The organism is Aeromonas sp. FDAARGOS 1416 (genome assembly GCF_019048085.1).
Taxonomy (GTDB): domain Bacteria; phylum Pseudomonadota; class Gammaproteobacteria; order Enterobacterales; family Aeromonadaceae; genus Aeromonas; species Aeromonas veronii.
In genome coordinates this window covers 978,255-1,208,940 of sequence record NZ_CP077301.1, presented here as the reverse complement: position 1 = coordinate 1,208,940, position 230,686 = coordinate 978,255, and the positions used below count along the sequence as shown (strand labels likewise).

At 59.0% G+C, this 230,686-nt stretch carries 198 protein-coding genes, 1 tRNA gene, 7 pseudogenes and 1 riboswitch (2 of these 207 only partly in view); of the genes and pseudogenes, 74 read left to right on the top strand and 132 right to left on the bottom strand.

Features of this window, described 5'->3' with window-relative positions; translation table 11 throughout:
• Both I6L46_RS05405 and arcD read right to left on the bottom strand, forming a co-directional pair.
• Positions 1-325, bottom strand: partial view of a sulfite exporter TauE/SafE family protein gene (locus tag I6L46_RS05405; protein ID WP_064336211.1) — the beginning only. Its footprint begins 464 nt before the window's first position; the window shows 325 of its 789 coding nt (coding positions 1-325); its start codon is at positions 323-325; its stop codon lies off the left edge, out of view.
• A 105-nt stretch (positions 326-430) separates the two neighbouring features.
• Positions 431-1,867: an arginine-ornithine antiporter gene (gene arcD, locus I6L46_RS05400; RefSeq protein ID WP_005336921.1), complete on the bottom strand. Its 1,437-nt coding sequence runs from the start codon at positions 1,865-1,867 to the stop codon at positions 431-433.
• A gap of 410 nt (positions 1,868-2,277) precedes the next feature.
• Between arcD and I6L46_RS05395 the strand changes: the two genes are divergently transcribed.
• A protein-coding gene (locus I6L46_RS05395) for an IS3 family transposase (protein ID WP_216976789.1) occupies positions 2,278-3,497 on the top strand; the annotation gives its coding sequence in 2 pieces (ribosomal slippage) (positions 2,278-2,626 and positions 2,626-3,497; 1,221 coding nt in all).
• Between the two features lie 53 nt (positions 3,498-3,550).
• Here the strand turns inward: I6L46_RS05395 and I6L46_RS05390 are convergent.
• The 5 genes from I6L46_RS05390 to I6L46_RS05370 all read right to left on the bottom strand — a co-directional run bounded on the left by I6L46_RS05390 (position 3,551) and on the right by I6L46_RS05370 (position 8,542).
• Positions 3,551-4,330 (bottom strand): SDR family oxidoreductase, encoded by a 780-nt coding sequence (locus I6L46_RS05390; RefSeq protein WP_216977569.1) that lies wholly within the window; start codon positions 4,328-4,330, stop codon positions 3,551-3,553.
• Positions 4,331-4,382: 52 nt separating this feature from the next.
• A complete protein-coding gene (gene mmsB, locus I6L46_RS05385; RefSeq protein WP_216977568.1) occupies positions 4,383-5,285 on the bottom strand; it encodes a 3-hydroxyisobutyrate dehydrogenase in 903 nt (300 codons plus the stop codon).
• A 51-nt stretch (positions 5,286-5,336) separates the two neighbouring features.
• On the bottom strand, positions 5,337-6,449 hold the full coding sequence (locus tag I6L46_RS05380) for an enoyl-CoA hydratase/isomerase family protein (RefSeq protein WP_216977567.1): 1,113 nt from the start codon (positions 6,447-6,449) through the stop codon (positions 5,337-5,339).
• An 18-nt stretch (positions 6,450-6,467) separates the two neighbouring features.
• The gene (locus tag I6L46_RS05375; RefSeq protein ID WP_005345131.1) at positions 6,468-7,250 is read right to left on the bottom strand and encodes an enoyl-CoA hydratase; all 783 of its coding nucleotides are present in this window, start codon (positions 7,248-7,250) and stop codon (positions 6,468-6,470) included.
• Positions 7,251-7,384: 134 nt separating this feature from the next.
• Positions 7,385-8,542 carry an acyl-CoA dehydrogenase family protein gene (locus I6L46_RS05370; RefSeq protein ID WP_216977566.1) on the bottom strand — a complete coding sequence of 386 codons (1,158 nt, stop codon included), beginning with the start codon at positions 8,540-8,542 and terminating at the stop codon, positions 7,385-7,387.
• Between the two features lie 304 nt (positions 8,543-8,846).
• On the opposite strand from I6L46_RS05370, the gene I6L46_RS05365 reads away from it, so the two are divergent.
• The 9 genes from I6L46_RS05365 to I6L46_RS05325 all read left to right on the top strand — a co-directional run bounded on the left by I6L46_RS05365 (position 8,847) and on the right by I6L46_RS05325 (position 20,471).
• Complete coding sequence (locus I6L46_RS05365) at positions 8,847-9,989, top strand: isovaleryl-CoA dehydrogenase (protein ID WP_216977565.1); 1,143 nt, start codon at positions 8,847-8,849, stop codon at positions 9,987-9,989.
• Positions 9,986-11,587 (top strand): carboxyl transferase domain-containing protein, encoded by a 1,602-nt coding sequence (locus I6L46_RS05360; protein WP_216977564.1) that lies wholly within the window; start codon positions 9,986-9,988, stop codon positions 11,585-11,587. The genes I6L46_RS05365 and I6L46_RS05360 overlap by 4 nt, the downstream gene beginning before the upstream one ends.
• Before the next feature lie 11 nt (positions 11,588-11,598).
• Positions 11,599-12,453, top strand: coding sequence for an enoyl-CoA hydratase-related protein (locus tag I6L46_RS05355; RefSeq protein WP_216977563.1), 855 nt, complete (start codon positions 11,599-11,601; stop codon positions 12,451-12,453).
• Positions 12,450-14,420, top strand: a complete 1,971-nt coding sequence (locus tag I6L46_RS05350; RefSeq protein WP_216977562.1) for a biotin carboxylase N-terminal domain-containing protein — start codon at positions 12,450-12,452, stop codon at positions 14,418-14,420. The genes I6L46_RS05355 and I6L46_RS05350 overlap by 4 nt, the downstream gene beginning before the upstream one ends.
• Positions 14,417-15,385 carry a hydroxymethylglutaryl-CoA lyase gene (locus tag I6L46_RS05345; protein WP_216977561.1) on the top strand — a complete coding sequence of 323 codons (969 nt, stop codon included), beginning with the start codon at positions 14,417-14,419 and terminating at the stop codon, positions 15,383-15,385. The genes I6L46_RS05350 and I6L46_RS05345 overlap by 4 nt, the downstream gene beginning before the upstream one ends.
• A gap of 2 nt (positions 15,386-15,387) precedes the next feature.
• A complete protein-coding gene (locus I6L46_RS05340; protein WP_040068130.1) occupies positions 15,388-15,798 on the top strand; it encodes a MerR family DNA-binding transcriptional regulator in 411 nt (136 codons plus the stop codon).
• Positions 15,799-15,834: 36 nt separating this feature from the next.
• Entirely contained in the window at positions 15,835-16,596 is a 762-nt protein-coding gene (locus tag I6L46_RS05335; protein WP_216977560.1) for an ABC transporter substrate-binding protein, read from the top strand.
• Between the two features lie 52 nt (positions 16,597-16,648).
• Positions 16,649-19,651 (top strand): DUF748 domain-containing protein, encoded by a 3,003-nt coding sequence (locus I6L46_RS05330; protein ID WP_216977559.1) that lies wholly within the window; start codon positions 16,649-16,651, stop codon positions 19,649-19,651.
• 223 nt (positions 19,652-19,874) lie between these two features.
• Positions 19,875-20,471: a GPR1/FUN34/YaaH family transporter gene (locus I6L46_RS05325; protein ID WP_005336948.1), complete on the top strand. Its 597-nt coding sequence runs from the start codon at positions 19,875-19,877 to the stop codon at positions 20,469-20,471.
• An 85-nt stretch (positions 20,472-20,556) separates the two neighbouring features.
• On the opposite strand, the gene I6L46_RS05320 is transcribed toward I6L46_RS05325, so the two are convergent.
• Together I6L46_RS05320 and I6L46_RS05315 are read right to left on the bottom strand one after the other, a co-directional pair.
• Positions 20,557-21,315: a zinc-dependent peptidase gene (locus tag I6L46_RS05320; protein WP_254203154.1), complete on the bottom strand. Its 759-nt coding sequence runs from the start codon at positions 21,313-21,315 to the stop codon at positions 20,557-20,559.
• 76 nt (positions 21,316-21,391) lie between these two features.
• Positions 21,392-21,829, bottom strand: a complete 438-nt coding sequence (locus tag I6L46_RS05315) for a GNAT family N-acetyltransferase (RefSeq protein ID WP_139494245.1) — start codon at positions 21,827-21,829, stop codon at positions 21,392-21,394.
• A 348-nt stretch (positions 21,830-22,177) separates the two neighbouring features.
• Between I6L46_RS05315 and I6L46_RS05310 the strand changes: the two genes are divergently transcribed.
• From I6L46_RS05310 to I6L46_RS05300, 3 genes and pseudogenes are all read left to right on the top strand, one after another.
• The gene (locus tag I6L46_RS05310) at positions 22,178-23,677 is read left to right on the top strand and encodes a sodium:alanine symporter family protein (RefSeq protein WP_005360093.1); all 1,500 of its coding nucleotides are present in this window, start codon (positions 22,178-22,180) and stop codon (positions 23,675-23,677) included.
• A 288-nt stretch (positions 23,678-23,965) separates the two neighbouring features.
• Positions 23,966-25,258: pseudogene (locus I6L46_RS05305) on the top strand (replication endonuclease); the annotation flags it as partial.
• 569 nt (positions 25,259-25,827) lie between these two features.
• On the top strand, positions 25,828-26,046 hold the full coding sequence (locus I6L46_RS05300; RefSeq protein ID WP_216977557.1) for a hypothetical protein: 219 nt from the start codon (positions 25,828-25,830) through the stop codon (positions 26,044-26,046).
• A 238-nt stretch (positions 26,047-26,284) separates the two neighbouring features.
• On the opposite strand, the pseudogene I6L46_RS20700 reads toward I6L46_RS05300, so the two are convergent.
• Positions 26,285-26,549 (bottom strand): annotated as a pseudogene (locus I6L46_RS20700) (IS481 family transposase); the annotation flags it as partial.
• Positions 26,550-26,839: 290 nt separating this feature from the next.
• On the opposite strand from I6L46_RS20700, the gene I6L46_RS05290 reads away from it, so the two are divergent.
• Positions 26,840-27,091, top strand: a complete 252-nt coding sequence (locus I6L46_RS05290) for a hypothetical protein (protein WP_216977555.1) — start codon at positions 26,840-26,842, stop codon at positions 27,089-27,091.
• A 116-nt stretch (positions 27,092-27,207) separates the two neighbouring features.
• Here the strand turns inward: I6L46_RS05290 and I6L46_RS05285 are convergent, their stop codons facing one another.
• Both I6L46_RS05285 and I6L46_RS05280 read right to left on the bottom strand, forming a co-directional pair.
• Positions 27,208-27,495, bottom strand: coding sequence for an ogr/Delta-like zinc finger family protein (locus I6L46_RS05285; protein WP_216977554.1), 288 nt, complete (start codon positions 27,493-27,495; stop codon positions 27,208-27,210).
• A gap of 58 nt (positions 27,496-27,553) precedes the next feature.
• Positions 27,554-27,862 (bottom strand): annotated as a pseudogene (locus I6L46_RS05280) (phage portal protein); the annotation flags it as partial.
• A gap of 218 nt (positions 27,863-28,080) precedes the next feature.
• On the opposite strand from I6L46_RS05280, the gene I6L46_RS05275 reads away from it, so the two are divergent.
• Positions 28,081-28,320, top strand: a complete 240-nt coding sequence (locus tag I6L46_RS05275; protein WP_155270327.1) for a hypothetical protein — start codon at positions 28,081-28,083, stop codon at positions 28,318-28,320.
• A gap of 145 nt (positions 28,321-28,465) precedes the next feature.
• On the opposite strand, the gene I6L46_RS05270 is transcribed toward I6L46_RS05275, so the two are convergent.
• The 3 genes and pseudogenes from I6L46_RS05270 to I6L46_RS05260 form a co-directional block, all read right to left on the bottom strand.
• Positions 28,466-29,685, bottom strand: a protein-coding gene (locus I6L46_RS05270; protein ID WP_216977553.1) for an IS3 family transposase whose coding sequence is annotated in 2 segments (ribosomal slippage) — positions 28,466-29,337 and positions 29,337-29,685 — 1,221 coding nt in all. Because the reading frame shifts where the segments join, the coding sequence is not laid out codon by codon here.
• 138 nt (positions 29,686-29,823) lie between these two features.
• Positions 29,824-30,223 (bottom strand): annotated as a pseudogene (locus tag I6L46_RS05265) (phage portal protein); the annotation flags it as partial.
• 18 nt (positions 30,224-30,241) lie between these two features.
• Positions 30,242-31,048, bottom strand: coding sequence for a crotonase/enoyl-CoA hydratase family protein (locus I6L46_RS05260; RefSeq protein WP_216977552.1), 807 nt, complete (start codon positions 31,046-31,048; stop codon positions 30,242-30,244).
• 168 nt (positions 31,049-31,216) lie between these two features.
• Here I6L46_RS05260 and I6L46_RS05255 point away from each other — a divergent pair, with 168 nt between their 5' ends.
• The 5 genes from I6L46_RS05255 to I6L46_RS05235 all read left to right on the top strand — a co-directional run bounded on the left by I6L46_RS05255 (position 31,217) and on the right by I6L46_RS05235 (position 37,459).
• Positions 31,217-33,004 carry a putative nucleotidyltransferase substrate binding domain-containing protein gene (locus I6L46_RS05255; RefSeq protein ID WP_216977551.1) on the top strand — a complete coding sequence of 596 codons (1,788 nt, stop codon included), beginning with the start codon at positions 31,217-31,219 and terminating at the stop codon, positions 33,002-33,004.
• A gap of 2 nt (positions 33,005-33,006) precedes the next feature.
• Positions 33,007-33,633, top strand: coding sequence for a 3'-5' exonuclease (locus tag I6L46_RS05250; protein WP_216977550.1), 627 nt, complete (start codon positions 33,007-33,009; stop codon positions 33,631-33,633).
• Between the two features lie 105 nt (positions 33,634-33,738).
• Positions 33,739-34,050: a DUF485 domain-containing protein gene (locus I6L46_RS05245; protein ID WP_040068110.1), complete on the top strand. Its 312-nt coding sequence runs from the start codon at positions 33,739-33,741 to the stop codon at positions 34,048-34,050.
• Positions 34,047-35,699 (top strand): cation acetate symporter, encoded by a 1,653-nt coding sequence (locus tag I6L46_RS05240; protein WP_216977549.1) that lies wholly within the window; start codon positions 34,047-34,049, stop codon positions 35,697-35,699. Before I6L46_RS05245 ends, I6L46_RS05240 begins: the two co-directional genes overlap by 4 nt.
• A 167-nt stretch (positions 35,700-35,866) precedes the next feature.
• The gene (locus I6L46_RS05235) at positions 35,867-37,459 is read left to right on the top strand and encodes an ABC-F family ATPase (RefSeq protein WP_040068106.1); all 1,593 of its coding nucleotides are present in this window, start codon (positions 35,867-35,869) and stop codon (positions 37,457-37,459) included.
• Between the two features lie 238 nt (positions 37,460-37,697).
• Here I6L46_RS05235 and ppiD read toward each other — a convergent pair whose 3' ends face one another.
• From ppiD to tig, 6 genes are all read right to left on the bottom strand, one after another.
• The gene (ppiD, locus tag I6L46_RS05230; protein WP_216977548.1) at positions 37,698-39,611 is read right to left on the bottom strand and encodes a peptidylprolyl isomerase; all 1,914 of its coding nucleotides are present in this window, start codon (positions 39,609-39,611) and stop codon (positions 37,698-37,700) included.
• Positions 39,612-39,761: 150 nt separating this feature from the next.
• Positions 39,762-40,034: a nucleoid-associated protein HU-beta gene (gene hupB / locus I6L46_RS05225; RefSeq protein WP_005315375.1), complete on the bottom strand. Its 273-nt coding sequence runs from the start codon at positions 40,032-40,034 to the stop codon at positions 39,762-39,764.
• A 240-nt stretch (positions 40,035-40,274) separates the two neighbouring features.
• Complete coding sequence (lon, locus tag I6L46_RS05220; protein ID WP_005336976.1) at positions 40,275-42,629, bottom strand: endopeptidase La; 2,355 nt, start codon at positions 42,627-42,629, stop codon at positions 40,275-40,277.
• A gap of 141 nt (positions 42,630-42,770) precedes the next feature.
• The gene (gene clpX, locus I6L46_RS05215; protein ID WP_005336977.1) at positions 42,771-44,045 is read right to left on the bottom strand and encodes an ATP-dependent protease ATP-binding subunit ClpX; all 1,275 of its coding nucleotides are present in this window, start codon (positions 44,043-44,045) and stop codon (positions 42,771-42,773) included.
• Positions 44,046-44,115: 70 nt separating this feature from the next.
• The gene (clpP, locus tag I6L46_RS05210) at positions 44,116-44,739 is read right to left on the bottom strand and encodes an ATP-dependent Clp endopeptidase proteolytic subunit ClpP (protein WP_005336979.1); all 624 of its coding nucleotides are present in this window, start codon (positions 44,737-44,739) and stop codon (positions 44,116-44,118) included.
• Positions 44,740-44,825: 86 nt separating this feature from the next.
• The gene (gene tig, locus I6L46_RS05205) at positions 44,826-46,136 is read right to left on the bottom strand and encodes a trigger factor (RefSeq protein ID WP_216977547.1); all 1,311 of its coding nucleotides are present in this window, start codon (positions 46,134-46,136) and stop codon (positions 44,826-44,828) included.
• Between the two features lie 441 nt (positions 46,137-46,577).
• Between tig and I6L46_RS05200 the strand changes: the two genes are divergently transcribed.
• Positions 46,578-47,012, top strand: a complete 435-nt coding sequence (locus I6L46_RS05200; protein WP_005336982.1) for a YccF domain-containing protein — start codon at positions 46,578-46,580, stop codon at positions 47,010-47,012.
• A gap of 92 nt (positions 47,013-47,104) precedes the next feature.
• Complete coding sequence (yfbR, locus tag I6L46_RS05195) at positions 47,105-47,695, top strand: 5'-deoxynucleotidase (protein ID WP_216977546.1); 591 nt, start codon at positions 47,105-47,107, stop codon at positions 47,693-47,695.
• A gap of 87 nt (positions 47,696-47,782) precedes the next feature.
• Here the strand turns inward: yfbR and lolE are convergent, their stop codons facing one another.
• The 3 genes from lolE to I6L46_RS05180 all read right to left on the bottom strand — a co-directional run bounded on the left by lolE (position 47,783) and on the right by I6L46_RS05180 (position 51,046).
• The gene (lolE, locus tag I6L46_RS05190) at positions 47,783-49,024 is read right to left on the bottom strand and encodes a lipoprotein-releasing ABC transporter permease subunit LolE (protein WP_005360064.1); all 1,242 of its coding nucleotides are present in this window, start codon (positions 49,022-49,024) and stop codon (positions 47,783-47,785) included.
• The gene (gene lolD, locus I6L46_RS05185) at positions 49,024-49,722 is read right to left on the bottom strand and encodes a lipoprotein-releasing ABC transporter ATP-binding protein LolD (protein WP_005336988.1); all 699 of its coding nucleotides are present in this window, start codon (positions 49,720-49,722) and stop codon (positions 49,024-49,026) included. Before lolD ends, lolE begins: the two co-directional genes overlap by 1 nt.
• Before the next feature lie 88 nt (positions 49,723-49,810).
• Complete coding sequence (locus tag I6L46_RS05180; RefSeq protein ID WP_139405404.1) at positions 49,811-51,046, bottom strand: lipoprotein-releasing ABC transporter permease subunit; 1,236 nt, start codon at positions 51,044-51,046, stop codon at positions 49,811-49,813.
• Between the two features lie 76 nt (positions 51,047-51,122).
• On the opposite strand from I6L46_RS05180, the gene I6L46_RS05175 reads away from it, so the two are divergent.
• Positions 51,123-51,698 (top strand): hypothetical protein, encoded by a 576-nt coding sequence (locus I6L46_RS05175; RefSeq protein WP_005336991.1) that lies wholly within the window; start codon positions 51,123-51,125, stop codon positions 51,696-51,698.
• 55 nt (positions 51,699-51,753) lie between these two features.
• Positions 51,754-55,236 carry a transcription-repair coupling factor gene (gene mfd, locus I6L46_RS05170; RefSeq protein WP_216978014.1) on the top strand — a complete coding sequence of 1,161 codons (3,483 nt, stop codon included), beginning with the start codon at positions 51,754-51,756 and terminating at the stop codon, positions 55,234-55,236.
• 231 nt (positions 55,237-55,467) lie between these two features.
• Here the strand turns inward: mfd and fbp are convergent, their stop codons facing one another.
• Positions 55,468-56,517: a class 1 fructose-bisphosphatase gene (gene fbp / locus I6L46_RS05165; RefSeq protein WP_216977545.1), complete on the bottom strand. Its 1,050-nt coding sequence runs from the start codon at positions 56,515-56,517 to the stop codon at positions 55,468-55,470.
• Between the two features lie 382 nt (positions 56,518-56,899).
• Here fbp and I6L46_RS05160 point away from each other — a divergent pair, with 382 nt between their 5' ends.
• Positions 56,900-58,516, top strand: coding sequence for a peptide ABC transporter substrate-binding protein (locus tag I6L46_RS05160; protein ID WP_216977544.1), 1,617 nt, complete (start codon positions 56,900-56,902; stop codon positions 58,514-58,516).
• Between the two features lie 247 nt (positions 58,517-58,763).
• On the opposite strand, the gene I6L46_RS05155 is transcribed toward I6L46_RS05160, so the two are convergent.
• From I6L46_RS05155 to I6L46_RS05135, 5 genes are all read right to left on the bottom strand, one after another.
• A complete protein-coding gene (locus I6L46_RS05155; protein ID WP_075112995.1) occupies positions 58,764-59,198 on the bottom strand; it encodes a YcgN family cysteine cluster protein in 435 nt (144 codons plus the stop codon).
• Positions 59,199-59,354: 156 nt separating this feature from the next.
• Positions 59,355-61,637: a formate C-acetyltransferase gene (gene pflB / locus I6L46_RS05150; protein ID WP_005352571.1), complete on the bottom strand. Its 2,283-nt coding sequence runs from the start codon at positions 61,635-61,637 to the stop codon at positions 59,355-59,357.
• 46 nt (positions 61,638-61,683) lie between these two features.
• Positions 61,684-62,532, bottom strand: a complete 849-nt coding sequence (focA, locus tag I6L46_RS05145) for a formate transporter FocA (RefSeq protein ID WP_005333620.1) — start codon at positions 62,530-62,532, stop codon at positions 61,684-61,686.
• A 381-nt stretch (positions 62,533-62,913) separates the two neighbouring features.
• Positions 62,914-64,674 (bottom strand): 30S ribosomal protein S12 methylthiotransferase accessory factor YcaO, encoded by a 1,761-nt coding sequence (gene ycaO, locus I6L46_RS05140; RefSeq protein WP_216977543.1) that lies wholly within the window; start codon positions 64,672-64,674, stop codon positions 62,914-62,916.
• 193 nt (positions 64,675-64,867) lie between these two features.
• Positions 64,868-66,301, bottom strand: coding sequence for a glycoside hydrolase family 1 protein (locus I6L46_RS05135; RefSeq protein ID WP_216977542.1), 1,434 nt, complete (start codon positions 66,299-66,301; stop codon positions 64,868-64,870).
• A gap of 165 nt (positions 66,302-66,466) precedes the next feature.
• Here I6L46_RS05135 and I6L46_RS05130 point away from each other — a divergent pair, with 165 nt between their 5' ends.
• Positions 66,467-67,330, top strand: coding sequence for a LysR family transcriptional regulator (locus I6L46_RS05130; RefSeq protein WP_201941892.1), 864 nt, complete (start codon positions 66,467-66,469; stop codon positions 67,328-67,330).
• Positions 67,331-67,366: 36 nt separating this feature from the next.
• Here the strand turns inward: I6L46_RS05130 and I6L46_RS05125 are convergent, their stop codons facing one another.
• Both I6L46_RS05125 and metE read right to left on the bottom strand, forming a co-directional pair.
• Positions 67,367-68,116 carry an ABC transporter substrate-binding protein gene (locus I6L46_RS05125; RefSeq protein WP_216977541.1) on the bottom strand — a complete coding sequence of 250 codons (750 nt, stop codon included), beginning with the start codon at positions 68,114-68,116 and terminating at the stop codon, positions 67,367-67,369.
• A 175-nt stretch (positions 68,117-68,291) separates the two neighbouring features.
• The gene (metE, locus tag I6L46_RS05120) at positions 68,292-70,556 is read right to left on the bottom strand and encodes a 5-methyltetrahydropteroyltriglutamate--homocysteine S-methyltransferase (RefSeq protein ID WP_216977540.1); all 2,265 of its coding nucleotides are present in this window, start codon (positions 70,554-70,556) and stop codon (positions 68,292-68,294) included.
• A 275-nt stretch (positions 70,557-70,831) separates the two neighbouring features.
• Between metE and I6L46_RS05115 the strand changes: the two genes are divergently transcribed.
• On the top strand, positions 70,832-71,740 hold the full coding sequence (locus I6L46_RS05115; RefSeq protein WP_216977539.1) for a LysR substrate-binding domain-containing protein: 909 nt from the start codon (positions 70,832-70,834) through the stop codon (positions 71,738-71,740).
• 5 nt (positions 71,741-71,745) lie between these two features.
• Here the strand turns inward: I6L46_RS05115 and I6L46_RS05110 are convergent, their stop codons facing one another.
• The gene (locus tag I6L46_RS05110; protein WP_216977538.1) at positions 71,746-72,681 is read right to left on the bottom strand and encodes a LysR substrate-binding domain-containing protein; all 936 of its coding nucleotides are present in this window, start codon (positions 72,679-72,681) and stop codon (positions 71,746-71,748) included.
• A gap of 192 nt (positions 72,682-72,873) precedes the next feature.
• On the opposite strand from I6L46_RS05110, the gene I6L46_RS05105 reads away from it, so the two are divergent.
• The 4 genes from I6L46_RS05105 (at position 72,874) to I6L46_RS05090 (ending at position 76,829) form a co-directional block, all read left to right on the top strand.
• Entirely contained in the window at positions 72,874-73,611 is a 738-nt protein-coding gene (locus I6L46_RS05105; protein ID WP_201947947.1) for an isochorismatase family protein, read from the top strand.
• A gap of 59 nt (positions 73,612-73,670) precedes the next feature.
• The gene (locus I6L46_RS05100; protein ID WP_216977537.1) at positions 73,671-74,570 is read left to right on the top strand and encodes a pirin family protein; all 900 of its coding nucleotides are present in this window, start codon (positions 73,671-73,673) and stop codon (positions 74,568-74,570) included.
• The gene (locus tag I6L46_RS05095; RefSeq protein WP_216977536.1) at positions 74,567-75,826 is read left to right on the top strand and encodes a CynX/NimT family MFS transporter; all 1,260 of its coding nucleotides are present in this window, start codon (positions 74,567-74,569) and stop codon (positions 75,824-75,826) included. Before I6L46_RS05100 ends, I6L46_RS05095 begins: the two co-directional genes overlap by 4 nt.
• Before the next feature lie 100 nt (positions 75,827-75,926).
• Positions 75,927-76,829: a LysR family transcriptional regulator gene (locus I6L46_RS05090; protein WP_216977535.1), complete on the top strand. Its 903-nt coding sequence runs from the start codon at positions 75,927-75,929 to the stop codon at positions 76,827-76,829.
• Positions 76,830-76,953: 124 nt separating this feature from the next.
• Here the strand turns inward: I6L46_RS05090 and I6L46_RS05085 are convergent, their stop codons facing one another.
• Positions 76,954-77,844, bottom strand: coding sequence for a LysR family transcriptional regulator (locus I6L46_RS05085; RefSeq protein WP_216962292.1), 891 nt, complete (start codon positions 77,842-77,844; stop codon positions 76,954-76,956).
• Positions 77,845-77,945: 101 nt separating this feature from the next.
• Here I6L46_RS05085 and I6L46_RS05080 point away from each other — a divergent pair, with 101 nt between their 5' ends.
• From I6L46_RS05080 to I6L46_RS05070, 3 genes are all read left to right on the top strand, one after another.
• The gene (locus I6L46_RS05080; protein ID WP_216977534.1) at positions 77,946-78,584 is read left to right on the top strand and encodes an NAD(P)-dependent oxidoreductase; all 639 of its coding nucleotides are present in this window, start codon (positions 77,946-77,948) and stop codon (positions 78,582-78,584) included.
• Between the two features lie 425 nt (positions 78,585-79,009).
• Entirely contained in the window at positions 79,010-80,053 is a 1,044-nt protein-coding gene (locus I6L46_RS05075) for an isopenicillin N synthase family oxygenase (protein WP_216977533.1), read from the top strand.
• A 127-nt stretch (positions 80,054-80,180) separates the two neighbouring features.
• Positions 80,181-81,344, top strand: coding sequence for a PLP-dependent aspartate aminotransferase family protein (locus tag I6L46_RS05070; RefSeq protein ID WP_216977532.1), 1,164 nt, complete (start codon positions 80,181-80,183; stop codon positions 81,342-81,344).
• 109 nt (positions 81,345-81,453) lie between these two features.
• Here the strand turns inward: I6L46_RS05070 and I6L46_RS05065 are convergent, their stop codons facing one another.
• From I6L46_RS05065 to I6L46_RS05055, 3 genes are all read right to left on the bottom strand, one after another.
• Positions 81,454-83,118, bottom strand: coding sequence for an AMP-binding protein (locus I6L46_RS05065; RefSeq protein ID WP_216977531.1), 1,665 nt, complete (start codon positions 83,116-83,118; stop codon positions 81,454-81,456).
• A gap of 98 nt (positions 83,119-83,216) precedes the next feature.
• Entirely contained in the window at positions 83,217-83,495 is a 279-nt protein-coding gene (locus I6L46_RS05060; RefSeq protein WP_005333639.1) for a YfcL family protein, read from the bottom strand.
• Between the two features lie 99 nt (positions 83,496-83,594).
• A complete protein-coding gene (locus tag I6L46_RS05055) occupies positions 83,595-84,710 on the bottom strand; it encodes an ATP-NAD kinase family protein (RefSeq protein ID WP_216977530.1) in 1,116 nt (371 codons plus the stop codon).
• 120 nt (positions 84,711-84,830) lie between these two features.
• On the opposite strand from I6L46_RS05055, the gene I6L46_RS05050 reads away from it, so the two are divergent.
• Positions 84,831-85,568 (top strand): TerC family protein, encoded by a 738-nt coding sequence (locus tag I6L46_RS05050; protein ID WP_005352619.1) that lies wholly within the window; start codon positions 84,831-84,833, stop codon positions 85,566-85,568.
• A 94-nt stretch (positions 85,569-85,662) separates the two neighbouring features.
• Here the strand turns inward: I6L46_RS05050 and I6L46_RS05045 are convergent, their stop codons facing one another.
• The 11 genes and pseudogenes from I6L46_RS05045 to pspA all read right to left on the bottom strand — a co-directional run bounded on the left by I6L46_RS05045 (position 85,663) and on the right by pspA (position 95,324).
• Complete coding sequence (locus I6L46_RS05045; RefSeq protein ID WP_005333642.1) at positions 85,663-86,151, bottom strand: OmpA family protein; 489 nt, start codon at positions 86,149-86,151, stop codon at positions 85,663-85,665.
• 35 nt (positions 86,152-86,186) lie between these two features.
• Positions 86,187-87,416, bottom strand: coding sequence for a diguanylate cyclase (locus I6L46_RS05040; RefSeq protein WP_058056947.1), 1,230 nt, complete (start codon positions 87,414-87,416; stop codon positions 86,187-86,189).
• Complete coding sequence (locus I6L46_RS05035; protein WP_005333646.1) at positions 87,413-87,970, bottom strand: YfiR family protein; 558 nt, start codon at positions 87,968-87,970, stop codon at positions 87,413-87,415. Before I6L46_RS05035 ends, I6L46_RS05040 begins: the two co-directional genes overlap by 4 nt.
• A gap of 189 nt (positions 87,971-88,159) precedes the next feature.
• Positions 88,160-89,707: a transcriptional regulator TyrR gene (gene tyrR, locus I6L46_RS05030; RefSeq protein WP_216977529.1), complete on the bottom strand. Its 1,548-nt coding sequence runs from the start codon at positions 89,705-89,707 to the stop codon at positions 88,160-88,162.
• 148 nt (positions 89,708-89,855) lie between these two features.
• Positions 89,856-90,344: pseudogene (locus I6L46_RS05020) on the bottom strand (4a-hydroxytetrahydrobiopterin dehydratase).
• A 63-nt stretch (positions 90,345-90,407) separates the two neighbouring features.
• A complete protein-coding gene (phhA, locus tag I6L46_RS05015) occupies positions 90,408-91,202 on the bottom strand; it encodes a phenylalanine 4-monooxygenase (protein ID WP_021231381.1) in 795 nt (264 codons plus the stop codon).
• A 157-nt stretch (positions 91,203-91,359) separates the two neighbouring features.
• Complete coding sequence (locus I6L46_RS05010; protein WP_216977528.1) at positions 91,360-92,391, bottom strand: YcjF family protein; 1,032 nt, start codon at positions 92,389-92,391, stop codon at positions 91,360-91,362.
• A 53-nt stretch (positions 92,392-92,444) separates the two neighbouring features.
• Complete coding sequence (locus I6L46_RS05005) at positions 92,445-93,851, bottom strand: YcjX family protein (protein WP_216977527.1); 1,407 nt, start codon at positions 93,849-93,851, stop codon at positions 92,445-92,447.
• 145 nt (positions 93,852-93,996) lie between these two features.
• Positions 93,997-94,401 (bottom strand): envelope stress response membrane protein PspC, encoded by a 405-nt coding sequence (gene pspC / locus I6L46_RS05000; protein WP_005333670.1) that lies wholly within the window; start codon positions 94,399-94,401, stop codon positions 93,997-93,999.
• Positions 94,398-94,634 (bottom strand): envelope stress response membrane protein PspB, encoded by a 237-nt coding sequence (gene pspB, locus I6L46_RS04995; RefSeq protein WP_216977526.1) that lies wholly within the window; start codon positions 94,632-94,634, stop codon positions 94,398-94,400. The genes pspC and pspB overlap by 4 nt, the downstream gene beginning before the upstream one ends.
• 3 nt (positions 94,635-94,637) lie before the next feature.
• The gene (gene pspA, locus I6L46_RS04990) at positions 94,638-95,324 is read right to left on the bottom strand and encodes a phage shock protein PspA (RefSeq protein WP_064341193.1); all 687 of its coding nucleotides are present in this window, start codon (positions 95,322-95,324) and stop codon (positions 94,638-94,640) included.
• A gap of 196 nt (positions 95,325-95,520) precedes the next feature.
• Between pspA and pspF the strand changes: the two genes are divergently transcribed.
• From pspF to I6L46_RS04960, 6 genes are all read left to right on the top strand, one after another.
• A complete protein-coding gene (gene pspF / locus I6L46_RS04985) occupies positions 95,521-96,549 on the top strand; it encodes a phage shock protein operon transcriptional activator (protein WP_005333674.1) in 1,029 nt (342 codons plus the stop codon).
• Between the two features lie 108 nt (positions 96,550-96,657).
• A complete protein-coding gene (sapA, locus tag I6L46_RS04980; protein WP_216978013.1) occupies positions 96,658-98,253 on the top strand; it encodes an ABC transporter substrate-binding protein SapA in 1,596 nt (531 codons plus the stop codon).
• A gap of 2 nt (positions 98,254-98,255) precedes the next feature.
• A complete protein-coding gene (locus I6L46_RS04975; protein ID WP_158109240.1) occupies positions 98,256-99,215 on the top strand; it encodes an ABC transporter permease subunit in 960 nt (319 codons plus the stop codon).
• Between the two features lie 35 nt (positions 99,216-99,250).
• A complete protein-coding gene (locus tag I6L46_RS04970) occupies positions 99,251-100,144 on the top strand; it encodes an ABC transporter permease subunit (protein WP_005333677.1) in 894 nt (297 codons plus the stop codon).
• Positions 100,144-101,142, top strand: a complete 999-nt coding sequence (locus tag I6L46_RS04965) for an oligopeptide/dipeptide ABC transporter ATP-binding protein (RefSeq protein WP_005333679.1) — start codon at positions 100,144-100,146, stop codon at positions 101,140-101,142. The genes I6L46_RS04970 and I6L46_RS04965 overlap by 1 nt, the downstream gene beginning before the upstream one ends.
• Positions 101,143-101,176: 34 nt before the next feature.
• The gene (locus I6L46_RS04960; protein ID WP_005333681.1) at positions 101,177-101,962 is read left to right on the top strand and encodes an ABC transporter ATP-binding protein; all 786 of its coding nucleotides are present in this window, start codon (positions 101,177-101,179) and stop codon (positions 101,960-101,962) included.
• A gap of 105 nt (positions 101,963-102,067) precedes the next feature.
• Here the strand turns inward: I6L46_RS04960 and htpG are convergent, their stop codons facing one another.
• The 31 genes and pseudogenes from htpG to I6L46_RS04805 all read right to left on the bottom strand — a co-directional run bounded on the left by htpG (position 102,068) and on the right by I6L46_RS04805 (position 141,620).
• Complete coding sequence (gene htpG, locus I6L46_RS04955; protein ID WP_058058711.1) at positions 102,068-103,981, bottom strand: molecular chaperone HtpG; 1,914 nt, start codon at positions 103,979-103,981, stop codon at positions 102,068-102,070.
• Between the two features lie 176 nt (positions 103,982-104,157).
• Positions 104,158-104,760: a recombination mediator RecR gene (gene recR / locus I6L46_RS04950; RefSeq protein WP_021231388.1), complete on the bottom strand. Its 603-nt coding sequence runs from the start codon at positions 104,758-104,760 to the stop codon at positions 104,158-104,160.
• A gap of 315 nt (positions 104,761-105,075) precedes the next feature.
• On the bottom strand, positions 105,076-105,639 hold the full coding sequence (locus tag I6L46_RS04945) for an RNA 2'-phosphotransferase (RefSeq protein WP_216977525.1): 564 nt from the start codon (positions 105,637-105,639) through the stop codon (positions 105,076-105,078).
• Between the two features lie 37 nt (positions 105,640-105,676).
• A complete protein-coding gene (locus I6L46_RS04940; RefSeq protein ID WP_216977524.1) occupies positions 105,677-106,051 on the bottom strand; it encodes a hypothetical protein in 375 nt (124 codons plus the stop codon).
• On the bottom strand, positions 106,048-106,356 hold the full coding sequence (locus I6L46_RS04935; protein WP_074042615.1) for a hypothetical protein: 309 nt from the start codon (positions 106,354-106,356) through the stop codon (positions 106,048-106,050). The genes I6L46_RS04940 and I6L46_RS04935 overlap by 4 nt, the downstream gene beginning before the upstream one ends.
• Positions 106,357-106,881: 525 nt before the next feature.
• Positions 106,882-107,361, bottom strand: a complete 480-nt coding sequence (locus I6L46_RS04930) for a hypothetical protein (RefSeq protein ID WP_216977523.1) — start codon at positions 107,359-107,361, stop codon at positions 106,882-106,884.
• Positions 107,351-108,751 (bottom strand): RHS repeat domain-containing protein, encoded by a 1,401-nt coding sequence (locus I6L46_RS04925; protein ID WP_254203129.1) that lies wholly within the window; start codon positions 108,749-108,751, stop codon positions 107,351-107,353. Before I6L46_RS04925 ends, I6L46_RS04930 begins: the two co-directional genes overlap by 11 nt.
• Positions 108,752-108,760: 9 nt before the next feature.
• Positions 108,761-109,210 (bottom strand): RHS repeat protein, encoded by a 450-nt coding sequence (locus I6L46_RS20695; RefSeq protein WP_236727551.1) that lies wholly within the window; start codon positions 109,208-109,210, stop codon positions 108,761-108,763.
• A 277-nt stretch (positions 109,211-109,487) separates the two neighbouring features.
• Positions 109,488-109,775 (bottom strand): hypothetical protein, encoded by a 288-nt coding sequence (locus tag I6L46_RS04920; RefSeq protein ID WP_139435446.1) that lies wholly within the window; start codon positions 109,773-109,775, stop codon positions 109,488-109,490.
• On the bottom strand, positions 109,772-114,550 hold the full coding sequence (locus tag I6L46_RS04910) for an RHS repeat-associated core domain-containing protein (protein WP_254203128.1): 4,779 nt from the start codon (positions 114,548-114,550) through the stop codon (positions 109,772-109,774). The genes I6L46_RS04920 and I6L46_RS04910 overlap by 4 nt, the downstream gene beginning before the upstream one ends.
• A complete protein-coding gene (locus I6L46_RS04905) occupies positions 114,547-115,275 on the bottom strand; it encodes a DUF4123 domain-containing protein (protein ID WP_254203127.1) in 729 nt (242 codons plus the stop codon). Before I6L46_RS04905 ends, I6L46_RS04910 begins: the two co-directional genes overlap by 4 nt.
• Positions 115,265-117,310: a type VI secretion system tip protein TssI/VgrG gene (gene tssI / locus I6L46_RS04900; protein ID WP_216977522.1), complete on the bottom strand. Its 2,046-nt coding sequence runs from the start codon at positions 117,308-117,310 to the stop codon at positions 115,265-115,267. Before tssI ends, I6L46_RS04905 begins: the two co-directional genes overlap by 11 nt.
• Before the next feature lie 11 nt (positions 117,311-117,321).
• A complete protein-coding gene (locus I6L46_RS04895) occupies positions 117,322-117,609 on the bottom strand; it encodes a type VI secretion system PAAR protein (RefSeq protein WP_042023025.1) in 288 nt (95 codons plus the stop codon).
• Positions 117,610-117,914: 305 nt separating this feature from the next.
• The gene (locus I6L46_RS04890) at positions 117,915-119,342 is read right to left on the bottom strand and encodes a VasL domain-containing protein (RefSeq protein WP_216977521.1); all 1,428 of its coding nucleotides are present in this window, start codon (positions 119,340-119,342) and stop codon (positions 117,915-117,917) included.
• A 43-nt stretch (positions 119,343-119,385) separates the two neighbouring features.
• Positions 119,386-122,883 (bottom strand): type VI secretion system membrane subunit TssM, encoded by a 3,498-nt coding sequence (gene tssM, locus I6L46_RS04885; RefSeq protein ID WP_216977520.1) that lies wholly within the window; start codon positions 122,881-122,883, stop codon positions 119,386-119,388.
• 41 nt (positions 122,884-122,924) lie between these two features.
• Positions 122,925-124,352, bottom strand: coding sequence for a type VI secretion system protein TssA (gene tssA / locus I6L46_RS04880; RefSeq protein WP_216977519.1), 1,428 nt, complete (start codon positions 124,350-124,352; stop codon positions 122,925-122,927).
• Between the two features lie 8 nt (positions 124,353-124,360).
• A complete protein-coding gene (vasI, locus tag I6L46_RS04875; RefSeq protein ID WP_216977518.1) occupies positions 124,361-124,966 on the bottom strand; it encodes a type VI secretion system-associated protein VasI in 606 nt (201 codons plus the stop codon).
• Positions 124,966-126,504 (bottom strand): sigma-54-dependent Fis family transcriptional regulator, encoded by a 1,539-nt coding sequence (locus I6L46_RS04870; protein WP_216977517.1) that lies wholly within the window; start codon positions 126,502-126,504, stop codon positions 124,966-124,968. The genes vasI and I6L46_RS04870 overlap by 1 nt, the downstream gene beginning before the upstream one ends.
• A 2-nt stretch (positions 126,505-126,506) precedes the next feature.
• Positions 126,507-129,149 carry a type VI secretion system ATPase TssH gene (gene tssH / locus I6L46_RS04865; protein ID WP_216977516.1) on the bottom strand — a complete coding sequence of 881 codons (2,643 nt, stop codon included), beginning with the start codon at positions 129,147-129,149 and terminating at the stop codon, positions 126,507-126,509.
• Between the two features lie 20 nt (positions 129,150-129,169).
• Entirely contained in the window at positions 129,170-129,949 is a 780-nt protein-coding gene (gene icmH / locus I6L46_RS04860; RefSeq protein ID WP_019444943.1) for a type IVB secretion system protein IcmH/DotU, read from the bottom strand.
• 23 nt (positions 129,950-129,972) lie between these two features.
• On the bottom strand, positions 129,973-131,307 hold the full coding sequence (gene tssK / locus I6L46_RS04855) for a type VI secretion system baseplate subunit TssK (RefSeq protein ID WP_021230534.1): 1,335 nt from the start codon (positions 131,305-131,307) through the stop codon (positions 129,973-129,975).
• A gap of 2 nt (positions 131,308-131,309) precedes the next feature.
• Entirely contained in the window at positions 131,310-131,825 is a 516-nt protein-coding gene (gene tssJ, locus I6L46_RS04850; RefSeq protein WP_019444945.1) for a type VI secretion system lipoprotein TssJ, read from the bottom strand.
• Positions 131,825-133,060 carry a type VI secretion system-associated FHA domain protein TagH gene (gene tagH / locus I6L46_RS04845; protein ID WP_216977515.1) on the bottom strand — a complete coding sequence of 412 codons (1,236 nt, stop codon included), beginning with the start codon at positions 133,058-133,060 and terminating at the stop codon, positions 131,825-131,827. The genes tssJ and tagH overlap by 1 nt, the downstream gene beginning before the upstream one ends.
• Before the next feature lie 39 nt (positions 133,061-133,099).
• Positions 133,100-134,098 carry a type VI secretion system baseplate subunit TssG gene (gene tssG, locus I6L46_RS04840; RefSeq protein ID WP_216977514.1) on the bottom strand — a complete coding sequence of 333 codons (999 nt, stop codon included), beginning with the start codon at positions 134,096-134,098 and terminating at the stop codon, positions 133,100-133,102.
• Positions 134,062-135,828 (bottom strand): type VI secretion system baseplate subunit TssF, encoded by a 1,767-nt coding sequence (gene tssF, locus I6L46_RS04835; RefSeq protein WP_019444948.1) that lies wholly within the window; start codon positions 135,826-135,828, stop codon positions 134,062-134,064. Before tssF ends, tssG begins: the two co-directional genes overlap by 37 nt.
• A gap of 3 nt (positions 135,829-135,831) precedes the next feature.
• Positions 135,832-136,263, bottom strand: a complete 432-nt coding sequence (tssE, locus tag I6L46_RS04830) for a type VI secretion system baseplate subunit TssE (protein WP_216977513.1) — start codon at positions 136,261-136,263, stop codon at positions 135,832-135,834.
• A gap of 6 nt (positions 136,264-136,269) precedes the next feature.
• The gene (tssC, locus tag I6L46_RS04825) at positions 136,270-137,751 is read right to left on the bottom strand and encodes a type VI secretion system contractile sheath large subunit (protein WP_019444949.1); all 1,482 of its coding nucleotides are present in this window, start codon (positions 137,749-137,751) and stop codon (positions 136,270-136,272) included.
• 37 nt (positions 137,752-137,788) lie between these two features.
• A complete protein-coding gene (tssB, locus tag I6L46_RS04820) occupies positions 137,789-138,292 on the bottom strand; it encodes a type VI secretion system contractile sheath small subunit (protein WP_216977512.1) in 504 nt (167 codons plus the stop codon).
• A gap of 769 nt (positions 138,293-139,061) precedes the next feature.
• Positions 139,062-140,224 (bottom strand): annotated as a pseudogene (locus I6L46_RS04815) (IS3 family transposase).
• A 718-nt stretch (positions 140,225-140,942) separates the two neighbouring features.
• A tRNA-Ser gene (locus I6L46_RS04810) sits at positions 140,943-141,030 on the bottom strand.
• A gap of 134 nt (positions 141,031-141,164) precedes the next feature.
• Positions 141,165-141,620: a YbjN domain-containing protein gene (locus I6L46_RS04805; protein WP_005337119.1), complete on the bottom strand. Its 456-nt coding sequence runs from the start codon at positions 141,618-141,620 to the stop codon at positions 141,165-141,167.
• Positions 141,621-141,778: 158 nt separating this feature from the next.
• On the opposite strand from I6L46_RS04805, the gene I6L46_RS04800 reads away from it, so the two are divergent.
• A complete protein-coding gene (locus tag I6L46_RS04800) occupies positions 141,779-143,116 on the top strand; it encodes a flavohemoglobin expression-modulating QEGLA motif protein (protein WP_216977511.1) in 1,338 nt (445 codons plus the stop codon).
• Positions 143,117-143,194: 78 nt separating this feature from the next.
• On the opposite strand, the gene I6L46_RS04795 is transcribed toward I6L46_RS04800, so the two are convergent.
• Together I6L46_RS04795 and I6L46_RS04790 are read right to left on the bottom strand one after the other, a co-directional pair.
• Complete coding sequence (locus I6L46_RS04795; RefSeq protein WP_005351181.1) at positions 143,195-143,776, bottom strand: thymidine kinase; 582 nt, start codon at positions 143,774-143,776, stop codon at positions 143,195-143,197.
• A gap of 91 nt (positions 143,777-143,867) precedes the next feature.
• Entirely contained in the window at positions 143,868-145,448 is a 1,581-nt protein-coding gene (locus tag I6L46_RS04790; RefSeq protein ID WP_216977510.1) for a Na+/H+ antiporter NhaC family protein, read from the bottom strand.
• 88 nt (positions 145,449-145,536) lie between these two features.
• A riboswitch (Lysine riboswitch) is annotated at positions 145,537-145,708 on the bottom strand.
• 302 nt (positions 145,709-146,010) lie between these two features.
• Between I6L46_RS04790 and I6L46_RS04785 the strand changes: the two genes are divergently transcribed.
• On the top strand, positions 146,011-146,415 hold the full coding sequence (locus I6L46_RS04785; RefSeq protein ID WP_075115902.1) for an H-NS family nucleoid-associated regulatory protein: 405 nt from the start codon (positions 146,011-146,013) through the stop codon (positions 146,413-146,415).
• 69 nt (positions 146,416-146,484) lie between these two features.
• Here the strand turns inward: I6L46_RS04785 and I6L46_RS04780 are convergent, their stop codons facing one another.
• The 5 genes from I6L46_RS04780 to I6L46_RS04760 form a co-directional block, all read right to left on the bottom strand.
• Positions 146,485-147,060 carry a cob(I)yrinic acid a,c-diamide adenosyltransferase gene (locus tag I6L46_RS04780; protein ID WP_100646101.1) on the bottom strand — a complete coding sequence of 192 codons (576 nt, stop codon included), beginning with the start codon at positions 147,058-147,060 and terminating at the stop codon, positions 146,485-146,487.
• On the bottom strand, positions 147,057-147,287 hold the full coding sequence (locus I6L46_RS04775) for a DUF3820 family protein (RefSeq protein WP_005337126.1): 231 nt from the start codon (positions 147,285-147,287) through the stop codon (positions 147,057-147,059). The genes I6L46_RS04780 and I6L46_RS04775 overlap by 4 nt, the downstream gene beginning before the upstream one ends.
• 1 nt (position 147,288) lies before the next feature.
• Positions 147,289-147,960: a 7-carboxy-7-deazaguanine synthase QueE gene (queE, locus tag I6L46_RS04770; RefSeq protein ID WP_019444695.1), complete on the bottom strand. Its 672-nt coding sequence runs from the start codon at positions 147,958-147,960 to the stop codon at positions 147,289-147,291.
• A 61-nt stretch (positions 147,961-148,021) separates the two neighbouring features.
• The gene (gene queC, locus I6L46_RS04765) at positions 148,022-148,729 is read right to left on the bottom strand and encodes a 7-cyano-7-deazaguanine synthase QueC (protein ID WP_216977509.1); all 708 of its coding nucleotides are present in this window, start codon (positions 148,727-148,729) and stop codon (positions 148,022-148,024) included.
• 20 nt (positions 148,730-148,749) lie between these two features.
• A complete protein-coding gene (locus tag I6L46_RS04760; RefSeq protein WP_216977508.1) occupies positions 148,750-149,373 on the bottom strand; it encodes a tRNA-uridine aminocarboxypropyltransferase in 624 nt (207 codons plus the stop codon).
• Between I6L46_RS04760 and rrtA the strand changes: the two genes are divergently transcribed.
• Positions 149,372-149,965, top strand: coding sequence for a rhombosortase (gene rrtA / locus I6L46_RS04755; RefSeq protein WP_216977507.1), 594 nt, complete (start codon positions 149,372-149,374; stop codon positions 149,963-149,965). The genes I6L46_RS04760 and rrtA overlap by 2 nt on opposite strands.
• On the opposite strand, the gene pyrF is transcribed toward rrtA, so the two are convergent.
• From pyrF to cmk, 6 genes are all read right to left on the bottom strand, one after another.
• The gene (pyrF, locus tag I6L46_RS04750; RefSeq protein ID WP_005351164.1) at positions 149,940-150,641 is read right to left on the bottom strand and encodes an orotidine-5'-phosphate decarboxylase; all 702 of its coding nucleotides are present in this window, start codon (positions 150,639-150,641) and stop codon (positions 149,940-149,942) included. The two genes, rrtA and pyrF, sit on opposite strands and share 26 nt — an antisense overlap.
• 18 nt (positions 150,642-150,659) lie before the next feature.
• Positions 150,660-151,826: a lipopolysaccharide assembly protein LapB gene (gene lapB, locus I6L46_RS04745; RefSeq protein ID WP_005346478.1), complete on the bottom strand. Its 1,167-nt coding sequence runs from the start codon at positions 151,824-151,826 to the stop codon at positions 150,660-150,662.
• A gap of 9 nt (positions 151,827-151,835) precedes the next feature.
• Positions 151,836-152,120, bottom strand: a complete 285-nt coding sequence (locus I6L46_RS04740) for a LapA family protein (protein ID WP_005337143.1) — start codon at positions 152,118-152,120, stop codon at positions 151,836-151,838.
• Positions 152,121-152,278: 158 nt separating this feature from the next.
• Positions 152,279-152,563, bottom strand: a complete 285-nt coding sequence (gene ihfB / locus I6L46_RS04735; RefSeq protein WP_005299934.1) for an integration host factor subunit beta — start codon at positions 152,561-152,563, stop codon at positions 152,279-152,281.
• Positions 152,564-152,655: 92 nt separating this feature from the next.
• Positions 152,656-154,326, bottom strand: coding sequence for a 30S ribosomal protein S1 (gene rpsA, locus I6L46_RS04730; RefSeq protein ID WP_005337148.1), 1,671 nt, complete (start codon positions 154,324-154,326; stop codon positions 152,656-152,658).
• A gap of 94 nt (positions 154,327-154,420) precedes the next feature.
• Positions 154,421-155,113: a (d)CMP kinase gene (gene cmk / locus I6L46_RS04725; RefSeq protein ID WP_179901971.1), complete on the bottom strand. Its 693-nt coding sequence runs from the start codon at positions 155,111-155,113 to the stop codon at positions 154,421-154,423.
• A gap of 248 nt (positions 155,114-155,361) precedes the next feature.
• On the opposite strand from cmk, the gene ribA reads away from it, so the two are divergent.
• A complete protein-coding gene (gene ribA, locus I6L46_RS04720; RefSeq protein ID WP_103251772.1) occupies positions 155,362-155,955 on the top strand; it encodes a GTP cyclohydrolase II in 594 nt (197 codons plus the stop codon).
• 81 nt (positions 155,956-156,036) lie between these two features.
• Here ribA and I6L46_RS04715 read toward each other — a convergent pair whose 3' ends face one another.
• Positions 156,037-156,993, bottom strand: a complete 957-nt coding sequence (locus I6L46_RS04715) for a LysR substrate-binding domain-containing protein (RefSeq protein ID WP_216977506.1) — start codon at positions 156,991-156,993, stop codon at positions 156,037-156,039.
• 63 nt (positions 156,994-157,056) lie between these two features.
• The gene (locus I6L46_RS04710) at positions 157,057-157,932 is read right to left on the bottom strand and encodes a LysR family transcriptional regulator (RefSeq protein ID WP_042053074.1); all 876 of its coding nucleotides are present in this window, start codon (positions 157,930-157,932) and stop codon (positions 157,057-157,059) included.
• A gap of 95 nt (positions 157,933-158,027) precedes the next feature.
• Here I6L46_RS04710 and I6L46_RS04705 point away from each other — a divergent pair, with 95 nt between their 5' ends.
• Positions 158,028-159,251: an MFS transporter gene (locus I6L46_RS04705; protein ID WP_216977505.1), complete on the top strand. Its 1,224-nt coding sequence runs from the start codon at positions 158,028-158,030 to the stop codon at positions 159,249-159,251.
• A gap of 128 nt (positions 159,252-159,379) precedes the next feature.
• Positions 159,380-159,936: pseudogene (locus I6L46_RS04700) on the top strand (hypothetical protein); the annotation flags it as partial.
• Between the two features lie 60 nt (positions 159,937-159,996).
• Here I6L46_RS04700 and I6L46_RS04695 read toward each other — a convergent pair.
• Positions 159,997-161,082: a hypothetical protein gene (locus tag I6L46_RS04695; protein WP_216977504.1), complete on the bottom strand. Its 1,086-nt coding sequence runs from the start codon at positions 161,080-161,082 to the stop codon at positions 159,997-159,999.
• Between the two features lie 255 nt (positions 161,083-161,337).
• Between I6L46_RS04695 and I6L46_RS04690 the strand changes: the two genes are divergently transcribed.
• Entirely contained in the window at positions 161,338-163,593 is a 2,256-nt protein-coding gene (locus tag I6L46_RS04690; RefSeq protein ID WP_216977503.1) for an LTA synthase family protein, read from the top strand.
• 81 nt (positions 163,594-163,674) lie between these two features.
• On the opposite strand, the gene I6L46_RS04685 is transcribed toward I6L46_RS04690, so the two are convergent.
• Entirely contained in the window at positions 163,675-164,691 is a 1,017-nt protein-coding gene (locus I6L46_RS04685; protein WP_216977502.1) for a S66 peptidase family protein, read from the bottom strand.
• Positions 164,692-164,954: 263 nt separating this feature from the next.
• Here I6L46_RS04685 and I6L46_RS04680 point away from each other — a divergent pair, with 263 nt between their 5' ends.
• The 5 genes from I6L46_RS04680 to cysG all read left to right on the top strand — a co-directional run bounded on the left by I6L46_RS04680 (position 164,955) and on the right by cysG (position 170,508).
• A complete protein-coding gene (locus I6L46_RS04680) occupies positions 164,955-165,797 on the top strand; it encodes a patatin family protein (RefSeq protein ID WP_042053080.1) in 843 nt (280 codons plus the stop codon).
• A 200-nt stretch (positions 165,798-165,997) separates the two neighbouring features.
• Positions 165,998-167,056 (top strand): anaerobic sulfite reductase subunit AsrA, encoded by a 1,059-nt coding sequence (gene asrA, locus I6L46_RS04675; protein ID WP_139444257.1) that lies wholly within the window; start codon positions 165,998-166,000, stop codon positions 167,054-167,056.
• Between the two features lies 1 nt (position 167,057).
• Positions 167,058-167,897 (top strand): anaerobic sulfite reductase subunit AsrB, encoded by an 840-nt coding sequence (gene asrB, locus I6L46_RS04670; RefSeq protein ID WP_216977501.1) that lies wholly within the window; start codon positions 167,058-167,060, stop codon positions 167,895-167,897.
• Positions 167,898-167,908: 11 nt separating this feature from the next.
• On the top strand, positions 167,909-168,919 hold the full coding sequence (asrC, locus tag I6L46_RS04665; protein ID WP_216977500.1) for a sulfite reductase subunit C: 1,011 nt from the start codon (positions 167,909-167,911) through the stop codon (positions 168,917-168,919).
• 197 nt (positions 168,920-169,116) lie between these two features.
• Positions 169,117-170,508, top strand: coding sequence for a siroheme synthase CysG (cysG, locus tag I6L46_RS04660; RefSeq protein WP_216977499.1), 1,392 nt, complete (start codon positions 169,117-169,119; stop codon positions 170,506-170,508).
• A gap of 100 nt (positions 170,509-170,608) precedes the next feature.
• On the opposite strand, the gene I6L46_RS04655 is transcribed toward cysG, so the two are convergent.
• The 9 genes from I6L46_RS04655 to I6L46_RS04615 all read right to left on the bottom strand — a co-directional run bounded on the left by I6L46_RS04655 (position 170,609) and on the right by I6L46_RS04615 (position 180,890).
• Entirely contained in the window at positions 170,609-171,211 is a 603-nt protein-coding gene (locus tag I6L46_RS04655) for a hypothetical protein (protein ID WP_139731061.1), read from the bottom strand.
• Between the two features lie 252 nt (positions 171,212-171,463).
• Positions 171,464-171,781, bottom strand: coding sequence for a heavy metal-binding domain-containing protein (locus I6L46_RS04650; protein WP_005333757.1), 318 nt, complete (start codon positions 171,779-171,781; stop codon positions 171,464-171,466).
• A gap of 171 nt (positions 171,782-171,952) precedes the next feature.
• Positions 171,953-172,753 (bottom strand): cell division protein DedD, encoded by an 801-nt coding sequence (gene dedD / locus I6L46_RS04645; protein ID WP_216977498.1) that lies wholly within the window; start codon positions 172,751-172,753, stop codon positions 171,953-171,955.
• Between the two features lie 74 nt (positions 172,754-172,827).
• The gene (gene folC / locus I6L46_RS04640) at positions 172,828-174,087 is read right to left on the bottom strand and encodes a bifunctional tetrahydrofolate synthase/dihydrofolate synthase (protein ID WP_216977497.1); all 1,260 of its coding nucleotides are present in this window, start codon (positions 174,085-174,087) and stop codon (positions 172,828-172,830) included.
• A gap of 2 nt (positions 174,088-174,089) precedes the next feature.
• Positions 174,090-174,953, bottom strand: a complete 864-nt coding sequence (accD, locus tag I6L46_RS04635) for an acetyl-CoA carboxylase, carboxyltransferase subunit beta (protein ID WP_042053089.1) — start codon at positions 174,951-174,953, stop codon at positions 174,090-174,092.
• A 119-nt stretch (positions 174,954-175,072) separates the two neighbouring features.
• Positions 175,073-175,882 (bottom strand): tRNA pseudouridine(38-40) synthase TruA, encoded by an 810-nt coding sequence (truA, locus tag I6L46_RS04630; protein WP_042053091.1) that lies wholly within the window; start codon positions 175,880-175,882, stop codon positions 175,073-175,075.
• Positions 175,883-176,082: 200 nt separating this feature from the next.
• The gene (locus tag I6L46_RS04625; protein ID WP_216977496.1) at positions 176,083-178,287 is read right to left on the bottom strand and encodes a FimV/HubP family polar landmark protein; all 2,205 of its coding nucleotides are present in this window, start codon (positions 178,285-178,287) and stop codon (positions 176,083-176,085) included.
• A 271-nt stretch (positions 178,288-178,558) separates the two neighbouring features.
• The gene (locus I6L46_RS04620; RefSeq protein ID WP_005344937.1) at positions 178,559-179,575 is read right to left on the bottom strand and encodes an aspartate-semialdehyde dehydrogenase; all 1,017 of its coding nucleotides are present in this window, start codon (positions 179,573-179,575) and stop codon (positions 178,559-178,561) included.
• Between the two features lie 193 nt (positions 179,576-179,768).
• The gene (locus tag I6L46_RS04615; RefSeq protein WP_216977495.1) at positions 179,769-180,890 is read right to left on the bottom strand and encodes a 4-phosphoerythronate dehydrogenase; all 1,122 of its coding nucleotides are present in this window, start codon (positions 180,888-180,890) and stop codon (positions 179,769-179,771) included.
• 248 nt (positions 180,891-181,138) lie between these two features.
• Between I6L46_RS04615 and I6L46_RS04610 the strand changes: the two genes are divergently transcribed.
• The 3 genes from I6L46_RS04610 (at position 181,139) to I6L46_RS04600 (ending at position 184,255) form a co-directional block, all read left to right on the top strand.
• Positions 181,139-181,882, top strand: coding sequence for a phosphatase PAP2 family protein (locus tag I6L46_RS04610; RefSeq protein WP_216977494.1), 744 nt, complete (start codon positions 181,139-181,141; stop codon positions 181,880-181,882).
• A 99-nt stretch (positions 181,883-181,981) separates the two neighbouring features.
• On the top strand, positions 181,982-182,659 hold the full coding sequence (rnt, locus tag I6L46_RS04605) for a ribonuclease T (protein ID WP_005333780.1): 678 nt from the start codon (positions 181,982-181,984) through the stop codon (positions 182,657-182,659).
• 273 nt (positions 182,660-182,932) lie between these two features.
• Positions 182,933-184,255 carry a Na+/H+ antiporter family protein gene (locus tag I6L46_RS04600; protein ID WP_005344933.1) on the top strand — a complete coding sequence of 441 codons (1,323 nt, stop codon included), beginning with the start codon at positions 182,933-182,935 and terminating at the stop codon, positions 184,253-184,255.
• 491 nt (positions 184,256-184,746) lie between these two features.
• Here I6L46_RS04600 and I6L46_RS04595 read toward each other — a convergent pair whose 3' ends face one another.
• From I6L46_RS04595 to I6L46_RS04580, 4 genes are all read right to left on the bottom strand, one after another.
• Positions 184,747-186,642, bottom strand: a complete 1,896-nt coding sequence (locus I6L46_RS04595) for a DEAD/DEAH box helicase (protein WP_199258754.1) — start codon at positions 186,640-186,642, stop codon at positions 184,747-184,749.
• A gap of 180 nt (positions 186,643-186,822) precedes the next feature.
• Positions 186,823-187,284 carry a hotdog fold thioesterase gene (locus tag I6L46_RS04590; RefSeq protein WP_216977493.1) on the bottom strand — a complete coding sequence of 154 codons (462 nt, stop codon included), beginning with the start codon at positions 187,282-187,284 and terminating at the stop codon, positions 186,823-186,825.
• Positions 187,285-187,452: 168 nt separating this feature from the next.
• On the bottom strand, positions 187,453-187,941 hold the full coding sequence (locus tag I6L46_RS04585) for a hypothetical protein (protein ID WP_216977492.1): 489 nt from the start codon (positions 187,939-187,941) through the stop codon (positions 187,453-187,455).
• Positions 187,941-191,012: an FAD-binding and (Fe-S)-binding domain-containing protein gene (locus I6L46_RS04580; protein ID WP_216977491.1), complete on the bottom strand. Its 3,072-nt coding sequence runs from the start codon at positions 191,010-191,012 to the stop codon at positions 187,941-187,943. Before I6L46_RS04580 ends, I6L46_RS04585 begins: the two co-directional genes overlap by 1 nt.
• 166 nt (positions 191,013-191,178) lie before the next feature.
• Between I6L46_RS04580 and I6L46_RS04575 the strand changes: the two genes are divergently transcribed.
• The 4 genes from I6L46_RS04575 to I6L46_RS04560 all read left to right on the top strand — a co-directional run bounded on the left by I6L46_RS04575 (position 191,179) and on the right by I6L46_RS04560 (position 196,393).
• Positions 191,179-192,105: a cation diffusion facilitator family transporter gene (locus I6L46_RS04575; RefSeq protein WP_216977490.1), complete on the top strand. Its 927-nt coding sequence runs from the start codon at positions 191,179-191,181 to the stop codon at positions 192,103-192,105.
• Between the two features lie 301 nt (positions 192,106-192,406).
• Complete coding sequence (locus I6L46_RS04570) at positions 192,407-193,942, top strand: TerC family protein (RefSeq protein ID WP_101531322.1); 1,536 nt, start codon at positions 192,407-192,409, stop codon at positions 193,940-193,942.
• A 196-nt stretch (positions 193,943-194,138) separates the two neighbouring features.
• A complete protein-coding gene (locus I6L46_RS04565) occupies positions 194,139-195,260 on the top strand; it encodes an alkene reductase (protein WP_216977489.1) in 1,122 nt (373 codons plus the stop codon).
• 146 nt (positions 195,261-195,406) lie between these two features.
• Positions 195,407-196,393 carry a zinc-binding dehydrogenase gene (locus I6L46_RS04560; protein ID WP_216977488.1) on the top strand — a complete coding sequence of 329 codons (987 nt, stop codon included), beginning with the start codon at positions 195,407-195,409 and terminating at the stop codon, positions 196,391-196,393.
• 97 nt (positions 196,394-196,490) lie between these two features.
• Here the strand turns inward: I6L46_RS04560 and I6L46_RS04555 are convergent, their stop codons facing one another.
• The gene (locus I6L46_RS04555; protein WP_052447134.1) at positions 196,491-197,555 is read right to left on the bottom strand and encodes an adenosine deaminase; all 1,065 of its coding nucleotides are present in this window, start codon (positions 197,553-197,555) and stop codon (positions 196,491-196,493) included.
• Between the two features lie 197 nt (positions 197,556-197,752).
• Between I6L46_RS04555 and I6L46_RS04550 the strand changes: the two genes are divergently transcribed.
• The 6 genes from I6L46_RS04550 (at position 197,753) to I6L46_RS04525 (ending at position 203,548) form a co-directional block, all read left to right on the top strand.
• Complete coding sequence (locus I6L46_RS04550; RefSeq protein ID WP_005337281.1) at positions 197,753-198,502, top strand: HAD-IIA family hydrolase; 750 nt, start codon at positions 197,753-197,755, stop codon at positions 198,500-198,502.
• A gap of 54 nt (positions 198,503-198,556) precedes the next feature.
• Positions 198,557-200,131: a cation:proton antiporter family protein gene (locus I6L46_RS04545; RefSeq protein ID WP_216977487.1), complete on the top strand. Its 1,575-nt coding sequence runs from the start codon at positions 198,557-198,559 to the stop codon at positions 200,129-200,131.
• A 143-nt stretch (positions 200,132-200,274) separates the two neighbouring features.
• Positions 200,275-200,643, top strand: coding sequence for a cupin domain-containing protein (locus I6L46_RS04540; RefSeq protein ID WP_204483237.1), 369 nt, complete (start codon positions 200,275-200,277; stop codon positions 200,641-200,643).
• A 192-nt stretch (positions 200,644-200,835) separates the two neighbouring features.
• Positions 200,836-202,500 carry an asparagine synthase B gene (gene asnB / locus I6L46_RS04535; RefSeq protein WP_216977486.1) on the top strand — a complete coding sequence of 555 codons (1,665 nt, stop codon included), beginning with the start codon at positions 200,836-200,838 and terminating at the stop codon, positions 202,498-202,500.
• A gap of 453 nt (positions 202,501-202,953) precedes the next feature.
• Positions 202,954-203,160 carry an NYN domain-containing protein gene (locus I6L46_RS20810; protein WP_204827383.1) on the top strand — a complete coding sequence of 69 codons (207 nt, stop codon included), beginning with the start codon at positions 202,954-202,956 and terminating at the stop codon, positions 203,158-203,160.
• The gene (locus tag I6L46_RS04525) at positions 203,141-203,548 is read left to right on the top strand and encodes an OST-HTH/LOTUS domain-containing protein (protein WP_216977485.1); all 408 of its coding nucleotides are present in this window, start codon (positions 203,141-203,143) and stop codon (positions 203,546-203,548) included. The genes I6L46_RS20810 and I6L46_RS04525 overlap by 20 nt, the downstream gene beginning before the upstream one ends.
• Positions 203,549-203,610: 62 nt before the next feature.
• Here I6L46_RS04525 and I6L46_RS20765 read toward each other — a convergent pair whose 3' ends face one another.
• The 11 genes from I6L46_RS20765 to I6L46_RS04475 all read right to left on the bottom strand — a co-directional run bounded on the left by I6L46_RS20765 (position 203,611) and on the right by I6L46_RS04475 (position 212,842).
• Complete coding sequence (locus I6L46_RS20765) at positions 203,611-203,742, bottom strand: hypothetical protein (protein ID WP_265339887.1); 132 nt, start codon at positions 203,740-203,742, stop codon at positions 203,611-203,613.
• A 38-nt stretch (positions 203,743-203,780) separates the two neighbouring features.
• Entirely contained in the window at positions 203,781-204,419 is a 639-nt protein-coding gene (gene maiA, locus I6L46_RS04520; protein ID WP_216977484.1) for a maleylacetoacetate isomerase, read from the bottom strand.
• Between the two features lie 139 nt (positions 204,420-204,558).
• The gene (locus I6L46_RS04515) at positions 204,559-205,554 is read right to left on the bottom strand and encodes a fumarylacetoacetate hydrolase family protein (RefSeq protein WP_216977483.1); all 996 of its coding nucleotides are present in this window, start codon (positions 205,552-205,554) and stop codon (positions 204,559-204,561) included.
• Positions 205,555-205,564: 10 nt separating this feature from the next.
• Positions 205,565-206,716 (bottom strand): homogentisate 1,2-dioxygenase, encoded by a 1,152-nt coding sequence (locus I6L46_RS04510; protein WP_216977482.1) that lies wholly within the window; start codon positions 206,714-206,716, stop codon positions 205,565-205,567.
• Complete coding sequence (hppD, locus tag I6L46_RS04505) at positions 206,709-207,845, bottom strand: 4-hydroxyphenylpyruvate dioxygenase (protein WP_216977481.1); 1,137 nt, start codon at positions 207,843-207,845, stop codon at positions 206,709-206,711. The genes I6L46_RS04510 and hppD overlap by 8 nt, the downstream gene beginning before the upstream one ends.
• Positions 207,846-208,069: 224 nt before the next feature.
• A complete protein-coding gene (locus I6L46_RS04500) occupies positions 208,070-208,765 on the bottom strand; it encodes a haloacid dehalogenase-like hydrolase (RefSeq protein WP_254203126.1) in 696 nt (231 codons plus the stop codon).
• The gene (locus I6L46_RS04495; protein WP_216977480.1) at positions 208,765-209,424 is read right to left on the bottom strand and encodes a TIGR01621 family pseudouridine synthase; all 660 of its coding nucleotides are present in this window, start codon (positions 209,422-209,424) and stop codon (positions 208,765-208,767) included. The genes I6L46_RS04500 and I6L46_RS04495 overlap by 1 nt, the downstream gene beginning before the upstream one ends.
• Positions 209,425-209,600: 176 nt before the next feature.
• Complete coding sequence (locus I6L46_RS04490) at positions 209,601-210,293, bottom strand: ABC transporter permease (protein WP_005337302.1); 693 nt, start codon at positions 210,291-210,293, stop codon at positions 209,601-209,603.
• 3 nt (positions 210,294-210,296) lie between these two features.
• Positions 210,297-211,037 (bottom strand): ABC transporter permease, encoded by a 741-nt coding sequence (locus I6L46_RS04485; RefSeq protein ID WP_005352911.1) that lies wholly within the window; start codon positions 211,035-211,037, stop codon positions 210,297-210,299.
• A 211-nt stretch (positions 211,038-211,248) separates the two neighbouring features.
• The gene (locus I6L46_RS04480; protein WP_005337307.1) at positions 211,249-212,022 is read right to left on the bottom strand and encodes an ABC transporter substrate-binding protein; all 774 of its coding nucleotides are present in this window, start codon (positions 212,020-212,022) and stop codon (positions 211,249-211,251) included.
• Positions 212,023-212,071: 49 nt separating this feature from the next.
• Positions 212,072-212,842 (bottom strand): ABC transporter ATP-binding protein, encoded by a 771-nt coding sequence (locus I6L46_RS04475; protein WP_005337310.1) that lies wholly within the window; start codon positions 212,840-212,842, stop codon positions 212,072-212,074.
• A 533-nt stretch (positions 212,843-213,375) separates the two neighbouring features.
• Between I6L46_RS04475 and I6L46_RS04470 the strand changes: the two genes are divergently transcribed.
• Entirely contained in the window at positions 213,376-214,278 is a 903-nt protein-coding gene (locus I6L46_RS04470; protein ID WP_216978011.1) for a lysine exporter LysO family protein, read from the top strand.
• 103 nt (positions 214,279-214,381) lie between these two features.
• Here I6L46_RS04470 and iadA read toward each other — a convergent pair whose 3' ends face one another.
• Both iadA and I6L46_RS04460 read right to left on the bottom strand, forming a co-directional pair.
• The gene (iadA, locus tag I6L46_RS04465; protein ID WP_216977479.1) at positions 214,382-215,512 is read right to left on the bottom strand and encodes a beta-aspartyl-peptidase; all 1,131 of its coding nucleotides are present in this window, start codon (positions 215,510-215,512) and stop codon (positions 214,382-214,384) included.
• A gap of 66 nt (positions 215,513-215,578) precedes the next feature.
• Positions 215,579-216,358, bottom strand: coding sequence for an ABC transporter substrate-binding protein (locus tag I6L46_RS04460; protein ID WP_026034932.1), 780 nt, complete (start codon positions 216,356-216,358; stop codon positions 215,579-215,581).
• A 1-nt stretch (position 216,359) separates the two neighbouring features.
• On the opposite strand from I6L46_RS04460, the gene I6L46_RS04455 reads away from it, so the two are divergent.
• Positions 216,360-216,665: a hypothetical protein gene (locus I6L46_RS04455; protein WP_216977478.1), complete on the top strand. Its 306-nt coding sequence runs from the start codon at positions 216,360-216,362 to the stop codon at positions 216,663-216,665.
• 83 nt (positions 216,666-216,748) lie between these two features.
• Positions 216,749-217,357, top strand: a complete 609-nt coding sequence (locus I6L46_RS04450) for an ACP phosphodiesterase (RefSeq protein ID WP_216977477.1) — start codon at positions 216,749-216,751, stop codon at positions 217,355-217,357.
• 56 nt (positions 217,358-217,413) lie between these two features.
• Here the strand turns inward: I6L46_RS04450 and I6L46_RS04445 are convergent, their stop codons facing one another.
• Both I6L46_RS04445 and arsC read right to left on the bottom strand, forming a co-directional pair.
• Positions 217,414-217,797, bottom strand: a complete 384-nt coding sequence (locus I6L46_RS04445; RefSeq protein WP_107684428.1) for a DUF2069 domain-containing protein — start codon at positions 217,795-217,797, stop codon at positions 217,414-217,416.
• A complete protein-coding gene (arsC, locus tag I6L46_RS04440) occupies positions 217,794-218,144 on the bottom strand; it encodes an arsenate reductase (glutaredoxin) (RefSeq protein WP_203116586.1) in 351 nt (116 codons plus the stop codon). Before arsC ends, I6L46_RS04445 begins: the two co-directional genes overlap by 4 nt.
• 60 nt (positions 218,145-218,204) lie before the next feature.
• Here arsC and I6L46_RS04435 point away from each other — a divergent pair, with 60 nt between their 5' ends.
• Complete coding sequence (locus tag I6L46_RS04435) at positions 218,205-218,687, top strand: TlpA disulfide reductase family protein (protein ID WP_216977476.1); 483 nt, start codon at positions 218,205-218,207, stop codon at positions 218,685-218,687.
• A gap of 90 nt (positions 218,688-218,777) precedes the next feature.
• Here the strand turns inward: I6L46_RS04435 and I6L46_RS04430 are convergent, their stop codons facing one another.
• Entirely contained in the window at positions 218,778-220,232 is a 1,455-nt protein-coding gene (locus I6L46_RS04430) for a M48 family metalloprotease (RefSeq protein WP_005333848.1), read from the bottom strand.
• A gap of 121 nt (positions 220,233-220,353) precedes the next feature.
• Between I6L46_RS04430 and I6L46_RS04425 the strand changes: the two genes are divergently transcribed.
• From I6L46_RS04425 to I6L46_RS04415, 3 genes are read left to right on the top strand one after another with little or no spacing between them, the layout of a single operon-like run.
• Entirely contained in the window at positions 220,354-220,587 is a 234-nt protein-coding gene (locus I6L46_RS04425; RefSeq protein ID WP_139405324.1) for a sulfurtransferase TusA family protein, read from the top strand.
• Between the two features lie 25 nt (positions 220,588-220,612).
• Positions 220,613-221,683 (top strand): AI-2E family transporter, encoded by a 1,071-nt coding sequence (locus I6L46_RS04420; RefSeq protein ID WP_216977475.1) that lies wholly within the window; start codon positions 220,613-220,615, stop codon positions 221,681-221,683.
• A 35-nt stretch (positions 221,684-221,718) separates the two neighbouring features.
• On the top strand, positions 221,719-222,525 hold the full coding sequence (locus I6L46_RS04415; protein ID WP_216977474.1) for a MipA/OmpV family protein: 807 nt from the start codon (positions 221,719-221,721) through the stop codon (positions 222,523-222,525).
• Positions 222,526-222,636: 111 nt separating this feature from the next.
• On the opposite strand, the gene I6L46_RS04410 is transcribed toward I6L46_RS04415, so the two are convergent.
• The gene (locus I6L46_RS04410) at positions 222,637-223,437 is read right to left on the bottom strand and encodes an alpha/beta fold hydrolase (RefSeq protein WP_151286263.1); all 801 of its coding nucleotides are present in this window, start codon (positions 223,435-223,437) and stop codon (positions 222,637-222,639) included.
• Between the two features lie 128 nt (positions 223,438-223,565).
• Between I6L46_RS04410 and ppk2 the strand changes: the two genes are divergently transcribed.
• On the top strand, positions 223,566-224,381 hold the full coding sequence (gene ppk2, locus I6L46_RS04405) for a polyphosphate kinase 2 (RefSeq protein ID WP_005361444.1): 816 nt from the start codon (positions 223,566-223,568) through the stop codon (positions 224,379-224,381).
• A gap of 111 nt (positions 224,382-224,492) precedes the next feature.
• Here ppk2 and I6L46_RS04400 read toward each other — a convergent pair whose 3' ends face one another.
• From I6L46_RS04400 to yejK, 5 genes are all read right to left on the bottom strand, one after another.
• Positions 224,493-225,629, bottom strand: a complete 1,137-nt coding sequence (locus tag I6L46_RS04400; RefSeq protein ID WP_005333867.1) for an ABC transporter ATP-binding protein — start codon at positions 225,627-225,629, stop codon at positions 224,493-224,495.
• 68 nt (positions 225,630-225,697) lie between these two features.
• Entirely contained in the window at positions 225,698-226,588 is an 891-nt protein-coding gene (gene malG, locus I6L46_RS04395; RefSeq protein WP_005333868.1) for a maltose ABC transporter permease MalG, read from the bottom strand.
• Between the two features lie 12 nt (positions 226,589-226,600).
• On the bottom strand, positions 226,601-228,253 hold the full coding sequence (gene malF / locus I6L46_RS04390; RefSeq protein WP_216977473.1) for a maltose ABC transporter permease MalF: 1,653 nt from the start codon (positions 228,251-228,253) through the stop codon (positions 226,601-226,603).
• 75 nt (positions 228,254-228,328) lie between these two features.
• Positions 228,329-229,510: a maltose/maltodextrin ABC transporter substrate-binding protein MalE gene (malE, locus tag I6L46_RS04385; protein WP_005333871.1), complete on the bottom strand. Its 1,182-nt coding sequence runs from the start codon at positions 229,508-229,510 to the stop codon at positions 228,329-228,331.
• A 408-nt stretch (positions 229,511-229,918) separates the two neighbouring features.
• On the bottom strand, positions 229,919-230,686 hold the 3' portion of the coding sequence (gene yejK, locus I6L46_RS04380; protein WP_216977472.1) for a nucleoid-associated protein YejK. Its footprint extends 282 nt past the window's final position; only the last 768 of its 1,050 coding nucleotides appear in the window; its start codon lies off the right edge, out of view; the stop codon is at positions 229,919-229,921.

Genomic DNA, 230,686 nt, shown 5'->3' with positions numbered 1-230,686 from the left:
TGATATTGAGGGTGCTGGTGCTGAGCAGATTGGCGGTCATGCCGCCAAGCCAGCCCCCGATCAGCATGCCGGCGCCGAGTCGGCGGATCATCACCCAGTCGACGGCGCCCGCCTCCCGGTGGGCCCGCAGCGAGCTGAATCCGGTAAAGATCATGGTGGGCAACGAGGTGCCAAGGGCCAGATGAGTAATGATTTCAGGGTCGATGCCCTGGGCGCGAAAAGTCATGACCAGCACGGGGACAATGATAAGACCGCCGCCGATCCCGAACAGTCCCGCCAGCATACCGGCAAAGGCGCCCAGCAGGAGGTAACCCATAAACAGCATAAAAATTCCTGTGTTAAACAAAAACTGGCCAACACGGCCGGGCAACTGTGGATATCAGCATGAAAAAAAAGAGATGGCGCGAGGGCCATCTCTTCATTGTGCCGGTTAGTGCAGTGGAATGGTACCGTCCATCACCTTGTAGAAGGCCAGCACGGCACAGCCAAGCAGGGCCGCCGTCATCCCCTGCTCCAACCGGTTAAGGCCGCGCAGACCGTGATGCTGACGCGCCTTCCAGTAGATGAAGATGCCCGGACTATAGAGCAGCGCCACCAGCAGCAGGTACTCCACACCGGCAGCGTAGACCAGCCAGCAGCCGTAAACCGTCGCCACCAGAGCCAGCAGTAGGTCACGCTTGCGTTGATGAGGTTGACCCTGATAGGTCTCCCCTTTCAATGCCAGCTTCAGGCCATAGGCACCGGAGAAAACGTAGGGCACCAGCGCCGCCGAGGTTGCGATGTTGACCAGCGCCAGATAGGTGCTGCTCTGGAAGTAGATGATGATCAGGAAGATCTGCACCAGACAGGTAGAGCACCAGAGGGACACCTGCGGCGAGCCGTTTTTGTTCTCCTTGGCAAACCAGCCCGGGAAGACGCCGGTCTTGCCTGCGATATAGGGCACTTCAGCGGCCAGCACGGTCCAGCTGAGCAGAGCACCCATTACCGACACCACCAGACCGATGTTGATAAGCCAGGCGCCCCAGGGGCCGACCACGGCTTCAAGGATCATGGCGGTCGAAGGGTTCTTGAGCGCCGCCAGTTGCGGCTGGCTCATGACACCCAGCGAGAACAGGGTCACCATCACGTAAAGCGTCAGGGCGCCGAGCAGCGCCAGCACGGTGGCACGGCCCACATCCTTGCGATGACGGGCACGGGCAGAGACCACCACGGCCCCTTCAATCCCGATAAAGACCCAGAGGGTCACCTTCATGGTGGACTTGACCTGATCCATCACGGAGCCCAGCTCCATGTTGTTCTGGCCCCAGATATCCAGAGTGAAGGTATCCATGTTGAAGGCCAGCAGGATCGCAACACAGAAGACGATGAGCGGCACCATCTTGGCGATGGTAGTGACGATATTCACCAGTGCAGCAACCTGTACCCCGCGCAGCACCAGCGCATGCACCGACCAGATCAGGATGGAGGCCAGCGTGATGGCCACCGGCGTATTGCCGTCACCGAAGATGACGTTGTCAGGCGTATCGAAGAAGTAGCTCAGGGCGCTGAACACCACGATGGCGTAGGAGACGTTGGCCAGCAGTTGGCAGAGCCAGTAACCCCAGGCGGCGTTGAAACCGATAAAATCGCCGAAACCGGCTTTGGCATAGCTGAAGATACCGCCATCGAGATCAGGGCGGCGCATGGAGAGGTTCTGATAGACCAGCGCGAGACAGATCATGCCAAGACCGGTGATGGCCCAACCCAGGGCGACCGCCCCGGCACTGGCATGCGCAGCAATGTTTTGTGGCAGACTGAAGACCCCGGCGCCGACCATGGAGCCGATCACCAGCGAAATGAGGGCGCCCAGCCCTAGTTTCTTGTCCATTTCAATCCTGTTTATTTAGGCGGCGGCAGAGCGTCCGTATTCATACTGCGCGCAATATGGGAGGGGCTGGGAATCCTGACCCCGTGAAAAAGGCGGCAACTATATTGCATGACTATTCCGACCGCAATCCCTCGTCCCGTCAATCATGCACCGCCTTGACCGCGCGCAATTTTACAGCACTGGCCCATATGGCCTGTGAGCTGGCTCAAATTAACCAAGACCCATTGATATTTCTCATTTTTCTGCCAACGCAACCTGACTCGCATGGTTCCTATGCATCGCCATTCAGGCACTCTCTGTATAAATAATCTGCATAAAAAAGCCCCGGTGGAAACACCGGGGCCCATTATGTAAATCTGTCCCGTCCTGAATATGGTTTACACCTTTCCCCCCAATAAATGGAGAACCCGATGGGACAAGGTGTGAAACGGACACAGCGCGATTACTCGCTGACTTTTAAACTGGCACTGGTCGAGCAGATTGAAAAAGGCGAGCTCACCTACAAACAGGCTCAGGTGCGTTATGGTATTCAGGGCCGCTCCACCGTTCTGGTATGGTTGCGTAAACATGGTCGGCAAGATTGGAGCCAGGGGGCTTCTGTGCGTGCCGGCAGGAGCATCAACATGCCTGACCCCGACAACCAGACACCCGAACAGCGCATCAAGGAACTCGAGCAACAGCTGGCGCTGATGAGTCAGAAGGCCCAGTTCTTTGAGGCCGTCGTCGATGTACTGAAGAATGACTACGGCGTCTCCATCGTAAAAAAGCGACCCGGCAAGTCCTCTCGCAACGGCAAGTCGAGAGGCTGACCATTGTCAGGGCTTGCCTGTTTCTGGGGATAAGCCGGCAGGCTTACTACAAGCGCAATCGGGTCGCCGACGAGCGCCATGCCCAAGGATTGCAGGTGGTGCGCTTTGTGCGTCAGGTTAGACTGCGACAACCTCGGGTCGGTACCCGCAAGCTGCATTATCTGCTGCTGGGTCAGGATGATGGCGGGCTCAAAGTCGGGCGTGACAGGCTGTTTCGGATATTGGCCGAGCACCGCTTGCTGGTGCTGCCCAGACGGGCGTATCACAAGACCACCCACAGTTTTCACCGTTTCTACCGTCATCCCAACTTGCTCAAGGCGGGGCCAGAGCAGGTCACGCCGGTGGCCCCGGAGCAGGTCTGGGTCGCAGATATCACCTATCTGCCAGCCAGGAGCGGGCCGCTGTACCTGAGCCTGGTGACGGATGCGTACTCACGCAAGATAGTGGGCCATCACGTGCACGAAGGAATGCATGCCGAATCGGTGGCAATGGCGTTCAAGAAAGCGCTGAAGCAACGACGTGGCGGCGGTGAACTCATCCATCACTCGGACCGCGGCGTGCAGTATTGCTCGGGACTGTATCAATCATTACATGAACGGTACGGGGTGAAATGCTCGATGACGGATGGGTATGACTGTTACCAGAATGCGTTGGCGGAGCGGGTGAACGGGATTTTGAAAGGAGAGTTATTGCTGCAAAGCCCGCAGGATTTGACGCAAGCGCGGGAAATGGTGCGTGAAGCAGTGGATATTTACAACGCGGAGCGGCCGCATCATGCGTTGAAATACAGAACCCCCGATGCGGTGCATAGGGGGTTCTGAGTAGAGAAATGCTAGTTGAAAATGTGTAAACCTATTTCAGGACTAGACAATCCCTATAAACGCAAACCGCCATCCAGTTCTATCATCCTTCCCGACAGATAGTCGTTGGCAAAAATAAAGCTCACCGTCTCGGCCAGCTGCTGCGCCTCGCCAAGGGTGCCGACCGGAATGGCCTGCTGCATCCGCGCCATCGCCTCCGGCTTCATCGCCGCCGTCATGTCGGTGGCAAACACCCCGGGGGCAATCCCCATGACCCGAATGCCATGGCGCGCCAGCTCCCGCGCCCAGGTCACCACCAGCGAGGCAACTCCCGCCTTGCTGGCGGCATAGTTGCTCTGGCCAATATTGCCGGCGCGGGCGATGGAAGAGATGTTGATGATAACGCCCCCCTGCTCCCCTTGCGCCATCAGCGCCGCCCCTTCACGACCGCAGAGGAAGGTACCTGTGAGGTTGACGTCAATCACGCTCTGCCACTGGGCCAGCGTCATCTTCTCCACCAGCTCCCCCTCTTTCACCTTGATCAGCATGCCATCGCGCAAAATGCCGGCGCAGTTGATAAGACCGTGCAGCACGCCAAAACGCCCCTTGATGGCAGCAAAAACCGACTCAACCTCGGCTTCGCTCGCCACATTGCAGACAAACAGCTCGCACTGGCTATCTTGATCGCACTGATCATTCTGACTGCGCACCAGGGCTGCGGTCACCTCCAGATCGGCGCGATTGATGTCGAGCAGTGCCAGCGTCGCCCCCTGTGCGCCCAGGGCCAGCGCAATGGCCCGCCCCAAGCCACGTCCTGCGCCGGTAATAACGATGACCTTATCTTTGATATCCATCAATGCTCCTTGTAGCTGGTCGAAGGGAGATGCCTTGAAGAGAGGTGGCCCGTCAGGCGGGATCCTGTTTATCCAGATAGAGTTCGACGATGCTGGAGAAATCGCGGCTCCCCTGCCCCTTAGCTGCATGCAGGTTGAACAGGTTACGCGCGAGCGCCCCCATGGGCACAGCGCTGTGGCCATGCTCGGCCAGCGCCATGGCCAATCCCAAATCTTTCACCATCAAACGGGTCATAAAGCCCCCCTGATAGTTGCGGGCGGCAGGGACATTCTCCATCACCCCGGGCCAGGGGTTGTAGCGCTCCAGACTCCAGTTGTTGCCGGAGCTCTTGCCCATGATGGTGGAGAGCACGGCGGGATCCAGTCCCTCCTTCACCCCGAGGGCCAGCGCCTCGGCGGTACCCGCCATATGGATCGCAAGCAGCATGTTGTTGCACATCTTGGCAATCTGCCCGGCACCCAGCGTCCCGGCGTGAAACAGGTTCTGCCCCATGCAGGCGAGCAGAGGTTTCGCCGACTCGAAATCTGCCGCGTCGCCGCCAACGATAAAGGTGAGCGTCCCGGCGGCCGCACCGACGACACCGCCCGATACAGGGGCATCGATAAAGCGCAAACCACGGGCGCGGGCTGCCTCCCCGACCTGACGGGCAGAGTCGACATCGATAGTGGAGCAGTCGATCACCAGTGCACCAACCGGCAGGGCTGCCAGCAGATCCAGCCCCTCAGACAACCAAAGGTCGCGCACATGCTCCCCCGCAGGTAGCATGCTGATCACCACCTCGCAGCCGGTCACCGCCTCTCGGGCATCCCCCGCTGCGATACAGCCAGCGGCGATGGCGCGCTCAATGTTTTGGGCAACCAGATCAAACACCTGCACCGTGTGCCCGGCCCTGGCCAGATTGGCCGCCATGGGGCCCCCCATGTTGCCGAGCCCGATAAACCCTATCCTTGTCATCCCGCTTGCTCCTTGCGTTGCTGATGGCGGCGTCCGCCGGTTGCCAACCTGTTATTCCTTGCAGGCCAACGGATTGCGCCCCTGAGGCCAGCGATAGAACTCATTCAGCCACTCCCCCTCCGGTGGCAACTGTTGCCAGCGGGGATCTTTATCCTTGTCGATCAGCAGTGCCCGCACCCCTTCCACAAAATCCCCCTTCAGCACGCAGTTGACCGAGAGGGTCAGCTCCTCGGCAAATACCTCTGCCAGTGAGTTGCGGCGAGCCTGCCAATATTGACGCCACAAAATGGCGCGGCTGATGGGGCTGCCGGTGCGGCAGAGCTGCTGCGCCTGCTGGAGTAACGTCTCCTGTTCATCGAACTGAGCTTCGAACAACCGCGCCAATACCCCTTGCAACGTGCGCCCCGCCAGCAGGGCATCGATCCTCTGTTGATGGGGCAGCAGCACAGGCGCTGGCAAGCGGGCCGCCACCTCACCATGCAACCCCGTGAGCAGCAGATCGATCTGCTCACGGGGATCACCACTGCCAGTCCAGTCGAGCACGGCGAGGCGTGACAACAGCGCACTGCGCTCGCCACTGGCGATGGCGTGATCCGCCAGCCCAATACCGATGGCATCACTCCCGTTGAAGCGGGCGCCAGTCAGACCAAGCCAGAGCCCCAGCCGCCCCGGCATCCTGCTTAAAAACCAGCTTGCCCCCACGTCGGGGTAGAGGCCGATGGTCACCTCCGGCATGGCGAACAGGCTCTTTTCGGTCACCACCCGAAAATCGGCACCGGCAAACAGGCCAATGCCGCCCCCCATGCAGATACCGTCCGCCACGCAGATCAGGGGCTTGCGGTAAGAGTGGATGTGGTGGTCGAGCCGGTACTCCTGCTCGAAAAAGTCGCGGGCATATTCGAACAGTTCCGATCCGCTCGCCTCCTGCTTGCGGTAATAGAAGGAGCGGATATCGCCACCGGCACAAAATGCCTTCTCACCCATCCCCTGCAGCAGTACACAGACGATGGCGGGATCCTGCTCCCAACGGGTCAGCGTCTGTTGCAGGATCTGGATCATCGGCAGGCTCAATGCGTTGAGAGACGCAGGGCTGTCGAGGGTCAACACCCCGACCTGATGGCCATCTTCGGTGGGATAACAGCTAACCTTGACCGGCTCACTCATAAACGGCTCCGTATGGATTTATTCTGTTGGGCCATATTGCCAGCGCGGTAAGCGTTTCTCCAGGAAGGCGGCCACCCCTTCACGCTGGTTGGCATCGCTAAAGAGATCGAGAAACAGCGCTCGCTCAAGGGGCAAGGCGGCATCCCGCGGGCCACTGCGGCCCTGATTGATCAGGGTTTTGCAGGCGCGCAGGGCGCTCGGGCTCTGGCGCTCCACCAGATGGGCCATCTGGTGCGCGGCCTCCCACGCCTGACCGGTTTTCACCACCTCCTCCACCAGCCCCATCTCGTAAGCCAGCGAGGCACTCACCTTCTCACCGCAGAGGATCATCCGCTTGGCCCAGCCCGGCCCCACCAGCTCGGTCAAACGCTGGGTGCCACCGGCACAGGGAAGCAAGCCCACCGAGGCTTCCGGCAGTCCCAGCAACGCCTGCTGCTCGGCGATGCGGATATCACAGGCCAGCGCCACTTCCAGGCCACCGCCCATGGCATAACCATTGATGGCGGCGATACTGACGCCATGAAAACGGGCCAGCGCCTCGAAGGCCTTGCCAAAGGCCTCGGCTACTTCGCGGGCCAGCTCGACATTCCCCTCGACAAACATATTGAGGTCGGCACCGGCGCAGAAAAATTTGTCGCCCGCACCGCGGATCACCAGCGCCACCACATCGGGACGACTGTCGAGCTCCACCATCATCTGCAAAAAGGCCTGCAGGCTGGCGAGGGTCCAGGTGTTGGCAGGGGGATGGTCTAGGGTGATATAGGCCACGTGGCCATGATATTCGAGTCTGATCCTTGTCATAACATTGTCCTTGTCGATGAAGCTGCCGCCATGATGACAGGCTTGAATGACGCCAACCTGTGGCTGGCTCACAAAGCCGAAACCGGCATGGTGCAATCGGGTGGCAGGCAACACACCCTTGATGCGACCACCGGTTAGCCCAGCGTCAAACCGGGATCGGTCAGCATGCGGCGCGCGATGATGAGTCGCATCACCTCGTTGGTGCCCTCCAGAATGCGGTGTACCCGGGTATCGCGCAGGTAGCGCTCGAGCGGATACTCGCGGATATAACCATAGCCGCCAAAGAGTTGCAGAGCCTCATCACAGATTCGATAACCCACATCGGTGGCAAACCGTTTGGCCATGGCACACCAGGCACTCTTGTCGGGTGCCCCGCGATCCAGCTTGTCGGCGGCCTGACGTACCAGCAGGCGGGCGGCAGCCAGCTCTGTCGCCATATCGGCCAGGCGAAACTGCACGCTCTGGAATTCGCTGATCGGGTGACCAAATTGCTGGCGCTGCTGCACATAGGCCAGCGCATCGTCCAGCGCCTGCTGGGCGGTGCCCACCGAACAGGTGGCAATATTGATGCGCCCCCCATCGAGGGCCTGCATGGCGAACTTGAATCCTTCCCCCTCTTCGCCCAACCGATAACAGGCAGGAATGCAAACCCCGTTGAAAACAACCTCCCGGGTCGGCTGGCTGTTCCAGCCCATCTTCTCTTCTGCCTTGCCATAGCTCACGCCGGGGGCATTAGCCGGCACCATAAAGGCAGAGATCCCCTTCGCACCTTCACCACCGGTACGGGCCATCACCACCAGCACGTCAGTGCTGCCCGCTCCCGAGATAAAGACCTTGGTTCCCTCGATGAGGTAGCTATCACCCTCGCGAGTGGCTCGGGTCTTGAGCGCCGCCGCATCGGAACCCGCACCCGGCTCAGTCAGGCAATAGGAGCCCAGCAGCTCACCGCTGGCCAGTTTGGGCACCCACTCCTTGGCAACCTCGGTGGGCAGCCAGCTGCCCAGCATCCAGCTCACCATGTTGTGAATGGTCAGATACGCCGTGGTCGAGGTACAGCCCATGGCGAGGCGTTCGAAGATGAGGCTCGCATCGAGGCGCGGCAGCCCCAATCCGCCAAACTGCTCTGGGGTATAGAGACCACAAAAACCTAGTCCGGCCGCCTGCTTGATGGTCGGGATCGGAAACTCATGCTCCTTGTCCCAGCGCGCGGCATGGGGTTTGAGCGCCTCATCGGCAAAGGCGGCGGCTGCCTCTACATACGCCTGTTGATCATCGTTCAGGGTAAAATCCATCTCGTCGTTCGCTCCCTTGTTGCCCCGCGCTTATTTTCCTGAGTTAGTGCTTTATGACGCGGCGCCCACACACTGGTCATTCGGATCTGCCACTATGGCGCTGTCGTCGTAGTAGCTGTTGACGCTCTCACTACCACCGCTTTATCGACACACAACAGATTAACAATTGATTTACGTTTACGCTAACGTAAACTTGTGGCAGAAGTGAAGTACAAAATGGACCGACCACTGCCAGCCGTAACGCCGAGTCAGCCGGTCGAACCAACCTTCCTACCCGACTGTCATATCCGCAAGGAGAGCATGGATGCAGATGGATGAGACCCTGAATGCCCTGACCGAACAGGTTGCGGCTTTCTGCCAGAAAGTGATCGCCCCGCGCGCCAGCGAGATCGATCAGAGCAATGCCTTTCCCCGTGATCTCTGGCCCCGGATGGGTGAGCTGGGGCTGCACGGCATCACGGTGGCGGAGGAGTATGACGGGGTGAACCTCGGCTATCTGGCCCACGTGCTGGTAATGGAGCAGGTGAGCCGCGCCAGCGCCTCGGTCGGCCTCTCCTACGGCGCCCACTCCAACCTCTGCATCAACCAGATCCACCGCCACGGCACACCGGAGCAGAAAGCGCGCTACCTGCCCCCGCTGGTGAGCGGCGAGCATGTGGGGGCGCTGGCCATGAGCGAGCCGGGCGCCGGGTCCGATGTGGTCAGCATGCGCCTCACCGCAGTGCGCGAGGGGGATCACTTCGTGCTCAATGGCAACAAGATGTGGATCACCAACGGTCCGGATGCCGACACCTTCGTCATCTATGCCAAGACCGATGCTGCTGCCGGTCCCAAAGGGATTTCCGCCTTTATTGTCGAGGCGGGGACTCCCGGTTTTTCTACCGCCCAGAAGCTCGACAAGCTGGGAATGCGCGGATCCAGCACCTGCGAGCTGGTGTTCGACAACTGCCGGGTACCGCAGGAGAACTTGCTGGGCCCCTTGCACGGCGGGGTCAAGGTGTTGATGAGCGGGCTCGATTACGAGCGGGTGGTACTGGCGGCCGGCCCCCTTGGCATCATGCAGGCCTGCATGGACGTGGTGCTGCCCTATGTGCGTGAGCGCAAGCAGTTTGGTCAAGCCATCGGCGAGTTTCAGCTGGTGCAGGGCAAGCTCGCCGACATGTATACCCGCCTCGCCAGCAGCCGGGCGCTGGTCTACTCGGTGGCGAGCGCCTGCGATCAGGGTCGCACCAGCCGTAAAGATTGCGCCGCAGCCATCCTGTTTGCCGCCGAAAACGCCACCCAGATGGCCCTCGACGCTATCCAGCTGCTCGGCGGCAACGGTTACATCAACGAATACCCCACTGGCCGCCTACTGCGGGACGCCAAACTTTACGAGATCGGCGCCGGCACCTCTGAGATCCGCCGCTGGCTCATCGGCCGCGAGCTGATGGGAGAAAATGCATGAGTCGTATCCACTCCCGCCTCGACATGGCGAGCCCGGAATATGAGGCCAATCGGGCCGCCATGCAGGGGCTGGTCGACGATCTCCATATTCGCATTGCCGAGATCGCGCTAGGGGGCGGCGCGGCCAACAACACCCGCCATCAGGCCCGCGGCAAGCTGCTACCCCGCGAGCGCATCAATCAACTGCTGGACCCGGGCTCCCCGTTTCTCGAACTCTCGGCGCTGGCTGGCTGGCAGGTCTATGACGAGCCGGTACCCGCCGCCGGTATCATCACCGGCATCGGCCGGGTCTCGGGCAGGCTCTGCATGCTGGTGGTGAATGACGCCACCGTGAAGGGCGGCACCTACTACCCGCTCACGGTGAAAAAACACCTGCGCGCCCAGGCCATCGCCGAGCGGCTGCGTCTCCCCTGCCTCTATCTGGTGGATTCCGGAGGCGCCTTCTTGCCGATGCAGGACGAGGTGTTCCCCGACCGGGATCACTTTGGCCGCATCTTCTACAACCAGGCCCGCATGTCGGCCCAAAACATCCCTCAACTGGCAGTGGTGATGGGGCTCTGCACCGCTGGCGGCGCCTACGTGCCCGCCATGGCGGACGAGTCGATCATGGTCAGGGAGCAGGCCACCATCTTTCTGGCCGGCCCGCCGCTGGTCAAGGCCGCCACCGGCGAGGAGATCAGCGCCGAGGCGCTGGGCGGGGCAGATGTACACTGCGCCCACTCCGGGGTAGCGGATCATATGGCCCGTGACGATGCCCATGCGCTGGCCATCGCCCGCACACTGGTGACTCATCTGGGTAACGAGCCGATAGAGAGCAGCCCCGGCTACGAGCCCCCCTGCTACCCCATAGAGGAGCTCTACGGTCTGGTGGGCACCAGTCTCAAACGACCTTACGACGCCCGCGAACTGATTGCACGACTGGTGGATGGTTCTGACTTTGACGAATTCAAGGCGCTGTTCGGCACCACACTGCTGACCGGCTTTGCCCGTATTTGCGGCATGGAAGTGGGGATCCTCGCCAACAACGGCGTGCTGCACAGCGACAGTGCCCAGAAGGGGGCCCACTTTATCCAACTCTGTAACCGGCGTGCCATCCCGCTGCTCTTTTTGCAGAACATCACCGGCTTTATGGTGGGGAGCAGCGCAGAAAAAGAGGGGATCGCCAAGCACGGCGCCAAGCTGGTCACCGCCGTGGCCTGCAGCCGGGTGCCCAAGATCACCCTGATCGTCGGCGGCAGCTTTGGTGCCGGCAACTACGGCATGTGTGGCCGCGCTTATGAGCCCGACTTTCTCTTTAGCTGGCCCAACAGCCGTATCTCTGTCATGGGTGGCGAACAAGCTGCCGGAGTGCTGGTGCAGGTGCGCAGGGACAAGCTGGCTGCCGAGGGCAAGAGCCTGAGCGAGCAGGAGGCGGCCGCCATCCGTGCTCCGGTGATCGAGCAGTATGAGCGGCAGGGTCACCCCTACTACGCCAGCGCCCGCCTGTGGGATGACGGCGTCATTGACCCGGCCCAGAGCCGCACCGTGCTGGCACTGGCGCTCGCCGCATGTCAGGGTGCCCGCATTGAACCCGAGCAGTACGGCATCTTCCGGATGTAAGGAGCAAACCCATGTCAGATCCACTTACTTCCTCAGCACTTGGCTCTTCAACACAGGGCCCGTTTCGGCTGGAGCGGCATGGCCCGCTGGCCGAACTGGTGCTGTCGCGCCCGGCCCGCCACAACGCCTTTGATGCCGACCTGATGCTGGGGCTGCTCGACTGCCTCGATGATCTGGCCCATCTCCATGGTCATGATCTTGCCGAACGCCCCCACGCCCTGCTGCTGCGGGCCGAAGGCAAACACTTTTGCGCGGGCGCCGATCTCAACTGGATGCGCAATCTGGCCCACGCCGATTTTGAGCACAATCGCGAAGACGCCCGGGTACTGGCCAGGCTGATGCAGACCCTCGACGAGCTCCCCTTCCCCACGGTGGCGCTGGTGCAAGGGGCCGCCTACGGCGGGGCGCTGGGGCTCATCTGCGCCTGCGATCTGGTGCTGGCCAGCGACGATGCCCGCTTCTGCCTCTCAGAGGTAAGCCTCGGGCTAGTGCCTGCGGTTATAAGCCCCTACGTGGTACGCGCCATGGGAATGCGTCAGGCGCGCCGCTACATGCTCAGTGCCGAGCCGTTCGATGCCATCACCGCCTGTCGGCTCAATGTGGCGCATCAACTCTGCAAACCGGATCAACTGCTGGCGGAGGGACGGGCGCATGCCCTTCGTCTGTGCCGCAACGGGCCGGAAGCGATGAAAGAGACCAAACGGCTGCTGGCGGCGATAGAGGCCCATCCTTCCCGCCTGCACGAAGAGAAAACTGTCGAGACCATTGCCCGGGTTCGGGTGGGGCTTGAAGCCCAGGAGGGGATGCAGGCCTTCTTTGACAAACGCCCTCCCGCCTGGCGTCCCCGTTTCAAGGATGAGACATGACCCATCACACTCAGATTAAACGCCTGCTGATTGCCAATCGCGGCGAAATCGCCGTGCGCATCATCAAGACGGCGAAACGCCTCGGCATTCACACCATCGCCCTCTACTCCGATGCCGACGCCCATGCCATGCACACCCGTCTGGCCGATGAGGCCTGGCATCTGGGGCCCGCACCGGCCAGAGAGAGCTATCTCGACACCGGCAAGGTGCTGAAGATTGCCAAAGAGGCGCGCGCCGACGCTATCCATCCCGGTTACGGCTTTCTGTCGGAAAACAGCGATTTTGCCACCGCCTGCGAACAGCGCGGCCTGCGCTTTGTCGGCCCAAGCGGCGCCGCCATTCTCGCCATGGGCGACAAATCGGGCGCCAAGGCGCTGATGCAGGCTGCCGGCGTACCTGTGCTGCCTGGCTATCACGGCACGGATCAGCGGCCGGACTTTTTGCGCGATCAGGCGAGCCAGATTGGCTTCCCGCTACTTATCAAGGCGGCCAGTGGCGGCGGTGGCAAGGGGATGCGCCGGGTCGATCAGCTGGCCGACTTTGACGAGTCGCTGGCGGCAGTCAAACGGGAAGCCAAGGCCGCCTTTGGTGACGATCTGGTGCTGCTGGAGCGCTATCTGCCCCAGGCTCGCCATGTTGAGGTGCAGGTCTTTGCCGATAGCCTCGGCAACGCCATCTATCTGGGGGATAGGGACTGCTCCTTGCAGCGACGCCATCAGAAAGTGATCGAAGAGGCGCCCGCCCCCGACATCCCTCCGGCTCTGCGCCGCGCCATGGGGAAGGCAGCCGTGGCCGCAGCCAAGGCCATCCACTATCAGGGGGCTGGCACCATCGAGTTCCTACTCTGCAAGGATGAGTTCTTCTTTATGGAGATGAACACCCGGCTGCAGGTAGAGCATCCGGTCACCGAAGCGGTGACCGGGCAGGATCTGGTGGCCTGGCAGTTGGCCGTAGCCGAAGACAAGCCGCTGCCACTCACTCAGGAGGAAGTGGTGCTGCGCGGCCATGCGGTGGAGGCGCGCCTATACGCTGAGGATGTGGCAGCCGGTTTTCTGCCTGCCAGCGGGCCTATCCACTGGCTCCACTGGCCCGTTGGCGTGCGCATCGACACCGGCGTTACCGCTGGCGATGAGGTGAGCCCCTATTACGATCCCATGATCGCCAAGCTGATCGCCCACGGCCAGAGTCGCGCCGAGGCGTTCGCTCAACTGGCCGATGCGCTGGCGGCACTGGATCTCGGCCCGCTGGTGCACAACGGCGCGCTCTTGCTGCGCCTTTGTGAAGAGCCTGACGTCCTGGCCATGGGCCACCATACCCAGTGGCCCATACCCACCACAGCACGGCCCATTCCTGAGCTCGCCTGGCCGCTGGCCGCCTTCTGGCTGGCGAGCCGCCCTGCGGGCAGCTCCCCCTGGCAGCAAGCCTGCGGATTTCGGCTGGGGCCGGATCGCTGCTGGACAGCGGCGGTGCGCATCGGTGATGAGCGCCGGGTATTGACCCTTCACGATCATGACGGACAGTTTGGGTGGCAAGGGGAGATCTGCTGCTACCAGAGAGGCGATGACCATATCCGCCTGCAACAGGGTGGCTGCTGGCAGCAGACCCCCATTCAGACGGTCGCAGGCTCGGAGGCAACCTTCATCATGACCCTGGCGGGCCAGCGCATCCGTTTCGCAACCGATGATCAGCAGCACAGCCACCACCATGATCAGGCGAATGAGAAGGCGCAGGGTGCCATTGCCCCCATGCACGGCATCGTGGTGGCCGTACTGGTCGAGCAAGGCCAAACGGTCAGCAAGGGGCAACCCCTGCTGGTACTGGAGGCGATGAAGATGGAGCACCAGTTGCGCGCAGAGCGGGACGGGGTAATTGAGGCGCTGCAGTGCAAGCAGGGTGAGCAGGTGAGCCAGGGGGCCATGCTGGTGCGCTTTGCCGAAGAGATTGCCACACAGGAGGATCACCCATGAACCGATCACAGGACATCCGTGACGACAGGGTCAGTCTGGTGGAGATGGGGCCGCGCGATGGCCTGCAAAATGAAGCTGCGCCCCTCTCCCTGGTACAGCGGCTGGAGTTGATCCAGCGACTGGCCGACAGCGGCCTGCAACGCATCGAGGTGGGTGCCTTTGTCTCTGCCAAAAAAGTGCCGCAGATGGCGGACTCCGCAGCGCTGTTCGAGGCACTGCCGCGCAAGGGCTCAACCCGTTACGGCGCACTGGTGCCCAATCTGCAAGGCTTGCAGGCAGCCATTGCCGCCCGCGCCGACGAGATTGGCCTCTTCACCGCCTGCTCCGACGGTTTTACCCGCGCCAATATCGGCATCAGCGTGGAGGAGTCTCTGGTGCGCTTCGCCCCGCTGGTGCTGGAGGCGCGCCGCCTCGGCATCAAGGTGCGTGGCTACCTCTCCACCGTCATCGCCTGCCCGTTCGATGGCCCGACCCGCCCGAAACGAGTCGCTGCGATGGCCGAGCAACTACTGGATCTCGGTTGCCACGAAATTTCGCTGGGGGACACCATCGGCGTCGGCACCCCGGGTACGGTGGCGCCCATGCTGGATGCGGTACTGCACGAGATCCCGGCGGGGCGACTCGCGGTCCATTTTCACGACACCTACGGCCAGGGTCTGGCCAACCTGCTGCCCGCGCTGGAGCGCGGCATTCGCACCATCGACTGCTCGGTGGCAGGCCTTGGCGGCTGTCCCTATGCGCCGGGCGCCTCCGGCAATGTGGCGTCAGAAGAGGTGGTCTACCTGCTGCACGGCCTTGGCATGACGACGGGGGTGGATCTCGACAAACTGGCGGCCACCGGCCAGTGGGTGAGCGAGCAGCTCGCTCGCCCCAACGGCTCGCGGGTCGGTCAGGCCCTGCACGCCAATGCCGAGCGGCTGCGTGCCCGCCTCTGCCTGCCACACGCCCAGCAACAGGAGTCATGACCATGTCCCGTTCCCTGCCCGGCAAGGAGATCACCTACAGCATTTCGGAGCTGGCCCACGAATTCGATGTCACGCCGCGCACCATCCGCTACTACGAGGATGAGGGGCTGCTCACCCCGCTGCGGGAGGGGCAAACCCGCATCTACAGCCATCGGGACAAGATCCGGCTCAAGTTGACCCTGCGCGGCAAACGGCTGGGGTTTAGCCTGGCCGAGATCCGCGAGCTGTTCGATATGTACGACACCGACAAATCGAGCAAAACCCAGCTCCACTCCATGATCCAGCTGATCGAGGCAAAACGCGGCGCCCTGCGCCAACAACTGGAGGATATCCAGATGGTGATGGCCGAGCTGGAGGCCGCCGAACAGCGCTGTGTTAATTCCCTTAACAACTTGAAAACTGGCGCAGATTAACCGAATCTGGGAGCAAGCTATTGCCCTGGGGATCCCATGAGATATTGGTGCTGGTTTTTGCTCTTGTTCAGCCTCTCTGGCTGGAGCCATCCCCTCATCAAGGTTGGCGGATACCCCTATGCCCCCTTTGTGGTCAAACTCTCCGATTCCCGCTATGAAGGGCTGACGCTGGACCTCATCGCCAAGCTAAACGAGATCCAGCAAGAGGTAAGATTCGTGTTTGTTCCCACCTCGGCCGCCAACCGTTACAAGGCGCTCGATCTGGGCCGTTTCTCGCTGATGCTGTTTGAAGACACCAAGTGGGGCTGGGACACAGATAAATTCAAGATGACAGCACCCTTCCTCGGTGGTGGCGAGGTCTATGTGGCCCTGAACAAAACGGGTCGGGATCAGCGCTTTTTCGATGACCCCTCTCGGCATCATCTTATCGGGGTGACCGGCTACCACTACGGCGTTGGCCAGTTCAATGCCGATCCTCTCTACCTGCAGCGCAAGCTCAATATCACCCTGGTCAAAGACAACGTCAGTGCCTTGCAAGCGCTACTCAAAGGGCGTGGCGAGGTAGCCATTCTCAACGTTTCCTACCTTAACCAGTATCTGCTGGCCCACCCCGACACCGCCGACCAGTTGCTGATCTCGCAGAAATGGGATCAACGATATCAACACCGCGCCATCCTTCACCCTGAGGCCCCCATTACCCCTGCCCAGCTGGAACAGTGGCTGGCAGCGCTGCAACAAAAGGGTGAACTGGAGCGCCTTTGGACAAAGTACGGCGTACAACAGCACGCAACCCCATGATTACTATCCAGCTTTTCTGTACCATGGCGGGAACCAAATGGGAGTGCACCAAATGAACATCACCGAGCCCGCGTCCCCCAAGCTCCGCTTGCTGCGCTACCTTGCCTACGCTTTCCTGCTGTTTCTTATCCTGATCACTCTGCTGCTGTGGCAAACCCCCCGTCTGATCCAGCGCTATCTGCCCGGCTGGCTGGCCGAGCACTATGGTCTGCAACTGACGCTGGGGGAGATTGACGTAGGAGTCCGCACCCCATCTCTCACCCTCGGCGCGACCGCCCTGCTCGATGCCAAACAGCAACCCATCATCAGTTTTGAGCAGCTCTTTATCACCCCCAACCTGCAAGCCAGCTGGCAGCAGAAAGGGGTCGTGCTTTCCGCCGTCACCCTGACCAAACCCGTGGTGCTGCTGCAACGGCTGGCAGACAAAAAGGGGGAGGTTCGACTCAATCTGACCGATGCGCTGGCGACCCTGCTCGCCCCTTCGCCCTCCCCCGAGCCCGAAACAGCCAGAGCCCCGCTGCTGGTCGACATTGCAAGTGTCAATGTCACTGACGGGCATGTGCGCTATCAGGATCAGCGCAAGGAGAGCGAACCCGGCTGGTTGCCGCTCCTCAATCTGGAGAAAGTGACCCTCAAGCTCGATAACCTGCGCACCGAGGCAAATCACCCGACCGCCTATCAGCTGAACGCAGCCATCAACGGCAAAAGCAGCCTCACCGCTCACGGCAAGCTCGATGTGATGAGCGGCATGGGTCAGGGCAAGGTGAGCCTCAAACAGGTCGAGCTGAAACCCTTCGCCCCGCTCTGGGCACCCTATCTCAAGCTGGATCTGGCCAAGGGCCACGCCAATGCAGAGGTGGAGTACCAGCTTAAAGAGAGCAAGCAAGGGGTACTGTGGCAATTGTCCAAAGGCAAGCTGACGCTGGACAACTGGCAGCTTAAAAAACACAAGGGCGACGAATTTGCACGCTTCGGCCAGTTGGCCCTTAGCGATTTGGCTGTCGATGGCCAGAAACAGTCGCTCCAGCTCGGCAAGGTGACCCTGCAACAGCCCCTGCTCAAGGCCACCCTCAACCCACAGCAGGAGCTTGATCTGGCTGACTTGCTGATTGAACAGGCTCCCGCCAAGCCCGTCAAAGGGGCCCACGCCGCAAACGAGGTGGCCAACAATGCGGCGCCCAAGTCGGCACAACAAGCAAAGACAGCCGGTAACGGCAAGAAACATACGCCAGACAAACCCTGGCAGTGGCAGATCAAGCAGATCCTTATCGACAAGGGCGATCTCACCCTCACCGAATCGAGCAGCGGCAAACCGCAGGCACGCCAGTTCTCCGGCCTCAAGCTGGCGCTGGGGCCACTGGGCAGCAAGGGGGAGCAACCGAGCAAACTGACTCTGGCCACCCAGTTCAACCAGAGCAGCCCCCTCGCCTTTGATGGCCAACTGACCCTGACTCCTTTCACCTTAAGCGGCGACATCAACCAGCAGGGGCTGCCCCTGACACTGGCACAGCCCTATCTGGCCGATCTGGTACGCATCAAGGTGCAAAACGGGCTGCTGAGCAGCAAGACCCGCCTTGATCTCGCCACCACCGCCCAAGGAGATCTCAGCAAGCTGACCCTGCAGGGGGGGCTCGATGTCAACGGGCTCAAGGTGGTCGATCGGGCAGACAATCAGCGGCTGCTGGAGTTCAACACCCTGGCTCTCACCGGTCTGACGTACGACGGCATCAGCCAGCAGATGCGGATCAAGGACATTGCCCTGAACAAGCCCTTCGCCCGCATCGAGATCAACGAAGATGGCACCACCAACCTGCAACAACTGCTGCTGCCGCAGCCGGCGGCAGCCAAAAGTACTCAAGCGGCGGCAGGCAGCAAGGCTCCCGACTTTCGTTTCACCATTGATCAGCTGCGCACCGAGCAGGGCAACCTGCGCTTTGCCGACCGCAGTCTGAGTCAGGATTTTGTGGCCGATATCGCCTCGCTGGGCGGCCAAAGTCGCCATATCAGCAATATTCCGGGGCAACGCTCCGATCTCGCCTTCAACGGCAAGGTGGATCGCTATGCACCGGTGACCATTCGCGGCGGTACCAACCTGCTGGTGGCCAACCCGATCCTCGACATCGCGGTCGCTTTCCACAATCTGGAGCTCACCACCTTTACCCCCTATTCGGGCACCTATGCCGGTTATGCCATCGACAAGGGGCAGCTCTCCATGAAACTGCACTACAAACTGGAGGGCAACCGGCTGGAGGGGGATAACGACATCACCATCAAGAAGCTGCAACTGGGCGAGAAGATCAAGAGCGATCAGGCCAAGGATCTGCCGCTGGGGCTGGCCATCGCCCTGCTGAGCGATGCCAACGGGGTGATACAGATGAACCTCAAGGTGAAGGGGGATCTCGATCAACCGGACTTCAGCATCGGCAATATCTTCTGGGATGTGCTGGGCAACACCCTGAGCAAGGCGATCACCTCCCCCTTCTCCCTGCTCGCCTCGCTGGCCGATGGCACCGAAGATCTCGACGAACTTCCCTTCCTGCCGGGGGATCCCGATCTCACCCCCACCCAGCAGGAGAAACTGGTCAAGCTGGCGCAGGCCCTCAAGGATAGACCCAAGCTCAGCATGAACATTCGCGGCAAGGTCAACTTCAACGAGGAGCGCCCCATCCTGCAACGGCAAAAGCTGGAACGGGTACTGGCCAAGCTCACCGGCAATCAGGCGGATCTCGACCTGCTGGAACAGGACCCCGCCCTGCAAGAGGCGCTGGCCCAGGCCTATGAAGAGCGCTTTGGCGAAGATCTGGATGATCTGGCCGATCGCCTCCATCTGGATGAAGAGAGCTCAGCACTGCGGGCCCAGGCGGTGATCCTGCTGCGGGATCAGCAGCTCATCACCGCCAAATCCCTGCGCAATCTCGCCATGCGCCGGGCGCAAAATACCAAGGAGTTTCTGGTCGACAGCCAGGGGATCGCCCCGGAGCGGCTGTTCGTGCTCGACAGCCAGGTCAAGGAAGAGGACAAGGAAGCCAAAGTGATCCTGACACTGGATCAGTGACGCCGCCGCACTGCGCAAAAGCGTAATAAAAATACAACCCCTCAACTATTTTGACACCTTTTGCTCACCAAACAGCCTGTCTTGGTGAGCATTTGGCCTCTGGTACAAATAATCACGTAGTTTTTTTACGATTTATCCCCCTTGCCCCCTTGCGGGCGCGCCGCAGCCTGCCTAAAATCGCGCGTCTTTTGTTAACCCCACCTCTATTTTTGGAGAACGCCACGTGAGCGAAAAATTGGCCAACCCTGCCCCTCTGGGTCTGATGGGTTTCGGTATGACCACCATCCTGCTGAACATCCATAACGCAGGTTTCTTCCCCATTAGCGCCATGATCCTGGCCATGGGCCTGTGCTACGGCGGCATCGCCCAGATCATCGCTGGCATCATGGAGTACAAGCGTGGCAACACCTTCGGTGTGACCGCGTTCACCTCCTACGGCCTGTTCTGGCTGAGCCTGGTGTTCCTGCTGATCATGCCGACCATGGGTCTGGCCGAAGCCACTCCGCACGCCTACATGGGTTGGTATCTGCTGATGTGGGGCATGTTCACCCTGTTCATGCTGGTTGGCACCATCAACTACCCGCGCGCCAAGCAGTTCGTGTTCGCCTCCCTGACCGTGCTGTTCTTCCTGCTGGCCGCCCGTGACTTCACCGGCAGCACCCTGATCGGCACCATCGCCGGTTTCGAAGGCATCATCTGTGGCGCCAGCGCTATCTACCTGGCCATGGCCACCGTAATCAACGAGCAGTTCGGCCGCACCGTGATGCCGATCGGCGATCACAAGAAAGCCGCCGCAGTACAGCTGAAAGCCGCTGCCTGATAGGCAAGCCACTCAGATTGTGAAAAAGGCACCCTTGGGTGCCTTTTTGCTATCTTGAATAACCGTTTAACAGCTCGGTTATCAGCTAAGTGACCCGGCGTCCGCTTCCCGCCAGCAAGCGGGTCACGGGGAAACGCAGTGCGGGATCCAGGCTAAAGAACTGGCGCAGTTGCCGGTATACCGCGGGATAAACCTGCTGCAGCCGCAGCGGATCGGTAAAGAAACATTCGCAGCTGACGGCGAAAAACTCCGCGGGATGTTCGGCGGCATAGGGATCGATATCGGTCACTTCGTCCCGGTCGAGTTGTTGGCAGAGCGCATCGAAGGCGGCCTGAAAGGCCTGTTGCCACAGCTGGCTGCTCATCTGCCTCGGCAACGGCGGCGCGCCGTCCGCCTCACCGCCCAGCATGTCGAGCTTGTGGGCCAGCTCGTGGATCACCAGATTAAAGCCATCCCAGTCACCATCCTGCTGCAGTTCGCTCCAGGCCAGCACCAGCGGCCCTTGCGGCCAGGATTCGCCTGCATTCTCCTCTTCAAACTCGCTCACCAGCCCGAACTCATCCTGCACCTCCTGACGCCGGGTCACGGGCTCGGGGATGATGATGATTTCGTGAAAGCCGCGATACCAGTCAAGGCCGAGATGAAGAATGGGCAACGCCGCCTGCAGCGCCAGCACTGCCTGTTGACGGCGGCTGAGCTCTACCCCGATCAGGGTCAGGGTCTTGCGCTTGAGTAGCTGTTGCCCCAAGCCGATAAGCGTTGTCTGCTCGGTGTCGCTGAGCCCTTGCAAGATGGGCACTGCCGCCAGCGCCTGACGCCACAGCGCCAATTCATCCTCACTCATGGGCGTTTGCGGGCGACCACCCAGCCATTTGAACCATCCCAGCACGCTTACTCCTTCTTTTGATGCAAAAAACAGGTCACAGCAGTTTGACGAACCGTTTCGGCCGCTCCTGATAATCCTGCGCCAGATAGAAACGGTGGGCCGCCTCGCGCTTGAGACTGCTGGATAGCTCCAGCTGGGCGCAACCTGCGGCCCGCGCCATCGCTTCAGCGCCCTTGAGCAGGGCTGCGCCCACTCCCGCCCCTCTTGCCCCTTCATCGACAACCAGCGCCGAGATCAGGCCCCAAGCTGGTGCAACATGCAATGGTGCCAGCTTGTGCCACACCAGCACGCCGACCACCTTGTCGGCTAGGGATGCGAGCAGCACAACGCTCGCGGGATCCGGCGCCAACAGGCGTGCCGTCACGTCAGCGCCTTCGGCAGGATACCCCAATTGGCTGAACAGGTGGGCGATGGCACTCCCGTCGTCGGCCTCAGGGGGACGGATCGTCAAGGTCTCAGGGTCATTTTTCATTGTTGGCCTCATGTTTGCTTTCCATTGTGTTACGCCCGTCACATTGTCCGGCGCAGATCAACAAGGAGGATCTCATCTTTACTCATAGAAAACGCTGCCTGCCATTATCCCCCCACCCTTGTCAATTCACAAATTTGCAACAAGGCAACATTTTTCGCTGGGAAGCACCGATACAACTCGATATGTTACAAGCCATGCATGGCGCGTGTTTGCGCTCTGCTTAACCCCTCAACCTCGCGCTCATTTGTTAACTGGATTGTTAACAAACAGGGCCGAAAACAGTGACAGAGAGCGAGGCCAAGATCTCGCCAAGACAGCGCCACAAACACAACAAAGGAGTTGTTGTACATGAATGAAATCGTCAATGCCATCAATGGTGTAATCTGGAGCCCTGCGCTCATCTACCTGTGTCTGGGGGTCGGTCTTTACTTCTCCCTGCGCACCCGTTTTTTGCAACTGCGTCATATCAAAGAGATGGTGCGCCTGATGTTTGATGGCAAGAGCACCGATGCCGGTGTCTCCTCCTTCCAGGCGCTGGCCATGACCCTGGCCGGTCGCGTAGGTACCGGTAACATCGCCGGTGTGGCCACCGCCATCACCTTCGGTGGTCCGGGCGCCCTGTTCTGGATGTGGATGGTCGCCTTCCTCGGCGCCAGCTCTGCTTTCGTGGAGTCCACCCTGGGTCAGGTTTACAAAGAGAAGATCAACGGTGAATACCGCGGCGGCCCGGCCTTCTACATCGAGAAAGGGCTTGGCATGAAGTGGTACGCCTGGACCTTCGCCATCGCCACCGTCTTCGCCTGCGGCGTGCTGCTGCCGGGCGTGCAGGCCAACTCCATCGGCTCCAGCCTGCAGACCGCCTTTAATATCGATCCGAACGTCACCGCCGCCGGTCTGGCGCTGCTGCTCGGCTTTATTATCTTCGGCGGCGTCAAGCGTATTGCCAGCTTTGCCAGTACCGTGGTGCCCTTTATGGCGCTGGGCTACATCATCGTGGCTTGCGTCATCATCGCCCTCAATATCGGCCAGCTGCCGGGCGTGATCCTGCTGATCTGGAAGAGCGCCTTCGGTCTGGATGCCGGCTTCGGTGCCATTCTGGGTCTGGCCATCATGTGGGGGGTAAAACGCGGGGTCTACTCCAACGAAGCGGGTCAGGGTACCGGGCCACACGCCTCTTCTGCTGCGGCAGTGAGTCACCCGGCCAAGCAGGGTCTGGTGCAGGCGTTCTCCGTCTATATCGACACCCTGTTCGTCTGCTCCGCCACCGGCTTTATGCTGCTGATCACCGGTCTCTATAACGTACAAGGGCCGGACGGCGCCGCCATCTACACGGGTATTGCCGGTATCGCAGCAGGCCCGGGCTATGTGCAGACCGCCATGGAGAGCATGATGCCGGGCTTTGGCAGCATTTTCGTGGCTATCGCGCTGTTCTTCTTCGCGTTCACCACTATCGTTGCCTACTACTACATCGCCGAAACCAACATCGCCTACATCAACCGCAAGATAAATCGCCCCTGGCTCACCTTCTTGCTGAAGATTGCGCTGATGGCTGCCACTGTCTACGGCACCGTCAAGACGGCGGATCTGGCGTGGGGCATGGGTGATATCGGGGTCGGCCTGATGGCATGGCTCAACATCATCGCCATTCTGCTGCTGCAAAAGACCGCCTTCACCTGTCTGAAGGATTATGAAGCGCAGCAGGCACAAGGGATTGACCCCGTATTCCACCCGGAGAAGCTCGGCATCAAGAACGCCGATTACTGGGTGGGCAAACGCTCCGAAGAGAACCTGGAGCGGGAGAAATCGGGCCATCAGTTCGAGCCGGATCAGGATCGCAAGACCTCCTGAACCAGAACGACATAAGAGATCAATAAAAATGGCAGCCTCGGCTGCCATTTTTATTTCTTTAATTTCAACTGGTTAGATTTAAATCAAGGAGTTAAGTGCCACAAAAGGGGACACTTTGGGACGTGAAAAGACACCAATATTGGCAAAATGTGGACACTTTTTTTGGCCCATTCTCGCGGAAGATCAAGCTGGTTTAAGATGGTTTTCCAGCGGGTTAAAGCGGACCGCGTCATTGAGATAATCCGGTGCAAAGTGGGCGTATGTCATCGTCTGATGAAATATCAAGTGGCCGCCCTCAAACGGCGGAACGCGCCCGTTTATGGATTTCGCGTGTGCGAGGCTCACCACGACGGCACCCCGCACTGGCATCTGCTGCTATTTATGCGCCCGGAAGATCGCAACCGGGTGATTGGCATCCTGCAACGCTATGCCCTGACCGATGACCACGGCGAGCTGGTACGGGATATCAAGGGCGCCCCACCCTTTACCGACTTTACTCCCCGCTTTGACTGGAAAGAGATAGACCCGGCCAAGGGGGATGCCGCGGGCTATATCGCCAAATACATTGCCAAGAACATCGACGGCGCCTACCTGGACGACGACGAAGAGGCCGGCACCGCCGCCGATGAGGGCGCCCTGCATGCCGTGGCCTGGGCCAGTTGGTGGGGCATTCGCACCTTCCAGCAGGTCGGAGGCGCCCCGGTCGGGGTATGGCGCGAGCTGCGCCGCATCAGCAATGCCAAGAAGCATGCCGAACTGGTTGGCCCGCCCAAGCCTGTGCTGCAAGACCCTCGCTTTGAAGCAGCCCGCTTTGCCGCGGATAACGGCATCTTTCGCTGTTATCTGCACGCCATGGGCGGTGCACTGGCGACCCGCGCCGAGCACCCCATCAAACTGGCCCACCTCATCGAGGAGCAGGCCAACAGCTACGGCGAAGACATCAAACGCCTGATGGGCATTACCTCCGCTCGCCTGGGTATCAAGACCCGCCTGCAAGGGTGGGAAATTGTGCCTGCCGGTACCCATGAAGCCAGGAAAGCCGCCGAGGCTGCAGCGAGGGGGGTTGGGGTTAAGACGGGCGACAGCCCGGCACCTTGGAGCTCTGACAATAACTGTACGCGGCCAGATCCTGATGCCTTCGCAGACCAGATCATGAGGGAACAATGGGGGTTATCACCCTTCTCCATCGACCGATTACGGGCTGGTTCTAACGTAACGGTGGACGGTTTCACCCTTTGGCTGGAGAACGGCCAGGTGCAGTCAAGCCGTATGATCCCATCGGACGATGACGACCCCCTGATAGAATTGGAATGGCTGCGTGCCATGGTCGGGGTACTTGAGCCAGACGAACAGCCCGACACCGTTAACCCCGATGATGAGCATTGGCCAACTCTGGTAATGGATTGCTATGAAATCTTCAACACTTGCGGATTCGCGGCATGCCATCAGTGGATCGCCGCGCTGCCCAACCCATATCAATGTGAACTCTGGCGAGTACTTGATAAATTAGACTGGGCTGACCGACACGAAGTGGAAAGCCTACTGTTTGACGAACTGATGAGCGAGGTTGCGTGTGACTGATCTTTTTTCCAAGCTGGAAGCCCTGCAGGGCGACTGCCTGATACGGTCCATACCTACAAACTGCTTACAGCGGCACAATATGATGCACTGGAAAACCAGATTTACCGGATGGTAACCTCAGATTGAAGGCACACCTGCATGGCCACAAGAGTTGATGCTTGAGTGGTTACAAGAACAAACACCGCATAATAAGAGGTGTGGCTATCGCCATGATGCACCAGATCTACCGACCGGAATGCACTGCCCCCCCAACATCTTGATCTGTGACAAAACAGGATAAGGGGAACCTCGTTCTAAGTTCAGATTTATTCACAAAGGCGAGAATAAAAAGAGCTTTCAATATACTCATAGCTCGGTGCTTTTCATACAGAAAGTATAGATAGAAGCAACATCAAAAAAGATGCAACACAAATACAACTATACAAATGACGTAAGTTATGTAACATAATGTTTTTAAAGTGATTTAATGTGATCACTAAGTGAGTTATGGAGAGTATAACTCAGCCTAATTACTTGATTAATGCCCCCGTCAGCTCACTATTATGTAATACCTAATTTTGGAGTAAAACGTGTCTAGAACTACAGAGAACATCATCCGCATAGTGCAAGCTGGCGGAAACATGAATGTAAACGGCGAAAGAATGACTACAGAAAATATGATCCGTATTGCTATGGCGGCGGTGAAATCAGGCTCAACAATTACCTTTATGGGCCTTGGGAAGCACACAACTGAGAACTTAATTCGCATTGTTAAGGCTGGCGGTAAAAACGTCATTGTTCAAGATTAAGAATTATCGCAGATTGCACAGGCTGTACAGATCTAGTTATCACCTGACACCGGCCTCAAACCAGTGTCTTGTTTACGCTGTTTTATGCACACTTCCTACGGTATCAATTTCAGACCCCTCTTGAACATGCTGTAGGTGTCTATCCCTAATTCTGCCCTGATGTCGCCACTGTTCCAGTGATGTGGCAACACGCCACAAACCCGCCGACACTTACGTTAACACCATACAAAGCAGGTTATTGCAAGACATGCTGTGGGCCATGAGCTGGTCTGGTGAGGGAGCGATCGAAGATGACCGCCTCAATTTCAGGAGCAACCCGGTTAAGATTACCTCCTTTACTGCGGTGCAGCCCATAGCCCCATAGGTCTGATAGTTACATTGGATTTCGCTGAATGGCTGACCGTTGTAACCGATGCGCTTGCAAATTTGCTGACGTTATTGAGCTCTTTGGCGAGATCTAGCAGGCTGAGTTTGCGACGTACTACTTTCTCTTTGGTGCTCATACGGTGACTCCAGACAACACGGTAGAGGTACCGTTTTGTTACCCAGTTTGGGACCGTATGATCACTCCCTTTTGTGGACCATCGTCAAGAGATTGCCGCCTCTATACAGGAACTAACCGTTTTGTGACTGTTCACACAGTGAAGGAAATGACTATCCCCACCCAAATGAGTATCATTGTAGCGAACACAAAAGAAGTTAAACAAACCTCTCCACTGCGTTCACAACTATCGCTCAGCCATATTACAGACTCTGTATTGGCAACATATTTTAAATAAAACAAGGGGATAAAATGGCTCTTTTCTTTCTTAACTATGACCTTCGTAAACAGCGTAACTATCAGCCACTTTACGATGAACTCGCAAAATACAATGCAGTTCGGATACTAGAATCAATGTGGTGCTTCAAGCGCATCAACACCAACAGTGAAAAACTGCGCGATTACTTTAAACAATTCATTGATGCCGATGATGGTATTTGTGTGAGCGAAGTAAACGAATGGGCTACGTTCAATACTCTAGGCCATCCTAACCAACTTCCATAACACACATTAGCCTGTTCAATCGAGCAGGCTATATTCATCATCAACTCAAGTATTGCACCTAATTCATTCGTAGATGAAAAAATCCGATGGAAAATGAGGAGCGCAAACAGGATACGCTATCCCACTCGCGGCCACTTATGGCTCTGGAAACATGCCCCATCCCCCAGTCCTTTCAGTACCAACTGCCGCCCCTCTGGCGTCAGTGAGCCCATCAAGCTCAACACCAGTTGGTTGGTGGTCTTGGCCGAGGGGCTTAGGGTGTGGGCGAACGACAAGGTGGCCACCCAGCTGTGGCCACACTCTGCATCGGTGCATTGGCAGTAGAGACCCGAGACATCATCGCTCAGTCGGTTGGTCTTGGTAATGCGGCCCCGCTGGCCACACACTTTGCAATAAACCCACATTACGCCCCCTTTTCTATCCAAATCAACAGCCTATCTTGCCACAGCAAACTCTGTTTGTTTATACAGTTGAGCCGATATTCTCCCGAAAATCGACCCAGAGGGAGCGAGGGAGTCCCGCGCTGTTGATGGCATCCTGGATAAGCTCACACAACGGCAGTACCTCATTGCGGGCATAGGTTGCATCGTACTTCTCGGGGTCCCCAAGCCCTCCCCCGCCATTGGTCGGAATGATGCCGGCCAGCGCAGCCGGAAAGCGGTGAGAGGTCAATACATCCTGAGCGGTGATCCCCTTGATAGCCGCAAACTCGTCCTTGGTGGCGATATCCCCCACCGCGATCAACTTGATGCCATCCGGGATATTCACGAAGCGAATGCTTGTAGTGTCTTTCCCACTCAACTTATTTTACAGTTTTTAAAAATCAGCAACAGGCCGTAGTAGGTTGGCAAAGAAAATATCTCTAGACACAGTTCCAGACAGTATAATACTATGATTTTAAAGCGGTCAATTAACATCTTAATTGGGAATTTTCTCTATATTAAGAATATTTACCCAACCTTCATGTTAATCACTATTAGTGAGGGGTTATGCGCATAAATATCGGTCAGAAAGGTATCGGTGGAAATAATGAGTCATGGTATTACCTTGAATTCAATGAACACGAAGGGCGGTTCTATCACATTCATGAATGGCACAATATGAATCATTCGCTCTCTGTGGACGAAGGCGAAGAAAGAACCCCACTGGAACAAGCTAAAGAGAAACGCTTCTATGCCGAGGCAATAGGAGTCATCAAACAACGCATGTTTCCGAGTCGCGCTAACTAAACATTCAAGCCGATTCCTTATCTGCGAGACAACATATTAACGTTAGAACTTAACGCTTCAATACACTCATATTTACAATAAATTTTTTTTAAGTGATGTCTAGTCCTGAAATAGGTTTACACATTTTCAACTAGCATTTCTCTACTCAGAACCCCCTATGTACCGCATCGGGGGGTCTGTATTTCAACGCATGATGCGGCCGCTCCGCGTTGTAAATATCTACTGCTTCACGCACCATCTCCCGCGCTTGCGCCAAATCCTGCGGGCTTTGCAACAATAACTCTCCTTTCAAAATCCCGTTCACCCGCTCCGCCAACGCATTCTGATAACAGTCATACCCATCCGTCATCGAGCATTTCACCCCGTACCGTTCATGTAATGATTGATACAGTCCCGAGCAATACTGCACGCCGCGGTCTGAGTGATGGATTAGCTCCCCGCCGCCACGCCGTTGCTTCAGCGCTTTCTTGAACGCCATCGCCACCGATTCGGCATGCATCCCTTCGTGCACGTGATGGCCCACTATCTTGCGTGAGTACGCATCCGTCACCAGGCTCAGGTACAGCGGTCCGCTCCTGGCTGGCAGATAGGTGATATCTGCAACCCAGACCTGCTCCGGGGCCACCGGCGTGACCTGCTCTGGCCCCGCCTTGAGCAAGTTGGGATGACGGTAGAAACGGTGAAAACTGTGGGTGGTCTTGTGATACGCCCGTCTGGGCAGCACCAGCAAGCGGTGCTCGGCCAATATCCGAAACAGCCTGTCACGCCCGACTTTGAGCCCGCCATCATCCTGACCCTGCAGCAGATAATGCAGCTTGCGAGTGCCCACCCGCGGTTGTCGCAGTCGAACCTGACGCACGAAGCGCACCACCTGCAATCCCTGTGCATGGCGCTCGTCGGCGACCCGATTGCGCTTGTAGTAAGCCTGCCGGCTTATCCCGAGAAACAGGCAAGCCCTGACAATGGTCAGCCTCTCGACTTGCCGCTGCGAGAGGACTTGCCGGGTCGCTTTTTTACGATGGAGACGCCGTAGTCATTCTTCAGTACATCGACGACGGCCTCAAAGAACTGGGCTTTCTGACTCATCAGCGCCAGCTGTTGCTCGAGTTCCTTGATGCGCTGTTCGGGTGTCTGGTTGTCGGGGTCAGGCATGGTGATGCTCCTGCCGGCACGTACAGAAGCCCCCTGGCTCCAATCTTGCCGACCATGTTTACGTAACCATACCAGAATGGTCGAATTGCCCTGAATGCCATATCGGGCTTGTGCTTGCTGGCAACTGAGCTCGCCTTTTTCAATCTGCTCGACCAGTGCCAGTTTAAAAGTCAGTGAGTAATCGCGCTGTGTCCGTTTCACACCTTGTCCCATCGGGTTCTCCATTTATTGGGGGGGAAAGGTGTAAACCATATTCAGGACGGCACATGAATATGATATCAGGGGGCTATTATTTCGCCCCCTTTTCTATCCAAATCAACAGCCTATCTTGCCACAGCAAACACTGTTTGTTTATACAGTTAAACCGATATTCTCCCGAAAATCGACCCGCAGGGAGACGGGAGTCCCGCGCTGTTGATGGCATCCTGGATAAGCTCACACAGCGGCAGCACTTCGTTGCGGGCATAGGTGGCATCGTACTTCTCGGGATCCCCGAGCCCTCCCCCGCCATTGGTCGGAATGATGCCGGCCAGGATGTTGACGAACATGGAGCGAAAGTTTCCCACCCCTTGCTGCTTGCGATCATCTCCTTCATCTCCTCCTCGGTGTCGTCGTCCATGTTCGGGTCGGTGGCGTAGAAGATGAAGCCCATGTGGGCGCCGTTGAGGAAGTATTTGCGCCGAAACAGGGTGGCATCCTGATTGAACAGCGCCGACTGCAGGCCACCCAGGTAATCGGGCATACCGTAGATCGCTCGTGCAGCTCGCAGTCAGAGCTGATTGCGGCGCGGCCCGAAGGGCAGGCGCCAGCGAAACAGGCTGTTAAGGGTGGCCCGCCACTGATTGGGTCGCCCCAGGATCTGCTTTTGCAAGCGGGTCTCTTCTTTCAGCATCGCCTCATCGCTGCGGGCCCAGGCCTGACTGTAGAGCTGCTTGATCCCCGCCAGGGCATCCGGCGACTTGGTGATAAGAGTGCGGGCAAACTCCCGCGCCTCCACCAGCGGATCGGCGCAGACCCGGCTCACCATCCCGAGAGCTTTGGCCTCGATGGCATCGAGCTCACGCCCGCTCATGGCCAGCTCCATGGCGGTATCCACTCCCATCAGGTTGCGCATGGTGACACTGCCGCTCATGTCGGGGATGATGCCCCACTTGATCTCCATCACCGAGAAGCGGCAATCGGGGGTGCTGAAGCGAAAATCGGCGCCGAGCGCAATCTGCAACCCGCCGCCAAAGCAGACTCCCTGAGTCACCGCAATCACCGGCACCGGCAGTTGATGCCAACCATAGGCAACCCGCTGGGCCAGATTGGTCGCCTCGTCCGCTTCACGCTTGAGAATATCGAGCGCCGCCACCGGCTGTCTCAGCATGGATTTCACATCCAGCCCGGCGCAGAAGGCCCGCCCCTCGCCGTGCAGGATCACCGCCCGCAGCCCCTTGTGCCGGGCGAGCTGCGTCAGCGTCTCGTCGATGGCGCTGAACATAGCGCGGTCCAGCGCATTGAGTTTGTCCCCCCGCGTCAGCATCACTTCGGCAATCCCGTCGCGGATCTCGCACTTGATCCTTGGTTTTTCCATCTCCCTTGTCCTCTCCTTGATCCCTGAAACTGACTCACTGGTCATACCACCACGTTATCAGAGTGTGAACAGGCGGTACAGCTGAGACTAAAGTCGGCTGGTCGCCTCCCCCTCCCTTTGTCACACTGGGAGCTGCATGAGTGCCGCAAGCCAGCAGAGGACGCTGTCATGTCAACCCTGTTCAATTTTGCCAGACCACCGTTCGACCGACTGGATGAGGAGGCGCGCGAGCGGCTCTCCCGTCACCTCTCGCTCTGCTATTTTCGGGCCGGGGATCTGCTGCTCCAGGAGGGGGACGAGCCTCCCGGCCTCTATCTCATCATCAAGGGGGCGGTGGAAGAGTCGGCCCCTCACCACCAGTTTGGTGATTACGGGGTTGATGACCTGTTCGATGTGCGCGCCCAGTTTGATGGTCGCTGCCGCCACCGCTTCACCGCGCTGGAAGATAGCCTCTGCCAACTCATTCCTCGCCACACCTTTCTGGCGCTCTGTGAGCAGGATCCGCAGTTTGCCAGCTACTTCACCGCCAATCTGGCCGAGCGTCAGCGCCAGCAGGAGCAACGCGAACAACTGGGTCAGAAGAATCTAGCGGAATTTATCCTGACTCGCATCGAACTGGGCCACCTGCAGGCACCGCTTATCGTCGACAGCAAGCTGTCACTGCTGGCGGCGACCGAAGCCATGGTGAGCAAGGGAACCGATTGCCTGCTCTACCCGGCCCACGACGGCTCTCTCACGCTGGCAACCCGCAAGACCTTGCTCCACGCCCTGACCCTCAAGGGATTGCCGCTGACGGCCCCGCTCTCGGTGCTGACTCCCACGCCCTTGATTGGTCTGCCGCTGGAGAGCTATCTGTTTGATGCCCTGCTGCTGATGACCCGCCATCGCATCAAGCGACTGGTGGTATGGCGTGGCAACGAAGTGGCGGGGATCCTGCAACTGACCCAGGTGCTGGGGCTCTTCTCGACCCACTCCCACGTGCTGACGTTGCGTATCGCCCGCGCCGACAGCCTGCCCGCGCTGGAGGCGGTCGCCCGCGAGCAGCAACAATTGACCCGCTCGCTGTTTGCCCAAGGGATCCACACCGCCTTTTTGATGAAGCTGATCGCCACCATCAACGAACAGCTGATCGCCAAAGCCTTTGCGCTGGTGATCCCCCCCGAGGTGCAGGATAAGGTTTGCCTGCTGATGCTGGGCTCGGAGGGGCGTGGCGAGCAGATCCTCAAAACAGATCAGGACAACGCCCTGATCCTGCCAGAGGGGCTGACATGGCCCACCCAGGCAGCCGATCTGGCCGAATTCAGCGCCCTGCTGGAACGCCTCGGCTACCCGCTGTGCCCCGGGCAGGTGATGGTGAACAATCCGGCCTGGGTAAAAACAGGCAGCGAGTGGCAAAGCGCCATTGCCAGCGCCTGCACCACGACAAAAGAGGATGAGCTACTTTGGCTCGCCACCCTGGCCGATGCTCACCCCATCGCGGGGGATCGACAGCTCCATCTGCCGGTTGCCAGAGCGCTGCGCGAGCAGTTGGCGGACAGACGGGATCTGCTGGCGGAGATGGTGCGACCGGCGGTGTCCTTCCATGCCCCGCTAACCCTCTTTGGCAGGCTGGAGCAGCCACCGGAAGGGCTGGATCTGAAACGGGGTGGCCTGTTTCCGCTGGTGCACGGCATCCGGATGCTGGCCCTTGAGGCAGGCATTCTGGAGACTTCAACCCTGGGGCGTATCGATGCACTGGTGGCCGCCGATCGGCTCAGTGCCGACTATGGCAGCAATCTGGCTGAGGCGTTCCGGCTCTTTATCCGGCTTAGGCTGCGCAGCCAGCTCAAGGGGGGGAATAGTCGGGTGCAGACAAGCGAGCTCAGCCACAGCGAGCGGGATCTGCTTCGCCAGGCGCTGCATCAGGTGAAGAAGTTCCAGCAGTGGCTCACCTTGCACTTTCGTCTGAGACAATAGCCATGTTGAGCCTCGTTCGACGCTACTGGTATGGCCGCACGTTCCGAACGGGCGAGTTCGCGCCGCTCTTTGCCACCCCACCGGAAGATGAACGGATCGCCCTCGATTTCGAGACCACCAGTCTCGATCCCGAGCAGGCCGAGATCGTCTCCATCGGGGCGGTGCGCATTCAGGGCAACCGGCTGCTGACCGGTGAGGCCCTCGCCATCAAAGTACAGCCACCGGCCAGCCTGACCAGCCAATCAGTGGTGATCCACGGTCTGCGCCATCAGGATCTGCAACAGGGGATGGAGCTGGAAGCCGCGCTGCGCCTGCTACTCGACTATATCGGCCCGCGCGAACTGGTGGGCTATCACATCGCCTACGATCTGCGTATTCTCAATCTCGCCTGCCAGAAATTGTGGGGATTGACCCTGCCCCAGCGAGGGATCGAGGTGAGCCAGCTCTATCACGACCACCTCTATCGCCGCTATCCCGATGCGGCCATTGACCTTCACTTAAGTGCCATCTGCAGCCACCTTGAACTCCCATCCCTGCCCGCCCACGACGCCCTTGCCGATGCCACCACGGCCGCGCTCATCTACCTGCGCCTGACCTGCGGCTCGCCGCTCACTTATCCCAAAGTCTAATTGTCGAGAAATAACATTTAATTCACATTTTGCTTACATGAGCAGATTGCCTGCTCGTCGGGGTTACCCCATCCACCGCTGACACTCATGTCATGGAGAAATGCAATGGAACAGCAAAGCTATCTGAGGATCCAGCAAGATCCCAACTTCCAGGAGCTGGTCGCCAAGCGCCAGCGTTTTGCCTGGGCCCTCTCGGCTCTGATGCTGGGACTCTACCTGGCGTTTATTCTGCTCATCGCCTTTGCCCCCGGTTGGCTGGGCACCCCCTTGAGCGAAGGGTCGACCATTACTCGCGGCATTCCTGTCGGGGTAGGATTGATCCTCTCCTCCTTCGTGTTGACCGGCGTCTATGTCTTTCGCGCCAACGGCGAGTTTGATGAACTGAACCAGAAGATCCTCAAAGGGGTGCAATCATGAAAGGCAAGTTGCTGCTGTTGACCTCACTGGCCTCCACTCCCCTGCTGGCGGCCGATGCAATCTCTGGCGCCGTGGAGCGTCAGCCCCTTAATGTCGCCGCCATCGTGATGTTTCTGGTCTTTGTGGCCGCTACCCTGTTCATCACCTACTGGGCCTCCAAGCGCAACCGCTCGGCTTCCGACTACTATGCCGCCGGTGGCCGTATCACCGGCTTCCAGAACGGTCTGGCCATCGCCGGTGACTATATGTCCGCCGCCTCCTTCCTCGGGATCTCCGCGCTGGTCTACACCTCCGGCTATGATGGCCTGATTTACTCCATCGGCTTTCTGGTGGGCTGGCCCATAATCCTGTTTCTGATCGCCGAGCGGCTGCGCAACCTTGGCAAATACACCTTCGCCGATGTCGCCTCCTACCGCCTCAAGCAGACTGAGGTGCGCACCCTCTCCGCCTGTGGTTCGCTGGTGGTGGTCGCCCTCTACCTGATCGCCCAGATGGTCGGTGCCGGCAAGCTGATCGAGCTGCTGTTTGGCCTGCAATACCATGTGGCAGTGGTGCTGGTCGGTATCCTGATGGTGCTCTACGTGCTGTTTGGCGGCATGCTGGCCACCACCTGGGTGCAGATCATCAAGGCTGTGATGCTGCTCTCTGGTGCGTCCTTCATGGCCATCATGGTCATGAAATCGGTCAACTTCGATATCGGTGCCCTGTTTAGCGAAGCGGTCAAGGTGCACGAGAAAGGGATCGCCATCATGAGCCCGGGTGGCCTGGTTGCTGACCCCATCTCCGCCATCTCACTCGGTCTGGCATTGATGTTCGGTACCGCCGGTCTGCCCCATATCCTGATGCGTTTCTTCACCGTGAGCGATGCCAAAGAGGCGCGTAAATCTGTGTTCTACGCCACCGGCTTTATCGGCTACTTCTACATCCTCACCTTCATCATCGGCTTTGGCGCCATCTTGCTGGTGAGCACCAACCCGGCCTTCAAGGACGCCACCGGCGCCCTGCTGGGCGGCACCAACATGGCGGCCGTCCATCTGGCCAATGCGGTCGGTGGCAGCCTGTTCCTCGGCTTCATCTCCGCCGTGGCATTTGCCACCATTCTGGCGGTGGTTGCCGGATTGACCCTGGCCGGTGCCTCTGCGGTCTCCCATGACCTCTATGCCAGTGTGTTAAAGAAGGGCAAGGCCAACGAGACTGATGAACTGCGCGTCTCCAAGATGACGACTCTGGTGCTGGGTGTGGTTGCCATTGGTCTGGGGATCCTGTTCGAGAAGCAGAACATCGCCTTCATGGTGGGTCTGGCCTTCTCCATCGCCGCCAGCTGCAACTTCCCGGTGCTGTTCCTCTCCATGTTCTGGTCACGTCTGACCACCCGTGGCGCCGTCTACGGTGGCTGGCTGGGACTGGCGAGCGCAGTGACCCTGATGATCCTGGGTCCGACCGTGTGGGTGAAAGTGCTGGGCCATGCCCAGGCCATCTTCCCCTACGAATACCCTGCCCTCTTCTCCATGGGGTTGGCCTTCGTCGGGATCTGGTTCTTCTCCATCACCGACAGCTCCCAGAACGCCGCCGACGAGCATGCCAAGTTCCTGCCGCAGTTCGTTCGCTCCCAAACCGGGCTGGGGGCCTCTGGCGCCACCTCCCACTAACAGATCAAGTTCATCCTTCCAAGCCGGCTTCGCGCCGGCTTTTTTTATTGCCCATCAATCGGCTGCACGCCCCGCTTGCCCCGATCAAGATCACACTTCTCGCTAAAACTTTCGGGGGATCTGTGCCATAATGCGCGCCATTTGACAGACCAATCGGGACACATACCTTGTTAAGTAGCAACAACATCACCATGCAGTTCGGCGCCAAGCCGCTGTTTGAGAACATCAACGTCAAGTTTGGCGGCGGCAACCGCTATGGCCTTATCGGCGCCAACGGCTGTGGCAAGTCCACCTTTATGAAGATCCTCGGTGGTGATCTGGAGCCCACTGGCGGTAATGTGAGCCTGGACGTCAACGAGCGCATCGGTAAGCTGCGTCAGGATCAGTTCGCCTACGAAGATATGCGCGTACTGGACGTGGTCATGATGGGTCACACCGAGCTGTGGGCGGCTATCGCCGAGCGCGATGCCATCTACGCCAATCTCGAAGCCACCGACGAAGACTATATGAAGGCCGCCGAGCTGGAAGGTCTGGTCGCCGAATATGACGGCTACACCGCTGAAGCGCGTGCAGGCGAGCTGCTGCTGGGTGTCGGCATTCCCCTTGAGCAGCACAACGGCCCGATGAGCGAAGTGGCCCCAGGCTGGAAACTGCGGGTGCTGCTGGCACAGGCGCTGTTCTCCAACCCTGACATCCTGCTGCTGGACGAACCGACCAACAACCTGGATATCAACACCATTCGCTGGCTGGAGCAGGTGCTCAACGAACGTGAAAGCACCATGATCATCATCTCTCACGACCGTCACTTCCTGAACTCTGTCTGTACCCACATGGCGGATCTGGACTACGGCGAGCTGCGCGTTTACCCGGGCAACTACGACGACTACATGCTGGCCGCCACCCAAGCGCGCGAGCGTCTGCTGGCCGACAACGCCAAGAAGAAGGCCCAGATTGCCGATCTGCAATCCTTCGTCTCCCGTTTCAGCGCCAACGCTTCCAAGTCCCGTCAGGCGACCTCCCGTCTCAAGCAGATCGACAAGATCAAGATTGAGGACGTCAAGGTCTCCAGCCGCCAGAACCCCTTCATCCGCTTCGAGCAGGACAAAAAGCTCTATCGCAACATCCTGGAAGTGGAAGGTGTCTCCAAGGGTTATGGCGACGGTCCCCTGTTCAAGGGCCTCAACATGATGATGGAAGTGGGCGAGAAGGTCGCCATTCTGGGTACCAACGGTATCGGTAAATCCACTCTGATCAAGACTCTTGTCGGCGCACTGGCACCGGATACCGGCACCATCAAGTGGTCCGAGAACGCCCAGATAGGTTACTACGCTCAGGATCACGCCGAAGACTTCGACACTGATCTCAACGTGTTCGACTGGATGGCCCAGTGGAAACAGGAGAACGAAGACGAGCAGGCTGTACGCTCCATACTGGGCCGTCTGCTCTTCTCTCAGGACGACATCAAGAAGCCGGTCAAGGTGCTCTCCGGTGGTGAGCAGGGTCGCATGCTGTTCGGCAAGCTGATGATGCAGCGCCCCAATATCCTGATCATGGATGAGCCGACCAACCACCTGGACATGGAATCAATCGAATCCTTGAACATGGCACTGGAGCTCTACCAGGGGACCCTGATCTTCGTCTCCCACGACCGCGAGTTCGTATCCTCCCTGGCGACCCGTATCCTGGAACTGACTGAAGATGGCATCCGCGACTTCGGCGGCACCTACGAGGATTACCTGCGCACCCAGGGCGTGGTATAACCCCGCTCCTGCGCAAGTGCGCAATGCAAAACCGGCACTCAAGTGCCGGTTTTTTTATATCCCGTATCAGGACGTATAGCCCCGGTGTGACTACACGCCACAGAACAGAGCACAGAGCACAGAGCACAGAGCACAGAGCACAGAGCACAGAGCACAGAGCTTGAGTCTCCTCCTCTTGCCCACAGATAAAAAAACGGCTCCATCAAGGAGCCGTTTTCAATGGGTTGTGCAGTGCCGATTACTCGACGGTCGCTTCCACACTGGTGAAGTACTCGATCTTGGCCGCTTTACGCAGCTCGTCGATCAGAGACTTGTAATCCACCTGAGCTTTGCCCTGACCCAGCTGAGCTTGCAGCATGGCGGCCATGCCGGATGCGGCGGCAGGGACGTTGACCTTGTCCAGCGCAACTACAACGCGGTCACCATTGGTCTCGGCAACCAAAGCCACGCTTGGCTTGCCGTCGATCGGATGGGGCAGCGTGAACGCCTGGGCAATCAGGTTCTGATCCAGCTCGCGATCGAAGCGGGCAACCCCTTTGTGGGTCTCCACTTTCAGACCGAGTGCAGTCAGATCGGCTGTGATGCTCTCACCGACTTTCAGCTTGTCCAGCAGGCCCTGGGCCTTGCCACGGGCCACTTCGCTAGCCTTGTCATGCTTGATGGCGGCAATCACCTGCTCTTTCACCTCGGCCAGCGGCTTGACCGCTTTGGGCTTGTGACCAGTGATGTGCAGCACCAGCGCCTTGCCGTCAGCCAGCTCGATCACGTCGGAGTTGGTGTTGTCATCGCGCAGCTGTTCGGAGAACGCCACGGAGAGCACCTTGGGATCGTTCAGCGGAGCCGGAGCAGTCGCCTGGGTGAAGAAATCGGAAGATTGAACCTTCATTCCCATGGCGTCAGCGGTCAGATCCAGCGAGTCCGGGTTTTCGAAGCTGTTGTCAGCCATTTTCTGCTGCTCGGCGAAGAACTTCTCCTTGGCCTTGTCAGCTTGCAGACGAGTGATGGTCTCTTCTTTCACATCGGCAAACGGCTTGGTCTGGGCTGCTTCAACCCCCAGCAGCTTGATGATGTGGAAACCGAACGGGCTCTTCACCACGCCGGAGAGATCGCCAGCCTTGTCCAGGGCGAACGCGGCTTTCTCGAAGGCCGGATCCATCACCCCTTTCTCGAACCAGTCCAGCTCGCCGCCTTTTTTGGCAGAGAAGGTATCGGAAGAGTCAGCCTTGGCCAGCGCAGCGAAATCATCGCCCGCCTTGGCTTTGGCCAGCACGGCTTCTGCTTTCTGCTCGGCCGCTTTCTCGTCCTTGCCAAACGGGATCAGGATATGAGCCACATGGCGACGCTCGGCACGCTGGAACAGATCCTGGTGCTGATCGTAGTAATCCTGGGCATCCTGCTCGGTGACCTTGATATCTTTGGCGAGGTTGGCGGCGTCCAGCAGCAGATAGTCGACCTTGACCTGCTCGTCGTTCATGAAACGGGCGCCATTGGTCTTGTAGTACTGCTCAAGCTCGTTGTCGGATACCTGAACGTCAGCCATGTAGTTGGCGGCAGCCAGACGCACCAGACGCAGATCGCGAGTCTGGTTGTAGAGCTTGTCGAGCTGCTCCGCTTCACCCTTGAGGGAGAATTCGGTGCCCAGCAGGGCGCTCATCAACTGTTGACGCACCATGTCCTGACGCAGGGAGTCACGGAACATTTCGGGAGTCATGCCGGCACGACGGATCAGTTGCAGGTAACGGTCATTGTTGAACTTGCCGTTCTCGGCAAACTCCGGCATCGCTACGATGGCTTGCTTGATCTGCTCATCGCTGACGCGCAGACCCAGCTCGCGAGCCTTGCTGTCCAGCAGCGCCTGATCGATCAGCCGATCCAGCACGCCGCGGCGGAACTGTTTCATGTAATCGGGGTTCGCGGCCAGCTGGCTGAATGCCTCTCCCATCTGGGATTCCATGCGGGCGCGCTCGTTACGGTAGGCATTTTCCAGTGCCGCAGCACTGATCTCGGTGCCATTGACGGTGGCGGGGGCGGTACGGGCCGGGCCGTTCAGGTAACTACCTACACCAGCCAAGGCAAAGGAGAGGATGATCAGGCCCAAGATAACCTTGGCTACCTTGCCCTGCGCCCCTTCGCGTAGTTTATCCAACATCATGTTTGTACTTATGCTCCCGAACTCGATGGGCGTAAACAATAAAAAGGCGCACCGATTGCGATGCGCCTTGGTCAATCAGTATGAGAGAAGACTCTCTAACTTGTCTGGTCTGCGACCAAGGACGGTAGCCGACGGATATCAGCGACCGACTTAGTTAACAGCGTCTTTCAGGGCCTTACCGGCTTTGAAGGCAGGAACTTTACCAGCAGCGATTTCGATGGTCGCGCCAGTCTGCGGGTTACGGCCTGAACGGGCAGCACGCTCGCGCACAGCGAAAGTACCGAAACCAACCAGAGCAACCTGGTCACCCTCTTTCAGCGCTTCACCAACAGCATCAATGAAGGCATCCAACGCACGGCCAGCGGCAGCTTTGGAGATATCGGCACCGTCTGCAATCTTGTCAATCAGTTGAGATTTATTCACTCTTATATTCCCCTTTTATCAAACACCGCTGCGGCGCTGATTTCCCTGGCCACAACAAGTGGAGGTTTTATAGCAAGCCTCCTGATCAGTTGCAAGTGACAATCTGGCGCAAACCCGCGCCACACAACGCATTGCGACTCATCACGAGTACCCGATCGGTGGTCAAGGCTACTTCCGTTATCGGGCGCATGCAAGCCTTAACCACCCGTCGAATGCGCCAAATTTGCGGCGCATCAACATTTACACGACAGAAACGCGCTCAAACCCCTGTGGATTGTCCTGCAACGCCAATTCCAGCACCTCGTCAATCCAGCGAACCGGATAAATTTCAAGGTCTTGTTTGACGTTTGCCGGGATCTCCTCAAGGTCACGCTCGTTCTCTTTCGGAATAAGCACTCGCTTGATGCCGCCACGATGGGCTGCCAGCAACTTTTCCTTGAGACCACCGATGGGCAGCACTTCGCCGCGCAAGGTGATCTCCCCTGTCATAGCCACATCAGCACGAACCGGATTACCGGTCAAGCTGGAGACCAGGGCGGTACACATGGCGATACCGGCGCTCGGACCATCTTTCGGGGTTGCCCCTTCCGGTACGTGCACGTGGATATCGCGCTTCTCGTAGAAGTCGGCGTTGATGCGCAGTTTCTCGGCACGGGCTCGTACGACCGTCATGGCCGCCTGAATGGACTCCTGCATCACGTCACCAAGGGAACCGGTATAAGTGAGCTTGCCCTTGCCCGGCATGTTGGTGGTCTCGATGGTGAGCAGATCGCCCCCCACTTCGGTCCACGCCAGACCACACACCTGACCCACCTGGTTCTGGTCGGTGGCCTTGCCGTAATCGAAACGCTGCACCCCGAGGAACTCCTTGAGGTTCTCCTGATTGACCTGAACATGCTTGATGCTCTTGTCCAGCAGGATGCGCTTGACCGCCTTGCGACAAATCTTGGAGATCTCGCGCTCCAGACTCCGCACCCCCGCCTCACGGGTGTAGTAGCGAATCACTCCGACCAGGGCAGAATCTTCAATGGTGATCTCGGACTCTTTCAGGCCGTTGCGCTGGATCTGCTTGGCAACCAGATGCTGCTTGGCAATGTTGAGCTTCTCATCTTCGGTGTAACCGGAGAGGCGGATCACTTCCATCCGGTCCAGCAAGGGACCCGGGATGTTCATGGAGTTGGAGGTGGCCACGAACATGACGTCCGACAGGTCATAATCCACTTCCAGGTAGTGATCGTTGAAGCTGTTGTTCTGTTCCGGATCAAGCACTTCCAGCAAGGCGGATGCGGGATCGCCGCGCATGTCCGAGCTCATCTTGTCGATCTCGTCGAGCAGGAACAGCGGGTTCTTCACACCGACTTTCGCCATCTTCTGGATGAGCTTGCCAGGCATGGAACCGATATAGGTACGGCGGTGACCACGGATCTCCGCTTCGTCACGCACCCCACCGAGGGCCATCCGCACATATTTGCGGCCGGTCGCCTTGGCGATGGATTGGCCCAGCGAGGTCTTGCCCACACCAGGAGGCCCAACCAGACAGAGGATGGGGCCCTTGAGCTTGTTCACCCGTGCCTGTACCGCCAGATATTCAAGGATGCGATCCTTGACCTTCTCCAGGCCATAGTGATCGGCATCCAGCACCTCTTGCGCCTTGCCAAGGTCTTTCTTGACCTTGGAGCGCGCTTTCCACGGCACCTGAACCATCCAGTCCACATAACTGCGCACCACGGTAGCCTCGGCAGACATGGGCGACATCATTTTCAACTTGGCAAGCTCGGCCTGAGCCTTTTCACGGGCATCTTCCGGCATGCCAGCCTCTTCAATCTTGCGATTGAGGGCTTCAAACTCATCCGGGCTATCTTCCAGCTCACCCAGCTCTTTCTGGATGGCCTTCATCTGCTCGTTGAGGTAATACTCGCGCTGGCTCTTTTCCATCTGCTTCTTGACGCGAGTACGGATGCGCTTCTCGACCTGCAGCAGGTCAATTTCCGACTCCATCATCGCCATCAGGAATTCGATGCGCTCGGAAACCGAGACGATCTCCAGCACCTTTTGCTTGTCTTCCAGCTTGAGCGGCATGTGGGCCGCCATGGTGTCAGCCAGACGCGCAGCATCGTCGATCGCCGAGATCGAGGTCAGTACCTCGGGCGGGATCTTCTTGTTGAGCTTGATATAACCTTCAAACTGGCCGATGGCGGAGCGAACCAGCACTTCCTGATCCTTCTCCTCAATGGCTTGGGAGGGGATGTACTGAGCCTCGCAGACAAAGAAATCCTTGTCGTCGATCATCCGCTCCAGGCGGGCACGCTGCCCACCCTCTACCAGCACCTTGACGGTGCCGTCCGGCAGCTTGAGCATCTGCAGAATATTGGCCACTGTCCCGACGGTGAAGATCTCCTCCACAGTCGGCTCATCGGTTGACGCATCCTTCTGGGCCACCAGCAGAACTTTCTTGTCCTGCTCCATGGCCGCTTCCAGACAGCGAATGGATTTTTCCCGCCCCACAAAGAGTGGAATGACCATGTGGGGATAAACCACCACGTCACGAAGAGGCAGGACGGGAATCTCGATGCGTTCTGAACGCTCTAGGTTCATATATGTCCTCTCGGCTTGTTATACCGTTGGCAAAGCGCTTGGCTGAGTATATGGGGGCGCTGAGATGAGATTCAATCGCCGAAACCGTAAAAAGCATGAAAGGGGCAAAAAGCCCCTTCCATTTGATTAAAAATCAGACATTTACTCTGATGCAGCAGCCTGGGTTTCGGGATTTTCGTAGATCATCAAGGGCGCAGAGTCCCCTTTGATCACGGTCTCGTCGATCACCACCTTGCTGACCCCTTCCAGAGAAGGCAGGTCATACATGGTATCCAGCAGCACGGCTTCCACGATGGAACGCAGACCACGAGCACCGGTTTTACGCTCCATCGCCTTGCGAGCAATGGCGTTGAGTGCGTCGTCACGGAACTCCAGCTCAACCCCTTCCAGATCGAACAACGCAGCGTACTGTTTGGTCAGCGCGTTTTTCGGCTCTTTCAGGATCTGGATAAGGGCAGACTCGTCCAACTCGGTCAGGGTCGCGACCACCGGCAGGCGGCCGATGAACTCGGGGATCAGACCATACTTGATCAGATCTTCCGGCTCTACCTTGGCGAAGGTCTCGCTCAGGGTGGCCTTGGCATCCTTGGATTTCACCTCGGCGCCAAAACCGATACCGGTTCCCTTCACGGAACGCTGCTCGATCACCTTGTCCAGACCAGCAAAGGCACCGCCGCAGATGAAGAGTATCTTGGAGGTATCAACCTGCAAGAACTCCTGCTGCGGATGCTTGCGACCACCTTGCGGCGGCACGGAAGCGATGGTCCCTTCGATCAGCTTGAGCAGTGCCTGCTGCACCCCTTCCCCGGAGACATCGCGGGTGATGGAGGGGTTGTCCGACTTGCGGGAGATCTTGTCGATCTCGTCGATGTAGACGATGCCACGCTGGGCCTTCTCTACGTCGTAGTCGCACTTTTGCAGCAGCTTCTGGATGATGTTCTCCACGTCCTCGCCCACATAACCGGCTTCGGTCAGGGTAGTCGCATCGGCCATGGTGAACGGCACATCCAGCAGACGAGCCAGAGTCTCGGCCAGCAGGGTTTTACCGCTACCGGTCGGGCCAATCAGCAGGATGTTGGATTTGCCCAGCTCCACACCACTGTTTTCGCCGCTGTTGCGCAGACGCTTGTAGTGGTTGTAGACGGCAACGGCCAACACCTTCTTGGCGTACTCCTGCCCGATCACATAGTCATCGAGATGAGCGCGGATCTGATGAGGGGTCGGCAGCTCGTTACCATCGCGCTTGGGCGAGATCTCGCGGATCTCTTCGCGGATGATGTCGTTGCACAGCTCGACGCACTCATCACATATGTAGACGGAAGGGCCAGCGATCAGCTTGCGCACTTCATGCTGGCTTTTGCCGCAAAAAGAGCAGTAGAGCAGCTTATCACCCTCACCCTTGCGTTTCTCTGTCATTCAGCAACCTCGTTTTATCAATAGAGGATGGATCAGCCTGTTGAGTTTACAACAGACCGGGACACCCTGCTCAGCTACGCTGGCTCAGGACACCGTCTACCAAACCATAGGCCACGGCCTGCTCGGCGGACATGAAGTTGTCACGATCGGTGTCACGCTCGATGGTAGCCATGTCCTGACCGGTGTGGAACGCCAGGCGCTCGTTCAGGGTATTTTTGATCTTCAGGATCTCCTGGGCGTGGATCTGGATATCAGATGCCTGACCCTGGAAGCCACCCAGCGGCTGGTGGATCATCACGCGGGCGTTAGGCAGGCAGAAACGCTTGCCCTTGGCACCGCCAGCCAGCAGGAAGGCCCCCATGGAGCAGGCCTGCCCCATGCAGACGGTGCTGACATCCGGCTTGATGAACTGCATGGTGTCATAGATGGACATGCCCGCAGTCACCGAACCACCCGGCGAGTTGATGTAGATATAGATGTCCTTGTCCGGATTCTCGGACTCGAGGAACAGCAGCTGGGCAACCACCAGATTGGCCATGTGATCTTCAACCTGACCAGTCAGGAAGATCACCCGCTCTTTTAGCAGACGGGAGTAAATATCGTAGGAACGTTCACCCTTGGCAGTCTGTTCGACCACGATGGGGACCAGCGCATTGCTGGGAGAATCGGTCATATCGTTATAGTTCTTGTACATAAGGCATTGTCCCTAAAATAAAATGGCCCGAGTGGAGATCACACGAGCCATTATACTTAACAGTCTTGACCTTAAGTCAAATGTTCTTAGGCAGCGGCGCCAGACTTGTTGATCACTTCGTCAAAGGCAACTTCTTTTTCGGTCACTTGCGCTTTGGACAGGATCAGGTCGATAGCTTGATCTTCTACTGCCAGGTTACGAACGCCGTTCAGCATCTGTTCGTTCTTCTGGTAGTACTCGATCACTTCCTTCGGATCTTCGTAGGCAGTCGCCATGGACTCGATGATGCTGTTTACACGGGCATCGTCAGCCTTGATTTCGTTGGTACGGATCACGTCACCCAGCAGCAGGCCTACGCGTACACGACGCTCGGCTTGAGCTTGGAACAGTTCAGCCGGCAGCTCGGGAGCGTTACCGCCCTGGAAACCACCGAAGCGCTGCAGAGCCTGCTGACGCAGTGCGTCGATCTCTTGAGCAACGGCAGCTTTCGGCAGGTCGATTTGGTTGGCTTCAACCAGACCGTTCAGAACTTGCTCTTTCACGCTGTTTTTCAGGGCTTGAGCCAGTTCGCGCTCCATGTTCTTGCGCACTTCGGCTTTCAGCTCTTCAACAGACCCGCTTTCGATACCGAAACGCTTCACGAATTCTTCGGTCAGCTCAGGCAGGATCTGCTCTTCAACCTTGATCAGCTTGGAAGCGAACTTGGCTTCTTTGCCTTTCAGGTTTTCAGCGTGGTAATCAGCCGGGAAGGTCACTTCGATGGTGAACTCGTCGCCCGCTTTCTTGCCCAGGATGGCATCTTCAAAGCCCGGGATCATACGGCCAGCGCCCAGCACCAGGCTGAAACCTTCAGCTTTGCCGCCGTCGAACTCTTCACCGTCGATGGAACCGACGAAGTCCATGGTCACACGCATGCCATTGGCAGCGGCAACATCGGCATCAGCCCAGGTAGCGTGCTGCTTGCGCAGGGTGTCGATCATGTTGGCCAGATCTTCGTCCTTCACGGTCGCAACCGGCTTCTCGACCTTGATGGTCTCGAGACCTGCAACTTCGAACTCCGGATACACCTCGAAAGTGGCGGTGAATTCGAAATCCTGACCTTCTTTGATCTCTTTCGGATCCATGGTCGGGGCACCGGCCGGGCTCAGTTTGTTTTCGATGATGGCTTTGATGAAGTTGCTCTGCATCATTTCATCAGCAACGCGGGCGTGAGCCATGGCGCCGAACATCTTCTTGATGATGGCAACCGGAGCCTTGCCAGGACGGAAACCGTCGATGCGACGAGTTTTGGCCAGGCCATTCAATTCTTTACGCACAGCGGCGTCTACGGTAGCGGCCGGTACAGTGATGGTAAGACGGCGTTCCAGACCCTGGGTTGTCTCTACAGAAACTTGCATTCTTCTACCTCGTTCAACTCAGCACTGTGTGCTGACCCTTTATTGCCCCTGGGCAAAGCCCGGAGTCTTCCTGTTTATAAAGACAACGATATGTCTTTGTGATGAGAAAATATGACGCGGCATTATAGCGGCGCACTTTGGTCGAGTCGAGCCACACATCCCCCACATTGAGCGGCGTGCAAGCACAATTCGTGCAAAACTACCCTTTATATGGGGAGAGAGGTGCCCGACTTCAACTATCCGATGGCAATAATTTTGCGTTTGCTCACCTTTTTTCATCCGAACGCCGCTTTATTGCCCATCTTTCGCCGAAAAACAGCCCACCGTTGCGGGCGGCGACTCAATTTGTCCAGCCAAATGGCGATTGGGCCAATCAACCATTGCGTCCCTACCCCTCCCTCGTTATGGTGACAACCAAATTGATGATCTGGAGTCACTCACATGGCCTTTTTCCGCTTCTTGTTCAATCTGCTCTGGTTTGTACTGGGAGGTGTCTTTATGGGCCTGGCCTGGTGGCTGGCCGGTCTTGTCTGCTTTATCTCGCTGGTCGGTATCCCCTGGGGACGAGCCTGCTTCGTGATCGGCACCTTTACCTTCTTCCCGTTTGGCAAGCAGGCGGTCAATCGCAAAACCATGACTGGCCAGAGCGATATCGGCACCGGCACGCTGGGGCTGATTGGCAACATCCTCTGGTTCGTGCTGATCGGTGTCTGGCTGGCCATCGGCCACATCGCTTCCGCGCTGGCCTGCTTCGTGACCATTATCGGTATCCCGTTCGGTATCCAGCACCTCAAGCTGGCGCTGATCAGCCTGGCTCCTATCGGCCAGATGATTGTGACCAACCAGGAGGCGGAATCGGGCCGCTATATCCGCTAAACACGGGAAATGCGCGGGCAGACGCTGCCCTGCAACGAAAAAAAGGGCAGACTAGGGTCTGCCCTTTTCTATTCTCTTTCGTTGAGGCCATCATGTTACCCAGCCACTTTTTCGCCAATCTCGCCCGCATGAAACTCATCTACCGCTGGCCCCTGATGCGCAACATCCAGCCGGAAAATATTGCCGAGCACAGCCTGCAGGTCGCCATGGTGGCCCATGCCCTCGGCATCATCAAAAACCGGCTTTTTGGCGGCAGCGTGAATGCCGACCGCGCCGCCGTCATGGCCCTCTACCACGACAGCAGTGAGGTGCTGACCGGCGATCTGCCCACCCCGGTCAAATACTTCAACCCCGAAATTGCCCGCGAGTACAAGAAGATAGAGCTGGCCGCCGAACAGCGTCTGCTTGGCATGCTGCCGCCGGAGCTGGTGGAGGATTTTCGCCCGCTGCTCGACTCGGCTATGCAGGATGATGAGCTGGCCAGGCTGGTCAAGGATGCCGACACCCTCTGCGCCTATACCAAGTGTCTGGAGGAGATCAACGCGGGCAACCGGGAGTTCGAACCTGCTCGCAAGCGCCTCGAGGCCATGCTGGCAGCGCGGATGAGCGATGAGATGCGCTACTTTATCGGCACCTTCGTGGCCAGCTTCTCCCTGCCGCTCGATGAGCTTAACGCCCACTAAGCCAGTCCACACGACCTGAAAACAGCAGGGCCCGCCGGTTTGCACCGACGGGCCCTTCGTTATTTATGGCACATTAGATACGGCGCATCAGTGACCCAGCTCGCGAGATGGCACCAGACCGCTCGCCCGCCAGGCGGGATAGAGGGTTGCCACCAGACTCATCAGGATGGCGGCGCCCGTCACGATAAGCAGATCCTGCATATGCAACTCGGTCGGCAAGAAGTCGATGAAATAGATATCCGGATTGAGGAAGCGGTGACCGATAAGCTTTTCGACAACGCTCAGGATCTGGGTCAGCTTGCTCGAAAGTAGTCCGCCCAGCAGGGCACCGAGCAGGGCACCGGCCACGCCGTTGACCATGCCCTGAATGACGAAGGTAAGCCTGATCTGGCCGGGGCTCGCCCCCATGGTCTTCAGGATGGCGATCTCGCTGCGCTTCTCGTTCACCGCCATCACCAGGGTGGAGACGATATTGAAGCAGGCGACGGCCACCACCATCAGCATCACCACATACATGACGGTACGCACCATCTGGATGTCCTGATAGAGGTAGCCCTGGCTGTTCATCCAGCTACGGATGTAAACATGATGGGGGAACTGCTGCGCGGCGGCTACCGTGATGGATTGCGCCTTGAGCACATCGCTCACCCGCAGGCTGAAGCCCTCCACATCGCTGCCCATGCCGGTGATCGCTTGCGCATCGGCCAGATGCATAAAGCCGAGCAACCCGTCGAGCTGACCGCCGATCTCCAGCAGCCCCACCACAGTCAGGGCTTCGCGCCGGGGATTCTTGATCCCAGTCTGATCACCCCCTTGTGGCAACAACAAACCAAGAGTGTCACCCACCTTGACGCCCAGTTTGTCGGCAATGGTCTTGCCAAGGATCACCCCACGCTCACCCGGTTGCAGCTCACGCAGGCCGCGGCCCGTCATGTATTTTCCCGCATCCGACAAATTGGCTTCCAGCTCCGGCAATACCGCGCGCAGTTGCACCCCCTTGAGGGCGGAGCCATGCTCCAGCAGGCCATTGAGGCGAATGACCGGCGCAGCGGCCTCGACGCCCGGTTGGGCCAGCAGGTAGTCACGAAGACGGGGCCAATCCGGCAGCGGCCGCTCGACGGCGTCCAGCTCACCTTGTGGCACCACGGAGAGCACCCTGTCTTTGAGCTCCCGCTCGAAACCGTTCATGGCGGAGAGGCCCAGGATCAGCGCCATCACCCCGAGGGCGATACCGATCAGGGAAGAGGCTGAGATAAAGGCGATAAACCCGTTGCGACGGCGGGAGCGGCTGTAACGCAGGCCCAGAAAGAGGGGCAGCGGTTTGAACATCAGGCAACCTCCGCCATCACGCCACTCACCAGGGTCACCCGGCGATGGAGCTTGGCCGCCAGGCTCAAGTCGTGAGTCACCACCACAAAGGCGGTGCCCAGTTCACGGTTCAGTTCACACAGCAGTTCATACACCGCGGTGGCACTGGCGTGATCCAGGTTACCGGTCGGCTCGTCCGCCAGCACCAGACTCGGTTCGTTGACCAGCGCCCGGGCGATCGCCACCCGCTGGCGTTCACCACCGGAGAGCTCGGAGGGACGGTGGTTCAAGCGATGGGAGAGCCCCACCCGCCCCAACATTTTGGTCGCCTTTTCGGTGGCAACCGCCACCGACTCACCGGCGATCAGCAGCGGCATCGCCGCATTTTCCAGCGCACTGAACTCGGAGAGCAGGTGGTGGAACTGATAGACAAAGCCCAGCTCGCGGTTGCGAAATCGAGCCTGGGTGCGGCTGTCCCAATGGTGGATATCCTCCCCCTTGAACAGCACGGCACCGCTGGATGGGTTGTCGAGGGCCCCCATCAGATGCAGCAGAGTGGTCTTGCCGGAGCCGGAGCTCCCCACCACCGCCAGCATTTCGCCGGGTGCGACGCAGAGATCGATCCCCTTGAGCACCTGAGTCTCCAGCTCTCCCTCTTTATAGACATGATTGAGCGCCTGGCAGCGCAGCAGAGGTTCACGGGATACGGCTTCATTCATAACAGGGGCTCCACTTGCCTCGGTAACAACGCTGGCACCCGCAACTACGGGGGCACCAGTCACAACAGAAGATGCATTATTCACGGCATTACTCATAACGCAGCGCCTCGGCCGGTTTCACCCGTGCGGCGCGTGCCGCCGGATAAAGGGTGGCACTGAAACTCAGCAGCACGGCGCCCAGCAAAATGGTGATGACCTGAGCCGGCTCGACAATCACCGGCAGGCCACTGCCGCCCGCCGCCATATAGAGGTTGAGCCCCACCGCATTGAGCAGAGGGTTGAGACCCAGGGAGAGCGCCAGGCCCGCCAGTCCGCCAAACAGGGCGCCAATCACCCCGCTGGAGGCGCCAAGTACCATGAAGATTTTGACGATCCCCGATTCACTCATGCCCATGGTGCGCAGGATGGCCACTTCACCCTCCTTGTCCGTCACCACCATCACCAGCGCGGAGAGGATGTTGAAAGTAGCGACGGCGATGATCAGCACCAGCATCAGCCCCATCATCCGTTTTTCCATGGCGACCGCTTGGAACAGCTCGCCCCGCTCGCGGCGCCAATCCTGCCACAGCAGCCCATCCGGCAACGGCGTCTTGATCACCTCGTCAGCGGCAAAGGGATCATCGAGCCAGAGGCGAATGCCACCGACGGTTTCTGTCGGCAGGCGTAGCAGCCGCTGGGCATCCCCCAGCGCGATCAGCGCAATCTGGTTATCCACATCGGCGCCGACCCCGAAGATACCGGAGACGGTAAAGAGGCGCTGGGCCGGTACCCGGCCAAACGGGGTGAAGCGGGTCCCTTCGGTCAGGATCAGACGAACCTGATCGCCGATGGAGACATTGAGGCGACGAGCCACCCCCTGCCCCAGCACGATGCGGTAGTGGCCGGCCTGCAGGGTATCGAGTCGCCCCCCCAGCATCTGGCTGTGGAGGATGTCATCCTTGGGCCACTTTGCAGGGTCGATCCCCTGCACGCTCACCCCGGTCAGCTGACCGGGGCTTTGCAGCATCCCTTCGCTGTCGAGCATGGGGGCCAAGGCAACCACATGGGGTAATTTGGCCAGATCAGGCAACCCTTGCGGGTCGGCATCAATGCGGCCAGCCTGATTGGTCACCACCACATGGGGGATCACCCCGAGGATGCGCCCTTTGAGCTGCCCTTCGAAACCGTTCATCACCGAAATGACCACCATCAGGGCGGCGACCCCGATGGCGATGCCAAAGGTAGAGAACAGGGAGATAAATGAGACGAAGCGATTGCTGCGCTTCGAGCCTGCATAACGCAGGCCGATGGCCAGCGAAAGGGGCTGAAAAAGTCCGGTCTTCAAGGATATGTACGTTGCCAACAAAATAAGATACCGGATAATAAAGGGAAACCGTCCATGACAACAAGGGATAGCCTCCATGCAGGAACAGTTCTTCAGCGTCACTCATGCCACGCCGGTCAATGTGATCCCCATGCCGGCCGACTTCCACCTCCCCTCGCTGGAGGAGCTGGACGCTGAGCTGCCGGAGCCCTTTCGGATCTCTTCGGCCATTACCTCCATCGATCTGGTGACCACCCGCCTGCTGCGCAACCAGAACGAGTCGATGCACGACCTGATCGAGATCGTCAATCAGCAGTCCCGCAAGATCGACATGATCATGGGCTATGTGCTCTCCCTGCAGGACCATCCGGAGCAGCGCTTCCACACCCTGCGCTTCGGGGCTGGCCAGCTCACCTACCTGCACCCCTATCATGATCACGGGGCTGCGCCGCACCTGCACCAGATAGTGCGCCTCAAGATCTTCCTGCGGGAAGAGGCGGCCGCCATCTACTGCTATGGCCAGGTCAAACAGCTCGACGGCGGTGAACATGGCACCCATGTGCAGCTCGACTATGTGCGGATCCGCGAAGATGACCGTGAACTGCTGGTTCGTGCCAGCCTCCACGTGCAATCGAAGCAGCTCAAGCTGCGCGCCCAAGAACGTCAGCGCTAACCAGAGCGAACGTCGCGATAGATAACGTCAACGTTAAAAGAATCGAATCATGCCAATGACACTCCCCGCCTTGCCCGCCAAAGCGGGCCAAAAGATCACGCTCGGCCAGCTGGTCGGCAGCAGCCTCTCGCTGATTGCAGCCCGTCTCACCAGTGAAGCCAAGGGGCCGGTACTGCTTATCACCGCCGATACCCCGAGCGCCCTGCGCCTGGAGCAGGAGCTGCAGTATTTGCTGACAGACAAACTGCTGGCAGACAAGCAGCTAGCCGATCAGTCCGCCCCCGTATTGCTGTTCCCCGATTGGGAGACCCTGCCCTACGACACCTTCTCTCCCCATCAGGACATCATCTCCCAGCGACTCGAGACCCTCTACAAGCTGCCGCAGATGAGCAAGGGGGTGCTGATTGTCCCCATCTCCACCCTGATGTTGCGCTGCGCCCCCCGGGTCTATCTCGACAAATACAGCCTGATGGTGAAGGCCGGTCAGCGCCTCAACCTGCAACAGCTGCGCGGGCGGCTGGCCGAGGCGGGTTACGTGGCGGTGGATCAGGTGCTGGAACATGGCGAATTTGCCGCCCGCGGCTCCCTGCTCGATCTCTTCCCCATGGGCAGTAGCAGCCCCTATCGCATCGACTTCTTCGACGATGAAGTGGACTCCATCCGCCCATTCGATCCCGAGACCCAGCGCTCCAGCGAACCGGTCAAGACGGTCAGCCTGCTGCCCGCCCGGGAATACCCTACCGACGAGGCGGCCATCGAACTGTTTCGCGGCCAGTTCCGCGAGCAGTTCGAGCTGTCGCGGGCCGAGGGCTCCGTCTATCAGGAGGTGAGCAAGGGACGCTGGCCCGCCGGCATCGAGTATTATCTGCCGCTCTTCTTCAACCAGACTGCCAGCCTGTTTGACTACCTGCCGGAAGAGACCCTGCTGCTCACTGTGGGGGACATCTACCCCGCCGCCCAGCGTTTCTGGAACGACATCGGCCAGCGCTATGAAGACAGACGCTGGGACAACACCCGCCCCCTGCTGCCACCGGCTCAGCTCTATCTGCCGGTGGAGCAGCTCTTTGCCTCCCTCGGCCAATATGGCGCGGTGCGGCTGCAAGAGGCCGCTACCGCTGGTGATGCTGGTCAGCACGATCTGCCCATCTCGGCCCTGCCGGATCTGCAACTCGATCACAGCAAGGAGCAACCCCTGCTGGCGCTCAACCAGTTCCTGCAAGGCTTTGCCGGGCGCACCCTGTTTGCGGTGGAATCCGAAGGGCGACGGGAGGTGCTCGGCGATCTGCTGGCGCGTATCTCGCTGCAACCTAAAGAGTTCCCCTCCCTCGACGCCTTTATGGCAAGCCAGGATCGCCACGGCCTCTTGGTTGCACCGCTTGAGCGTGGCTTCCTGTGGCAGGAGGTCGGTCAGGATCCACTGGCGCTGATCACCGAGACCGAACTGCTGGGCGGCAAAGTGCGCAGCAAGCGGGCGCGGGAGAAGAGCAAAAACTTAAGCTCCGATACGGTGATCAGAAACCTGGGCGAGCTGACCCAGGGTCAGCCAGTGGTCCATCTGGATCACGGGGTCGGCCGCTATCTGGGGCTCGAAACCATCGACGCCGGTGGCCTGCCCACCGAGTTTTTGACCCTCGAATATGCCGGCGGCGACAAGCTGTTCGTGCCGGTCACCAGTTTGCACCTTATCAGCCGCTATACAGGCTCTGATAACCCGCCCAGCCACAAGCTCGGCGGTGAAGCCTGGAGCAAGGCGCGGCGCAAGGCGGCGGAGAAGGTGCGCGACGTGGCAGCCGAATTGCTGGATGTCTACGCTCATCGCGCCGCTCGAGCCGGTTTTGCCTTCAAGCACGATAAAGAGGCCTATCGCCAGTTTGCCGCCAGCTTCCCGTTCGAGGAGACCGACGATCAGCTCAACGCCATCAATGCGGTGCTGGGGGACATGTGTCAGGCCAAGAGCATGGACCGATTGGTGTGCGGCGACGTGGGTTTCGGCAAGACCGAAGTGGCGATGCGGGCGGCGTTTGTGGCGGTGCACGGCGGCAAACAGGTCGCCGTGCTGGTGCCCACCACCCTGCTCGCCCAGCAGCACTACGACAACTTCCGCGACCGCTTCGCCAACTGGCCGGTGCGGGTCGAGGTGCTGAGCCGCTTCCGCTCCGCCAAGGAGCAGAGCGCTGTGATGAAGGAATTGGCCGAAGGCAAGGTGGACATCATCATCGGCACCCACAAGCTGCTCGGCTCCGAGCTCACTTTCAAGGATCTGGGGCTGCTCATCGTCGATGAGGAGCACAGATTCGGGGTGCGCCAGAAGGAGAAGATCAAGGCGCTACGGGCCGATGTGGATATCCTCACTCTCACCGCCACCCCTATTCCGCGCACCCTCAACATGGCGATGTCCGGCATGCGGGATCTCTCCATCATCGCGACTCCGCCCGCCAAGCGGCTCGCCATCAAGACCTTCGTGCGCCAGCACGAACCGGCGGTGGTGCGCGAGGCGGTGTTGCGGGAATTGAAGCGTGGCGGTCAGGTCTACTACCTGCACAACGACGTGGAGAGCATCGAGAAGTGCGCCGCCGATCTTGCCGAATTGGTGCCGGAGGCCCGCATCGGCATCGCCCACGGCCAGATGCGCGAGCGCGACCTTGAGCGGATCATGTCCGACTTCTACCACCAGCGCTTCAACCTGCTGGTCTGCACCACCATCATCGAGACCGGCATCGACGTGCCAAGCGCCAACACCATCATCATGGATCGGGCGGATCATCTCGGTCTGGCCCAGCTGCACCAGCTGCGGGGCCGGGTTGGCCGCTCCCACCATCAGGCCTATGCCTACCTGCTCACCCCCCATCCCAAGCTGATGACCAAGGATGCGGCCAAGCGTCTGGAGGCGATCGCCTCGCTCGAAGATCTCGGTGCCGGTTTTGCGCTGGCGACCCACGATCTGGAGATCCGTGGCGCGGGCGAACTGCTCGGCGACGATCAGAGCGGCCAGATTGAATCGGTCGGCTTCACCCTCTATATGGAGATGCTGGAGCAGGCGGTCGAGGCGCTGAAAAATGGCAAGGAGCCGTCGCTGGAGCAACTGATGAGCCAGCACACCGAGGTGGAGCTCCGCCTGCCTGCGCTGTTGCCGGATGGCTATATTCCGGACGTCAATATGCGCCTCTCCATGTACAAGCGGATCGCCAGTGCGGCGGACGAGCAGGAGCTGCGGGAGCTGAAAGTGGAGCTGATCGACCGCTTTGGTCTCTTGCCGGAGGCGACCAAAACCCTGCTGGAGCTGGCCGCTTTCCGCCAGCGTGCCACCGCCCTTGGCATTCGCCGGGTGGAGATGAGCGAGCGCGGTGGCTATCTGGACTTCACCCAGGAGACCAAGGTCAATCCGGCCTATCTGGTCAAACTGCTCTCCAGCCAGCCAAGGGTCTACAAGATGGACGGGCCGACCCGGCTGCGCTTCCAGGTGCCGACCCAGGATCGCGCCATGCGCCTGAAACTGGTGGATGGATTGCTGGCTGATCTGGCCAACAACAGCCTGTGAATCTCTGCAACGCTGGCGGCGAGCCAGAGAGATAACGCCAACTAAAACGGGAGCCATATCGGCTCCCGTTTTGTTTACGTTGGCTGGTGATTAGCGTCTCCCTTCTCTCCTTGTGGGAGAAGGGTCGGGGATGAGGGGGGCAGTGAAAACCATTCCCCTCACCCTGCCCTATCCCAGGGGGAGAGGGAGTCGCGCCGGTAAATGTTGGGCTTCGCTGTGCTCAACACCAACCTACACCTCTGACGAGCAGCCCTGGTTGGCTGGAGCCTCATGGGCGGAGAACTCGCGCATAAAGGCCTCGGCGCGCTCCACCATCTTGGTCGAGCCAACAAAGTAAGGGGTACGCTGGTGCAGCGCAGTGGGCTGGATATCCATGATGCGGCCAAAGCCGTCGGAGGCCTTGCCACCAGCCTGCTCCACCAGAAACGCCATCGGGTTGCACTCATAGAGCAGACGCAACTTGCCATTCGGCGAGTTAGTGCCGGACGGATAGATGTAGATGCCGCCCTTGAGCAGGTTGCGATGGAAATCGGAAACCAGGGAGCCGATATAACGTGAGGTGTAGGGTCTGTGGGTCGCTTCGTCGCGCTCCTGGCAATATTTGAGGTACTTCTTCACCCCGTCCGGGAACTTGATGTAGTTACCCTCGTTGATGGAGTAGATCTTGCCCTCTTCCGGAATGCGGATGTTCTCGTGGGAGAGGCAGAAGCAGCCGATGGAGGGATCGTAGGTAAAGCCGTTGACGCCAAACCCTGTGGTGTAGACCAGCATGGTGGAGGAGCCGTAGACCACATAACCGGCGGCGACCTGACGGTTGCCCGGTTGCAGGAAGTCCTCCAGCGTCACCGGCGAACCCTGCGGGCTCAAACGGCGGTAGATGGAGAAGATGGTCCCGACCGAGACGTTGACGTCGATATTGGAAGAGCCATCGAGCGGGTCGATCAGCACCACATACTTGGAGTTTTTGGAGAGTGGCGAGTCAAAGGCCACGAAGTCCTCTTCCTCTTCCGAGGCCATGCCGCACACCTCGCCGCGCGCTTCCAGCGCCGCCTTGAAGCGTTCGTTGGCATAAACATCCAGCTTCTGCTGCACCTCGCCCTGTACGTTTTCAGCGCCCATGGAACCGATGATATCCGCCAGTCCCGCCTTGTTGATCTCCCGGTTCACCACCTTGGCAGCAAGGCGGATCGAGCTGAGCAACGAGGTCAGCTCACCAGTCGCGGTAGGATAATCCGCCTGCTTTTTGACGATGAACTCACCCATGGTGATCATGTTTCGCATTTTTGTTCCTTTAGATCGCATCCGTTGGCGTTGAAAACGTTTGCAGGCATCGGCAAAAAAAATGCCGATCACCGGCGGCCTTGATTTGTAACCTAATGTAACGTCTGTTTTTTGTTTTTGCAGCGAATTAAGCGGCCTATTAAATAGGCTATTTCGCCTCATGTTATGGTAAAAGAGGCTTTTTATTCGGTTTCAATCGATAACTTTTGGCCCCTTAATTCGTGGCAATAACCTGCTGCAAGCCATGATCCGACTGGCCTTGGACCATTAAAAATGGAGTCTGATGGGCCTGCCGTTCCCTCAGCCATTGCCTCTTGAGATCCGATCGCCAATCCAGCACACTGATTTCGCTTTGGAAGCAAATAAAACTCAAGGATTATCAATGAACAAGACTCTCATTGCCGGCATGGTAGCCGGACTGTTTGCCCTTCCCGCCGGGGCTGCCCAGGTGCCTGCCGGTACCAAGCTGCTGCCGGATGCCCAACAAATATACGTGACCAATATCGGCACCGAGCCCACCACCATTGACCCCCAGCTGGTAGAAGAGACCGCCGGTAGTGCCATCGTCAACGATCTGTTTGAAGGGCTCTATGAGCTGGATAATACCGGCAAGATCAAGCCAGCAGGTGCCGTCAGCTACGACGTCGACAAGACAGGTACCATCTACACCTTCAAACTGAGGCCCGAGGCCAAGTGGTCAAACGGTGAACCGGTCACCGCCGCCGATTATGTCTACGGCTGGCAACGGGCGGCCGATCCCAAGACGGCCTCCAACTACGCCTGGTTTATCGAATTGACCGGAGTGGTCAATGCAAGCGAGGTGACCCAGGGCAAGAAGAGCCCGTCAGAGCTCGGGATCAAGGCGCTCGATGACCACACCCTGCAGGTTACCCTGAAAAATCCGGTCCCCTTCTTCCTGAAGACGCTGGCCCACTACACCACGTTCCCGGCCCCCAAGGCCACCATTGAAAAATTCGGCAAGGATTGGGTCAAACCGGGCAATATCGTCTCCAACGGTGCCTTTGTACTCAAGGAGTGGACCCCCAACGAGCGGCTGAGTGCCGAGCGCAATACCCACTACTGGAACAACCAGCACACCGTCCTGAACAAGGTGATCTATCTGGAGATCGTCTCGGAAACCGCCGCCTACAACCGCTATCGCACCGGTGAACTGCACTACACCACTTATCCGCTGGAGCAGTACAAGCAGCTCAAGAGCAAGAGCCCGGAAGAACTGGTCAGCGTCCCCACACTGGCCAGCTATTACTATGTCTTCAATACCCAGCGCAAACCGTTCGATGACCCGAAAGTACGCAAGGCGCTCTCGCTCGCCATCGACCGGGAGACCATCACCGACAAGATCCTGGGACAGGGACAAATTGCTGCATATAGCTTCACGCCCCCCATTGTGGACGGTTTTGAATTGAAAAAACCGGCCAGCCAGCTGCAGAGCAAAGAGGAGCGGATCAAGCAAGCCAAAGCCCTGTTGGCCGAAGCGGGATATGGCCCGGACAAGCCACTCACAGTGGACATTCTCTACAACACCAACGAGAGCCACAAAAAGATTGCGCTGGCTGTCTCCTCCATGTGGAAACACAACCTGGGGGTCACTGCCACCCTCAACAACATGGAGTGGAAGACCATGGTCTCGGCACTCAACGAGGGGGATTTCGGGGTTAGCCGCTATGGTTGGAACGGGGATTATAACGATGCCTCCACCTTCCTCGACATCATGACCTCCAGCAGCAGTGCCAACAGCGGCAAGTGGTTCAACAAGGAGTACGACGCCCTGCTGGCCAAAGCCCACGACTCGCTGGATCCCGCTGAACGCAATGCCCTGTATCAACAGGCAGAGGCACTCATTGATGCGGATGCCCCCATCGCTCCCATCTATTTCTCGGTCAAATCCAGGTTGCTCAAGCCTTTCGTGAAAGGCTATCCCCACCTTAACCCGCAGGATGTGGTCTACAGCAAGGAGCTCTATCTGGTTGCTCAATAGACACTGACTGAACAGATCAACCAGACTTGCTGACCTTTGTTGTAGTGATGGTCAAGAGAGGCAGCTTCAAGTCCAGGTAATCTGAGTTGGACCGCCGATATCTGCAACAAGCGAACGCCAGAACCGCCTTCTGAACGACAAAACCCCCGATACGCTGTATCGGGGGTTTTGAGGTAGAAAACACAAGCTAAAAATGGGTGACGTTTTCAGCTTCTAGATCAGACCACATTGCACTTGATCGCTTGGCTCAGCTGGCCCAAGTGATTATGTGATCAATCCACTCACCAGCCTGCTCCTCGTGAACCACTTTGCCACGTACAGATTGACCCGCCTGATGCATGGCAGAACGACTGCCGGTCAGCAGCGGATGCCACTCTGGCAGAGTATCCCCGTCAGCCAGTAAACGATAGGCGCAGGTAGAGGGGAGCCAATCATATTCGGCAATCTTGTCGTGAGTTATCTGCAGACAGTCAGGCTCTTTTTTGAAGCGATTAAGATAATCGGAACACTGGCAGGTCTTGGTATTGAGCAGGTTACAAGCCACATTGGTGAAAACCAGTTCATCTGTATCTTCATCAATGAGCTTGTTAAGGCAACATTTACCGCAACCATCGCAGAGGGATTCCCACTCGGATTCAGTCATCTGCTGCAGACTCTTGGTCTGCCAAAAGGAGGATTGCATCATACCGCTCACTTAATATGCCTTCTCAAACGCGTGGTTATACCTATTGTTACCCTGAATTTCAAGGTTGGCATGGCCCACAGAGTTCTTTAGCAATAAAAACCAAACATAAAAAAACCGGCGCCTTGGCGCCGGTTTTTGCTCACTATCTCTCTATTACAGAGAAGCAGTGAAGGTACGGGTGATGACGTCTTGCTGTTGCTCTTTGGTCAAAGAGTTGAAGCGAACGGCATAACCGGATACGCGGATGGTCAACTGCGGATATTTCTCCGGGTTTTCCATGGCGTCCAGCAGCATTTCACGGTTCATCACGTTAACGTTCAGGTGCTGACCACCCTCTACGTTGGATTCGTGGTGGAAGTAACCGTCCATCAGGCCAGCCAGGTTGGCTTTCTGGGCTTCCATATCTTTACCCAGTGCGTTCGGAACGATGGAGAAGGTATAGGAGATACCATCTTTAGCGTAAGCGAACGGCAGCTTGGCTACGGAAGTCAGGGAAGCAACAGCGCCTTTCTGGTCACGACCGTGCATCGGGTTGGCACCCGGGCCGAACGGCGCACCAGCGCGACGACCATCAGGAGTGTTACCGGTCTTCTTGCCATATACCACGTTGGAGGTGATGGTCAGAACAGACTGGGTAGCAACAGCACCACGGTAGGTATTCAGCTTCTGAATCTTCTTCATGAAGCGCTCAACCAGGTCACAGGCGATATCATCGACGCGAGCGTCGTTGTTACCGAACTGCGGGTATTCGCCTTCGATTTCGAAGTCGATGGCAACGCCATCTTCGTCACGAATCGGCTTGACCTTGGCGTACTTGATGGCAGACAGGGAGTCAGCCGCTACGGACAGACCAGCGATACCACACGCCATGGTGCGATATACGTCACGGTCGTGCAGCGCCATCAGAGAGGCTTCGTAGCTGTACTTGTCGTGCATGTAGTGGATGATGTTCAGCGCAGCAACGTATTGCTTGGCCAGCCAATCCATGAAGTGGTCCAGACGATCCATCACGTCGTTGTAGTCGAGGTACTCGGACTTGACCATCTCGGTTTTCGGACCGACCTGGATCTTGAGCTTCTCGTCCATACCACCGTTGATTGCATACAGCATGGTCTTGGCCAGGTTGGCACGAGCACCGAAGAACTGCATCTGCTTACCAACGATCATCGGGGATACACAGCAAGCGATGGCGTAGTCATCGTTGTTGAAATCCGGACGCATCAGATCGTCGTTCTCGTACTGAACGGAAGAGGTCTCGATGGATACCTTGGCACAGTACTTCTTGAAACCGACCGGCAGCTTCTCGGACCACAGGATGGTCAGGTTCGGCTCAGGGGACGGGCCCATGGTGTACAGGGTGTTCAGCATACGGAAGCTGTTCTTGGTGACCAGGGTACGGCCATCAACGCCCATACCAGCCAGGGTCTCGGTCGCCCACATCGGGTCGCCGGAGAACAGTGAATCGTATTCCGGAGTACGCAGGAAGCGAACCATACGCAGCTTCATGACCATGTGGTCCATCAGCTCCTGGGCTTCTTGCTCGGTGATCAGGCCTTTCTGCAGGTCACGCTCGATGTAGATATCCAGGAAGCTGGAGGTACGACCGAAGGACATGGCTGCACCGTTCTGGGACTTGACTGCCGCCAGGTAGGCGAAGTAGGTCCACTGTACGGCTTCTTTAGCGTTCTTGGCCGGTACGGAGATATCGCAACCGTACTTGGCAGCCATCACCTTCATCTGTGCCAGGGCACGGTGCTGCTCGGAGATCTCTTCGCGCAGACGGATGGTGGCTTCCAGGTTGACGCCGTTTTCCAGGTCAGCTTGCAGGGACTTGAACTGGGCCAGTTTGTCGGCCATCAGGAAGTCAACACCGTACAGAGCAACACGACGGTAGTCACCGATGATACGGCCACGGCCGTAGGCATCCGGGAGACCGGTGATAACACCAGACTTACGGCAGTTCAGGATGTCTTTGGTGTAAACGTCAAACACGCCCTGGTTGTGAGTCTTGCGGTATTCGGTGAAGATCTTCTCGACCATAGGGTCCAGTTGACGACCGTACACTTCGCAAGAAGTTTTAACCATCTTGATACCGCCGTTGGCGATGATGGCGCGCTTCAGCGGCTTGTCAGTCTGCAGACCAACGATCTGCTCCAGGCTCTGATCGATATAACCGGCATCGTGTGCGGTAATGGTGGAGGGCAGGTCAGTATCAAAATCAACCGGCGCATGAGTGCGGTTCTCGATTTTGATCCCTTCCATGACCTTGTCCCACAGCTTGGTGGTCGCTTCGGTCGCGCCAGCCAGGAAGGACTCGTCACCTTCATACGGGGTGTAGTTCTTCTGGATGAAGTCACGGGTGTTGACAGAGGTCTGCCATTCACCGGCCGCGAAGCCTTCCCATGCTTTTTGGAACTGTTCGTTAAGTTCTGCCATTTTTCATTACCTCACACGGTATTGATGTAGTATCCCGCAATCATCCTTAATGATGACGACGGAAGATAAACCAGTAAGTCAGACCAACCATCACGCCACCACCGATGATATTGCCGATGGTCACGGGGATGAGGTTGTGTAGGACGAAGTTGGATACGGTCAGGTCAGCAAAGGTTGCCGGATCCTGGCCGATGGCCTGCCAAAATTCCGGACTAGCCACGCTGTGGATAGCGATACCAACCGGAATCATAAACATGTTTGCGATGCTGTGCTCGAAACCTGATGCAACGAACATGGCAACCGGCAGCAGCATAACCACTACCTTGTCAGTCGCGCTGCGGGCACCAAACGCCATCCAGGCAGCAAGACATACCATCAGGTTACAGAGGATACCGAGCGCCACCGCTTCGAAGAAGGTGTGGTGAATTTTGTGTTGGGCCACTTTGAGGGCGTTAAGGCCCCACTGACCATCTGCTGCCGTGTACTCTGCAGAAACGATGATCAGCGCCACCATCAGCAGACCGCCAATCAGGTTACCGAAGTAGACCAACCCCCAGTTCTTGAGCAGCTGAGCCCAGCTGATGCGATTGGCAGCCTTGGCCACCAGCGTCAGGGTGGTGGAGGTGAACAGCTCGGCACCGAGCAGCACACAGAGAATAAGTCCGAGAGAGAAGCAGAGACCGCCAACCAACTTGGCCATACCCCAAGGCATGGAGCCGGTTCCGGTCGTCACTGTGATGTAGAAGATAAATGCGATGGCGATGAAAGCGCCTGCAGTGATGGCCAGTGGAATGACCTTGTATGCCGGCTTGGTAGCCTTGGCATAGGTGATGTCTTCAGCCAGTGCAGCGATGGCTTCGGGCTTGAGACAATCGAATGGAGATTCAGCTTTCAATTATTTTCTACCTGAATGTTTTGCCTGTTGAAATCATAACAAAGGGCCAAATAGCCAAAATTGACATTGATCAAGTTTATCAGAGTGCGAATGTAATTTTACTACAAATATTTTAGTGCGATGGCTACGCCACTTTACACCAGGTATCAGCTGAAACAGAAATATCACATTTTTAATGCAATGATTTTAAAGAATTTATTCCAGAGCATGGAAATATGGTATTGGCAAGATATCTTTGCAGTTCAACAGCACATCCCCTGCCCTGCCATCAACCCCCTTAGGGGTATTTTTTGTTTTTTATTTCATCTTTGAATAACAATCCTGTGCCTTGCCGCACGATAAACAGAAGGGGCCACACGGCCCCTTCCTTTACAGCAACGATCACGCCCAGTGATGGGCTCGCTTGGCCTTCTGCAGCTTCTCGTAGGCCGCCAGCAGCTTCTGGTGCAGCGGGAACTGGGAGAGCGACAGATCGGCCGCCTCCAGCCCGTGGAAGCGTGCTTCGCCAGTGGCGTTGGCCCATGCCTGTGCCAGCGTCTCTTCACCATACATGCGAGTGAAGACGGCGCGATACTGCTCCGGATCCCGCTCCTCGTCGAGGAACAACTCGACGCAGGCACGCAGGGCGCGGTAGTAGCTGGCACGCTCGGCAGTAAACACCGACTGGTTGAACTCCATGGTCCAGTCGATAAGATCCAGTGCGGTCTCCAGCTCACCGGCGGCCAGCGCCAGCATGGCTTTCAGCTCGCCAACGCGCAGGGTGTGCAGAGCGGTCCCCTTGGCGGCAGCGATGCCCAGCAGCTCGCGTACACGGGTACGCTCGTCGTGCCCCTCTTCATCCAGTTGATCAAACAACACCATGTACTGCTCGGCATCCCAATCAAGTGATGGCAGTGCCAGGATCACTTCGCGCAGGTTGGCGCCCATGTTGTTGTTGGCCAGCAACAGATCTTCGGCCGGATAGATGTCGGACATGCCCGGCACCAGAATGCGGCAGGCGTAGACACCCAGATGCTCGTAGTCTGCGATATAGACCGGCTGCTCCAGCTCATGGAAGATGCCGATCAGGTGATCGAACTCCTCCTGCGAGGTGCCACGGAAGTCCCAGTCGGCAAACTCGAAGTCCGCATCCTGCTTGAACAGATCCCAGCTGATAAGGCCCGAGGAGTCGATGAAGTGGGTCTCGAGGTTGTGGTGATCCGCCACCTGCTCGTTATCGAATGACGGTGGCACGAATACGTCGAGATCCTTGAGACCACGGCCCTGCAGCAGCTCGGTGACGGTACGCTCGAAGGCCACTTCGAAGCGCGGGTGAGCGCCGAAGGAGGCAAAGCAGGTGCCATTGCTCGGGTTGAGCAGCACCACGCAGATGACCGGATAACGGCCACCCAGAGAGGCATCGAAGCTGTAAATGGGGAAGCCTTCCGCTTCGAGCGCCGCGATGGAGGCGGCAATCCCCGGATAACGGGCAATCACCTCGTCCGGGATCAGCGGCAAGCTGATGGCCTCGGCGATGATCTTGTTCTTCACGTGGCGCTCGAACACCTCGGAGAGCGCCTGGGTGCGCGCTTCGGTCTTGGTGTTGCCGGCGCTCATGCCGTTGGAGACATAGAGGTTGCCGATGATGTTCATCGGGATGTAGACGGTCTCGTGGTCAGACTGGCGCTCGAACGGCAGGGCGACGATACCGCGCTCCTCGTTGTTTGACTGCAGATCCACCAGCATGTCGGCGGTCACTTCACCGTCCGGGTTGTAGAACTTGCGGGTGAAGCTATCTAGCAGACCGGCCGGGAACTGGTCACCCTCGATGGGGAACCACTTTTCGTTCGGGTAGTGAACGAAATCGCCGTTGGCGACCTGCTCGCCAAGATAGAAGTCGGCGAAGAAGTAGTTGGTGGAGAGACGCTCGAAATATTCGCCAAGGGCAGACGCGAGGGCCGCCTTCTTGCTGGCACCCTTGCCGTTGGTGAAGCAGAGGGCGCACTCTTTGTCGCGAATATGCACCGACCAGACGTTCGGCACGGGGTTGAGCCAGGAGGCCTCTTCGATATCAAACCCTAAGGCTTGCAGCTTGGTCTGGAAGCGTTCGATGGAGTCTTCCAGCGCCGCGTCCTTGCCGGGAATAAAAGTGTGGTCAGTCATCACGATATCCTGATTTTTATTGGCTCATGTTCGGCCGCAGATAATAGCAGGGGTCGGCGGCTTTGGCAGGACAAAAATCAGCAAACAGGGATGAGTCGCACGTTGAGAAACCGGCTTATCCCAGCTCCCCCGCCACAAACAGCGCGGGCCCAGGGATTGCCCGGGCCCGCTGGTTACGCAATGCGATACATCGTCAGAGCTGCTTGCCCTGGCTGGCGATCACCTGGCTGTACCAGTGGAAACTCGCCTTCTTGATCCGGCGAAGGGAGCCCCCCTGCTCGTCACGCTCCACATAGACGAAGCCGTAACGCTTCTGGTAGCCGTTGAGCCAGCTCAGGATGTCGGTGAACGACCAGGCACAGTAGCCAAGCAGTTCCACCCCGTCCTGCATCGCCTCCTGGCACGCCTTGACGTGGCTGCGCAGGTAATCGATGCGGTACTCATCGTTCACCCTGTCGCCCGCCTCCAGCTTGTCGAACTCGCCAAGGCCGTTCTCGGTGATCATCAGCGGCAGACCATAGCGGGAAGAGAGGCGACGCAACGCGATGCGCATCCCGGTCGGGTCGATGGCCCAATCCCAGTTGCTGGTCTCAAGGTGCGGATTGGGCGCCGTCTTGTAGAGGCCGGGGATGCCGCTCGATGGCGTAGTACCCTTCTTGCCGGTGGTGTTGATCCGCTGCAGGGTCTGACCGCCCAAGGGGTTATCTGTGTAGGTCAGGGTGTAGTAGTAGTTGACGCCGATGTAGTCGGGCGTCCCCTCTCGCAGCAACTCCATATCGCCCGGCAGGATCTCGGGCGCCTCGCCGTTTTCCCGCAAGTAAGCGAGCGCCGCCTGCGGATAGCGGCCAAAGCAGTAAGCATCCAGCCACCAGAGGTTGTTGAACTCCTCGGCGTTCTCATAGGCCAGCATATCTTTCGGGTCGCACGACGCCGGATAGGCTGGGGAGTAGGCAAAGCTCGGGCCGATGAGGCCATTTGGCACATGCTGGCGAAACGCCTTGATCACTCGGGCATTGGCCAGAAACGCGATATGGTTGGCGGCAAAGAAGCGCTTGCGATCCTGCACGGCCGGCGGATGGGTGCCGAGCTGATAGGCGTTGGTCAGGTTGTAGTTCTGCTCGTTAAGCGACACCCAGTACTTCACCTTGCCGGCAAAACGCTGATAGAGGGTCACGCAGTAGCGCTCGAAATCCTCGATAATGCGTCGATCTTCCCAGCCGCCGTACTCATCCTGCAGCGCCTGCGGCAGATCCCAGTGATAAAGGGTCAGTACCGGTTCGATCTGGTGGGCCAAGAGGGTGTCGATCAGCTTCTCGTAGAAGGCCAGCCCCGCCTCGTTCACCTCCCCCCGACCGGTGGGATAGATGCGCGGCCAGCTCACCGAGAAGCGGTAAGCCTTGAGCCCCATCTCGGCCATCAGCGCCACGTCCTCTTCCATGCGGTGGTAGTGATCCACCGCCACATCGCCGTTGCTCCCCTCAAAGGTCTTGCCCGGCAGCTTGGTGAAGAGATCCCACACCGAGGGCCCCTTGCCATCGGCATTCCAGCCCCCCTCCACCTGATAGGCGGCGGAGGCGGCGCCCCACAGAAAATCGCTCGGGAAGTCGTTGAACTTGTGGTGATGCATCTGGTGTTGCTCCTTCTGCGCTGATGGTGTCAGCCATCTCTGATAACTCGGCGCCCCTGTCGGGGCGCCCGAAATGAATTGGCATAAGCATCCATCACTTCTAAAATTCCGTCCAATGACAAATATGACCACTCAACATTCCCAACAGGAATGAAAGGAGCCCTGATGGAGCTACGGGATCTGAAAGCCTTCGTCACTCTGGGGGAGGTGCTGCACTTCGGCCAGGCGGCGGTACGCCAGCACGTTACCCAGTCGGCCCTGAGCAAACAGATAAGGCGGCTGGAGGAGGAGCTGGGCGGCGAGCTGTTCGAGCGCAACGCCAGTACCACTCGCCTCACCGGACTGGGCAGGGCCCTGTATGAAGATGCCCGCGCAGTGGTCATCCAGAGCGAGCAGCTCTCGCGCACCGCCCGCGACGTGCTGGCGGGCAACGTTGGCACCCTGCGCATCGGCTTTGGCGTGGCCACCAAAATCCTGGTGCCCGCCGCCATTGCCCGTTTTCGCGCCGAGCGGCCGCAGGTGACCATTGAGCTCAACGACCTCTCTACCCACCACCAGCTACTGGCGCTCAGTGAAGGCAAGCTGGATCTCGGTTTTTGCCGCCTGCCCGCCCCCAAGGGGTGGCACGCCCTGCCAGTGGTCGAAGCCCACTTTGTCGCCGTGCTGCCCGCCAGCTACCGCGATGTGAGGGAGTTGGCGGATCTGGTGGACAAGCCGCTGGCGATCCTGCGTCGTGACAAGGCGCCGTCGTTTTACGATCACCTGATGAACTATCTGGCCCAGAGCGGGCTGCGTTTTCGCGATATCCAGTACGTCAACGACTTCGCCGCTGGCGTCGCCACCGCGGCAGCCGAGATCGCCTGGACCCTGGTCCCCTCCTCCACCACCATAGAGCACCCGGATGTGCTCACCCTGCCCCTTAGAGACGGGGAAGCCTGCTGGACCATTGGCCTTATCCGTCCGCCCCACAACAAGGGGCCCTTGATCGATGCCTTCTGGGCAACCATCGCCGATATGACGCCAAGATAGACACGCCGTTGGCAAACCGCAGATGGCGGCCGCGCATCAACGATAGCGTTCGACGATACGCGCCAACTCGCCGCTTTGTCGCAGCTGTTGCAGGGCACGGTTGAACTCGGTTATCCGGGTATTAAAGCGAGAGTGCTTGCCGATGCAGAGATTGAACGGGGTAGAGGCAAGCTGCAGCGGCACCTCGACCACCTGCCCGGACAATCCCAGCTGGTTGAGTTTGAAACGTGCCACCAGTGGGTCGGTCACCATCAGGTCCCCCCGACCCGCCGCCAGCATTTTGAAAACATTATCGACATTGATGGTGTGATGAACGGTGAAGCCCGCCAGGTTCTCCTTGCCCCAACCGTTACCGAAATAGTCGAGAAAGGTAAGCGATTTGAAGTCGCTCAAGCGGCTGGCACGCTGAAAATCGGTCATCCGGGGGTGGCCAAGCCGGGTAAATACCGTCAAAACCGTCGTGGTAACGGGCTCCTCCACCACCAATGTGTAAGAGCGGCGCTCCCGGGTGGCGATGGTGACAAAACCATCGGCCTGCGCCATCCGCACCAGTTTTTGCGCCCGTTGCCACGGATAGCCTTCGTGGTGCACCCGCAGTCCCATGTGTGCTGCCACCCGATCCATCACGTCGATCATCAGCCCGCGCATCTTGCCCTGTTCGTCACGCCACGAATATGGGGCAAAGTCGTCAAAGTAGACCAGCTTCAACTCGGCCGCTGGCGCCGCCCATGCACTCTGCCACATCAGCAATCCCCACAGGATTGCGCTCCCCAGACTGACTCTCATGGCCGCGACTCCATCCACGTCTGCCAACTCTGAGCCTAGTGCAAAGCGGGCTGCGGCAAGGTTCAGGATCCAGTGGAAAAGTGGCCAACGAAAAAAGAGAGAGGAAGCAGTGGCTTCCCCTCTCTCGTTCGTTTGTCAGCACGCCACCTTACCGATGGCAGTCACGGCTTGCCGGTTACGCCAGCTCGGCGCGCAGCGCCCTGGTGGCATCGACCATCACCTTGAGGGCGGCTTCCGTCTCTTCCCAGCCGCGGGTCTTGAGGCCGCAATCCGGGTTGACCCAGAGCCGCTCGGCCGGGATCTGCTTGGCCGCCTTGCGCAGCAACCCCTCAATCCAGCTCTGGCTCGGCACGTTCGGCGAGTGGATGTCGTAGACACCCGGGCCAATCTCGTTGGGGTAGTTGAAGCGTTCGAACGCGTCGAGCAGCTGCATCTGGCTGCGGCTGGTCTCGATGGTGATCACATCCGCATCCAGCGCTGCCACCGCCTCGATGATGAGGTTGAAATCGCTGTAGCACATGTGGGTGTGGATCTGGGTGCTGTCCGCCACCGGGCTGGCGCTCAGACGGAAGGCGCGCACCGCCCAGTCGAGATAGGCCTGGTGATCCTGCTTGCGCAGGGGCAAACCTTCGCGGATCGCCGGTTCATCGATCTGGATGATCTTGATGCCGGCGGCTTCCAAGTCAGCCATCTCGTCACGAATGGCCAGCCCGATTTGCAGGGCGGACTGTTCGCGGCTCACATCTTCGCGCGGGAAGGACCAGCAGAGGATGGTCACGGGGCCAGTCAGCATGCCCTTGACCGGCTTGTCGGTCAGGCTCTGGGCAAATCGGGTCCATTCGAGCGTCATAGGGGTCGGGCGGTCGATGTCACGGGTGATCACCGGCGGCTTGACGCAGCGTGAGCCATAGCTCTGTACCCAACCGAAGCGGGTGATGGCAAAGCCATCCAGCAGCTCACCGAAATACTCCACCATGTCGTTGCGCTCGGCCTCGCCATGTACCAGCACGTCCAGCCCGATGGCCTCCTGACGCGCAATGGCATCGCGGATCTCCGCCTTAATGCCAGCCTCGTAGGCGCTGTCATCGATGCGACCGGCGCGCCAATCCTGCCGCAACACCCGGATCTGCGAGGTCTGCGGGAAGGAGCCAATGGTGGTGGTGGGCAGCAGCGGCAGTTTGAGATCCGAGCGCTGCAGCTCGGCCCTGACCGGATAGGGGCTGTGGCGATCAAAATCGCTGTTGGTGAGGCTGGCGAGCCGTGACTGCACCGCTTTTTTGTGCACCCGGCTGTCGGACTCCCGATCCACGATGGGCTGGCTGTAGGCGGTGATTTTGTCAAGCTCCCCCCCATCCAGATACTCTCTGAGCAGTCCCAGCTCGAAACATTTTTGCAAGGCGAAGGCGAACCAGCTGCGGGTCTGGGGATCCAGCTCCTGCTCCAGGGTCAAATCCACCGGGCTATGCAGCAATGAGCAGGATGAGGCCACCCAGAGCCGCTCGCCGAGTTTGGCTTTCAGTGCCTTCAGAGTCGGCGCCAGCTTGGCCAGATTGGCACGCCAGACGTTGCGGCCGTTGATCACCCCGGCGGAGATGACCCACTGGGCGGGCAGATGCGGCACTAGGGTCTCCAGCTGTTCGGGGGCGGCCACCAGATCCAGATGCAGGCCATCTACCTTGAGGCTGGTGATGATGTCGCGCTGATGGGCCACCGAACCGAAATAGGTGGTGAGCAGCAGCTTGCAGGGGCCGCTCAGGCGCTCGTAGGCGTTGAGGTAGGCCAGCCGCCACTCGTCCGGCAGGTCCAGCGTCAGCGCAGGTTCATCGATCTGTACCCACTCCACCCCTTGGGCGGCCAGTTTGGCCAGGATCTCCTGATAGACGATGAGCAGGCGATCGAGCAGTTCAAGGCGGGAGAAGCCGCTCTCTTTCTCCTTGCCAAGCCACAGATAAGAGACCGGTCCCAGCAGCACCGCCTTGACCGGCAGCCCCAGCGCTTTGGCCTCTTCCACCTCGTCAAACAGCTGGCTCCAGCCCAGCTTGAAGCGCTGATCACGGCTGAATTCCGGCACCAGATAGTGATAGTTGGTGTTGAACCATTTGGTCATCTCGGCGGCGGCCGCCGCCGGGCCGGTCGGCGCACGGCCGCGGGCCACCCGGAACAGGGTGTCGAGATCGGTCTCGCCATGGCGGTGGCGGGCAGGCACCGCATCCACCAGCAGGCTGGTACCGAGCACCTGATCGTACCAGGCAAAGTCGCCCACCGGCAGCAGATTGACCCCGGCGCCGTGCTGGGCCTGCCAATGGCGCTCACGCAGCGTCTTGCCCACGGAAACGAGTTCGGCCTGAGTGGTCTCGCCACGCCAGTAGGATTCGAGGGCAAATTTCAGCTCGCGCTTGGCGCCGATACGGGGGAAGCCCAGGGTGTGTGCTCGTGTCATAGGTTCATTTCCTTATGCTCATTCATCTGATGGGAAACTGGATGATTTAGCCATCCAGATGTTTACACATCCAAAATGACAAGATAAGGTGACGCTGGCTATTGAATCCTCTTCAAGTGGCTCTCAAATAATCCTCAACTGACCGCCAGTCAGGTTCACCGCGAGGATACAGAGGCCGATTTTTACAGGTGCAAGAGGTGCCGGAGTCAAGAAGCGCAGCAGGCCACCGCCGACCGTACCTCAGCGCCAGACGCAATCTCACAAGGAGCCATCTTATGGCAGTGCCAAGCAATGCAGTGATAGAGATCAAACACTTGAAAACATTGACCGCGCTGGCCGAGCAGGGCTCGCTGGCCGGTGCGGCGCTGACCCTCAACCTCACCCAGTCCGCCCTCTCCCACCAGCTCAAAGAGCTGGAGACCCGCCTCAATCTGGAGCTCTACCTGCGCAAAAGCCGTCCGCTGGTGCTGACCGCCGCCGGCAGCCAGCTGCTCGCCCTCGCCCGTCAGGTGTTGCCCGCTCTGGCCCAGACCGAGAAACAGTTGCAGGCCCTGCAGAGCGGCGATGCGGGCAGGCTGCATCTGGCGCTCGATTGCCACAGCTGCATCCAGTGGCTGCTGCCGCTATTGCCAGATTTTCGCCGCCAGTGGCCCGGGGTGGATCTGGAGGTGGAGTCAGTGCCGGGCTTTGATGCCATCAATGCACTGCTCGGTGGCCAGCTCGATCTGCTGCTCACCTCGGACGTGCAGGCCCGCGGCGATCTCCACTTTGAGCCGCTGTTTGCCTTTGATCTGACTCTGGTGATGGCGCCGGATCATCCACTCTGCCACCAGAGCCACATCGAGCCGGGCGATCTGGGGCCGGAGGTGCTGCTGGTCTATCCGGTGGAGCGCAGCCGCATGGATATCTTCAGCCGCTTTTTGCAACCCGCCGGGGTGGAGCCCGCCCGCTGCAAGCCGGTGGACAACACCTCGGTGATGCTGCAGATGGCCGCCGCCGGGCTCGGGGTCGCTGCCCTGCCGCGCTGGGCCAGCGACGAGTTTGTCAGACAGGGAATGCTCTGCGCCCGCCCCCTCGGCAGCGGTATTCGTCGCCATATGTACGGCGCGGTGCGGGCCGCCGATCGGGATCAAGCCTGCCTGCAGAGCCTGTTCGAGCGCATTCGCACCAAGATGGAGGGATAGCTCCCTCAGCGAGGCTGGCCGACCTCTGCCAGCAGTGCAGGCAACTTTGCCTTGATAAAATCGATGAGGGCTCTGACCGCCGGCGACAGGCCGCGCCGCGCTGGGTAGAGCATCACCAGCTTGCCATCTTTGGGACGCCACTCGGGCAACAGTTGTTGCAGCCGCCCATCCGCCAACTCACCCACGCAGGCGTAAAGTGGCAAGCCCACCATCCCGAGCCCCGCCAGCGCCGCCTGTTTGAGGGTTTGCACATTGTCGCTGCGCAACAGCACATTGACCGCCACCTCCTCACTCTCCCCACTGTCGTGCCGCAGCCGCAGCAGATCAGCCTGACGCTCCAGCGAGCCGAAGAGCAGGGCATCCTCTCCTTCCAGCTGGCGTGGATGCGCCAGCGCATTGTGGCGCGAGAGCCACGCCGGGGTCGCCAGCACGCCCCACTGCACCGTGCAGAGCGGCACCTGCACCAGACTGGAGGGGGGCTGCTCGAAGGCCACCCCGCGGATCACCACATCCAGCCCCTCCTCCAGCAGATCCACCTGCCGATTGCTGGCTTGCACGGCGAGCCTCACCTTGGGGTATTGGGCCATGAAAGCGGGCAGCAAGCGGGCAAGCAGCGCATCGGCCATGGTAATGGGCACGCTGATCCGCACCAGACCGCTCGGCTCCTGCTGCCGTTGCCGCACAGCCGCCTCTCCCGCCTGCGCTTCGGCCAGCATCGCCTGACAGTGGCGATAGAGCACCTCACCGGCATCGGTCAGGCTGAGTTGGCGCGAGGTACGTTGCAGCAGCCGGGTATCCAGCCGCTCCTCCAGCAGCCGGATCCGGCGCGAGATCCGCGACTTGGGCACGCCAAGCGCCCGCGCGGCTGCAGTGAATCCCTGTCGCTGCACCACATGGGTGAAGAGATAGAGATCATTCAAATCAAGTTCCAGTGGTGTCATCGGGCAGCCTTGGTCAGGGTGAGGTGCATTCACATCGTTCCACGAATGGAACGATAAGAACCTATTTCACCAGATTGTCGCCATTTTTGCAGCCATCATAATGGCCCTGTTCCCATCAGACGGTTGCTGCTCGGGCAATCCGCCCCACCAGCAAGGGCCGTTTGACTGTTCCGATATCACAAGGAGTTCACCATGAAACTGCGACAAATCTGCTCTGCCACCCTGCTCGGTCTGGCGACCCTGACCGCCACGCTGACCACCACAGCGACACCGGCCATGGCCGCCGAGGCTGCCAGCCATCCGACCGTATCACCCAACCGCTATCTGGAGATGCTCTCCCGAGACAATGCGGTACTGCTGCTGGTCGACCATCAGGTCGGCTTGCTGAGCGGCGTGCGCGACACCACGGTGGGCGAGCTCAAGCACAACGTGGTGGCGCTGGCCAACGCCGCCCGCGCCCTCGGCGTGCCGGTGATCGTGACCGCTACCATGCCCGATGGCATGTGGGGCCCCACCATGCCTGAACTGACCAGTGCCCTGCCGGATGTGAAAGTGATCAGCCGCACCGTCATCAACGCTTGGGACGATCCTGCCGTGCGCGCCGCCATTGAGAAGACCGGCCGCAAACAACTGATCATCGCCGGGGTATCCCTCGAGATCTGCGCCAGCTTCCCGGCCCTCTCTGCCAAGGCTGCCGGCTATGATGCCCGGGTGGTGCTCGATGCCTCCGGCACCTTCAACGAAGCCAAGCGCACCACGGGTCTGCAACGCTTGCTGGGGGCCGGTATCCCGGTCACCGACTACGCCTCTGCCGCGGTCGAGATGCTGCGCAGCAACGTCGACCCCAAGGCGCACGATGTCTACAGCGCCCTCGACATGCCTTTCGCCACCCTGGTGTGGCAGATGCAAGAAGGTGCCAAGAAGTCGTAACTCGCCCCGCCTTCGGTCAGATGACCGAAGGCTTCTTTTGTCTTCAAGAGGTTATATCGATGACCAGACGCCTGACTCTCTCCGCCCCCGTCAAGGGCCAACCGCTGCGCATTGGCAGCGGCTTTGCAGCCAGCCATTTTGGCGAACACTTTTTCAACGGTCTGATAGACCCCGTGGTGATGGTGGATCACTTCCAGATGACCGCCCCCACCTTCGAGCCCCATCCCCACGCCGGGATCTCTGCCGTCACCTATCTGTTCGAGGATTCGACGAGCCCCCACGTCAACTACGACACCCTCGGCAATCAGGGCCCCATCGAACCGGGCGCGCTCCACTGGCTGGCGGCCGGGCGCGGGGCCGTACATACCGAGCAGCCGGAAGGGGCATCCCCCTATGTCCACGCCCTGCAAATCTTCGTCAACCTGCCTGCCCGTCAAAAGATGGCGTCGCCTTTTACCGTCCACGCAGCCGCAGCCACCATCCCCGAGTTTCATGGCGAAGGGGTGCGAGTACGGGTGGTCGCAGGCCACAGTAACGGGATAACGGCACCACACTCGGCAGAACTGCCCCAACCCTTTACCCTGCTCGATGGCCATTGCGCGCCCGGCAGCCGCTTCACCCATCTGCTGGCGGCAGGCTGGAATGCCATGATCTATCCCCTGACCGGATCGCTGACCCTTCAGGCGGAGGGAGAGCGGCACCTCATCCCGGCAGGTCACGGGATGGGTGTCAGCCTCTCTGCCGATGGCGGCGAGGCGGTGGCTCTGCAACTGGAGGCCACCGAGCCCTGCCACTTCGTGCTGCTCTCAGGCCAGGCGCTCAATGAACCCCTGGTCAAACATGGCCCCTTCGTCATGAACAGCCACGACGCCATTGCAGATCGGCTGCATGCCTATCAGCGCGGCGAATTTGGCCAGCTCAGCGATGAGTGGCTGCGCAACGGCCAATATCGGCCATGAGCACGCTCGCTGGCCACCAGCCACAAAGCACGCGCTGGCCTCTGGTCTTCCTCGCCATTTTTGCCGGTGCCAGCGGCGCCCTCTGCCTTGGCAAAGTGCCCGCCGTACTCGGCATACTGCGCAGCGAGCTGGGGCTGACACTGGTCGAAGCCAGCTATCTCGCCTCGGCTTTCAATACGCTGGCGATCCTCTTCAGCCTCTTTCTCGGCCTGCTGCTGACTCGCTGGAGTGGGCGGCAAACCGCGGTTGTGGGGCTTTTGATTATCGTCACAGGCGGGGCGTTGGCACTGCCCGCCACCGGGCTGGCCATGATGCTGCTGTCGCGCATTGTCGAGGGGATTGGCTTTTTGCTGGTCTCGGTGGCCATGCCCGCCTTTATCGTGGCGGTGACCCGGGAGGAGGACAAACGGCTGGCCTTGAGCCTGTGGGCGGTCAACCTGCCCCTTGGTGCGGCGGCCGGCATGCTGCTCACCCCCTGGCTCACGGCGCAAGGTGGCTGGCGACTGGCCTGGCTGATCCTGATGTTCCCGCAACTCTCTGCCCTGCTGCTTCTGCTCGCCAGTCGTTCGGCAGATAAACTGCGGGTCTGGGCACCCCAAAACTCGATCAACTCGGGCCACCCGCTGCGCCAACTCACGGTGCTCCGGCAGAAGGCACTCTGGCGCTACGGGTTGGCGTTCACGCTCTACAGCCTGATGCTCTGGGCGCTCTTTGTCTGGCTGCCAACCATGTTGCAAGGCAGCCCCGGGATTGGCCAAAGCCAGATCGCCCTGCTTTCAGCGCTGGCGGTGGTCGCCAATATTCCCGGCAACCTGATGGGGGCATGGCTGCTGCGCCGGGGCGTGGCACGAGATCGGCTCATCAGCTGGGCACTGGGCCTGATGGCGCTGTGCGGCATGCTCGCCTTCTGGCCCGGCCTGTCGCCGTGGTGGGCCTATGGATTGTGCCTCGTCCTCTCCCTTTCGGGTGGCATGGCGCCGCCGGCGATCCTCTCGTCTGCGCAGGGAGTGAGTCAGGGGCCGGTGCAACTGGCCATCGTGCAGGGATTTTTTGTCCAGCTCGCCAACCTCGGTCAGCTGCTGGGGCCCTTGCTGCTGGCCGCCCTGATGACAGACAACGGCTATTGGGGAAATGCTCGCTGGCTCTTTCTGGGCGGCTTGCTGCTGGTCGCGCTACTCTATGCCGCGGGCCACCTGCCGGGCTCAAGCATGGCTGCAAAACAGGCTCGATCGCATTCGCGGCAAGATGAAAGGTGACGAATAGAGAGGGAAACATCACAGTTATCGCAGGGAATACTGGCCGGACAAGAGGCTGTTCAGTATGTTAACTGTTTAATCTTGCTTAACGGTAGCCACCATGTCTCAAGTCGATCTCAATCTCTTTCGCGTCCTCGATGCGGTGATCCGCTATGGTGGTGTCACCACGGCCGCCGAGATGATGGAGATGACCCCCTCGGCCATCAGCCAGGCCATCAGCCGCCTGACCAGCCTGGTGGGCGAGCCGCTGTTTGTCCGCCAGGGACGCGGCATCGCCCCCACGGCGCGAGCGCTCAGTCTGCACCACGAGATCATGGTGCCGCTGCACGACATGGAGCGCAGCCTGCAGCGCACCGATCTTTTTGATCCCCAGACCAGTCGGCGCACTTTTCGCATCGCGGGGGTGCCCGATATCGATATCTTCTTTCTGCCGGAGCTCAACAACCTGCTGCAGACCCAAGCCCCCAACTGTCAGCTGGAGTGGAACACCCAGGTGCAGGACGAAGCCCTGCGCCAGAACAGCCTCTATCTGCACAGCGTGGATCTGGTGCTGGCCACCAAGCCGATGGCGGAGCAGGGGATCGAAAACGAGCAGATCATGTCCCAGGCCCTGCGCATCGCCTGCCGCAAGGATCACCCCAGGATCCGCCAGGCCCCCGACATGGCCACCTTCTTCAACGAAAAGCACGTGGTATTGCAAACCAGGCGGCTCGACAGCTTGCTGCTCAACACCCTGACCAAGGCGCCGCTGCCGCCGCGCCAGATTGCCTACGAGAGCGACTCCCTGCTCACCGCACTTCATCTGGTGAGTCGTACCGACTGGCTCTGCGTCGCCAGCCAGTGGCATATGGAGAAGCTGGGGCAAGCGCTGGATCTGGCCAGCTATCCCCTCCCCTGGCTCTCGGAGGATTGCCCCGTCTACATGAGTTGGCACAAGAGCTCCGGTCAGGATACCGGGCTTAATTGGCTCAAAGATCAGGTACGGGCCGTCAGCTCGTTTTAAGTATGCTTAACAGTCAAGCATGCCCATCTCCTCATCCGGGCTATCGCTCTTCTGGACAAACCGCCTTATGGATAATTCCCCTTCAGGATAATCGGGCGCCTTTTCTCAACCATTAAGGCGCAGCTCATGACGACATCGTCGTGCCGAAATAGCTGCGCAGCGCCTCCACCACCCGTCGCACCTTCTCCGGGATCTCCCGCTGCGGCGTGATGGCGTGGATCTCCATCGGCGCCACCCGAAAACCGGGCAGCAGTTCGAGCAGACGCCCCTGCGCCAGATCCTCGCCAATCTCCCCCTCCGGTTGCAGCGAGATCCCCTGCCCTGCCAGCGCAAACTGGCGCAGGGGCAACACGTTGTTGCAGAGCACCTTGGCCTTGAACCTCACCCTGTGTTCGCCCCCCTTCTCGTCAAGCAGCAGCAAACCGTTGCCCAGCATGTCGCCACAGAGCCAATCGTGGGCGGCCAGATCGGCGGGCGTGCGCGGTGTCCCCTTGCGCGCCAGATAGGTGGGGGCGGCGCAGAGCAGCATCCGGGTTTGCCCCAGTTTGCGGGCCACCAGAGTCGAGTCGGGCAAGGTGCCGACCCGCAATGCCACGTCAATCCGCTCGGCAATCAGATCCCGCTTTTCGTCATCGGCAATTATCTGGATGGTGAGGCCGGGGTGGGCCTGCAACAGCGGGGACAATGCCAGCGCCAGCGGCTGGCCCGCCATCCCCACCGGGGCGGTGATCCGAACTTCACCGAGCAGGGCATCGCGCACCTCCGAGAGGCGCAACTCGGTCTCGCTCAGGGTCTGCTGCAGCGCCCGGCACCCTTGCCATACCACCTCTCCCGCCTCGGTCAGACTGAGGCGACGGGTGGAGCGATGGAGCAGGGGCAGCCCGAGCAGGCTCTCCAGCTGGCTGATATGCTGACTGACGGCAGAGGGGGTCATGCCGAGGGATTTGGCCGCCCCTGTCATGCTGCCCGCCTCCACCACGGCGGCGAAGATGGCGTAACGTCTGAGCTGTTCCATTATTAAATCCAGCTTACAAGTGAATGCATTTTTGAGGTGATTATTAAATCATAAATGGCGGCGTAGGATAGCCCCATTCCAACAGTGAAGGAGAGTTCCCCATGAAGATTGCCCTGATCGGTGCCAGCGGTTTTGTCGGTTCAGCCATCCTGAACGAGGCCATCAGCCGCGGCCATCACGTCACCGCCATCGTCCGCGATGTCAGCAAGGTGGCCGCCCATCCGCAGGTCACCGCCGTGGCGGTGGATGCCCAAAACCCACAGGCATTGGCCGAGGTGCTCAAGGGGCACGATCGGGTGATCAGCGCCTACAACCCGGGCTGGGCCACACCGGATATCTACGACCAATACCTCAAGGGCGCCAACGCGATCGTCGCAGCAGCCAAAGCGGCCAACAGCTGGCTGCTGGTCGTGGGTGGTGCCGGCAGTCTGGAGGTTGCCCCCGGCGTGCAACTGGTGGATACCCCGGAGTTCCCGGCTGAGTGGAAACAGGGGGCACTGGCGGCCCGCGACGGTCTCACCGCCCTGCGGCGTGAAACCGCCCTCGACTGGCGCTTTGTCTCTCCCCCGGTGTTCCTGGAGCCGGGCGAGAAGCGCGGCGGCTATCGGATTGGTGGCGATCAGGTGCTGTTCAGCGGCGAACAGCCTGCCGGGATCACCGCCGGTGATCTGGCCGACGGCGTGCTGAACGAGGCGGAAAAACCGGCTCACCAGCGCCAGCGCTTTACCCTGGGTTACTGAGAGCCATCAATCGGTTAAGGCCAGAATGCGCGGTCACTTACCTACGCTTCCGGTCAGGTGAACACCCGCTCAACCAGAAGGGAGGCATCCGCCTCCCTTCTGTTTTGGCCATTTTCTGTTTTGGTCATTTTTGCCACTGGCAGCTTGCCTCTGGTTATCACTCTCCCCCTCATCGTTGCCCCTTTACCCCGCAATGGCTGCGCAAAAAACCTTCAGCCCATCAGGCGCCGAATTCCATTTCGAATTTTGTATATAACTAAGAATAATTTGTTGTTTCCGTCTTATAACACCGAACAGTAGCATCCCCTTTATCCCAGATGGCGCCACACTGTCGCGCCATCCCGTTTGCCGCTTATCAGATCTGCCAACAGCGGAGGCAGTGCAAGAGATGGCGCCAGAGATAACGAAAGAGTGAGGAGGTGCACATGGAACATTCACCACTGCCGATCATCGATCTGGCTGCCCTCAACGGGGCGCCCGAGGTGCGTCGCCCTATGCTGGCCAGGCTGGCCGCGGCCGCCCGCGATGTGGGCTTTTTCTATCTGGTCGGCCACGGCTTGAGCAAGGTTGAGATGCTAGAGACTCTGGCCCTGGCAGAGCGCTTCTTTGCTCTGCCGGAGCAGGAGAAACTGGCGGTGCAGATGGTCAACAGCCCCCACTTTCGCGGCTACAACCGGGTCGGTGCCGAGCTGACCCGAGCGCGGCCGGATCTGCGAGAGCAGTTCGATATCATGAATGAGGCGCAAGCCCTGCCTGCGGCCCTGATCCGTGAACCCTGGCAGCGGCTGATCGGCCCCAACCAGTGGCCGACCGCCATGCCAGAGATGAAAGCCCATCTGCTGGCGTGGCAGGAGCGGCTGAGCAATATCACCCTCACCCTGCTCACTGCCTTCGCCGAGGTGCTGGAGCAACCGGCCAACGTGTTTGACGACAGTATTCGCGGCGCCCCCTACCAACACATGAAGCTGATTCACTACCCGGGACAAGAGGCGGGTGGCAGCAGTCAAGGGGTCGGCGCCCACAAGGATCCCGGCTACCTGACGCTGGTGATGCAAGACAATCACTCTGGGCTTGAGGTCGAGACGGCCGACGGCTGGATCTCCGCACCGCCCCTGCCGGGAGCGCTGGTGGTCAATATCGGCGAGCTGCTGGAGCTGGCCTCCAACGGTTATCTCAAGGCGACCCTGCATCGGGTGGTAAGCCCGCCGCCCGGCGTATCGCGCCTCTCCTGCGCCTTCTTTATGGCGGCGCGGCTCGATGCCACCGTGCCACTGCTCAGCCTCTCCCCCGAGCTGGCAGCACAGGCGCAAGGGCCGGAGAGTGACCCGACCAATCCGCTCTTCTATCAGGTGGGGGAGAACGTGCTGAAAGGGCGGCTGCGCTCCCACCCGGATGTGGCGGCCCGTCACTATGGGCCGGTGGAACCCGCTCGCCTACCGCGCACAAAGAGCGAAGCGATACTGGCCTGAACAGCGCAAAGATGCGCAGGCGGGTATATGCATAACCCACAAGCCGCATGCACATACCCGCGCTGACAACGAACAACAAGCAACAAAACAAGTCATGGCCAGAGCCTGGCCATCACGGAGCAACACGATGAAATTCAAGACCATGAGCGTACACAGCGGCCAGCGGATCGACCCACAGACCGGCGCCCTCACCACCCCGCTCTACCAGAGCAGCACCTTCAGCTACTTCAACGCTCAAGCGGGCAAGGATCGTTTCGCAGGTCAGGCCCCCGGCTTTATCTACAGCCGCTTTGGCAACCCCACCACCGCCGAGCTGGAGCAGAAGCTGGCGGCGCTGGAAGGGGCCGACGAGGCACTGGTGGTGGCGAGCGGCATGGCGGCGGTAAGCGCCATCATGTATGCCCTGGCCGACAGCGGCGATGAGGTGGCCTATATCGGCCCGCTCTACGGCGGCACCGATGCGTTCCTCAAGCAGACCTTCAGCCGCGCCGGTATCAAGATCACCGCTTACGAGAGCGATCGGGATCTGCTGGCCAACATCCGCCCTGCTACCAAGGTGGTACTGTTCGAAACCCTGACCAACCCCACCCTCAAGGTGGTGGATCCGCGGCTGGTGGTGGAAGCGGCCCGCAAGGTGGGCGCCATTACGGTATGTGACAATACCTTCCTCACCCCCTACCTGCTGCGTCCGCTGGAACTCGGGGTCGATGTGGTGATGCACAGCGGCACCAAATATCTGGGCGGCCACGGCGACATCATCGCCGGGGTGGTGGCGGGCTCTCACGCCCTGATGAAGTCGATCCGCACCGTGGCCCTCAAGCATATCGGCTCCCCCATCGGCCCGCAGGAGGCCTACCTGCTGCAGCGCGGGGTCAAGACCCTGCCGCTGCGGATGGATGCCCACCTGCACAATGCCCAGAAAGTGGCCGAGTTTCTGGCCGCCCATCCGGCGGTGAAGAAGGTGATCTACCCGGGGCTTGCCAACCATCCAGGCCACGATGCCCTCGGCGCCTTCGCCAGCGGCTTTGGCGGCATGGTGAGTATTGAACTTGAAGGCGGGTTTGAGCGCTGTGCCACCCTGCTCGATAACCTGCAGCTGTTCGTGCAGGCGGTAAGTCTGGGCGATTTGGAGAGTCTTGCCTGCCATCCGGCCAGTACCACCCACGCCGCCATGGACGAGGCAAGTCGCCTCGCCGCCGGAGTCAATGACGACCTCATCCGCTTCAGCATCGGGGTGGAAGATGCCGACGATCTGATCGCCGATCTGGCCGCCGCTCTGGCGCAGATCTAACCGGGCGCGCTTTTACTCGCCGACAAAACAGCGGCGAGTGATATGCCTCAAACACAACAACGGCCCTTGATGGGCCGTTGTTGTTTGTTGCGCTATGGAAAGACGGGATTTACTCCTCCCACACCACCACCTGGGATGAGGGCCAGCGCTCCCCAACCTGGGCGTACTTTTGCTCCAGCAGGTGACGCTTGATCTTCATGGTGGGGGTCAGCACGCCGTTTTCGATATTCCAAGGGGTTTTCACTACCAGAATGCCGCGGATCTTGGCGTGGGATTCCAGCTGATCGTTGACCCGAACCCGCGCCGCTTCCAGTCTGGCGTTGACCTCCTCCCGATTGCCCCTCATGGCACTCTCGGCCAGCTGCACCAGCGCAATGGGCTGGGGCATGCCGTAACCAATCACGCAGAGCTGTTCGATGATGGGCTCCTGCCCCAGCAGTCCCTCGATGGGCACCGGCGCCACATACTTGCCCTTGGCGGTCTTGAACACATCCTTCATCCGGCCGGTGATGGTGAGATAACCCTCCTTGTCCAGCTTGCCCATGTCGCCAGTGTGCAGCCACCCCTCGGCATCGATGGCCTCGGCGCTGTGCTCGGGATCCTTGTAGTAACCCAGCATCATCCCTTCGCAGCGGCAGAGGATCTCCCCCTCGTCGGAGATCTTGATGGTCACCCCGATCCCCGCCTTGCCGACGGTGCCGATCTTGTCGGCGCGGAATGGGTAGTTGATGGTGGAGTAGGCGTGGTTCTCGGTCATGCCCCAGGCTTCCGTCACCTTGAGGCCGATGCTCAGATACCACTCAAGCAGCGCAGGGGAGACCGGCGCGGAGCCGCAGCCGAGTACCCGGGCCTGATCCAGTCCCAACCCCTTTTGCAGCTTGCGTTTGATCAGGCCGGAGATAAGCGGGATCTTGAGCAGCAACTCCAGTTTGTTCTGGGGCAGCTTCTCGTGGATCTTGATGCGGAACATGGCCCACAGACGTGGCACCGAGATAAAGACGGTGGGACGGCAGCGTTTGACATCTTCGATAAAGGTGTCGAGGGATTCGGGGAACGCGATAGTAGCACCGCCATAGAGGCTGCCGCCGTAGATGTAGACCCGCTCGGTAATATGGGCCAGCGGCAGGTAGGAGAAGCCCCGATCGGCCTGGCTCAGGCTCACCGCCTCCACCAGCTTCTCGCACGACCAGGCGTAACGCTCGACGCTCAGCATGGCCCCTTTCGGCTTGCCGGTGCTGCCGGAGGTGTAGACCAGACTCAGCAGGGAGTCAGGGGCCTGCACCGGGCTGTCAGGGATCGGCTCATGCGCCTCCAGCAGATCGTCCCACTGGTGGCTGGCTGGCATGGTGTCATAGGGGAAGGCGATGCGCAGCAGATCGTCGGGTACGCCAGCCTCCTGACTCTTCCAGTCATCCAGCTTCCCGACGAAGATCGCTTTGGCCTCGCTATGGCGCAGCACATATTCGATGGTGTCGACGTTGGCGGTCGGGTAGATGGGCACGCTCACATACTGCCCCATCTGCATCGCCAGATCGGCGATAAACCACTGGGCGCAGTTCTTGGAGAGCAGCGCCACCTTGTCACCGGCCACCAGACCGAGGTGACGCAAGGCCGTCACCATCCGCCGCGCTTCATCGGCCACTTCACCCCAGGTGAAATCGACATATTCGCGGTTGATGGTTTGACGCAGGTAGGTTCGATCAGGACACTGCCGCTCCCAGTGATAGAGCATCTCGAGCGGCAGTTTATTGGCAATACGTGAGGAGGAGGCCATAGTTTAATCCCTGAAACAAAAGGCGAAACTTATTATTAACCTTTCACTAACTTCAGGGGAAGGATAAACTCAAACTTCAGTTTGAATTGTGTATCCGATCAAGCTTCTGCATCTTGTTGCAAACGACTCCACATCGCCTGCACCAGTTTTTCATCCTCTTCAGAAAGCTCACCTTGCAAGATCGCCTCGTTGAGGCTGCGCAGCACATAGCTCTTGACGTCCCGCACCAGGGTCTTGCCTTCCAGCTCGGCCCGGGCAACGGCCAATGAGATATGACCTCGCAGGTAACCCCCCGCAAACAGCTCATCGTCGGTCGCGGTGGCAACCATGCTGTCGATCAGTCCCAACAACTTGTGCTCAAAATCGTGAATCGTCATGTAACGCAGCCTCATTTGCGGCAAAAAATTCGGGGGTATGGAACCGCAATCCGGTTGATTGCAGCTCTCTGGCGCCAGGCCAGCAGCGTCCTTGGCGTCCTATTCCGGGTTGGCCACCGGGTAGATGACCTGATCCTTGTATCCTGTGGTTATTCGCAGATAACCACGCAACGCCCGGTTTAATTCGGGATCATCGGTGTCCACCAGCAGCGGCCTGCCCGCAAGGGCGGCAAGCTTGGCTTTGGTTGCCAGCACCTGGATATTGTCCAGCCCGACACACCGAATCACCTCAGGACTCAATTGCTGATTTCCGCGCCCGAACAGATGTCCCTGTCCGCCTATCAGGGTAATGATCAGTCGGCAGCGACGGCCGCGGATCCGGGTCAGGATCTCGGCGGCGCTGAGATCCTGCCCGATAAGTCGGCCATTTTCCACCAGATCCACACCGAGCAAAGTATTTTCCAGACCGAGCTCAGCCATACAGGCTGCCACCGTGCTGCCGGAGCCCATCAGATAGAGGGTATCGGGCTCCATCTGCTCCACCACACCGGCGGCGAGATCCGCCAACACCAGCTCTTCGGACTCCTTTCCCCCCTGCTTGACCGCCTGTACGTAACGCAGATCGCCGGGCACCTTCAGCTGGCCGTAGTGGCGGGCCCGCACCTTGCCCGCGCGAAACGCCTCCTCGTCGATGTCGCGCACCTCGGCATCGATCAGGCTGAGCAGTTCCCCTGCGATCATCCGCGCCACCACCCGCCCGCTGGCGGCGGGGGTCACCCCGTAGACGCCGGAGTGGATCTTGCACCCCGTCGGAATGCCGAGCACATGGCAGGACTCCCCCACCGCGGCGCAGATATCCCGCGCCGTGCCATCGCCACCGGCAAACAGCAGCAGATCGACCCCGGCTTCGCGCATCAGCTCGGCGGCGTGGCGGGTATCATCGGCCGAGGTGCTCTCCCCGGCCGGTTGATAGATGACCCGACAGGGCAACCCCAGCTCGCGGGCCACCGTCTCCCCCATCTCTCCCGCCACCGTCAGCAGTTCGAACGGGACATTCAGCTCGCACAGTGGCAACAGAGCTTGCCGCGCCCGCTCCTGCGCCTTGGGCACAGCGCCTCGGGCCAGCGCCTCGGCAACTACACCGTCACTGCCCTTGAGCCCCACTGCACCGCCAATCCCGGCGACCGGATTAATAATGAACCCTAATCGAAACATGCCTGCCTCCCTTGCGACGGCCACCATTTTTATCTTTTCCCCCCTCTGGGACAAGCAGTGGCGCCCCTGCTAGAATGCGCTGCTTCAATTTTCCAACCAATTTTCAACCAAGGTTCAATCATGCTGGAATGGGTTCTTGATCCCTCTGCTTGGGTCGCACTCGCCACCCTTACCCTGCTCGAGATCGTGCTGGGCATCGACAACATCATCTTTATCTCCATCCTGGTCGGTCGCCTACCGGAGGCGCAGCGTCAAAAAGCGCGTATTCTGGGTCTGGGGCTCGCCATGGGCACCCGGATCCTGCTGCTGCTCTCGCTGGCCTGGGTGATGCGCCTCACCGATCCGCTCTTCACCGTGCTGGGTGAAGCCATCTCCGGCCGCGATCTGATCCTGCTGCTGGGGGGCCTGTTCCTCATCGGCAAGAGTGCCCACGAGATCCACGTCACCCTGGAAGGGGCGGCCGAGCCGGAAAGCGTCAGCAAAGCGGCCTCGGGCTTTATCAGCACCCTGATCCAGATCGCCATCCTCGATATCGTGTTCAGCCTCGACTCGGTGATCACCGCGGTCGGCATGGCCGATCACGTGCCGGTGATGGTGCTGGCCATCATGATCGCCGTCTTCATCATGATGTTTGCCGCCAAATCCATCGGTGATTTCGTCGATGCCCACCCCACCATCAAGATGCTGGCCCTCTCCTTCCTCACCCTGGTGGGTTTCGCCCTGATGGCCGAGGGGATGGACCTGCATATTCCGAAGGGCTACATCTACTTCGCCATGGCCTTCTCGCTGGTGGTGGAGATGATCAACATCCGCCTGCGCAGCCATCACGACAATAACGGGCAAAATAGCGCGCAGTAACCCTGCCCCACATGCCCCCGCGACCCCAGCTGTCGCGATCAAAAAGAGCGCCGGTCGGGCGCTCTTTTTTATGGGTAACGAAACGATGAAAGGGTTATTGATCGCTGATGACGATGGCAACCCGGCGGTTGGCGGCCCGGCCCTCTCTGGTCTTGTTATCCGCCAGCGGCATGGTCTCGCCACGGCCATGGATCTCCAGATTGGCTGGCTTCATGCCGACCGAGACCAGCACATCGGCCACCGACTGGGCCCGCTTCAGGGAGAGCTGCTGGTTGTAGCTGCTCTCGCCGGTATTATCGGTGTGGCCATCCACCCGCGCCTTGTCCAACCCTACGCCAAGCAGTGTTTTACCCAGTTTTTCAACGGATTGGCGAGTCTGGGGATTGAGCGCCCCCACGTTGTTGGCAAACAGCACCCGGTTGGCCAGATCCAGCGTCCACCCCTCATCGGTCAGATAAAAGCCCTGCTCCTTGAGCACGGCGATCTGCTCCGGGGTCAACCCCTTGGGCGCGCTCTGGCAACCGGCCAGCAGCGACAACATCAACCCCAGCAGGGTCACTTTCAACAGGTGGGTGATCTTCATGGTTTGCTCCTTGTTTATGTTGTTATTCTTGCCAGTCAGGCGATGGTTTGCTGTTCGCTGCGGCGCGCCCGTTTCGCCAGATACATGGCTGCATCGGCCTGATCACACAGCACGCTGGCACTCATGCCCGCCTGATAGACGGCGAAGCCGACACTCACCTCGGCCACCAGCTGACGACCGTCACGCAGCGCCACCGGTTCGCTCATCGCCTGCTGGATGCGGCCAATCACCTCTTCTACCTCATGCTGTCGCTGGAGTGGGCCAACCAGCACCGCAAACTCGTCACCACCGAGGCGAAACACCAGATCATCCGGACGCAACTGATGTTGCACCCGTCTTGAGAGCGCGATCAGCACATCGTCACCGGCGTTGTGCCCCAGCGTGTCATTAATTTGCTTGAAGCGATCGCAGTCGAGATAGAGCAGCGCAAACCCCTCTTGCTCGCCGAGGGAGATGGCCTGCGCGAGCCGCGCTTCAAACAGGGCGCGATTGGGCAGTCCGGTGAGGGCATCGTGGGTAGCCTGATGGAGCAGGCTGGCATTTTCGCGGGCCTGCTGGGCCTGCCAGGCTTGCAGCTCGTCAAGCAGGGAGTTGAAGTCATCCCCCAGCTCGTTAATCTCGACGATATCGGCCGGTGGCGCCCGCATCCCCAGGGTGCGCTGTCGGCGTACCGAGTGGGCGACAAGTGCCAGTTTGCGCAGCGGTGCGGTGATGGAGACCTGCATCCGGTCAGCCACATAGAGTGCCACCATGGCGCTCAGCATCAGGCAAACCACCATCACCAGCAGCGCCGAGAGCAAAAACAGCAACAGGTATTCACCGTGGCCACGCAGCTCGATGGTGGCGATCTGCTCACCACCACGCAGCATGGGGAGCTTGACAGGCCCCGGCATCAGCAGTTGGGCCAGATAGTCTTCGAGCGTCACCAGCGGGTTGCTTCTGGGGCGCTCCCAACTGGCAAGCAGCTGACCATTGGTCAGTACGATAGTGGCTTCGGCCACCTCTTCCTTGGCAACGATACCACTGAGCGCCTCGCTCGCCGCCTCCTCATCGTGGAACACCACCGCCGCCTCGGCGCTGTAGCTGATGGCGCGGGCCACCAGCTCCAGATTGTGGTCGGCGTAAAAACGCACTACCAGCAGGGCCACCAGAGTAAAAAAGAGTCCTGCCACGCTGACGGCTGTGATGGCGGCCACCAGATGGGTTCGCCCCAGGCTCTGACGCAGGGTCAGACGGCGGGGAGCCGCGCTCACCTGTCGTCTCATGGGACCCCCTTGTCGGCATGGGCCAGCTTGAGCACGGCGGGATGCACCCGCACGCCGCTCAGGGCCAGGGCATCGAGGTTCACTTTAAACCGCACCCGCACGCTGTCCGGCGAGGTCTGCAGGCAGAACACCGAGCTGGTGGAGCAGTCGTGGTTGTATTCGCTGATGCTGAGCACTGGGTGTCCCTGCAGGCGGGCAAACAGCGCAATCCGGGTCGGCTCGTCGAGCACCCCCAGATAGAGCACATCGCAGTGATCGCTGATGGCCGGATCGCTCGCCTCGTAACGATGGACCTGCACGGTACGGCCATTGGCCTGACGATCGATGGTAAAGAGGGCGCCGGCATATTCGGTCGGCGCCGCCACGCACATACGCAGCACTGCAGGTTCGGTGGGCCAGCGGGTGTAACTCATGATATCGAGCACCAGCTCCCTGACCGCCGTCGCCCGGCTCTCTGCGGCCGTTTCCGCCAGCGCGCGGGGCAACAGCAGGCCAAACGCAACCAACAGGAGCGCAAGACGGGCAGTTAAACGGGGGGAAAAGAGTAACAGCATGATCGGGAGGTGGTCGCCTTGACAATACCGCTGCTATGGCATTGCGGTTCGGGTACATGAACCCAGATAGTAAGTTGGCTGACACTGGCCTGACAAGTCTCACCCCGCCATCATCTACCGAGTTCGTGTAAAGAAAACGGAGAGCCCGTCTGGTAACGGGCTCTCTGGTGGCAGGCAACAAGACGGAAATCACTTCTTGCTGATGCCGTATTCTCGCAGCTTGTTGGCGATGGCGGTATGCGACACGCCCAGGCGTTTGGCCAGCTGGCGCGTCGACGGGAAGGCGGGATAGAGCCGGGCCAGCAGCTGGCTCTCGAAGCGCTTCACCGCATCGTCGAGATTCCCCTCAAACCACTCGTCGATCAGCGGCATGGTATCGGCCGCCACCGGCAGGTCGATCTGCTCGGGCCCCAGTTCATCCCCTTCCAGCAGGGTCATGGCACGGTAGAGACAGTTGCGCAGCTGGCGCACGTTGCCCGGCCAACGATAAGCAGTCAGATAGTCTGCCATGTTGCGGGTAAAGCGCGGGCGTGGACGCTGCAATTCGCTGGCAAAGCGCGAGACAAACTGCTGGGCCAGCACCATGACATCCGCCTTGCGCTCGCGCAGCGGCGGCAGCGCCAGACTCAGCACGTTGAGGCGATAGTAGAGATCCTCGCGGAAGGTTCCTTCGTGCACCAGATCCAGCAACTGCTTCTGGGTGGTGCAGATGAAACGCACGTTGACCTTCACCTCTTGCTCGTCACCGACCCGGCGGAATACCCCATCCTGCAACACCCGCAAAAACTTGGTCTGCAGATGGGGAGACATGTCGCCAATCTCGTCCAGCATCAGGGTGCCGCCGCTCGCCAGCTCCAGCACGCCGCGCTTGCCCTCGGTGTTGTTGCCAAAGGCGCCTGGGGCATAACCAAATAGCTCGCTCTCGGCCACGTTATCGGGCATGGCGGCGCAGTTGAGGGCCATAAAGGGGTGGCTGGAGCGCAGGCTGGCCCCGTGACAGGCACGGGCCAGCAGCTCCTTGCCGGTGCCGGTCTCGCCGACAATCAGCAGCGGCGCGTCCTGCATCGCCAGTTTACGCGCTTGCGACAGCACCTCTTTCATCTTGGGACTCTCGGCCTGCAGATGCTCGAAGCCCCCCACTTCCACCGCATGAAGCGCGCTGAAGTGCAGGCCGACCCGGCGGGCAGATTTGAGCACCACTACGGCCCCGGCCAGCGCCTGCTTGCCGCGGGCTTCTGCCACGAACAGCGGCATCAGATCTGCCAGATACTCTTCGCCATTGAAACTGAGCTTGCAGGTCTGCGGCTTGATCTCGCTCGCCTCCAGCCAGCGGGTGAAGGAGAAACCCTTGACCAGCGAACCGAGCGCCACGCCGCGCACCTCCTCCACCGGCAAACCGAGGGTGGTGAGGGCCGACTGGTTGGCCTGGGTCACCTTGCCCTTGCTGTCGAGGGAGAAAACCAGATCCGGCAGCGCCTTGAGCAGCGCCTCGATCTCGTGGTGCTCTCGCTCGGAAGGCATGTAGGGGATGGTCTTGACGTCGTAGACGCCGGGAATGCGGCGGATCTCCGGCATCAAATGCTGAAAATCACTGAACTCCAGCTCGGGAAAGTTGAGATAGATGATGCCTGAGGTATCGATTTCGATGCCGCGCAGATCGATATTGTGCTCCACCAGGCGGTCGAGCAGTTCCCGGGTCAGGCCCAGGCGGTCTTCACAGCTGACTTCAAGACGCATTCGGGACACACTTCCTAGCTAACTCTATGAATGAGCGGATAATACAGTCTCGATCCCCCCAGTGCGAGCGCCAGCCCATAAAAATGCGGGCCCGCCCCGCTTTCGCAGGCAGGCCCGGGTCAACCGATGACGCTGGTGTGGGGTGCGATTACCGGAGCAACTGATCGGTGCGCGCCGCCATGATGAAGTCGTTACGATGCAAACCGCCGATCTTATGCATCCACCAGCTGACGGTCACCTTCCCCCATTCGGTCAGAAATGCAGGAAGGGGGATACTCCGCCTCAACCTGTTCTCAGATTATCTGGGCAATTGGTCTGTACGCGCAGCCATGATGAAGTCGTTGCGGTGTAATCCGCCGATCTTGTGGGTCCACCAGCTGACGGTCACCTTACCCCACTCGGTCAGGATGGCGGGATGGTGGAACTCCGCCTCCGCCAGCTCCCCCAGGCGGTTGGTGAAGGCCAGCGCCTCCTTGAAGTTGCGAAACGTAAATTCCCGCCGCAGTTGCAGCGCCCCCTCCTCCACCAGCGGCTGCCAGTCGGGAATAAGCTGCATCAGCTCGCGCAGCTCCTCATCGCTCACCTTGGGGGCATCGGCGCGACACGCTTCACACTGTTGGCTGGCCAGTTCGGACATGGGTTACTCCTGCTTGAATTAATGAAAAATTAATGAAAATGAAATAGGGTTGTTTGCTTTTGGTCAGCTCGCCTGTTTGCCAGCGGCAACCTCAAAACGTGGCGGATAGAGGCCAAGCCGACTGGCCTCCGCCAGAGCAGCCATGATCTCCTCCCCGGTCAGCTGGTAGAGATGATCGAGACTCGGCAGCACAAAATAGGTGGGCTGCATGATGTCGATGCGATACGGGGTGCGCAGCACAGTCAGTAGATCGAAGGGTTGCAGCAGCGGTTTGCCACAGAGGGCATAGGCGGTCTCGCCGATGGAGGAGAGAATACCGCCGCCGTAGATACGCAGCCCGTCAGGCGTGGCCAGCAGGCCAAACTCCACGGTGAACCAGTAGAGCCGCGCCAGAAAGACCCGCTGCTCCTTGCTCGCCTGCTGCCCCAACTGACCGTAGAGGTGGGTGAAGTGGGCAAAGGCCGGATTGGTCAACATGGCGCAGTGGCCGAAGATCTCGTGAAAGATATCCGGCTCTTGCAGGTAGTCGAGCTCGTCCCGGCGCCGGATAAAGGTGGCCACCGGAAACTGGCGATTGGCCAGCAGGGCGAAGAAGCGATCGAACGAAATCAGCGCAGGCACCGCCGCCACCGACCAGCCGGTCGCAGGCTGCAAGACGGCGTTGATCTCGGCCAGCTGGGGGATGCGATCACGGGGCAGCCCCAGTCTGTCGAGACCGGCCAGATACTCGTCACACCCCTTGCCAGCAAGAGCGGCGAACTGACGTTCGATCAGGATCTGCCAGGTGCCATGCTCTTCGTTGCTGTAGTGGATCACCCCGTCAGCATCCGGCTGGTGGGCGGTGTAGAAGGTTGCCATAGCGGTTCCATCCTCTGGCGCCACATCAGGCGCCTTGCCGTTTCATCACGGCTTCAATGTAACGAAATGGCAACAAAAAAAGCAGCCGACCCATGAGTCGGCTGCCTGAAACAGTTGTAAATAAATTGTGACAACCGCTATTGATCTCCAGCAGCCATCAAGGCTTATTGAGATACCCCGCCAACTGGCCGATCAGCCGCTTGCGCAGCTCGCCGAGTTTCGGTTTTTCGTCCGCACACCAGGGCAGCGGGCGGCACGCCTCTATAGTACGCAGGCCAAGGCGAGCGGTGAGCAGCCCGGCCCCCACCCCTTGCGCCGCGCGGGCAGAGAGCTTGGCGGCAAACTCGGCTCCCAGCAAGTCCATCCCCACCTCGGTCACCAGCTCGGTGGCACCGGCGTAGAGCATGTTGCGAAACACCTGACGAATGAGGCGAATGCGGCTCCAGTAGCCGAGCTCGATGGCGTAGACATCGGCGATATCCTCGATCATCCGCAGGTTGCGCCACAGCATCAGCATCATGTCGACGGTGGCGAGCGGGCTGAGCGCCACCAGCACGGCGGCCTCCCCCGACCATTTGGCCACCCGCGCCTGCGCCAGCTTGTCACGCTCGCCGAGTACCAGCTGGCTGTAGAGGGTCAGCACTTCCCGATCGCTGTGACTCTCATCGAGCTGGGCCAGCCAGGTTTGATACCCCTCGCGCCCCTTGTCGCCACTTTTGACCGCCAACCCTTCGCAAAAGGCCTGCCCCTGCCCGACTCCCTGATGGGCAAGTAGATCTTCTGCTCGCGAGCGCACATCCTGACGCCGCTTGAGGGTGCGCAGTCGCAGCCACTCGCGCCCCACCACACTGGCGGTCCCCGCCGCCACCAGCGCCGAGGCCGCCAGCCAGGCGCTGCCCCAGAGCGGGGTGGTGAGGAATTGATCGTAAAGAAAGGCGCCATACTGGCCCAACGAGAGCAGACCGACCGCCCCCAGCCCCCACGCCAGTAGCCGATGACGGCGACGCGGTTTGATGACGAGGGCGCTCTCCACCTCGGTGAGCTCGTCCAGCTCGTCGAGGCGCTCGAAACTCGCCTCCTCCAGCCGCTGGGCCGGTGCGGGCGGTCGCTCGTCACTGGCCACAGTCAAGGCAGGCTCTAGGATCACCTTGCCCTGCAGCGGTGGCCGCTCTTTTATCTGATCGTTCATCGCATTGTTCTCCTGTGCGCAGCCTTCGGCTCAGGTGCCAAGACTGCACACCGTTATTCGAGGTGATCCCCGAGCAGAAACTCCAGCGCCGCATCGAGCCGGATATGGGGCAACGCCTGATGGGGGCTCATGGGCATAGGGCGAAACGCCTGAAAATCAAAGCCCTGGCTATTCCACCACTGCGCTGGCGGAATATGGGGAGGCACCTCCCCGGGGAATAGCAGCAGCGATTCACCGCTCAGGCTGGTGCCGCGGATGGCGGGGAACTCGCGGCCATTGGCCACCCCCTTGCCCACCTCGGTCGCCTTGATGGCGGCGAGCGCCAGACACTCGGTGGTGATCCCCTCAAAACGAGCCTGACCGCGACCGCTGCGCACCAGATGCTGCAGCAGTGAGACCATGGGCGCATGTTGTTCGGGGGTGACGTGATCGGCCTTGCTCGCCACAAAGAGCAGCTTGTCGATACGGGGCGAGAAGAGTCGCCGCCACCAGTTGCTCTTGCCGTAGGCAAAGCTCTCCATGATGCGGGCGATGGCCTGCTGCATGTCGCCAAAGCTGGCCGCCCCGGCGTTGAGGGGCTGCAGGCAATCCACCAGCACGATCTGGCGATCAAAGCCGGCAAAGTGCTGCTCATAAAAACCCTGCACCAGATGCTGTTTGTACTGCTCGAAGCGCTGCTTGAGAGTGGCGTAAAGAGTGCCATCGGCGGGCTCTCTGTCAGGCATCTCCCACACCCAGGGGACAAACTGCAGCATGGGGGCACCGGCATACTCCCCCGGCAAGACGAAACGGCCGGGTTGAATAAGGTGCAATCCCAGCTCCTGTTTGCAGGCATGCAGATAGGCGGTGTAGCGCTCGGCAAGCTCAGCCACCGGCCGCTCTTCGAAGCGCTGATTGACCTGCCACCCGGGTGTCAGCCAGCTGGCGGCAAGTGCCTGCAGCTCTGGGCGACGAAGCTGCTCGCGCACCTGTTCGCTCCACTGCTCGTAGCTCATCTCAAGGAGCGGCAAGTCGAGCAGCCACTCCCCGGGGTAGTCCACCAGATCCACGTAGAGGGTGGAGATCTCCCCCAGATGCTTGCGCAGAGGGTGACGGGTACGATAGCGGATTTCGAGGCGCACTTCGGCCACGCCGCGGGTGGGCTCGGGCCAGGCAGGTGGATCGCCAAACAGGGAGTCGAGGCCACGCTCGTAGGCAAAGGTGGGGATGTGGGCATTGAGCTGCGGCACCCGGCGGGCGCCGAGGATGCGCCCTTGACGCAGGGCATCCCACAACGGCAAACGGCCATCGATGGCCGCGTGTTCCAGCTGGTTGACCAGCGCCGTGATAAAGGCGGTTTTGCCGCTGCGAGAGAGGCCGGTCACCGCCAGCCGGATATGGCGATCCCGCACCCGGTTCACCACGTCGTTCGCCTTGTGTTGCAGGCGAGTCAACTTCTGTTCCAGTTTATTGAGTATCAAGGCTTGACCCGTTCTCCCTTGGTGGTTGCATCCGGCGTGATTGGCCGTGCGAGAGGTCGACCGCTTATCCACGTCTGGATAGTTGTCGTCGATGGTGGATCATCACAGAAGATTCCACCATCGACATTGAGTGCTTTGGCAAGAACTACAGCTTGCGAAACTCCCGCTGCAGGGTGAACTCCCTGGAGGTCACCAGCTTCTCGATCCGCTGAACTCTGGGCTCCAGCGCGTCAAGTTCCTGCGCGATGCGGCCCAGCGCCTGATGAGGGGTGATCCCCGCCTGCCAGCTGCGCGCTTTCATCCGCACCTCGGCAAAGTCGGCATCCTCTTGCGAATAGAGGGTGACCGGCTTTTTGTCGAGCAAGAACCAGGCGGCGATATAGGCTGTGAAGGTAATGAAACCGGCGAAGATAAGGCCACTGATGGCGAGCAGCCGCACGATCCAGGTCTCCACCCCGAAATACTCAGCCAAACCGGCACAGATCCCGGCTATCTTGCCACGCTGGGGATCGCGATAGAGGTTACGCCCTTCACGACTGACACTGCTCATACCTTGTTCCTCCAACCGGGTACTTCCGCATCCAGAATCGACTCCAGCGCGCCCACTCGCTCCTGCATCTTCTCGGTGAGAGCCAGCAGCCCTTGCAGCTGTTCCCGCTCGCTATCAGCAAGACCGGCGCCAATGCGCCCCTTGGCACGATAGTGCAGCACCAGCCAGATGGGGGCTACCACCACCATGAAGACCACCATGGGAACCATCAATACGCCCAGCAGATCTTCCATCTGTTACTCCCCCTGTTTGCCTTCGCTTTTGCTGTCGCCCTGGCCCAGCTTCTGGCGCATCGCCTCCAGCTCTTTGCTTATCTGATCGTCCACTTCCAGCTCGGCAAACTGCTGCGCCAGCGCCTTGTCGGACTGACCCAGATCGGCGCGCGCTTCCATTTCGTCGATGCGACGCTCCATCCGCTCAAACTTGCTCACCACCGCCTGGCTCTCGCCACGGGCTACCTGGCTCTGCACATTGAGACGGCTGCTGGCCGCTTCGGTGCGAATGGCCATCGCCTTTTGACGGGCGCGGGCATCTTCCAGCTTGGCTTCGAGCTGACGGATCTCTTCACCCAGCTTCTCGATGCCGCTGTCTACCGCCTGCTGCTCGCGGTAGAGGGTCTCTGACAACTCGGTCTGTTTCTTCTTCTCGATAAGGGCGGCGCGGGCCAGATCTTCACGTCCCTTGGTCAGGGCCAGCTCGGCCTTGGCTTGCCACTCGTCGACCCGCTCCTGATGACGGGCGACCTGACGACCAATCTCTTTCTGGCTGGCGAGGAAGCGGGCCAGATTGGAACGTTCCTTGACCAGCTCGTCCTCCATCTCCTGGATGATCAGGCGCACCATCTTCTGGGGATCTTCTGCCTTGTCGAGCAGGGCCGTCAGGTTGGAATTGATGATGTCGGCCAGACGGGAAAAAATACTCATGATTGCACTCCTGTTATTGGCATGGCGTTGTTTCTCCATTGACAATGGCAACTTGTGTGCCAATCTGGAACAAAATTTAACTTGTTGATTTATATGGGGCAGAATAGCCGAATTACAAGATGCCTCGCGCAAGAGATGATTAAAATCACCAACTTTTGGTAAGATTGACCAGCTTTTACAACTGACAGGGATCACTATGACCACGGCCACGGAAAGCCTGCTGGGGGAATCCAACGCATTTCTCGAGATCATTGAGCAGGCCTCACGGCTCGCCCCGCTGCGCAAACCCGTGCTGATCATCGGTGAGCGGGGGACGGGCAAGGAGCTGATCGCCCACCGCCTACATTATCTCTCGGCGCGCTGGGATCAAAGCTTTGTCACCATCAACTGCGCCACCCTGAGCGAGAGCCTGCTGGAGACCGAGCTGTTCGGTCACGAAGCGGGATCGTTTACCGGCGCGGCCAAGCGCCATCAGGGCCGCTTCGAGCGGGCCGATGGCGGCACCCTGTTCCTCGACGAGCTGGCCACCACCAGCGCCCGGGTGCAGGAGAAGCTGCTGCGGGTCATCGAGTATGGCGAGTTCGAGCGAGTGGGTGGGGCCAAGCCCCTCAAGGTGGATGTGCGACTGGTCTGTGCCACCAACGAGGATCTCCCTGCGCTGGCCGACAAGGGGCAGTTTCGCCACGATCTGCTCGACCGACTCGCGTTTGATGTAATCACCCTCCCCCCCTTGCGGGAGCGGCGGGAAGATATCCTGATGCTGGCGGAACACTTCGCCCACAGCATGACGCGGGAGCTGGGCTATCCGCTGTTTGCCGGTTTCTCGCGCAAGGCAACCCAGCTACTGCTGGATTACCACTGGCCGGGCAACGTGCGGGAGCTGAAGAACGTGGTGGAGCGCAGCATCTATCGTCAGGGCAATCCCCAGCTGCCGCTCTCGACCCTGGTGCTCAACCCGTTTGATTCCCCCTGGCGACCACAGGTCACGCAACCTGCGCAAGAGGCACGAAGCGAGGTACAATCTGCATCCCCCCTTGCCTTGCCGCTCGATCTCAAGCAGGCGGTGGCGGAGTACGAGATTAATTTACTCAAGCAAGCGATGCAGCAATCCCAGTATAATCAGCGCAAAGCCGCTCAACTGCTGGCCTTAAGCTATCACCAGTTCCGTGGCATGCTACGCAAATATCAGCTGCTGGATGGCGATAACGATGCAGAACAAGAGTGAAGGAGTGCGGTTGATGCCGACTCCAGCAACACGCCAGCCTTCGCGCTGGCACATTTGTATCAAAACATGCGTACAAAACCCCTATAAGAACATGGTTCAACAATGAGAATGCTCACACCCTTGCTGCTGGGTATGCTGGTGCTGGTCACCGGCTGCCAGAAGCAACCCGAGGCCTCCAAAACCGGACTCATCTATTGTGCTGAGGGATCCCCCCTCTCCTTCAATCCCCATGTTTCCAACTCCGGGGTGACACTGGATGCCAGTGCCCGTCCGCTCTACGATCGCCTGCTGGAGGTGAACCCCAACACCCTGGCACTGGAGCCGGCGCTCGCCACCAACTGGCATGTGAGCGAGGATGGCCTCACCTATACCCTGACTCTGCGCAAGGGGGTGAGTTTTCACCACACCCCCTGGTTCAAGCCCACCCGCACCTTCAATGCCGATGACGTGGTCTTTACCTATGCCCGCCAGCTGGACGAGCAGCACCCCTATCACAATGTCTCCGGCGGCGATTACCCCTACTTCTACAGCCTGGGGCAAGATCTGCTGATCAAACGGGTGAGCAAGAAGGGGCCGCAGACGGTAGTGTTCGAGCTGAATCAGCCAAACGCCTCCTTCCTCGCCACTCTGGCCAGCGACTATGCGGTGATCCTCTCCGCCGAATACGCCGAGCAGATGTTGCAGGCGGGCACGCCAGCCCTGCTGGATAGCCGCCCCATCGGCACCGGGCCGTTCAGCTTCAAGGAGTATCGCCACAACGAGTTCATTCGCTATCTGCGCCACCCCGGCTACTGGGGTGGAGATGCCAAGATTGAACAGCTGGTCTACGACATCACCCCCAAATCCGCCAAACGGCTGGCCAAGCTGCTGACCGGCGAGTGCGACGTGATGAGCACCCCTTCCGCCAGCCAGCTCTCGGTGATCAAGCAAAATCCGGCGCTGAGCCTCTCGGTCCAGTCGGGGATGAACGTGGCCTTTTTGGCCCTCAATACCCGCAAGCCGCCATTCAACAACGTCAAGGTGCGTCAGGCCATTGCCAGCGCCATCAACATCGACAACCTGTTGCAGGCGGTCTATTTCGATACCGGCCTGCCCGCCAACAGCCTGCTGCCGACCCTCTCATGGGGGTACAACCCCAGCCTGCCCGAGCGCAAACCCGACCTGAAACGGGCGCGCCAGCTGCTCAAGGAGGCGGGTCTGGAGAAAGGGTTAGAGATGCAGGTGCTGGTACAGCCAGACGCCCGCCCCTACAACCCGGATGCGGTCAAGACCGCCCAGCTGATCCGCAGCGATCTGGCCAAGGTCGGGATCAAGCTCAAGATCGTGCAACGGGAGTGGCCGGTGATCGAAGGCCGCCTCACCAAGGGGCAGTACGACAGCCTGCTCTCCGGATGGATTGCCGACAACGCCGATCCGGACAACTTCTTCCGCCAGCTGCTGAGCTGCTCGGCAGTGGAGCGCGGCAACAACTACAGCCGCTGGTGTAGCCCGGCCTTCGATCAGCTGCTGGATGATGCGGTCACCACGCCCCAGCTCTCGTTCCGGCTGCGTAACTACTACTATGCCCAGACCCTGCTTAACGAACAGCTGCCGCTGATCCCGCTGGCACACGCCTTGCGTACCCAGGTCAGCCGCAGCGACATCGAGGGGCTGACGCTGATGCCCTTTGGCGGCACCTCCTTCAACCAGGCTCACAGGGAGTAAGCATGCTTCTATACACCTTGCGCCGCATCAACCTGCTGCTCATCACCCTGCTGGCGCTGACCTTTGTCGCCTATCTGCTGGACTATCGGCTGATCGGCAATCAGCTCAGCTTCTGGAGCGGCTATCCCGACTTCCTGCGCCGCATTTTCGCAGGTGACCTGGGGCTCTCCAGCGTCTCCGGGCTACCGGTGCTGGACGAGATCCGCCACTACTTCCCGGCGACCCTGATCCTCTGTCTGGCGGCGTTCGCCATCTCATTGCTGGTGGGCATTCCTCTCGGCACCCTGGCGGCCCTGTCCCAGGGCAAGACGCTGGATCTCTCCATCATGGCTGCCGGTCTTATCGGCTATGCGGTGCCGGTGTTCTGGCTGGCGCTGCTGGTGGTAATGCTCTTTTCGCTGGATCTCGGCTGGTTGCCAGCCTCCGGGCAGATCAGCCTGCTCTACGACGTGCCCCCCATCACGGGCATCGCGGTGATCGATGTGCTGCTCAGCAACGAACCCTGGCGGCAAGCGGCGCTGCACGATGCCCTGCGCCACCTCATTCTCCCGTCACTGGTGCTGGCGGTGGTGCCCACCACCGAGGTGATCCGCCATGTGCGCAGCTCCCTCATCGACGTGATGAAGCAGAACTACATCAAGGCGGCGGCGAGCAGGGGCCTTTCCAAGGCACAGATCGTCTGGCGCCATGGTCTGAAGAACGCCCTGCCGCCGGTACTGCCTCTGCTGGGTCTGCAACTGGGTAGCGTGCTCACCTCCGCCATGATCACCGAGGTGGTGTTCGAGTGGCACGGGATCGGCCGCTGGCTCATCAGCAGCATCGCCCTGCAGGATTACGCCGCCATTCGCGGCGCGACCCTGGTGGTCGCCAGTTTCGTGATCCTGACCAGCGTCAGCACCGAGTTGCTGACCACCCTTATCTATCCGGCACGGCGCAAAGAGTTGTATGCCAAACAAGATTGAACGCGCTCATGGCGTGACCAGGAGCCAGGTACCCTATGCAAGATAAATCGAACATCTATCCCGAGCTCAAGATCCTCTCGCCCCTTGAGCAGACGTGGGCCTCCTACAGCCGCAATCCGCTGGCGATGGCAGGGCTTTGGTGCTTTTTGCTGTTGCTGCTCATCACGCTGGTGGGGCCGCTTGTCGTCCCCTACGGCATCGATGAACAGCACACCGACAAGCTGCTGCTCGCCCCCTCCTGGGCGGCGACCGGCAACATCGACTACTTCCTCGGCACCGACGATCTGGGGCGCGACATGCTCTCCCGGCTGGTGGTAGGGGCGCGTCTCACTTTCGGCTATGCGCTGGTCGTGGTGGTGATCGCCATGGTGGTGGGCTCCGCCATCGGTATCCTCGGCGGGATGAGCAAGGGGCTTAAATCGAGCGTGCTGCACCACCTGCTCGATACCCTGCTCTCCATCCCCTCCCTGCTGATGGCCATCATCATGGTCGCCATCATGGGGCCGGGTTTTGGCAATACCCTGATTGCCATTACGCTCGCTTTGATCCCGCCCTTTATCCGGGCCACCTATAACGCAGTGCATGCCGAGATGCAGAAGGAGTACATCACCGCCAGCCGCCTCGATGGCTCGCCTCCCTTCCGGATCATGCGGCTGGCTATTTTGCCCAACATTGTCGAAACCCTGGTGGCCCAGACCACCCGCACCTTGTCGGCGGCCATTCTCGATATCTCGGCGGTCGGTTTTCTTGGCCTCGGCGCCCAATCTCCCCAACCGGAGTGGGGCACCATGCTGGCCGATTCGAGCGACCTTATCTATCTCGCCCCCTGGACCGTCACCCTGCCCGGCATCGCCATCCTGTTCAGCGTGCTGGTGACCAATTTAGTTGGTGAAGGCATTCGCGAAGCACTCAAAGAGGGGAATGACTGATGCCGCTGCTCGATATTCGCAATCTCACCATCGAGATCGACACCCCGCAAGGCAAGGTCAAGGCGGTGGACAAGGTGAGCCTGACCCTGACCGAGGGGGAGATCCGCGGTCTAGTGGGTGAATCCGGCTCAGGTAAAAGTCTGATCGCCAAAGTGATCGTCGGCATCGAGAAGGACAACTGGACAGTACGTGCCGACCGGATGCGCTTCAACGACATGGATCTGCTGACCATGGCCCCCAAGGAGCGCCGTCGCATCATGGGTCGCGAGATCGCCATGATCTTCCAGGACCCCATCAGCTGTCTCGATCCCTCCGAGGAGATCGGCACCCAGCTAGAAGAGGCAATACCGACCGATTCGTTCGAGGGACAATTCTGGCAGCGCTTCCAGTGGCGCAAGAAGAAGGCCATCGCCCTGCTGCACCGGGTAGGCGTCAAGGATCACCGAAAGGTGATGCGCGCCTATCCCCACGAGCTGTCGGATGGTATGTGCCAGAAGGTGATGATCGCCATGGCCATTGCCAACCAGCCGCGTCTGCTGGTAGCCGACGAGCCCACCAGCGCCATGGAGTCCACCACTCACTCCCAGATCCTGCGACTGCTGGACAAGATGAACAAGCTGGGCAATACCACCATCCTGATCATCAGTAACGATATCGCCGCCATCGCCAACCTGACCGATACCATCAACGTGATGTACTGCGGCCAGATGGTGGAAGTGGGCACCCGGGAGCAGATCCTCGAGACCCCGCATCACCCCTATACCGATGCCCTGCTCAAATCGATCCCCGACTTTGACAAGCTGGTGCGCCACAAGTCGCGCCTCGAGACCCTGCCCGGCGTCATCCCGCCGCTGCAACACCTGCCCATCGGCTGCCGTCTGGGGCCGCGCTGCCCCTACGCCCAGAAGCAGTGCGTGCAGACTCCGTTGATGAACAAGATCAAGGGCCATCAGTTCAGCTGCCACTTCCCGCTGAACATGGAGGAGCCAAAAAAATGATGACCGTTAATGCCCCCATGAAGGAGCCCCGCTTGTGATCGAGCCGTCCCTGTTGCAGGTCAGAGGCCTTAGCAAAACCTACCAGAACCGCACCGGTCTATTCCGTCGTCAGGCGGTGGAGGCGATCAAGCCCCTCTCGTTCGATCTCGAAGTGGGTCAGACCCTCGCCATCGTCGGCGAAGCTGGCTCCGGCAAGAGCACCCTCGCCCGCATTCTGGCCGGCATGATCGAACCCACCAGCGGCGACATCGCCATCGACGGCCAGCTGATGGTGCATGGCGATTACCAGACTCGCTGCAAACTGCTGCGGATGATTTTTCAGGATCCCAACACCTCGCTGAACCGCAAGATCCGGGTCGGCCAGATCCTGGAGACCCCGCTGCGTCTCAACACCGAGATGACCGAGGAGGAGCGCCGCGAGAAGGTGGTGCAGACCCTGCGCATGGTGGGGATGCTGCCGGATCACGCCCTGTTCTATCCGCAGATGCTCTCCTCCGGTCAGCAGCAGCGGGTGGCGCTGGCGCGAGCGCTGATCCTCAACCCCAAGATAGTGGTAGCCGATGAGGCGCTCTCCACCCTGGATATCTCGGTACGCTCCCAGATCATCAACCTGCTGCTGGAGATGCAGGAGACCATGGGGCTGAGCTATGTGCTGGTAGCCAACGATTTGGGCATCGTCAGCCATATCAGCGACGAGGTGCTGGTGATGCACGAAGGGCGAGTGGTGGAGCGCGGCAAGACTCTCAAGGTGTTTGCCGATCCCCAGCATGAGGTGACTCGCCGTCTCATCCAGAACTACAACAACGAATACCGCAAATAGAGAGGCGCTGGCCACCTCCCTTGCCGCTGTGTTTCGCCGAGCTCACTCGGCGGGATCAAAAAAGCCCACTGCATGCAGTGGGCTTTCTGTTACCGGCGTTGCTGCTTAGGCTTGCAGCAGCAGACGGTTGATGCGGGAGACGAAGCTCGCCGGATCATTCAGCCCGCCCTGCTCGGCCAGCTGGGCCTGTTCGTGCAGCAGGGTGACCCACTCGCCAAACAGCGCCTCGTCTTCGATGGTGTCGAGTTTCTTCACCAGCGCATGGTCAGGGTTGAGCTCCAGAATGTACTTCTGCTCCGGTACCGGCTGGCCGGCCGCACGCATCAGCTTGATCATCTGGGTGCTCATACCGTAAGCGTCGGTGACGATGCAAGAAGGTGAGTCGGTCAGACGGTGAGTGACACGCACCTCTTTCACTGCATCACCCAAGCTCTTCTTGACCCGCTCAACCAGACCGGCGTTGGCCTTCTCGGCCTCTTCCTGCGCCTGCTTGGAGGCTTCGTCTTCCAGATCGCCGAGATCCAGTTCGCCACGGGTGACGGAGATAAGCTGCTTGCCGTCGAACTCGGTCAGGTGGCTCATCAGCCACTCATCCACACGCTCCCACATCAGCAGCACTTCGACACCCTTCTTGCGGAAGATCTCGAGGTGCGGGCTGTTCTTGGCTGCAGCATAGGAGTCAGCGGTGATGTAGTAAATCTTCTGCTGACCTTCCTTCATGCGGCCAACGTAATCCTCGAGAGAGACGGTCTGGGCTTCGCCCTCGCCAGCGGTGCTGGCAAAGCGCAGGAGCTTGGCGATCTCTTCGCGGTTGGCGTAATCCTCGGCCGGGCCCTCTTTGAGCACGTTACCGAACTCTTTCCAGAACTTGGCGTACTTCTCGGCATCGTCTTTCGCCAGCTTGGAGAGCATGGTCAGCACGCGCTTTGAGCAAGCCTTGCGCAGGGAGGCGGTCACCTTGTTGTCCTGCAGGATCTCGCGGCTGACGTTGAGCGGCAGATCGTTGGAGTCCAGCACCCCTTTGACGAAACGCAGGTAGGTCGGCATAAACTGCTCGGCGTCATCCATGATGAAGACGCGCTGTACGTAGAGCTTCAGACCGTGCTTCTGCTCGCGGTTGTAGAGGTCGAACGGTGCGCGGGCCGGTACGTAGAGCAGGCTGGTGTACTCCTGCGCCCCTTCCACCCGGTTGTGGCCCCACAGCAGCGGATCTTCAAAGTCGTGGGCGACGTGCTTGTAGAACTCCTGATACTCCTCGTCCTTGATATCTTTCGGGTTGCGGGTCCAGAGTGCCGTGGCGCGGTTGACCTGCTCCCACTCGCCCGGGGTGCCGACGATGGTCTCACCATCCTCTTCACGATCCGGGGTGCCCTCTTTGAACATCTCCACCGGCACGCTGATATGATCGGAATATTTGCCCACCACGGAGCGCAGGCGCCAGTCGTCGAGGAACTCGTCCTCTTCGGCACGCAGGTGCAGGATGACGTCGGTACCGCGACCCTCTTTGGTTACGTCAGCGACGGTGAAGGAGCCTTCCCCTTCAGATTCCCACTGTACGCCCTGCTCCGGAGCAGTACCGGCGGCGCGGGAGACCACGGTCACCTTGTCGGCCACGATAAAGGCGGAGTAGAAACCAACCCCGAATTGACCGATAAGTTGGGAATCCTTACCCTGATCGCCGGAGAGGTTTTTGAAGAATTCTGCGGTGCCGGACTTGGCGATGGTACCCAGGTGCTCGATCACCTGATCACGGGTCATACCGATCCCGTTATCGGAGATGGTCAGGGTACGCTTCTCTTTGTCCACCACCAGGCGCACACGCAACTGGCCGTCGTTTTCGAACAAAGAGGCATCGGAAAGCGCCTTGAAGCGCAGCTTGTCCGCCGCATCGGATGCGTTGGAGATCAGCTCGCGCAGGAATACTTCTTTGTTGGAGTAGAGGCTGTGAGCCATCAGGCTCAGCAGTTGTTTGACTTCAGTCTGAAAGCCGTGGGTTTCGGCATGAACACTTTGGGTCATGGACCAATCCTCAGAAACATCGGGTTGAACATATGCCCAACCTAGATGGGGACGGCCAATCAAATATCAAGGGGCGAGTGTGCAATCCCGCTCACTCGCCCCTTTAAATCCGCTCAAACGGATATTTCTTACCCAGCTCGACCGCTATTAATGCGGGGATACTGGCTGGCACCTTGCTATTTCAAGCGTTGGCGCCCCATCAGGGAGTGGGAGAGCGTTGTGCCATCCACCAGCTCCAGCTCGCCCCCTACCGGCACCCCGTGGGCAATGCGGCTCACCTCTACCCCGGCGGTGCGGGCCATATCGGCGATATACCAGGCGGTGGCATCCCCTTCAATGGTGGGGTTGGTGGCGAGGATCAGTTCGCTGATCGCCTCATCTTTCAAGCGGCGCTCCAGAATATCGAGCCCCAGCTCCTCCGGGCCGATGCCGTCCAGCGGCGACAAATGGCCCATCAGCACAAAGTAGCGACCGGAAAACTGACCGGTCTGTTCGATGGCGGCCACGTCCGCCGGGCTCTCCACCACACAGAGCAGACCGTTCTCTTCCCGCTTGGGATTGGCGCAGATATCGCAGCGATCGTTCTCGGTAAAGGTGCGACAGTGGCTGCAGTGGCCAATCTCGGTCAGGGCGCGAGAGAGCAGCTGGGCCAGACGCAAACCGCCGCTGCGCTCACGCTCGAGCAGGGTAAAGGCCATCCGCTGGGCAGACTTGGGCCCCACCCCAGGCAATACCTGCAGGGCTTTCATCATCTCATCGAGCAGGGGACTGAACTTCATAACACTCCTTACACGGGCCTGCCCCTCGCCACCACCAGGGCCACGACGGGTCAGCAAAACAGGATAACGCCAATGGCGCAGGACTATACCCGAGCCCGCCGCCCATCGCCATCGGCTTGCCCGAATCAATGGAATTCAAGGGTAACAACAAAAAAGGTTGGTAACGCCCTTGGTCTACCAGCAAGAAAGTACAGATAATGGATTAGGAAAATGACAATCCTGAGTTATTTAGGAAACGACTGAATGGAGAAAAATAAAACCGTCATAAAACAATGCGACTCCGAACATTTAAATATCTAAAAAACTCTTTAAAAACTATTCTTGCACATGACTAGCAATAAATTCAGATGAAATATGATTAGCTAGCCAAACAATATCATTACCACGATAGAAAATTGTACCATTTTTCATGGCCCCATCAGTCTCTATTTGTAACAAAACTGGTTTATTGGATTTACGACGACCGACTTGAATAGCTGTATCGATATCTATTGAAAGATGTACATACTGTCTTCCCATCGGCAACAACCCATCTTTTAAAATTATTCTAGCAAGTTCTGGTGATGTACCATGATATAGTACTATGGGTGGTATGGCTGGTTGTTTAAGCAGTTTTTTCGGTACAGAATGACCATATAGCGCCCGGATTTTACCATCGCATATTTCATGTCGTTTTTTATCTGACGCCGTGATCATATCAACCAGAGTATCGGTGGTAATATCACTCCATTTTGAATTCTCTCGGTGCAACACCTTGATTAAATCATCAACAGCAACCCATCCTTGCTCGTCCAGCTCCAATTCATAAAGCCATGGCTCATGACGAAGAGCATGTGAAACTACACGACTGACTTTCTCAAAGTCCTTTTCATCAACCATAAAAACCCCTATTACATTTAAATAGCATACTTATCATTTATTCATCCTCATCCTCATCATTCCAAGATTCATGTTCAGCTGTGGCTGCAGTTAACCACTTATCGAAATCAGGGTATGTTCCATGACATGAGCGATCTATTGTTGAAAACGAGTTGATAATTACAATGTCACCATTTTTCAGGTCAAAACAGGCAACATCATCATTTGCCATATATTTTGCAAAGGGTATGAGAGAATATTCAGGATATTGTTCACTTAATATTTTCCGCCAGGAATCGACCCGTTTTTCATAATGAGCCAACATTGTCCATGGCTCGAAATCCTTAGATATGTTACTTTCCAAGAAAGTAAGATATTCTTGGGGATAGTCAAATTCATCTAAGCCAATAGCACCTAAGAATATTTTCATCATTTTTTACCACTTAGTTTCGGCTCAACGTTTGAGCCGTACGGATTTGACTTTGCAAATACTTTAGGCTTCTGACTATTTATTCTCAATAAAATAGCCTCACCCCATGTATCAGGAATAGATCCAGCCTTTGTAAATCTCTCCCTCTCAGCCTCCGTAAGAGGACGACCAAAATCATTAATTCTCGCTTGCACTTTTACTCCAGCCTCTCTTGCTGCTCTTACTCTCGTATTATCCATTGATGTCAGTCCACCATCAGGCATTTTCACAACATCGATAGGATCACCCTGCCAACCGTTTTCCTTCATACTAGCGACAAGGTCATCATATGTGCGCCGCGCGGGTCGCGCCGTACAATCTGGCGACTCCGCTCGTCATAGCAACCAGCGGGTCAGTGACCGTCGTAGCTATAGCTAATATGTAGGCCATCCGACAGTTTTTTTCAGTGAACCACTTATGGCATCTCACTGGTCGAGATAAATAAAAAAGGCTAGGGAATAATATTGGACCAATATACATCATTTTATAAAAACAACACTAAATTAATAGATGTTAAGTATAGTACCTAGCGATAAGTATACGTATACAGGTTTATTTGCGAACGCCCGTTCACTCTATGCTAATCGAGCTTGCCGCACTGAATTGAATTGAATTGAATTGAATTGAATTGAATTGAATTGAATTGAATTGAAAAAAATATTTACCCCCCGACACCAGGTAAATACTTGACGTGTTATCCAATTTCATGAAGGTTGATTGTTGAGGTACGGGTAAACCTATAAAACCACTTATCGCAACAAGCTGTTTTAAAGTAACCCATACACGTTTTTTAATTAAGATAGAACTGAATGCATAAGCGATGAATAAACTTCCCCGTCAAACCTTGATGTATCTCTACATACAGAACAACTGTATTCATCCCTAGAGATACAGATAGCCTCATCACTTTCACTTAGCATAACAAAATCATCAAGAAATCCATTGTAAGTCATACTAAGCTCAATAATTTTCCTTAATCGTTCTCCATTAGCATCTAATTCAACTGCAACACTTATATCTACATCCTTATTGCTAAACAGAAGAATCCATGTATCATGCGAGACTTCCTTTGATATTTCAGTAAATTGACAAACAAGAGCTTCTACAGCCGCTCCCACATCATGAAAATCACCTATAACATTGACTCGTGAGAATATTTTTTTATAGAAATCAGAATGCAGCAATCGTCCAATGAACAAATATTTAAAACCACATTCTTTAAAGAATTGCTCAGTGTTTTTCTTTCTTATACAGAGTTTTAGTTTAGAATTCATTTCTTATTTTTCCTTTCTTGAAGCCAAGTATTACCTCAGGAAAACGCCCTGAATATTGCTTATATTTACCTGGTTGCATAGGACTGCCTTTACTATCGTCAGCACCATGGAAATGAGCACCTCTGCCAAATTTATCTTCATCATGAAGTATTATATACTTTTTACTCCCATAAACATCAAACTCATATACTGTACGGTTCTCATAATCTTTGTCATAAACATACTTATGTGTTTTATATTGAGCAGAACGTGGAATCCCCGCAGCTTCTTTTGCAGCACGGAAACTAGCACGTCTTGAAGGCTGAGCATCTGGACACTGCCCCGGTATATTCGTCAACCCCAGCGGATCCACCCAACCGGTCGGGTTGGGGGCATACTGATAGTTGTTGAGCCCGCCTGCCAAGCCTATCGGGTCGGGGGTGATAAAAGGTTGGTAGTAGCGGTGCCGGTTGTAGTGAAGGCCGGTCTCGGCATCCTGCCCTTCCCCTTCCAGCTGTACCAATGGCTTGAAGCTGCCCGGTTCATAGATAAAGCTGCGATATTGCTCGTCGATGCGACGTTTATCATCACCAAGCTGATAACTGTTTTCGGCAATCAGGTTGTTGGCCTGCCACAGGAATTCGGTGACCAGCTCGCCCTTTGTCCCACTCACCGTCTTGCGAATACGGCGGCCAAAGGCGTCGTAGTCATAACGGGCCGTGGTGCCATCCGGCAGCTCAGCCATGATCAGTTGGTGCTGGCAGTCGTAGTGATAACGGGTAACCAGTGACTGGCCTTTGCCACGACGCTCGATGGCCAATCGACCAAATTCGTCGTACTCAAAATGGCGATCGCCACTCAACAGCAGCCGATTCCCTTGGGTACGCTCCCCCTCAAAGTGCCCACCCAGCGTCTGGCTCAACAGGTTGCCCGCCGGATCGTGCAGGAACCGCTCGGTCAGTTCACCACGCACCTCCAGCAAGCGGTCCAGCGGGTCGTAGCGGTAGTGCTGCTCCCCTTGCACACTGTCATTGATCTGCAGCAGATTGCCGGTTCGGTCATAACCGTAACGCCGCTCACTAGCAACCTGTTTGCCCCGTTGCAATCGCAGCGCCGTCAGCCGCCCTTGCTCGTCATATTCGTATTGCTGGGTCAGCGCCCCCTGGCTGCGGCGCATCTCCAATCCACTAACCATCTGGTGGCGAGTCAGCTCGGCGCCGTTCAGATCAATCCCGCTTAGCTCGCCATGCTGGTAGTGGTAAGCCAGCTTGTTGCCATCGGGCAGCTGCCAGTGGGCCAACCGCCCCATGGCATCATGCTTGAAATAGCTGGAAGCCCAGCCCTGATGCTCGGCCAGCAGATTGCCTGCTGCATCGTATTCAAAGGTGAGTGGCCAGGCGCCATCATCCACCTGGGTCAATTAACCGTACTGGTCATAGCTGAACTGGATTTCACGGCCATCGGGCAAGGTTTTTTTAAGCAGCCGCCCCATGGGGTCTCGCTCATAACGGGTGACCAGCTCGGTCTCCTGCTTGCCGAACTCGACCTTCTCGCTCAAATGACCGTTGAGGTCGTAGCGATAAGCGGTAGTGCGACCATCAAAGCCGGTTTCCCGCGCAACCAGGCCATTGGGGAAGTAGTGAATGCGATGCTGCTCGCCATGCTCGTTCTCAATCTCGCTCAAGAAGAGCTTGGCATTGTCGTAGCGATACTTGAGTTCAGTGCCATCAGGGTTTATGCGGCGGCTCACCAGATGCAGGCCGGGGTGATATTCGTAGCGGGTCTCACGGCCCAGCTCATCCCACTCGGCCGTCACCTTGCCATAGGCGTTATATTCGAAGCGGCGGGAGCCACCACCAGGCAGATACACGGCTTGCAAGCGATCGGCCGCATTCCATTCATAGCGGGTAATCGCGCCGCGCGGGTCGCGCCGTACAATCTGACGACCCCGCTCGTCATAGCGCCAGCGGGTCAGTGACCGTCGTAGCGATAGCTAATATGCTGGCCATCCGACGGAGCGTTGCCCGTGAGCCGCCCCATGGCGTCTCGCTGGTAGCGAGAAATAAAAAAGCCAAGAAATAATTTAAACCTGACCTGTAAATATTGCGCCACAAACACACGATTACGCTTCGCCAATCGAGCCTACGTCACTGATGACGGATTTTTTTTATTATTTTTTCCATGCGCCCCGTCTCATTTAAAAACAAAACCCTCCAATCACTTGATGTCTCCATATACATTCTGGACAATCCGGAAACTGCTTCAACATCCGAATCCGAAACAGAGCCACCACTACATTTATCAAAAAAAACAAGATATTTATTCAAGATTTCCTCCGCTCCCGAGTCACTTTTTACTCTTAGATGATCTTGAATAGCATTTATAACTAACCCTGCCTGTTCCAATAGTGCGTCAATATCATTTTCACAAATCATATTTTTTCAACCACCCTTATTTTTGATATTAAATTCAAAGACCAATTAATGGGCATCAAAACTTGATCTGCTCCACCGTCAAGAATGGTGCCAGAACCAGAAATAGGTTGTGGAGCCACCTTACCCACTTGTAATATTGTGCCTTTTGGTACGATAATTTCAGCCTCATACATTCTTGTATTTTTCCAATCAGGCCTTAGTGCCGCCTCAATTTTTGCATCAATTCTAGAGAGTGCAGGCTTTGTACTAACAAAACCACCACCCGCTTCTGCATGTCCTCCAAAGACTCGATATAACGTTATATTTTCTTTGGCTTTGACAGTCCTATACTCACCGTCTAAAAAACTATCTTTAATCCAATCAGGTAAAGAAGTGTCTTTTTCAAGCAAATCTACTTTGTCATCAATATTTGTCGAGTATTTCCCAAAGCGGTTATTATTCAGCCCATTTTCTTTTACATTTTTCAGACCCAATGGATCGATCCAGCTAATCGGGTTGGGGGCATACTGGTAGTTGTTAAGCCCGCCTGCCAAGCCTATCGGGTCGGGGGTGATAAATCTACCCGTTTCAGGCTGATAGTAGCGGTAACGGTTGTAGTGAAGGCTGGTCTCGGCATCAAAATATTGCCCCTGAAAACGCAAGGGAGTCGCAACCTCGGCGATCTCTTCCCGCCACACATTGCCATAGGCGCGATAACGCACCTGCCAGGCGGTCGCGCCATTGTCACGAGTCAACGCCAGCGGGGTACCGAGGTGGTCAAGTTGATAATGGAATACCTCGGCATCCAGCCCTTCCCCTTCCAGCTGTACCAATGGCTTGAAGCTGCCCGGTTCATAGATAAAGCTGCGATATTGCTCGTCGGTGCGACGTTTATCATCACCAAGCTGATAACTGTTTTCGGCAATCAGGTTGTTGGCCTGCCACAGGAATTCGGTGACCAGCTCGCCCTTTGTCCCACTCACCGTCTTGCGAATACGGCGGCCAAAGGCGTCGTAGTCATAACGGGCCGTGGTGCCATCCGGCAGCTCAGCCATGATCAGTTGGTGCTGGCAGTCGTAGTGATAACGGGTAACCAGTGACTGGCCTTTGCCACGACGCTCGATGGCCAATCGACCAAATTCGTCGTACTCAAAATGGCGATCGCCACTCAACAGCAGCCGATTCCCTTGGGTACGCTCCCCCTCAAAGTGCCCACCCAGCGTCTGGCTCAACAGGTTGCCCGCCGGATCGTGCAGGAACCGCTCGGTCAGTTCACCACGCACCTCCAGCAAGCGGTCCAGCGGGTCGTAGCGGTAGTGCTGCTCCCCTTGCACACTGTCATTGATCTGCAGCAGATTGCCGGTGCGGTCATAGCCGTAGCGCCGTTCACGAGCAACCTGTTTGCCCCGTTGCAGTCGCAACGCCGTCAGGCGCCCTTGCTCGTCATATTCGTATTGTTGGGTCAGCGCCCCCTGGCTGCGGCGCATCTCTAATCCACTAACCATCTGGTGGCGAGTCAGCTCGGCGCCGTTCAGATCAATCCCGCTTAGCTCACCATGCTGGTAGTGGTAAGCCAGCTTGTTGCCATCGGGCAGCTGCCAGTGGGCCAACCGCCCCATGGCATCATGCTTGAAATAGCTGGAAGCCCAACCCTGATGCTCGGCCAGCAGATTGCCTGCAGCATCGTATTCAAAGGTGAGTGGCCAGGCGCCATCATCCACCTGGGTCAACTGACCGTACTGGTCATAGCTGAACTGGATTTCACGGCCATCGGGCAAGGTTTTTTTAAGCAACCGCCCCATGGAGTCGCGCTCATAGTGGGTGACCAGCTCGGTCTCCTGCTTGCCAAACTCGACCTTCTCGCTCAAATGACCGTTGAGGTCGTAGCGATAAGCGGTAGTGCGACCATCAAAGCCGGTTTCCCGCGCAACCAGGCCATTGGGGAAGTAGTGAATGCGATGCTGCTCGCCATGCTCGTTCTCAATCTCGCTCAAGAAGAGCTTTGCATTGTCGTAGCGATACTTGAGTTCACTACCATCGGGGTTGATGCGGCGGCTCACCAGATGCAGGCCGGGGTGATATTCGTAGCGGGTCTCACGGCCCAGCTCATCCCACTCGGCCGTCACCTTGCCGTAGGCGTTATATTCGAAGCGGCGGATGCCACCACCAGGCAGATACACGGCTTGCAAGCGATCTGCCGCATTCCATTCATAACGGGTAATCGCGCCGCGCGGGTCGCGCCGTACAATCTGGCGACCCCGCTCGTCATAGCGCCAGCGGGTCACGCCACCGTTGGCCCCCTTCTCCTCAATCAGCTGCCCAAGGCGGTTCCAGCCCAGTTCGATGCGGCTGCCATCCGGCTGCACCACGGTGCTGAGCTTGCCTTGCGCGTTATAGCTGTAGCGAGTCTCCCGGCCAAGGGGATCCCGTCTTGCAATCACATCCCCTTGCCCGTTGCGTTCAAAACGCCACTCGCGATCCCCCTGCACCACCTTGCGAACCCGACCATCCCAATAGTGATAGGCGGTCTGACTGCCATCGGGCGCAATCTCGCACTCCAGCAAGCCCGCTTCGTCATAGTGGTAACGGGTTTCGCCCCCCAGCGCATCGCGGGCCAACACTTTCTGACCCTTGTCGTTATAGACAAACTCGCTGACCGCGCCGTCGGGATCTTGCTGACGGATCAGTCGAGCGTTGCTGTCATGCTGGTACACCTCCTGACTGCCATCCGCATTGCTGACCGTCACTTCACCCTTATCATCATTCCAGGTGTAACTGACATCAAAACGGGCAACATCACTCCAGTGGCGCACCGCGCGCGCCAGCTTCCCTTCCCGCTCCCATTCCCAGAAGAACCCTGCGCCGCCCGCCAGTCGGCGCTCCAGGATCACCCCATCGGGGCGATAGCGGTAACGTTCATACTCACCGGCCCCGTTTTCAGCCACCACCAGGTGCCCTGCATCGTCGTAGTAATAACGTTGCAAGGTCGCTTCTGGCTGCCAGTTAATACCGTCAAAATGCTGTAATTCGACAGCGGTCAGATATGCCTTTTGATAAACAATACGCAGAGCCAGACCGCCCTCGTTCTCAATCCAGCAGGGGCGCCCCTGCTCATCGGCACGGATAGTGAGCCGGTTGCCATAAAGGTCTGACATGGCCGTCAGACGGCCTGTCTTGCCATGCCAGGTGAAATGCAGGAAGGGCGATCCCGCCTTGGCTACTATCACCTCGTCAGGCTCATCCCCCAGATAAACGGCCGCCTCTGACAACTGGTTGGTGATCATGGGTCTGGTTGCCGAAGGCATCGGCAACTCGATGGCAAGAGACTCCTGATCCCACCAGGTCAGGCTATCTCCGTGACGTTCGAGCCGATGGGCCAGCGCATGACTCCACCCCGCCCCCATACCACAGGAATGCTCAACCGCTGACGTGCGATAGAGGCGACCAAAAGTAAACGGCAACATGCCCGGCAGATGGGCATCCTCCAGCGCCAGCAACTCCTCGCCGGTGACCATGGACACTGGGCAGTTGTTCTTGCAGGTTTTGGCTTCAGTCTGACTGGTATGACCAGCGGCGTTGGTTGAGGGTCTGGAGGAGTCTGGTGTACTACCAACCTGCTTGATAGTGGTGCGCGACTTGTGCCTGCGGCTCTCTGCTGTCGCTTTTTCTACAAGCGTTGATGCTCCTCTGTCGATCAGCTGTAGATCTGTTTTTTTAAGCGGATTCAACGGCGCCCCCCCCGTCACCAACACCGGCTTGGCTACATCGATATGAGCGACCAAGTTGTGCTTTTTTGACATGGCGATTAATGTTGCCGCCAGCTTGGCCATCCGAGCCTGCTGCTTGGCCGCTCTAGTCATGGTGGTCGCCACTTTGGCACTATAGCGAACGGCTATTCCTGCACCGCCGGTCAAGACGATCCCAACCAGTACATCAAACAGTACAGTGACCACCGCCTGGGTACCAAACTCCACCAGCTCATCCGGGGGGAGCATCTTTAACCAGCTAACCAGTGCATTAACATAGAGATAGATCAACGCCTCATCTTGCAGCACCAACATGGCGCTCTCGATCTTCTCTGCTCCCGCTTGTGCCACATCGGCCGCATTTACCCCGAATTTCAGCAGTTTTTCGGCATTACCCATTGGATCAGCCAATAAATCATACAGACCGGTTAAATCGTCCCATACCGAGGCAAGCGCACCACCAATCCCACGCAACACTCCGGCGGCAACTGCAACGCCACCACCGCCATTTCGTTGATAATTGACCCATGCCGGTTGATGGGTCGAGGCCCACTCGCGCTCCAACCAAGCAGCCAAATCAGCCTGCACCGTCTGGTATGAGCTAAATAACCCGTCCAGATCGCTCTTCTTCACATTGGGATAGAAGGTCACCCTGTAGGATTGCCCTGGCTTGAGACTCCCAATTTCGGCCACGCCCTTGGCATCGAGCGCTCCCTTTCTTTCCTCTTTAACAGGGATAAACTTTCCCTTTTCCATCTTCCCCGATTCCACTAGGTAGGGGGTATTACCGATAGGAATAAAGCGCACGGATTCAAACAGATGGACCAGCCGCAAAGTGCCGCTCAACGGGCACTGCGCCACCACGGATTGCGCCTTCTTGCTGCTCGAAGACGCCTTTATCGTCTTATCACCAACCTTGATGGTCTGCTCCATGTCCATACCCAGCATGTCGCCAAGAAAGAAACTCTCGGCATCCTTGCGGTACTCAGTCAGGGCATTGCGATAATCGGCGATCACCTGGGTGAAGACGGCCTGGCCGGCATTACTCATGCTTGAACCTCATTGAGCAGCGCCGCTTCCAGCGCTGGAAATAGATCGATATCAGGGGATGGGTAACGGGAAACGAAACGGGCAACTTTGCACCTGAGATTGGCCTCGGGGAAAGCCCAGTAAAGCTGGCCATTCTCATCTGCCAGTTGTTGCATCAGGTTGTTGATAAGGGGACCTGTATCTTGCCCGGCCAATACTGCTGCGATAGCTGGAGGAAGTTCCCACCAGGGAAATGGACGCACAGCACAAGGCTCAGATGCCCCCCATGAAAATCCATAGCCCTGACACCACATCGCATCCAGTTGCGGCAACAGCGTTGTCATGCCATCACCAAGCTGCGACACGATGGCAGACATATACACGCCATCCCAATAGCGAAAGAACACGGCTTCACCCTGATGCCAGATCTGGGTCAGCCCCTGAAAATGGCCATAGAGGGTGCCAGCAGGTTGCGCTGTCGCCAGAATAAATCCCCAATCGCGAGCATCGGTCGTTTCAGCCCATTCGATAAAAGGACTCTCCTTGTTCAGCTCGACCAGATAGGGCATCACGGGGAGCCAGTCGTGATAGGGAGTGCCGAGATAGAGTCCGCGTGGTGTATGACGGCCATCAAGCTGGTAATAGTGCTGCAAGGGCGCCGCATCGCTGGCCCCTGCCAGTACGGCATACAGTGGGCTGGTTTGCACGGCGACCCACTCGGCAAGCGACATAGCCTCAGATTTCACAGCCGCTCTCCTTGCACTTCTCACACTCCTCACAGAAAGGGGCGGCACTCTTCATGGTGGCCAGCTGGGCAGGACTGAGCGGCACCTTCGGCATGGGAGGAACTGACACACCATGAGGGCCGACAGGGGATTTACCCGCCCAACCTGAACTAGACCCCGGGCCTCCCCCAGAGTTCATCTTGATCGTAGGGCCAACCAGTGTGACGCCACCACCATCCACCTTGATAAAGCAGCCGCCCACCTTGACGGTAATTTCAGATCCCGCCTCCAGCACCACCTTGGCGCCAGCCTTGACGTGCACCTCCTGCCCAGCCAGGGTGAGCCAACTTTGTCCCAGTTTTTGGTGCATGGAAGCATCCACCGTCAGCGAATAGTCAGCCTTGATCTGGTCGCGCTTCTCGCCTTCTACCGTCAGGTGGTCATTGGCCTTGATGCGGGTCACCCGCTCGTTGTCGATATCGGTGTGCTGGTCGTGCTTGATGTGCCACGCAACATCGTGCTCTATCAACACATTCAGGTCTTTCTGACCGTGGATGTAAATCTCTTCCTGTCCCGCCTGGTCTTCAAAACGCAGCTCGTTGAAACCCTCGCCCTTGTGGGTCTCGGTACGCAGCACGGTGCGAGTCTTGTTGGCTGGCAGCTCATACGGCGGCCGGTTGGTAGCGTGGTAGGTGCGCCCCGTCACGATAGGCTGGTCGGGGTCACCTTCCAGAAACGAGACGATAACTTCGTGACCAATGCGCGGAATTGCCATCATGCCGTACTGGCCACCGGCCCAACCCTGGCTCACCCGCACCCAGCAGGAGCTTTGGTCGTTGGAGCTGCCGTAGCGGTCCCACGGGAATTGCAGTTTGACCCTGCCGTGCTCGTCGCAGTAAATCTCCTCCCCCTCCGGGCCCACCACTATCGCGATTTGCGGGCCATCCACCATCGGCTTGTAGGGTGCCTCGGGGCTGCCGATGCGGGCACGCCAGGTGGTACTCGCCTTCACTACGCCAAATTCGTTGTGGTAGACGGTAGGGCCGCTGCCACCCTCTTCTTCCAGCGCTTGCGGTTGTTCACCGGTGTGGCGGATATGAACGATTTGCCACTCGGTGTTGAGGCTGGCGTTCGGATGTTCGGTCAATGAAAAGTGCTGACCTGGCAAGAGCGCCGCGCTGTTGGATTTGCCGCTGCCCGCTACCGCGTCATTGCGCAACGCATCGAGCCGGTGCTGGGCAAAGGCCTTGCCGCTCGGGTCCTGCTTGTAGCGACCCGGATAGTCGAAGTGCTGGTAGGTATCCCGTTGGTGCTCGAGCTCTGCGCCCTGCTTTTTGTGGGAGAGGCCGTAAGCTGGGGTCTTGAAGCTGTAATCTTTGAGCTCCACATCCGAGGGGCGCACTGCCTCGCGGTAGTGGAACTGGCGAACATAGGGCCCTTGTTCCAGCGAGCGGTTGCCGAGGTTGAAGAAGAGCTCGGGGCCAGCGGTCAGGGCTGCGGCATCGTCAGCAAAGACGATGCGGTGTTTGCCTGCTTCAAACTCGTGGAAGTAGAACAAGCCCTCTTCAGCAGCGAGGCGGTTCACGAAATCGAGGTCGGTCTCGCGGTACTGCACGCAGTATTCCCGCTGGGCGTGCTCGTTTTTCAGGGCAAAGGCGTAGTCGGTGATGCCATGCTCTTGCAGCAGGATGCTGAGGATTTCATCGGGCTTCTGCGCCTGAAAGATGCGGGAGTTCTGGCGCAGCCCCAATCGCCACAGGGCGGGTTTGACGTTGAGGCTGTAACGGGTGCGGCGAAAGCCGCTGTCCCCTTGGGCAAACTCGCTCACTACCCCGCAGACCCGGCGTTGCAGCTCGCCGTTGTACCACACCATCAGCTCGCACGGCTGGTCCAGCACGGCGCCAAAGTCGACATCAGGCTGGCTACTCGCCAACTCCAGCTGCAGGTTAAACGGCCGGTTCAGCCCCTCATCCAGCTGGAAACTGGCCACCACGAAGGTGCTCTCGGGCAGCGCCCCCACCTTGACCGTAAATTGTAATCCTGTGCTTTGTGCCATGAATCTGTTCCTTATCCTGCCTGTCCGCTACCGGAACCAATCACCACGCCACCACAATCCACTGCCGTGCCGGTGACGGCGATGGGTTTGCCATTCACCAGCACAGAGCCAACACCACTGGCAATGGCCCGTGGGTGCGGCGGGTTGTTGGGCTTGTCATGGGGCGCCAGTGGATCACCTTGACGAGCCACAGGCTTGCCATCGAGGAACACGTCGGGACTGGCAGCTATCACCGGGGTCGGTGGAAAGCCATCGTGGTCGGTGCCGATGTCACCGAGCAGTGCGATAGCGGGGCACATAGTCATTCTCCATATGAGTGGGGAGACGCACAGACATCACCCCTCTGCCCCTGTGCCCGGTGGAACGCACCAGGCACAGGCGACTTTGATAAACAGCGGATAAACAGAACAGGCCGCAGCACAGGCTATGCCATTCAGCACTGGCGAAATTAGCCAAATAAAATCAAATGGTTAACCTCTTTCGATAGATGATAGAGTTATCCATTCGCAAGGGATTGCGCAAACTGGGCAATCCCCCTGCCAAACATTGCATCTGCAGTGCAACTCTCTGGAATGTGCGCAACTAGTTGCGCATAACAGAGCAATCAGCTACCAGATAGCCCCTGTTGCAGTTGGTAAAGCCGGATATTGAGTGCTTTCAAGTCACTCTCTATCCCTTTCAGCTCGGCGGCCGTAATAGGCTCCTGCGACGCTTTTCGCGCCTCCAGTTCGCTCAGGCGCAAGCTGAACGGGACCTCCTGCATCAGGTTCTTCTGTACCTCGTAGAGCTGAGACTTGAGGTAGGAAATCGTGACCGTCTTGCGCTGACGCTCCAGCTCCAGCAGCTGATCGATCAGGGCATCGACCCCAGCGCGCGCCTCCAGATAGGTCGGCACCCGGTTGAGATCCCCCTGCTGGCCGGCCAGCGCGGTCTGCCACTGTTTGTCGAGGGCCTTGACCGCCAGCGAGTCGGGATAGAGCATCTGCAGCGAATTGCGCAGCCCCTCGCCATAACGGTACCAGTAGAGGGGCGAGGTCTGCTCCAGCCGATCCAGTTGGGCCTGATAACGCGACACCAGCTCGCTCTCCATCCCCTGCAGGGTCTGCTCCCCCAACACGATGCGCGCCTGCCGAATGTCGTCATAACTCAGGGCCTGCGGTAACGCTGCAGCGGGTTGTTGCAACCGTTGCGCCGCGATGACCTTCTCCTGCTGCTGATGTTGCCAGCCAAGCCATCCCATCATGGGCAAGGCGCAGGTGAGCAGGCCACAGCCAAACCAGAACCAGGCCGGCCGCTGTTTGCGGTGCTGCTCAATCTTGAGCACGGTCGGCTTCATCTGCCCCTTCTCACGCCCCACCAGGATACTGCCCTGAGGCAGGTGCGGGGTTGCCCCGACAGAGGCGCCGTGGTCGCTCTCCATGTCGGACTTGAAGAAGACCATCGGCGGGATCTGCAGCTCATCCTTGAGGCCCGGCTCATCGGAGACGATGACGATCTCGGTCTCGTCAAACAGATGGGTGTACCCCTCGATAAAGTGCACCAGATTCTCGACCCGGGGGATGCGGCTCAAACCGGCGTTGTGCAGCTTCTCGCTGATGAGTTGCAGCGCCCGCTCGCAGCGGTAGATCAACCGCTTGTCCTCGTGGCTGATCTGGTACTGGCGGATCACGTCGCTGATGCGGGCAATAAACCAGTCGAGCATCTCGATGCGGGCCCGCTCCTGATGCACCGGTGGCCAGAAACTCTCCCACTGGGTGACGATCAGGTTGGCGAGAAACTCGCACCCTTCGGTAAAGCCGCTCAGCCCCTGAATGCGGGAGCGCGCCAGAGTGAAGTAGATGGCGGTTTGCAGATCCACCCCGTGCTTTTCAAAGATTTGACTGGCGAGATGGTGGATCAGCGCCCAGTCAACTTCTGGACGTGAGGCGTGACTGAGCTTGTTAATCTCGGCACGCAGCGCCTCGTACTCCGGCAACATTCTGGGGTCACGCCCCACTTTGAGCGCCTGCTGGCCTTGTTGATTCTGTGACATATCGGATTCCAAAATGCGGGGGGCATGGCGCCCCCCAACATGATCAATAAAGGGATTCAGGCAAGCTGAACTGGCTGAACAGGCCGCCGGTGAAGGGGTTCTGGGCGCTGTCGGTATAGACCCGATAGGTCATGGCCCCCTGATCCACCGGGAAGCGCACATCAAAGGTGGCCTCGTTGACCTGAGTCAGCTCCCCCTTGTCCATCAGGCGGAACATGGCCCAGGGACCGACAAAGCCCTCGCTGCGCGGTGAACGTTCGCGGGCAGCCGGTACCAGAGTGATCTTGCTTTCGGCCCCGTCGCGCATGGTGTTTGGCCACACCAACGGGATCTTGTTGCGACGGCCGTGGGCATACTCCAACAACTGGCCATCAAGGTTGAGCACACTACGCCGCTTGTTGGCGGTGAGTTCGATGGGCTCGAGGGCAAATTGCACCTCCAGATTGCCCTGCTGGCTGAAGAAGATCTGGCGGATCCGCGCAGCGCGATCCAGCTGTTTGATCAGCTCCGCCTGAATGGGTGAACTCAGTTCTCCCTCCATCAAGCCCCCCTCCACCATGGGTTTCAGGTTGACCTGATAGAAGCTGTCCAGGGTGCCACCGGGGGCAAAGAAGCGCTCCATCTCGGAGAGCGGCACATCCTTGGCAGAACCCGGGTTGAACGGATAGCGATCCGCCAGTTGGCTGTTGAACGGTGCCAGCACCTTTGCCTGCCACTCCTGATTGAGGGATGACATCGCCAGATCAATCACCAGTTGCGAACTCTGATCCGCCAGTTGACCCACCCAGCGATTGAGCGGCTCGGGCAGACCACGAGCATATTGCTGCAATGCAAAGACCGGATCGGCGTACTTGTTGGTCAAACGCAGTTGCACCGCCTTGAGGGCTGACTGTCCCGGCTCGGTGGCATTGACGATAAGCTCCATATAGTGCTGCAGCTCAATCAGCTTCTGGTTCACTTCCGAAATGAGCGGCCCCTGTTCCCCACGGCCAGTCAAGACGCCATTGGTGGCCATAAAGGGGCGACCGATCCGGGCAGTGATCGCCTGCGCCGGATCTCCTTCCGCATCGGAGATCTTGCGAATACGGGTATTGTCATCCAGCGCAGCGAGCACCCGCTGGAATGGCTGGTCGTTGCCGGTGATGGCAGAGAGCACATCGAGCGCCTGCTCGGGGCTGGCAAGGGTCTGCACATCCAAATTGGTCAGCAATTTTTGCCACTGGTTGACGTAATCAGTGACATAGCGATCGTTGACCTGACGGGTGATCTCCTTGCGATCCGCCTCGCTCAACTGGCTCAGCTTGCGCTGGCCCAGCACCCAGGCATCCATGGCGGTGAGATCGATCAGCGCCTTGTCCTGTTTGAGGAAGAAATCACTGAACCCGGGCCAGGTCAGCAAACGCGGCACCTGACCAGCACTCTCGTTGCGCAGGGCAAACACTGTGTCGAAGGTGGGGCCCACCTCGTCACGGACATTGAGATCCGGCGGCAACACATCACCCGCCTTCACCACCAGATTCTGATAGACCCGCTGATACATGGGCAATTTGCCCAGTTCACGCTGGGCGCCATACAGCGGCTCCTTGAATGGCACAAATGCCGTGATGGCGGCCTGATCCCGGGCGGCGCGAGCACCATGCCAGTCGGTGTGATCGAGGGCATAGTCAAGATGCCCCATCAACTGCTCCTGCACCGCCCCCTGCCCCGGGAACGCTTTCTGCCAGCGGCTGGCCATGTACTGCTCCACCAGATCCTTGTTGCGACCGGAGGCATCATCGAGCATCCGCATCACCCGCAGGATGGAGAGCTTCTCCTCGCTGCCAGCCGGTGCACGGTTAAGATCCTCCAGCAGTCCCTGCATCTGGGCAGGCAGGAAACGCAGCCCCAACAGTTGCAGATAGGAGCCTTCCACATAGGGGCCAATCTCATCCCCCTGATAGAGACCAAGGTCTGCCACCAGCGGCATCCGTTCGCGGTAGTTGCCAAAAGAGAGGGTTGCCTCGCGAATAAGGTTGAGACGTGGCAACTGGCTGACACCGAAGGCATGTTCATCAGCGACCTCGTTGGTCTCGGTGAACGCTTGCGCCTTGGTCAGTACATTGCGCCCCGCCTCCTCGTTGACCCGGTAGAAGTAGTGCCAGCCACCGATCAGGGCCGCCGAGAAGAGCGACAGGCAACTCAGGCCAATGGCCATCCGGCGACGACGATAGAGGGTATGCAGCCGGTTTTCTCCGGCCAGATGGGCCTCGGGGAAGATGATCGAAGAGAACAACTTGCGCACAAAATAGGTGTTGGACTCCCCGCGCAGGGCGGAGTGAATCGGCTCGGGCAAGCTGTAACGCCGGGAAGCGGCCTGAGCAAAGGCATCGAACGGGACACCTTGCTGATAAACGGAGCTGATATAGACGCCGCGCACCAGCAGTGGTTTGCTCTCTTCAATGGTCAGGGTTTCATCGAGCAGGCTGGTCACATAATCCTTGAGGCCCGCCAATTGACGGACAAACGAGAAGAGGGCGTTGCGCTGGGCGGCATCGAGCCGGGCCAGCATCATCTCGGGCAGATTGCGGTTGAGATTGTCGACCCACTGATCCCAGAACAGGGCCAGATCCTGCTGCCAGGATTTGCCCTGACTGCTGCCGGGGTTGAAGGTTACCCCCAGCACGGCGTCACGGGCTTCTTTATCCAACTGCTCATAGACCACATCAAAGCCGCGCAGCATATCGAGTTTGGTGAAGGTGACATAGAGCGGCAGCCGGGTATTCATGGTGGCCGACACCTCTTGCAACCGGGCACGCATCAGCTGGGCATACGCCTTGCGCTCGGCCACGCTGGCCGCAGACAACCACGCCAAATCAACGGTCAGTACCAGACCATTAAGGGGCTGACGACGACGGTGCTCGTTGAGCCAGTTCAGCAGATGCAACCAGAGCCGCTCATGCTTGCGAGCTTGCGGGTCCAGCTCGGGCTCGGCTTGTGACAACAGTGCACCGGCCGGATCCAGCATCACGGCTTGCTCCCCCAGCCAGCAATCGACCAGCTGGCCTTGCGCCACGTCCCGCAGTTCGGTATCGAGTCTGGGATTGAGCTTGTTGGCCGGATTGGCACGGTGGATCAGGCTGCTCTTGCCGCTGCCGGGCAGACCCAGCACCAGATACCAGGGCATGGTGTAGAGCGCCCCCTTGCCAAGGTGTTCATTCAAGGCTTGCAACCAACGATCGAGAAACAGCGCCTGTTTGTCGATGAGCCCTTTGACCGGATCTTGTTCCAGCAGCACCTCATGCTGGCGCTCGGCCTTGAGCTGCTTCATCTTGCGCCATACCCGCCAGGAGAGTACCCCCAGCAGCAACCAGAGCCAGAGCAGGGTAAACACCACCCGCCCCCACAAGGGCTCGAATGGCTTGGCATCACGGATCTCGATGCGAGGCCCCAGCCACCACACCAGGATCAGGGCGACAACCCACAGCACCACACCGAGCAGGGGCCAGGAGGGTTTCAGTTTCGGCAGCTGTTGCCGCAGAAAGGTAAAGATGGTTTTGAACATAAAATGTGATCCAACTCCGACTCAATGACTCATTTCGGCACTTATTTCGGCAAATGGGTGGCATAGGGGGCCAGGCGGCTGACCAACCCAGGCTCCCACTGCGACAACCCGAGGCGGTCTGCCTCTTGCCACAAGTGTTGATATTGCTGGCGCGCAAGCGCCTCCATGCCTTCCTGCTCCAACAACTCCGCCTGCACCAGCAAGGCATGGAAGCGGGCTCTTGGCTCTTTCATCTGTGCCATCCGCTCATCAAGCAGGACGAGCGCGGCGGCAATCCCCTGCTCCCCATGACGCAAGGCGACCTCCTCGGCCAGCTCGGCCTGTCCGCTGCTGCCCCCACTGCTCTTGGCAGGCTGCAACCAGCGGCTGCACTCGGGGGAGAGAAACGGGGAACCATCGCTGAAGGTGAGATCCCGCAGCGCTGGCAGGCGCTGCAAAAACGCATCCAGCTCCGCCATGATCGCCTGCGCCACCGCGCCATATCCCAGCTTCTGGGCCACCTCGGCCGAGAGCCTGTGCCCCTCGAACCAGTAAGGGGCCAGCGTCAGGCTCTGCTCGATGCGCTGCCAGAGCGCCAGATCTGGCGTGCCCATGGCTGCGCGATACTCATCCACCATGTCTGCCGACATGGAGGCCAGCTGGGTTTTATTCCCCTGTGCCGTTATCGGCGTGGTGGTGATGCCGGCCCAGATGGCGTGACGACGCAGCCGATAACCGATCGCCGCCTCCGGCTGGCGCTCAATCAGCAGCTCCGCCACCTTGAGCAGGGTCTGTCGCCATGCCCGATCGTTGGAGCTATCAATCTCGACCCCGGAGCCCTTGCTGCTGCCACTGAGCACCATGGTGCCCGCCATCCCGCTCGCACTGGCGGTGGCTGCAGCAGCGCTGCTTGCAGGTTGACCTCCGGCATCTGCTTGGGCCTGGGCAACCTGTTGTCGCTGGGCCCGCTTCAACCCCATAACCAGAGGATCCAGCAGTTCCCCCTTGTCAGGGCACTGGGCCAGCCAGACGGCCTCCAGCTGTTCTGCCTGCGCCAGCAACTGCGCCAATTCCGCCGCAGAGGCGCTCTCGCTCACCCTCGGCAGGGCACCTTCGAAGCGCTTGATGATCTGCACCATCAATCGCTGCTTCTGGGTCGCATTCCCGGGCCAGGCCAACAGCCAGTAAGCCTTGATCCAGGCTTCCAGCAAGCTCAGCGCAGCGCCCATCGGGGTCGCCTTGGCAGGGTGCTGCAGGCAGCGCAACAGCTGTGCCAGCACCCGCATATCCTTGGTGCGGCTCTCCAGCAACCCCAGACAGGCTTCGGCGACCGCATTGAGATCGACCTGGCTGTGGGCAAGGGAGCCCAACTTGACCAGCTCGGTCTCCACATAGTCCCAGCGAGGCTCATCGGCCAGCACGGCCCCTTTGATCTGTGCATCCGGCAAGCTGGTGAGCAGACGGCTACACCAGGGGTGTTGATAGCTCATCTTCCCCCCTACCAGCGACACTGTTGGCGCACCGGTATCAGCGCCTCTTTCAGGCCGCTGAGATCGACCCGCAGCAAGGTGCCGTTGGCCGCCTGAACCTGCAATTCACGATGACCGATCCAGCGCTTGAGCTCCTCTATGGCGGGCAAGCCGCGGCCATATTCGAGCAGCCATCCCTGATCCCGGATAAACCAGCTCTGACTGCTGCGAGTTGCTTGTCCATCCAGCGCGACCGCGACACGCTCCCCGCGCCACGGCGCATTCAGCCGCAAGCGAATATGGGTGATGCTGTTGACACAACCAATCGCCAGGGTGGCACCGCGCAGGGCCGGACGGGTCAGTACCGCCGTGCCGCTCTCCTCATCCTGTCGCAACAGGAAGGGTGAGCTATCCGGCACTCGGGCCAACTCTTGGTCGGCTATCGCCAGCCAGGCCGGAGACTTGGAGCTCTCCTTGCTGCCTGATGGCGTCGCCTCATTGCCAAGGGCGTCATAGCAGGCGAGCCGGATCAGAGGGGATGGCTCGCGACGACACGCTTGCCACGCCGCCATATCGAGGGGAGGCACCGCATTGCCGGTCGCCAGCAGCAGGGGCAACAAACCCATGATGCTCATCAGTTCACCTCCAGTTTCTGGCACTTGTGATCCAGGGTGCGCTTGGGAATATTGAGGCTCTCGGCCACCAGCATGCGATTGCCCTGAAAGTAGCGCAGGCGCGCTTCAATCACCGATGCCTCGTACTGCTGCATGGCCCGGCGCAGATCGCGGATATGGTTGTAATCATCCAGCGCATCGGGCAACTCGGCACAGACCCGATCCCGCAGCTCCGGCGGCAAGGCGCCAAGCCCCACCTCTTCACCATGACGGGTGTGGGCACAGGCCACCTCCAGCAGATTGCGCAGTTCTCGCACGTTGCCGGGGAAGTCGTAACTTTGCAGTTGCTTGAGGAACTTGCGCTGCAAACCAGCCAGTCCCTTGTCATCCTGCGCGGCAAACTGGGCCATGAAGTGCTGGCAGAGCAGGGGCACATCCTCGATATGATCGCGCAAGGGGGCGATCAGCAGCAGACACTGGCAGAGACGGTGGTAGAGGTCGGCACGGAACCGCCCCTCCTCCACATGGCGGGTCAGCGGCTGATGAGTGGCCGCGATGAGGCGAAAATCGGAGTGATACTCCTGCTCTGCCCCAAGCGGCCGGTAGCTGCGGGTCTCCAGCACCCGTAGCAGCTTGGCCTGCATGGCAGCGGGCATATCGCCCACTTCATCCAGAAACAGGGTGCCACCATTGGCCTGCGCCACCAGTCCGGTCTTGTTAGAGAGGGCGCCGGAGAAGGCTCCCTTCTGATAACCGAACAGCTCGCTCTCGATGAGATTCTCCGGAATGGCGGCGCAGTTAATGGCGACGAAGGGCTTGTTGGCGCGATCGGAGCACTTATGCACCAGCCGGGCGACCACCTCCTTGCCACTGCCGGTCTCCCCCTGAATGAGCACGGTCAGCTTGTGCTGGCCCGCCTGGGCGATCTGCTCGCGCAAGCCGCGGATCACCGCCGACTGGCCAACCAGCTGATCCCCCAGCAACTTCTCGTGCTGGCGCTGGCGCTCCCCCTCCCCCTTGATCTGACGCAGGGAGTCGCGCAACACGTTCTGATCCCGGCGGCTACGACCCAGATCGCGGATCAGGGTGAGCTGGTTGCAAAAGACCTGCGCCAGACTGGCCAGCTCGGGGCGAGCCGCCCACTCCTGCAACACATCGCCGCTGTCCATCATCGCCAGCACGGCAAACGGCTTGCCGTTGCCATCATTGAGCGGAAAGGCGTGCAGGCCGCACTGCTGGCCAAGGTTGGCCAGCAGTGCGCGAAAACCGGCGTGCTCAATGCGGGCTCCGCCATGGAGGGAATCCCAGGTGCGGGATTGCGCCTTGTGCAGCACATAGGCGAGTGGATGAGAGAAATCATCCACCGCCAGCGCCAGCGCAACCTCCTGCCCCTTGACCCACCCTTTGCACTCCAGCTGGCGACCGCTCACGTCCAGCATGCCAAGCAGCAGTCCTTTGGGCTGGAAGCTGGCATGGAGGGTCGAGCTCCACCAGTGGCAGAGATGTTGTTCATCCCGTTGCGAGGTGAGCGCGAGGGCGAATGCGAGGGCTTGCTCCATGGTCAGCCCTCCACCTCGGCCACAAACTGGTGATCGGCCACCGAGAAGCGCACCCGGTTGATGGGCTCACCGGCCGAGAGGCGCTGCAACAGTTGCAGGGAGACCGGCGGCAACAGGGCCCCATCAATGACGGACTCCAGCATCCGCGCGCCGTTCTCGCTGCGGTTCGCCCGCAACAGGATCTCCTCGGCCACCTCGCTCTCCAGCACCACATCGGCACCGAAACGCTCCTTGAGCAGCTTGACCAGCCGGTTGAGTTTGCCCCCGACGATCTGCACTAGCGTGTCGTGACCGAGCGGCAGATAGGGGATCACCTCCATCCGCGCCAGCAGAGCCGGTTTGAAGAAGGCAGCCAGCTCAGGGTAGAGCGCATCCAGCAGGTCATCAGGCTGCTCTGCATGATCGACGATGGTCTGGAAACCAAGGTTGGAGGTGAGGAAAAAGACCACGTTCTTGCAGTCGATGATCCGCCCTTCCCCATCGGCCAGCTCGCCCTTGTCGAACGCCTGATAGAAGAGGTTGAGCACGTCAGGATGGGCTTTTTCCACCTCATCCAGCAGCACCACCGAGTAGGGCTTCTGCCGAATGGCTTCGGTCAGCACGCCACCCTCGCCAAAGCCGACATAGCCGGGAGGCGAGCCGATAAGACGGGAAACGGTGTGCTTCTCCTGATACTCGGACATGTTGATGGTGGTGAGATACTGGCGACCACCAAACATCAGTTCAGCAATCTGCAATACGGTTTCGGTCTTGCCAACCCCGCTTGGCCCCACCAACAGGAAGGCGCCCAGCGGACGGCCTGGACGACGCAGATCGGCGCGGGCGGTCAGCAGGTGCTTGTGCAGATGGGCCACAGCCACATCCTGCCCCTTGATGAGCTCGCCAAGGTACTCCGGCAGACGGGTCACTACATCGAGCTCCCCTTGGGAGATGCGATTAAGCGGCACCCCGGTCCACTCGGCGATCACTGCTGCGACCTGAGTCTTGTCGACATGGGCAGAGACCAGTACCTCACCCTGTTGCAGCTCGGCCAGCTCGCGCTCGAGCCCGGCAAGCTGCTCGGCAGCCGCTTGCGGATCGAGCGGCGCATCGGCGAGATCCAGCGCTTCTCTGGCCAGCATCTCATCCTGCTGATCGGCCAGCAGAGCGGCACGCAGCTCGACAATCCGATGCACCAATCCCTGCTGTTGCTGCCACTGGGCTTCCTGCTCACGCAGAGTGTCACGGCAGGTCTGCTGGGCCGCTTTCAGTTCTGTGAGTCGTTCATCGTTGTCACCCAGGCCGATCAGGCTCTGGCGCTCCAGCTGACGGATCTCCAGCTCACGCTGGCGCAGTTCGTTTTGCAAATGGCTGACCGCGCGCGGCGGCGTGGTCAGGTTGATGGCCACCCGGGCACAGGCGGTATCGAGTACATCGATCGCCTTGTCCGGCAGCTGACGACCAGAGATATAACGGGCGGAGAGCTGAGCGGCGGCTTGCAGCGCCTCCTCGTCAATCAGCACCCCGTGTGCCTTCTCGTAGATGCTGCGCAGACCGCGCAGGATCACGGTGGCCTCCTCGGCATTGGGCTCACCCACTTTCACCAGCTGGAAACGACGCGACAGGGCGGCATCTTTTTCCACGTACTTCTTGTACTCGCCCCAAGTGGTGGCGGCGATGGTGCGCAGCTCGCCACGGGCCAGCGCAGGTTTGATGAGGTTGGAGACATCCAGCCCCCCCGCCTGATTGCCCGCCCCGATCAGGGTGTGGGCCTCATCGATAAAGAGGATGACAGGTCGCACGGCGTCCTTGACCTCCTGCATCACCCCCTTGAAACGCTTCTCGAACTCCCCCTTGACCGAGGCTCCGGCCTGCATGGCGCCAAGATCCAGGGTCATCAGCTCCACATCGCGCAATTTTTCCGGCACCTGGCCCGCGACGATGCGCAGCGCCAACCCTTCGATCAGCGCGCTTTTACCGACACCCGCCTCCCCCACGACGATGGGGTTGTTTTTGCGGCGACGGGAGAGGATGTCGATCATCAGGTCGATCTCGTGATCCCGGCAGAGCACCGGATCCAGCGAGCCCTGACGAGCCTGTTCGGTGACGTTGACAGTAAAGCGGGCCAGCAGGCTGGCATCGGCGGGCAGCGCGGCCTGAGTAGAAGTACCGTTGGCTGAAACGGTCACTTGTGTCTCGGCAGACTCTTTCACCCACTCGTCGAACTGCTGGCGCAGCAGCTCGCGATTGATGTTGGCAAGCAAACGGGTCACCGAGCCCGGCAGGTAACGCTGGGGAGTCATCAGCAGCACAAGCAGCATGACGCCGCTGCGCAGTTGGCCGTGTTGCAGCTCGGCAGAGGCGAGCAGCCAGCTGTCTTGCAGCCATTCCACTAATAGCGGCGAGAAGGAGGGATAACCCTGACCATAACCGTTATCGGCCGCCGAGGGGTGCAGCAGGCTCTTTAACTCTTCAACCTCAACTTCGGCCCGTTTGAGGATCTGGCGTACATCGCTGAGGGGGGTCTCCAGCATCTTGAGCAGCAGGTGCTCGATGCGGATCTCGGCACCCTGATGATTGACACAGAGGGCCGCGGCCTCCTCCAGCATATGACGGCAGATGGGGTTGAGTCTTTCCACCAGTACCGGTAGCTCTATACGAATCAAGGCGTGCTCTCCTTAAGTATTTATTTTAATAATTCGCCCAGTTGACGCAGTACGTCCTGGGTCTGGTTATTGAGTTGGTGGTGATAGAGGCCAAAGATGATGGCCAGGATCAACGCGCCGCCCATAAACAGAGTGCGCAGGGAGACTTGCTTGCGCAGCTGGTAGCGAGACGCCTGCTGACCGAGATCGAGATGAAACACGCTGGGTGCCTCACCGCCACGTTCGAGTGACAACTGTTTGTGCAATTGCTTGACGATCCGTTCAAACTCGTCACGGCCCTGGCTCATCACCTTGTAGCGCCCCTCAAAACCGAGGCAAAGGCAGAGATAGATGAACTCCAGAATGTCGCGATAGCGCACCGGATCTTCCTGCAGACGCGACAGCAGCACGAATACCTTCTCGCCCCCCCAGGTCTCGTTGTGAAACCGAGCCAGCAGGGAGTGTTGGGACCATTCGCTCTGGCTGCCCCAGTCGCGCCCCATCACTGCCTCATCGATGAAAGTACAGAGGATGTAGCGAAACGAGAGGACGACGCCATTCTCGTAACCCTGCGCCATCAACTCCTGCTCGATGGCCTGGATCTCGGTCACCACCCGTTGATAAAGCTCGGGCACCCGGTCGTAGCGCGACAACAGACGCACCCGCTGCACCAGCCCCAGCAGCGGGGTCACCGCATCGATCATCGGGTTGATGCTCTGGCCACGCAGGCGGAACCAGTAGTCCGAATCCATGTCCAGCTGCTCGGCGTGATCGAACAGCAGGTCGCTCAGTTGCTCGTTGTTGATAATGTCCGTGGTCATCTCTGCTTGTTTCCTTGATGCGATCACTGGCTACGGATGGCCCAGAGCTGCATGTCGAGCTCGGGGAAATCGCCTGCAATGTGGAAGGCGAGCGTATTGCTGACCGCCAGCATCTGCCAGGCAGGGCTCTGACGGTCGAGCTGGAAGTAGCTGTAACCGGCGTGATAGGGCAACTGGCGCGGCGCCACCGGCAGCGGCAACAGCGGGATACCTGGCAGCTGCAGGCTGATGAGTTCGCGGATCTTGTCGCTCGACGCCACCTTGGTCTGCTGCAGCAACTGTTTGCGCAGCTGCTCCTGCGGCATGCGGGCACGCACTGCCAGCACGAAATCGGCGCTCTGCATCAACTCACTCTCGTTGACCATGGCCACCATGACGCCGTACTGGTGCTTGCGCAGCTGGATGGAGACGGCACGTGGCGACAGCACGGTACTGAGCGCCTGACGCAGGGCCAACATCACCGGCTCGAAGCTCACCTGCTGATCGTCATGACGATAGGCGGGGAACTCGGGGGGCAGACGGGACTCGTCGGTAAAGGTCATCAACTCGCCACAGAGCTGCACCAGCGCTTCGTGCAACCGCTCGGGGTGCAGGGTGCCAAGACGCGCCAGATGGGAGAGCTGGGGCTGAGCCCGGTTGAGCAGTTGCAGCATCATGAACTCGGCCACATCGGCCACCCCCTGCTGTCCTGGCGCAGCGATGCGCTGGGAGAGGCTGCGAGCCCGCTCGGCCACGAGGCCAGCCGATTCGCCGAGGAAGCGCTTGAGGGTCGGAATGGCAGAGACACTGATGCTGCAAGGCATGAAGTTGGGATCCAGCACCAGACCGCCATCCGGGCGTTTGTCCAGAATGCGAGCAATGGCGAGCGAGGCGTAGGCGCTGCGGTCTTCCCGCTCCAGCATCAACCGCAAGCTGACCCGCCCCACTTCGAGGGAAACCACATCCCCCCCTTCGCTGTGCAGATCGCGCACGTCGTGGCGATGGGCCTGCAAACGGGTGGCGACCTGACCGCCCTGATTGACCTCGTTGACCCCGCTCACCGAGAGCGGCAGCGCCAGATAGACCTTCTGGTTGGCCACCGAGGCATCGGTGATCTCCAGCGGGGTCGGCAGCACATCATCGTTCGGGATGTTGAAGACGGTGCCATCCGGCAGGATACCGGTGGCCCCCACCAAGGCGATGCGGCCAAAGCCGAGGTAATCCTCGTTGATGGCAAGCGACTGCAACCCGTAGAAATAGTCGGACAGCGCGCTCAAACGCGCGTGCAGCGCGTAATCTGAATGTCTCTGTTGTTGCTGGAAGTGCTGGGGCTTGATAAAGAGCCCTTCACGCCAGATAACCCGATTTCGACTCGACATGATTATTCTTCTTCTTTTTGTAGTTCCACTTCATCCAGGCGCAGGTGCACCAGAATTTGATAGGCCGTTCCCTTGCTCTTGACCTTGATGACCTTGCGCCACTCGGCGCTGTCCGGATCGGCGTACCGAGCAATCACGCCGATGTAACGGGTCTTCTCGTCAAGCTTGACGGGGGGCAGGTATTTGAACTGGCCGGGCAGCAGGGTGTAGTCCTGATGATCCAGGTAGTTCTTGCCAAGGGCCTTCTCTACATCCGCCGTCACCTGGTCATAGTCAGTAGCGAGCAGCTTGGAATCTTCAGCCAGCAGCACCACCTGAAACTCGATGGGTGCCGCCTCCCCGCTCTCGTTGGGGTTGACATCAGGCTCTGCCAACAAGCTGAGCCCCAGAGTGGAGGGCTGGTCATCGTTGCTCCCCACCTGAATATCCGGGTTCATGGCCACATCGGCCATCTTGCCCATGGTGGTACAACCGGCCAGGGCCAGCAGACAGGCCCCAAACCACAGTGCACGTATCATCAAATCAGTCCCTGTTGCTGACGCACGGCCTGGTCATACGCCTGGGCGTAGACCTGATGGAACAGCTTGTCGAACCCCTGCTGACGGGCAGAGGTGAGCTCACGGTAGTAGTGCTGGTACATGTTCCAGGCCCAGCCTTCATCGGCCACACCCGGGGTACCGGTACGACGGTAGTGCTCGAAACGGCCGAGCAACGCCTCGGGCGAGAAGGCTTGCAGGATGCTGTCGAGCGCAGCGCCAATAGCCTGCTGGTTCGCCACATGGTGAATGCGTACATTGCGCAGACTCTCGGCCACCGCAGCAGGCGCGGTCAGGTGCACCGGGCTCTTCTTCTCGGCAAACATCACCGCCAGGGTCTCGTCATAATCGAGACCAAGGCGCAGCGGGTTGTCCTCGATGGGGCGCAGGTGCTTGTCTGCCAGCGCCGCCTGATCGCTTTGCAGTTGCAGCAACCCCTCCACCATGGCACGCACTGTCTTGCCCATCTCTTCGAGCATGTCGTGGGCTTGCTGGGTGTCTTGCAGCTGCAACGGCTGGCCAAGACCACGCATCAGCGGAGTCAGGGCGACGTGATCAACGCCCTCCAGTGGCTGGAAGTCGGGGTGGTTCTCGATGGTGGGCATATCCAGAAATTCTTGGTTCATGGTGTTCTCGACGGCTGAAAATGGAGCGAGGGATACGGTGTCCATATCCGGTTGAAACTGCGGTTGAGCCTGCAGGCGAGGATCCACCAACGGACTCGGAGCCGCACGCTCCTGCTGCAATGCCAGCAGGGGGTCGACCCCCAGGGCTTGTGGATCATCCAGGGTCTGGGTGTGGTGAGGATCGCTGGCCAGCCACTCATCAAGCTGCTCGGTCGGACGGTTGCCCAGCACCTGCTGCAAGCTCTGCTCGGGGGAGATGGCACCGAGATAGGCTCGCAGGCGAAAAGGGCCGACAATCAGCTCGTCACCCTGCTCGAGGTTGACCTTGCGAGCCCGCCCGATGGGCGAGGTGGCACCATTGATGTAGGTCTGGCCGCTGAGATCGCACAGGCAGAAACGACCGTCATTGAGCTCGACGCGGGCATGGGCTGGCATCACCGCCCCCAACCTGTCTCGCAGTTGCCAATCATCCTGTTCGGAGGAGCCCAATGTTCCCCCCATCTCGTCGAAGCGATATTGCACCTGCTGGCTGCCGTCGAGCTGCTCGCTGTTGAGCACCACCAGAGATAGTTGCTGGTTAAAGTCGTCCACATTCACTCCTGCACGTATTCCTACACTGAATTTCTGTGCTTATTCCTGTACACAGATTGTCACGAACGGGTCACTCGGCGGTTGGCCGAGAAAGGTACTCCACCCCAGACGGGCACTCTGCTCCTCCCCCAATCTCAGCCCCTTGGCCTGCTCCTGGCCGAAGCCAAGCCGCAGATCCCAAGCCAGCTGATCGCGCAAGATGAAGGAGACAAAGGTCACCAGGGCGTGGAAATGCTCCCCGTTCGGGAGAAATCCGAGAAACTGGCTAAAACTCAGATCATTGATTTTCAATAAAAACTTGCCGGCACAATCATTAACCTTGTCACCGATGACGAAGTCGTGCCCCAGAGTGGCGCAAGCACCGCCCAAGCGGTTTTGCTGCTCCGGATGGATCGGCACCTTGCGCCACTGCCAGGCACTCACTTCCACATCCGCCAGATCGAAGCAGTGGGCCACGAGACCGGCAACCACCTCTGGAGAGCGGCTGGGGCTGGCCAGCATGCCCGCATAGGAGAGCATCTTGGCGCGGTTGACCGGCAAACTCTGACAGACGGCATCGTTGCCAAGCCCCACCAACGCAAACATCAGACGGGAGAACCCGTCCTCACCGTCATCCTGAAAACGGACGTGGTAGCGATACTTGCGCCAGATCCTGTGCAGCAGGGTCAGCAGGCGGTGGTGGAAGAAATCCAGAAAAAGACCGAGCTTCTGTTCCCCCTGGGCGTACTCCCACGCCAGCGAGTCGAGGTAGTACCCCGGCATCGGCGACTGGCTACCGTGCAGTCCCAGAAAGGCCACTTCCAGCTCGTGACGCCCCTTCTCGTCGCGGCCAATTTGCAGCACGTCGCTGGTGGGAAAGCCCAGCGATGCGGTCGCCTTGAAACGAATATTTTCGTCACTCGGCAGGTGGTCGAGAGCACGCTCCTGATCGGCACCGTCCAGCCGGTTGAGCAGCTCAACCAGCTGGAAGAAATTGAAACGGGGCGCCTCGTTGGCGGCGCTCACATCAGGGAGTGCTGACCGATCTGGACTGGCCACTGATAGCGCTCCTTGTTATCGAGATTGACCACCTCAAGCAGGTGGAAAGCGTTGACGCTGGCATAGAGCGAGAAGAAGTGGGCCAGCACGGTGCTGAAGAGATAGAGCTCCCCTTCGCTGCCAAAGGCGGACTGGCGGATGGAGAGCACCGACTTGAGCCCCCGCACCGGCATGCCGCGCACCAGCCGATCCACAGGCTTGGTCTCGATCTCCTCGATCCCCGCCAGCCGCTTGCGCGACGCCTGCTCTGCCTGCTTGTCGTGCAAAGCGGGAAAGTCATAGGTACGCAGCACCTGCACCAGGGCATCCCGGCGCAGCAGAGAGACATAGTTGAGCGACAGGTTGGAAATCAGGGTCCAATGCAGGCTGCCATCCAGTGCCGGACGCAGCGGCCGGGTCGGCCGGATCAGGTTACGGAAGGTAGCAAACGACGGTGAACTGCCGGTCGGTACGCAGATACTGCCCACCTTGAGGCGGGCAGCGCGGGAGCGGTTGGTGCAGGTGAGCGTCACCGAAATGGATTCATCCAGATCGACCGTAGTGGTTTCATCCCCCCGCACAAACGACAGACTGTGCTCGAAGCCATCACCACTCACCGACTCCCTGACCCGCACCCGGTAATAGAGCGCCAGCCGCTGTTTGGCCCGCTCAATCTGATGCTGAAAACTTTCAAACGGCTGATAGATGCGTGGCGTACCGCGGGAGCGGCCCATATTGCCCTCAACCCAGCCTTCAACCTGATCCACCGAGAAAATTTCGAAACTGTCGGCATAGCGATAGCTCGCCTTGAGCGGGTATTCCGCCTGACGGCCGTTGAGATTGACCGGCTCGCTGTCGTGCTGGAACAGGTTGATGGCCGGCACGCAGTTGAGCATGAAAGAGTCAGGGCGGATCTTGAGTTCCGCTGGCAAGGGCCGGTCGAAACAGAAATGGATTTTGAATTCACTCACTGGCAGCGGCTGTTTGGGCCACTCGCCACCGGAAAGTTCGAAGAAGAGAAAGCTCTCCGGAAAGCAGAAATACTCCTGCAGGATCCGGTAGCCGGAATAGACATTGTTCGGATAGGGCAGCAGCGCATCGTCGCGCTCGAAGCCGACCGATTTGAGTGCCTTGGCCTCCTGACGAAAGCGCTTGCCGTCGATCTCCAGCTCGATATGGGAGAGCTGGTTGGAGAGCCAGAAGTAGAGCTCATACGCGGTGTAGCTGTCGCCACCGAGGAAAAAGCGCAGCTTGTCCAGCTGCAATTCGCTAAGCGGCAGGGGGGCATGCAGCGCAATATCGAGCGAGATAGTAGAGAGATCGTTGCCACTTTGCGCCGTTATCTGGCGCATTTCGGCCGGATAGACCCAGGCATCGTGACAGGTCTGAAAATGGCAGGTCACGTCGTCGATTGGCAGACTGTCCAGCTGGCAACCCTGCCTGACCAGTGCCGGTTGGGCAATGGCACCCGGAATGACCGAAAACTGCATGATGGTCATGCTGGGGACGGGGCGCAGATAGTTCGGCCAGAGCATATTGAGCAGACCGTGAGTCAGCTCGGGGAACTCGTCCTCGATTTTGGCGCGCAGGTTGCCCGTAAGAAACGCAAAGCCTTCCAGCAGGCGTTCCACATCTGGGTCGGTATTCTGCTCCGACAAAAAACGGGTGAGTTCGGGATAGCTATCGGCAAATTCGCGCCCTTGCAGGCGCAAAAAAGCCAACTCATCCCTGAAGTAATGTTCCAGCGACATTGATCAGACCATGCGGTAGTGACGGTGACTGTCCATATGGACGTTGAACGAGGTAACTTGCTCGATATGCTCCAGCCGCACATGGGCCGTCACCTGAAACGACATCTCAAGCGGACTTGCCTGATAGTCGGGTGAACGGACATCCACATGGATGATCCGAGGTTCATAACGACGGATGCATTGCCGGATCGCCTCCCGGATCCGCCCCTTGATATCCGCACTATCCTGAGTGGCGTCATTGAGATCAATAACCCCCAAATCGGGTGCACTGCGGCAATTGCCGGGACGGGTGTTGAGGATCTGGTCGAGCTGCCGTTTGACAGAATCAACCAACTCATCAACTTCCGAACGAGGGGAGGAGCCAAGCCCCTCCCCCCGGATGCGATCAAACAGGCTGGCCGCATTTCCTCTATCCCAGGAAGAGAGATGCGGCATCGGGCCTTATTCCTTGTCCAGTCGACCTACCAGAGAGAGCTCGAAGCTCGCCCCCATGTACTTGAAGTGCGGGCGCACGGCCATGGCAACCTGGTACCAGCCCGGCTCCCCTTCCACATCCAGCACCTTGATCTGGGCGGCGCGCAGCGGACGACGGCTACGGACGTCTGCCGGCGGGTTCTCTTGGTCGGCAACGTACTGCTTGATCCAGCCGTTCAGTTCACGCTCCAGATCCTGACGCTCCTTCCAGGAGCCGATCTGCTCGCGCTGCAGCACTTTGATGTAGTGCGCCAGACGGTTGATGATGAACATGTAGGGCAGCTGAGTACCCAGCTTGTAGTTGGTCTCTGCTTCCTTGCCTTCCTTGGTGTTGGGGAACACCTTGGGTTTTTGCACCGAGTTGGCAGAGAAGAACGCCGCGTTGTCGCTGTCCTTGCGCATGGTCAGGGTGATGAAACCCTCTTCAGAGAGCTCATACTCGCGACGGTCGGTAATGAGCACTTCGGTCGGGATCTTTGCTTGCAGCTGACCCATGGCCTCATAAACATGCACCGGCAGATCGTGGATGGCCCCCCCGCTCTGCGGGCCAATAATGTTCGGGCACCAGCGGTACTTGGCAAAGCTGTCGGTCAGGGAGGTGCCCATCAGATAGGCTGTGTTGCCCCACAGGTAGTGATCGTGATCCGAGCTGATATCTTCCTGATAATTGAAACCCTTGATGGGGTTTTCAGTCGGATCATAAGGCAGACGGGCCAGGAAACGTGGTGCAGTCAGCCCCAGATAACGGGCATCTTCCGATTCGCGCAGGGAGCGCCATTTGGTGTAGGCCGGTCCTTCGAACACCGATTTCAGATCCTTGATGGAGGGCAGATCGGTGAAGCTGTCGACGCCGAAGAAGGCGGGGGCGACAGAGGAGATGAAGGGGGCGTGGGCCATGGCACCGACGGCACTGACATACTGCATCAGCTTGATGTCAGGCGAGCTGTGGGTAAAGGCGTAGTCGCCGATCACGGCACCGATCGGCTGGCCGCCGAATTGGCCGTAGCCGGTTGAATAGACATGCTTGTAGAGACCGGACTGGGTGATCTCCGGAGAAAACTCGAAATCTTCCAGCAGCTCTTCCTTTGTAGCGTGCAGCACCTGGATCTTGATGTTTTCACGAAAATCGGTGCGATCTACCAACAGCTTGAGGGAGCGCCAGGAGGATTCCATCTCTTGCAGCTCTTTGGCATGCAGGATGACGTCCATCTGCTTGCTCAGCTTCTTGTCGAGCTCGACAATCATGCTGTCAACCAATGCCTTGTTGACCGGCTCGCTGGTGGTACCGCTGTCCAGAATGTTGGCGATAAGCGCAGCCACACCCTGCTTGGCAACACTGTACCCCTCATCAACCGGTGTGATGCGAGCCTGCGCCATGATTTCGTCCAGCAAAGAGGACGAGGAGGCTGCACCCGCCCCCGCTTGAACCTGTTCTTCGACCAAAGACATGTTTGTTCCTTTCTCGTCAGTCAATACAACCCGCCGATCACTCGGCAGGCTTGATCAAATCCAGCTCTTTGAGCAGTTGCTCACGAGCCTCATCACTGGACAGCAGATCCTGCAAACGATTGCGGAAAGAAGGGATATTGCCCAATGGCCCCTTCAGGGCAACCAGCGCCTCACGCAGTTCAAGCAGCTTGCGCAGCTCGGGGACCTGTTGGGCAACACTGTCAGGAGTGAAGTCTTCTAGAGACTGGATTTTGATCGAAACCGGCATCTCGTCCTGGCTGTTCTCTTCCAGACGATTGGGAACAGAGAAGTTCAGTTCCAGTGCAGATTCTTTCATGACGGAAGAAAAGTTGTTTTTGTCGATGGAAACGGTTTGGCGCTCCTCGATCGGCATTTCTTCGGTACGGCCCTTCATATTACCAACCACCATCATAGTCAGCGGAAGTTCAATTTCCGCCTGTTGACCACCGGTTGCCGGTACATATTTGATATTGATACGTTCTTTGGGCGCAACTGTGGCGCCGTCAATTCCTTTTCCCATGCTCTAAATACCAAGTTAAGGGTCACCCAAGACCCTATAGCTTATAGCTTATACCCCTCCTCTCAACTGTAAGATATTACAGTTAAACCATCCTATGGACGATTTTGTCAAAGAGGCACTCACCAACGATGCACTTTTGATATATTTCAAGCAAAAGCTCTAGTTATCAAAAGCACAATATCTCTTGTTATTTATCTACAACCCGAAGCCTCAACTCAATGGTATGAGGTCATATTGGCATTAATGCCTATTTTGAGCGGCATGGTATATAGAGAGAATTTGATGGTCAACGAATAATTCTAACGCGAACACAGAAGAACCATTAAAACAACTAAAAAACAAATACTTAATAGAGAAATCAATCTTTGCGAAAATAAAGACGCTCGCACGATGACTTCACAATAACAACCTGTCATTTATTACAGTTGACCTATGATCGCATTAGAAGAATGCGCCATCGAATCACATTATTGATACCGCCTTGATCGCTATGCGAGTACATGCGTCAAAATCAGTCGTTAAGCCAATCGAATGAATTGAATTAAGTAACGCTAATAATTTGATTCATATAGCTTGCTTGCATTTATGGCCAGTTTAAAAAACAAACCACTATTTATCGAGAACATAAATGATGAACCGTAGTCATCACTCCCCTCATAAATCCAGCCGTAGCGTACAAGCCCCCCCCCCTAATCTACAAGTTATGCACCATTGAATCGCGTTGAGACCAGAACAAGCTATTAGGCTGACAACGCCATGTCTGTAGTGGTCAACTAAATCCGGACACTTGATTAGGCCAATCCTCTGCTTTTGCTGGCGGTATCCCGTCATTGTGGTGATGTGGACGCCGCCAGTTGTAGTAATCCATCAGGTAATAACTGATATCCCGCTTTGCCTCCCGCACGCTCATGTATCCCATAGCCGGAACCCACTCCGTTTTAAGACTTCTGAACAATCGCTCCATCGGGGCATCATCCCAGCAGTTGCCACGCCGACTCATGCTCTGGGTCATGCGATAGCGCCACAGTCGTTGCCGAAATGCCCTACTGCCATATTGGCTGCCCTGGTCAGAGTGAAACAGCACACCAGATGGGCAACCACGCTGCTGATAGGCCATCTCCAGTGCTTTGATTGCCAATTCTGCATCAGGTTTATCAGACATCGCCCAGCCCACGACCCGCCGGGTGTGCAGGTCAAGCACCGCTGCCAGGTAATGCCAGCGTCCACCTGCCCAGACGTAGGTGATATCGCCACATCACACCTGATTGGGTTGCTGGACATCAAATTCGCGGGCCAGCAGATTGGGGATATCCGGTCGCTCAGACTGGGCGACCTGATAACGATGAGCGCCCGGCTGTTTGGATACCAGCCCGGCTTCCTTCATCAGGTTACGTACTTTGAATCGGCCAATCTGATACCCCAACTCTCGCATCATCGACATCAAGGCGCGGCTGCCCGCTGAGTTCCGGCTTTCTTTGAACAACCGGCGCAACTCAGAGCGCTGCTGCATACGCTCACGGTTAATCGTCCGCCTGCAAGCCAGATAGTCGTAAAAGCAGGATGTGGGAACATCGAAAGCGCAGCAGACCAAGGTGATGGGGGCTTGCTCCCTTAATCGGTCTATCAGCGCGTACGTGTGAACTCGTCCGTCATCAAGAGAGCCGTAGCCTTTTTTAGAATGTCCTTTTCACGTTCGAGCCGGTTGATACGGGCTTCCAGCTCCTGGATTTTCTGCTGTTCCGGGGTCAGTGCTTTACTAATCGGGGTTGTGCCAGTTCGTTCGGATTGCAGTTGCTGAACCCAGCGACGGAGCACGGTTTCACCGACATCCAGTGAACGGCTGGCTTCAGGGACAGAATATCCCTGGTCGAGCACCAGGGATGCGGCTTCGAGTTTGAATTCGGCAGTAAATGAGCGACGTAATCTTGTCATTGAACACCTCAGGTCATGGTGGCGACTGTACCACCTAAAATGGTGTCCGGGATGATTAGACCACTACATTTCGCTTGTTTAGGCGCATGCCCCACCAGACCAACTACCAGATGCAACTTTCGCTAAACAACCCACACGTTTGCACCATCATTGATGACGTCCCCGTTCCCTTCACATTGAGAGCATCCTTGCTAATCCTCAGCGCATTCATCAACTCTAACAAGGTATCTAGTCCCCCTTCACTGCTTCTCAAGATGAGGCAGAAAACCCTGCGCATCCCAAATGGCCTGATCGGTGTAGAGGGAGTTGATACAACTCGGATACGTCGTACCCGTGGACGTGGCAGCACCTGCTACGCAGCCTTGCTATCAACCTGTGAGCCATGACCGCTCACAAGCCTGTTGCGCCGAGGCCATTCAATGATAGGACGAGACGCGTTCCCATAGTGTTGATTTGAAGAGAATGACGAGTTTGGCATCGGGTGGTATTTGATTGGCTCGTGAAGGCGTGGATCTGAGATGGGAGAAGAGTATTTATAATCCAAGTGGCATGACAGGTTATTTCGAGAGCGAGCGTTGCGACAGGTTCTTTTTGTTCCTTTTCCGGGTTAGAACTGGATTATTTGCAGCTCAGTTGCTCGCCGCTTCGAAGCGGCCATCGTCGGTATGATAGCTGTATATAGTAAAAAGCCCTGATGTTTCCATCAGGGCTTGCAATGTGGCGGTGAGGGAGGGATTCGAACCCTCGATACGTTGCCGTATACACACTTTCCAGGCGTGCTCCTTCAGCCACTCGGACACCTCACCAAATTTTGGTCTGTGGTTTAACGTGTTCAGCCAACACTGTGTTCGCTACGCTGTTGCGCTTGAACGGGGCGTAATTTAGGGGAAAGCCCCGCCCGCGTCAACGGCTTTTTTCACCTGGCGAACCGTTCGAACACTTAATGCACAGATTCCGGTGCAACCTGAATTTCCGGCAGGTTGAGGAAGCCGGAACGTTCGCATTCGGCAACCAATTCGTGGGTGGCGGCGATGGTGCTTTGCACGAACAGCAGGAACTGCTCGACGCTGAGTCCGGCCTTGGTAAAGACGGTGTGGCCGACCACCAGCCGCGGCAGGTTGTCATCGATGATATCGAGGAACACCTTGAGGGAGGGGTACTGCATATTGAGTCGGCCCAGTTCGGCAACCAGCGGCAGCATTGCGGAGGGGCGCACTTCCAGCTCGGAGGAGAACAGCAGGCCTTCCTCTTCCACGAAGATCCGGCTCTCCTGAATACCATCGACCGACTGCAAAGAGACAATGTGGATACCGTGACACTGGTCGCAGACATAGTGCTCGATACGAGCCTGTTGCAACCAACGCATTATCATTTCGGAGCTGGGGATATTCATCATTTCCACGACAAGATTGGGATCAAGGGGCGCAGTCTAAACCAATTTGCTATCAACAAAAAGCACGCCAACCCGATAACCCTGCGGCTCGCTTCTTTTTGGCAAGCGCTATGCATATACTCAGCCAAATCCACGATGACGCTTGCCCCACAGGGGGCCCCATGACTATCCAAGAAAAGTATCGCCTTCATCTGAAATCACTCTCGGATGAGCTGCTCACCCTGCAAAAACCCATCCGCATTCTGGATGCCATCAAATGGCCACGCCATCTGCAGGATCGCTTTCTGGCAAGCGGTGGCAGGGAGCTGCCCGCTATCGACAGGCACTTCTATGATGCCCTCCCCCTCGGCTTCGATCCGCGCAACAAGTATCTGGAGCTCAAGGAGCTGCGGGACCGGATCCGCAGAAAACTGGGGCCACAGGACGATCTTGGCCGGATCCTGCAAGAGACGGTCGATCAGTACATGGTGGTGATCGAGATGCTGCGCCAGCGCGGCCAACCCGATTTTCAGCGTTACAGCCAGCTGCTTTATGGCTCTGCCAGCGATCACCTGCGCGGGGATCGCAAGACCCTCAAGGAGCTGGGCGCCCGCCTGTGCGATATCTTCTCCCTGCCCGGCGCCCGCCATCTGGTGCGCCCCTACCCCAAGGAGTTCGAAGGAGAGGCCGCGGTCGCCAAACTGCAGGGCAAGCTGTCGAGCTACTTCAGTGATGGCACTGTGCAGGTGAAGCTGAGCGATGGGATTGTCTCCGATGCCGCTGCCGGTGGCGACTACATCAAGCTCAACTCCCACGCCCGTTTCTCCGAGCTGGACTTGCAGGTGCTGGAGGTACACGAGGGGTGGGTCCATGTCGGCACCACCCTCAACGGTCGCCAGCAGCCCTATGCCACCTGGCTGAGCGCCGGTTCACCGCGGATCACCGCCTGTCAGGAGGGGCTGGCCGTCCTGATAGAGACCCTCACCTTCAGCTCCTTTCCGGATCGGGCCAAGCGCATCTCCGATCGGGTGATGGCCATCGACATGGCCGAGCGCGGCGCCGATTTTATCGAGGTGTTTCAGCATTTCGTGCAGCAGGGCACCAGCGAGCACGACGCCTACAAGATCACCCAGCGGGTCTTTCGTGGCGGCATGGTGGGCGGCGGTGCCTGCTTTACCAAGGATCTCTCCTACGTGCGTGGCTATGTGGAGACGGTCAACTTCATCCGCAGCGCCGTGCTGGAAGGGGTGCCCGAGATCCTGCCAATGCTTTTTGTCGGCAAGGTGACACTGGATGACATTCCGGTGCTCTATCAGCACTATCTGGAGGGGCTGATCGCCGCTCCCCACTATTTGCCACCGATGTTTCGCGATCTCACCGGCCTCTATGTCTGGTTCGGCTTTGCCTCCGGCATGTCGCTGGTGGATATCGGCCGGGTACAGCACCATTTCCGCCAGCTATTTCAACGCCTGCCGGTGGCCGACCCCATCATTGCGCCGGTGGATATCGAGATCGACTGAACCGCAGAGAAGCAAGCAGGAAAATAAAAAGGGCGCCAGATTGGCGCCCTGCTCGACGATTCAAATATCGCAGCCGACTTACTTGTAGGCCCGACCTTCGAGATAGTGTTTGCGACAAAGCGATACATAGCGATCGTTGCCGCCGATCTCCACCTGTTCGCCATCACGCATCACCTGCCCCGCTTCGTTGACCCGGGAGTTCATGTGAGCCTTGTTGCCACACCAGCAGATGCTCTTCAGCTCTTCAAACTTGTCGGCCAGACAGAGCAGATGGTAGGAACCGGGGAACAGCTCACCGCGAAAATCGGTCTTGAGGCCATAGGCCATCACCGGAATATCCTGCTCATCGACGATGCGGGCCAGCTGGTAGACCTGCTCACGGGTCAGGAACTGGGCCTCGTCCACGATGAAAACATCGATATGTTTCTTCGCATGGCGCGCTTTCACCATTTCAAACAGATCGCAGCTGTCGCTGAACACGTCCACCTTCAGTTCAAGGCCAACCCGGGCACTGATCACCCCGACCCCGAAACGGTCATCGATGGCTGGCGTCATCGCCAGAGGATGCATGCCCCGCTCCAGATAGTTGAAGTGCGCCTGAATGAGCTGGGTGGATTTGCCTGAATTCATGGTGGCAAATTTGTAGTGCAGTGAAGCCATGATACTGTTCCGAAACTGAATTTATGGGGCGCATGCTAACCAAAGCCCCTGACAAAACCAAGGGGCCCGCGGGCCCCTTGCTCTATAAATGTTACGCGGTGGCCAGCACTGGCCGCGCTTTGGCCTTTTTCAGGTGATAGCCGGTAAAGAGCACGAACCAGAGGGCACTGACACTGAAACCGGCCAGGCTGGAGTGCATCAAGCCCATCGCCAGGTAACCGATGGCCGCGCCGAAGGCGATGGCCAGTGCATAGGGCAGCTGGGTCATCACGTGATCGATGTGATGGCAACCGGCACCGGTGGCAGAGAGGATGCTGGTGCTGGAGATGGGTGAGCTGTGATCCCCGAACACCGAGCCAGCCAGTACCGCAGCCAGCATCGGCAGCATCAGGCTGATGTCGCTGGCGGCGGCCATGTCACCGGCCAGCGGCAGCATGATGCCGAAGGTACCCCAGCTGGTACCGGTAGCAAACGCCATGGCACAGGAGAGGATAAAGACCACGGCAGGCAGCACTTCGATCGGCAGGTTGCCGTTAGCCAGCGAAGCCAAGTACTTGCCGGTCTCCACGTCGCGCACCACGGCACCTATGGTCCAGGCAAACAGCAGGATGTTGATGGCTGGCAGCATGGCCATGACGCCTTGCGGCGCGGCCTTGATCCAGTTCTTGGCTCCCAGCTTCAGGCGCATCGCCAGACCGATGGAGACCACCAGACTGCACAGGGCACCGTAGACCAGCGAAGAGCCGACGTTGGTATTTTCGAACGAGCCGAGCGCGCTGAATGGCAGCCCTTTCTCGCTCAGCACCGCAGCACCGGAATCAATCATGAAATAGATGGTGGCGGCGGTCAGAGTCAGGATCGGCAGTACCATGTCGATCATGCCGCCGTTGCTCTCCTCCGGGCTCTCCATATCCAGACCGATGGGGCGGCCCTTGGACTCATCCCACAGCTTGCCTTCCAGCGCCCACGCTTCGTGTTGACGCATCGGGCCGATATCCAGCTGACAGGCGATCACCACCAGCACCATGATCAGGGTGAAGACGGCGTAGAGGTTCATCGGGATCATCTCTACAAACGCCGCGATGGGGCTCTGCTCGGTCAGACCGTGGGCCGCCATGATGCCGCCAACCAGGGCGATGATATAAGCCCCCCAGGAGGAGATGGGCATCAGCACGCAGACCGGCGCCGCGGTGGAGTCCAGCAGATAGGCCAATTTGGCACGGGAGATCTGGAAGCGGTCGGTGACCGGACGGCAGATGGCACCCACCGACAGGCTGTGGAAGAAGTCATCAATAAAGAAGGCAAACACCATCATGCCAGTCAGGGCTTTGGCGCCCTTGCGGGTCTTGGCACGACGCTCGGCCCACTCGGCAAAGGCACGGGTCGCCCCGGAGACGCTCATCAGGCTGATGAGGCCACCCAGCAGCAGCATAAACAGGATCATGTTGACATTGTCACGATTGAGCGCGCCATCGACCCAGAAGATCTTGAGCACGGTATTCAACATGTAATGCAGGGATTCGAGGGGTGAAAACTGATTGAGCAGCAAACTGCCGGTGACGATGCCCACACCAAGGGACAGCAGCACGCGGCGGGTCATGATCGCCAGCGCGACAGCCAACAGGGGGGGAAGAACGGACCAACCGGAGTCGGCGAAATGACTAATGTCCATGATCTCTTTGCACCTAAAGATTACAGGTGGAGATCTACCGAGAGGATCTAAAGAAACAAAACCTATGGGGAGGTCATACTCCTCAGCCCCTTCAGGTAGCGCTCCATAGTGGATGACTATGGCAGTCCTGCACCTATTAGATGCAGAACCAGCAGCCCGGTATGATGGCCTGGCCACTTCGGCGCTGACTCCTTTCCTTGTGCATCACAGGCATCACCCTCCGCACAAATACTCATAGGCAGCGCGCCTCTACTTAAAGGTATTCGCCGCACATTTTATCGAGATGGCAGCTTATAGCAAGTTTTTTGATTAAATAGTCACGATAAACATATCAAGGTCGAAAAATGGTAGTCAAATGATGCAACAACGCCAGCTTTGGCGCTATTTTCACCTACTACGGCTTCATTGGCATCCAATCACCAAGCCTATTGCTGGCCATATTAAATATCTATATTGATGTTCCCCACGGATATTATATTTAACCCGACTTGACTTATTTAAATCACCAAGCAAGAATCAGCTGGAACATAATATTTTTCTCTGACTCGACGTGGTAACTCCTATGAATGAATTTTTAAAGGTACTGCTTAATATCCGCAGTCTGCGTGCGACCTGCCGCGAGCTTTCTCTGGAACAACTGGAAGAGGCACTGGAAAAACTCTCTACTATCGTTGCTGAACGTCAGCAGGATGAAGCTGCCGAGCGTCAGGCCCGTGAAGAGCATCTGCGGAAAATTAACGAATATAGCGAAATGCTGAAAGCCGCCGGTATTGACCCGGCAGAATTGGTAAGCGCTGTCGCTACCAACCCCGGCAAATCAGAAAAAGCCAAGCGGGCGCCACGTCCTGCCAAATATCGCTATCAGGATAATGGCGTAGAGAAAACCTGGACCGGCCAGGGCCGTATGCCTTCAGTCATTGCCAGCGCAGTGGCAGCAGGCAAATCACTGGAAGATTTTGCTATCTGACAGCGCTTGCGTTGCTAATAAAAAACCTCGCCAAGGCGAGGTTTTTTATTGCCGCTTAAACGTGAAATATCAGATAGCCGATTGCGGACGATCTGCTGCCTTGACCCACAGCACTTCACGATCCCCTGCCACGCAGATAAGATAGCGGGCAACGGTAAAGAACCAGTCACTCATCCGGTTCAGATAGGGCAGCACCTCGGGATTGACCCGCTCTTCCCGGCTCAAGGTCAGCAGCAAGCGCTCGCAATGACGCACCAGAGTACGTACCACATGCGCTTGCGCCGCGGCACGGGAACCACCCGGCAATATAAATTGGCGCAGCGGTGGCAATGGCTCGCTATAACGATCTATCTGCTGTTCAAGGCGAGTGGTCCAGGCAGCATTAACTTGCCAAATTGATTCATTCTGGGCGTCGCTGGAGAATGCCAACTCGCCCCCCAGATCAAACAACTCCTGTTGCAACAGCTGTAAATCAGCCAATAAGCCGACCTCTTGCGATGGCACGTCACAAATCAGCAAGCCAATATGGGAGTTGAGCTCATCGATATAACCGTAGGTCTCGACCCGCAAATGATCCTTGGGCAATGGGATACCATCGGCCAGCCGGGTCATGCCCTTGTCGCCCTGCCTCGTATATATTCTCATACCGACATCCTGTTAATAATGGGAATAATCATGGACTCGAGTCCATTGAGTTTGATTTCGTAAGCCAACGCCAGCGTCTGGCCCAATTTACCCGCCGGAAAACCGCTGCGCGCCATCCACACCAGATAGGGCTCGGGAATATCGATGATACGCCGCCCCTGATATTTACCGTAAGGCATCTTGTTAGTCAGAGTCAGCAGTACCTGTTCGTCGGATAGCCAATCCATATTAATCAATATCCAGATATTTATGAGTCTGGATTGAGAGTCGCCAGTTACGCGCGATACAGGTATCCATCGCCAATTGGGTGGCCCGTGGTTTCTGGCTGATCGGCTGCAAGGCAATGACCACGTCCGGGCGCAGGGTAGCAGTAGCGAGCAGCGTATCCAACTCTTCAATATGGTGCTCGGTGGCCACCGGATGCTTGATCTCGTTGGCCCGCTCCAGCGCCGAGACCAGCACAGGCAGCCCCCCTTTCATGCCAATTTTGGGGGAGACGGTCACCCAGGTCTGCTCATGGGTCTTGATCTCGCTGGTGCCACTGGTTTCAATCTGCACCTGATAACCCGCCGCCAGCAGAGCTGACGAGAGTTCGTGCAGATCGTAGAGGCAGGGCTCGCCACCGGTGATCACCACATGGCGCGCCTGATAACCCAGATCGGTAAAGCTCTTGATAATCTGCGCGGTGCTGAGTTGGCTCCAGCAATCGGATTCGTTGGAGCGATCCAGCACCGCCGCCTTACCCACTTCACGAGCCGGATCAACAACCCAGGTATGACGGGTATCGCACCAGGGGCAGCCCACCGGGCAACCCTGCAGGCGAACAAAGATGGCGGGCAGGCCGGTAAAGATGCCCTCCCCCTGGATGGTCTGGAAAATCTCGTTGATTGGGTAGTGCATCTCGATCACGGCTTGTTGCAAAAGTCGCGGATTATACCCCAAGCCACGGCAAGACGCAGGCTCACTCTGCGCTTTTCTCGCCCAGGCCGGTTTTCTCAAACAGTCTGGCCATGATGCCCGCCTTGTCGGCCAGATAGTTGTTCAGGCCGCGACGGCGCAGTTCACACGCAGGACAGGTGCCGCAGCCGTCACCGGCAATGCCGTTGTAGCAGGTCAGGGTCTGGTGGCGCACCGTGTCGAGGTGACCATAGTGATCCGCCAGTGCCCAGGTTTCGGCCTTGTCGAGCCACATCAAGGGAGTTTCAAAACGGATGCCGCGATCCAGCCCCAGCGACACCGCCTGATTGAGGGCCTTGACGAACTCGTCACGGCAATCGGGATAGCCGGAGAAGTCGGTCTCGCAGACACCGGTGATCACCGCTTCGGCGCCTACCTGATAGGCATAGATGGAAGCCAGGGTCAGGAACAGGATATTGCGGCCCGGCACGAAGGTGTTGGGCAGCCCGTTATCCTGCAGCTCGCAGCTGACAGGAATGTCGTCACGGGTCAGGGCAGAGACCGCCAGCTCATTGAGCAGCGTTACATCCATCACCTTGTGGGCGGCAATCCCCAGTGCACTGCCCAGACGGCGCGCGGTGTCGATCTCTGCCCGATGGCGCTGGCCATAGTCGAAGGTAATGGCGTGCACTTCATCATACCGGGCCAATGCCTGCACCAGACAAGTAGTGCTGTCCTGACCGCCGCTGAAAACCACGACTGCTTTTTTCATCTTGATAACTCCTTGGATTGTCACGCGCGGCGGCCTTCGGCAAAGTCCTGCCACTGGGTATTCAACCGATTGAACAGGGTCAGCAAGGGCGTATAGCGCTCCGGCCTCCCCTCCCACCGGGACAAGAGGTGATAGCCCGCCTCTATGGTAGAGAGGGCATCGGGAAAGGGTTTCTTTCGAATGGCATATTGACCGGCAATGGCACCAATGCCGATGCGGGGCAAGCGGGCCAGTGCCGGGTTGCTCTGCAACATGCGATAGGCTTTGCGCCAGGTGCCGTCAAGCAAGATAAAGGCGACGGATGCGGAGCTAGAGGATTCACTCTCCCACTGCTGGCGAAGATCGGTCAGCGAAATGGCATCCTCATCCGGCCAGAGTAGATAGCAGCGACGGGAAGGATCTGCAAGCAACCCATTGAGCCACTCATCGCGGGAAAAGTCCTCCCCCACATGGATCTCGCACTGTTGCAAAGAGGCCGCCAGCAGCGCCGCAGTCCCCTTGGGATGTGCCACCTCGTTGGGGTGCTGCAAGATGTAGAGGGGCGTGTGATTGTCAACCGGCACAATATAATCGCACAGGCAGGCTTTGAGGGCTCGGGTGCAACGTGTACAGTATCGACTGTTCTTGTCGTTGGACTGTTTCATGTTGTCAGACAAATCTGGATTGCTCTGGGTTATCACGCTATCTCTCACCAGCTTGCTACTCTTCTTTACCGTTCCCAATCTTCAGCTCTCCTTCGATCGGCCCTTGATCGCCGGGGGCGAAGGGTGGCGGATCATAACAGGCAATCTGGCTCATACCAATCTGTGGCACCTGCTGCTCAATCTGGGCGGCCTCGCCATCCTCTATAACCTGTTTCGCGACTATCTGGGTGGGGCTCGCCTGCCGCTGCTGATGTTGCTGCTCTGGTTGGCAGTGGGCTTGGGGATCTGGTGGTGGTGCCCGCAGACCCAATGGTACATGGGGCTATCCGGCTCGCTGCATGGCCTGTTTGTCTGGGGGGCAATGCAGGATATTCGCCACGGACGCCGCACATCGGGCTGGCTACTGTTGGCAGGGATGGGGCTCAAGCTGGTGATGGACTTTTACAATGCAGGAGAGAGCCCGATCGCAACCCTGATCAATGCCAGAGTACACATCGGCTCTCATCTTATCGGGGCCGGTGCAGGCCTGTTGCTCGGCCTGCACCGTGTATCACTGAGTGAGCCTGTTACGCACCAGCCAGCTCGGCATTGATGCTGGCCAGCATGGCGGCCGGATCGGCAGCCTGCGTAATGGGGCGACCGATAACCAGATAATCGGACCCCGCCTCGACCGCCGCTTTCGGTGTCATCACCCGGCGCTGATCCCCGGCCGCTGAACCGGTCGGGCGAATACCCGGGGTCACCAGCTTGAACTCATCACCCAGCAAGGCTTTCAACTCATGGGCCTCGTTGGCAGAGCAGACAACCCCATCCAAGCCGGATGCCTTGGTCAAGGTAGCCAGCCGGATCACCTGCTCGGCAGGGCTCACATCCAACCCGAGGGGGATCATGTCGGACTGCTCCATGCTGGTCAGCACGGTCACGCCGATAAGCAGGGGGGCCTTGTCGCCATAAGGCAGTAGCGCCTCTTTGGCGGCACGCATCATCCGCTCACCACCACTGGCATGCACGTTGACCATCCAGACACCGAGCTCGGCACTGGCTGCCACCGCTTTGGCAACGGTATTGGGAATATCGTGAAACTTCAGATCCAGAAAGACATCGAATCCCTTGGCCACCAGCTGACGTACAAACTGCGGGCCAAACAGGGTAAACATCTCCTTGCCTACCTTGAGACGGCACTGGGCCGGAGAGATACGTTCAACGAACGCTAAGGCATCTGCCTCGTGCTGATAATCCAGCGCTACCAGTACTTTGGGATCTTGCATCTCACATCCTATTGCTTGTTATTCACCGTCCAGACCACGGATCGGCTTGATGGAACCCCACTGGCGACAAGACGGGCACTGCCAGAACAGCGAGTGAGTGGCAAAGCCGCACTGCCGACACTTGTGGGTTGACTTGATTTTGATCTGCTCGCCGACCAGCTGTTGCAGCAGTTCGAGGCTCTCCTTGGCAGGCCCCTCTTCCGCACTGGCCAGCTGAAAACCCACCAGCTGGTAAAAACCTTTCATCGACGGATGACGACGCAGCTGACGCAACACCAGCGAACGGGCCTGACTCAGGCCATCACGCTCTTCAACCAGCTTGGCAAGGGCCAGGGTCACGCTGACACCGGCGTGATCTTCCACTGCCTTCTCAAGCAGTGGGATCAACGCAGGCGTGCGCCCCAACTGCTGATAGCACTCGAGCAATTTGGGCATTGCCTCGGAGGCAAAGTCGATATCCTGCTCGAACACCCGCAGCAGCTCCTTGCTGGCCTGCTCATACTCCCCCTCTGCCATGGCAAGCTCAGCGAGGCGCAAACTGGCCCGGGCACATGCCGGATTGATACTGAGCGCCCGTTTGAGCTTGGCCAGCCCCTCCCCTTTATTGCCCTCACGCAGCGCGATCTCGGCTTGCTCGCAATAGAAATGGGAGATGGGGTCGGCCAGCTTCTTGCCCTGGAATTTTTGCAGACGCACTGCCACATCGATGGCCTTATCCCAGTCCCGCAACTGCTGATGGATGATCAACAGCTGTGCCAGCGCCGTCTCTTCATAGTCGCTGTCATCACACAGCTCATTCCAGAGCGCTTCAGCACGGTCCAGCAGACCAGCAGCCAAAAAGTCGCGCGCCAGCTCCTGCAGGGCAAGCTGTCGCTGCTCCCGGGTCAGTTGGCGGGTCACCAGGTTCTGGTGGATCTTGATGGCACGATCGACTTCCCCACGCTGGCGAAACAGGTTGCCGAGGGAGAGGTGTGTTTCGATGGTTTCACTGTCCACCTCAAGCAGCTGGATAAAGAGATCCACCGCCTTGTCGGATTCATCGGACAGCAAATAGTTGAGGCCCGCCACATACTGGCGGGAAAACTGGTTACTCTGTTTCTGGGTGTCCTGGCGAACACTCCTGCGGCCCATGTACCAGCCATAACCGGCGGCGATGGGCAACAGCAGGAAAAGCAGTTCAAGCATTGAAGAACATTATTCCTTACCCGGTGACCGGGCCAGCTCCAACTCGCGGGATTGACGACGCATGGTGCGGTTGAGGGTGCGGTTTTGCATTTTCAGGCGCAGGAACAGCAGGCCGAATACCAGCCAGCCCAGCAAAAAACCGCCAGCGAAGAAGAAGCCCAACAGCATGGCAAGCGAAAACTCACCCTGAGCGATCAGGTAATTGAACTGAACCAGCTGGCCATTTTGTGAGCCCAGCGCCAGGGTCAGAACAAACACCAGCACCAGCGGAATGAGGGCCAAAATACGCTTCATAAGAGCTCCCTGTCAGTATCTAATGAGAGGCTGATTATCCTTAAAATCGCAGGCAGACTCTAGAGTGAATGGGAAAAGAGTTTAAGAAACAAGACGATTGGCACAGGAATCGGTGCCAAAAAGAAAAAAGGCATACCCGAGGTATGCCCATTTCTGCATTATTCAATGATGTTGACGCGCTCGCGCAACTCTTTGCCAGGTTTGAAGTGCGGGACATATTTCCCGGTCAGTTCAACCTTGTCCCCAGTCTTGGGGTTGCGGCCCACACGGGGCGCACGATAGTGCAGTGAAAAACTGCCAAATCCGCGGATTTCAATCCGGTCGCCGTTTTGCAAGGTCGACGCCATCTGCTCAAGGATCTCCTTGATGGCGGCTTCGACATCCTTGGCCGGCATATGCATGCGGCTGGCTGCCAGTTGTTCGATGAGATCTGATTTGGTCATAACGTTAAATCTCCTTCCCCGATCACATGCAATATTCATTTTGCCAGGATAAAAAAGGGCGGCGCAATGCCGCCCTTTTCTTGCATCAAGGATTACTCACCCTTGGCGGCTTTGAACGCTTCCATCATAGCATTGCTGAACACAACTTCTTCTTGCTGGTTCAGGTTATCGATAGCAACACGCTCATCAGCCTCGTCCTTAGCACGGACAGACAGGCTTACGGTGCGGTTCTTACGATCAACGCCCATGAATTTAGCTTCAACTTCGTCACCAACAGACAGCACCAGAGTGGCGTCTTCTACACGGTCACGAGCAGCGTCGGAGGCACGCAGGTAGCCTTCTACGCCATCAGCCAGTTCGATAACGGCACCTTTGGCATCAACCTCGGTAACCTTACCCTTCACGATAGCACCTTTCTTGTTGTCAGCCAGGTACTTGTTGAACGGGTCTTCTTCGATCTGCTTGACACCCAGGGAGATGCGCTCACGCTCCGGATCCACTTGCAGAACAACGGCTTCGATCTCGTCGCCTTTCTTGAATTCACGCACGGCTTCTTCGCCCTGGTTGTTCCAGGAGATGTCAGACAGGTGAACCAGGCCGTCGATACCGCCATCCAGACCGATGAAGATACCGAAGTCAGTGATGGACTTAATCTTGCCGGAAACACGGTCGCCTTTGGCGTGAGTCTCGGCAAACAGCTGCCACGGGTTGGATTTGCACTGCTTCAGACCCAGGGAGATACGACGACGCTCTTCGTCGATGTCCAGAACCATCACGTCAACCACGTCGCCAACGTTAACAACTTTGGACGGGTGGATGTTCTTGTTGGTCCAATCCATCTCGGATACGTGTACCAGGCCTTCAACGCCTTCTTCGATTTCAACGAAGCAGCCGTAGTCGGTCAGGTTGGTCACGCGGCCAGACAGACGGGTGGTCTCCGGGTAACGCTTGGCGATAGCAACCCAGGGATCTTCGCCCAGCTGCTTCAGACCCAGGGATACACGGGTACGCTCGCGGTCGAACTTCAGAACCTTGACAGCGATCTCGTCGCCAACGTTGACGATTTCGGAAGGATGCTTAACGCGCTTCCACGCCATGTCGGTGATGTGCAGCAGGCCGTCAACACCGCCCAGATCTACGAATGCACCGTAGTCGGTCAGGTTCTTGACGATACCCTTAACTTCTTGACCTTCTTGCAGGTTAGCCAGCAGGCTTTCGCGCTCGGAGGTGTTCTCGGTCTCGATCACGGCACGACGGGAAACAACAACGTTGTTGCGCTTCTGGTCCAGCTTGATGACTTTGAACTCGAGTTCTTTGTTTTCCAGGTGAGCGGTGTCACGGATCGGACGCACGTCAACCAGAGAACCCGGCAGGAAGGCACGGATGCCGTTCAGTTCAACGGTGAAACCACCCTTGACCTTGCCGTTGATGATACCGATAACGGTAGCTTGCTCTTCGTAAGCCTTCTCAAGCTGCAGCCAGGCTTCGTGGCGCTTGGCTTTTTCGCGGGACAGCTTGGTTTCGCCGAAACCATCTTCGATAGAGTCCAGAGCCACGTCAACGGTGTCGCCGACGTTGATTTCCAGCTCGCCCATGGCGTTCTTGAATTCTTCAGCCGGGATAGCGGACTCGGATTTCAGACCGGCGTCAACCAGTACGAAACCGTTCTCGATAGCAACGACAGTACCCTTGACGATGGAACCTTGACGGGTTTCAACGGCGTTCAGGGACTCTTCAAAGAGTTGAGCAAAAGATTCGATCATTGTTTATGTCACAAATGAAACATCCACTTGCAATCCGGCACAAGCGGGGCTGTTTTAAATAATCTGCGCCATCCTTGGTGCAGACGACCGGATGTCAGCTTGCGCTGGCATCACCAAGTTGTTGCTCTGCATAGGCGAGTACTGTTGCCAGCACTTCATCTATGGTCATGGCGGTAGAGTCTACCACCAGAGCATCTTCTGCCGGTTTCAGGGGTGCAGTAGCGCGATTTCTGTCGCGATCGTCACGTTCCCGAATCTCGGTTAAAAGACGATCAAAGTTAACATCAAAGCCCTTATCTTGCAACTGCTTATAGCGACGCTGGGCCCGTTCTTCGGCACTGGCGTCGAGGAAAATCTTCACCTCGGCCTCAGGGAAAACCACGGTCCCCATGTCACGACCATCGGCAATCAGACCCGGGGCCTGACGAAATGCCCGCTGACGGCGCAACAATGCTTCGCGCACCCGAGGGAAGGCGGCGATTTTACTGGCAGCATTACCCACTTCTTCGGTGCGGATGGTGCGGGAGACATCTTCCCCTTCCAGGATCACCTTGACCAGATCGCCCTCAACCTGAAATTGCACATCCAGATTGGCAGCCAGCGGCACCAGTGAGGCTTCACTGTCCAGCTCTACATCGTGATGCAGGGCGGCCAGGGACAACACCCGATAGATGGCGCCCGAGTCCAGCAAGTGCCAACCCAGCTTCTCAGCAAGCAGCTGACACAAGGTGCCTTTACCTGCACCACTGGGGCCATCAATTGTCATTACGGGGGCCATCTGAGGCATAACTTCTCTCCTGCACTGTGTTGCTCCCATCCCGAAGGGGTGGGTTAATGGGCGCCGATTATACCCGAATGTGGTGAGCCTGGCAGTCATCAATCCGCACAAAGGGCCAAAACTCCGACGGACAGCTGTGCTTGTATCTCATTTGGAGATTTCATTAAGCAATGCAGGGACTTGTTCTTATGGTCGTTCCTGACAAGGCGCGCTAAACTGGCCCCCTTTTTTGAGCCGTTAGTAGTAAGGAGCAACCTATGAGCAGCGTTACCCTCGTGGCCCAATCCAAATTGCCAACCCCTTGGGGCACCTTCACGCTGGTAGGTTTTCAGGAAACCGGCACAGGCAAAGATCACGCCGCACTGGTGATGGGCGACATTACCGGTGAAGAGCCCGTGCTGGGCCGGATCCACTCAGAGTGCCTGACCGGCGACGCCCTGTTCAGCCTGCGTTGTGACTGCGGTTTCCAGTTGCAGGCGGCTATGGAGAATATCGCCAAAGCCGGTCGTGGCGTGTTGCTGTATGTGCGTCAAGAGGGCCGTGGTATCGGCTTGCTCAACAAGATCCGCGCCTATCACCTGCAGGATCAGGGGGCCGATACCGTGGAGGCCAACGTGGCCCTTGGTTTCGCCGCCGACATGCGCGATTACACCATCTGCGCCGACATGCTCAAGCAGCTTGAAGTCAAGTCTCTCAAACTGATGACCAACAACCCGCGCAAGATGAAAGCCATGGAATCCTTCGGTATTCCGGTGGCCGAACGGGTTCCGTTGCAGGAAGGACGCAATCCCCACAACGAGTTCTATCTGTCGACCAAGGCCAACAAGCTGGATCATATGCTGAAGAAGTGAGCCAGCATTGACGAATGCCAGATAGTCAAACGCCTCCCATTGGGAGGCGTTTTTCTTGGGATGACCACACATCAACCCAAGCTATCTAAGTGGTACGGTCAAATTGGCCAGCAGAGCTTCAAGCTCTTTGCCAGTGCGGGCTGCACAGTATTGTTCGACCCGCTCGCGGGTCAATTGCGGCGCGAGACGTTCAATCAGATCGTAGAGATAGCCGCATAAAAATGCCCCTCTGCGCAACCCGATAGCGGCCACACATCCTGGTAGCCAGGGCACCGTTTTGAGCACCAGATCGCCATCGCGCTGGGGATCCCAGGCAAAAGTTGCCATCACCCCGATGCCCATCCCTTGTCTGACATAGGTCTTGAGCACATCACTGTCGCTCGCACAGCAGGCGATCCGGCTCTCGGCATGAGCGCAATCAGTGCCATGAGCTGTGGAGAGAGCCCTTCCATCGGTCACCAATGCAAACTCCACCAGCTCAGCCGGAGTCAGCGATATTGCTTTGGCCAACGGATGATCCTTGGGTAGCACCAAGCCCCGTTGCCACTGAAAAGAGGGGAGCACAAGCAGATCGCTCCCCTCCTCCGGTTCATCCGCCAGCAGCAGATCGGCAGCGCCATCATGCACGGCTGCGCGGCACTGCGTCGCACTCCCCTGCATCACAGTTACGGCAACTTTGGGAAAGCGGGCCATAAAACCCTTGAGGATGGCGGGCAGAATATAGCGAGCTTGCAGATGAGTAGCAGCAATGGTGAGGGTTCCCTGCTCCGGATGCACATGCTGCCTGGCCATTACCTTGATGGTGGCGACCTTGTCCAACACCTCGGCGGCCACTTTGATCACGTCCCGACCTATGGGGGTGATCTGGGTCAGGTGTTTACCGCTGCGCTCGAAGATCTGGATCCCCAGCTCATCCTCCAGCATCCGCACCTGTTTGCTGATCCCGGGCTGGGAGGTAAAGAGGCTCTCGGCGGTGGCCGACAGATTCAGCCTGTGGTTGGCCACCTCGACGATATAGCGCAATTGCTGCAATTTCATGGTGTAGCCCTCAAGCGAACCCACCGTTAATAGTAACAAACTTTCAGCAATGGCCCGCCGCCATCAGGCCGGGCGATCCTTGAGTAGGAAATCGCGCAAGGCACGGTTGGCCATGGAGAGCGGATCGCCACGCCGCCACGCCACACAGAGGTCGAGGTAGATGGGCGGGTCGAAGGGTACGCCACTCAGATCCGGCTCCTCTTCCAGCACCATCCGCAAGAAGGTGGTCACCGCAAAACCTTGCCGCACCACCGCCTTGAGCAGAGGGATAAGATTGCTCTCGAAGGCGATATCGGGTTCAACGCCCAGGCTCTGGGCCAGCGCCTCCATATGCTCCCGGTGGTAAAAACCACGGCGAAACAGAGCCAGCTCCTGAGCGAAAAACTGCGAGAGGGTGACGGCCGGTTCGCCGCGCAAGGGGTGATCGTCCCCCACCACCATCAACATCTCTTCGCTCAGCAGATGTGCCCCCTCGATGGCGGGGGGGAGATCACTGGTGATGAGAATGGCCAGATCGAGGGAGCCATCCACCATCCGGCTGAGCAGCTCACGGGTGCCGGCCTCTTCGACCCGGATCTTGAGGCCGGGATAGCGATGCTTGAAGGCCATCAGACGAGGGGGGAAATAGTAGGAGCCCATCATGTAGGGGATCCCGATCCGCACTTCCCCCCGCTCCAGCCCCTTGAGCTCAGCCATCTCGGCCTCAGCCTGATGCATCTGCAGCAACAGACGCTCGGCATGGCGACATAGCACCTCTCCCTCCGGGGTGAGCCGTACCGCCCGGTCCTGTCGATCAAACAGCCGCAATTCGAGCTGCTGCTCCAGCTTGGCGATGGCCATGCTGATGGCCGGTTGTGCCACATGCAAACTGTTGGCTGCCTTGGTAAATGAGCCGGCATCCCTGACCGCCAGCAGATAGGTGAGCTGTTTCAGATCCATGTATCAATTCATCTTATGAGATGGATAACTTAAATATATTATATTTATAACCGTAAGGACTCTAACCTGACCAAAAGTAGTCAGGACAATACGCAATGATTGAAGTTGGAAGTCGCGAGTGGATACGTGCAACACTGGCCCTCAGCCTGGGCTCTTTTCTGGTGTTTCTGAACCTCTACCAGACCCATCCCCTGTTACCCCTGATCGCCGAGGTCTTCTCAGTCAACTCCCTCTCGGCCAGCTGGACCCTGGCAGGATGCACAGCAGGCCTTGCCGCCTCCCTGCTGATCTGCGCCAGACTGGCGGATCGCCATGGCCGTCGGCAAGTCATGCTGGGAACCCTCACCCTGGCGATCCTGCTCTCACTGCTGATCCCGCTGGTTGAGCAGTTTGGCTCCCTGCTGCTGCTGCGTATCCTGCAGGGCGCGCTGCTGGCCGGGTTACCAGCCACTGCGATTGCCTATATGGGGGAAGAGTTCAGCAAACGGGCGCTGCTCTCGGCGGTGGGGGTCTATATTGCCGCCAACTCCCTCGGTGGCATTGCCGGTCGGGTGGTCGGCGGCCTATTGGCAGGCTGGTTTGGCGACTGGCAGCATACCTTTCTGGGGATTGGTGTGATCAGCCTGTCACTGCTGCCGCTGGTCTTCTGGCTGCTGCCCCATCAGACCAGCTTTGTGGCGAGCGCCCCCGTTCGCGGCCAATTTGCGCGCGCCTTGCAACAACACCTGACCAATCCCTTGCTGGTAGGGGCCTATCTGATTGGCGGCCTCAACTTTATGGTGTTTCTGAACCAGTTCAGTTATCTCACCTTCCTGCTGGCCAAGCCCCCTTTCTCCCTGCCCACCCAGTGGCTCGGCATGCTGTTTCTCACCTATCTCTCGGGGACTGTAGCCTCTTCTCTGAGTGGCCGATTTGCCAATCGCTGGGGGGCACAACGCATGCTGCTGGTCGGGATCGCCCTGATGGCCCTCGGCAGTCTATGGCTACTGCAAGCTAGCCTGCTCGGGATCCTGAGTGGCTTGCTGATCTCCAGCTTCGGCTTTTTCCTGGCACACGCCTGCGCTAGTGCCTGGGTTGGTCATCATGTCGAACACAACCGCGCCCTCGCCTCCTCCCTCTATCTGGTGGCCTACTATCTGGGAGCCAGTCTGGGTGGGCTTTACCTGCACCCCTTCTGGGAGCAAGGCGAGCTGGGCGGTCTGGTCATGGGAATTGAACTGATCCTCATCCTGACGGCGGGCTTGAGCCTCTGGCTCGGCCGTCTCAAGCAGCGAAGCAAATCGCCACTGCCCGCCCAGCAACCCCACCGACACGGGTAACGGGCTCAGCGCAAACAGGGTCACCCACGAGCAGATGGCGATCTCGCAACCCAGCACTGCCAGATAGCAAAAGGGGTCACTTGGTGATAATGCCGATCCATTAAGGACCCATTGATAACTCCTTATGGCGCCCATTTGTAACCCCGAGTTCCTTCCTGCAAGCTCGCCAAAAGTTTGGCCACAAGAGCATCGAGCGGCGGTTTCACGGCACCGCCACAGACAGGCACCAGCAGGCCAATCACCTCGGTTGGGCTAGGCTGTCGCAGCTCGCCGTCGATAGCGTGTGTGGCACACGCCCGACACCCCGGACAATGCAGCAGAGTTGGCCAAACCCGACCCCCAGCATTGGGAGACTGTCAATCCGCTGGTGCGCATGCTTTGCCAGATGGAACTCACCAGTCACCTGTATGTTCAGGCCGTCATAGACAGCTACGTCGTCAACGAGATGGTGCTGGCGAAAAAGCCTATCGAACGCACGCCAAAGCACTCGTTCACCCAGCTCGACAAGGGGTTCTAGTCGCTCGGCCAGGCCGAGAACTATCCCGAAGCGGGTGGCTGAGCTAGAGAAACAAGCGGGACAGTTTGTATTGCCGGAACGAAGGGAGCGAAGTTATCCCGCAGCGTGAAGCCAAGGCCACAGAGGTATAGTGTAACAAAAGCCAATAAAAACAATGCCATTCAGGCTCAACCTACTGGCATTAACAACAAGGCGCCCTGTTCATTTGTATTTCGCAGATGTGTTGGCTCAGGCAAGGCTGGTGGCAGGCAACTGACAGGCCACAGCTTCGCAGCGCAGCTGCTGCAAGCGGGCCAGCAGCCCAGTCTGGCCCAACTCAGTCTCCTGAGGCGAGAGATTGTCCACCAGCAGCGGATAGTGATCCGTCACCGCCTGCATCAACCAGTCGAGGCGACGCAGGGTGAGCGGGCCGCAACTCTGGCCGCTCAGATCATCGGCCACATCGAGCCGGTGGCTGCGATACATGTCCCGCCACCAGTTGGCGACCAGCGCCTCGTCGCTCGCCAGCGCGGCGCTCCACTCCCCTTGCAGGGCGTGCAGGCGGGCCAGCACGGGCGCGCTGGCCCCTTCGCGGATCAGGTGATGGATCTCCCGTTTTACCCATTTCAGGCAGAGTTCACGCCAGTAGCGAAATTGCGGCAGAGGATCGGCCTCATCGAGCCAGAGTCCGGAGAGGGTGCGGGTCTCCAACCGCTCCGGTACATGGAACTGCGGGTCGACCAGACCGTTGGAGTTGTATTCAAAACGGGGATCGAAGGTCCACATATAGCCAAAGTCGAACACGCAGATCTGCTCGCCGTCATCAAGCAGGTTACCCGGGCTCGGGTCCCAGTCAAACCAGCCCCAGCGGGCCAGCTCACCCTGCACCTCCAGCATTTGGGCCAGATTGCGCTCGTTGAGCTGATGGACCGGCACACCCCGCAACCAGGGGGAGACCAGCACCCCGGCGCGCGCCGAGCCAAAGCTGGTGCAGACCACGTGGGAGAGGACAGTAGGATGCAGCTCCCGCAGCGCCTCGATTTCGCGCCGCCGCTCCAGCTCGGTCAGAAAGGCAGTCTTGCCATCGAGGTTGGCCACCAGCGAATCCTGACGGCGCCGCTTGAGGCACCAGTGATGCCCCTCCACCTTGAGGTGAAACACCTCGGCGGTGAGACCGTGGCGATAGACTTTGACCACAGCCGGATGGCTATCCTTCAGCTTGACCAGTTGGGCCAGCGGCAGCGGGCAGTCGCGCTCGCGTCCGATCCGGATCTCTTCCTTGCTCTCCAGCATGCGCAGCAATCTGGCCTGACGTGCCATCACTTTGGGATTCATACATGTACCTCCAGTCGCTATCGAGAGACTAAACAGCAGATCCCTCCCAAGCCAGCGGCAAAACCCCATGATGACGCTTTCATCACATATTCCGAACAACCCCTCGATCGGGATCACAATTTGCAAGGTCGAGCTGTAACCAAATATTCATTAAGTGGTCATTAAATTGACAAGCTGAAGCAAGGCCCGCACCATCGGGTCAAACTCTATGCGGATGAACGATCTCTCCCTCACTCGCTCAAAGGATGAGCTTATATGAATCGCCCCTCCTCAGGCCGCCCCCACGTCCTGAGTCTGCCCTCTCTGCTGCTTGCCCTGCTGGGCGGATTGCTGCTGCTGACCCTGTTGTTGCCGCTGATCAATCCCGGTAGCTGGCTGGGCCGTGCCCAGCCGCTGGTGCTGGGCCCCGCCGACAATCCGCTGGCTACCCTCACCCGCCACGCCCTGCTCTATAAAAGCGACAGCCGCGGCCTCTATCTGGTGGTGCGCAGCCAGTGGCAGTTGCGAGGGCCGCTGCAAGCGGGGGACAAGGTGCGGGTAGAGCTGCTCAACGACAAGGGGGAGCGGATTGACCAGCTCAGTCAAGCGGTGGATAAGCGTCAGGTGTGCCGCAATAACCGCTGCACTCTGGATCTCAACAGCACCCTGCGGGCCCCGGATGATGCGCTGGCCAGCCGTTATCAGCTGCGCATCGGTCTGCTGCTCAAGGATCGCCCCGAGAGCGGCGATTTCAGCCAGATCCTGCAAACCCTGCCGGAGCAGGGCTTCAACCTCACCTATCTGGTGGTGAGCCTGACGCTGGTGCTGGCCCTGAGCGCCGCCGTGCTCAAAACGGTGCTGCCAAAGCTGCGCCGCAGCCTGCGCTGGCGGATCATCGGCAGCCTGCTGCTCGGCAACCTCACCTTCGTGCTGCTGCACGGCTTCGTGGTGTTCAAGCTGGGGGAGTTTCTGCTCTGGTCAGGCTTTCGGCCGGAGCACTACTATCTGGCCTGGGGCAGCATGGTGCTGGGCTGGAGCCTCTGCGCGCTGGCGGGCTTCAACCTCTATATGGGGCTGGTCTTTACCGCGCTGTCAGGCATCGGTCTGCTGGCCAACTTTATGAAGATCGCCATCTACGGCGTGCCACTCGGCGGGGACGATTTTGGCAACCTGCTGGCGCTGCTGCGGATCCTGCTCGACCAGCACCCCATCCTGCCCATCTTCACCGTGTTGCTGGCACTGTTTCTCTGCTGGCGCTTTGCCCTGTCACGCTGGGTATTGCGCACTGCCGCGGCCACCGTCGCCTTCTTTGCCCTCTGCGTCTTTGCCACCCAGACCGGCAACAAGCTGCTGGGGGCCAACATTCGCTACGTGGATCGCGCGGTCAACTACCACAGAGACATCATCCGCTCCGGCCCCGGCCTCTATCTGTTCAATCTGGTGGACGAGATGCTGCAAAGCGGCAGCGTGTTTCGCTACCCCTTGCAGATCAACGAGCTGACCCCGCAGCTGAGCTATCCGCCCCAAGGCATAGCGCCGCGCTGGGATCTGGTGATCGTGCTGCAATATGAGTCGCTCTGGCTCGACTGGAAGGGGCGGATCTGCGCCCCGGCCCCCACCCTCTCCCTGCCCGCCAGCGTGCAGCAGTGGCAAAAAACCATCCACTCCCCCACCACCGGCGGCATGACGGTGCTGGCGGAGTTCGAGATGAACACCGGCCTGCCGGTGGGCTTGCTCAAGCAGGGGGTGGTGCCCTACTACTACCTCTCGCAGCAGGTGCCGGGACTGGCCCAGAGCGCCAGGCAGAGCGGCTACCAGACCCTGTTCGCCCACCCCTATGTGGAAAAATTCTGGGGCCGCGCCAAGGCAATCCCGGCGCTCGGCTATGAGGAGCGCTGGTTCGACACCCGCTTCACCACCCTTGAGCACAAGGGACTCTATATCTCCGATGATGCGCTCATCGACCACATACTCAAGCGCAGCGAACAGGATGACAAACCGCTGTTTGCCTATGCGGTCACCATGCAGGGGCACGGCCCCTTCGATGGCCCCCGCTATCAAGGGCAGGAGCGCAGCGGCGCCTGCCCGAACCAGAGCGAGAGTGACACCCAGCTGCTCAACACCTACTACACAGGGGTGGTGGATGCCATGGCCTCGCTGGAGCGGCTGCTCAAGACCCTCGACCAGTCGGGCAAGCGCTATCTGGTGGTGGCCTTTGGCGATCACCAGCCGTTTTTGATGTCCGCCGGCAAGGGGATTCACGGTGACAAGCCGGCGCGCGATGCCACCTACCAGATCCCCATGATGGCCTTCACCCGCGCCGATGACCCCCTCAATCTGGCGACCCAGTTTGCGCCGGTGCGCCAGCTCTACCAGATGGGTCAGGCGACTCGCCAGCTGCTGGCGGGGGATATCACTCCCATCGAAGAAAAGCCCCTGCTTCATCCGGTGCTGGGCGAGGAGAAAGGGTTCGACCCATCAAGCCTGGTGCCGCAGATCCGCGCCAGCTTCCGGCCCGATGCCCTGCCCTGACAATGTCATCCCCCAACAACAGACAAGGCCGCATCAGCGGCCTTGTTTTTTGACACCCATTTTTTGACATTCATTTCGCCCTCATTCTACTCGCCACCAGGGCTCAAGTAGCTTGAGCTGCTGGCGGTCGAGATCGAGCGCCACCTCGATACCCAGCGGCAACGTCAGCATGGGGTGGGTATGGGCGCAGTCAAACTCCGCCAGAATGGGGAAGTTCGGCTCCACCACCACCTCCAGCAGGATATCGAGGGGGCGCTTGCCGCTACCCTGATCGTTGAACAACTCGTGCTTGCCGAGGATAAGCGCACCGATCCGCTCAAACACCCCGCACAGCTTGAGGTGAGCAAAGGAGCGCTCCAGCGTCTCGGCAGATTTCAGGCTGTCCTCCAGCAGCAGAATGTCGCCGTGCTCGATGACGGGCATATAGGGGGAGCCCCAGATCCCCGCCATGGTGTTGAGGTTGCCGCCGATCAGTCGCCCCTCAACCCGGCCTGAGCCCACCGAGATCAGCTGATTGGGCTGGCACTGCTTGGCCCGGGTCTGGTTCTCCCAGTCCAGCCGTTCATCGCTCCACTTTGCCGGGGTGGGCAGCGTGCAGGGGACGCCAGCTTCATCGGCCAATGCAATCTGTAAAAAACTGGCCAGCGTCTCATCCACCAGCGGCGGCAACTCGCCAAAGGAGGCCACCAGCGCCGGGCCATAAAAGGTAACCAGGCCAGTTTTGGCATGGATGCCGAGCAGCAGCGCCGTCACATCGGAGTAGCCAACGATGATCTTGGGATCGCGCCTCAGCGCCTCAAAATCGAGGTAGGGCAGCAGGGAGTTGGAGTTGCTGCCGCCAATCACCGACATGATGCAGCGTACTTCTGGGTCGCGAATAAGGGCGTTGAGCTCCTCGGCCCGCGCGGCAATGGAGCCGGAACGCCAGTGCTCCTGCTGGCCGGTGAGGCTGCCCGCCTTGAGCCTAAAGCCCTGTCCCTCAAGAAAGGCTTTTGCGCGGGCAAAACGGGTGGGTGCCCAGGCGGTCGCCGCGCTGGAGGGGGAGAAAAAAGCGATGGTATCGCCACGTTTAAGCAGCGGGGGAACCAATAACGTCATGACACACTCATCCTTGCCAATATCCAGCCATCACAGAGTCGTTGAGACTCCTACACAACCCCTTTGATCACAACGGGTTTATTACAGTTGTTTAGAAATACAAAACACCTTATTCATTATTAACAGATATTCTAAACACCATCCCCTTCCTAGAATGACCTCATTGCGATGGCCAACCCCGGTTGGTTGTCAGAATGGTCGGCCTGACAGCCCGGACGTTCTCTTTCCCACTTTTTCTCCCGCATATCAATGAGGTGTCTGTCATGAACAAAAACGCATCCCCCAGCGCATTGGTTGTAGAAGGCGGCGCCATGCGCGGCATATTTGCCAGCGGCGTGCTGGATGCGTTTATCGAGCATGACTATCGCCCCTTTGACTTCGCCATCGGCGTCTCGGCGGGGGCCACCAACTTGCTGGCTTATCTCGCCAGCCAGCATGGCCGCAGCCACGAGATCCTGACCAAACTGGCGTGCAGCCAGCAGTTTATGGATCCCCTGCGCTTTGCCAAGGGGGGAAATCTGGTGGATATCCACTGGCTGTGGAACACCAGCTGCAGCAAGTATCCCCTAGACATTCACGCCTACCGGGAGACCGGCATCCCCTTCTATGCAGTGGTGACCAATACCCTGACCGGCAAGGCGGAGTACATCCGGGTCAAGCCGGAGAACATGAACGAGGTGCTGCCCGCCAGCTGCGCCATTCCCCTCGCCTCCCACGAATACCCGGAGGTGCACGGGGTGCCGATGACAGATGGCGGGGTGGCCGACTCCATCCCGGTGATCGAGGCCTACCGCCGCGGAGCCCGTCACCTGACGGTGATCCTCTCCGAGCCCCTTGGCTATCGGCTCAAGCCGATGCCCTTCCCCTGGATGATCCGCACTCTGCTCAAGACCCGCCCCGCGCTGGCACAGGCGCTGGAGCAGCGGGATCGCAGCTACAACGAGGCGCTCGATTTTATCGCCAATCCGCCGGAGGACTGCCAGATCGAGGTGATCGCCCCGGCCGACTACTTCCCCGTCTCCCGTTTCACCCGCGATATCAACAAGCTGGAGATGGGATACGTGATGGGCAAGTGCGCAGGCTATCAGGCCGCCCTGCTCAATTGATAAGGGTTTTACAGGCATGACCCGACCTGCCGCGACGCACGCGCCGCCAACACAATAACAATCGGGTCAGTTGAGCAACATGAGTCATAAAAACAGACCGTGGCGAGGCAAGCGCGGCCAGAACCGATGCCAGACATCCTGACCGGCCCGCGCCTCATCCCTATGCCAGGGCATCTCACCCTCATACAAGGTGTTTATTTATGTCGTTTCTTCTCACCCATCCCGCGCTGGCGCAGCTGTTCGAGCGGCTGCTGCCCGATTACCGGATCATGGCGCCCGCGGCCGAATATCGGGGCGGCCGCTTCTCCGACACCGACAACGTCACCTACCACAGCATCCGCCATCCGGCCGATCTGGTGTGGCAGGAGAAGTCCCACTTCTCCCCGAAAGAGGTGGTGCTCCCCATCACCCAGACCCTGTTCCACTTCGACAATCTGGAGCTGCGCGAATCAAAGGTGGAGGCCAAGCCCACCCTGCTGTTCTTGCGCAGCTGCGATATCCACGCTCTGCGCAGGCTGGATCAGGTCTACCTGAAAAATGGCCAGAACAGCGACGTCTACTACGCCCGGCTGCGCAGCAAGCTCAAGCTGGTACTGCTGGAGTGCCGCGAGAGCTTCGAGAACTGCTTCTGCGTCTCCATGGGCAGCAACGAGACCCGGGACTACGCCGCCGCCATTCGTCTGAGCGATGAGGGTGCCCGTATCGAGGTGAAGGATCCCGAGCTGCTCGGTTACTTTGCCGAGCTAGGTGAATCCGACGACTTCACCCCGGAATTTGTCCAGAGCAACCCGGTCAAGGTACGCACCCCGGACAGCGTCTGTGACGACCCCCAGCGGATCCGCCAGATCCTCACCGCCCATCCAGTCTGGGCCGAGTACGACAGCCGCTGCATCGGCTGCGGCCGCTGTACCACCTCCTGCCCGACCTGCAGCTGCTACAGCGTGCACGACCTCACTTATGCCGAGAACCCCAAGCAGGGCGAACGCCGTCGCCAGTGGGCCAGCTGCATGGTGGATGGCTTCAGCGACATGGCCGGTGGCCACGGTTTTCGCGCCAAGCATGGCGAGCGCCTGCGTTATCGCGCCCTGCACAAGGTCAACGACTACAAGGCCCGTCAGGGGGAGGAGCACATGTGCGTCGGCTGTGGCCGCTGCGACGATCGCTGCCCTCACTACATCTCCTTTAGCAACATCATCAACAAGATGACCGATGTGGTCGAACAGACCATCGCAGCCGACAACGCGCAGGGGGCGAACTGATATGTGCCAGTGCCAGCAAACCGCAACAGCAGAACCGCAGCAGGACGTGGTCGAAAACCGCCTGCTGCCCAAGGCCTACACCATTCTGGCCATCGAGCGCCACACCGAGCTGGAGTGGAACTTTCGGGTCTCCCGCGACTTTGATCTCCACTACGGCCAGTTTGTGGAGATCTCCCTGCCCACCGTGGGCGAGGCGCCCATCTCGGTCTCCGACTATGGCGATGGCTATGTGGATCTGTTGATCCGCAAAGTCGGCAAGGTGACCGATGCCCTGTTTGCCCTCGATGTGGGTGACAAGGTGTGGATGCGCGGCGTCCATGGCAACGGCTACCCGCTGGAGGCCTATCACAACCAGCACCTCATCGTGGTGGCAGGCGGCACCGGCGTCGCACCGGTCAAGGGGCTGCTGCGTCGCTTCAGCAAACACCCGGAACAGGTGAAGTCCCTCGACATGATCCTCGGCTTCAAGAACGAGCAGGCGGTGCTCTATCGCCACGAGATGCCGCTCTGGGCCGAGCGCCAGAATCTCATCGTCACACTGGATGAGGGTGAGGAGAGCGAGCAGTTTCGCATCGGCCGGGTCACCGACTACATCGACCAGTTGGATCTCTGTGACAAGGAGGATATCCAGGTGATCGTGGTCGGCCCCCCCATCATGATCCGCTTCGTGGTGCTTGCCTTCCTCGAACGGGGCATCCCCAAGGATCGCATCTGGGTCGACTACGAACGCCGCATGGCCTGCGCCGTGGGCAAATGCGGCCACTGCCGGATGGGCGACACCTATATCTGCGTGGATGGACCGGTCTTTCGTTTTGACCAGGCCCAGCATCTGATCGACTGAAGGAGAACACCATGAGTCTCGATATCGACATCATCAAGGCCCGCGCCAAGAACGAATACCGCCTCTCCAAGGTGCGCGGCGAAGCGATGATCAGCGTACGCATTCCCGGCGGGATCATGCCCGCCTACCTGCTGACAGTGGCCCAGCAGATCGCCGAACAGTACGGCAACGGCCTGATCCACCTCACCACCCGCCAGAAGCTGGCGATGCCCGGCATCAAGTATCAGGACATGGACAAGGTCAACGCCGCCCTCGAGCCCTTGATCAAGGAGATCGAGGTGGAGACCTGCGGCATCGAGGTAGAGGACACCACAGCCGGTTACCAGACCATAGGCGGGCGCAATATCGTCGCCTGTCAGGGCAACACCATCTGCCAGAAGGGCAATATCGACTGCACCGGGCTGGCCCAGCGGATGGAGAAGCACCTCTACCCCAACCCCTATCACCTCAAGATGGTGATCGCTGGCTGCCCCAACGACTGCGCCAAGGCCAACATGGCCGACTTCGGCATCCTCGGCATCGCCAAGATCAATTTCAATGCCGAGCGCTGTATCGGCTGCAGCGCCTGCGTCAAGGCGTGCAGCCACCATGCAGTGGATTGCCTCGCTATCAAGCATGGCAAGGCGGTCAAAGAGGAGAGCAAGTGCATCGGCTGTGGCGAGTGCGTGCTGGCCTGCCCGACCCTGGCCTGGCAGCGGGCTCCCAAGCAGCTCTACATGGTCAAGCTGGGGGGACGCACCAGCAAGAAGACTCCCCGTACCGGCAAGCTGTTCCTCAACTGGGTCACCGAAGAGGTGCTGCATGCGGTGATCAAGAACCTCTTCGAGTTCGAGGCCGAGATGCTGGATGGCAAGCCCATCTACCTGCACATGGGTCACCTTATCGACCGGGCCGGTTATCACAAGTTCAAGGAGCGGGTGCTGCGCGGCGTAACCCTCAACCCGGAAGCCATGGTCGCAGACCGCATCTTCTGGGCCGAAGATCAGTACGTCGCCAACATGCACGTCAAAGCGGTGCAATAGGAAAAACCTCGTTTGGGGAAGCGTGATCAAGTGGCCGACACCGGTGGGGATCTGTCGTTGGCCCGGGCGTAGATCACCCTTCCCCTTTTTTATTCCCGTCGGGGGATCTTTCCCCCGACCATCCGGGGTACGTCACGGCGTGCCCTGCTATCTCGCCCGGCGCGGCATTGCGAGCGGGCCAGCATCCGGAGCCTGTTATGGACTTTCTCCCTCTCTTCTGTCAGTTGCAAAACAAGCCGGTCCTGATCGTCGGCGGCGGTGAGGTGGCGGTGCGCAAGGCGCGTCTGCTGCTCGATACCAAGGCGAAGATCACCATCAATGCCCCGCACCTGGAACCCCAATTGATGAGCTGGGCCGAGCAGGGTCGCCTGACCGTTTGCGCCGCCGGCTTTCATCCCGAACTGCTCGATGGCAAGTGGCTGGTGATCGCCGCCACCAACCAGCAAGAGGTCAACCAGCAGGTCTTTCACGAGGCGAACCTGCGCCAGATCTTCTGCAATGTGGTGGACTATCCTGCCCACTGCAGCGCCATCATGCCCGCGATCATCGACCGCTCGCCGCTGATGGTGGCGATCTCCAGCGCAGGCACGGCGCCGGTACTGAGCCGCCAGCTGCGGGAAAAACTTGAAGCGTTGCTGCCGCAACACCTCGGCCAGCTCGCGGCGCTGGCGGGCAAGCTGCGCGAGCGGGTCAAGGCCATACCGGACAAGCTGGCTCGCCGCCGCGTCTGGGAGCGGCTCTTTAGCCATGAGCGACTGGCATGCCAGCTGGCCCGCGGCCAGCAACAGGCCGCCGAGCAGAGCGTCGCTGAGCTATTGAATGAGCCGGTGCTGAGCAAGGGGAGCGTGACTCTGGTGGGCGCCGGCCCCGGCGATGCGGGGCTGCTCACCCTGAGCGGTCTGCAACAGTTGCAACAGGCGGATGTGGTGGTCTATGACCGGCTGGTGTCGCAGGAGGTACTGGCGCTTGTGCGCCGGGATGCCGAGCGGATCTTTGTCGGCAAGGAGGCGGGTCGCCACTGCGTGCCCCAGCAGGCGATCAACCAGCTGTTGCTGGAGCAGGCTCGTCTCGGCAAACAGGTGGTCAGGCTCAAGGGGGGCGATCCCTTTATCTTTGGCCGGGGCGGCGAGGAGCTGGAGATTCTGGCTGAGGCGGGCATCCCCTTCTCGGTGGTACCGGGCATCACGGCAGCGTCGGGCTGCGCCGCCTACAGCGGCATTCCCCTCACCCACCGAGATCACGCCCAGCGGGTGCAGTTCATCACCGGCCACGACAAGGAGGGCAATATCGCTCAGGAGTGGTCGGCGCTGGCCGCCCCCCGCCAGACCCTGGTCTTCTACATGGGGCTGGCCCACGCCGCCCGCATTCAGGATGCGCTGCAAACCCACGGCATGTCCGGTCACACCCCGGTGGCGCTGGTGGAGCAAGGCACCCAGCTCAGCCAGCGGGTGGTGCGCGGCGAGCTGCAGCAGTTGGCCGAACTGGCCCGTCAGGTGAAGAGCCCGAGTCTCATCATCATCGGCTCGGTGGTCACTCTGGCCGACAAGCTGGACTGGTATGGGGAAGCCAACGCCATCCACGGCATCTAACCCCGCACGGCTATCACCCAATAGAGACAACAAAACAGAGAGCGGCCATGCCGCTCTCTGTTTTTTGCATCAATGACCAAGCCGTGGCACGGCGTGTCTGTTACTCGAGCCGGATGGGGCCGGTATTCTGAACATCGCTGTCATTCCAGTCGCTCTCATCGCGAATACGCGGATCCCCCTGCAAGGTGTAGAGGATGGTGCCCTGACGAAACTGCAGCGCGCCATCGGCCCGCTTGGCCTTCACCTTGACTCCGTTGACCCACACCTGCTCCTTGCCATCCACCTGAATATTGGCCACCGTGGCACCTGTCTCGCGGTTCTTGGCTACCCACTTGCCCTGATAGGGCGAGTCTCCCTTGGCCATCGGCAGTGCGGCTGCCTTGCCCGCCGACCAGGCGTGCACGGTGCAAAAGCCGTGGGCTCGCCGATCATGCTTGATGACGTAATCCAGGATGGGTTCGCTGGCGGGCAGATCGAAGGTGATCCCGATGACCACCTTGCCGTTTGTGGCCGAATAGGCGGCGGGCGCCAGCGTTTTCAGGGTCGCCTTCTTGCCATTGATAAAGACGTTGCCCCCTTGCGACTTGACCCGGATATCGGTGGGGCAAGTGGCGCTGAAGTTGGGCAGCGCCGCGAGGGCACTGCCGGCATGGGCGGTCATGGCCAACATGACAAGGGTCAGCAGAGCGGGTGTTTGATTCATAGTGATACGCCTTCAAGAGAAGAGAACCTCGTCCGTGAGCGGTGTCGTTCCTGATGGCGGCACTCTAGCTTGACCCTCTCGGGCCACCCAGTGAAAAAAAACAAAACCGGTCCGTGGAATTATCAATAAATATAAATATTTAAAATCAATGACTTAAGTGATGACCCTGCCAGCCACCACGTATCAGACAGGCAATAAAAAAGCCGATAACCCGGTTATCGGCTCATTGCCCATGCAGAGGCGGAGGCCCGATCAGACCACCACAGCGGTGCCACTGATGCTGACCATCAGCATGCTGCCGTTTTGCCCCACCACTTCGTAGTCGATATCGATGCCGACTACCGCATTGGCGCCAAGGGCGGCGGCACGCTCTTTGAGCTCATCGAAAGCGATCTCGCGGGCACGGGCCAGCTCTTTTTCATAGGCGCCAGAGCGGCCGCCGATGATGTCGCGGATCCCGGCGAAGAGATCCTTGAAAATGTTGGCGCCGAGAATGGCTTCGCCAACCACGATGCCGCGGTATTCACGAATGGTTTTGCCTTCCAGCGTGGGGGTCGTCGAGAGGATCATCTTGAACTCCTGTGAGTAGCAGAAGGGCTCAGACTACCCCAACTGCCCGAAAATCCCAACCGGGGGGTGACCTGTACGACGTCGACCTTAAAAATCACGGCAGCCAGATAAAAAAACACCGCGCACGGAGCGCGGTGTTTGTTTCAAAGGGCCATTGCCAACTGCAAGCCGTCACGGATTGTAAGAGACCACCGAGCCACTGAGGCCGGTCATCTGGGAGATCCGCCCCTGCATCCCCTGCAGTTTGGCCTTGGAGACATCCGGCCCGATAAAGACCCGGTTGAGCTGACCCTGAACCGGTGTGCGCGGCGAGGTGTGGGCAGAGTAGCCCGCCGCCCGCAGCTTGCTCACCAGCGCGTTGACGCTGTCGACGTTCTTGAAGGCGCCAAGCTGAAGGATCCAGCTGCCCTGCGCCGGTGCCGCAGCAGGCGCGGGAGTGGTCGGCTGAGTCATCTTGCTTTCAATCAGATCGTCGAGGGACTTGATCTGACCCGCCTGCGGCTTGGTCGGTGTGGGTGCCTTGGCAACTTCAACCGGTTTGGCTGGCGTCGGCTTGGGTGCTGGCTTTGGCGGTTCGACCGGTTTTTTGGCCACCACTTCCGGCTTGGGCTGTGGCTTGGGTTGGGCATTCTGTTGCGGCTGAACCGGTGCCGGTGCGGCAGGGGTTGTCGCCGGCTGCGCACCGTTGCCCTGACCGGCGAGGGTCATGGGGTCAGCCACCTCTTCCACTTGCCACTGCTGGGCCGCAGAGGCCTGTTGCTGGCTGGCCAGATGATCGGCTGGCAGGCTGTTGGCTGCCGAGACCTGCAGCGCAGGCTTGGCAGGCTCCAGCTCGGGGCGCAGCGGGATCTTGGCAAAGGCCTCCTCCTTTTGTGCCAGCTTGTGACCATCCAGCAAGTCCGGCAGGAAAATAACAACCAGGGCCACCAGGATGACGGTGCCCACCAGACGGTTTTGAAACTTCGAGGCCAAGTTGAATCCTACCTTTACGTAACTCAATATGCGATTTGGCTCCCCGCCCGAAGACCGGGGAGCCGGGGTGTGGCCTAGACGGCGACACCCGCCAGAATGTCGGCGACAGTGTAAAACGAACCAAACACAATGACCATATCGTCCGGACTCGATGCGGCCAACGCTGCCTGATAAGCGGCGCTGACATCATCAAACACCCTGGCAAGCCCCTTGTCCTCTCCCAACGCCGCAGCCAGCTGCGCAGCAGTGGCTGCGCGCGGGCCGGTGAGGCTGGCCAGATACCACTCGCCGATCAGACCATCGAGCTCGGCAAGCGACCCCGCCATGTCCTTGTCTTTGAGCATGCCGACCACGGCGCGGCGCACACCCGAGCAGGGCATTTTGCGCAATTGCGCTGCCAGATAAGCTGCCGAATGGGGATTGTGGGCCACATCGACGATCACCAGCGGCGCGCTTTGCAGCTGCTGCATCCGGCCAGCCAGCCGGGCATTGGCCAGCCCGTCACGAATGGCAGACTCCGGCAGCGGCAAGCCGAGCGATTCCAGCGCCGCCAGCACAGTCACCGCGTTCATCAGCGGCAGCGCCGGTTTTGGCAGATCCCGCCACTGGTTGAGGCCGTGATAATCCCAACCGCTCTCGCGCTCATCGCCACGAAAATCGATACCGACCTGACGCAGGTTGGCACCAAGACGCTGTGCTTCGCTCGCGATAGTCGCAGGTGGATTGGGCTCACCGCTGATGGCGGGTTTGCCGGCGCGATAGACCCCAGCCTTCTCCACCGCCACGGCTTCACGGGTATCACCCAGCCAGTCGCAGTGATCGAGGGCAATGGAGGTGATCATCGCCACATCGGACTCCACCACATTGGTGGCATCGAGCCGGCCACCCAACCCCACCTCCAGCAGCAGCACATCGGGCGCGGCGCGGCGGAACAACCACAGCCCAGCCAGCGTCGCGAACTCGAAGAAGGTAAGGGCAATTTCGCCGCGAGCCGCTTCCACCTCGGCAAAGGCGGCGCAGTGGTCGCTGTCGGGCAGCTCCTGCCCGTTGACCCGCACTCGCTCGGTAAAGTGCAGCAGATGGGGCGAGGAGTAAACGCCGACCTTATAGCCTGCGGCCATCAGAATGCTGGCCGCCATGGCACAGCTGGAGCCCTTGCCGTTGGTGCCCGCCACCGTGACCACCTTGAACGGCAGCTGAGTAAGCCCCATACGCCGGGCAACGGCACCGACCCGATCCAGTCCCATGTCGATATTGACCGGATGGATCTGCTCCAAATAAGAAAGCCAGTCGACAAGCGACCGGCTTTGGGATTGTTGCATGTTTGAACTCATCTTCACTCTTCGATGACGTGAGTATTCAGCATTTTGGCGAGCAGGCTGGCCAGACGGTTACGCATTTCGCGGCGATCGATGATGATATCGATGGCACCCTTTTCCAGCAGGAACTCGGAGCGCTGGAAGCCTTCCGGCAGTTTCTCGCGCACGGTCTGCTCGATAACGCGCGGGCCGGCAAAGCCGATCAGCGCCTTGGGCTCGCCCACGTTGATGTCACCCAGCATCGCCAGACTGGCAGAGACGCCACCCATGGTGGGGTCGGTCAGCACGGAGATATAGGGCAGGCCGGCTTTGGACAGACGATCCAGCGCCGCACTGGTCTTGGCCATCTGCATCAGGGAGAACAGCGCTTCCTGCATGCGAGCACCACCAGAGGCGGAGAAGCAGACCAGGCCACGGCCTTCCTTGATGCACTCCTCAACGGCGCGCACGAAGCGGGCACCGACCACGGAGGCCATGGAGCCACCCATGAAGGAGAATTCGAACGAACAGGCGACAACCGGTACCCCTTTGAGGGTCCCTTTCATCACCACCAGCGCATCTTTCTCCGCCGTCTCTTTCTGAGCGGCAGACAAACGATCCTTGTAGCGCTTGGAATCCTTGAATTTCAGTACATCCTGCGGCTCCAGCTCGGCACCGATCTCGGTACGACCCTGCTCATCGAGGAAGCTCTCGAGACGGGCGCGGGCGCTGATGCGCATATGATGATCACACTTGGGGCACACTTCGAGGTTGCGCTCCAACTCTGCCCGGTAGAGCACCTGTTCACAAGCACTGCACTTGGTCCACACCCCTTCCGGAATGTTGTGACGACGGGGCGCAGTGATCTTGCTCTTGGGAAGAATCTTCTCAAGCCAGCTCATGGAATTCCTTAATGCTTTTGTGCCTGACAAAACGCATCGAGCCTAGATTGTTCAATGACTTAATAGCTCGATGGCAACAAATGACGGGTCATTAAACCACAATTTTTCGGGCGCAGTTACTAAAAACTGGTCGTACCCGGTGCCGAGTCCGGCAGCCACAGCGGGCCGAGCGGCAACTGCGGCAGAGCAAACTCGGCCGGGTAATCCACGTCGACCAGATAGAGGCCACCGGCCTTGGCGGTCGGCCCGGCCAGATTGCGATCCTTGGCAGCCAGCACCTCGGCAATCCACTCCACCGGTTTGAGCCCCTGCCCCACCAGCAGCAGGGAGCCGGTGATGTTGCGCACCATATGGTGCAGGAAGGCGTTGGCCTTGATGTCGAGCACGATGTAGGGGCCGGAGCGGCTGACACACAGATGGGTCACATTGCGCCACGGGGTGTTGGATTGGCAGGCGACGGCACGGAAGGTGCTGAAGTCGTGCTCCCCCAGCAGGCTCTGGCCCGCCTGGTGCATCAACTCGGCATCGATGGTCTCGTGGTAGTGGCTGACGCCACTGCCGAGGATCGCCGGCCGGTAGTTGTGGTTGTAGATGACATAGCGGTAGCGACGGGCGGTGGCGCTGAAGCGGGCGTGGAAGCTCTCGCCCACCTGCTTGACCCAGCGCACGGCGATATCCGGCGGCAGGTTGGAATTGAGCCCCAGGGTCCAGGCCCCTTCGGCACGGTTCGCCTCGGTATCGAAGTGGATCACCTGACCGGTCGCATGGACACCGGCATCGGTGCGTCCGGCACACTGGATGGAGACAGGATGGTTGGCAATCCGGCTCAGCGCCGTCTCCAGTTCAGCCTGCACGCTGATCACTTCACGCTGACGCTGCCAGCCGAAATACCGGCTGCCGTCATATTCAATACCTAGGGCAATTCGCATGGATAAACTTGTCTTGTTGTGAAAACGCAGTGAAAGAAACGGGGCGGATTATACGCGCTCAGCCCGAAAAGTCCCACCACGCGCGCAATTGGCCTGGATTGCGAACCTGCGCGGCCATGATCCCCCCATCGCAAATCGCCAAAAGAAGAGGGCAGCCTACTGGCTGCCCCCGTTTTTCTGATCCCGTGATGGGAGATGCTTTAGCCCAACCGCTTGAGCAACTTCTCGGCTTCGGCACGCTGGTGATCGCTGCCCTGCTCCGCCGCCTCTTGCAGCAGCTCGCGGGCGCTATCCTTGTCATCAATCTCGAGGTATGCACGGGCCAGATCCAGCTTGGCACCCACACCGCCGTCGTCGGCATCCACGTCAAATCCGGTGGATTCCGGCAGCACCTCGGGGAAGCCATCGAGCCCCACATCCAGCGAGAAGCCCTGATACGGCTCCTGCTCCGGCGCGGTGGCATCCGCTTCGGCCAGCAGCTTGTCGATCTCGACGTAGCCGCTCTCCTGTGCCTGCTCACGGGGTTGAACATCCGCCGGATGAGACTCCACCTCGGCGAACGCATCTTCGAAATCGGAGAGCGCCAGCTCGTTGGGATCCCACTCCAGATCCAGCTCCGCTTCCTTCGCCTTGACAGGCTCAAGGCCGAGCTCGGCCAGCATGGCATCCGCACTCTCGTCGGCGTCCTCTGCGGCACTGAGATCAATGGCGTTATCATCTTTGCCAGCAGCAGGCTCGTCGAGGGCACTGTCGAAATCGCCGAGATCGAAGCTCGCCAGATCGTCGTCAGCGGCGCCGACTTCGTCGATGGAGCTCAAATCGGGCTCGAGGTCGGCGGAGAGATCCGCATCCAGCTCGGCAAACAGGGCTGCCTGCAGCTCCTCTTCGCTCATGATCTCGTCAGCGGCCTTGGGCTTGGGGTTGAACTCGCTGGCCAGATCCATGGCGGGCTCGTTGGCCAGCGCAATGGGCTCATCCAGCGAGAGATCGAGATCCGGCACCAGATCCGGGTCACGACTGGCTGGCTGGGCCGCCATCCGCTCGGGCTCAAAGCCCTGCAGCTCCATCTCGCCCTCGTCACTGAACACCAGATCGACATCCGGCTTGGCGGCCGGCTCGTCAGGCTCCATCGGCATAAAGCCATCCGGGGTGTTGAGATCCGGCACCGGGCGCACCGGCTCGTTGTCGGTCACATCGACGCTCAGCAGATCATCAAACTCGCTCTGCTCCTGATCCATCATCATGGCAGTGGATTCGGAGAGGCTCTTCTCCTGCTCTTCCAGCTCTCGGCGGGCACGGGCACGCAGCCACAGGGTCACCAGCGCCAATACCAGCAGCACAGGCAGCAGAATGATCATGGCGAGGTTGAGCGGTGAGGAGAGCAGATCCATCAACCAGTTTTTCTCAGGCTCAGGCTCGGCAGCCACCGGCGGGACCGGTTGGGCCTTGAGCTCGGCAATCTCTTTTTGCAGCGCGGTCTGATCCTGCAGCTGGGCCTTGAGGGTCTCCACCTCTTCAGTCAGGGATTGCAGACGCAGCTTGAGCCTGTGGTTCATCTCGGTCACCTGGCCGAGCTGGGCATTGGCATCTTCCAGTGCCAGCGCCATCTCGGTAGCCGGTTTGCCCACCGGTTTATCCAGATCGGAAGGCAGAGGCGCCGGTGTGGTGCCTTCTGCAGCGCTAGGAGCAGGTGCTACCGCCTCTTTCGGCGCAGGCTCGCTCACCTTGGCCACTTCTTTGGTTTCGGCAGCCGGTTGCGGAGCCACCACCGGGGCGGGAATGGGGGCGGCTTTCGCCACTGGCAGCGGCGCAGGCGCAGCCTTCACCGGCTCGGTCTTGGCGGCTTCAACCTTCGCGGGTTTGGCGGCAGCCGGCTTGGCGGTATGGGCCTGCTTGTCAGCCAGATATTTGGGGCTTAACCCCTTCCAGCTGGCGTTGTCGCTGCGGAACTTGGCGCGGGCCTGTGCATCAGTGATGACGCTCGCCTCGGCCGCGGTCGGCAGCAGAATGCGGGAACCCACCAGAATGTGGTTGATATTGCCATCGGCAAAACTGCGGGGGTTTTTCTCGTAAATCGCCACCATGGTCTGGTAGACGCTGACCCGATTGGAGGGGCGATATTTGCTCGCCAGGCTCCATAGGGTATCGGTCGGACGAACAGGGCCATAGCTACCGGCATTGGCAGTGACCTGACGCACCACCGGCTGGGCGGTTGTACGCACCGGTTGTGCGACGGGTCTGGCGACCGGCTGCGCCAGCGGCTGGGAATTGACAGCGGGAGGTGCGGGTTCGTCAGGGCCTTTTAGCTCGACAAAAAAAGGCTCCCGCGCCGAGTCTTCAGCCTGGACGGTGCCCAGCAGACCCAATGCGAGTAGCGTTGCCAATGTTATGCGGGAATGTCCCATATTCGTTCCTTCGTATGACGGCCCTATCACATTGAAAAATCTGGATAGTTACCCCAAAACAGTCGGTTCAATATAAATCAGGCTCGCCTGGCAAGCCAGCAGTCCGACACATTTAGCACCCAACTTGACCCTGAGTGTAGGAAAAAACTTAATCAGTTGATATCGCAACAGAATCTTGAAGTGACGGAGTGCGGCATGGGTCACACCCCGGTTTGATCACAGGCCGGATGCGCAGCACTCCCTGCTGCGCATCTGTGGCATCTGACCAGCCTTACAGATAGTCGCGAACCAGCAGCTCGGCAATCTGTACACTGTTGGTTGCCGCGCCCTTACGAACGTTATCGGCCACGATCCACATATTGATACCACTCGGGTGAGAAATATCCTGGCGCACCCGACCCACCAGCACCTCATCCTTGCCGGTTGCGTCACGCACCGGGGTCGGATAATCCCCTTCGTCATCAAACAGGGTCACACCCGGCGCATTGCGCAGCAGGTCCTTGACCTGTTCGGCATCAAGCGGCTGGTGCAGTTCGACGTGTACCGCCTCGGCGTGGCCGTAGAAGACCGGCACCCGCACGCAAGTCGGATTCACGGCAATGCTGGCATCGCCGAGGATCTTCTGGGTTTCCCATACCATCTTCATCTCTTCACGGGTGTAGCCGTTGTCAGTGAAGCTGTCGATCTGCGGGATCAGGTTAAAGGCGATCTGTTGCGGATAGAGGGTCGGTTCCACCGGACGACCGTTGAGCAGATGAGCGGTCTGGCCCGCCAGCTCGCTGACCCCCTCTTTGCCGGAGCCTGACACGGATTGATAGGTGGCCACGTTGATGCGGGCAATGCCCACTTCGTCGTGCAGCGGCTTCAAAGCCACCAGCATCTGGATGGTGGAACAATTGGGGTTGGCGATGATGTTGCGATTGCGAAAATCGGCCAGCGCATCCGGGTTCACTTCCGGGATCACCAGCGGGATATCTTCGTCGTAACGGAAGCAGGAGGTGTTGTCGATGACGATGCAGCCGTGTTCGGCAGCAATCGGCGCCCACTTGGCAGAGACCTCGGCACCGGCGGAGAAGAGTGCGATCTGCACCTGGCTCCAGTCAAACTCCTCCACATCGAGGATCTCGAGGTTCTTGCCGCCAAAGCGCACGGTATCACCGGCGCTGCGGCTGGAAGCCAGCGGATAGAGGGTCGCTACCGGAAATTCGCGCTCTTCCAGGATCTCGATCATCGCCTGACCCACGGCGCCGCTGGCACCCAATACCGCTACGTTAAACTGCTGGCTCATTCTGTTCTCCTCTGATAATGCTGCAATGGCGCCGGGTGGCACCATGGTCGGCAGGCGCTCGCGCTGCGAGATGACGCTGCCAGATATGGCTGAGCCGGCGCAGTAGCGTCTGCGCCAGCTCAGTAAAAAATGGGGTCGAGGTAGCCAGTACGGCTCACCCCTTCCGGTTATCTTCCAACTCCTAGTCCCCGATTCAGGGGCGTGACAGCGCAAATCCCAGCTCGCCCAGCGCCAGGTCAGCAAACGCCCCCTCAACCTGCAGGGAGGATAGTTCACGGCGCTCGGGATAGTGTTTGCGCTGCTCGTCAAAGCTGCCGGGCAGGCCGAGTCGGGCCCGGAAACGGGCATCATCGCGGCGCACATCATAAACCAGATGCACCAACTGCTTGATCAACGCCTGATCCGGCGCGCGGCCCGGCACCACCGCCTGCACATCGGGGGCAGGCAACAGCTGACTCAAATCCTGACGAGGCTGGCGTCCCAGCTGCTGGCAGAGCGACTGATAGAGCATCCAGGTGCCGCGCGCCTTCCCCTCCAGGCTGTAACCGGCGATATGGGGGGTGGCAATCTCGGTATGGGGCACCAGCGCTGCCAGTGGCTCGGGCTCGTGCTCCCACACATCCATCACCAGTCGCAATGGCTCATCGCTCAGCTGACGTGCCAGCAGTGCCCGGTTATCCCACACCTCGCCACGGGAAGCGTTGATCAGGATCTGCCCGACAGGACGGGCGGCAATCTGTTCGGCATCCAGCAGATGGTAGGTGGCATCCACCCCTTCACGGGTAATGGGCACGTGGAAGCTGACGATATCGGCGCCAAGGGCGGTCTGGTAATCGACAAAGCCCGCATCAGGGGTATTACGCGCCCTGGGCGGATCGCAGCGCAGCACCCGCATGCCGAGCGCTTGGGCCTTGCCAGCCACGCACTCGCCGGTATTGCCCGCGCCAATCACCGCCAGCGTCATGGCCGAGAGGTCGAGTTCATAGCGCTCCGCCAGCACCAGCAGGGCGGAGAGCACATAATCCCCCACCGAATACTTGTTGCAACCGGGGGCGCTGAAGAAGGGAATATTGCGGCTTGCCAGCAACGCCTTGTCCACATGGTCGGTGCCTATGGTGGCGGTGCCGACAAACCCGAGTTTGGGGCTGGTCGCCAGCAAATCGCCGTTGACGCGGGTGACCGAACGCACCAGCAGCACATCGGCATCCAGCAGATCGCAGGCCTGCATCTGCCGTCCGGGCAAGGCGATCACCTCGCCAAATTCGGCAAACAGCTCCACGGCATGGGGCATATTCTCATCAACGACTATCTTCATCGGGCTCTCTTTGGTCACAACCGCCACGGGGGCGCCATTCTAGCGCAAAGCCGCCCGAGATTTCAGCCTGTGATGCAATCCGGTGCGAAAGGGGACCACATTGCACGGCAGCCGCTCCATCCGCCCGCTCAAACAGAGGATGTCGCCACAAATGTGTAAGCAGAGGTAACAAACCGACTGCTCGGCTTTGTCCGGGCATATCACGGTGGCACAATGCCCCTCTTTTTTCGCGATCGCCCATACCCACCATGCCGCCACACGCTTCGTCGCTCCCAATGTCAACCGCTTCACTCACCCGCAGCCAGGTGCTTGGCTTCACTGCCCTGTTGATCCTGCCCCTGCTGCTGCTCGCCACCCTGCCCTGGCAGCCTTTTCTGATCGACTCCCTGCATTCAGGCTGGTTATGGTGGTCATACGCCCTGACCCGCATGGTCGATATTCCCGGGATCGGGGTCAGTGGCGCCCTCTTGCTGCTGCTGACCCGCTACAAACTCAAACTGGAGTGGGCCTCCTTCATTGCGCTGGGGTGTGCACTGGCGGCCCTGCTTGCCAGCGACTGGGTGATCAAGAGCCTGGTCAAACACCTGACCGAAGAGCCCAGACCCTACCTGCTCTGGCTGGAGAGTCAGGGGCTGATCCCGGCCATTAAAAGCTTCTACGCCAGTAGCGTCGATGTACGCAGTGAGCAGGTGCATGCGGCCAGTCAGTTGCTGGCCCTGCCAGAGTGGCTCGGCCACCACTGGCAAAAGGAGGTGAATTACGCCTTCCCCTCTGGCCACAGTATCGCCGCCATCAGCCTGGCCCAATTCTTTGGCCTCATCTGGCTGGCCCGCGCCCCCACGGGCGTCTGGCTACTGCCACTGTGGGCACTGGGGGTTGGTCTGTCGCGCATGGTAATGGGGATGCACTGGCCGGTGGATGTGCTGGCCAGCGCCCTGCTGGGGTCGCTCACGGCGCTGATTGCCGCCCGCTGGTGGCTGCACAGATATTGAATCCTGCGCCACCTTGCCGCGGCCAACTGCGTGGGATGGGGGGACAAGCCTGTGCTTTTTTGCCATAATGCCGCCTCATTTTATCCCGACCGAGATCCCATGACCGACGCAGTTCATACCCTCAAGGGCCGTTTCCGTGGTTTTTACCCCGTCGTCATTGATGTTGAAACAGCCGGGTTCAACGCCAAGACCGATGCCCTGCTCGAAATCGCGGCTTACACCCTGAAAATGGATGAGCAGGGCTGGCTCGTTCCCGATCAGGTATTCCACTTTCATGTCGAGCCCTTCGAAGGGGCCAACCTGGAAAAGGCCGCGCTGGAGTTCACCGGCATCGACCCCTACAACCCGTTGCGTGGCGCTGTCTCGGAAAAAGAGGCGCTGACCGAGATCTTCAAGGGGATCCGCAAGGGGATGAAGGAGCAGGATTGCGGCCGCGCCATCATAGTGGCCCACAACGCCACCTTTGATCACGGCTTCGTGATGGCTGCCGCCGAGCGCGCTGGCCTAAAGCGCAATCCGTTCCACCCGTTTGCCACCTTCGACACCGCTGCTCTCTCCGGATTGGCGCTGGGTCAGACCGTACTGGCCAAAGCGTGCCAGAGCGCCCGCATCCCGTTTGACAATAAAGAGGCGCACTCTGCCCTCTATGACACCGAACGCACCACAGAGCTGTTCTGTCATATCGTTAACCGCTGGAAGAGCATGGGGGGTTGGCCGCCAGCGCATCCGGATGATGACACAACCGATGCCCCTGCCGACGATGAGGGACAAGAATAAACGGATGAAGGCTGCCACTGGCAGCCTTCGCTTTTTGGGGACGTGATTGATTGCACAGCGCACCGGAAATCGCTATCAACGTCACTATCCACCGCTGCGCACGGGATGCACGGAGACAAACAGGTCACAACCCCTCATGTTGAGCAACCTTGTGCCACAAGTTGCTGCGATATGAGGGGTTTGACTGATTTTTTTCTCGACATTTGTCACATTTTTCGCAAACTAACTCCCCTTCACATGACAGACAGCAATAACAAACTATAAGGAAATCAAATGAATCCAGTTGTTATCGCAGTCGGGCTGATGCTGGTGCTCAGTCTGCTGCGGATCAATGTGGTGGTCTCCCTGGCGCTGGGGGCCATTGCTGGCGGCCTGGTCGGTGGGCTGTCGTTGACCGATACCCTCACCACCTTCAGCGGTGGCCTGGGCGGTGGCGCCGAGATTGCCCTCTCCTACGCCATGCTGGGCGCCTTTGCGGTTGCCATCTCCCGCTCCGGGATCACCGACCTGCTGGCCCGCAAAGTGATCAGCCAGTTGGGCAAGGATGCCAGCTCGACCCGCATCATGTGGGTCAAAACCCTGCTGCTCTCTTCCGTGCTGGCCGTGGCGATCTCCTCCCAGAACCTGATCCCGGTTCACATCGCCTTTATTCCCATCCTGATCCCGCCGCTGCTGCATGTGATGGCGCAGATGCAGATCGACCGTCGTCAGGTGGCCTGTGTCATCACTTTTGGTCTGACCGCCACCTATATGGTGCTGCCGGTCGGCTTTGGTGGCATCTTCCTCAACAACATTCTGGCCAAGAACCTGATTGATAACGGCGTGCCCATCACCACCAGCCAGATCCCGCTGGCGATGGCCATTCCAGTCGCAGGTATGGTACTGGGCCTGCTGATTGCGGTATTCATCAGCTATCGCAAACCACGCCAGTACGATCTGGCCAAGATCCTGGATGCCGAGCCCGAAGCGGTCGAGCTCAACCTCACCCACATCTGGGTGGCTCTGCTGGCCATTGGCGTGGCGCTGGGGCTGCAACTAATGACCAACAGCATCGTACTGGGTGCGCTGGCCGGTTTTGTCATCTTCACCTGCGGCGGCGTCATCAAGTTTCGCGAAAGCCAGGATGCCTTCACTCAGGGGGTACGGATGATGTCGCTGATCGGCTTCATCATGATCTCTGCCGCCGGTTTCGCCGCCGTGATGAAGGCAACTCACGGGGTCGACTCTCTGGTTCAGGTGGTCGCTTCCGGCATCGGCCAGCACAAAGGCATCGCCGCCTTCCTGATGCTGCTGGTGGGTCTGCTCATCACCATGGGGATCGGCTCCTCCTTCTCCACCGTGCCCATCATCGCCACCATCTATGTGCCGCTCTGTCTGCAGCTTGGCTTCTCACCAATGGCGATCATTGCACTGGTCGGTACCGCAGGCGCGCTGGGGGATGCGGGTTCACCGGCCTCCGACTCGACGCTGGGCCCCACCTCCGGCCTCAACGCCGACGGCCAGCACGACCATATCTGGGACAGCGTGGTGCCCACCTTTATTCACTACAACATCCCACTGGTGATCTTCGGCTGGATTGCCGCCATGGTGCTCTGATAGCCCTTCAGGCTGCGAACTCTGCACGTCACAATGCACAACGAGAAGGCGACCAGATGGTCGCCTTCTTCATTGATGCCAACCAATTACCCCACTCGATATGAATAATGGCTGCCAGCCAGACAAAGCCTCTGAGCGACCAACTAGTCGCCACCCCTTGCGACCGCCGGAGTCAGCGGGCGCAATGCTGTCACTCCCCATCCAACTATCCGCCCAAGTGCACACGTCCCAACGCTTGCCAATACAAAGAAACGGCTGCCAGCCCAGACCTATGGCAGAACGGCGGATGATACCCAACCACGTCACAACCGCCTGTCGAGTAGAAAAGGTATTCTCTCTTTCCCCGACATCCAGTCATCAAATAGTGGCCATCATGCGCTCCCCCATTTAACGGCTTATGCCGGTCTGGCGTTCAGTAAGAACACAGGGTAAACCGCAGGCAGAAAAAAAGGCCGCTCAATGAGCGGCCTTCTTCATAACGGGATCAGCAATCAGCTTTCGCGGCGCTTGCCACCGAATTTGCGATCTTTGTTGAAACCACCTTCGCGGCGATCCTTGTTGAACGGACGGTCACCCTGGGGACGGCGATCCTTGTTGAAAGGACGGTCGCCACGGAACGGACGATCACCGCGCGGCGGACGGCTGCTGGTGTTGCCACCGGCCGGCACCTCGGTGTAGCGAGTGATCTGCAGCGGACGCTGGCAAACACGGGCTTTCTTGATCACTTCCAGCACATCGGCGCTAATGCCCTTGGGCAGGTCAACGGTGGAGAAGTCGTCAGCGATGTCGATGTTGCCGATGAAGCGGCTCTCGATGTTCGCTTCGTTGGCGATGGCGCCCACGATCTGGCCCGGCTTGACACCGTGATGGGCACCCACGTCTACGCGGTAACGCTCCATCTCCACATCCGGGTTGTCTTTCAGCGGACGCGGCTCCAGGGACGGCATGCGACGTGCCGGACGATCGCCACGGTCACCGAAGTCACGACCGCCGCGATCGTTGAAGTCACGACGCTCGAAGCCACCACGATCGTTGCTGTTGTTGAACAGCGGATCCGGGATGGAGTCATCCAGCAGCAGCGGTTGGTCGCCCTGTACCAGCTTGGCCAGTGCGGCAGCCAGCTCCAGCGGATCGGCAGAATCTTCTTCGATCAGCTCGTTTACCAGGTTGTGGTAGATCTCGAGCTCTTCGCCCATCATGGTTTCGCGGATGCGCTCCTTGAACTTGGCCAGACGGTGCTGGTTGATGTCCTCGGTGCTCGGCATCTTCATCGGCTCGATGGCCTGACGGGTTGCGTGCTCGATGGCGCGCAGCATGCGGCGCTCGCGCGGAGCCACGAACAGGATGGCCTCGCCCTTGCGACCGGCACGACCGGTACGGCCGATACGGTGAACGTAGGATTCGGTGTCGTACGGAATGTCGTAGTTCACTACGTGGGTGATACGCTCAACGTCCAGACCACGGGCAACTACGTCGGTGGCGATCAGGATGTCCAGCTGGCCCTGACGCAGTTTGTCAACGGTACGCTCACGCAGCTTCTGCGGGATGTCGCCGTGCAGCGCTTCACAGGCGTGGCCACGGGCGGCCAGCTTGCCAGCCAGCTCTTCGGCAGCGTTCTTGGTACGTACGAATACCAGCAGGGCTTCGTAGGATTCCACTTCCAGCAGACGGGTCATGGCGTCCAGCTTGTGCAGACCGGTTACCTGCCAGTAACGCTGGCGAATAGTGGTAGCGGTAGCAGTCTTGGAGGCGATCTTGATCTCTTTGGGCTGCTTCAGGTGCTTCTGGGCCACGCGACGGATCTGCTCCGGCATGGTGGCAGAGAACAGAGCAACCTGACGAGAGCTCGGGCACTGCTCCATGATCCAGTCCACGTCGTCGATGAAGCCCATACGCAGCATTTCGTCCGCTTCGTCCAGCACCAGAGCTTTCAGGCCGGAGAGATCCAGGTTCTTGCGACGGATCAGGTCCATCACGCGGCCCGGAGTACCGACGACAACCTGGGCACCACGACGCAGGGCGCGGGTCTGGGTTTCGTAGGAGGCACCACCGTAGATCGGCAGCACGTGGAAATCAGGCATGTGGTGGGCATAGCGTTGGCACGCTTCAGCCACCTGCAGCGCCAGTTCGCGGGTAGGCGCCAGCACCAGGATCTGGGTGTTGCGGTTACCAGCTTCCAGACGAGACAACAGAGGCAAGGCAAAAGCAGCGGTCTTCCCTGTACCGGTTTGCGCCTGCCCCAGCAGATCGTGTCCCGCCATCAGGTGGGGAATTGCTGCGGCCTGGATCGGTGACGGGCGCTCATAGCCCACGTCCTGCAGCGCTTTCAATACAGGCGCGGCCAGTCCAAGCTCACTAAAAAGGGGCAGTTGTTCGGTATCAGACATAGATTCTTCCAGATTAAGGCAGGCGGCTAACACCGCGGAATAGCAAAAAGGCGGCGATTATAGCGCCACTTTGTTCTGCTGTCTTGAAAAATGTGATAAGCCTCTCAAGACGTTGGCAATTATAGAGGGATCTGGCGAGTATGGCTTGCTTATTTTGCACTCATAGTGCGTTATTGCAGATCACTCCTCGCTGGAGTCCTTGCCCCGCTTGTGTTTGAGCACCGCCATGGTCAGTCGGCTGGTGCACAATAAACGCTCACGTTCGTCCCGAATTTCAATCTGCCACACCTGGGTCGTTGCTCCCAGATGGAGCGGCGTGCAACGCCCGGTCACCACCCCTTCCCGCTTGGCTCGCAGATGGTTGGCATTCACCTCCAGCCCCACACAGTAGCTATCTGGCCCGACAGCCATATTGGCGGCAATCGATCCCAAGGTTTCCGCCAGCACCACGGATGCGCCGCCATGCAGCATGCCAAGGGGCTGGTGCGTACGGTGATCCACCGGCATGATCGCTTCCAGCCAATCGGAGCCAAAAGCCGTGTAGACGATATCGAGATGGGCCATCAGGGTGTTGCGAGAGGTGGCGTTGAGCCCCTCCAGACTCATGGGTTTACGCCAGATGGGCGCAATATCGTGACTCATTGCGAGCAGACTCCTTATGTAAGCGATGAATGCGTACCGATATGAGTGAAACGCCCTCCATCGACAAAATGGTTCGGTTATATGAGTTGTTGGTTACCGGGTGACATGTTAACAACGCAGCCCCGACTCGGAACTGCGTGTTACACAATCATGCCCTTAAGCGGGATGTCACCAGGGGTAGGTAACGCCGGGCCACTCGGCCCAAGTCACATCTCGCCCCGGCAGGCGAGGGGCTGACCACTGCCACACCCTGGCGAGCCAGTCGCGCAGCTGAATCTCCAGCTCCTCATCCGTGATGGGCGCCTCGGCCACCTTCCAGAAGAAGAGCTCCACCGCTACCTCAGGCAACACCGAGGGGTAGAGATAAACCCCGCCCCAAAATTGCGGCTCCCGATCCGGACTCCAGAGGCCATAGGCGAACGAGCGCTTGGCCAGAAACTCCGACTGCTGCCACTCCAGATCCCCTTCGTGCTGGCTCAAGCTGAAGTTGGCCGAGGGCCAGAGATCGTTCGGGCGAAACAGCTGATGGAGCTGCTCGCGCTCGCGCAACATGGCGACAAACTCCACCACCGCCTGAGCGGGAGTGGCGGGTAACAGCAAGAAACGTGGATGCCGATAGGCCTTCGGCACCCGAAACCGCTTGGGGAACGTCAGCATCAGAGCAGCTCCAGCAGGGCTTGCAATGGATGTTTGAGCTTTTCCCCCTCCATCCGCTTGACTTGACTACGGCACGAATAGCCGGTCGCCAGACAGCGCGCTTTGGGTAGACGGGCGAGCGGGTCAGCCCAGCTCAACCCATAAATGCCCTTGGAGTTCTCCACCTGTTTGACATCGTGACCATAGGTGCCCGCCATACCGCAACACCCCACAGAGACCGGCTGCAAACTGGCCCCGAAGCGGCCAAACAGGGTGCTCCAGTCACCGTGAGTGGAGGGCTTGGCGGTCTTCTCGGTGCAGTGGGCAAAGAGATACCAGGGCTCGCTCCCCTCCTCGCTCTTGGTCTTGTCGGTGCGAGCAGGCAACTGATCTGCCGGCAGCGAGAGCAGCCACTCCTGCGGCAACAACACCTGAAAATCGCCGCGAGCCGACCCCAGCGCCTTGGCATACTCGTCGCGATAGCAGAGCACCATAGCCGGATCCACCCCCACCATGGGAATGCCAAGCGCCGCTACCTTGTTGAGGAACTGGGCGCTGTTGGCAGCAGTGCGGGCAAAGGCACGCAGGAACCCCTTGATATGCTGGGGTTTACCGTTGGGTTTAAAGGGCAGCAAGTAGGGCTGGAAGCCGAGCTTGCTGGCGAGTTTCACCAGGTCGCGCACCACGGGGGCGTCGTAATAACTGGTGAAGGGGTCCTGCACGATGAGCACTACCTGTTTGCGTTGCTCGGCACTCATCCGCTCCAGTCCCGGCAGATCAAAATAGCGGGCGCGGTTATCGTGCAGGCTCTCGGCCAAGGTCGGCACCGAGAGCAGCGGCACATCGACCATGCCGATGCTCTTCTCGGTCGCCTTCTGGGCCCACTCTTTTTCGAGGAAGAAGTTGACCAGCTTCGGCGCCTTGGCAAGCAACGGCGCATAGCTCTCCACCGTGCCGACGAAGTAATCCTTGGGGGCGCGCAGGTAGCGGCCATGATAAAGCTGCATAAAGCGGGCGCGAAAATCGGGGACATCCACCTTGATCGGGCACTGGCTGGTGCACGCCTTGCAGGCCAGACAGCCTGCCATCGCCTCCATCACCTCGTGGGAGAAATCATACTCGCCGCGATGTTTGGCCCAGCTGTTGCGCACCTTGTCCACCAGCTGTTTGAAGCGCACGCCACCGGATTGCAGCGCCACCTCTTCCGCCAGCGGATCGAAGCCCTGCTCCGCCAGCTGACGCAACCATTCACGCATCAGACCCGCCCGCCCTTTGGGGGAGTGGCGGCGATCACGGCTGATCTTGACCGAGGGGCACATGGGGGAGTCGGTCTCGAAGGTGAAGCACAGACCGTTGCCGTTGCAATCCATGGCGCGGGTGTAGCTGGTGCGCACCGCGAGCGGGATCTGGCGGTCATACTTGCCGCGCTTGGGGCCATCCACCGACACCAGCTCGGCGCCGCTACCGTAGGGGATACAGATCTTGCCCGGGTTGATGCGGTTGCCGGGGTCGAATACCCCCTTGACCCGCTGCAGCTCTTCCCACAGCTCGCCAAAGAAGGCGGGGCTGTATTCTGAGCGAAAGCCCTTGCCGTGCTCGCCCCACATCAGGCCGCCATATTTGGCGGTGAGCGCCACCACCTGATCGGAGATGCGGCGCAGCAGCACCTCCTGCTCGGGATCGCACAAATCCAGCGCCGGGCGCACGTGCAGCACCCCTGCATCGACGTGACCAAACATGCCGTAGTCGAGGCCGTGGGCGTCCAGCAGGGCACGAAACTCCATGATGAAATCGGCCAGGGATTCGGGCGGCACGGCGGTATCTTCGGTGAAGGCCACCGGCTTCTTGCGCCCTTCGGCGTTGCCCAGCAGCCCCACCGACTTCTTGCGCATGGAGTAGATGGTCTCGATACTCGGCAGGTGGTCACATACCTGATAGCCGATAATCCCCGCCTCACCCTTGGCCAGCAGGTCGTCGATACGGCGGCAGAGCTCCGCTACCTTGGTCTTGTGTTCCGCCTCGTCGGTATCGGCAAACTCGACAATGTTGAGTCCCTGCAGATCCTTGCCGGGCACATCCTGAATAAGTTCTTTCACCGAATGCCAGATGATGTCGGCGCGGGCCAGCCCGAGCACCCGGGAGTCCACCGTCTCCACCGAGAGAGCTTGCGCCTGCACCATAAAGGGGGCATTGCGCAGGGCGGAGGGGAAGCTGTCGTACTTGACGTTGACCAGAGTGCGATAACGCGGGATGGGAGTGATATTGAGTTTGGCCTCGGTGATAAAGCCGAGAGACCCTTCCGAGCCGCACAGCACCCGGCTAACATCCAGCGTGTCGGTATCGGGTTGATAGAGGTGTTTGAGATCGTAACCGGTCAGAAAGCGGTTGAGCTTGGGGAAGGTCGCCTCGATGTCGGCGCGGCGCTCCTTGCCGATACGATAGAGGGTGCGATAGATCTCCCCTTCGCGACTCTCCAGCGCCAGCTTGTCGGCCAGTCGCTCACCGGTCAGCGGCTCGGTGGCCATGATATCGCCATTCTCCAGCACCGCTTTGAGCCCCAGCACGTGATCCGAGGTTTTGCCGTAGACCAGCGACCCCTGCCCCGAGGCGTCGGTGTTGATCATGCCCCCTAAGGTGGCGCGGTTGGAGGTGGAGAGATCCGGCGAGAAGAAGTAGCCGTGGGGCTTGAGATAGGCGTTGAGCTGATCTTTCACCACCCCGGCCTGGGCACGCACCCACCCCTCATCCAGATTAATTTCCATGATCTGGTTCATATAACGGGAGAGATCGACGATAATGCCGCCGCCCAATGACTGACCATTGGTGCCGGTACCGCCACCGCGAGGGAAAAAACTCAAGGAGGCGAAGGCCGGCTCTGCGGCCAGCTTGAGCATTGCTGCTATGTCGTCCGCACTGCGCGGATAGAGAACCGCCTGAGGTACTACCTGATAGACGCTGTTATCCGTCGCCATCGCCAACCGGCTTGCATAAGACTTTTCGATATCACCACGAAATGCGCTGCGCCCTAGCAACTCTAGGAACGACAGGGTTGTGGGTGACAAACTGTCCTGGTAATCGAGTCTCGGGATCATGAATCCTTGTTCCCTTATTTGCTTGATGCCGGCACCCCGGCGACTACGACTGGCCAGCCGCCTGTCAATGGCAGTCAGGCCAGTCCGCTCACATGTGAGCGGGCAGTATATCAGCTAGAAAACCGCTTGCGCTTGGCAATATTCACCATTTGAAAGGAGGACTTTTATGGCTCACCACAGCCATGTTATCAGTACGCTGATCACCACCGAAAAACAGGCGCTTACCCTGTCGCTGTTCGGTTGTATCACCTTTGCCATCTTCGGCATCGGCTACGGCCTCTTCGTCGGTTCCAACGCCATCATGCTCGATGGTATCTTTACCCTGTTCAGCATGGGCATGACAGGCCTCGGTCTTGTTACCGCCTATCTCGTTACCCGCCCTTCCGATGCGCGCTTCCAGTACGGCTATGCCCACTTCGAGCCCATCACCAACGTCATCAATGGCGCCATTATCTTGCTGCTCTGTCTCGGCGCCCTCTATAGCGGCATCACCACCCTGCTGGATGGCGGACGGGAGATCGATCTCGGCCACGCCCTCATCTATGCCGCCGTCTCCACCTTCTTCTGCGCCATCATCTATCGCATCGAAGCCCAGGTCGCCGAGCAGGTAGACTCCGAGCTGGTGCGGGTCGACTCCAAAGAGTGGCTGGTGGATACCCTGCTCAGTGCCACCCTGCTTATCGGTTTCGTGGTCGCCATTGGCCTTGATGCCATCGGCTACGGCCAATACAACCGCTACATAGACCCGGTGCTGGTCTCGCTGCTGGCCCTCTGCGCCACCCTCATTCCCATCAAGGTGCTCGGTCGCAACCTGCGGGAAGTGTTGAAGATCGCCCCCAAGGGGGATGTGCCACGGCAAGTCGAGCAGGAGATCGAGGCGCTGCGCCAGCGCCACGGCATCGAGTGCTACAGCCATCTGGCCAAGAGCGGTCGCCGCTTCGATCTGGAATTGAACATTCTGGTGGCGCCGGGTCAGGAGTGGCCCGTCGAACGTCAGGATGCCCTGCGTCAGGAGCTCTGGTCTCGCCTTGGCGATACCCTGGGGGATGCCTGGCTGTCGGTCTGTTTCACCCGCGAAAAGCGCTGGTTGTAACGACCGCACGGGGGAGAGCGGCACCGCCGCCTCCCCCTGTCGCATCACAACCCCATCACGCCCCACTGACACTGCGCTTGCCAAATTGGCGCCAGCCGCTATCATCAGGGCTCATTTTTCACCCGAGGTTTTATTGCCCATCATGGACAATCCCCGAAGTTGCCCTTCGTCTCTCTCTGTCAAAGCCTATCTTTTTCTACTTAATCAGCGCCTCTGAATAACACCTTTGCCTTGCTGTTACTGCGGCCATCGTGCGCCGTGATCACTGTTTGCTCTGTCTGTTTTTATTGAGGTCGTCACAATGGAATTGCTGCTGGATCCCCATATCTGGATCGGTCTGTTTACCCTGATCATTCTGGAAATCGTGCTGGGGATCGACAACCTGGTCTTTATCGCCATTCTGGTGAAAAAGCTGCCCCCCGCCCAACGGGACAAGGCCCGCGTCATCGGCCTGTCGCTGGCCCTGCTGATGCGACTTGGGCTCTTGAGCGTCATGTCATGGCTGGTCACCCTGACCACCCCGATTTTGCATCTGTGGGATCACCCCTTCTCCGGTCGGGACCTGATCCTGATGGGGGGCGGCCTTTTCCTGCTGTTCAAGGCCACCTCCGAGCTGCATGAGCGGCTGGAAGCCAAACCCCAGGATGATGGCCCGGTCGGCGCCTACGCCAGCTTCGGCGTGGTGATCGCCCAAATTCTGGTGCTCGATGCGGTCTTCTCGCTCGACTCCATCATCACCGCCGTCGGCATGGTGGAGCACCTTGGCGTAATGATGGCCGCCGTGACCATCGCCATGGTGGTGATGGTGCTCGCCTCCAAACCGCTGACCCGCTTCGTCAACGCTCATCCAACCGTGGTGGTGCTCTGCCTGAGCTTCCTGCTGATGATCGGCTTCAGCCTGGTGGCGGAAGGGTTCGGCTTCCATATTCCGAAGGGCTACCTCTACGCAGCCATCGGCTTCTCGGTGCTGATCGAGTTTTTCAACCAGCTGGCCCAGCGCAGCGCCATGCGTCACGAATCCAAACAGCCCCTGCGTGAGCGCACCACCGCCGCCATCTTCAAATTGATGGGCAGCAAGGCCTATCAGGATCAGCCGGATGACGATCTGGATGCCCCGGCCGTAGCGCCGGTGAGCTTTGGCGAGGAGGAGCGCTATATGGTGACCGGGGTGCTGTCGCTGGCCGAGCGATCCATTCGCACCATCATGACCCCGCGCTCGGAGATGGCCTGGATCGATATCAACGACTCCAGCGACGAGATCCGCGCCCTGCTGCAGCGCGAGCCCCACAGCCTCTTCCCCATCTGTGACGGGGATCTGGACGAGGTGATCGGAGTGGTCAAGGCGCGCGACTTGCTGTTTGCCTTGAACGAAGGGCAATCCTTGAGCGAACTGGCCAAGCAGAACGATCCCATAATCGTGCCGCAGACCATCAACGTGATCCGCCTGCTGGCGGAGCTGCGCAAAGCCAAGGGGAGCCTTATTCTGGTCTCCGACGAGTTTGGCGTGATCCAGGGGCTGGTCACCACCCACGATCTGCTGGAGGCCATCGTCGGCGAGCTGCCGGACGAGGACGAAACCCCGGATATCGTGCGCGATGGCGAAGGGTGGCTGATCAACGGCAGCACCAACATCCACCATGTGGAGCAGGTGCTGGAGCACGAGGGGCTGGTGAGCGAGAGCGATGAATACGTGACCCTGGCGGGCATGCTGCTCTCCCACTTCGGCACCCTGCCCACCCCGGGTCAGCAGTTGCAACTGCAGCAGCTCAACTTCGAGGTGATCGAGGTGAGCGAGCGGCGCATCGAGCGGGTGAAAGTGATGCCCGCCACGGCTTGAGCCTGCCACCAGCAGAATACAGAAGAGGGCCAGACGGCCCTCTTTTTTATGCTTCAACTTTATGCCTCAACGCCTTCTATCTCGGCGGTTTGCACTGATTGCTGCATCAAGCACAATTCTCTTGTGCAATTACCCCTCTTTTTCACAACAAGATGGCGGCATAAAGTGGCCTCACTTCCACCATGAGGAACTCAAGATGAGCCACGATCACCTGTTCTGCCCGCTGCGCCTCGGCCAGCTGCACCTTGCCAACCGCATCGTCATGCCCCCCATGACCCGCTCCCGTGCCAGTCAGCCGGGTGACGTGGCCAACGCCATGATGGCGAGCTACTACGCCCAGCGCGCCGAGGCGGGCCTGATCATCAGCGAAGGCACCCAAATCGACCCCATGGGCAAGGGCTATGCCTGGACGCCGGGCATCTACAGCGCCGAGCAGATCGCTGGCTGGAAAGGGGTGACCGATGCCGTGCACGCCAAGGGGGGCACCATCTTCGCCCAGCTCTGGCACGTGGGCCGGGTCACCCATCCGGACAACATCGGCGGTGCTCAGCCCATCTCCGCTTCAGCCCTGCCCGCAGTGGGTGTCAAGGTGTTCGTCGATAACGGCAGCGATGCACCGGGCTTTGTCGAGACAGTCACCCCGCGCGCCATGACACAAACCGATATCGATGCGGTAGTGGGCCAGTTCCGTCAGGCGGCCCGCAACGCCATCAGCGCCGGTTTTGACGGCATCGAGCTGCACGCCGCCAACGGATACCTCATCAACCAGTTCCTCGACTCCGAGTCCAACGCCCGCACCGACAGTTACGGCGGATCGCTGGAAAACCGGCTGCGCTTCCTCAAAGAGGTGACCGAGGCAGTCAGCAGCGAAATCGGCGCTGACCGGGTCGGGGTGCGTCTTGCGCCGCTCACCACCCTCAACGGCACAGTCGATGCCAATCCGCAGGAGACCTATCTGGCGGCCGCCCGCCTTCTGGGCCAGCTCAACGTGGTCTACCTGCACATTGCAGAAGCGGACTGGGACGATGCCCCCCTGATGCCGGAGAACTTCAAGCAGGGTCTGCGGGATGCCTTCCCCAACACCCTGATCTACGCCGGTAAATATGATGGCAAGCGGGCTCGCGCCGCCCTCGACGCGGGCTGGGCCGACATGATTGGCTTTGGCCGCCCCTTCGTCGCCAACCCGGATCTGCCGAACCGTCTGCGCCACGGCTATCCGCTGGCCCCCCACGATCCGGCCACCCTGTTTGGCGGCGGCGAGAAAGGGCTGACCGACTACCCCGTCTATCAGGCCGAGGACGCAACCACCAGCAGCTGATTGCCGATGGCCAACCAGCCACGTAACGCAGGCCCCACAGGTTGGGGCCTGCCGTATTGTTGCCCATTCGCAGCAGTGGCAGTTTCACTGTATTGCTGTTGCAATGATCTCGTTGTTCTCTCCCCTCGCTTTCACAAGGAGTCATCATGAATCACACCCAAGCCTGGTGCTGGCATGCCCCCGGTGAACCGACCCAGCTTACCCTCGCCGATCTGCCCCTGGCACCGCTCGCCCCTGACGAGGTGCTGGTGGCAAACCGGGTCATCGCCTTCAATCCGGTGGACTGGAAGCTGATCGAATATGGCCACTCCAACTGGCAGGATGGTCAGGTGCCCGGCGTCGATGGCATGGGCACTATCGTGGCCCTCGGTGCCAACGTCAGCCATCTGCGCCTCGGTGCTAGGGTCGCCTATCACACCGACCTGCGCCACCACGGCAGCTTTGCCCGCCACACCCGGGTACCAGCCCGTGCCCTGCTGCCGGTGCCCGATGCCCTAAGTGACGAGGCGGCCGCCGCCCTGCCCTGTCCCGGCCTCACTGCGTGGCAGGCGCTGGCCAAGTTGCCGCGCCTGCACGGGGAAGCGCTGCTTATCACCGGTGCTGGCTGCAGTGTCGGCCGCTTTGCGGTGCAGCTCGCCCTCCAGCAAGGAGCGCGGGTCTTTGCCAGCGCCAGCTCACGCCACCATCACTGGCTCAAACAGATAGGTGTGCAGGGGGTGGCCGATTATCGGGATCCCAACTGGCTGGCCACCTTGCAGACTGCCAACGGCAACGAGCCGTTTGAGGGGATCATCGATCTGGTCTCCAGCCAACAGGCAGAGAGCCTGCTGCCCGCGCTGGGCTACTACGGTCACATGGTGACTGTGCTCGGGCGCATCCCGCACAATCCGCTACCTGCCTTTGCCCACTGCCACTCATTGCACGAGATTGCGCTGGGCGCCCAGCACGCCTTTGGCACCGACAAGCAGTGGAGTCGGCTGGTGGCCGCCGGTGTCGCCATGATGGAGCAGATGGCGAGCGGCGAGCTGACCCTACCGCCGCTGGTGGTCGGCGACTTTGAGGCACTACCCATCCTGCTCGAGCGCTTCAAGCGCGAAGGACAGGGTGAGAAGTTTCTGGTACGGGTGGCGTAACGCTAACGTCACCCGGCAACTACACCAGCCATTGAAACGAAAGAGGCCCGCCAGTGATGGCGGGCCTCTTTTTATCTCGACTTCCACAGGATCGGACTTAGTGCAGGATCACCCCGTGAGTTGCGGCATAACTGCGGATCTCCCGGGTCAGCCGCCCCTTGTCGGCCACAGAGAGCCAGCTCGCCTCCACCGCATTGAGCGACAAGCGACATAGCTGACTCATGGTCGCGCCAAGGCCATCGGCCAGCGCCGCAAAGTTGGCATTCATATAGCCGCCAAAGTAGGCGGGATCGTCCGAGTTGATGGTGACGCAGATCCCCTGCTCCAGCAGCCGCAGCACATTGTGGTGTGCCATCTGGTCAAACACCTTGAGCCGGGTGTTGGAGAGGGGGCAGACGGTAAGCGGCAGCCGGGTATCGGCCAGATAACGGAGCAGCTCGGGATCGTCGGCCGAGCGCACCCCGTGATCGATGCGCCGCACCTGCAGCTCGTTGATCGCCTGCCAGATGTAGTCGGCAGGCCCCTCTTCGCCCGCATGGGCCACCACCGGCAGCCCCAGCTCGCGGCATTTGGCAAAAATCCGGGTAAATTTGCTGGGCGGATTGCCCTTCTCCCCCGAGTCGAGGCCGATGCCATGAATGCGTGACAGGAAGGGCATAGCCTCTGCCAACGTCGCAAAGGCCTCCTCCTCGCTCAGGTGGCGCAAAAAGCTCATGATAAGGCGCCAGCTGATGCCAAACTCCTTCTCCCCGGTCTGCAGCGCCCGCTCGATGCCGCCCAGCACAGTAGCAAAGGGGACGCTGCGGGCGGTATGGGTCTGCGGGTCAAAGAATACCTCCACATGCACCACCTTGTCGGCGGCGCAACGCTCAAGATAGGCCCAGGTGAGGTCGAAGAAGTCCTGCTCGGTCACCAGCACGCTGGCGCCGCGATAGTAGAGGTCGAGAAAGGATTGCAGGCAGTCAAAGTCATAGGCGGCGCGCACGCTGGCCACATCGGGCCAGGGCAGTGGCACATTATTGCGGCGGCCCAGCTCAAACATCAGCTCGGGTTCGAGGCTGCCCTCGATATGCAGGTGCAGCTCCAGTTTCGGCAGTCCGGCGATAAATTGCGCGGCGGTGAGGTGTTCGGGGGTGACTGGCTTGGGAATCGGGGTGTCCATGGCAACAGCTCCATCAGCAAAGTGATCCGGCGTCAGCCCCTCCACCAGACTGACCCGACGGCAGCTTTATTGTGCACCGAAGTGACGAGACAGGGGAGACTTGTCATCAAACAGACTTATAATGGCGTCACAAAAATCATAAATGATTGAACATCTTAACGATTGGCGGCTCGCCTGCGCCCTGACAAGGAGTTTTCATGAAGAAGAACGTCATCTGCGATATCGACGGTGTCATCCTGCACAACAACGATCTCATCCCCGGTGCCGACCGTTTCGTCCATCGCCTGCTGGAACAGGGCAGCAAGCTCTTGTTCCTCACCAACTACCCGGCCCAGACCCAGAAAGATCTGCAAAACCGCTTCCGCTCCGCCGGGATCGAGGTGCCGGAAGAGTGCTTCTATACCTCCGCCATGGGTACCGCCGACTTCCTCAAGCGTCAGGATGGAAAGAAGGCGTATGTGATCGGCGAAGGGGCGCTGACCCACGAGCTCTACAAGGCCGGCTTTACCATCACCGATATCGACCCCGACTTCGTGGTGGTGGGCGAGACCCGCAACTACAACTGGACCATGATGCAACAGGGGGCCAAGTTCGTCGATCAGGGGGCCCGCTTTATCGCCACCAACCCCGATACCCACGGCCCCATGATGCACCCGGCCTGCGGCGCCCTGTGCGCCCCCATCGAGCGAATGACCGGCAAGAAGCCGTTCTATGTCGGCAAGCCGAGCGCCTGGATCATCCGTGCGGCGCTCAACCGGATGGAGGCCCACTCCGACGACACCATCATCATCGGCGACAACCTGCGCACCGACATTCTGGCGGGCTTTCAGGCCGGTCTCGAGACGGTGCTGGTGCTCTCCGGGGTGAGCAAGGTCGCCGATATCGACCGCATGCCGTTTCGCCCGAACCATATTTTCGACTCCGTGGTCGACATCGATATCGTCTAATCACCACCCAAGCGTTAAACAGGGCAGGTCTCTCCTGCCCTTGCAGGATCTGTTATGGAACCCATTCTGATCGCCGTGGCCTTTGGCTGCGGCATGGTAGTCAATCTGATTGGCCTGCCCCCCCTGCTCGGCTTCCTGGCCGCCGGTTTTATCCTCAACAGCATGGGATATGAAAATACCCCCGCCCTGAGCGAGGTGGCAGATCTCGGCGTCACCCTGCTGCTGTTCACCATCGGCCTCAAGCTCAATATCAAAACCCTGATGCGGCGCGATGTGTGGGGCACCACCAGCCTGCATCTGCTGCTCTCCACCCTGCTCTTTACCGTGGTGCTGCTGGTCTGCAAGGGGCTCGGGCTGGTGCTGGCCCTGTCGCTGGACTGGAAGCTGGCACTGTTGCTGGGCTTTGCCCTCTCCTTCTCCAGCACCGTCTTCGCGGTCAAGGTGCTGGAAGATCGCAGCGACATGAATGCCCTCTACGCCCGCATCGCCATCGGGGTGCTGGTCATGCAGGATGTGTTCGCCGTGGCCTTTTTGGCGTTTTCCAGCGGCAAATGGCCCAGTATCTGGGCACTCTGGGTGCTGGGATTACCGCTGCTGCGCCCGCTGCTGTTCAAGCTGCTGGAGCGGGCCGGTCACGGCGAGCTGCAGGTGCTGTTCGGGGTCTTTCTGGCGCTGGTGGTCGGGGCTGCCGGTTTTGAAGTAGTCGGCCTCAAGCCGGATCTGGGAGCCCTCATCATCGGCATGCTGCTCGCCTCTCATCCGGCTGCGGCAGGGCTTGCAAAGGCGCTCTTCAACCTCAAAGACCTCTTTCTGGTCTGCTTTTTTCTCACCATCGGCCTCAACGGCCTGCCGACTCACGACACCATGTTGCTGGCACTGGCGCTGGTGCTGGCCCTGCCGCTCAAAAGTGTCCTCTACTATCTGGTCTACAGCGGCGCTCACCTGCGGGTGCGTACCGCCCTGCTCTCGACCCTGGCGCTCACCAACTTCTCGGAGTTTGGCCTGATCGTCGCCGCCATCGCCGCCAAGGCGGGCTGGCTCTCCCACGAGTGGCTGGTGGCGGTCTCGCTGGCGCTGGCGGCGAGCTTTATGATCTCTGCCCCGCTCAATGCCCAGAGTGAGCGCATCTACCATCGCATCGGCCACTGGCTGCGGGGGTTGCAGGCGAGCAACCTCCATCCGGAAGACAGGCCCATCGAACTGGGCGATGCCGAGGTGATCATCCTCGGCATGGGACGGATCGGTCAGGGGGCCTACTTCGAGCTGGAGAACAAGTACGGCAACGTCATCCTCGGGGTGGAGAACGACAGCGAGAAGCTGCCTACACTGCGCGCCCAGGGGATGAACGTCATCGAGGGGGATGCCACCGATACCGACTTCTGGGACAAGGTGCTGCTCTCCAATCAGGTCAATCTGGTGCTGCTGGCGATGCCCCACCACTCGGGTAACCTCTACGCCATCGAGAAGCTGCGCAGCCATGGATTCAACGGCAAGATCGCCGCCATCGTCCGCTTCGAGGATGATATCGCCTCCCTGCAGGAGCAGGGGGTGGATGCGGTGTTCAACGTCTACAACGAAGCGGGCAGCGGCTTTGCCCGCCATGTGATCCGCCGCTTGCAGCCGCTCTGAATCGTCGACCAGCGGCCCTTGGCAAGGGCTCTTGGCAAGTGAGGATGCATCGTTTAAGTTATGCACAACCTCGTTTAATAAAACGAACAATCGCGGGGCCTGGATGGCCCCGCGTTCTTATCTGCCGAAGCCAAGGAGGCACCATGAAGACCCTCAACGACTGGATTTTGCCGGGCCGCCACGAGGTAGCCCCTACCCCGCTGATGCCCGCCCCCGAGCGCATTAAAGCGGGCAACCCGGCGCAAACGGTGTGGAACCACTACTCCGACCCAAGCCAGCAGTTTCACGTGGGCTTCTGGGCTTGCGAGCCGGGCCGCTGGACCATTCACTACACCGAGCACGAGTATTGCCAGCTGCTGGAGGGGGATGTGGTGATCCACGACAGTCTGGGCGGCCAGCTGGCTCTCAAACCCGGCGATCAATTCGTGATTCCGGCAGGCTTTGTCGGCGAGTGGGAGACTCTTACCCCCTGTCGCAAGGTCTACGTCATCTTCGAACCCGCCTCGGCTTGACGTTCACGTCACCCTGCCCCGTTGCAACAATCCTTATCCTGTTGATCTGCTTGACGCTTACGGCATGATTTTCTGCGGTTTTCCCGCTTGCAAAAGGTTTTTCCGCTAGGCATTGTGTCTGACGAGGAATGTAAATGGAATTTCGAGCCCAAACGTGGGGGGCTCATATAAAAATCAAGAGGATTACCGCCAATGTGTTCAATTTTCGGCATTCTGGATATCAAGTCCGATGCAGTCGCCCTGCGCAAATCGGCGCTGGAGATGTCCAAGCGACTGCGTCACCGCGGGCCTGACTGGTCCGGCGTCTACAGCTCCGACAAAGCCATCCTGGTGCACGAGCGTCTGGCCATCGTCGATCCGGGCAATGGCGCCCAGCCACTCTACAACCCCGAGCGCACCCATGTGCTGGCGGTCAATGGCGAGATCTACAACCACAAAGAGCTGGAGAAAACCCTCAAGGTCGACTTCCAGTTCCAGACCAAATCTGACTGTGAAGTGCTGCTCGCTCTCTACAAGGACAAGGGCCCGGCGTTTCTCGACGATCTCAACGGCATCTTTGCCTTCATCCTTTATGACGCCGAACAGGATGCCTACCTGATTGGTCGCGACCACATGGGGATCATCCCCCTCTATACCGGCCGCGACGAGCACGGCAACTTCTATGTCGCCTCCGAGATGAAGGCGCTGGTGCCGGTCTGCAAGAGCGTCGAAACCTTCCCGCCGGGACACTACCTGTGGAGCAAGGATGGCGAGCTCAAACAGTGGTACAAGCGCGACTGGATGGAATACAGCGCGGTCGAGCACAACGTCAGCGACAAGGCGGAGCTGAAAGCCGCGCTGGAAGCGGCGGTCAAACGCCAGCTGATGTGCGACGTGCCCTATGGCGTGCTGCTCTCCGGCGGGCTCGATTCGTCCGTTATCTCCGCCATTACCAAGCTCTATGCGGCGCGCCGTATCGAGGACGATGGCAAGAGCGAAGCCTGGTGGCCGCAACTGCACTCCTTCGCTGTCGGCCTGGAAGGCTCACCTGATCTCGCCGCCGCCCGCAAGGTAGCTGATCACCTCGGCACCATCCACCACCAGATCCACTTCACCGTGCAGGAGGGTCTGGATGCCCTGCGCGACGTCATCTATCACCTCGAGACCTATGACGTCACCACCATCCGCGCCTCCACGCCGATGTATCTGATGGCCCGCTACATCAAGGCGATGGGGATCAAGATGGTGCTCTCCGGCGAAGGCTCCGACGAGCTGTTCGGTGGCTACCTCTACTTCCACAAGGCGCCCAACGCCCGCGAGTTCCACGAAGAGAACGTGCGCAAGCTCGCCTCTTTGCACCTCTATGACTGCCTGCGCGCCAACAAGTCGATGGCCGCCTGGGGTGTGGAGGGTCGCGTGCCCTTCCTCGACAAAGAGTTCATGGACGTGGCGATGCGCCTGCAACCTGCCGACAAGATGTGTGGCAAGGGCAAGATCGAGAAGCACATTCTGCGCGAAGCGTTCGAGGACCTGCTGCCCCACGAAGTGGCATGGCGCCAGAAGGAGCAGTTCTCCGATGGCGTGGGCTATTCGTGGATCGACAGCCTGAAGGCGATGGTCGAGACCGAAGTGACGGATCAGATGTTCGAAGCGGCCGCATTCCGCTTCCCCATCAACACCCCGCTCACCAAAGAGGCCTACTTCTACCGCGCCATCTTCGACGAGCACTTCCCGCTGGAAGCCGCCGCCCGCACCGTGCCCTACGGCAAGTCGGTCGCCTGCTCCACCCCCACCGCGCTGGAGTGGGATGCCAAGTTCAAGGAGATGGCCGACCCGTCAGGCCGCGCCGTGATGGATGTGCACCAGCAGGGATACTAAGCCAAGGCACAACCTCGGATAGCATAAAGCCCCTCCTGAGAGGGGTTTTTTACTTTTAATCGGATATATCTCGAATAGAATTATTTGATAACCCTTCCGTAGATATGATAGATAATTATCATCTAGCTAAGTAATATGGTAGAGATGTTATTAACCACCATATACATACGGCTGAGATTGATCCCAGTCAATTAAATATCATTACAGTGCTAAGCTAGAATATCAGAGCATAGAGTTACCTTGGTATCACCACGACTAGTTGCAAAAATTGAAGCAGAAGAGCCTACTCTCCGCTTAGCTGTACTCATTGATGCCGACAATGCCCAAGCTGCAGTAATTGAGGGACTGTTGGCAGAGATAGCTCGATTTGGGGAGGCTACGGTAAAGGGTATATATGGCGACTTTACTGCCCCAACAAGTGCATCTTGGAAAAAAGTATTGCAGTAATATGCTATAAAACCTATCCAGCAGTTCGCATACACCACAGGAAAAAATGCTACTGACAGCACCTTAATAATCGACGCTATGGACCTGCTCTACACACGAAAATTCGATGGTTTTTGTCTTATAACAAGTGACTCAGATTTCACTGGCCTTGCTATGAGGCTACGTGAAGAGGGGCTTACTGTTCTTGGTTTCGGTGAAAAAAAAGACCCCTGATGCTTTTCGCAATGCCTGTCATAAGTTTGTGTTTACTGAATTCCTTCGCCCAGGTGCTGTCACCCAGCAAACAATATTAGATAAGAAAGTTGAAAACGAAAATAAACCGATAGAACATCACCCACCATCAGAAACAAAACCAATTTTCCCTGCAAAATTTCTTTTAGCTGCGCTAGAACAGTCAAGTGACGATGCTGGTTGGGCGCAACTGGGAATTTTTGGTAGTTATCTCACAAAATTACAACCTGACTTCGATTCTAGACTTTATGGCTTCAAAAAACTCTCCGATCTTGTTAAGGCAAAAACAGATTTGTTTATTACGGAGGCGCGGCCAGCACCGGGGTCAACACTAAAGTGTTTTATATCTTCGAGCAAAGCAGTGATATGATTTTTGTCGATGCTAATTAAGTGATACCAAGAATGAAGGCAGCTTATAAAGCTGCCTTCATTTCAATCGCCGGGCTTGTGTTTATGCGGCTTAAGGTCTGGATGATCTTTTTGCTTTTCAGGTGTGACCCTTTGTCGTTTATCCGGTGTTCCATCTTCATTTTTCCTTTTTGGACCAGGCTTAATCCCCATCATTAACTCCTTCTAACGTTGGCTTGCGTGAGAAATCATAGTTACCCCTGCGCATCCGGCTGGTTTGCGGGGGCGGCCTTGATAAAAGCTTGCAGTTGTTCGCAGTTGGTGACGATGCGGCGGATGGTGGGGTAATCGTCAAGGGTCATGTCGTAGCGGCGGGCGTTGTAGACCTGGGGCACCAGCATGCAGTCAGCCAGGGTCACTTCGTTGCCGACGCAGTAGACACCGGCGGTGGTCATCAACAGCTGTTCGAGGGCAGTGAAAGTCTCGTCAATCCAGTGGCGATACCAGCGGGCCTCCTGCTCGTTGTTGGCCCTGAAGTGCCCTTCCAGATAGTTAAGCACCCGCAGATTGTTGAGCGGGTGGATATCGCAGGCGATCATGTTGACGATCTGGCGCACTCGGGCCCGCGCGTCGGGGGAAGAGGGCATCAGGGAGTAGGCGGGATAGGTCTCGTCAAGGTACTCCATGATGGCGACCGACTGACCGATCTGCACATCGCCATCCACCAGAAACGGCACCAGCCCTTGCGGATTGATCCGGCGATAGGCCTTCTCGCTCTGCTCGCCTTGCCGCAAATTGATGGGATGCTGCTCGTAGGCGAGCCCCTTGAGCTGCAACACGATCCGTACCCGAAAACTTGCCGACGAACGCCAATAGCCAAACAACTGCAACATAATCTGTCCCTGCATCTTATCTGGGCCCGAAGCCCGGCAGGTGCTCGCCACCTGCCTCCTTGTGTACCCGGCACCGGTTGAGGGCTCGTCGTGATCCGGACATATCCCGAATATCCTTGCCGCCAACCGGCGCTGGCCATCAACCTCCCTGACCGCTCGCGGGCACCACCTGTTGAGAGATGGTGCCAAACAGGTTTTGGCCAGAGCGATCTTCCATCGCGATCGACACTCTATCACCAAACTGCAAATAGGGGGTTATAGCTTGATCACAATCAAGAATTTCCAGCATGCGGCGCTCGGCGATGCAGGATGAACCGGCGCTGCGATCGTAATTTGAGACGGTGCCCGAGCCGATGATGCATCCCGCACCAAGGGGACGGGTCTTGGCCGCATGGGCAATCAGCTCGAAGAAGTTGAAGGTCATGTCCACTCCAGCTTCGGGCGCACCAAACAGCGCACCGTTGAGGTGGGTCAGAAGCGGCAAATGCACTTTGCCATCGCGCCAGTCATCGCCCAGCTCATCCGGGGTGATGGCCACCGGCGAAAAGGCGCTGGACGGCTTGGACTGAAAGAAACCAAATCCCTTGGCAAGCTCCCCCGGAATGAGGTTGCGCAGGCTCACATCGTTGACCAGCATCAGCAATTTGACGTGACTGGCAGCCCCCTGCGGGCTTACCCCCATCGGCACGTCGTCGGTGATGATGGCCACTTCCGACTCGAAATCGATCCCCCATTCCTCTGAGCCCATGACAATCGGACCACGGGGAGCCAAAAAGCTGTCGGAGCCCCCCTGATACATCAGCGGATCGTGCCAGAAGCTCTCCGGCATCTCGGCGCCGCGGGCCTTGCGCACCAGCTCCACATGGTTGACGTAGGCGCTGCCATCGGCCCACTGGTAGGCGCGCGGCAGCGGAGAGAGGCAAGACGCTTCGTCAAAGGTGAACGAGTCTGCCGGTCGGCCCTCGTTAAGCTGCTGATAGACAGCCTCAAGCCTGGGGGCGGCCTCGGCCCACTCATCGAGGGCGGCCTGCAACGTCGGGGCAATCTCGCTCACCCGTACCGCACGGCTCAGATCCCGGCTCACCACCACCAAAGCGCCATCGCGCTTGCCATTGTTCAATGTTGCCAATTTCATAAGCGATTCCTTATTTGCCGGCAGCAGCGTCCGGGCGCTGCCAGCTGGAGACATACCGGGTGTTCTCGATCCCTTCACAGAGGCTGCCGACGTTCAGCGCATCGCGGGTGTCTAGCATCACCGCCACCTCGTCGGTGAACTTCTTGGCATAGACCTGCCCTGCCGCAAACGCCTTGGGATGGGGGCCGTGGGTGAAACCGGCGGGATGGAAGGTGACCATACCCCGCTCGATATTGTCCCGGCTAAAGAAGTCCCCAGCATGGTAGAAGAGCACTTCGTCGTAATCGTCATTGCTGTGATAGAAGGGCACCTTGAGGGCGCCGGGGTCACTCTCGATGGGGCGCGGCACGAAGGTACAGATCACGAAGCGGCTCGCCACAAAGGTCGAATGGGCCGACGGCGGCAGATGGTAGCGGTGACTCATCAGCGGGCGGATATCCCGCCAGTTGAGGCGCACCACGCACAAATCCCCGTGCCACCCTTGTGCATCCAGCGGGTTGAAGGGCCAGGTGATGACCGACACCTGATCGTGGCGTTTCACTTGCAGCGACCAGGGGTGCTCATCCTGCTGGGCCAAAAAGCGTTCGTTGATGGCGGGCACATCCAGCGCCGCCGGATCGAAGATGGCGTGATTTCCCACCAGCCCCTTGTCCGGCAGCTGGTAGCTGTCGTTGGTCGCCTCGATCATCAGGATGAACATGGGCGCCGTCGGCTCGATGCGCCACATGGTGCCACGGGGGATCACCACATAGTCGCCGTCCCGCAGAGTCAGGTGGCCGTAGTCGCAGAAGAACTCGCCGCCCCCCTCGTGGATAAAGAGCAGCTCGTCGCCGTCGGCGTTGCGCACCAGAAACGGCATCGCCTCGGAGAGCCGCCATATCCGGTAGCGGCAATGGGGGTTGCTGAGAATGTCGGGAGCCACCCAAGGGGAGAGGGAACTCACCTCCTCCTGCAGGGCATTGAGGTCAAACAGCCGTGGCCGCAGCGGCCCCTCCCAACTGCTCCAGTCGGTAGGGGCATGCTTGTGGTGCATGTGGGTGGCGGGGCCGAAAAAGCCGCTGCGCCCCAGTTCGCGCTCATAGATGGCCTGCTCCGGCAGGTCGGCATGGGCTTGCCGGGAGTGGGTCCCCTCCCGATGGGGGAAGTTAATCCAGTTACGCATCGCTCGCACCCTCTTTGCAGGCACCCTTCTCATCCTCGCCGCCATCCAGCACGCCGCGGCGGATCTGGTCCAGCTCGATCGATTCAAACAGCGCCTTGAAATTGCCCTCGCCAAACCCTTCGTTGCCCTTACGCTGGATGATCTCGAAGAAGACCGGGCCTATCACGGTATCGGTGAAGATCTGCAGCAGGATGCCATCCTTGGTGGGGGAGCCGTCGATGAGGATGCGCAGCTCTTTGAGGGCCGCCAGATCCTCCTGATGCCCCTCGACCCGGCTATTCACCTTCTCGTAGTAGGTATCCGGCGTCGGCATAAAGCCGGTACCGCGGCTGCGCAGGGTGCGGATGGTGTGGTAGATATCGCTGGAGGCCATGGCGATGTGCTGGATCCCCTCCCCCTTGTACTGGCGCAGGTACTCCTCAATCTGGGACTTGTCATCCGCCGACTCGTTGATGGGGATGCGGATCTTGCCGCAGGGGGCGGTCATGGCGCGTGAATGCAGCCCGGTCAGCTTGCCCTCGATATCGAAGTAGCGAATTTCACGGAAGTTGCCGATCCGCTCGTAGAAGTTGGACCAGACATCCATATTGCCGCGATGGACGTTATGGGTCAGGTGATCGATCTCCATAAGACCGGCATCCACCTCCGCCATCCGGGCCTGCCAGTCGGGGTAGAAGACAAAATCCACGTCATAGATGGAGCCCTTGTCGCCATAGCGGTCGACAAAGGAGAGCGTGCTCTCGCCGATACCGTAGATAGCGGGAATATTGAGCTCCATCGGCCCAATCTTGCCGACAAAAGGCTTGGCCCCCTTGGCGATGGCGTACTGCTGAGCTTTGCCCGCATCGCTCACCCGAAATGCCATGCCGCAAACGCTCGGCCCGTGCAGGCTGGCAAACTGCTCCGCCTGGGAGTGAGGCTCGGCATTGACCACGAAATTGATATCCCCCTGCCGGTAGAGCCAGCACTGCTTGTGTTTGTGCTTGGCGACCTCGGCAAACCCGAGCGAAACGAACAGGCTCTTGAGGGCAGCAATCCCTTTGGCATCGGGGGCCGTGTACTCGACAAACTCGAAACCGTCAGTGCCTAACGGATTGATGGTATGGGTGGCGGAAGAGGTGGCATTCATCGGGCGCTCCTTGCTCTTGATTCGGTTAAAACGGATTGCAGCACCCAGCGGCGCGGCAAGTGTTAACAACTTGTTTCATTAGAAGCAGGGCGTAGCAGGAAGAGAAGAGGCGGGTTGCAGATAGTTTTTCGCAGCTGGCAGCAAAAGATGTAAATGAATTGTGACGTTCAAGCCACAACCTTGCGGATCAAACGGTAACGACCCGCAGGACTGTCAGTTTTGCCTTACAGTTGCCAGTTTTTGATCATCAGATGAGGCAAGCAGGCCCGGGCTTTTTGCAGTCGCGTGGGCGTTGGATTGATCAACCACGCCTCTTTCCCCAACCCCAGCAGTGGCAGATCGTGCAGGCTGTCGCTCAAGGCCAATTCGGCATCGAGGGCACAGATCTCCGGCAACAGCTTGTGCTGGCCGTGGCAATAGAAGCGGGGCATCAGGCCGCCAAAACGGTAGTGCATCTGCGAGCCAATGATCCGGTGGGGCAACTGGCCGGGCAGTTGCTGATAGAGCTGGGCCCGCACCAGCGCGCAGGGGCTGGCGGAGATCACCCAGCAGCGATGCCCCTCCCGTTGCAGTAGATCGCGAGCCTGACGATACAGCCCCGGCCTGGTGCGGCAATAGGCGCGCACCAGCTTGCGCCAGCCGAGGGGAGAGAGCCAAAGCGTGATGGCCCACCAGATCAGGGAGATACCGCGCCGCCGCTGGCTGGGCAGCAAATAGACCAACCCACCCAGCGCAATCACTGGCAACAGCAGCAGCGGCCAGATCCGACGGCGCAGGATATAGCACAGCAGACCGGCGTGGCTGTCGCCGGGGGTCAGGGTGTCGTCAAAGTCGGCCAGGATCCAGCGCGGAGTGCCCCCGTCAGGATCACGATCTATCGCTGAATGGATAATGGTGTCAGACGCTGGGCGCATAAGCATCAGGGCGCAAGGGCAGCGATGGCTGCCGTGAGCTCGGGAGTGACAAATTCACTCCCCACATCGGGCGGGCAGACAAAATCGAACGACTCGCCCGAAAGGGTAAAGCTGAGCCGCCAGGCATGCAGATAGCCGCGCTCGGCTGGCGTGCCGCCATAGCGTTCATCCCCGAGGATGGGGGCACCGATACTTTTGAGGGCAACCCGGATCTGGTGGGTCTTGCCGGTCTGGGGCTTGATGCGATAGAGCCGCAGCCCCTCGCGCACCGACACCGAATCAAACCAGCTGATGGCAGGATTCTCCAGCGTGCGCGCCAGCATCCAGCTGCCACCGCGCCCCTTTTGCATATCCCCTTTCACCCAACCCTGCTTCTTCTTCGGTTTACGATCGGAGAGCGCCAGATACTGTTTGCTCACCTCGCGGGCCGCAAAGGCCATGCTCAGCTCGCGATTCGCCTCCGTGGTGCGGGCCAGCAGCACCAAGCCGGAGGTCATCTTGTCGAGCCGGTGCACCGGATAGAGGGTGAGCCCTGTATCGACCTTCACGCGATTGACCAGCCCCGGATTGACCGACTCACCGTCCCCCTTCTCGTCGTGCATGCCGATGCCGGGCTGCTTGTCGATAACCAGGAAAGCGGGATGCTCAAACAATATCCGGTACATAAAACCTCGGGAACTGGGGGATAAGGCACGCAGCCAACGGCTGGCGGCGCTCGGGAGTGCTGCATTCTCCCTGCTCGTCCGCCATTTGGCAAACCGGACGGGCGGAGGATAAAGATAAAAAATGGCCCCGCCTGCAACAGGCGGGGCCATTTTCGCTCATCTTGGCAGCTCAACCCTTACACATTGCGCGGGCGCAGGTGAGCGTGCCAGCGCGCTTCCCACTTCTTGAACAGCCAGACGATGACAAAGGTGAGCAGCATATAGAGCAGCCCTGCGGTCAAAAACGCCTCGAACGGACTGTAGTAGCGAGAGTTGATGATCCGCGCCGCGCCGGTCAGATCGACGATGGTGATGATGCCCGCCACCGCCGACCCCTGCAGCATGAAGATCACCTCGTTGCTGTAAGCCGGCAGTGCCCGACGAAACGAGTTGGGCAAAATGATCCGGGTCAGGGTCTGCCAGCGGGTCATGCCAAAGGCGTTGGCAGCCTCAATCTGGCCGCGCGGCATATTGTGTACCGCCCCGCGCACGATCTCGGCGGTATAGGCGGCGGTATTGAGGGTGAAGGCCAGCAGCGCACAGAACCAGGCCTCGGAGAAGAGCGACCAGGCGGCACTGTTCTTCAGCCACTCCCACTGGGCGGCGCCGTAGTAGATGATAAAGAGCTGCACCAGCAGCGGGGTGCCGCGAAAGAAGTAGATATAGGCCCAGATTGGCCCCTTGATCAGCCAGTTGCGGCTATTGCGCAGGATGCCCATGGGTACCGCCAGCATCAACCCAAGGATCAGAGAGAGGGCCACCAGCCAGACGGTGGTATAGAGCCCCTCCCAATAGGTGGGCCACTCTTTGAGAATGATTGAGAAATCCATGGCTTACCTCGTTTTGATGGCATAGTGACGCTCGGCCCACTTGAGCGCCGAGGTGGAGACTGCGGTGAAGATCAGGAAGATCAGCGCCACCGCCATGTAGAAGGTGAAGGGTTGCTGGGTCGAGCCCGCCGCCAGCGAGGCTTTGCGCACCATGTCATCGAGGCCGATGATGGAGACCAGCGCGGTGGTTTTCAGCAGCACCAGCCAGTTGTTGCCAAACCCGGGCAGAGCGTGGCGCATCATCTGGGGGAAGAGGATCCGGACAAACACCTGGGTTGCCCGCATGCCAAAGGCCCGTGCTGCCTCCAGCTCACCTTTGTCCACCGCCAGAATGGCGCCGCGAAAGGTCTCGGTCATGTAGGCGCCGAAGATAAAACCGATGGTCGCGACCCCGGCCACAAAGGGGCTGATGTCGATATAGTCCGGGAGCAGGGAGACCCACTCCTGATTGGGATTGCTCTCCAGTAACCAGCTATTGTAAGTCTCGTTGACCCAGGTGCAGATGCCGTTGATCAGCACCTGGCCGCCAAAGAAGAGCAGCATCATCAGCACCAGATCGGGGATACCGCGAATAATGGTGGTGTAGCCGGTGGCGATGGCCCGGGCCCACTTGTAGGGAGAGAGTTTGGCCAGCGCCCCCAGCATCCCCAGCAGCAACGCCAGCAGCAGGGAGGCCAGCGCCACTTCCAGGGTGACCCAGGCGCCCTCCAGCAGCGAGGCTTCGTATCCTTTCAAATCAAACATATGCAGCTCCATCGCCACTGAATCTTCACGCACCTGCTAACCAGAAGGCTCCATAGCAGTCCGAATGAAATATGTGCAGTTCCATTGCAATCAATGCGGGCCCGTAAACTCCCTCAGGGAGGTGACGGGCCCGATGACTACTGACGGGATCAACCTGTCGTTACTTGCCGTAGACGTTTTTGGACTTACTCGCCGTAAACGTCTCTTTGTTTTACTCTCCGTAAACGTCGAACTCGAAGTACTTGTCGTTGATTTCCTTGTACTTGCCGTTGGCACGCAGCGCCAGAATGGCGGCGTTGAATTTCTCTTTCAGATCCTTGTCAGCCTTGCGCACCGCAATACCGGCACCCTCGCCAAACCACTTGGGATCGGTCAGTTTCGGGCCGACGAATTCGAAGGCATCACCCCCCTCTTTCTTCAGCAGACCGTCGGTGATGGCGGCAGAGTCGGCCAGCACATAGTCCACACGACCGGATTTCAGATCGAGATAGGCTTCATCGGCGGTGCCGTAACGCTTGATGGTGGCATTGGGGAAGTTGTCGGTAATAAAGGTATCCATGGAGGTCGCACGCTGCACCGCGACGGACTTACCTTCCATAAAGGCTTTGTCGAGCTGCACGTCAGTGCCCTTCTTGGCGGCGAAGCGGGCCGGAATGTGCTGGTACTTCTGGGTGAAGTCCACCTTCTTCTTGCGCTCTTCGGTGATGTCCATGGTAGCGATGATGGCGTCAAACTTGCGCGACAACAGCGCCGGAATGATGCCGTCCCAGTCCTGCTTGACCAGGGTGCACTTCACTTTCATCTCTTCGCACAGGGCGTTGGCGATGTCGATATCAAAACCTTTCACCTCGCCACTGGGCTCGGTCCAGGAGAAGGGGGGATAGGCACCCTCAACCCCGATCCGGACCTCTTTCCACTCCTTGGCCATCAGGCTACCGGACGCAAGGGCAGTAACTACGGCTGTCGCCAGCATCAGCTTGTTCATGTATCTCTCCTTGATAAAACAGTTGATTGGGTAACCAGGCATCCCGCCATCAGTAGATGGAGGAGATGAATTGCTTGAACCGCTCGGATTTGGGATGGGCGAAAATCTCCTTGGGGTTGCCCTCCTCTTCCACCCGCCCCTGATGCAGAAACATCACCTTGTTCGATACATCCCGGGCAAACGACATCTCGTGGGTCACCACCAGCATGGTACGCCCCTCTTCGGCCAGCTCGCGCATCAGGCCGAGCACCTCCCCCACCAGCTCGGGATCCAGCGCCGAGGTGGGTTCATCGAACAACATCACCTCGGGCTCTACCGCCAGCGCACGGGCAATGGCGGCCCGCTGCTGCTGACCACCGGAGAGGTGGCCGGGATAGTAGTCGCGCCGCTCCCAGAGTCCAACCCGGTTGAGCAGTTGCTCTGCCTTGGCCAGTGCTTCGGCGCGAGGCACCTTGAGCACCTGGATTGGCACTTCGATGATGTTCTGCATGATGGTCATGTGTGACCAGAGATTGAAACTTTGAAACACCATGGCCAGCCGGCTGCGGATCCGCTCCACCTGACGCATATCCTCGGGCAACCGCTCGCCGGCGCGGCTGGTTTTCATCCGGATCAGCTCGCCATGGAGCGAGACGGTGCCGGATGAGGGGGTTTCGAGCAGATTGATACAGCGAAGAAAGGTCGACTTCCCCGAGCCGGAGGAGCCGATAAGGGAGATCACATCCCCCTTGTGGGCGGTCATGTCGATGCCCTTGAGCACTTCGTGGGTGCCAAAATATTTGTGCAGATCACGTACTTCCAGTGCGGCAACGTCGCTCATCCATTACAACCTTGTCTGTCCCTAGACGCCGCAGGGGGCGTGACTCAACCATCGTTCATTTAACAAAAAGTTAACCGATGGCAACCTTCAGCGAAAATATCACCCGGATAGTGAAAAAACAATACAGAACGAGGGTCTTCAGGGGATTCGCTCTATTTTTAATCGCTCTTTGCGTATTTTTCAGCACTTTGTTTGCATAAACAGCCGTTTCAATGGCTATTCCGATACCGCCTTTTTATACCCCAATCATATCAGTGGCAAGAGAAAAGCGTGATGTGTGCCAAACCGGCACCAAAATGGCTTTATGCACCCCCTTGCCGAGCGAAATATCGGCCCCCCGATCGGATCGACTTGATTTCATTGGTGCACTCGGGCTCGCACAGAACCTTATCAAGCAGAGAGGTTGTGGCAAAAAAGTAACAATCCGCCCCCAAAAGGGCTGTTTTCGGCCATGAAAGCGATAGATATGTGACACAGAGCCAATAAGTAATGATAAGGTGGTGTTTTTATCAGTTTTTGTGATCGAGGCCTCGATGCTGCTCAATGTGTTGCTGATCCTGTTGCCACTGGCAATCGGCTATCTGATTCCCCTCTCCTCTGCCCGGCTGATCAAGCTGGTCAACCAGAGTCTGGGCAAGATGGTCTACCTCATTCTGTTTCTGATGGGGCTCGGGCTTGCCTATGTGGAGAACCTGAGCAGCAATCTGGCGGTGATCTTCAAGGTCGCCGGGGTGATGCTCACCGCGATCACGCTCTGCAACCTGCTGGCCCTCTGGTGGCTCGACAAGCGCACGCCGCCGACCCGCGAGGCGAGTGATACCAAGATGCCGAGCAAGCTACACCTGTTGTGGGAATCCCTGCAGCTCTGCTTTGTGGTGCTTGGCGGTGTGCTGCTCGGGTTGCTGGTGGATCTGCGCGCACTGCCCATCGACAAGTGGAGCGAGTGGGCCCTGATGCTGCTGCTGTTTCTCATCGGGGTGCAGATGCGCAACTCCGGCATGCGGCTGCGCCAGATCCTGCTCAATCCCTGGGGGATGAAGATAGCCGCCACCGTCATCCTCAGCAGCTGGCTGGGCAGCCTGCTGGCGGCCCAGTTGCTGGGCATGCCCTTTGCCCATGGTCTGGCGATGAGCTCGAGCTTCGGCTGGTATTCGCTCTCCGGCATTCTGGTGGCCGACAAACTGGGGCCGGTGCTCGGTTCTGCTGCCTTTATCAACGATCTTGGGCGCGAGCTTATCGCCATACTGATCATCCCGATCCTGATGCGACGCCACCCCTCGGCGGCCATCGGTTACGGCGGCGCCACGGCGCTGGACTTCACCCTGCCGGTTATCCAGAAATCAGGGGGCATTCAGGTGGTGCCGGTGGCCATTGTCTCCGGCTTTATCCTGAGCCTGCTCGGCCCCATCCTGATCCTCGGATTTCTGGCGATCTAAGCCTGATTCCCACATTGCAGATAAAAAAGCCCGACCTTGTTGTCGGGCTTTGGCTGTTTGGAGCAACCACACACTCGCACTGGCTGCGATATTGCCCGCAGCCTTATTCGCGCCACAGGCCGCCGCTCATCACCCTTTCGATAGCAAACGTCCGGTCGTGCACCAGCAGCAGATCCGCATCCTGCCCGACCCCGATACGCCCCTTGCTGCCGAGTCCCAGCGCCTGCGCCGGATTGCTCGTCACCGCGGCCAATGCCCTCTCCAGCGAGACACCGAGTTGGGTCGCGCGCACGCACTGCTGCCACAGGCTGGCAATCTGACCGCAGCGCATCTCGATTAGGCGCCCTTCGCCATCAAAGCGCGGCAGGCTGGCGTTGGCATCCGAACTAAAGGTGATGCACTCGGCAGGCACACTGGCGGCCAACAGCTCGACGAGTGCATCGGCGGCAAGCCGCTCGCCATCCTCCAGCAGATCGGGAAAGCTCGAGGTGGTGAGATCTACCCAGCCTCCCGCCTTGCCCCACTCGACGGCCTCGGCAAAGAGCCAGGGGTTGCGGTTGCAGTGAGTGGGATAGAGCTGGCGCAGCGGAATGTCGGTCTCATCGCGCAGGGCCCGCAGGGGCGCCAATGCCCCCTTGCCATCCCCGACGTGGAAGAAGCTGATCCCGCTCTTGCCCGCAAGCAGCCCGGCCACCCGCGCCTCGCTGGCAAGCCTGGCCAGCTCGTCGTGGGTCGGCGCACTGGATCTGTGGTCACTGATGGCCACCTCCCCCACCCCCAATACCTCGGGGATCAGGATGATGTCCGACTCCACCGTGCCGGTCAGGGTCTTGACCGGCAGATGGTAAGAGCCGGTATACATAAAAGCGCTCACCCCGGCGGCGCGAAACTCGCGCACCTTGCCGAGCACCTGCGCGGGAGTGCGGGTCAGGCTGTCGGTGCCAAGCGCCGCCACCAGGGTAGTGACGCCGGCCCTGAGCGCCTCGCTCGCCGCCAGCTCCGGGGTGCGAAAGGCAAAGCCCCCCTCACCGCCGCCGCCGGTGATATGGGCCAGCGGATCCACCAGTCCGGGCACCAGATAGCGGCCACGACCATCGACCCTGTGCAGCGGCCAGTTTGCGGGCACCGTCAACCCCTTGCCCATCCAGGCGATACGGCCATCGGTCACCAGCAGATCCTGCTGGCCAAGGTGGGTGGGGCTGAAGATCTCGGCTCCCTCGATCAGGGTCAACATGGCGATCCTCCTTGCACGATTGTCGCTTGTCCAATGAAAAGAGAGGGAGCAAGCTCCCTCCCCCCGTCAACCACCATATATATCGTACTTGAAGTACTTCTGGTTGATCTGCTGATAGGTGCCATTGGCACGCAGGGCCTTGATCGCCTCGTCCAGCTTGCCCTTGAGCTCCTTATCGCTCTTGCGCACGGCGATCCCCATGCCATCTCCAAACCACTGACGATCGGTCAGGGCAGGCCCCACATAGTCGAACTTGTCGCCCCCCTCTTTGCCAAGCAGCCCCTGCTCAATGGCAGAGGCATCGGCCAGCAGGGCCAGCACCCGACCCGCTTTCAGATCGAGATAGGCCTCATCGGCATTGCCGTAACGGACTATGGTGACATTCGAGCCAAAATTGTCGGTCAGGTACTTGTCGTGGGTGGTGGCACGCTGCACCCCGATGCGCTTGCCCGCCATGCCTTCCGGGGTCAGCGTCAGCTCGGTCCCCTTGGCCGCCACAAAGCGATTGGGAATATGGGCATATTTCTCGGTGAAGTCGACCTTCTGGCGCCGCTCGTCGGTGATCGACATGGCGGCGATGATGGCATCGTATTTGCGCGACAGCAGGGCTGGGATCATGCCGTCCCAATCCTGCGCCACCAGCTCGCACTTGACCGCCATCTGCTGACACAGGGCGTTGGCGAGATCGATATCAAACCCCTTGATCTCGCCCGACGCATCGGTCCAGGAGAAGGGCGGGTAGGCCCCCTCCACCCCGAAACGCACGGTTTTCCACTCCTTGGCCATGGCGGGGGTGGCCAGCAGGCTGGCAACAAACAGGGCTGAGAGGGTCAGTCTGATCTTCATCTTGAGTACTCCATTACATAAAAAGCGCACAGGCGCGGACAAGGCACCGCAGGCGAATGCATGCGATGACCAAAAGCGGCAAAATCTGGATGAGCGAGATCACGCCCGAGCGGGCGTCAGTGAACTGCTCCAGGGGTTCGATCTATTCGTCGAACCACTCGGAGAGATAGAAAAGCTTGAAGTAGAAGGCCAGAAAAAAGCCTCTGGCTTTGCGCATCATGGTGGTTTGTCGCGTCCTGTGACAAAGATGGCAATCACCTTAGCACGCCCGAATTTTGCCCGGCAAGAGGCAGCCGCCAGGCAGTAGCAAAATCCCGATCATGGTCAAGGCAGGCGGGATCCGTTAGGCTCGAAGCACCTTGCCATCCCATAACAGACCCACAGCGACCGATGAATTTTCTGGCCCATCTCCATCTGGCTGCCCACACCCGAAGCTCCCTCACCGGCAATCTGCTCGGCGATTTCGTCAAAGGCACGCTGCCCACGGGGCTTGCCGCCCACTTCGATGAGGGGATCTGGCTACACCGCAAAATTGACGCTTTCACCGACAGCCACCCCGAGCACAAGGCGGCCGTCGCCTGTTTCGAGGCCCCCTGGCGCCGCTTTGGCGGCATAGTGGTGGATATGATCTACGACCACTGGCTGAGCCTGCACTGGGGACTGTTCAGCACCGAGCCCCTGCCCCGCTTCCTGCAACACGGTTATGAGCAGCTATTGGCGGATCACCCACGCCTGCCGGACGGACTGCCACTCCCCCTCAAGCGGATGGCCGAGCAGAACTGGATCGCCTCCTACCGCCACAGGGAGGGGCTGGGGCAAGCGCTAAATGGCATAGGTCGCCGACTGCGCCGCCCGGTACAACTGGGAGAGGCGCTGCTGACCCTCGATAAGTCGCAGTGGCAAACATGCGAGGCGGGATTTCTGCGCTTCTATCCCCAGCTGATGGACTTTAGCCAGCAGCAGCTGGCCCAATATCGGGCAGCCCAAGGGGCACAGTGATCCCTCTGGATAAAGCAGCTTCCCCATAAAAAACGCCCCTTGCGGGGCGTTTGTCATCAGTTGGCTTCATCTTTCTTCTTGCGAATGCTTAAGCCCAGCTCCCGACCACGCAGTCGGGCGTAATAGATGGTGCCGACAAAGGCGAGAGTGGTGAACAGCAGCTCCACCACCGCCAGCCACCGCTCCCCCTCATCCGTGGTGATCAGGGTGAGGGCGTGCAGGAAATAGGGCATCAACACGAAGTTGCCCCAGGCGTGGGTGTAGGGGTTGCCCTGCACTATCCCCTTGAGAGGAAAGAGCAGCGGCACCGTCCAGATCACCGGCAGCAGCCAGGGGTTGAGGTCCGGATGGGGTGACAGCCACAGATGCCAGAGGATGACCCAGCCCAGCAGGCCGAAGAAGCCGACCAAAGTCAGCCAACGTGCGAAGCGGGTGCTCACTGGAGGATCTCCAGCACCTGCTCCGGCGGGCGACCAATACGGGCCTGACCGTTCTTGATGACGATGGGGCGCTCGATAAGCTTGGGATGCTGGTGCATGGCACGAATAAGGTCGTCGCCATTCACTTCGCCGAGGCCCAGCTCCTTGTAAAGATCTTCCTTGGTGCGCATCAGCTGGCGGGGATCGTTAAAGCCGAGCAGAGAGAGCAGGTTGCGGATCTCATCTTCGCTCGGGGCCTGCTCCAGATAGAGCACCACATCAGGGGCGATCCCGTGCTGTTCCAGCAGGGCCAGGGTTTCGCGACTCTTGGAGCAGCGCGGATTATGGTAGATTTGGGTCTCGCTCATGGTAACTCCCTGATTAATCGCAAGATGGGACTAGAAACGGCGCTATTGTAGGGGAAAGTGATGGTCAGGGTAAGCGGCAGTGGAAAGGAATTGAAACGAATTTGTTGGCTGATTGTGGCGGGCCTGCTGGGCGCCTGCACACCCGCCCCCGAATTTACCGATGCAACAGGGCAGTCGGTCAGCCTGCGCCACTTTGCCGGCAAGCCGCTGCTGGTCAACTACTTCGCCCCCTGGTGCGCCCCCTGCCTGCGGGAGATGCCGCGCCTCAACGCGCTGGCGGCAGAAGGCCAGATCACAGTGGTGGCCATCAACTACGACCCGACCACGCCAGCAGAGCTGGACAAGCTGGCTGCGCAGTATCACATCAAGGTGCCCCTCCTTATTGCCAATGAAGATGCCAGGCTCCCCTTCCCTCGCCCAAGCGGCCTGCCCACCAGCTATCTGCTCGATAGCGAGGGCAAGCTCAAGCAGACGCTGGTCGGCGAGCTCGACCAGCAGCAGATCGAGATGCTCAAGGCGACCGCCAGCGGCATGAGTCACTAGCCCATCGCTGCTATCACCGTCCCCCACATCAACGCCACCGCCATAAACAACAAGGGCGCACCATAGTGCGCCCTTGTTTGATAGGTTTCGTTAGCCCTTGAGGCTGTCGAGATCCTTCTTGGCCCGCTCCAGCTCGGTGATGCGCGCCTCCAGACGAGCCAGGGTCATCCGATCGCTGGTGGTACCGCGTGCCACGATCAGCTCGTCGATAGCCGCCTGATAATCCCCGCGCAGTGCGAGCATCTCGGCCCGCGCCATATGCAGCTCGGTCATTCTGCCCGCCTTGCGATAGGCATCGGCCAGCAGGTTCCAGGCCAGATTGTTCTCCTCATGGGCACGGGCATAGGGGTCGAGGATGGCGATGGACTTCTTGTAGTTGCCGCTCTCGAGGTAGGCGTTGCCGAGGTTGACTACCACCACTTCGTTATCCGGCATCCGGCTGCGGAACTTCTCGAGGCGCGCGATGGCCTGGGCACTGCGCCCCTTGGCCAGATCGATGTCGGTCTGGGCATCGACGATAAAGAGATCTTCCGGATGACGGGCCGCCAGCTCCTGCATCAGGGTATCAGCCTCGTCGGTACGCTTGAGCTGGATCAGCGCCAGCGCCTTGCCATAGATGGCGGCATCCTTGAGCGGGTAATCCCCCTTCTGGATCCGGCTATCGAAGTAGCTCAGCAGCCCCTGCGGGGTATCGGTACCAAAACGCACCTGAATCCGCACCTTGGCCAGCCAGAAGTCGAGGCTGGGCGGCAAGTCGCGGCGGCCATAGCTGCCTGCTCGGGCGCGGGCCTCGCTGATCCGGGTCTCCGGCAGCGGGTGAGTGAGCAGCATTTCCGGCGGCTTGCTGGCGTAACGGTACTCGGCAGCCAGTTTCTGGAAGAAGTTGGCCATCCCCATGGGGTCGAAACCGGCATCATAAAGAGTCTTCATGCCGATGCGATCCGCTTCATATTCGTTGTCGCGGGTGTAGTTGATGGCCGACTGCATGGAGAGACCCAGCGTAGTCTGCAACGCAGCGATACCGGCAGTCGGGTTGATCACCGCCAGCGCGATGGAGCCCACCAGACCGGCCAGGGTCACCGCCGAGCTGCTCGCCTGCGCCTCCATATAACGGGCGATGTGGCGCTGGGTCACGTGGGTGATTTCGTGGGCCAGTACCGAGGCCAGCTCGCTCTCGCTGTCGGCGTAGAGGAAGAGGCCAGTGTGCACCTTGACTCGCCCGCCGAGGAAGGCGGCCGCGTTGATGCTGGGATCATTGATGAGGAAGAAGGTAAACGGGAAACGCACCCCATCGGCGTTGGTCAGCAATCGCTGACCCAGATCATCAATGTACTGGCTCAGCACCGGATCATCGATGATCGGCAGACCCGCACGGGCAAAGCGCATAAAAGCGTTGCCGTAACGCACTTCCTGCTCGATGGGCAGGGCCGCCACCCCGGCCGTGCCGATGTCGGGAAGCTGATTGTTGGCCTCGGCATGAAACGTGGCGCCCATCAGGGAAGCCAGCAGGGGAAGCGATGCCATCAGGGGGGAAAAACGTGCCACGTTATCTCTATCTCCATCAGAAAGGGCCTCGGCAGAATACCCTTGCCCATCAAGGGCTACAAGCGTTGTTTCATGCTCTTATCACGGCCATAATAGCGGCCACCTGCCTGATGGAGCCCCCATGGAAATTCTCGACCTGACCCCCTGGCGTTGCCCCGAGCCGCTGATCCGGCTCAAGCTCTGGTTAAGGAAGGCCCAAAGCGGTCAAACCGTCACCATCCGGCTGGCCGATGCGGGCTCCCGGCAGGATATTCCGGCCTATCTGCACCGTCAGGGCCACCATGTCGAGATGCAGCAACAACCGGACAATACCCTCTCTTTGCAGTTGGTTGTCGGGGCGAAGCAACCATCTTGAGCCCCAGTGATGTAAGGATGCAGTCATGTTAGAAGTATTGAAGCGCTGGTATCAGACCCGTTTTTCCGATCCCGATGCCGTTACCCTGTTCCTGTTGCTGGTGTTTGGCTTTGCGGTGCTATGGCTGTTTGGCGACCTGCTGGCTCCCCTGCTGGTGGCGCTGGTAATGGCCTACCTGCTGGAGTGGCCGGTCGCCCGGCTGCAAAAAGCGGGGCTGTCGCGCACCCTGGCCACCAGCGTCATCCTGATCCTCTTTATTGCGGTGGCTGTGGCCTCCTTGCTGGGTCTTATCCCGACGCTGGTGAGTCAGGGGATCAATCTGGCCAAAGAGGCGCCCGCCATGCTGACCCACGCTCAGGATTATGTGCGCACCCTGCCCGACCGCTACCCCGAGCTCATCGACGTCAGTCTGGTGGAGACCGTCATCGATAATATTCGCCAGCGTATCCTCAGTGGCGGCGAGCATCTGGTGAGCGCCTCCCTCAGCTCGCTGGTCAACGTGGTTGCCATCATGATCTACCTCATTCTGGTACCGCTGATGGTCTTCTTTATGCTCAAAGACAAGCGGGTACTGATGGGCAGCCTGCGCCGCTTCCTGCCGCGCAACCGCACCCTGGTCAACCGGGTGTGGGTCGAGATGAACAACCAGATCATCAACTACATCCGCGGCAAGGTGATCGAGATCCTCATCGTCGGCATCGCCACCTATGTTCCCTTCGCCCTGATGGGACTGCGCTACTCGGTGCTGCTGGCGGTCGCGGTCGGCTTCTCGGTGCTGATCCCTTATATCGGCGCCGCCGTGGTGACGGTTCCGGTAGCCATGGTGGCCCTGTTCCAGTGGGGGCTCACCCCCGAATTCGCCTGGCTGATGGTGGCCTATCTGGTCATTCAGGCCCTCGATGGCAACCTGCTGGTGCCGGTGCTTTTCTCGGAAGCGGTCAACCTCCATCCGGTGGCCATCATCATCGCCGTGCTGGTCTTCGGCGGCTTGTGGGGATTCTGGGGAGTCTTCTTCGCCATTCCCCTCGCCACCCTGGTCAAGGCGGTGATCAATGCCTGGCCAAAACGTGAAGAGATGCCCAGTGCCGCAAAATAACCTGCTTCCCCTGCAATCGTGACAACGGAGTGTCCATGACCTTTTTTCGTCAAATCAGAGCGGCAGGGCTGACGGCCCTGCTCCTCGCTGCCGCCATGCCAGCGCGTGCCGATATCGATCTTGGCGCCATGGACCTGCTCACCAGCGACAACCCTACCAGCCCGGTGCCACAGGGCTTTGTCGCCGGAGCGGCGCTCATCGGGGGGCAGGCCCGTTATGAAGCACAAGATAACAGCCTCTACGCCATCCCCGGCTTTATCTATTTTGGCGACCAGTTCATGTTTCTGGGGGATCGAGCCCGCTACTACTTCCACAAGGATGAGAACGTGGCCCTCTACGGCTATGGCCGGGTCCGTTTTGGCAATCTGGATCCCGAGGACTCTCCGGCCTTTACTGGCATGGAGCAGCGAAAATGGCAGCTGGAAGGCGGGATCGGTGGCAACATCATCACCCCCTACGCCCTGCTGACCGTGCGTGCCAACAGCGATGTCACCGGCCGCAGCAAGGGACAGGAGCTGCTGCTGTGGGCCGATTTCCCCATCCTGCGTGACAACCTGCTGATCATGCCGGGGATGGGGCTGATGCTGCGCAGCGACAAGATGGCCAACTACTACTTCGGCGGCATCTCCGAGAGCGAGGCGACTGCCCAGCGGCCCGCTTGGGATACCGGTACCACCCTATCCCCGATGGCGGCCCTCATCACCAGCTACCGCTTCAGCCCCAACTGGATTGGCATGTTTGCCATGAACTACGAATGGTATGATCGGGACATCAAAAACAGCCCCATCGTCCAGCACGATGGCGAGCTCTATGCGGGTTTTGCGCTGGGCTATATCTGGTAACAGTTATGAGTCTTGAACCGTGATACACGACCAAACAAAAGGGAGCCCTCGGCTCCCTTTTTCACGACCATCAGGCTGGTAGTACAGCCTACTCAGGCCACCAATTCAGGCTTACAGCGCCGCCAGAAACTCGGTCAGCTGCTGATTGACGAAGGCCGGATTTTCCAGCGACGAGATGTGGCCAGCCATCGGGATCTCCTTGAACGGGCAACCCAGCACCTCGGCCATCAGATAGCCCTCCAGCACCGGACGGGCCTTGTCTTCGCAGCCGGTCATCACCAGTGCGGGAGTGGTGATCTCCTCCAGCCACTCGATACGATCTTCGCGGGTCACAAAGCTGCGGCCCACCGCCACCATGGCGGCAATCTTCTCGTTTGGCCAAGCGGCCAGACGCGCCTTGAAATCGGCCAGCAAGTCGGCATCGGGCTGGTTGGCAAAGAAGATCGGCGCCACCTGTTCGATGATGGGCGCCGGCACGGTGCCGAGCTGCTCGATCATCGCCAACATGCCAAGGTAGCGCTCGCAAGTGATCTGCGGCTCGAGGCCGACAAAACTATCCATCAGCACCAGACCCTTAAGGCGGTTTGGCACCATGCGCGCCAGCTCCACACCCCACATGCCACCGATGGAGAGGCCCACCAACACGAACTCCTCAATGCCGAGGGCATCGAGCAGCGCCAGGTGATCCCGCGCCAGGGTTGCCAGGGTGCAGCCACCTTCGGGGAGCAGATCAGAATCACCGTGGCCCCACAGCTCGGGAACGATGCAGCGATAGCTGCCCTTGAGCGCCTCGATTTGCGGCGCCCACATGGCGCTGTCCCACAGATAGCTGTGGCCAAACAGCAGTACCGGCCCTTGCCCTTCATCCAGATAGGCCATCCGGCGGCCCGCTATCTCCATAAAATGCTTCATGTTATCTCCTGTTGCCAGCGATGGGCGGGCAGTGTATCACGTCCCCCTTGGCAGGTGACGCCTCCCTGGTGCAAGCTGGCAGTGACTCAAAGAAGTCACCCATGAAAGGATGCCAAAAGGAGAAGCCCATGGCGAAGGAGAAGAGCAAGAAGCGGCCACGTCTGGACAAGAAGTGCTACGAGCACCACCTTGCCCATCTGCAGGAGGAGCTGGTCAAGCTGCAGGAGTGGGTCAAGCAGGAGGGGTTAAAGGTAGTGGTACTGTTCGAAGGACGGGACGCCGCCGGTAAAGGGGGCGTCATCAAGGCGATCACCGAACCGCTCAACCCCCGGGTCTGCCGGGTCACGGCGCTGCCCGCCCCCTCCGATCGGGAGCGCTCCCAGTGGTACTTTCAGCGTTATGTGGCCCACCTGCCCGCCGCTGGCGAGATGGTGCTGTTTGACCGATCCTGGTACAACCGGGCCGGAGTCGAGCGAGTGATGGGATTTTGCAGCGACGCCGAGTATCGCGAGTTTCTGCGCGCCTGCCCCGAGTTTGAGCGGATGCTGATCCGCTCCGGCATCACCTTGATCAAATACTGGTTCTCGGTCAGCGACGAGGAGCAGGAGAAGCGCTTCAAGGAGCGGATAAATACGCCCATCAAGCGCTGGAAGTTCAGCCCGATGGATTTGCAGTCCCGCTCGCGCTGGGTGGAGTACTCCCGCGCCAAGGATGACATGTTCACCTACACCGACACCGAGGATTGCCCCTGGTTCGTGGTGGAGGCGGACGACAAACGCCGTGCTCGCCTCAACTGCATTGCACATCTGCTGAGCAAGGTGCCCTACGAGGCGATCCACTACGAGCCTATCAAGCTCCCCCCCATCAAGACCGAAGGGTATGAGCGCCCGCCGCTGGCCAGCCAGACCTTTGTGCCCGATATTACCGCCGAACTCGAGGCTTGAACCGGGTTACCTTGCCTATCTGCATGTTCAAATCGCAGGCAATAAAAAGCCGGTCTGACGACCGGCAAAAAGGCATTGATTATTAAGAAAGGAAAACCGGCACAACAAAAATCAGGTACGGATATATTTGGCAGTACGGGGGAACGCCTGCTCCTTGGCATCGAACAGGTAGCAGGCTTCGGCCGGGATACCCACGCTGTAGGTTTGACCGGTCGCCACATCCACATCCGAGGTGGCCTTGACGGTAAAGTCGTGACCATCCACATCCATATAAACGAAGGACTCGGCACCCAGGTGCTCGGCCACCTGCACGATCCCGCTCACCTTGCTGTGTGCATGGGGGTGATCCAGCGGCATCAGGTGCTCGGGGCGAATGCCCAGCTCCACCTTGTCACCCACAGCGCCACTGCGGGCATCGACCCGGGCACGCACGGTATCGCCAGAGGTCAACTTGACCAGGCACTCCTGCTCGCCAATCTCCAGCAACTCGCCCGCCAGGAAGTTCATCTTGGGAGAGCCGATAAAGCCCGCCACGAACTTGTTGTCCGGGTTGTGGTAGAGATCCAGCGGTGAACCGAACTGTTCCAGGTTGGTGGCAGCTTCGGCCTTGAGCGGGCTCAGCACAACAATCTTGTCGGCCAGAGTCATCGCTTCCACCTGATCGTGGGTCACGTAGATGATGGTGGAGTTAAGCTCCTTGTGCAGCTTGGCGATCTCGATCCGCATCTTGACCCGCAGCGCGGCATCCAGGTTGGAGAGCGGCTCGTCAAACAGGAACACCTGCGGCTGCTGCACGATGGAGCGACCGATGGCGACACGCTGACGCTGACCACCGGAGAGCGCCTTGGGCTTTCTGTCGAGCAGCGGCTCAAGACCCAGGATCTCGGCGGCGCGCATCACCCGCTTGTGGATATTCTCTTTGTCCATCTTCTTGAGCTTCAGACCAAAGGCCATGTTCTCGTAGATGTTCATGTGGGGATAGAGGGCGTAGGACTGGAACACCATGCCGACGTTGCGCTCTACCGGCGGCACATCGTTCATGTAGCGACCGCCGATGGTCAGCTCACCGCTGGTGATGTCTTCCAGACCCGCGATCATCCGCAGCAGGGTGGATTTGCCACAGCCGGACGGGCCGACGAAGACAATGAACTCCCCTTCCTTGATGGAGAGGTTGATGTTGCGCAGGGTGTCCTTGTGAACAGCCGGATCGTAATTTTTGCGAACGTTGTTGAGTACTACTTCAGCCATGACGAGCTCCGCTCTTGAATCTTTGCAAATCGTGATAGCGGGGGGAGTCAGCTCCCCCGGCCATAAACTTAACCTTTCACACCACCAGCAGTCAGACCGCCAACCAACCAGCGCTGTGCCAGCAGGAACACCACAGTGATGGGGAAACCGGAGAGCACTGCGGCCGCCGCGAAATCACCCCACAGATAGTTCTGCGGATAGAGGTACTGCTGGGCCCCGACCGCCAGGGTCAGATTGTTCACATCCTGCAGCAGGATGGAGGCCATGGGCACCTCGGTAATGGAACCGATAAAGGCCAGAATAAACACTACCGCCAGGATGGGCACCGACAGAGGCAACAGGATCAGACGGAATGCCTGCCACGGGGTCGCCCCGTCGATGGCCGCCGCCTCCTCCAGAGAGGAGTCGATGGTCTCGAAGTAGCCCTTGATGGTCCAGACGTGCAGGGCAATCCCCCCCATGTACGCTAGGATCAGGCCACCGTGGGTGTTGAGACCCAGCCAGGGAATATAGTCACCAATCTTGTTAAAGAGCGCGTAGATGGCTACCAGTGCCAGCACTGCCGGGAACATCTGGAAAATCAGCATACCCTGCAGGATGGTGGACTTGCCACGAAAACGCAGGCGGGCAAAGGCGTAAGCACAGGTGGTGGAGAGCGTCACGATCATCAGGGCAGTGATGCCGGCGATCTTGATGGAGTTCCACAACCAGGTCAGCACCGGGAACGGCGGCGGCGTGATGCTGCCGTCGGCGTTGGTGATGGACATGCCCAGCGCCAGCTTCCAGTGATCCAGCGTCGGATTGGAGGGGATGATCTCCCCTACCGCGAAGTTACCGTTACGGAACGAGATGGCGATAACCATGATCAACGGGAAGATGATCAGCGCCAGGAAGCCCCACATGACCAGGTGGGTTGCCCACACCCGGTATTTGACTGATTTGGGTTGTACGATTGCCATGTTGAAGCCTCCTTACAGCTGCTTGTCGGCTTTGGACAATTTCAGGTTGAGCAGCGCCAGCGCACCCACGATGAGGAAGATAGCTGTGGCGATGGCACTGGCCAGACCGTAGTCCTGACCACCCGATCCCTGGAACGCAATCCGGTAGGTATAACTCACCAGCAAGTCGGTGGTACCGGCCGGGGTGCTGGCGCCGATGATGTCGGGCGCACCGTTGGTCAACAACTGAATAAGCACGAAGTTGTTGAAGTTGAAAGCGAACGAGGCAATCAACAGGGGTGTCAGCGGCTTCATCAGCAGCGGCACGGTGATCTTGAAGAAGTTCTGTACCGGACCGGCACCGTCCATGGCGGACGCTTCATAGAGATCTTCCGGAATGGCTTTGAGCAGGCCCATGCAGAGGATCATCATGTAGGGGTAGCCGAGCCAGGTGTTGACAATCAGGATCATCACCTTGGCCAGGAAGGGGCTGGTATACCAGTCCGGCTTGATGCCAAACGCCGCTTCCAGGAACATGTTGATCTCACCGAAGTTCTGGTTGAACAACCCCTTGAACACCAGGATGGAGATAAACGCCGGGATCGCATAGGGCAGGATCAACATGACCCGATAGAAACCGCGCCCCTTGAGCTCTTCCCACTGCACCAGACAGGCCAGCACCATGCCGATAGCCAAGGTGAAAGCGACGGAGCAGGTTGAGAAGATCACGGTCCAGATGAAGATCTGCAGGAAGGGTGACTGGATGCCCGGATCGGTGACGATGCGCGCGAAGTTCTTCCAACCGACGCTCACCACAAAGCCCGGAGCAATACCCTTGCCGACAAACTGACCCTGTTCGTCGATGTACTGATAAAAGCCGGTCTCGCCATTGGGCAGCATCAGCTCGCCATTCTGGGTATCACGCAGCAGGTTGCTGTCTTTGATCACCACGCCGGACTTGAGCACGGCACCATCCATCAGACGGGTGTAGTGCTGCTTCTGGGCGGCAAACTTGCGCAGGCTGCTCAGGGTCAGGTGGGTACCGCCATCCGGCAGTACCAGATCAAGGTCACTCAGATGAGTGCGATGCTCAACAATGGCGCGGATCGGTGCGGCCTTGCTGGCCGCTTCGCCGGTGAAGGGCTGCAGCTCGACCACTTGCTGGGTGTTCTGCACACGGCCCTCGCGGGACGCCAGCTCACGGGCCTTGTTGGTCATCAGGGAAACAGGTTGGCTGATAAAGGATTGATCATCCTGTGTCAGCAGCAGCTGGAACTGGCCGTTGTCGCCACCCAGCAGGGTAAAATCGAATTCACCGCCCGCCACCTTGTAGGTTTTCTTCAGGTGGTAGTCCCGCGCCTGCTCCACGGAGAGCAAGTTGGACCCCGAATAGTTGGTGAAGGCAATGCCAATGGTGTAGGCAAGAGGGAAGATGATAAACACAACCATGCCCGCAACACCCGGAAAGATGTAGCGATGGGCATAGGTCTTCTTGTTCATGAAGACATACAGACCGACGGAAACCACCACCAGATCCAGCAGCGCGAATACCCACTCGCCACTGGCGTACATCATCACGGCTGCGTAGCCGTTGAGGATGGCAACCAGGGCCGCTATGGTCCACTTAAGCCAGGTGTGCTTATCCTTCGGACCGGCATAGGACTCAACAGAAGGTACTACTTCCATGCCAATTAACCTTTATAACGCCAAGAGAGATTTGAGAGAGTGGGAGGCCATGACGGCCTCCCGGGTAGTGCGTGCTTACTGAACGATACGCTTGGCAGCGGTATCCAGAGCTTCGTCAACACCCTGACGACCGGAGGTCACGTTCTTGAGGGCAGTTTCGAAGGAAGACCAGAAACGGCTCATCTCGGGAACGGATGGCATCGGCTCGCCAGCCTGGGCGTTCAGCATGGTGGCCTTGATGTGCGGATCGGATTCCAGGGTCTTCTGGAAGGATTTCAGCGCAACGGCACCCAGCGGCTTGTCGGCGTTAACCGGCGCCAGACCGGCATCGGTCAGCAGGTAGTTTTCCAGGAACTCGATAGCCAGATCCTTGTTCGGGCTGGCGGCGTTGATGGTGGCACCCAGTACGCCAACGAAGGCTTTGGCCGGCTTGCCGTTCAGGGTCGGCAGCGGCGCTACGCCGTACTTGATGCCGCTCTTGTCCAGGTTGCTCCAGGCCCAGGGACCGTTGATCATCATGGCCACTTCGCCCTTGTTGAACTTGGCGTCCATCACACCGTAGTCGATGCCTTTTTCCAGGTGACCGGACTTGATCATCTCGGAGATGTAGCCCACGCCCATCTTGGCACCTGCGTTGTTCACGCCGGTATCTTTGACGTCATAACCGGTAGCGGTTTTCTTGAAGGCGTAACCACCGTTGGCAGCCACCAGCGGATAGCTGAAGTACGGGGTGTCATAAGCCCACATGATGGCGCGCTTGCCGTTTTTCTTCAGAGTCTCGTCAATCTTGGCGATCTCTTCGAAGGTTTTCGGCGGCTCGGGCAGCAGGTCCTTGTTATAAATCAGGCTGACTGCTTCCATGGCAACCGGGTAGCCATAGGTTTTGCCATCAACAGTCATGGCATCCCATGCCAGCTGTTCAAATTTGCCTTTGGTGGCAGCGTTCGGCGTTACCGGAACCAGCAAACCGGCTTTGACCCACTCACCGTAACGGTCGTGAGCCCAGAAGAAGATGTCCGGGCCGTTGCCAGTGGCGGCGGCTTGCTGGAATTTCACTTCAACCTGATCCGGGTGAGCCACAGTAACCTTGATGCCGGTTTCTGCTTCAAACTTCTTACCCACTTCAGCCAGACCGTTGTATCCCTTGTCACCGTTGATCCAGATGGTCAGCTGGCCTTCATCGATGGCAGCAGTAGCAGAGCAAGCGACGCCAAGAGTGGCCAGACCGATCAGGGATGACAGCAATTTCTTTTTCATGAGCCTTTCCTTGTATTAGTTCCGCGCTGTAAGAGCATTGTGTGCGAGATGAATATTATCCCAAGCGGCAAACGGCTCACATGACGCAACTCGCATTTTTGAAATGCAATTACGTATTTCCTTCCAGAAAGTTTTGAAAACATTTTCTTATTTCAGGGAATTACGGCCATTTATCGGCTTAATTCCAGACAATCACAGAATAATAATTACCAAAATGAAATAAAATTTCATGAGTGAAAGGGTTTTCACCTCAATGAAAACCCTTTCAGATGGTTTATTTTGTTTGATTTGTTAACAAAGTACCGCGCCAGTTTCGAGGTCTGCCCTGGCGCAATAAAAAAAGAGACCCCGCTGGGGCGGAGTCTCTTTTTGCCAGAAATGACGAGTTGATCACACTCGGGAGCATGACTACGACTGGCGCAGCAGCTGATCCTTAAGATTGGGCGGCACACCCTTGATGGTCAGGGTGTCGGTCTGAGGGTCGTAAAAGATCCGGCTGTTCAACAGCTTCTGCTCAAAGCTCAGAGTCAGACCGCCGCCGGAGCCAACAAACTTGGTCAAACCACGCAGGGTAGAGCGATCCGCCGGGAAACGCTCTTCCAGCTCATACTCCTGACCGATAAAGCTGTAAAAATCGAGGTCACCGTCGCCAGGCAATTCTGCAGACAGCTCCTTGATTTCGATCTCTTCACCGGCACTCGCCTGTTCGGTGCAATATTTGAAGACCTGCTTTTTATAGTCATTGCGCTCGGTCGGTTCGAGCTGACGACTGTCGCAATAATCTTCGACCGCCTGCAGCAAGCCTTTATTTTGTACCTTGGCATCCATGCCCTCGCGGGCACCCAGCAGATCCATAAAGAAGTCGCCCAGTTTGCGACCAATGCGCCCCTTGCTGAAGGTGATATAGCGGCGCGAATCAGGTTGGGTTTTCCATTCGGTCAAATCAATGCGGGCCACCAGATTGAGTTTGCCGATATCCAGATACTGGATATGGCGCAATTCCAGCGCTTCGCTGACGGTGACGCTCTCCTTGCCCTCCAGCAGGGCAATCAGCAGATAATCGACCCCGACGTAGTTATATTTTGCAAACAGCAGCACCCCCTGCTCATCGAGGGCGTGCTCCACCAGCTGCTTGACCAGCATCTGGGTCACAGTGACCGAGAAGGGAACGAATTC

Bases quoted from the DNA above. Each gene is read 5' to 3' on its own strand.
- arcD (WP_005336921.1), bottom strand. From the start codon at position 1,867: ATGGACAAGAAACTAGGGCTGGGCGCCCTCATTTCGCTGGTGATCGGC.
- I6L46_RS05390 (WP_216977569.1), bottom strand. From the start codon at position 4,330: ATGGATATCAAAGATAAGGTCATCGTTATTACCGGCGCAGGACGTGGC.
- mmsB (WP_216977568.1), bottom strand. From the start codon at position 5,285: ATGACAAGGATAGGGTTTATCGGGCTCGGCAACATGGGGGGCCCCATG.
- I6L46_RS05380 (WP_216977567.1), bottom strand. From the start codon at position 6,449: ATGAGTGAGCCGGTCAAGGTTAGCTGTTATCCCACCGAAGATGGCCAT.
- I6L46_RS05375 (WP_005345131.1), bottom strand. From the start codon at position 7,250: ATGACAAGGATCAGACTCGAATATCATGGCCACGTGGCCTATATCACC.
- I6L46_RS05370 (WP_216977566.1), bottom strand. From the start codon at position 8,542: ATGGATTTTACCCTGAACGATGATCAACAGGCGTATGTAGAGGCAGCC.
- I6L46_RS05365 (WP_216977565.1), top strand. From the start codon at position 8,847: ATGCAGATGGATGAGACCCTGAATGCCCTGACCGAACAGGTTGCGGCT.
- I6L46_RS05360 (WP_216977564.1), top strand. From the start codon at position 9,986: ATGAGTCGTATCCACTCCCGCCTCGACATGGCGAGCCCGGAATATGAG.
- I6L46_RS05355 (WP_216977563.1), top strand. From the start codon at position 11,599: ATGTCAGATCCACTTACTTCCTCAGCACTTGGCTCTTCAACACAGGGC.
- I6L46_RS05350 (WP_216977562.1), top strand. From the start codon at position 12,450: ATGACCCATCACACTCAGATTAAACGCCTGCTGATTGCCAATCGCGGC.
- I6L46_RS05345 (WP_216977561.1), top strand. From the start codon at position 14,417: ATGAACCGATCACAGGACATCCGTGACGACAGGGTCAGTCTGGTGGAG.
- I6L46_RS05340 (WP_040068130.1), top strand. From the start codon at position 15,388: ATGTCCCGTTCCCTGCCCGGCAAGGAGATCACCTACAGCATTTCGGAG.
- I6L46_RS05335 (WP_216977560.1), top strand. From the start codon at position 15,835: ATGAGATATTGGTGCTGGTTTTTGCTCTTGTTCAGCCTCTCTGGCTGG.
- I6L46_RS05330 (WP_216977559.1), top strand. From the start codon at position 16,649: ATGAACATCACCGAGCCCGCGTCCCCCAAGCTCCGCTTGCTGCGCTAC.
- I6L46_RS05320 (WP_254203154.1), bottom strand. From the start codon at position 21,315: ATGAGTGAGGATGAATTGGCGCTGTGGCGTCAGGCGCTGGCGGCAGTG.
- I6L46_RS05315 (WP_139494245.1), bottom strand. From the start codon at position 21,829: ATGAAAAATGACCCTGAGACCTTGACGATCCGTCCCCCTGAGGCCGAC.
- I6L46_RS05310 (WP_005360093.1), top strand. From the start codon at position 22,178: ATGAATGAAATCGTCAATGCCATCAATGGTGTAATCTGGAGCCCTGCG.
- I6L46_RS05290 (WP_216977555.1), top strand. From the start codon at position 26,840: ATGGCTCTTTTCTTTCTTAACTATGACCTTCGTAAACAGCGTAACTAT.
- I6L46_RS05285 (WP_216977554.1), bottom strand. From the start codon at position 27,495: ATGTGGGTTTATTGCAAAGTGTGTGGCCAGCGGGGCCGCATTACCAAG.
- I6L46_RS05275 (WP_155270327.1), top strand. From the start codon at position 28,081: ATGCGCATAAATATCGGTCAGAAAGGTATCGGTGGAAATAATGAGTCA.
- I6L46_RS05260 (WP_216977552.1), bottom strand. From the start codon at position 31,048: ATGGAAAAACCAAGGATCAAGTGCGAGATCCGCGACGGGATTGCCGAA.
- I6L46_RS05255 (WP_216977551.1), top strand. From the start codon at position 31,217: ATGTCAACCCTGTTCAATTTTGCCAGACCACCGTTCGACCGACTGGAT.
- I6L46_RS05250 (WP_216977550.1), top strand. From the start codon at position 33,007: ATGTTGAGCCTCGTTCGACGCTACTGGTATGGCCGCACGTTCCGAACG.
- I6L46_RS05245 (WP_040068110.1), top strand. From the start codon at position 33,739: ATGGAACAGCAAAGCTATCTGAGGATCCAGCAAGATCCCAACTTCCAG.
- I6L46_RS05240 (WP_216977549.1), top strand. From the start codon at position 34,047: ATGAAAGGCAAGTTGCTGCTGTTGACCTCACTGGCCTCCACTCCCCTG.
- ppiD (WP_216977548.1), bottom strand. From the start codon at position 39,611: ATGATGTTGGATAAACTACGCGAAGGGGCGCAGGGCAAGGTAGCCAAG.
- lon (WP_005336976.1), bottom strand. From the start codon at position 42,629: ATGAACCTAGAGCGTTCAGAACGCATCGAGATTCCCGTCCTGCCTCTT.
- clpX (WP_005336977.1), bottom strand. From the start codon at position 44,045: ATGACAGAGAAACGCAAGGGTGAGGGTGATAAGCTGCTCTACTGCTCT.
- clpP (WP_005336979.1), bottom strand. From the start codon at position 44,739: ATGTACAAGAACTATAACGATATGACCGATTCTCCCAGCAATGCGCTG.
- tig (WP_216977547.1), bottom strand. From the start codon at position 46,136: ATGCAAGTTTCTGTAGAGACAACCCAGGGTCTGGAACGCCGTCTTACC.
- I6L46_RS05200 (WP_005336982.1), top strand. From the start codon at position 46,578: ATGGCCTTTTTCCGCTTCTTGTTCAATCTGCTCTGGTTTGTACTGGGA.
- yfbR (WP_216977546.1), top strand. From the start codon at position 47,105: ATGTTACCCAGCCACTTTTTCGCCAATCTCGCCCGCATGAAACTCATC.
- lolE (WP_005360064.1), bottom strand. From the start codon at position 49,024: ATGTTCAAACCGCTGCCCCTCTTTCTGGGCCTGCGTTACAGCCGCTCC.
- lolD (WP_005336988.1), bottom strand. From the start codon at position 49,722: ATGAATGAAGCCGTATCCCGTGAACCTCTGCTGCGCTGCCAGGCGCTC.
- I6L46_RS05175 (WP_005336991.1), top strand. From the start codon at position 51,123: ATGCAGGAACAGTTCTTCAGCGTCACTCATGCCACGCCGGTCAATGTG.
- mfd (WP_216978014.1), top strand. From the start codon at position 51,754: ATGACACTCCCCGCCTTGCCCGCCAAAGCGGGCCAAAAGATCACGCTC.
- fbp (WP_216977545.1), bottom strand. From the start codon at position 56,517: ATGCGAAACATGATCACCATGGGTGAGTTCATCGTCAAAAAGCAGGCG.
- I6L46_RS05160 (WP_216977544.1), top strand. From the start codon at position 56,900: ATGAACAAGACTCTCATTGCCGGCATGGTAGCCGGACTGTTTGCCCTT.
- I6L46_RS05155 (WP_075112995.1), bottom strand. From the start codon at position 59,198: ATGCAATCCTCCTTTTGGCAGACCAAGAGTCTGCAGCAGATGACTGAA.
- pflB (WP_005352571.1), bottom strand. From the start codon at position 61,637: ATGGCAGAACTTAACGAACAGTTCCAAAAAGCATGGGAAGGCTTCGCG.
- ycaO (WP_216977543.1), bottom strand. From the start codon at position 64,674: ATGACTGACCACACTTTTATTCCCGGCAAGGACGCGGCGCTGGAAGAC.
- I6L46_RS05135 (WP_216977542.1), bottom strand. From the start codon at position 66,301: ATGCATCACCACAAGTTCAACGACTTCCCGAGCGATTTTCTGTGGGGC.
- I6L46_RS05130 (WP_201941892.1), top strand. From the start codon at position 66,467: ATGGAGCTACGGGATCTGAAAGCCTTCGTCACTCTGGGGGAGGTGCTG.
- I6L46_RS05125 (WP_216977541.1), bottom strand. From the start codon at position 68,116: ATGAGAGTCAGTCTGGGGAGCGCAATCCTGTGGGGATTGCTGATGTGG.
- metE (WP_216977540.1), bottom strand. From the start codon at position 70,556: ATGACACGAGCACACACCCTGGGCTTCCCCCGTATCGGCGCCAAGCGC.
- I6L46_RS05115 (WP_216977539.1), top strand. From the start codon at position 70,832: ATGGCAGTGCCAAGCAATGCAGTGATAGAGATCAAACACTTGAAAACA.
- I6L46_RS05110 (WP_216977538.1), bottom strand. From the start codon at position 72,681: ATGACACCACTGGAACTTGATTTGAATGATCTCTATCTCTTCACCCAT.
- I6L46_RS05105 (WP_201947947.1), top strand. From the start codon at position 72,874: ATGAAACTGCGACAAATCTGCTCTGCCACCCTGCTCGGTCTGGCGACC.
- I6L46_RS05100 (WP_216977537.1), top strand. From the start codon at position 73,671: ATGACCAGACGCCTGACTCTCTCCGCCCCCGTCAAGGGCCAACCGCTG.
- I6L46_RS05095 (WP_216977536.1), top strand. From the start codon at position 74,567: ATGAGCACGCTCGCTGGCCACCAGCCACAAAGCACGCGCTGGCCTCTG.
- I6L46_RS05090 (WP_216977535.1), top strand. From the start codon at position 75,927: ATGTCTCAAGTCGATCTCAATCTCTTTCGCGTCCTCGATGCGGTGATC.
- I6L46_RS05085 (WP_216962292.1), bottom strand. From the start codon at position 77,844: ATGGAACAGCTCAGACGTTACGCCATCTTCGCCGCCGTGGTGGAGGCG.
- I6L46_RS05080 (WP_216977534.1), top strand. From the start codon at position 77,946: ATGAAGATTGCCCTGATCGGTGCCAGCGGTTTTGTCGGTTCAGCCATC.
- I6L46_RS05075 (WP_216977533.1), top strand. From the start codon at position 79,010: ATGGAACATTCACCACTGCCGATCATCGATCTGGCTGCCCTCAACGGG.
- I6L46_RS05070 (WP_216977532.1), top strand. From the start codon at position 80,181: ATGAAATTCAAGACCATGAGCGTACACAGCGGCCAGCGGATCGACCCA.
- I6L46_RS05065 (WP_216977531.1), bottom strand. From the start codon at position 83,118: ATGGCCTCCTCCTCACGTATTGCCAATAAACTGCCGCTCGAGATGCTC.
- I6L46_RS05060 (WP_005333639.1), bottom strand. From the start codon at position 83,495: ATGACGATTCACGATTTTGAGCACAAGTTGTTGGGACTGATCGACAGC.
- I6L46_RS05055 (WP_216977530.1), bottom strand. From the start codon at position 84,710: ATGTTTCGATTAGGGTTCATTATTAATCCGGTCGCCGGGATTGGCGGT.
- I6L46_RS05050 (WP_005352619.1), top strand. From the start codon at position 84,831: ATGCTGGAATGGGTTCTTGATCCCTCTGCTTGGGTCGCACTCGCCACC.
- I6L46_RS05045 (WP_005333642.1), bottom strand. From the start codon at position 86,151: ATGAAGATCACCCACCTGTTGAAAGTGACCCTGCTGGGGTTGATGTTG.
- I6L46_RS05040 (WP_058056947.1), bottom strand. From the start codon at position 87,416: ATGAGACGACAGGTGAGCGCGGCTCCCCGCCGTCTGACCCTGCGTCAG.
- I6L46_RS05035 (WP_005333646.1), bottom strand. From the start codon at position 87,970: ATGCTGTTACTCTTTTCCCCCCGTTTAACTGCCCGTCTTGCGCTCCTG.
- tyrR (WP_216977529.1), bottom strand. From the start codon at position 89,707: ATGCGTCTTGAAGTCAGCTGTGAAGACCGCCTGGGCCTGACCCGGGAA.
- phhA (WP_021231381.1), bottom strand. From the start codon at position 91,202: ATGGCAACCTTCTACACCGCCCACCAGCCGGATGCTGACGGGGTGATC.
- I6L46_RS05010 (WP_216977528.1), bottom strand. From the start codon at position 92,391: ATGAACGATCAGATAAAAGAGCGGCCACCGCTGCAGGGCAAGGTGATC.
- pspC (WP_005333670.1), bottom strand. From the start codon at position 94,401: ATGAGCAGTGTCAGTCGTGAAGGGCGTAACCTCTATCGCGATCCCCAG.
- pspB (WP_216977526.1), bottom strand. From the start codon at position 94,634: ATGGAAGATCTGCTGGGCGTATTGATGGTTCCCATGGTGGTCTTCATG.
- pspA (WP_064341193.1), bottom strand. From the start codon at position 95,324: ATGAGTATTTTTTCCCGTCTGGCCGACATCATCAATTCCAACCTGACG.
- pspF (WP_005333674.1), top strand. From the start codon at position 95,521: ATGACCACGGCCACGGAAAGCCTGCTGGGGGAATCCAACGCATTTCTC.
- sapA (WP_216978013.1), top strand. From the start codon at position 96,658: ATGCTCACACCCTTGCTGCTGGGTATGCTGGTGCTGGTCACCGGCTGC.
- I6L46_RS04975 (WP_158109240.1), top strand. From the start codon at position 98,256: ATGCTTCTATACACCTTGCGCCGCATCAACCTGCTGCTCATCACCCTG.
- I6L46_RS04970 (WP_005333677.1), top strand. From the start codon at position 99,251: ATGCAAGATAAATCGAACATCTATCCCGAGCTCAAGATCCTCTCGCCC.
- I6L46_RS04965 (WP_005333679.1), top strand. From the start codon at position 100,144: ATGCCGCTGCTCGATATTCGCAATCTCACCATCGAGATCGACACCCCG.
- htpG (WP_058058711.1), bottom strand. From the start codon at position 103,981: ATGACCCAAAGTGTTCATGCCGAAACCCACGGCTTTCAGACTGAAGTC.
- recR (WP_021231388.1), bottom strand. From the start codon at position 104,760: ATGAAGTTCAGTCCCCTGCTCGATGAGATGATGAAAGCCCTGCAGGTA.
- I6L46_RS04945 (WP_216977525.1), bottom strand. From the start codon at position 105,639: ATGGTTGATGAAAAGGACTTTGAGAAAGTCAGTCGTGTAGTTTCACAT.
- I6L46_RS04940 (WP_216977524.1), bottom strand. From the start codon at position 106,051: ATGATGAAAATATTCTTAGGTGCTATTGGCTTAGATGAATTTGACTAT.
- I6L46_RS04935 (WP_074042615.1), bottom strand. From the start codon at position 106,356: ATGAAGGAAAACGGTTGGCAGGGTGATCCTATCGATGTTGTGAAAATG.
- I6L46_RS04930 (WP_216977523.1), bottom strand. From the start codon at position 107,361: ATGAATTCTAAACTAAAACTCTGTATAAGAAAGAAAAACACTGAGCAA.
- I6L46_RS04920 (WP_139435446.1), bottom strand. From the start codon at position 109,775: ATGATTTGTGAAAATGATATTGACGCACTATTGGAACAGGCAGGGTTA.
- I6L46_RS04910 (WP_254203128.1), bottom strand. From the start codon at position 114,550: ATGAGTAATGCCGGCCAGGCCGTCTTCACCCAGGTGATCGCCGATTAT.
- tssI (WP_216977522.1), bottom strand. From the start codon at position 117,310: ATGGCACAAAGCACAGGATTACAATTTACGGTCAAGGTGGGGGCGCTG.
- I6L46_RS04895 (WP_042023025.1), bottom strand. From the start codon at position 117,609: ATGTGCCCCGCTATCGCACTGCTCGGTGACATCGGCACCGACCACGAT.
- I6L46_RS04890 (WP_216977521.1), bottom strand. From the start codon at position 119,342: ATGTCACAGAATCAACAAGGCCAGCAGGCGCTCAAAGTGGGGCGTGAC.
- tssM (WP_216977520.1), bottom strand. From the start codon at position 122,883: ATGTTCAAAACCATCTTTACCTTTCTGCGGCAACAGCTGCCGAAACTG.
- tssA (WP_216977519.1), bottom strand. From the start codon at position 124,352: ATGAGCTATCAACACCCCTGGTGTAGCCGTCTGCTCACCAGCTTGCCG.
- vasI (WP_216977518.1), bottom strand. From the start codon at position 124,966: ATGAGCATCATGGGTTTGTTGCCCCTGCTGCTGGCGACCGGCAATGCG.
- I6L46_RS04870 (WP_216977517.1), bottom strand. From the start codon at position 126,504: ATGGAGCAAGCCCTCGCATTCGCCCTCGCGCTCACCTCGCAACGGGAT.
- icmH (WP_019444943.1), bottom strand. From the start codon at position 129,949: ATGACCACGGACATTATCAACAACGAGCAACTGAGCGACCTGCTGTTC.
- tssK (WP_021230534.1), bottom strand. From the start codon at position 131,307: ATGTCGAGTCGAAATCGGGTTATCTGGCGTGAAGGGCTCTTTATCAAG.
- tssJ (WP_019444945.1), bottom strand. From the start codon at position 131,825: ATGATACGTGCACTGTGGTTTGGGGCCTGTCTGCTGGCCCTGGCCGGT.
- tssF (WP_019444948.1), bottom strand. From the start codon at position 135,828: ATGTCGCTGGAACATTACTTCAGGGATGAGTTGGCTTTTTTGCGCCTG.
- tssE (WP_216977513.1), bottom strand. From the start codon at position 136,263: ATGCCGCATCTCTCTTCCTGGGATAGAGGAAATGCGGCCAGCCTGTTT.
- tssC (WP_019444949.1), bottom strand. From the start codon at position 137,751: ATGTCTTTGGTCGAAGAACAGGTTCAAGCGGGGGCGGGTGCAGCCTCC.
- tssB (WP_216977512.1), bottom strand. From the start codon at position 138,292: ATGGGAAAAGGAATTGACGGCGCCACAGTTGCGCCCAAAGAACGTATC.
- I6L46_RS04805 (WP_005337119.1), bottom strand. From the start codon at position 141,620: ATGATGAATATCCCCAGCTCCGAAATGATAATGCGTTGGTTGCAACAG.
- I6L46_RS04800 (WP_216977511.1), top strand. From the start codon at position 141,779: ATGACTATCCAAGAAAAGTATCGCCTTCATCTGAAATCACTCTCGGAT.
- I6L46_RS04795 (WP_005351181.1), bottom strand. From the start codon at position 143,776: ATGGCTTCACTGCACTACAAATTTGCCACCATGAATTCAGGCAAATCC.
- I6L46_RS04790 (WP_216977510.1), bottom strand. From the start codon at position 145,448: ATGGACATTAGTCATTTCGCCGACTCCGGTTGGTCCGTTCTTCCCCCC.
- I6L46_RS04785 (WP_075115902.1), top strand. From the start codon at position 146,011: ATGAATGAATTTTTAAAGGTACTGCTTAATATCCGCAGTCTGCGTGCG.
- I6L46_RS04780 (WP_100646101.1), bottom strand. From the start codon at position 147,060: ATGAGAATATATACGAGGCAGGGCGACAAGGGCATGACCCGGCTGGCC.
- I6L46_RS04775 (WP_005337126.1), bottom strand. From the start codon at position 147,287: ATGGATTGGCTATCCGACGAACAGGTACTGCTGACTCTGACTAACAAG.
- queE (WP_019444695.1), bottom strand. From the start codon at position 147,960: ATGCACTACCCAATCAACGAGATTTTCCAGACCATCCAGGGGGAGGGC.
- queC (WP_216977509.1), bottom strand. From the start codon at position 148,729: ATGAAAAAAGCAGTCGTGGTTTTCAGCGGCGGTCAGGACAGCACTACT.
- rrtA (WP_216977507.1), top strand. From the start codon at position 149,372: ATGTTGTCAGACAAATCTGGATTGCTCTGGGTTATCACGCTATCTCTC.
- I6L46_RS04760 (WP_216977508.1), bottom strand. From the start codon at position 149,373: ATGAAACAGTCCAACGACAAGAACAGTCGATACTGTACACGTTGCACC.
- pyrF (WP_005351164.1), bottom strand. From the start codon at position 150,641: ATGCAAGATCCCAAAGTACTGGTAGCGCTGGATTATCAGCACGAGGCA.
- lapB (WP_005346478.1), bottom strand. From the start codon at position 151,826: ATGCTTGAACTGCTTTTCCTGCTGTTGCCCATCGCCGCCGGTTATGGC.
- I6L46_RS04740 (WP_005337143.1), bottom strand. From the start codon at position 152,120: ATGAAGCGTATTTTGGCCCTCATTCCGCTGGTGCTGGTGTTTGTTCTG.
- ihfB (WP_005299934.1), bottom strand. From the start codon at position 152,563: ATGACCAAATCAGATCTCATCGAACAACTGGCAGCCAGCCGCATGCAT.
- rpsA (WP_005337148.1), bottom strand. From the start codon at position 154,326: ATGATCGAATCTTTTGCTCAACTCTTTGAAGAGTCCCTGAACGCCGTT.
- cmk (WP_179901971.1), bottom strand. From the start codon at position 155,113: ATGCCTCAGATGGCCCCCGTAATGACAATTGATGGCCCCAGTGGTGCA.
- ribA (WP_103251772.1), top strand. From the start codon at position 155,362: ATGAGCAGCGTTACCCTCGTGGCCCAATCCAAATTGCCAACCCCTTGG.
- I6L46_RS04715 (WP_216977506.1), bottom strand. From the start codon at position 156,993: ATGAAATTGCAGCAATTGCGCTATATCGTCGAGGTGGCCAACCACAGG.
- I6L46_RS04710 (WP_042053074.1), bottom strand. From the start codon at position 157,932: ATGGATCTGAAACAGCTCACCTATCTGCTGGCGGTCAGGGATGCCGGC.
- I6L46_RS04705 (WP_216977505.1), top strand. From the start codon at position 158,028: ATGATTGAAGTTGGAAGTCGCGAGTGGATACGTGCAACACTGGCCCTC.
- I6L46_RS04695 (WP_216977504.1), bottom strand. From the start codon at position 161,082: ATGAATCCCAAAGTGATGGCACGTCAGGCCAGATTGCTGCGCATGCTG.
- I6L46_RS04690 (WP_216977503.1), top strand. From the start codon at position 161,338: ATGAATCGCCCCTCCTCAGGCCGCCCCCACGTCCTGAGTCTGCCCTCT.
- I6L46_RS04685 (WP_216977502.1), bottom strand. From the start codon at position 164,691: ATGACGTTATTGGTTCCCCCGCTGCTTAAACGTGGCGATACCATCGCT.
- I6L46_RS04680 (WP_042053080.1), top strand. From the start codon at position 164,955: ATGAACAAAAACGCATCCCCCAGCGCATTGGTTGTAGAAGGCGGCGCC.
- asrA (WP_139444257.1), top strand. From the start codon at position 165,998: ATGTCGTTTCTTCTCACCCATCCCGCGCTGGCGCAGCTGTTCGAGCGG.
- asrB (WP_216977501.1), top strand. From the start codon at position 167,058: ATGTGCCAGTGCCAGCAAACCGCAACAGCAGAACCGCAGCAGGACGTG.
- asrC (WP_216977500.1), top strand. From the start codon at position 167,909: ATGAGTCTCGATATCGACATCATCAAGGCCCGCGCCAAGAACGAATAC.
- cysG (WP_216977499.1), top strand. From the start codon at position 169,117: ATGGACTTTCTCCCTCTCTTCTGTCAGTTGCAAAACAAGCCGGTCCTG.
- I6L46_RS04655 (WP_139731061.1), bottom strand. From the start codon at position 171,211: ATGAATCAAACACCCGCTCTGCTGACCCTTGTCATGTTGGCCATGACC.
- I6L46_RS04650 (WP_005333757.1), bottom strand. From the start codon at position 171,781: ATGATCCTCTCGACGACCCCCACGCTGGAAGGCAAAACCATTCGTGAA.
- folC (WP_216977497.1), bottom strand. From the start codon at position 174,087: ATGAGTTCAAACATGCAACAATCCCAAAGCCGGTCGCTTGTCGACTGG.
- accD (WP_042053089.1), bottom strand. From the start codon at position 174,953: ATGAGCTGGCTTGAGAAGATTCTTCCCAAGAGCAAGATCACTGCGCCC.
- truA (WP_042053091.1), bottom strand. From the start codon at position 175,882: ATGCGAATTGCCCTAGGTATTGAATATGACGGCAGCCGGTATTTCGGC.
- I6L46_RS04625 (WP_216977496.1), bottom strand. From the start codon at position 178,287: ATGGGACATTCCCGCATAACATTGGCAACGCTACTCGCATTGGGTCTG.
- I6L46_RS04620 (WP_005344937.1), bottom strand. From the start codon at position 179,575: ATGAGCCAGCAGTTTAACGTAGCGGTATTGGGTGCCAGCGGCGCCGTG.
- I6L46_RS04615 (WP_216977495.1), bottom strand. From the start codon at position 180,890: ATGAAGATAGTCGTTGATGAGAATATGCCCCATGCCGTGGAGCTGTTT.
- I6L46_RS04610 (WP_216977494.1), top strand. From the start codon at position 181,139: ATGCCGCCACACGCTTCGTCGCTCCCAATGTCAACCGCTTCACTCACC.
- rnt (WP_005333780.1), top strand. From the start codon at position 181,982: ATGACCGACGCAGTTCATACCCTCAAGGGCCGTTTCCGTGGTTTTTAC.
- I6L46_RS04600 (WP_005344933.1), top strand. From the start codon at position 182,933: ATGAATCCAGTTGTTATCGCAGTCGGGCTGATGCTGGTGCTCAGTCTG.
- I6L46_RS04595 (WP_199258754.1), bottom strand. From the start codon at position 186,642: ATGTCTGATACCGAACAACTGCCCCTTTTTAGTGAGCTTGGACTGGCC.
- I6L46_RS04590 (WP_216977493.1), bottom strand. From the start codon at position 187,284: ATGAGTCACGATATTGCGCCCATCTGGCGTAAACCCATGAGTCTGGAG.
- I6L46_RS04585 (WP_216977492.1), bottom strand. From the start codon at position 187,941: ATGCTGACGTTCCCCAAGCGGTTTCGGGTGCCGAAGGCCTATCGGCAT.
- I6L46_RS04580 (WP_216977491.1), bottom strand. From the start codon at position 191,012: ATGATCCCGAGACTCGATTACCAGGACAGTTTGTCACCCACAACCCTG.
- I6L46_RS04575 (WP_216977490.1), top strand. From the start codon at position 191,179: ATGGCTCACCACAGCCATGTTATCAGTACGCTGATCACCACCGAAAAA.
- I6L46_RS04570 (WP_101531322.1), top strand. From the start codon at position 192,407: ATGGAATTGCTGCTGGATCCCCATATCTGGATCGGTCTGTTTACCCTG.
- I6L46_RS04565 (WP_216977489.1), top strand. From the start codon at position 194,139: ATGAGCCACGATCACCTGTTCTGCCCGCTGCGCCTCGGCCAGCTGCAC.
- I6L46_RS04560 (WP_216977488.1), top strand. From the start codon at position 195,407: ATGAATCACACCCAAGCCTGGTGCTGGCATGCCCCCGGTGAACCGACC.
- I6L46_RS04555 (WP_052447134.1), bottom strand. From the start codon at position 197,555: ATGGACACCCCGATTCCCAAGCCAGTCACCCCCGAACACCTCACCGCC.
- I6L46_RS04550 (WP_005337281.1), top strand. From the start codon at position 197,753: ATGAAGAAGAACGTCATCTGCGATATCGACGGTGTCATCCTGCACAAC.
- I6L46_RS04545 (WP_216977487.1), top strand. From the start codon at position 198,557: ATGGAACCCATTCTGATCGCCGTGGCCTTTGGCTGCGGCATGGTAGTC.
- I6L46_RS04540 (WP_204483237.1), top strand. From the start codon at position 200,275: ATGAAGACCCTCAACGACTGGATTTTGCCGGGCCGCCACGAGGTAGCC.
- asnB (WP_216977486.1), top strand. From the start codon at position 200,836: ATGTGTTCAATTTTCGGCATTCTGGATATCAAGTCCGATGCAGTCGCC.
- I6L46_RS20765 (WP_265339887.1), bottom strand. From the start codon at position 203,742: ATGATGGGGATTAAGCCTGGTCCAAAAAGGAAAAATGAAGATGGAACA.
- maiA (WP_216977484.1), bottom strand. From the start codon at position 204,419: ATGTTGCAGTTGTTTGGCTATTGGCGTTCGTCGGCAAGTTTTCGGGTA.
- I6L46_RS04515 (WP_216977483.1), bottom strand. From the start codon at position 205,554: ATGAAATTGGCAACATTGAACAATGGCAAGCGCGATGGCGCTTTGGTG.
- I6L46_RS04510 (WP_216977482.1), bottom strand. From the start codon at position 206,716: ATGCGTAACTGGATTAACTTCCCCCATCGGGAGGGGACCCACTCCCGG.
- hppD (WP_216977481.1), bottom strand. From the start codon at position 207,845: ATGAATGCCACCTCTTCCGCCACCCATACCATCAATCCGTTAGGCACT.
- I6L46_RS04500 (WP_254203126.1), bottom strand. From the start codon at position 208,765: ATGCTTATGCGCCCAGCGTCTGACACCATTATCCATTCAGCGATAGAT.
- I6L46_RS04495 (WP_216977480.1), bottom strand. From the start codon at position 209,424: ATGTACCGGATATTGTTTGAGCATCCCGCTTTCCTGGTTATCGACAAG.
- I6L46_RS04490 (WP_005337302.1), bottom strand. From the start codon at position 210,293: ATGGATTTCTCAATCATTCTCAAAGAGTGGCCCACCTATTGGGAGGGG.
- I6L46_RS04485 (WP_005352911.1), bottom strand. From the start codon at position 211,037: ATGTTTGATTTGAAAGGATACGAAGCCTCGCTGCTGGAGGGCGCCTGG.
- I6L46_RS04480 (WP_005337307.1), bottom strand. From the start codon at position 212,022: ATGAACAAGCTGATGCTGGCGACAGCCGTAGTTACTGCCCTTGCGTCC.
- I6L46_RS04475 (WP_005337310.1), bottom strand. From the start codon at position 212,842: ATGAGCGACGTTGCCGCACTGGAAGTACGTGATCTGCACAAATATTTT.
- I6L46_RS04470 (WP_216978011.1), top strand. From the start codon at position 213,376: ATGCTGCTCAATGTGTTGCTGATCCTGTTGCCACTGGCAATCGGCTAT.
- iadA (WP_216977479.1), bottom strand. From the start codon at position 215,512: ATGTTGACCCTGATCGAGGGAGCCGAGATCTTCAGCCCCACCCACCTT.
- I6L46_RS04460 (WP_026034932.1), bottom strand. From the start codon at position 216,358: ATGAAGATCAGACTGACCCTCTCAGCCCTGTTTGTTGCCAGCCTGCTG.
- I6L46_RS04450 (WP_216977477.1), top strand. From the start codon at position 216,749: ATGAATTTTCTGGCCCATCTCCATCTGGCTGCCCACACCCGAAGCTCC.
- arsC (WP_203116586.1), bottom strand. From the start codon at position 218,144: ATGAGCGAGACCCAAATCTACCATAATCCGCGCTGCTCCAAGAGTCGC.
- I6L46_RS04435 (WP_216977476.1), top strand. From the start codon at position 218,205: ATGGTCAGGGTAAGCGGCAGTGGAAAGGAATTGAAACGAATTTGTTGG.
- I6L46_RS04425 (WP_139405324.1), top strand. From the start codon at position 220,354: ATGGAAATTCTCGACCTGACCCCCTGGCGTTGCCCCGAGCCGCTGATC.
- I6L46_RS04420 (WP_216977475.1), top strand. From the start codon at position 220,613: ATGTTAGAAGTATTGAAGCGCTGGTATCAGACCCGTTTTTCCGATCCC.
- I6L46_RS04415 (WP_216977474.1), top strand. From the start codon at position 221,719: ATGACCTTTTTTCGTCAAATCAGAGCGGCAGGGCTGACGGCCCTGCTC.
- I6L46_RS04410 (WP_151286263.1), bottom strand. From the start codon at position 223,437: ATGAAGCATTTTATGGAGATAGCGGGCCGCCGGATGGCCTATCTGGAT.
- ppk2 (WP_005361444.1), top strand. From the start codon at position 223,566: ATGGCGAAGGAGAAGAGCAAGAAGCGGCCACGTCTGGACAAGAAGTGC.
- I6L46_RS04400 (WP_005333867.1), bottom strand. From the start codon at position 225,629: ATGGCTGAAGTAGTACTCAACAACGTTCGCAAAAATTACGATCCGGCT.
- malG (WP_005333868.1), bottom strand. From the start codon at position 226,588: ATGGCAATCGTACAACCCAAATCAGTCAAATACCGGGTGTGGGCAACC.
- malF (WP_216977473.1), bottom strand. From the start codon at position 228,253: ATGGAAGTAGTACCTTCTGTTGAGTCCTATGCCGGTCCGAAGGATAAG.
- malE (WP_005333871.1), bottom strand. From the start codon at position 229,510: ATGAAAAAGAAATTGCTGTCATCCCTGATCGGTCTGGCCACTCTTGGC.